The 222,267-nt window shown below is 70.2% G+C and carries 238 protein-coding genes, 1 tRNA gene and 5 pseudogenes (1 of these 244 only partly in view); 139 read left to right on the top strand and 105 right to left on the bottom strand.

Annotated elements, in window-relative coordinates:
• Positions 1-201: the 3' end of a hypothetical protein gene (locus tag ABD999_RS14040; protein WP_271276085.1), read on the top strand. Its footprint begins 237 nt before the window's first position; the window shows 201 of its 438 coding nt (coding positions 238-438); its start codon lies off the left edge, out of view; the stop codon is at positions 199-201.
• A 131-nt stretch (positions 202-332) separates the two neighbouring features.
• On the opposite strand, the gene ABD999_RS14035 is transcribed toward ABD999_RS14040, so the two are convergent.
• Positions 333-1,463, bottom strand: a complete 1,131-nt coding sequence (locus tag ABD999_RS14035; RefSeq protein WP_271276086.1) for a helix-turn-helix domain-containing protein — start codon at positions 1,461-1,463, stop codon at positions 333-335.
• 184 nt (positions 1,464-1,647) lie between these two features.
• On the opposite strand from ABD999_RS14035, the gene ABD999_RS14030 reads away from it, so the two are divergent.
• The gene (locus ABD999_RS14030; protein ID WP_333485696.1) at positions 1,648-3,684 is read left to right on the top strand and encodes a SufS family cysteine desulfurase; all 2,037 of its coding nucleotides are present in this window, start codon (positions 1,648-1,650) and stop codon (positions 3,682-3,684) included.
• Positions 3,685-3,788: 104 nt separating this feature from the next.
• Here the strand turns inward: ABD999_RS14030 and ABD999_RS14025 are convergent, their stop codons facing one another.
• Positions 3,789-4,031, bottom strand: a complete 243-nt coding sequence (locus tag ABD999_RS14025) for a hypothetical protein (RefSeq protein ID WP_271276087.1) — start codon at positions 4,029-4,031, stop codon at positions 3,789-3,791.
• A 206-nt stretch (positions 4,032-4,237) separates the two neighbouring features.
• Here ABD999_RS14025 and ABD999_RS14020 point away from each other — a divergent pair, with 206 nt between their 5' ends.
• From ABD999_RS14020 to ABD999_RS14010, 3 genes are read left to right on the top strand one after another with little or no spacing between them, the layout of a single operon-like run.
• Positions 4,238-4,519 carry a metal-sensitive transcriptional regulator gene (locus tag ABD999_RS14020; RefSeq protein WP_148037235.1) on the top strand — a complete coding sequence of 94 codons (282 nt, stop codon included), beginning with the start codon at positions 4,238-4,240 and terminating at the stop codon, positions 4,517-4,519.
• A gap of 26 nt (positions 4,520-4,545) precedes the next feature.
• Positions 4,546-4,755, top strand: a complete 210-nt coding sequence (locus ABD999_RS14015) for a heavy-metal-associated domain-containing protein (RefSeq protein WP_148036270.1) — start codon at positions 4,546-4,548, stop codon at positions 4,753-4,755.
• 46 nt (positions 4,756-4,801) lie between these two features.
• On the top strand, positions 4,802-5,779 hold the full coding sequence (locus tag ABD999_RS14010; protein ID WP_271276088.1) for a saccharopine dehydrogenase family protein: 978 nt from the start codon (positions 4,802-4,804) through the stop codon (positions 5,777-5,779).
• Positions 5,780-5,985: 206 nt separating this feature from the next.
• Here ABD999_RS14010 and ABD999_RS14005 read toward each other — a convergent pair whose 3' ends face one another.
• On the bottom strand, positions 5,986-6,657 hold the full coding sequence (locus ABD999_RS14005) for a GNAT family N-acetyltransferase (RefSeq protein ID WP_271276089.1): 672 nt from the start codon (positions 6,655-6,657) through the stop codon (positions 5,986-5,988).
• A gap of 57 nt (positions 6,658-6,714) precedes the next feature.
• Here ABD999_RS14005 and ABD999_RS14000 point away from each other — a divergent pair, with 57 nt between their 5' ends.
• The 9 genes and pseudogenes from ABD999_RS14000 to ABD999_RS43920 all read left to right on the top strand — a co-directional run.
• A complete protein-coding gene (locus ABD999_RS14000; RefSeq protein ID WP_271276090.1) occupies positions 6,715-7,233 on the top strand; it encodes a carboxymuconolactone decarboxylase family protein in 519 nt (172 codons plus the stop codon).
• Between the two features lie 15 nt (positions 7,234-7,248).
• Positions 7,249-7,455, top strand: a complete 207-nt coding sequence (locus tag ABD999_RS13995) for a hypothetical protein (RefSeq protein WP_271276091.1) — start codon at positions 7,249-7,251, stop codon at positions 7,453-7,455.
• 11 nt (positions 7,456-7,466) lie between these two features.
• Positions 7,467-7,775, top strand: coding sequence for a beta propeller repeat protein (locus ABD999_RS13990; RefSeq protein ID WP_271276092.1), 309 nt, complete (start codon positions 7,467-7,469; stop codon positions 7,773-7,775).
• Complete coding sequence (locus ABD999_RS13985) at positions 7,772-9,475, top strand: VanW family protein (RefSeq protein ID WP_271276093.1); 1,704 nt, start codon at positions 7,772-7,774, stop codon at positions 9,473-9,475. Before ABD999_RS13990 ends, ABD999_RS13985 begins: the two co-directional genes overlap by 4 nt.
• Positions 9,476-9,534: 59 nt before the next feature.
• The gene (locus ABD999_RS13980; protein WP_271276094.1) at positions 9,535-9,909 is read left to right on the top strand and encodes a BlaI/MecI/CopY family transcriptional regulator; all 375 of its coding nucleotides are present in this window, start codon (positions 9,535-9,537) and stop codon (positions 9,907-9,909) included.
• A gap of 16 nt (positions 9,910-9,925) precedes the next feature.
• Positions 9,926-10,216, top strand: coding sequence for a hypothetical protein (locus ABD999_RS13975; protein WP_271276095.1), 291 nt, complete (start codon positions 9,926-9,928; stop codon positions 10,214-10,216).
• A gap of 70 nt (positions 10,217-10,286) precedes the next feature.
• Complete coding sequence (locus ABD999_RS13970; RefSeq protein ID WP_271276096.1) at positions 10,287-11,003, top strand: hypothetical protein; 717 nt, start codon at positions 10,287-10,289, stop codon at positions 11,001-11,003.
• Positions 11,004-11,364: 361 nt separating this feature from the next.
• Complete coding sequence (locus tag ABD999_RS13965) at positions 11,365-11,880, top strand: hypothetical protein (RefSeq protein ID WP_271276097.1); 516 nt, start codon at positions 11,365-11,367, stop codon at positions 11,878-11,880.
• Between the two features lie 48 nt (positions 11,881-11,928).
• Positions 11,929-12,218: pseudogene (locus ABD999_RS43920) on the top strand (IS1634 family transposase); the annotation flags it as partial.
• A 197-nt stretch (positions 12,219-12,415) separates the two neighbouring features.
• On the opposite strand, the gene ABD999_RS13955 reads toward ABD999_RS43920, so the two are convergent.
• Positions 12,416-12,489, bottom strand: a tRNA-Pro gene (locus ABD999_RS13955).
• A gap of 72 nt (positions 12,490-12,561) precedes the next feature.
• Complete coding sequence (locus ABD999_RS13950) at positions 12,562-13,455, bottom strand: metallophosphoesterase (protein ID WP_271276099.1); 894 nt, start codon at positions 13,453-13,455, stop codon at positions 12,562-12,564.
• Between the two features lie 59 nt (positions 13,456-13,514).
• Here ABD999_RS13950 and ABD999_RS13945 point away from each other — a divergent pair, with 59 nt between their 5' ends.
• The gene (locus ABD999_RS13945) at positions 13,515-13,970 is read left to right on the top strand and encodes a GatB/YqeY domain-containing protein (protein WP_271276100.1); all 456 of its coding nucleotides are present in this window, start codon (positions 13,515-13,517) and stop codon (positions 13,968-13,970) included.
• A 45-nt stretch (positions 13,971-14,015) separates the two neighbouring features.
• Here ABD999_RS13945 and ABD999_RS13940 read toward each other — a convergent pair whose 3' ends face one another.
• Positions 14,016-16,271 (bottom strand): transglycosylase domain-containing protein, encoded by a 2,256-nt coding sequence (locus ABD999_RS13940; RefSeq protein WP_271276101.1) that lies wholly within the window; start codon positions 16,269-16,271, stop codon positions 14,016-14,018.
• Between the two features lie 241 nt (positions 16,272-16,512).
• Here ABD999_RS13940 and ABD999_RS13935 point away from each other — a divergent pair, with 241 nt between their 5' ends.
• Complete coding sequence (locus tag ABD999_RS13935; protein ID WP_148036282.1) at positions 16,513-16,809, top strand: WhiB family transcriptional regulator; 297 nt, start codon at positions 16,513-16,515, stop codon at positions 16,807-16,809.
• A gap of 44 nt (positions 16,810-16,853) precedes the next feature.
• On the opposite strand, the gene bagB is transcribed toward ABD999_RS13935, so the two are convergent.
• Positions 16,854-17,981, bottom strand: a complete 1,128-nt coding sequence (gene bagB / locus ABD999_RS13930; RefSeq protein ID WP_219544801.1) for an ATPase BagB — start codon at positions 17,979-17,981, stop codon at positions 16,854-16,856.
• Complete coding sequence (bagA, locus tag ABD999_RS13925; RefSeq protein ID WP_271276102.1) at positions 17,978-18,979, bottom strand: ATPase BagA; 1,002 nt, start codon at positions 18,977-18,979, stop codon at positions 17,978-17,980. Before bagA ends, bagB begins: the two co-directional genes overlap by 4 nt.
• 76 nt (positions 18,980-19,055) lie before the next feature.
• Here bagA and sp36 point away from each other — a divergent pair, with 76 nt between their 5' ends.
• The 4 genes from sp36 (at position 19,056) to ABD999_RS13905 (ending at position 21,316) form a co-directional block, all read left to right on the top strand.
• Positions 19,056-19,211, top strand: a complete 156-nt coding sequence (gene sp36, locus ABD999_RS13920; protein WP_090945153.1) for a Sp36 family protein — start codon at positions 19,056-19,058, stop codon at positions 19,209-19,211.
• Positions 19,208-19,666: a RidA family protein gene (locus ABD999_RS13915; RefSeq protein ID WP_148036284.1), complete on the top strand. Its 459-nt coding sequence runs from the start codon at positions 19,208-19,210 to the stop codon at positions 19,664-19,666. The genes sp36 and ABD999_RS13915 overlap by 4 nt, the downstream gene beginning before the upstream one ends.
• Positions 19,667-19,754: 88 nt before the next feature.
• Positions 19,755-20,531 carry an NUDIX hydrolase gene (locus ABD999_RS13910; RefSeq protein WP_148037237.1) on the top strand — a complete coding sequence of 259 codons (777 nt, stop codon included), beginning with the start codon at positions 19,755-19,757 and terminating at the stop codon, positions 20,529-20,531.
• Positions 20,528-21,316, top strand: a complete 789-nt coding sequence (locus ABD999_RS13905; protein ID WP_271276103.1) for an MBL fold metallo-hydrolase — start codon at positions 20,528-20,530, stop codon at positions 21,314-21,316. Before ABD999_RS13910 ends, ABD999_RS13905 begins: the two co-directional genes overlap by 4 nt.
• Here the strand turns inward: ABD999_RS13905 and ABD999_RS13900 are convergent.
• Positions 21,298-21,978, bottom strand: coding sequence for a Crp/Fnr family transcriptional regulator (locus ABD999_RS13900; protein ID WP_148036286.1), 681 nt, complete (start codon positions 21,976-21,978; stop codon positions 21,298-21,300). The genes ABD999_RS13905 and ABD999_RS13900 overlap by 19 nt on opposite strands.
• Before the next feature lie 349 nt (positions 21,979-22,327).
• Here ABD999_RS13900 and nth point away from each other — a divergent pair, with 349 nt between their 5' ends.
• Positions 22,328-23,059 carry an endonuclease III gene (gene nth / locus ABD999_RS13895; protein ID WP_271276104.1) on the top strand — a complete coding sequence of 244 codons (732 nt, stop codon included), beginning with the start codon at positions 22,328-22,330 and terminating at the stop codon, positions 23,057-23,059.
• Positions 23,060-23,098: 39 nt separating this feature from the next.
• Positions 23,099-23,746 carry an NUDIX hydrolase gene (locus ABD999_RS13890; protein WP_271276105.1) on the top strand — a complete coding sequence of 216 codons (648 nt, stop codon included), beginning with the start codon at positions 23,099-23,101 and terminating at the stop codon, positions 23,744-23,746.
• Here ABD999_RS13890 and ABD999_RS13885 read toward each other — a convergent pair.
• Positions 23,723-24,241 (bottom strand): HEAT repeat domain-containing protein, encoded by a 519-nt coding sequence (locus ABD999_RS13885; RefSeq protein ID WP_219544804.1) that lies wholly within the window; start codon positions 24,239-24,241, stop codon positions 23,723-23,725. The two genes, ABD999_RS13890 and ABD999_RS13885, sit on opposite strands and share 24 nt — an antisense overlap.
• Positions 24,242-24,323: 82 nt before the next feature.
• On the opposite strand from ABD999_RS13885, the gene ABD999_RS13880 reads away from it, so the two are divergent.
• Positions 24,324-25,517, top strand: a complete 1,194-nt coding sequence (locus tag ABD999_RS13880; protein WP_148036290.1) for a MarP family serine protease — start codon at positions 24,324-24,326, stop codon at positions 25,515-25,517.
• Here ABD999_RS13880 and ABD999_RS13875 read toward each other — a convergent pair.
• From ABD999_RS13875 to acs, 4 genes are all read right to left on the bottom strand, one after another.
• The gene (locus tag ABD999_RS13875; protein ID WP_271276106.1) at positions 25,514-25,972 is read right to left on the bottom strand and encodes a DUF309 domain-containing protein; all 459 of its coding nucleotides are present in this window, start codon (positions 25,970-25,972) and stop codon (positions 25,514-25,516) included. The two genes, ABD999_RS13880 and ABD999_RS13875, sit on opposite strands and share 4 nt — an antisense overlap.
• Positions 25,969-26,889, bottom strand: a complete 921-nt coding sequence (locus ABD999_RS13870) for an alpha/beta fold hydrolase (protein ID WP_219544805.1) — start codon at positions 26,887-26,889, stop codon at positions 25,969-25,971. Before ABD999_RS13870 ends, ABD999_RS13875 begins: the two co-directional genes overlap by 4 nt.
• Positions 26,879-27,325 (bottom strand): phage holin family protein, encoded by a 447-nt coding sequence (locus ABD999_RS13865; protein ID WP_271276107.1) that lies wholly within the window; start codon positions 27,323-27,325, stop codon positions 26,879-26,881. The genes ABD999_RS13870 and ABD999_RS13865 overlap by 11 nt, the downstream gene beginning before the upstream one ends.
• Positions 27,326-27,603: 278 nt before the next feature.
• Positions 27,604-29,577: an acetate--CoA ligase gene (gene acs, locus ABD999_RS13860; RefSeq protein ID WP_271276108.1), complete on the bottom strand. Its 1,974-nt coding sequence runs from the start codon at positions 29,575-29,577 to the stop codon at positions 27,604-27,606.
• A 248-nt stretch (positions 29,578-29,825) separates the two neighbouring features.
• Here acs and ABD999_RS13855 point away from each other — a divergent pair, with 248 nt between their 5' ends.
• The 8 genes from ABD999_RS13855 to ABD999_RS13820 all read left to right on the top strand — a co-directional run bounded on the left by ABD999_RS13855 (position 29,826) and on the right by ABD999_RS13820 (position 37,113).
• Positions 29,826-30,608: a Fic family protein gene (locus ABD999_RS13855; protein ID WP_271276109.1), complete on the top strand. Its 783-nt coding sequence runs from the start codon at positions 29,826-29,828 to the stop codon at positions 30,606-30,608.
• 710 nt (positions 30,609-31,318) lie between these two features.
• Positions 31,319-32,359 carry a septum site-determining protein Ssd gene (gene ssd / locus ABD999_RS13850; protein WP_271276110.1) on the top strand — a complete coding sequence of 347 codons (1,041 nt, stop codon included), beginning with the start codon at positions 31,319-31,321 and terminating at the stop codon, positions 32,357-32,359.
• Positions 32,356-33,753, top strand: a complete 1,398-nt coding sequence (locus ABD999_RS13845; RefSeq protein ID WP_378525350.1) for a TadA family conjugal transfer-associated ATPase — start codon at positions 32,356-32,358, stop codon at positions 33,751-33,753. The genes ssd and ABD999_RS13845 overlap by 4 nt, the downstream gene beginning before the upstream one ends.
• Positions 33,750-34,457 carry a type II secretion system F family protein gene (locus ABD999_RS13840; protein ID WP_271276111.1) on the top strand — a complete coding sequence of 236 codons (708 nt, stop codon included), beginning with the start codon at positions 33,750-33,752 and terminating at the stop codon, positions 34,455-34,457. Before ABD999_RS13845 ends, ABD999_RS13840 begins: the two co-directional genes overlap by 4 nt.
• 77 nt (positions 34,458-34,534) lie before the next feature.
• Entirely contained in the window at positions 34,535-35,317 is a 783-nt protein-coding gene (locus ABD999_RS13835; RefSeq protein ID WP_271276112.1) for a type II secretion system F family protein, read from the top strand.
• A gap of 499 nt (positions 35,318-35,816) precedes the next feature.
• The gene (locus ABD999_RS13830) at positions 35,817-36,050 is read left to right on the top strand and encodes a DUF4244 domain-containing protein (RefSeq protein WP_148036299.1); all 234 of its coding nucleotides are present in this window, start codon (positions 35,817-35,819) and stop codon (positions 36,048-36,050) included.
• 35 nt (positions 36,051-36,085) lie between these two features.
• Positions 36,086-36,406, top strand: coding sequence for a TadE family type IV pilus minor pilin (locus tag ABD999_RS13825; RefSeq protein ID WP_271276113.1), 321 nt, complete (start codon positions 36,086-36,088; stop codon positions 36,404-36,406).
• A 248-nt stretch (positions 36,407-36,654) separates the two neighbouring features.
• Positions 36,655-37,113 (top strand): Rv3654c family TadE-like protein, encoded by a 459-nt coding sequence (locus ABD999_RS13820; RefSeq protein WP_271276114.1) that lies wholly within the window; start codon positions 36,655-36,657, stop codon positions 37,111-37,113.
• Between the two features lie 189 nt (positions 37,114-37,302).
• Here the strand turns inward: ABD999_RS13820 and ABD999_RS13815 are convergent, their stop codons facing one another.
• A complete protein-coding gene (locus ABD999_RS13815) occupies positions 37,303-38,562 on the bottom strand; it encodes an arginine deiminase (RefSeq protein WP_271276115.1) in 1,260 nt (419 codons plus the stop codon).
• Positions 38,563-38,760: 198 nt separating this feature from the next.
• Positions 38,761-41,262, bottom strand: a complete 2,502-nt coding sequence (locus ABD999_RS13810; RefSeq protein WP_271276116.1) for a Zn-binding domain-containing protein — start codon at positions 41,260-41,262, stop codon at positions 38,761-38,763.
• A gap of 408 nt (positions 41,263-41,670) precedes the next feature.
• Between ABD999_RS13810 and ABD999_RS13805 the strand changes: the two genes are divergently transcribed.
• Together ABD999_RS13805 and ABD999_RS13800 are read left to right on the top strand one after the other, a co-directional pair.
• Positions 41,671-42,021: an STAS domain-containing protein gene (locus tag ABD999_RS13805; protein WP_043629845.1), complete on the top strand. Its 351-nt coding sequence runs from the start codon at positions 41,671-41,673 to the stop codon at positions 42,019-42,021.
• Positions 42,022-42,450, top strand: a complete 429-nt coding sequence (locus ABD999_RS13800) for an ATP-binding protein (RefSeq protein WP_148036304.1) — start codon at positions 42,022-42,024, stop codon at positions 42,448-42,450.
• Between the two features lie 99 nt (positions 42,451-42,549).
• Here ABD999_RS13800 and ABD999_RS13795 read toward each other — a convergent pair whose 3' ends face one another.
• Entirely contained in the window at positions 42,550-43,338 is a 789-nt protein-coding gene (locus tag ABD999_RS13795; RefSeq protein WP_271276117.1) for an SDR family NAD(P)-dependent oxidoreductase, read from the bottom strand.
• Between the two features lie 390 nt (positions 43,339-43,728).
• On the opposite strand from ABD999_RS13795, the gene ABD999_RS13790 reads away from it, so the two are divergent.
• Together ABD999_RS13790 and ABD999_RS13785 are read left to right on the top strand one after the other, a co-directional pair.
• Positions 43,729-46,011 (top strand): sodium-translocating pyrophosphatase, encoded by a 2,283-nt coding sequence (locus tag ABD999_RS13790; protein ID WP_148036306.1) that lies wholly within the window; start codon positions 43,729-43,731, stop codon positions 46,009-46,011.
• A gap of 227 nt (positions 46,012-46,238) precedes the next feature.
• Complete coding sequence (locus tag ABD999_RS13785; RefSeq protein WP_271276118.1) at positions 46,239-46,706, top strand: SixA phosphatase family protein; 468 nt, start codon at positions 46,239-46,241, stop codon at positions 46,704-46,706.
• Here the strand turns inward: ABD999_RS13785 and serB are convergent.
• Genes serB through ABD999_RS13770 form a run of 3 tightly spaced genes read right to left on the bottom strand, consistent with a single transcriptional unit; the run spans position 46,678 to position 49,712 of the window.
• Positions 46,678-47,916 (bottom strand): phosphoserine phosphatase SerB, encoded by a 1,239-nt coding sequence (gene serB, locus ABD999_RS13780; protein WP_219544816.1) that lies wholly within the window; start codon positions 47,914-47,916, stop codon positions 46,678-46,680. The genes ABD999_RS13785 and serB overlap by 29 nt on opposite strands.
• A gap of 51 nt (positions 47,917-47,967) precedes the next feature.
• Entirely contained in the window at positions 47,968-49,002 is a 1,035-nt protein-coding gene (locus ABD999_RS13775; protein WP_271276119.1) for an S-adenosylmethionine:tRNA ribosyltransferase-isomerase, read from the bottom strand.
• A gap of 53 nt (positions 49,003-49,055) precedes the next feature.
• The gene (locus ABD999_RS13770) at positions 49,056-49,712 is read right to left on the bottom strand and encodes an SDR family oxidoreductase (protein WP_271276120.1); all 657 of its coding nucleotides are present in this window, start codon (positions 49,710-49,712) and stop codon (positions 49,056-49,058) included.
• A gap of 156 nt (positions 49,713-49,868) precedes the next feature.
• On the opposite strand from ABD999_RS13770, the gene ABD999_RS13765 reads away from it, so the two are divergent.
• Positions 49,869-50,981 carry a GAF domain-containing sensor histidine kinase gene (locus ABD999_RS13765; protein WP_271276121.1) on the top strand — a complete coding sequence of 371 codons (1,113 nt, stop codon included), beginning with the start codon at positions 49,869-49,871 and terminating at the stop codon, positions 50,979-50,981.
• A complete protein-coding gene (locus ABD999_RS13760; protein WP_148036310.1) occupies positions 50,978-51,604 on the top strand; it encodes a response regulator in 627 nt (208 codons plus the stop codon). Before ABD999_RS13765 ends, ABD999_RS13760 begins: the two co-directional genes overlap by 4 nt.
• A 44-nt stretch (positions 51,605-51,648) precedes the next feature.
• On the opposite strand, the gene ABD999_RS13755 is transcribed toward ABD999_RS13760, so the two are convergent.
• Positions 51,649-52,365, bottom strand: a complete 717-nt coding sequence (locus ABD999_RS13755) for a hypothetical protein (RefSeq protein WP_261809032.1) — start codon at positions 52,363-52,365, stop codon at positions 51,649-51,651.
• A gap of 69 nt (positions 52,366-52,434) precedes the next feature.
• On the opposite strand from ABD999_RS13755, the gene ABD999_RS13750 reads away from it, so the two are divergent.
• The 4 genes from ABD999_RS13750 (at position 52,435) to ABD999_RS13735 (ending at position 55,302) form a co-directional block, all read left to right on the top strand.
• On the top strand, positions 52,435-53,223 hold the full coding sequence (locus ABD999_RS13750; RefSeq protein ID WP_148036311.1) for an ABC transporter ATP-binding protein: 789 nt from the start codon (positions 52,435-52,437) through the stop codon (positions 53,221-53,223).
• A 68-nt stretch (positions 53,224-53,291) separates the two neighbouring features.
• On the top strand, positions 53,292-54,236 hold the full coding sequence (locus ABD999_RS13745; protein WP_148036312.1) for an SPFH domain-containing protein: 945 nt from the start codon (positions 53,292-53,294) through the stop codon (positions 54,234-54,236).
• A gap of 58 nt (positions 54,237-54,294) precedes the next feature.
• Complete coding sequence (locus ABD999_RS13740; protein ID WP_271274764.1) at positions 54,295-55,050, top strand: sulfite exporter TauE/SafE family protein; 756 nt, start codon at positions 54,295-54,297, stop codon at positions 55,048-55,050.
• 30 nt (positions 55,051-55,080) lie between these two features.
• On the top strand, positions 55,081-55,302 hold the full coding sequence (locus ABD999_RS13735) for a hypothetical protein (protein WP_148036314.1): 222 nt from the start codon (positions 55,081-55,083) through the stop codon (positions 55,300-55,302).
• Here ABD999_RS13735 and ABD999_RS13730 read toward each other — a convergent pair.
• The 6 genes from ABD999_RS13730 to ABD999_RS13705 all read right to left on the bottom strand — a co-directional run bounded on the left by ABD999_RS13730 (position 55,299) and on the right by ABD999_RS13705 (position 60,899).
• Entirely contained in the window at positions 55,299-56,132 is an 834-nt protein-coding gene (locus tag ABD999_RS13730) for an SDR family oxidoreductase (RefSeq protein ID WP_271274765.1), read from the bottom strand. The genes ABD999_RS13735 and ABD999_RS13730 overlap by 4 nt on opposite strands.
• A 28-nt stretch (positions 56,133-56,160) precedes the next feature.
• A complete protein-coding gene (locus ABD999_RS13725) occupies positions 56,161-56,982 on the bottom strand; it encodes a Rieske (2Fe-2S) protein (RefSeq protein WP_187281588.1) in 822 nt (273 codons plus the stop codon).
• 120 nt (positions 56,983-57,102) lie between these two features.
• Complete coding sequence (locus ABD999_RS13720) at positions 57,103-57,714, bottom strand: HD domain-containing protein (RefSeq protein WP_271274766.1); 612 nt, start codon at positions 57,712-57,714, stop codon at positions 57,103-57,105.
• A gap of 1 nt (position 57,715) precedes the next feature.
• The gene (locus ABD999_RS13715; RefSeq protein ID WP_271274767.1) at positions 57,716-59,905 is read right to left on the bottom strand and encodes a molybdopterin-dependent oxidoreductase; all 2,190 of its coding nucleotides are present in this window, start codon (positions 59,903-59,905) and stop codon (positions 57,716-57,718) included.
• Between the two features lie 117 nt (positions 59,906-60,022).
• Positions 60,023-60,670, bottom strand: coding sequence for a hypothetical protein (locus ABD999_RS13710; protein ID WP_219544821.1), 648 nt, complete (start codon positions 60,668-60,670; stop codon positions 60,023-60,025).
• 1 nt (position 60,671) lies between these two features.
• Entirely contained in the window at positions 60,672-60,899 is a 228-nt protein-coding gene (locus ABD999_RS13705; protein ID WP_271274768.1) for a hypothetical protein, read from the bottom strand.
• A gap of 693 nt (positions 60,900-61,592) precedes the next feature.
• Here ABD999_RS13705 and ABD999_RS13700 point away from each other — a divergent pair.
• From ABD999_RS13700 to ABD999_RS13680, 5 genes are all read left to right on the top strand, one after another.
• The gene (locus tag ABD999_RS13700) at positions 61,593-62,456 is read left to right on the top strand and encodes a helix-turn-helix domain-containing protein (protein WP_148036321.1); all 864 of its coding nucleotides are present in this window, start codon (positions 61,593-61,595) and stop codon (positions 62,454-62,456) included.
• A gap of 60 nt (positions 62,457-62,516) precedes the next feature.
• The gene (locus ABD999_RS13695; protein ID WP_148036322.1) at positions 62,517-62,741 is read left to right on the top strand and encodes a DUF397 domain-containing protein; all 225 of its coding nucleotides are present in this window, start codon (positions 62,517-62,519) and stop codon (positions 62,739-62,741) included.
• Positions 62,742-63,096: 355 nt separating this feature from the next.
• Positions 63,097-63,498 carry a hypothetical protein gene (locus tag ABD999_RS13690; RefSeq protein ID WP_148036323.1) on the top strand — a complete coding sequence of 134 codons (402 nt, stop codon included), beginning with the start codon at positions 63,097-63,099 and terminating at the stop codon, positions 63,496-63,498.
• A 237-nt stretch (positions 63,499-63,735) separates the two neighbouring features.
• Positions 63,736-64,812, top strand: a complete 1,077-nt coding sequence (locus ABD999_RS13685) for a CapA family protein (protein WP_148036324.1) — start codon at positions 63,736-63,738, stop codon at positions 64,810-64,812.
• Between the two features lie 118 nt (positions 64,813-64,930).
• The gene (locus ABD999_RS13680) at positions 64,931-65,587 is read left to right on the top strand and encodes a TetR/AcrR family transcriptional regulator (protein WP_148036325.1); all 657 of its coding nucleotides are present in this window, start codon (positions 64,931-64,933) and stop codon (positions 65,585-65,587) included.
• Between the two features lie 4 nt (positions 65,588-65,591).
• Here the strand turns inward: ABD999_RS13680 and ABD999_RS13675 are convergent, their stop codons facing one another.
• Positions 65,592-65,843: a hypothetical protein gene (locus ABD999_RS13675; RefSeq protein ID WP_148036326.1), complete on the bottom strand. Its 252-nt coding sequence runs from the start codon at positions 65,841-65,843 to the stop codon at positions 65,592-65,594.
• Positions 65,844-66,008: 165 nt separating this feature from the next.
• Between ABD999_RS13675 and ABD999_RS13670 the strand changes: the two genes are divergently transcribed.
• On the top strand, positions 66,009-66,539 hold the full coding sequence (locus ABD999_RS13670) for a tetratricopeptide repeat protein (protein ID WP_261809033.1): 531 nt from the start codon (positions 66,009-66,011) through the stop codon (positions 66,537-66,539).
• Positions 66,540-66,543: 4 nt separating this feature from the next.
• On the opposite strand, the gene ABD999_RS13665 is transcribed toward ABD999_RS13670, so the two are convergent.
• The 7 genes from ABD999_RS13665 to ABD999_RS13635 all read right to left on the bottom strand — a co-directional run bounded on the left by ABD999_RS13665 (position 66,544) and on the right by ABD999_RS13635 (position 74,544).
• Entirely contained in the window at positions 66,544-67,155 is a 612-nt protein-coding gene (locus tag ABD999_RS13665; RefSeq protein WP_271274769.1) for a hypothetical protein, read from the bottom strand.
• A 178-nt stretch (positions 67,156-67,333) separates the two neighbouring features.
• Positions 67,334-69,904, bottom strand: a complete 2,571-nt coding sequence (clpB, locus tag ABD999_RS13660) for an ATP-dependent chaperone ClpB (protein WP_271274770.1) — start codon at positions 69,902-69,904, stop codon at positions 67,334-67,336.
• On the bottom strand, positions 69,905-70,255 hold the full coding sequence (locus ABD999_RS13655) for a heat shock protein transcriptional repressor HspR (protein ID WP_148036329.1): 351 nt from the start codon (positions 70,253-70,255) through the stop codon (positions 69,905-69,907). It lies immediately after the preceding gene.
• A 4-nt stretch (positions 70,256-70,259) separates the two neighbouring features.
• Positions 70,260-71,441 carry a molecular chaperone DnaJ gene (gene dnaJ, locus ABD999_RS13650; RefSeq protein WP_148036330.1) on the bottom strand — a complete coding sequence of 394 codons (1,182 nt, stop codon included), beginning with the start codon at positions 71,439-71,441 and terminating at the stop codon, positions 70,260-70,262.
• 19 nt (positions 71,442-71,460) lie between these two features.
• Positions 71,461-72,066, bottom strand: a complete 606-nt coding sequence (grpE, locus tag ABD999_RS13645) for a nucleotide exchange factor GrpE (protein WP_219544827.1) — start codon at positions 72,064-72,066, stop codon at positions 71,461-71,463.
• Positions 72,063-73,934, bottom strand: a complete 1,872-nt coding sequence (dnaK, locus tag ABD999_RS13640) for a molecular chaperone DnaK (RefSeq protein WP_148036331.1) — start codon at positions 73,932-73,934, stop codon at positions 72,063-72,065. Before dnaK ends, grpE begins: the two co-directional genes overlap by 4 nt.
• A 151-nt stretch (positions 73,935-74,085) precedes the next feature.
• Positions 74,086-74,544, bottom strand: coding sequence for a hypothetical protein (locus ABD999_RS13635; RefSeq protein WP_148036332.1), 459 nt, complete (start codon positions 74,542-74,544; stop codon positions 74,086-74,088).
• Between the two features lie 132 nt (positions 74,545-74,676).
• Here ABD999_RS13635 and ABD999_RS13630 point away from each other — a divergent pair, with 132 nt between their 5' ends.
• Positions 74,677-75,558, top strand: a complete 882-nt coding sequence (locus ABD999_RS13630) for a proline dehydrogenase family protein (RefSeq protein ID WP_148036333.1) — start codon at positions 74,677-74,679, stop codon at positions 75,556-75,558.
• Positions 75,559-75,609: 51 nt separating this feature from the next.
• A complete protein-coding gene (proC, locus tag ABD999_RS13625) occupies positions 75,610-76,404 on the top strand; it encodes a pyrroline-5-carboxylate reductase (RefSeq protein ID WP_271274771.1) in 795 nt (264 codons plus the stop codon).
• Between the two features lie 7 nt (positions 76,405-76,411).
• Here proC and ABD999_RS13620 read toward each other — a convergent pair whose 3' ends face one another.
• The 4 genes from ABD999_RS13620 to ABD999_RS13605 form a co-directional block, all read right to left on the bottom strand.
• On the bottom strand, positions 76,412-77,152 hold the full coding sequence (locus ABD999_RS13620) for an ABC transporter permease (protein WP_271274772.1): 741 nt from the start codon (positions 77,150-77,152) through the stop codon (positions 76,412-76,414).
• The gene (locus tag ABD999_RS13615) at positions 77,149-78,039 is read right to left on the bottom strand and encodes an ABC transporter ATP-binding protein (RefSeq protein WP_148036336.1); all 891 of its coding nucleotides are present in this window, start codon (positions 78,037-78,039) and stop codon (positions 77,149-77,151) included. The genes ABD999_RS13620 and ABD999_RS13615 overlap by 4 nt, the downstream gene beginning before the upstream one ends.
• Positions 78,040-78,118: 79 nt before the next feature.
• On the bottom strand, positions 78,119-78,784 hold the full coding sequence (locus tag ABD999_RS13610) for a response regulator (protein ID WP_271274773.1): 666 nt from the start codon (positions 78,782-78,784) through the stop codon (positions 78,119-78,121).
• Entirely contained in the window at positions 78,781-79,923 is a 1,143-nt protein-coding gene (locus tag ABD999_RS13605) for a sensor histidine kinase (RefSeq protein WP_271274774.1), read from the bottom strand. Before ABD999_RS13605 ends, ABD999_RS13610 begins: the two co-directional genes overlap by 4 nt.
• Positions 79,924-80,030: 107 nt before the next feature.
• Here ABD999_RS13605 and ABD999_RS13600 point away from each other — a divergent pair, with 107 nt between their 5' ends.
• The 8 genes from ABD999_RS13600 to ABD999_RS13565 all read left to right on the top strand — a co-directional run bounded on the left by ABD999_RS13600 (position 80,031) and on the right by ABD999_RS13565 (position 86,379).
• On the top strand, positions 80,031-81,194 hold the full coding sequence (locus ABD999_RS13600; RefSeq protein WP_271274775.1) for an acetoin utilization protein AcuC: 1,164 nt from the start codon (positions 80,031-80,033) through the stop codon (positions 81,192-81,194).
• A gap of 9 nt (positions 81,195-81,203) precedes the next feature.
• Positions 81,204-81,986 carry a phosphatase gene (locus ABD999_RS13595; protein WP_148036340.1) on the top strand — a complete coding sequence of 261 codons (783 nt, stop codon included), beginning with the start codon at positions 81,204-81,206 and terminating at the stop codon, positions 81,984-81,986.
• A 312-nt stretch (positions 81,987-82,298) separates the two neighbouring features.
• Positions 82,299-82,502 (top strand): helix-turn-helix domain-containing protein, encoded by a 204-nt coding sequence (locus tag ABD999_RS13590; protein WP_026214222.1) that lies wholly within the window; start codon positions 82,299-82,301, stop codon positions 82,500-82,502.
• Between the two features lie 177 nt (positions 82,503-82,679).
• The gene (locus ABD999_RS13585) at positions 82,680-82,778 is read left to right on the top strand and encodes a 30S ribosomal protein bS22 (protein ID WP_018654693.1); all 99 of its coding nucleotides are present in this window, start codon (positions 82,680-82,682) and stop codon (positions 82,776-82,778) included.
• A 22-nt stretch (positions 82,779-82,800) separates the two neighbouring features.
• Positions 82,801-83,796 (top strand): NAD-dependent epimerase/dehydratase family protein, encoded by a 996-nt coding sequence (locus ABD999_RS13580; RefSeq protein ID WP_271274776.1) that lies wholly within the window; start codon positions 82,801-82,803, stop codon positions 83,794-83,796.
• A complete protein-coding gene (locus ABD999_RS13575) occupies positions 83,793-84,707 on the top strand; it encodes a lysophospholipid acyltransferase family protein (protein WP_219544833.1) in 915 nt (304 codons plus the stop codon). The genes ABD999_RS13580 and ABD999_RS13575 overlap by 4 nt, the downstream gene beginning before the upstream one ends.
• A 77-nt stretch (positions 84,708-84,784) precedes the next feature.
• On the top strand, positions 84,785-85,369 hold the full coding sequence (locus ABD999_RS13570) for an RNA polymerase sigma factor (RefSeq protein WP_148036343.1): 585 nt from the start codon (positions 84,785-84,787) through the stop codon (positions 85,367-85,369).
• 2 nt (positions 85,370-85,371) lie between these two features.
• Positions 85,372-86,379, top strand: coding sequence for an LCP family protein (locus ABD999_RS13565; RefSeq protein WP_271274777.1), 1,008 nt, complete (start codon positions 85,372-85,374; stop codon positions 86,377-86,379).
• On the opposite strand, the gene ABD999_RS13560 is transcribed toward ABD999_RS13565, so the two are convergent.
• From ABD999_RS13560 to ABD999_RS13550, 3 genes are all read right to left on the bottom strand, one after another.
• Positions 86,376-87,248: an HAD family hydrolase gene (locus tag ABD999_RS13560; protein ID WP_148036345.1), complete on the bottom strand. Its 873-nt coding sequence runs from the start codon at positions 87,246-87,248 to the stop codon at positions 86,376-86,378. The two genes, ABD999_RS13565 and ABD999_RS13560, sit on opposite strands and share 4 nt — an antisense overlap.
• Before the next feature lie 10 nt (positions 87,249-87,258).
• Positions 87,259-87,948, bottom strand: a complete 690-nt coding sequence (locus tag ABD999_RS13555) for a DUF5667 domain-containing protein (protein WP_271274778.1) — start codon at positions 87,946-87,948, stop codon at positions 87,259-87,261.
• A gap of 66 nt (positions 87,949-88,014) precedes the next feature.
• Entirely contained in the window at positions 88,015-88,668 is a 654-nt protein-coding gene (locus tag ABD999_RS13550; RefSeq protein WP_148036347.1) for a sigma-70 family RNA polymerase sigma factor, read from the bottom strand.
• Positions 88,669-88,845: 177 nt separating this feature from the next.
• On the opposite strand from ABD999_RS13550, the gene ABD999_RS13545 reads away from it, so the two are divergent.
• Positions 88,846-90,345 carry a putative quinol monooxygenase gene (locus ABD999_RS13545; protein WP_271274779.1) on the top strand — a complete coding sequence of 500 codons (1,500 nt, stop codon included), beginning with the start codon at positions 88,846-88,848 and terminating at the stop codon, positions 90,343-90,345.
• Positions 90,346-90,386: 41 nt separating this feature from the next.
• Here ABD999_RS13545 and ABD999_RS13540 read toward each other — a convergent pair whose 3' ends face one another.
• Entirely contained in the window at positions 90,387-90,623 is a 237-nt protein-coding gene (locus ABD999_RS13540; RefSeq protein WP_271274780.1) for a glutaredoxin family protein, read from the bottom strand.
• A gap of 128 nt (positions 90,624-90,751) precedes the next feature.
• Here ABD999_RS13540 and ABD999_RS13535 point away from each other — a divergent pair, with 128 nt between their 5' ends.
• The 7 genes from ABD999_RS13535 (at position 90,752) to hemL (ending at position 98,173) form a co-directional block, all read left to right on the top strand.
• Positions 90,752-91,429, top strand: coding sequence for a redox-sensing transcriptional repressor Rex (locus tag ABD999_RS13535; RefSeq protein WP_148036350.1), 678 nt, complete (start codon positions 90,752-90,754; stop codon positions 91,427-91,429).
• A complete protein-coding gene (locus ABD999_RS13530; RefSeq protein ID WP_271274781.1) occupies positions 91,426-92,682 on the top strand; it encodes a glutamyl-tRNA reductase in 1,257 nt (418 codons plus the stop codon). Before ABD999_RS13535 ends, ABD999_RS13530 begins: the two co-directional genes overlap by 4 nt.
• Positions 92,679-93,593, top strand: coding sequence for a hydroxymethylbilane synthase (gene hemC / locus ABD999_RS13525; protein WP_271274782.1), 915 nt, complete (start codon positions 92,679-92,681; stop codon positions 93,591-93,593). The genes ABD999_RS13530 and hemC overlap by 4 nt, the downstream gene beginning before the upstream one ends.
• A complete protein-coding gene (locus ABD999_RS13520) occupies positions 93,590-95,134 on the top strand; it encodes a bifunctional uroporphyrinogen-III C-methyltransferase/uroporphyrinogen-III synthase (protein WP_271274783.1) in 1,545 nt (514 codons plus the stop codon). The genes hemC and ABD999_RS13520 overlap by 4 nt, the downstream gene beginning before the upstream one ends.
• A complete protein-coding gene (gene hemB / locus ABD999_RS13515; protein WP_148036354.1) occupies positions 95,131-96,114 on the top strand; it encodes a porphobilinogen synthase in 984 nt (327 codons plus the stop codon). Before ABD999_RS13520 ends, hemB begins: the two co-directional genes overlap by 4 nt.
• A gap of 129 nt (positions 96,115-96,243) precedes the next feature.
• The gene (locus ABD999_RS13510; protein ID WP_148036355.1) at positions 96,244-96,873 is read left to right on the top strand and encodes a bifunctional DNA primase/polymerase; all 630 of its coding nucleotides are present in this window, start codon (positions 96,244-96,246) and stop codon (positions 96,871-96,873) included.
• A 10-nt stretch (positions 96,874-96,883) separates the two neighbouring features.
• A complete protein-coding gene (gene hemL / locus ABD999_RS13505; RefSeq protein ID WP_271274784.1) occupies positions 96,884-98,173 on the top strand; it encodes a glutamate-1-semialdehyde 2,1-aminomutase in 1,290 nt (429 codons plus the stop codon).
• A 76-nt stretch (positions 98,174-98,249) separates the two neighbouring features.
• On the opposite strand, the gene ABD999_RS13500 is transcribed toward hemL, so the two are convergent.
• The 3 genes and pseudogenes from ABD999_RS13500 to ABD999_RS13490 all read right to left on the bottom strand — a co-directional run bounded on the left by ABD999_RS13500 (position 98,250) and on the right by ABD999_RS13490 (position 100,540).
• A complete protein-coding gene (locus tag ABD999_RS13500) occupies positions 98,250-99,215 on the bottom strand; it encodes an ATP-binding protein (RefSeq protein WP_333485681.1) in 966 nt (321 codons plus the stop codon).
• Between the two features lie 3 nt (positions 99,216-99,218).
• Positions 99,219-99,608: pseudogene (locus tag ABD999_RS13495) on the bottom strand (AAA family ATPase); the annotation flags it as partial.
• A gap of 29 nt (positions 99,609-99,637) precedes the next feature.
• The gene (locus tag ABD999_RS13490; RefSeq protein ID WP_261809034.1) at positions 99,638-100,540 is read right to left on the bottom strand and encodes an EamA family transporter; all 903 of its coding nucleotides are present in this window, start codon (positions 100,538-100,540) and stop codon (positions 99,638-99,640) included.
• Between the two features lie 230 nt (positions 100,541-100,770).
• Here ABD999_RS13490 and ABD999_RS13485 point away from each other — a divergent pair, with 230 nt between their 5' ends.
• On the top strand, positions 100,771-101,688 hold the full coding sequence (locus ABD999_RS13485) for a LysR family transcriptional regulator (protein ID WP_148036357.1): 918 nt from the start codon (positions 100,771-100,773) through the stop codon (positions 101,686-101,688).
• On the opposite strand, the gene ABD999_RS13480 is transcribed toward ABD999_RS13485, so the two are convergent.
• On the bottom strand, positions 101,681-102,541 hold the full coding sequence (locus tag ABD999_RS13480) for a DMT family transporter (protein ID WP_219544843.1): 861 nt from the start codon (positions 102,539-102,541) through the stop codon (positions 101,681-101,683). The genes ABD999_RS13485 and ABD999_RS13480 overlap by 8 nt on opposite strands.
• Positions 102,542-102,632: 91 nt before the next feature.
• Between ABD999_RS13480 and ABD999_RS13475 the strand changes: the two genes are divergently transcribed.
• The 5 genes from ABD999_RS13475 to ccsA are packed head-to-tail and all read left to right on the top strand — an operon-like array spanning position 102,633 to position 107,126.
• A complete protein-coding gene (locus ABD999_RS13475) occupies positions 102,633-103,274 on the top strand; it encodes a histidine phosphatase family protein (RefSeq protein ID WP_219544844.1) in 642 nt (213 codons plus the stop codon).
• Positions 103,275-103,330: 56 nt separating this feature from the next.
• Entirely contained in the window at positions 103,331-103,897 is a 567-nt protein-coding gene (locus ABD999_RS13470) for a TlpA family protein disulfide reductase (RefSeq protein WP_219544845.1), read from the top strand.
• Complete coding sequence (locus ABD999_RS13465) at positions 103,890-104,612, top strand: cytochrome c biogenesis CcdA family protein (protein ID WP_271274787.1); 723 nt, start codon at positions 103,890-103,892, stop codon at positions 104,610-104,612. The genes ABD999_RS13470 and ABD999_RS13465 overlap by 8 nt, the downstream gene beginning before the upstream one ends.
• The gene (resB, locus tag ABD999_RS13460; RefSeq protein ID WP_271274788.1) at positions 104,612-106,168 is read left to right on the top strand and encodes a cytochrome c biogenesis protein ResB; all 1,557 of its coding nucleotides are present in this window, start codon (positions 104,612-104,614) and stop codon (positions 106,166-106,168) included. Before ABD999_RS13465 ends, resB begins: the two co-directional genes overlap by 1 nt.
• Positions 106,158-107,126, top strand: coding sequence for a cytochrome c biogenesis protein CcsA (ccsA, locus tag ABD999_RS13455; RefSeq protein WP_271274789.1), 969 nt, complete (start codon positions 106,158-106,160; stop codon positions 107,124-107,126). The genes resB and ccsA overlap by 11 nt, the downstream gene beginning before the upstream one ends.
• 93 nt (positions 107,127-107,219) lie before the next feature.
• On the opposite strand, the gene ABD999_RS13450 is transcribed toward ccsA, so the two are convergent.
• Positions 107,220-107,516: a PLD nuclease N-terminal domain-containing protein gene (locus tag ABD999_RS13450; protein ID WP_148036364.1), complete on the bottom strand. Its 297-nt coding sequence runs from the start codon at positions 107,514-107,516 to the stop codon at positions 107,220-107,222.
• A gap of 118 nt (positions 107,517-107,634) precedes the next feature.
• Here ABD999_RS13450 and ABD999_RS13445 point away from each other — a divergent pair, with 118 nt between their 5' ends.
• Positions 107,635-108,630 carry a hypothetical protein gene (locus ABD999_RS13445; protein ID WP_271274790.1) on the top strand — a complete coding sequence of 332 codons (996 nt, stop codon included), beginning with the start codon at positions 107,635-107,637 and terminating at the stop codon, positions 108,628-108,630.
• Positions 108,631-108,640: 10 nt separating this feature from the next.
• On the top strand, positions 108,641-108,883 hold the full coding sequence (locus ABD999_RS13440; protein ID WP_148036366.1) for a hypothetical protein: 243 nt from the start codon (positions 108,641-108,643) through the stop codon (positions 108,881-108,883).
• Positions 108,884-109,074: 191 nt separating this feature from the next.
• Here ABD999_RS13440 and ABD999_RS13435 read toward each other — a convergent pair whose 3' ends face one another.
• Positions 109,075-109,296 (bottom strand): BldC family transcriptional regulator, encoded by a 222-nt coding sequence (locus tag ABD999_RS13435; RefSeq protein ID WP_026214226.1) that lies wholly within the window; start codon positions 109,294-109,296, stop codon positions 109,075-109,077.
• A 257-nt stretch (positions 109,297-109,553) separates the two neighbouring features.
• On the opposite strand from ABD999_RS13435, the gene ABD999_RS13430 reads away from it, so the two are divergent.
• Positions 109,554-109,772 carry a DUF4229 domain-containing protein gene (locus tag ABD999_RS13430; RefSeq protein WP_148036367.1) on the top strand — a complete coding sequence of 73 codons (219 nt, stop codon included), beginning with the start codon at positions 109,554-109,556 and terminating at the stop codon, positions 109,770-109,772.
• Here the strand turns inward: ABD999_RS13430 and ABD999_RS13425 are convergent.
• Positions 109,769-110,974, bottom strand: a complete 1,206-nt coding sequence (locus ABD999_RS13425; RefSeq protein ID WP_271274791.1) for a hypothetical protein — start codon at positions 110,972-110,974, stop codon at positions 109,769-109,771. The two genes, ABD999_RS13430 and ABD999_RS13425, sit on opposite strands and share 4 nt — an antisense overlap.
• A gap of 78 nt (positions 110,975-111,052) precedes the next feature.
• Between ABD999_RS13425 and ABD999_RS13420 the strand changes: the two genes are divergently transcribed.
• The 17 genes from ABD999_RS13420 (at position 111,053) to ABD999_RS13340 (ending at position 129,470) form a co-directional block, all read left to right on the top strand.
• Positions 111,053-111,781, top strand: a complete 729-nt coding sequence (locus tag ABD999_RS13420) for a demethylmenaquinone methyltransferase (RefSeq protein WP_219544848.1) — start codon at positions 111,053-111,055, stop codon at positions 111,779-111,781.
• Between the two features lie 148 nt (positions 111,782-111,929).
• Positions 111,930-113,186, top strand: coding sequence for a geranylgeranyl reductase family protein (locus tag ABD999_RS13415; RefSeq protein WP_148036369.1), 1,257 nt, complete (start codon positions 111,930-111,932; stop codon positions 113,184-113,186).
• A 76-nt stretch (positions 113,187-113,262) separates the two neighbouring features.
• On the top strand, positions 113,263-113,658 hold the full coding sequence (locus tag ABD999_RS13410) for an NADH-quinone oxidoreductase subunit A (protein ID WP_148036370.1): 396 nt from the start codon (positions 113,263-113,265) through the stop codon (positions 113,656-113,658).
• Between the two features lies 1 nt (position 113,659).
• Positions 113,660-114,211, top strand: coding sequence for a NuoB/complex I 20 kDa subunit family protein (locus ABD999_RS13405; protein WP_148036371.1), 552 nt, complete (start codon positions 113,660-113,662; stop codon positions 114,209-114,211).
• Entirely contained in the window at positions 114,208-114,912 is a 705-nt protein-coding gene (locus ABD999_RS13400) for an NADH-quinone oxidoreductase subunit C (RefSeq protein ID WP_378525358.1), read from the top strand. Before ABD999_RS13405 ends, ABD999_RS13400 begins: the two co-directional genes overlap by 4 nt.
• On the top strand, positions 114,909-116,234 hold the full coding sequence (locus tag ABD999_RS13395) for an NADH-quinone oxidoreductase subunit D (RefSeq protein ID WP_219544851.1): 1,326 nt from the start codon (positions 114,909-114,911) through the stop codon (positions 116,232-116,234). The genes ABD999_RS13400 and ABD999_RS13395 overlap by 4 nt, the downstream gene beginning before the upstream one ends.
• Complete coding sequence (gene nuoE / locus ABD999_RS13390) at positions 116,231-116,887, top strand: NADH-quinone oxidoreductase subunit NuoE (RefSeq protein WP_148036374.1); 657 nt, start codon at positions 116,231-116,233, stop codon at positions 116,885-116,887. Before ABD999_RS13395 ends, nuoE begins: the two co-directional genes overlap by 4 nt.
• Positions 116,884-118,173: an NADH-quinone oxidoreductase subunit NuoF gene (gene nuoF, locus ABD999_RS13385; RefSeq protein WP_148036375.1), complete on the top strand. Its 1,290-nt coding sequence runs from the start codon at positions 116,884-116,886 to the stop codon at positions 118,171-118,173. The genes nuoE and nuoF overlap by 4 nt, the downstream gene beginning before the upstream one ends.
• Positions 118,170-120,554, top strand: coding sequence for an NADH-quinone oxidoreductase subunit G (locus tag ABD999_RS13380; RefSeq protein ID WP_148036376.1), 2,385 nt, complete (start codon positions 118,170-118,172; stop codon positions 120,552-120,554). The genes nuoF and ABD999_RS13380 overlap by 4 nt, the downstream gene beginning before the upstream one ends.
• A complete protein-coding gene (gene nuoH / locus ABD999_RS13375; protein WP_271274792.1) occupies positions 120,551-121,867 on the top strand; it encodes an NADH-quinone oxidoreductase subunit NuoH in 1,317 nt (438 codons plus the stop codon). Before ABD999_RS13380 ends, nuoH begins: the two co-directional genes overlap by 4 nt.
• Entirely contained in the window at positions 121,854-122,369 is a 516-nt protein-coding gene (gene nuoI, locus ABD999_RS13370) for an NADH-quinone oxidoreductase subunit NuoI (RefSeq protein WP_148036378.1), read from the top strand. The genes nuoH and nuoI overlap by 14 nt, the downstream gene beginning before the upstream one ends.
• On the top strand, positions 122,362-123,120 hold the full coding sequence (locus ABD999_RS13365; RefSeq protein ID WP_148036379.1) for an NADH-quinone oxidoreductase subunit J: 759 nt from the start codon (positions 122,362-122,364) through the stop codon (positions 123,118-123,120). Before nuoI ends, ABD999_RS13365 begins: the two co-directional genes overlap by 8 nt.
• The gene (gene nuoK / locus ABD999_RS13360) at positions 123,117-123,413 is read left to right on the top strand and encodes an NADH-quinone oxidoreductase subunit NuoK (RefSeq protein WP_148036380.1); all 297 of its coding nucleotides are present in this window, start codon (positions 123,117-123,119) and stop codon (positions 123,411-123,413) included. The genes ABD999_RS13365 and nuoK overlap by 4 nt, the downstream gene beginning before the upstream one ends.
• 70 nt (positions 123,414-123,483) lie before the next feature.
• Positions 123,484-125,322, top strand: a complete 1,839-nt coding sequence (nuoL, locus tag ABD999_RS13355; protein ID WP_271274868.1) for an NADH-quinone oxidoreductase subunit L — start codon at positions 123,484-123,486, stop codon at positions 125,320-125,322.
• Positions 125,322-126,887 (top strand): NADH-quinone oxidoreductase subunit M, encoded by a 1,566-nt coding sequence (locus tag ABD999_RS13350; protein WP_148036381.1) that lies wholly within the window; start codon positions 125,322-125,324, stop codon positions 126,885-126,887. Before nuoL ends, ABD999_RS13350 begins: the two co-directional genes overlap by 1 nt.
• A complete protein-coding gene (nuoN, locus tag ABD999_RS13345) occupies positions 126,884-128,470 on the top strand; it encodes an NADH-quinone oxidoreductase subunit NuoN (protein WP_148036382.1) in 1,587 nt (528 codons plus the stop codon). The genes ABD999_RS13350 and nuoN overlap by 4 nt, the downstream gene beginning before the upstream one ends.
• 10 nt (positions 128,471-128,480) lie before the next feature.
• A complete protein-coding gene (locus ABD999_RS13340; RefSeq protein WP_148036383.1) occupies positions 128,481-129,470 on the top strand; it encodes a polyprenyl synthetase family protein in 990 nt (329 codons plus the stop codon).
• Here the strand turns inward: ABD999_RS13340 and rarD are convergent.
• Positions 129,438-130,325, bottom strand: coding sequence for an EamA family transporter RarD (gene rarD, locus ABD999_RS13335; RefSeq protein WP_271274793.1), 888 nt, complete (start codon positions 130,323-130,325; stop codon positions 129,438-129,440). The genes ABD999_RS13340 and rarD overlap by 33 nt on opposite strands.
• Positions 130,326-130,475: 150 nt before the next feature.
• Here rarD and msrA point away from each other — a divergent pair, with 150 nt between their 5' ends.
• Positions 130,476-131,135, top strand: a complete 660-nt coding sequence (gene msrA, locus ABD999_RS13330; RefSeq protein ID WP_271274794.1) for a peptide-methionine (S)-S-oxide reductase MsrA — start codon at positions 130,476-130,478, stop codon at positions 131,133-131,135.
• Between the two features lie 214 nt (positions 131,136-131,349).
• On the opposite strand, the gene ABD999_RS13325 is transcribed toward msrA, so the two are convergent.
• Together ABD999_RS13325 and ABD999_RS13320 are read right to left on the bottom strand one after the other, a co-directional pair.
• Positions 131,350-132,432, bottom strand: coding sequence for a DUF6414 family protein (locus tag ABD999_RS13325; protein ID WP_271274795.1), 1,083 nt, complete (start codon positions 132,430-132,432; stop codon positions 131,350-131,352).
• 396 nt (positions 132,433-132,828) lie between these two features.
• Entirely contained in the window at positions 132,829-133,149 is a 321-nt protein-coding gene (locus ABD999_RS13320; protein ID WP_271274796.1) for a hypothetical protein, read from the bottom strand.
• 114 nt (positions 133,150-133,263) lie between these two features.
• On the opposite strand from ABD999_RS13320, the gene ABD999_RS13315 reads away from it, so the two are divergent.
• A complete protein-coding gene (locus tag ABD999_RS13315; RefSeq protein WP_271274797.1) occupies positions 133,264-134,505 on the top strand; it encodes a helix-turn-helix domain-containing protein in 1,242 nt (413 codons plus the stop codon).
• 40 nt (positions 134,506-134,545) lie between these two features.
• Positions 134,546-134,989, top strand: a complete 444-nt coding sequence (locus tag ABD999_RS13310; RefSeq protein ID WP_333485680.1) for a hypothetical protein — start codon at positions 134,546-134,548, stop codon at positions 134,987-134,989.
• A 97-nt stretch (positions 134,990-135,086) separates the two neighbouring features.
• On the opposite strand, the gene ABD999_RS13305 is transcribed toward ABD999_RS13310, so the two are convergent.
• Together ABD999_RS13305 and ABD999_RS13300 are read right to left on the bottom strand one after the other, a co-directional pair.
• Complete coding sequence (locus ABD999_RS13305; protein ID WP_271274799.1) at positions 135,087-136,430, bottom strand: replication initiator; 1,344 nt, start codon at positions 136,428-136,430, stop codon at positions 135,087-135,089.
• Positions 136,431-137,156: 726 nt separating this feature from the next.
• Positions 137,157-138,665, bottom strand: a complete 1,509-nt coding sequence (locus ABD999_RS13300; protein WP_271274800.1) for a recombinase family protein — start codon at positions 138,663-138,665, stop codon at positions 137,157-137,159.
• Between the two features lie 40 nt (positions 138,666-138,705).
• Here ABD999_RS13300 and ABD999_RS13295 point away from each other — a divergent pair.
• Positions 138,706-138,804: pseudogene (locus tag ABD999_RS13295) on the top strand (peptide-methionine (S)-S-oxide reductase MsrA); the annotation flags it as partial.
• 10 nt (positions 138,805-138,814) lie between these two features.
• On the opposite strand, the gene pdxR reads toward ABD999_RS13295, so the two are convergent.
• Positions 138,815-140,251 (bottom strand): MocR-like pyridoxine biosynthesis transcription factor PdxR, encoded by a 1,437-nt coding sequence (gene pdxR, locus ABD999_RS13290; RefSeq protein ID WP_271274801.1) that lies wholly within the window; start codon positions 140,249-140,251, stop codon positions 138,815-138,817.
• A 47-nt stretch (positions 140,252-140,298) separates the two neighbouring features.
• Here pdxR and ABD999_RS13285 point away from each other — a divergent pair, with 47 nt between their 5' ends.
• From ABD999_RS13285 to ABD999_RS13270, 4 genes are all read left to right on the top strand, one after another.
• The gene (locus ABD999_RS13285; protein WP_271274802.1) at positions 140,299-141,507 is read left to right on the top strand and encodes an MFS transporter; all 1,209 of its coding nucleotides are present in this window, start codon (positions 140,299-140,301) and stop codon (positions 141,505-141,507) included.
• On the top strand, positions 141,497-142,219 hold the full coding sequence (locus ABD999_RS13280; protein ID WP_271274803.1) for an HAD hydrolase-like protein: 723 nt from the start codon (positions 141,497-141,499) through the stop codon (positions 142,217-142,219). Before ABD999_RS13285 ends, ABD999_RS13280 begins: the two co-directional genes overlap by 11 nt.
• A gap of 360 nt (positions 142,220-142,579) precedes the next feature.
• The gene (locus ABD999_RS13275) at positions 142,580-143,824 is read left to right on the top strand and encodes an IS256 family transposase (RefSeq protein WP_271274804.1); all 1,245 of its coding nucleotides are present in this window, start codon (positions 142,580-142,582) and stop codon (positions 143,822-143,824) included.
• Positions 143,825-144,383: 559 nt separating this feature from the next.
• Entirely contained in the window at positions 144,384-144,839 is a 456-nt protein-coding gene (locus ABD999_RS13270) for a helix-turn-helix domain-containing protein (protein ID WP_271274805.1), read from the top strand.
• Between the two features lie 278 nt (positions 144,840-145,117).
• On the opposite strand, the gene ABD999_RS13265 is transcribed toward ABD999_RS13270, so the two are convergent.
• Positions 145,118-146,269 carry a hypothetical protein gene (locus ABD999_RS13265; RefSeq protein ID WP_271274806.1) on the bottom strand — a complete coding sequence of 384 codons (1,152 nt, stop codon included), beginning with the start codon at positions 146,267-146,269 and terminating at the stop codon, positions 145,118-145,120.
• Between the two features lie 245 nt (positions 146,270-146,514).
• Between ABD999_RS13265 and ABD999_RS13260 the strand changes: the two genes are divergently transcribed.
• On the top strand, positions 146,515-148,071 hold the full coding sequence (locus tag ABD999_RS13260) for a hypothetical protein (protein ID WP_271274807.1): 1,557 nt from the start codon (positions 146,515-146,517) through the stop codon (positions 148,069-148,071).
• Positions 148,072-148,215: 144 nt separating this feature from the next.
• Here ABD999_RS13260 and ABD999_RS13255 read toward each other — a convergent pair whose 3' ends face one another.
• From ABD999_RS13255 to ABD999_RS13235, 5 genes are all read right to left on the bottom strand, one after another.
• Positions 148,216-148,500 carry a hypothetical protein gene (locus ABD999_RS13255; RefSeq protein ID WP_271274808.1) on the bottom strand — a complete coding sequence of 95 codons (285 nt, stop codon included), beginning with the start codon at positions 148,498-148,500 and terminating at the stop codon, positions 148,216-148,218.
• A gap of 20 nt (positions 148,501-148,520) precedes the next feature.
• On the bottom strand, positions 148,521-148,991 hold the full coding sequence (locus ABD999_RS13250) for a hypothetical protein (protein ID WP_271274809.1): 471 nt from the start codon (positions 148,989-148,991) through the stop codon (positions 148,521-148,523).
• 70 nt (positions 148,992-149,061) lie between these two features.
• Positions 149,062-149,973 (bottom strand): hypothetical protein, encoded by a 912-nt coding sequence (locus ABD999_RS13245; protein ID WP_271274810.1) that lies wholly within the window; start codon positions 149,971-149,973, stop codon positions 149,062-149,064.
• A gap of 306 nt (positions 149,974-150,279) precedes the next feature.
• Positions 150,280-150,726, bottom strand: coding sequence for a MarR family winged helix-turn-helix transcriptional regulator (locus ABD999_RS13240; protein ID WP_271274811.1), 447 nt, complete (start codon positions 150,724-150,726; stop codon positions 150,280-150,282).
• Positions 150,723-151,103, bottom strand: coding sequence for a hypothetical protein (locus tag ABD999_RS13235; RefSeq protein ID WP_271274812.1), 381 nt, complete (start codon positions 151,101-151,103; stop codon positions 150,723-150,725). Before ABD999_RS13235 ends, ABD999_RS13240 begins: the two co-directional genes overlap by 4 nt.
• A 168-nt stretch (positions 151,104-151,271) precedes the next feature.
• Between ABD999_RS13235 and ABD999_RS13230 the strand changes: the two genes are divergently transcribed.
• Positions 151,272-151,877 (top strand): pentapeptide repeat-containing protein, encoded by a 606-nt coding sequence (locus ABD999_RS13230; RefSeq protein ID WP_271274813.1) that lies wholly within the window; start codon positions 151,272-151,274, stop codon positions 151,875-151,877.
• A gap of 55 nt (positions 151,878-151,932) precedes the next feature.
• Here ABD999_RS13230 and ABD999_RS13225 read toward each other — a convergent pair whose 3' ends face one another.
• The 5 genes from ABD999_RS13225 to ABD999_RS13205 form a co-directional block, all read right to left on the bottom strand.
• The gene (locus ABD999_RS13225; RefSeq protein WP_271274814.1) at positions 151,933-152,541 is read right to left on the bottom strand and encodes a DUF1707 SHOCT-like domain-containing protein; all 609 of its coding nucleotides are present in this window, start codon (positions 152,539-152,541) and stop codon (positions 151,933-151,935) included.
• A gap of 201 nt (positions 152,542-152,742) precedes the next feature.
• Entirely contained in the window at positions 152,743-152,937 is a 195-nt protein-coding gene (locus ABD999_RS13220; RefSeq protein ID WP_271274815.1) for a hypothetical protein, read from the bottom strand.
• Between the two features lie 37 nt (positions 152,938-152,974).
• Positions 152,975-153,448 (bottom strand): hypothetical protein, encoded by a 474-nt coding sequence (locus ABD999_RS13215; protein WP_271274816.1) that lies wholly within the window; start codon positions 153,446-153,448, stop codon positions 152,975-152,977.
• 257 nt (positions 153,449-153,705) lie between these two features.
• The gene (locus ABD999_RS13210; protein WP_148036402.1) at positions 153,706-154,047 is read right to left on the bottom strand and encodes a hypothetical protein; all 342 of its coding nucleotides are present in this window, start codon (positions 154,045-154,047) and stop codon (positions 153,706-153,708) included.
• A 40-nt stretch (positions 154,048-154,087) separates the two neighbouring features.
• On the bottom strand, positions 154,088-154,633 hold the full coding sequence (locus ABD999_RS13205) for a hypothetical protein (RefSeq protein WP_148036403.1): 546 nt from the start codon (positions 154,631-154,633) through the stop codon (positions 154,088-154,090).
• A 258-nt stretch (positions 154,634-154,891) separates the two neighbouring features.
• Here ABD999_RS13205 and ABD999_RS13200 point away from each other — a divergent pair, with 258 nt between their 5' ends.
• A complete protein-coding gene (locus ABD999_RS13200; protein WP_271274817.1) occupies positions 154,892-155,911 on the top strand; it encodes a saccharopine dehydrogenase NADP-binding domain-containing protein in 1,020 nt (339 codons plus the stop codon).
• A 32-nt stretch (positions 155,912-155,943) separates the two neighbouring features.
• On the opposite strand, the gene ABD999_RS13195 is transcribed toward ABD999_RS13200, so the two are convergent.
• On the bottom strand, positions 155,944-156,696 hold the full coding sequence (locus ABD999_RS13195; RefSeq protein WP_271274818.1) for an SAM-dependent methyltransferase: 753 nt from the start codon (positions 156,694-156,696) through the stop codon (positions 155,944-155,946).
• A 21-nt stretch (positions 156,697-156,717) separates the two neighbouring features.
• A complete protein-coding gene (locus tag ABD999_RS13190; protein WP_271274819.1) occupies positions 156,718-157,704 on the bottom strand; it encodes an NAD(P)-dependent alcohol dehydrogenase in 987 nt (328 codons plus the stop codon).
• 160 nt (positions 157,705-157,864) lie between these two features.
• Here ABD999_RS13190 and ABD999_RS13185 point away from each other — a divergent pair, with 160 nt between their 5' ends.
• Positions 157,865-158,515, top strand: a complete 651-nt coding sequence (locus tag ABD999_RS13185) for a DUF2306 domain-containing protein (protein ID WP_271274820.1) — start codon at positions 157,865-157,867, stop codon at positions 158,513-158,515.
• On the opposite strand, the gene ABD999_RS13180 is transcribed toward ABD999_RS13185, so the two are convergent.
• From ABD999_RS13180 to ABD999_RS13170, 3 genes are read right to left on the bottom strand one after another with little or no spacing between them, the layout of a single operon-like run.
• Entirely contained in the window at positions 158,505-159,161 is a 657-nt protein-coding gene (locus ABD999_RS13180) for a response regulator (protein WP_148036408.1), read from the bottom strand. The genes ABD999_RS13185 and ABD999_RS13180 overlap by 11 nt on opposite strands.
• Complete coding sequence (locus tag ABD999_RS13175; protein WP_271274821.1) at positions 159,158-160,276, bottom strand: sensor histidine kinase; 1,119 nt, start codon at positions 160,274-160,276, stop codon at positions 159,158-159,160. The genes ABD999_RS13180 and ABD999_RS13175 overlap by 4 nt, the downstream gene beginning before the upstream one ends.
• On the bottom strand, positions 160,273-161,025 hold the full coding sequence (locus ABD999_RS13170) for a MerR family transcriptional regulator (protein WP_271274822.1): 753 nt from the start codon (positions 161,023-161,025) through the stop codon (positions 160,273-160,275). Before ABD999_RS13170 ends, ABD999_RS13175 begins: the two co-directional genes overlap by 4 nt.
• 61 nt (positions 161,026-161,086) lie before the next feature.
• Between ABD999_RS13170 and ABD999_RS13165 the strand changes: the two genes are divergently transcribed.
• Positions 161,087-161,707 carry a hypothetical protein gene (locus ABD999_RS13165; protein WP_148036411.1) on the top strand — a complete coding sequence of 207 codons (621 nt, stop codon included), beginning with the start codon at positions 161,087-161,089 and terminating at the stop codon, positions 161,705-161,707.
• A gap of 6 nt (positions 161,708-161,713) precedes the next feature.
• Here ABD999_RS13165 and ABD999_RS13160 read toward each other — a convergent pair whose 3' ends face one another.
• Positions 161,714-162,616: a hypothetical protein gene (locus ABD999_RS13160; protein ID WP_271274823.1), complete on the bottom strand. Its 903-nt coding sequence runs from the start codon at positions 162,614-162,616 to the stop codon at positions 161,714-161,716.
• A 10-nt stretch (positions 162,617-162,626) separates the two neighbouring features.
• Here ABD999_RS13160 and ABD999_RS13155 point away from each other — a divergent pair, with 10 nt between their 5' ends.
• Positions 162,627-162,797 carry a hypothetical protein gene (locus ABD999_RS13155; RefSeq protein ID WP_271274824.1) on the top strand — a complete coding sequence of 57 codons (171 nt, stop codon included), beginning with the start codon at positions 162,627-162,629 and terminating at the stop codon, positions 162,795-162,797.
• Positions 162,798-162,867: 70 nt separating this feature from the next.
• Positions 162,868-164,004 carry a Fic family protein gene (locus ABD999_RS13150; protein ID WP_271274825.1) on the top strand — a complete coding sequence of 379 codons (1,137 nt, stop codon included), beginning with the start codon at positions 162,868-162,870 and terminating at the stop codon, positions 164,002-164,004.
• A 6-nt stretch (positions 164,005-164,010) separates the two neighbouring features.
• Here the strand turns inward: ABD999_RS13150 and ABD999_RS13145 are convergent, their stop codons facing one another.
• The 11 genes from ABD999_RS13145 to ABD999_RS13095 all read right to left on the bottom strand — a co-directional run bounded on the left by ABD999_RS13145 (position 164,011) and on the right by ABD999_RS13095 (position 172,656).
• The gene (locus ABD999_RS13145; RefSeq protein ID WP_222709268.1) at positions 164,011-164,808 is read right to left on the bottom strand and encodes an ABC transporter permease; all 798 of its coding nucleotides are present in this window, start codon (positions 164,806-164,808) and stop codon (positions 164,011-164,013) included.
• Positions 164,801-165,556, bottom strand: a complete 756-nt coding sequence (locus ABD999_RS13140) for an ABC transporter permease (protein ID WP_148036414.1) — start codon at positions 165,554-165,556, stop codon at positions 164,801-164,803. The genes ABD999_RS13145 and ABD999_RS13140 overlap by 8 nt, the downstream gene beginning before the upstream one ends.
• Positions 165,553-166,491, bottom strand: a complete 939-nt coding sequence (locus ABD999_RS13135; RefSeq protein ID WP_271274826.1) for an ABC transporter ATP-binding protein — start codon at positions 166,489-166,491, stop codon at positions 165,553-165,555. The genes ABD999_RS13140 and ABD999_RS13135 overlap by 4 nt, the downstream gene beginning before the upstream one ends.
• Positions 166,492-166,712: 221 nt before the next feature.
• The gene (locus ABD999_RS13130) at positions 166,713-167,003 is read right to left on the bottom strand and encodes a hypothetical protein (protein ID WP_271274828.1); all 291 of its coding nucleotides are present in this window, start codon (positions 167,001-167,003) and stop codon (positions 166,713-166,715) included.
• Positions 167,000-168,217, bottom strand: coding sequence for a cytochrome P450 family protein (locus tag ABD999_RS13125; RefSeq protein ID WP_148036417.1), 1,218 nt, complete (start codon positions 168,215-168,217; stop codon positions 167,000-167,002). The genes ABD999_RS13130 and ABD999_RS13125 overlap by 4 nt, the downstream gene beginning before the upstream one ends.
• Positions 168,218-168,227: 10 nt before the next feature.
• Positions 168,228-168,764: a GTP-binding protein gene (locus ABD999_RS13120; protein ID WP_271274869.1), complete on the bottom strand. Its 537-nt coding sequence runs from the start codon at positions 168,762-168,764 to the stop codon at positions 168,228-168,230.
• A 46-nt stretch (positions 168,765-168,810) separates the two neighbouring features.
• Positions 168,811-169,167, bottom strand: coding sequence for a DUF742 domain-containing protein (locus ABD999_RS13115; RefSeq protein WP_148036418.1), 357 nt, complete (start codon positions 169,165-169,167; stop codon positions 168,811-168,813).
• On the bottom strand, positions 169,164-169,592 hold the full coding sequence (locus ABD999_RS13110; protein ID WP_148036419.1) for a roadblock/LC7 domain-containing protein: 429 nt from the start codon (positions 169,590-169,592) through the stop codon (positions 169,164-169,166). Before ABD999_RS13110 ends, ABD999_RS13115 begins: the two co-directional genes overlap by 4 nt.
• An 83-nt stretch (positions 169,593-169,675) precedes the next feature.
• Positions 169,676-171,214, bottom strand: coding sequence for a sensor histidine kinase (locus tag ABD999_RS13105; RefSeq protein WP_271274829.1), 1,539 nt, complete (start codon positions 171,212-171,214; stop codon positions 169,676-169,678).
• A 349-nt stretch (positions 171,215-171,563) separates the two neighbouring features.
• The gene (locus tag ABD999_RS13100; protein ID WP_271274830.1) at positions 171,564-171,956 is read right to left on the bottom strand and encodes a hypothetical protein; all 393 of its coding nucleotides are present in this window, start codon (positions 171,954-171,956) and stop codon (positions 171,564-171,566) included.
• A gap of 121 nt (positions 171,957-172,077) precedes the next feature.
• Positions 172,078-172,656 (bottom strand): TetR/AcrR family transcriptional regulator, encoded by a 579-nt coding sequence (locus ABD999_RS13095; protein ID WP_148036422.1) that lies wholly within the window; start codon positions 172,654-172,656, stop codon positions 172,078-172,080.
• 56 nt (positions 172,657-172,712) lie between these two features.
• On the opposite strand from ABD999_RS13095, the gene ABD999_RS13090 reads away from it, so the two are divergent.
• From ABD999_RS13090 to ABD999_RS12990, 21 genes are all read left to right on the top strand, one after another.
• Positions 172,713-173,204 (top strand): DUF2867 domain-containing protein, encoded by a 492-nt coding sequence (locus tag ABD999_RS13090; RefSeq protein ID WP_148036423.1) that lies wholly within the window; start codon positions 172,713-172,715, stop codon positions 173,202-173,204.
• Between the two features lie 57 nt (positions 173,205-173,261).
• Positions 173,262-173,618: an MmcQ/YjbR family DNA-binding protein gene (locus tag ABD999_RS13085; protein ID WP_148036424.1), complete on the top strand. Its 357-nt coding sequence runs from the start codon at positions 173,262-173,264 to the stop codon at positions 173,616-173,618.
• Complete coding sequence (locus ABD999_RS13080; RefSeq protein WP_271274831.1) at positions 173,618-174,112, top strand: GNAT family N-acetyltransferase; 495 nt, start codon at positions 173,618-173,620, stop codon at positions 174,110-174,112. Before ABD999_RS13085 ends, ABD999_RS13080 begins: the two co-directional genes overlap by 1 nt.
• A 210-nt stretch (positions 174,113-174,322) precedes the next feature.
• Complete coding sequence (locus tag ABD999_RS13075; RefSeq protein ID WP_271274832.1) at positions 174,323-174,700, top strand: hypothetical protein; 378 nt, start codon at positions 174,323-174,325, stop codon at positions 174,698-174,700.
• Positions 174,701-174,719: 19 nt separating this feature from the next.
• The gene (locus ABD999_RS13070) at positions 174,720-175,607 is read left to right on the top strand and encodes a DMT family transporter (protein WP_271274833.1); all 888 of its coding nucleotides are present in this window, start codon (positions 174,720-174,722) and stop codon (positions 175,605-175,607) included.
• A gap of 10 nt (positions 175,608-175,617) precedes the next feature.
• Entirely contained in the window at positions 175,618-176,238 is a 621-nt protein-coding gene (locus ABD999_RS13065; RefSeq protein ID WP_271274834.1) for a GntR family transcriptional regulator, read from the top strand.
• A gap of 63 nt (positions 176,239-176,301) precedes the next feature.
• Positions 176,302-176,652, top strand: coding sequence for a hypothetical protein (locus ABD999_RS13060; protein WP_219544887.1), 351 nt, complete (start codon positions 176,302-176,304; stop codon positions 176,650-176,652).
• Positions 176,653-176,923: 271 nt separating this feature from the next.
• Positions 176,924-178,378 (top strand): sugar transferase, encoded by a 1,455-nt coding sequence (locus tag ABD999_RS13055; protein ID WP_271274835.1) that lies wholly within the window; start codon positions 176,924-176,926, stop codon positions 178,376-178,378.
• A 2-nt stretch (positions 178,379-178,380) separates the two neighbouring features.
• On the top strand, positions 178,381-179,448 hold the full coding sequence (locus ABD999_RS13050) for a glucose-1-phosphate thymidylyltransferase (protein ID WP_148036431.1): 1,068 nt from the start codon (positions 178,381-178,383) through the stop codon (positions 179,446-179,448).
• Complete coding sequence (gene rfbB / locus ABD999_RS13045; protein ID WP_271274836.1) at positions 179,445-180,374, top strand: dTDP-glucose 4,6-dehydratase; 930 nt, start codon at positions 179,445-179,447, stop codon at positions 180,372-180,374. Before ABD999_RS13050 ends, rfbB begins: the two co-directional genes overlap by 4 nt.
• Positions 180,371-181,243: a dTDP-4-dehydrorhamnose reductase gene (gene rfbD, locus ABD999_RS13040; RefSeq protein ID WP_271274837.1), complete on the top strand. Its 873-nt coding sequence runs from the start codon at positions 180,371-180,373 to the stop codon at positions 181,241-181,243. The genes rfbB and rfbD overlap by 4 nt, the downstream gene beginning before the upstream one ends.
• Positions 181,240-181,821 (top strand): dTDP-4-dehydrorhamnose 3,5-epimerase family protein, encoded by a 582-nt coding sequence (locus ABD999_RS13035; protein ID WP_271274838.1) that lies wholly within the window; start codon positions 181,240-181,242, stop codon positions 181,819-181,821. The genes rfbD and ABD999_RS13035 overlap by 4 nt, the downstream gene beginning before the upstream one ends.
• The gene (locus ABD999_RS13030) at positions 181,818-183,020 is read left to right on the top strand and encodes a class I SAM-dependent methyltransferase (protein ID WP_271274839.1); all 1,203 of its coding nucleotides are present in this window, start codon (positions 181,818-181,820) and stop codon (positions 183,018-183,020) included. The genes ABD999_RS13035 and ABD999_RS13030 overlap by 4 nt, the downstream gene beginning before the upstream one ends.
• Positions 183,017-183,796 carry a sugar phosphate nucleotidyltransferase gene (locus ABD999_RS13025; protein WP_148036436.1) on the top strand — a complete coding sequence of 260 codons (780 nt, stop codon included), beginning with the start codon at positions 183,017-183,019 and terminating at the stop codon, positions 183,794-183,796. Before ABD999_RS13030 ends, ABD999_RS13025 begins: the two co-directional genes overlap by 4 nt.
• Positions 183,793-184,443: a PIG-L deacetylase family protein gene (locus ABD999_RS13020; RefSeq protein ID WP_271274840.1), complete on the top strand. Its 651-nt coding sequence runs from the start codon at positions 183,793-183,795 to the stop codon at positions 184,441-184,443. Before ABD999_RS13025 ends, ABD999_RS13020 begins: the two co-directional genes overlap by 4 nt.
• Positions 184,444-184,448: 5 nt before the next feature.
• Positions 184,449-185,468 carry an NAD-dependent epimerase/dehydratase family protein gene (locus ABD999_RS13015; RefSeq protein WP_271274841.1) on the top strand — a complete coding sequence of 340 codons (1,020 nt, stop codon included), beginning with the start codon at positions 184,449-184,451 and terminating at the stop codon, positions 185,466-185,468.
• Positions 185,465-186,739, top strand: a complete 1,275-nt coding sequence (locus ABD999_RS13010; RefSeq protein ID WP_222709269.1) for a DUF4910 domain-containing protein — start codon at positions 185,465-185,467, stop codon at positions 186,737-186,739. The genes ABD999_RS13015 and ABD999_RS13010 overlap by 4 nt, the downstream gene beginning before the upstream one ends.
• Positions 186,739-187,695, top strand: a complete 957-nt coding sequence (locus ABD999_RS13005) for a hypothetical protein (RefSeq protein WP_271274842.1) — start codon at positions 186,739-186,741, stop codon at positions 187,693-187,695. Before ABD999_RS13010 ends, ABD999_RS13005 begins: the two co-directional genes overlap by 1 nt.
• Complete coding sequence (locus ABD999_RS13000) at positions 187,692-189,140, top strand: oligosaccharide flippase family protein (protein ID WP_271274843.1); 1,449 nt, start codon at positions 187,692-187,694, stop codon at positions 189,138-189,140. Before ABD999_RS13005 ends, ABD999_RS13000 begins: the two co-directional genes overlap by 4 nt.
• Entirely contained in the window at positions 189,127-190,014 is an 888-nt protein-coding gene (locus ABD999_RS12995) for a glycosyltransferase family 2 protein (RefSeq protein ID WP_219544898.1), read from the top strand. The genes ABD999_RS13000 and ABD999_RS12995 overlap by 14 nt, the downstream gene beginning before the upstream one ends.
• A 61-nt stretch (positions 190,015-190,075) precedes the next feature.
• Complete coding sequence (locus ABD999_RS12990; protein ID WP_271274844.1) at positions 190,076-191,113, top strand: hypothetical protein; 1,038 nt, start codon at positions 190,076-190,078, stop codon at positions 191,111-191,113.
• Here ABD999_RS12990 and ABD999_RS12985 read toward each other — a convergent pair.
• From ABD999_RS12985 to ABD999_RS12945, 10 genes and pseudogenes are all read right to left on the bottom strand, one after another.
• On the bottom strand, positions 191,092-191,964 hold the full coding sequence (locus ABD999_RS12985) for a DUF6492 family protein (protein WP_271274845.1): 873 nt from the start codon (positions 191,962-191,964) through the stop codon (positions 191,092-191,094). The genes ABD999_RS12990 and ABD999_RS12985 overlap by 22 nt on opposite strands.
• On the bottom strand, positions 191,961-192,845 hold the full coding sequence (locus ABD999_RS12980; RefSeq protein ID WP_271274846.1) for a DUF6492 family protein: 885 nt from the start codon (positions 192,843-192,845) through the stop codon (positions 191,961-191,963). The genes ABD999_RS12985 and ABD999_RS12980 overlap by 4 nt, the downstream gene beginning before the upstream one ends.
• A complete protein-coding gene (locus tag ABD999_RS12975; RefSeq protein WP_271274847.1) occupies positions 192,842-193,906 on the bottom strand; it encodes a DNA recombination protein RmuC in 1,065 nt (354 codons plus the stop codon). Before ABD999_RS12975 ends, ABD999_RS12980 begins: the two co-directional genes overlap by 4 nt.
• Before the next feature lie 701 nt (positions 193,907-194,607).
• Positions 194,608-195,117, bottom strand: a complete 510-nt coding sequence (locus ABD999_RS12970; RefSeq protein ID WP_271274848.1) for an Rv1352/Rv1906c domain-containing protein — start codon at positions 195,115-195,117, stop codon at positions 194,608-194,610.
• Positions 195,118-195,370: 253 nt separating this feature from the next.
• Positions 195,371-195,973, bottom strand: a complete 603-nt coding sequence (locus tag ABD999_RS12965; RefSeq protein ID WP_271274849.1) for a YdcF family protein — start codon at positions 195,971-195,973, stop codon at positions 195,371-195,373.
• Between the two features lie 222 nt (positions 195,974-196,195).
• On the bottom strand, positions 196,196-196,405 hold the full coding sequence (locus ABD999_RS12960; RefSeq protein ID WP_271274850.1) for a DUF397 domain-containing protein: 210 nt from the start codon (positions 196,403-196,405) through the stop codon (positions 196,196-196,198).
• Positions 196,402-196,668 carry a Scr1 family TA system antitoxin-like transcriptional regulator gene (locus tag ABD999_RS43915; RefSeq protein WP_378525364.1) on the bottom strand — a complete coding sequence of 89 codons (267 nt, stop codon included), beginning with the start codon at positions 196,666-196,668 and terminating at the stop codon, positions 196,402-196,404. Before ABD999_RS43915 ends, ABD999_RS12960 begins: the two co-directional genes overlap by 4 nt.
• Positions 196,641-196,817 (bottom strand): annotated as a pseudogene (locus ABD999_RS12955) (transposase); the annotation flags it as partial. The gene ABD999_RS43915 and the pseudogene ABD999_RS12955, both read right to left, overlap by 28 nt.
• Before the next feature lie 104 nt (positions 196,818-196,921).
• Positions 196,922-197,311, bottom strand: a complete 390-nt coding sequence (locus ABD999_RS12950; protein WP_271274851.1) for a type II toxin-antitoxin system VapC family toxin — start codon at positions 197,309-197,311, stop codon at positions 196,922-196,924.
• Complete coding sequence (locus ABD999_RS12945; RefSeq protein WP_271274852.1) at positions 197,308-197,553, bottom strand: hypothetical protein; 246 nt, start codon at positions 197,551-197,553, stop codon at positions 197,308-197,310. Before ABD999_RS12945 ends, ABD999_RS12950 begins: the two co-directional genes overlap by 4 nt.
• A gap of 203 nt (positions 197,554-197,756) precedes the next feature.
• On the opposite strand from ABD999_RS12945, the gene ABD999_RS12940 reads away from it, so the two are divergent.
• Together ABD999_RS12940 and ABD999_RS12935 are read left to right on the top strand one after the other, a co-directional pair.
• Positions 197,757-198,464, top strand: coding sequence for a GumC domain-containing protein (locus ABD999_RS12940; protein WP_271274853.1), 708 nt, complete (start codon positions 197,757-197,759; stop codon positions 198,462-198,464).
• On the top strand, positions 198,461-199,828 hold the full coding sequence (locus ABD999_RS12935; protein WP_271274854.1) for an O-antigen ligase family protein: 1,368 nt from the start codon (positions 198,461-198,463) through the stop codon (positions 199,826-199,828). Before ABD999_RS12940 ends, ABD999_RS12935 begins: the two co-directional genes overlap by 4 nt.
• Here the strand turns inward: ABD999_RS12935 and ABD999_RS12930 are convergent.
• Together ABD999_RS12930 and ABD999_RS12925 are read right to left on the bottom strand one after the other, a co-directional pair.
• Positions 199,777-200,706, bottom strand: a complete 930-nt coding sequence (locus ABD999_RS12930; RefSeq protein WP_271274855.1) for a hypothetical protein — start codon at positions 200,704-200,706, stop codon at positions 199,777-199,779. The two genes, ABD999_RS12935 and ABD999_RS12930, sit on opposite strands and share 52 nt — an antisense overlap.
• A gap of 12 nt (positions 200,707-200,718) precedes the next feature.
• A complete protein-coding gene (locus ABD999_RS12925; RefSeq protein WP_261809117.1) occupies positions 200,719-201,261 on the bottom strand; it encodes a dTDP-4-dehydrorhamnose 3,5-epimerase family protein in 543 nt (180 codons plus the stop codon).
• A 32-nt stretch (positions 201,262-201,293) separates the two neighbouring features.
• Between ABD999_RS12925 and ABD999_RS12920 the strand changes: the two genes are divergently transcribed.
• Positions 201,294-202,130: a glycosyltransferase family 2 protein gene (locus ABD999_RS12920; RefSeq protein ID WP_271274856.1), complete on the top strand. Its 837-nt coding sequence runs from the start codon at positions 201,294-201,296 to the stop codon at positions 202,128-202,130.
• Positions 202,131-202,141: 11 nt separating this feature from the next.
• Here ABD999_RS12920 and ABD999_RS12915 read toward each other — a convergent pair whose 3' ends face one another.
• The 8 genes from ABD999_RS12915 to ABD999_RS12880 all read right to left on the bottom strand — a co-directional run bounded on the left by ABD999_RS12915 (position 202,142) and on the right by ABD999_RS12880 (position 210,859).
• A complete protein-coding gene (locus ABD999_RS12915) occupies positions 202,142-203,320 on the bottom strand; it encodes a glycosyltransferase family 4 protein (RefSeq protein WP_271274857.1) in 1,179 nt (392 codons plus the stop codon).
• Positions 203,310-204,614, bottom strand: a complete 1,305-nt coding sequence (locus tag ABD999_RS12910; RefSeq protein ID WP_271274858.1) for a nucleotide sugar dehydrogenase — start codon at positions 204,612-204,614, stop codon at positions 203,310-203,312. The genes ABD999_RS12915 and ABD999_RS12910 overlap by 11 nt, the downstream gene beginning before the upstream one ends.
• A 95-nt stretch (positions 204,615-204,709) precedes the next feature.
• Positions 204,710-205,738 (bottom strand): GNAT family N-acetyltransferase, encoded by a 1,029-nt coding sequence (locus tag ABD999_RS12905; protein ID WP_271274859.1) that lies wholly within the window; start codon positions 205,736-205,738, stop codon positions 204,710-204,712.
• Entirely contained in the window at positions 205,735-206,643 is a 909-nt protein-coding gene (locus ABD999_RS12900) for a glycosyltransferase family 2 protein (protein ID WP_271274860.1), read from the bottom strand. The genes ABD999_RS12905 and ABD999_RS12900 overlap by 4 nt, the downstream gene beginning before the upstream one ends.
• Positions 206,643-207,302: a polysaccharide deacetylase family protein gene (locus tag ABD999_RS12895; protein ID WP_271274861.1), complete on the bottom strand. Its 660-nt coding sequence runs from the start codon at positions 207,300-207,302 to the stop codon at positions 206,643-206,645. Before ABD999_RS12895 ends, ABD999_RS12900 begins: the two co-directional genes overlap by 1 nt.
• Before the next feature lie 55 nt (positions 207,303-207,357).
• A complete protein-coding gene (locus ABD999_RS12890) occupies positions 207,358-208,248 on the bottom strand; it encodes an NAD-dependent epimerase/dehydratase family protein (protein WP_271274862.1) in 891 nt (296 codons plus the stop codon).
• A 9-nt stretch (positions 208,249-208,257) separates the two neighbouring features.
• Entirely contained in the window at positions 208,258-209,001 is a 744-nt protein-coding gene (locus tag ABD999_RS12885; RefSeq protein ID WP_271274863.1) for a hypothetical protein, read from the bottom strand.
• A 1,036-nt stretch (positions 209,002-210,037) separates the two neighbouring features.
• Positions 210,038-210,859 (bottom strand): AfsR/SARP family transcriptional regulator, encoded by an 822-nt coding sequence (locus ABD999_RS12880; protein ID WP_187281598.1) that lies wholly within the window; start codon positions 210,857-210,859, stop codon positions 210,038-210,040.
• Between the two features lie 415 nt (positions 210,860-211,274).
• Here ABD999_RS12880 and ABD999_RS12875 point away from each other — a divergent pair, with 415 nt between their 5' ends.
• From ABD999_RS12875 to ABD999_RS12835, 9 genes are all read left to right on the top strand, one after another.
• On the top strand, positions 211,275-213,194 hold the full coding sequence (locus ABD999_RS12875) for an Agd3-related carbohydrate deacetylase (protein WP_271279889.1): 1,920 nt from the start codon (positions 211,275-211,277) through the stop codon (positions 213,192-213,194).
• Positions 213,191-214,591, top strand: coding sequence for a GT4 family glycosyltransferase PelF (gene pelF, locus ABD999_RS12870; protein ID WP_271279888.1), 1,401 nt, complete (start codon positions 213,191-213,193; stop codon positions 214,589-214,591). Before ABD999_RS12875 ends, pelF begins: the two co-directional genes overlap by 4 nt.
• Entirely contained in the window at positions 214,588-216,000 is a 1,413-nt protein-coding gene (locus ABD999_RS12865; protein WP_271279887.1) for a hypothetical protein, read from the top strand. Before pelF ends, ABD999_RS12865 begins: the two co-directional genes overlap by 4 nt.
• 19 nt (positions 216,001-216,019) lie before the next feature.
• Positions 216,020-216,745 carry a sugar phosphate nucleotidyltransferase gene (locus ABD999_RS12860; protein WP_148036466.1) on the top strand — a complete coding sequence of 242 codons (726 nt, stop codon included), beginning with the start codon at positions 216,020-216,022 and terminating at the stop codon, positions 216,743-216,745.
• Positions 216,742-217,608 carry an NAD-dependent epimerase/dehydratase family protein gene (locus tag ABD999_RS12855; protein ID WP_219544923.1) on the top strand — a complete coding sequence of 289 codons (867 nt, stop codon included), beginning with the start codon at positions 216,742-216,744 and terminating at the stop codon, positions 217,606-217,608. Before ABD999_RS12860 ends, ABD999_RS12855 begins: the two co-directional genes overlap by 4 nt.
• A 350-nt stretch (positions 217,609-217,958) precedes the next feature.
• A complete protein-coding gene (locus ABD999_RS12850; RefSeq protein WP_271279886.1) occupies positions 217,959-218,765 on the top strand; it encodes a glycoside hydrolase family 191 protein in 807 nt (268 codons plus the stop codon).
• A 17-nt stretch (positions 218,766-218,782) separates the two neighbouring features.
• Complete coding sequence (locus ABD999_RS12845) at positions 218,783-220,084, top strand: nucleotide sugar dehydrogenase (RefSeq protein WP_271279885.1); 1,302 nt, start codon at positions 218,783-218,785, stop codon at positions 220,082-220,084.
• Positions 220,081-221,040, top strand: coding sequence for an NAD-dependent epimerase/dehydratase family protein (locus ABD999_RS12840; RefSeq protein WP_271279884.1), 960 nt, complete (start codon positions 220,081-220,083; stop codon positions 221,038-221,040). The genes ABD999_RS12845 and ABD999_RS12840 overlap by 4 nt, the downstream gene beginning before the upstream one ends.
• Complete coding sequence (locus tag ABD999_RS12835; protein WP_271279883.1) at positions 221,037-221,729, top strand: endo alpha-1,4 polygalactosaminidase; 693 nt, start codon at positions 221,037-221,039, stop codon at positions 221,727-221,729. The genes ABD999_RS12840 and ABD999_RS12835 overlap by 4 nt, the downstream gene beginning before the upstream one ends.
• A 41-nt stretch (positions 221,730-221,770) precedes the next feature.
• Here the strand turns inward: ABD999_RS12835 and ABD999_RS12830 are convergent.
• Positions 221,771-222,267: pseudogene (locus ABD999_RS12830) on the bottom strand (2-oxoacid:ferredoxin oxidoreductase subunit beta); the annotation flags it as partial.

The following is a 222,267-nucleotide window of genomic DNA, read 5'->3' as shown; positions in this document are numbered from 1 at the left end:
CAGATCCGGCTTGGGAACGTCGACATCAGCAGCGAGATCTCGCCGAAGGTGGCGACCGCCCGGCTCGTGGGCCGCGGCACCTCTGGGCACTATGCCGAGACCTTGGTGCTCACTCGCCAGGATCGGCGCTGGTATGTCGCCTTGGGATCGCATCCTCAACCGGCGAAGACCCCGGCCTCGACGGCCCGCCCTTCAGGCTGAGGTACGTCCAGGTCTTGCCGTGCGGTGTGTCCTCATCCGGCAGGGGGAAGTCGGTGTTCGCGGAGATGGCGACGGGCGTGGTCGTCCCGAACGGCCGAGAAGCGCGTCGTCCATGCCCCGACGTTGATGAATCAAGAGGTGATCCGGGTCATCTGCCGAAGTTCCCCTCGGGTCGACTCGCAGTCCATCGCCCGCAGCCGGGCCAGCACCGGTCCGGCGTCCGCGTTGAATCGCAGCTCCTCCGGGCAGCCCTCGACGATCCGCCACAGCAGCGCCATGGCCGCGCTCGAGTCGCCGTCCATCGCGTGCGCGGTGGCCACGGCCAGCAGGTGCCGCGCCTGGCGGTCCCTGTCGGGGAGGCGGTCGGCGTCGACACCCGCGGCGAGGCGGATCGCCTGCGCGCACCGGCCCATCCGGACCGCGACCGCGACTCGGTGCAGGTCCACCTCCAGTGCGAACTCCGTGCCCAGCCGGTCGCCGATCCTACGGGCGTGGTTCAGCAGCTCCTCGGCCCGCAGCACGTCGCTCTCCTCGGCGGCGGCGAGCGCGGCCGTCAGATAGCAGAGCCCGGTGACCTCAAGCGACTCGGGCCGCTCGTCGATCACCGCCAGGCACAGCCAGCGCGCGTCGGCGTACCGGCCGAGCGAGACGAGCACGCCCGCCACCTCAGCCTTCGTGATCGCCGAACCCGCCGAGGAGGCCACCGCGCGATCGGCGGCGACCAGGGCCAGCGCGTGCTGGCCGCAGCTTCGCAGCAGCGCCGCGAACAGCCGGTACACCTGGGTGAGGCCGGCCGTACCGGCTTCCCGGTCCGCGCCGGTGGCGCCCCTGGCCGACAGGTCGGCCATCGACAGCAGCGGCGGCAGGCGGCGCCGCGTCTCGGTGTAGCGGTGGGGCGAGCGCTGCCAGATCTCCCACGCCGTCATCACGTGGTGCTGCACCCGCAGTACGCTCTCGGTCGCCTCGCCGGTGAACCGGCCGGGCAGCAGCAGCGCGTTCCCGACCTCGTCGGATTCGCCGTGCTCGCAGGCGGGCGGGAGTTTCGTCCGGCCGCCGACGAACTCGGAGAGATCCTCGACGCGGAGCACTTCGGCGATCCGCATGATGGTCGACAGCCGATCCAGGGGTTTCACCCCGTTCTCGACCAGGCGGAGCCATTCCTCGCTGCAGCCGACCAGGTCGGCCAGAATTCTCCGGGTAAGGCCGCGCGAACGGCGCCTGGCCATGATCCGCGCGCCGTCAACCAAGAAATCGCCGACCATGCCGCCACATTAAGTGAGGAATTCGAGGCCCTCGGTGGCCGGAAATGACGGCGACTCCTTGCCGCTCGACCTTCGTGAAATGTGGGTTACGCTGAAGGGTTCGCCACGAAGCAACTCCAGTTGGATCTATCCGGTCGGGCTCCGCCGACAATGCCGCTACACCATTCGGCAGGAGGAGACCACGATGGCGATCGACGTCGAGTCGATTCGGAAGGAATTCCCGTTCTTCGAAACCGCCCTTGACGGTTCCCGCCCACCCGTGTACCTCGACAGCGCCGCCACCACGCAGAAACCCGCCCTTGTCCTGGGCGCGTTGAACCACTACTACATCCGCACCAATGCGAATGTGCACCGTGGCGTGTACCGGCTGGCCGTACAGGCGACCGACCTGTACGAAGGGGCGCGAAGCAAGATCGCCGCGTTCGTGCGCGCACCGCGAGCCGAGGAGATCGTGTTCACCAAGAACGCGACCGAGGCCGTCAACCTGCTGGCCAACTCGTTCATCTGGGCGGACGGACGGCTCCGCGTCGGTCCCGGCGACGAGATCGTCCTGACCGAGATGGAGCACCACTCCAACCTGATCCCCTGGCGGCTGCTGGCCGAGCGGGTGGGTGCGAAGGTCAGATATCTCGGCATCACCGACGACGGCCGCCTGGACCTCTCCGACCTGAGCGAGAAGCTCAACGAACGGACCAAGGTCGTCACGGTCGTGCACGCGTCGAACATCCTGGGCACGGTGAACCCGGTCGCAACGATCGCCGCCCGCGCGCATGAGGTCGGCGCCCTGATGGTCGTCGACGCGGCCCAGTCGGTCCCGCACCTCGGCATCGACGTCACCGCGCTGGGAGCCGACTTCGTCACGTTCTCCGGCCACAAGATGTGCGGCCCGACCGGAATCGGCGCCTTGTGGGGCAGGTACGAACTTCTGGAAGAGCTCCCGCCCTTCCTCGGCGGCGGCGAGATGATCGAGCACGTCGCGGTGGACGCCATGCACTACGCCGCGCCCCCGCTCAAGTTCGAGGCCGGCACACCCCCGGTCGCGCAGGCCGTCGGCCTTGGCGCCGCCTGCGACTTCCTGAGCAACATCGGCATGGACGCGATCGCCGCCCATGACCAGGCCCTGATCGAGTACGCCCTGGACCGGCTCGGCGACGTTTCCGGCATCCGCTTCATCGGCCCGACCGACACCGCGAACCGGCTGCCGCTCCTGTCGTTCGTGGTGGACAGCATCCCGCTCCAGCGCATGCGCGCGAGTCTGGACGAGGCGGGCATCGCCGTCCGGTCCGGCAACCACTGCGCGCAGCTCGCGTGCAGCCGATTCGGCGTCCCCGCCGCGATCCGGGCCTCGTTCTACCTGTACAACTCCCCCGACGAGGTCGACATCCTCGCCGAGACCCTCGAAACGGCCACGAGGTCCCGGGCCGCCGTGACCGCGGGCACCTCCTTCGACGTCAGCCTGGTACGGCAGTACCAGGACATCCTGCTCCCGTCGATCTTCCAGCCGTGGGCGGAGTACATGGTGGAGGCGCTGGCGCCGGCCCCCGGCACCAAGGCGCTCGACGTCGGCACCGGCCCCGGCACTGTCGCCAGGGTGCTGGCCAAGGCGGTCGGCCCCACCGGCGCCGTGGTCGGCACCGACCTCAACCCCGCCATGCTCGCCCTCGCCGCTGAACTGCCTGCCCTCGACGGCGCCCCCATCCAGTACGTGGAATGCGGTGCCACCCCGCTGCACGTCTCCGACCAAGCGTTCGACCTGATCACCATGCAGCAGGTCCTGCAGTTCGTTCCCGATCGCGGCGCGGCGCTGGCCGAGATGCGGCGGGCCGCCCGCCCCGGCGCGCGGATCGCCATCGCCACGTGGCAGCCGCTGCACCGCAACCCCCTCTTCCGCGCCCTGCACGACGCCGTCGCCACCGTCCTCGGCCCCGACAAGGCGGGCCTCTTCGAGGAACCGTGGTCCCTGCCCGGGATCGAGGTCGCCATGCTGGCGAAGGAGGCCGGTTTCGTGGACATCGAACTCCACGAATGGACGCTGCCGGCCACCCTTCCCGGGGGGCCTGACGCGATCTGCTGCCTGTTCGACTTCTCCGCGGTCAGCCCGTACATCGGTTCGCGTCGCGCCGACCTCGCGGCCGCCGTACGCGCGAATCTGGCGCACTGCACGGATGAGACCGGCGTCCACTCGGAGACCGCGGTGACCCTGGTGACCGCCCGAGCCTGACCGCCGCTCTTCCCCGAGGGCCACTTCCCGCCGGGGGTGGCCTTTCGGCGCCCCAGTTCATGAGTTCGCCGTGCCCGACCCAACGGCCCAGATCGGCTCTGGTGTCAGCCCATCTCCTGTATCTGATCGTGGTCCGGGTATTCGGCTGGTTGGTCCTCCTGGGCTGAAGCGAGGCGGCCATGGACGCCGAGATCATGGTGCTCCGGCATGAGGTGACGGTACTGCGGCGTCAGATCGTCGTGCGGAACCGGACTGGGCCGATCGAGCGACCCTGACACGAGCACGGACAGCAGGGCCGGTCCGAGCCCGAAGCGATCCTGCAACGTCGGCAGCAGGGCTCCGAGCATCGCGGTGATCGCGTCATTGACGAAATGAACTCCGGCGAGGAAACGGCCAGCGACGTCCCGCCGAGGACGCCTGGCTTGCGGATCATGTGCGGCATGCGGACTCCTTCAATCGTGTACGGCCGGCGGCAAGGGCCACCCGCGAATGGCAGAAATACCATAGGGGGGTATGGTGTTATTCCGAACAACCGAACCAGAGGGGAGTGGACATGGCCGGATACAGCCACAGCAAGCAGAACCATGCGATGCGTCTGCGCCGTATCGAGGGGCAAGTCCGCGGCCTGCAGCGCATGGTCGAGGACGACAAGTACTGCATCGACATCCTGACGCAGGTGTCGGCAGCGGCCAGCGCGCTGAAGTCGTTCTCCCTGGCGCTGCTCGAAGAGCACCTGGCCCACTGCGTCGCCGAGGCCACGCAGAAGGGCGGGCCCGAGGCGGAGGCCAAGGTCAAGGAGGCCTCCGACGCCATCGCCCGGCTTGTTCGTTCCTGACCGACCGGATTGAAAGGGAGATCGATATGAGCACCGCCACCTACACCGTCAAGGGCATGACCTGCGGCCACTGCGTCAGCTCCGTCAAGGAGGAAGTCAGTGAAGTGGCCGGTGTCACCAACGTCGAGGTGGACCTGGCGACCGGCCTGCTGACCGTGAACAGCGACGGCCCCGTCGACCCAGCGAAGATCACCGCCGCCGTCGAAGAGGCCGGTTACGAAGTGGCGAACCAGTGAACACCACGTTCATTCTCGGGCGGCCGGTTGCGGAAGGGGCCCGTCGGTGAGCGCCGTCCTCATCCTCGGCGGATATGGTGCGGTCGGCCGCGAGGCCGCCCTGGCTCTGTCAGGACGTCCCGACACAGAGGTGATCGTCGCTGGGCGCAATCCAGGCCGTGCCCGGCCCATTGCCGGTGTGACGTCGGTTCGCGTGGACGCCGCCGACCCCGCTGACCTGGCCAGGTCACTGGAGGGAATCACGACGGTGCTTATGTGCGCCGAGATCGACAATGCCGCCGTCGCCCGCGCCTGCCTGGAGCGCGGCATCGGCTATGTCGACGTGTCGGCCTCCCATGACGTACTGGCCACGATCGAGGAACTGGACGATCTCGCCGCGGCGCGCGGCGCGACCGCCGTCCTGAGTGTCGGCCTCGTTCCCGGCGTCACCAACCTGCTGGCGCGCGTGGTCGCCGAGCGGTCACCGGGCAGCGACCTGCACATCGGCGTGCTGCTCGGCTCGGGGGAGCAGCACGGCTCGGCGGCGATCGCCTGGACACTGGACGGGCTGGGCGCGCTCGAAGGCTCGTGGACGATGGCCTTCCCCGAGCCGTACGGTGCCCGTATCGTGCATCGTTTCCCCTTCTCCGACCAGTACACGCTGCCCCGGACGATCGCCGTACCGTCCGCCCGCACGGGCTTGTGCCTCGACTCCCGCCTGTTCACCACGCTGTTGGCCGCCGCCCGGCGCCCTGCCATCGCAGGGCTGCTGCGCCGTCCCCGGATACGAGAGCTGCTGCTCAAGACGCTGGCGAAGGTCCACCTCGGAAGCGACGGCTTCGCGGTGACGGTCAGCGCCGGAGCGGCTCAGGCGTCGTTCGGCGGGCACTCACAGAGTTGTGCGACCGGCCGCGCGGCCGCGCTGCTCGTCCGCGACCTGCCCGGACTGCCGGCCGGCGTCCGCCACATCGAGCAGTTGGTGGACCCGATCGCCTTCCTGACCGAACTGGCCGCCAGCGGGTTCGTCGTCGACGTCAATTGCTGAACCTCGTGGGAGCAGGGTTCCGCCGCTCACCGGTCAGCCGGGGTCGAGCCGGCCGAGTCGGCCGCCGCCGCGAATCAGCACAGTGCCGGCCTGCAGGGACTCTGGATCGGCTTGTACGACGGCGATGTGACGGTCGTAGATGAGCATGCGCGGTGCAGCGCGATCTGTTCTGACGCGGCGGAGTGCCCCGCCGTGAAGCAGTGTGATCAACGGGCTTCGGCGGCGCCGAAGGCGAACCATCCCCGGTCGGGGAAGCCGGCGGCTTCGGCCACCGCCGCGGAGGCCCGGTTGGCGGGGTCGTGCATGTAGGTGGGCAGGGCGCCTTCGTCCAGCACCCGTCTGGCCGCCTGGGCGACCAGGCGGCGGGCGAGGCCCCGGCCGCGGGCCTGGGGAGCGGTCACCACTGCCAGTTCGCGGCCGTAGGCGTCGTGCCGTTTGATTCCCACCCCGGCCAGGTGCTCGCCGGTTGCGGGGTCCATGGCCACCAGGACATCCCCGCCGAAGGGCAGCAGCCAGTCCGGTACGCCGGGGGCGTCCGCGGCCATCCAGGTACCGGCGTCGGGCAAGGGCTCGGGGTGGGTGGTCCAGCGGTAGACGGCGGTGAACCAGCCGCGCTCGGGGAAGCCCGCCAGGGCGGGAACCCGCGGCCCCAGCACGGCGAGGTCCCTGTCCTCGGCGTACAGCTTCGTCGCGGCCGTGACGGCGTGTGGAGGGAGCGACAACACGCCTGCCTCGGGGCTGGACACCCCGATCGCGGGATGGATCTTGCCGTCCCAGCCGGGATGATCGCGCACGTCCGCGCCGACGATGTCCAGCTCGGTCACTGCGGGCCAGCCGCCGAGCCAGTGGGACAGATGCTCAACGAGCCATCGCTCCACGCCTTCCTCCTTATACGGTAGGGGGGTATGGTACATCGAGAGTCTTGAGGAGGACATATGCGACGTCTCGTCCCGCTTGAGCCTGCCGACGCCCCGGGCAGGTCCAAGGAACTGCTGAACGACATCCTCGACAGGAGAGGAAGCGTGGGGGAGATGGTCGCCACCATGGCGCACTCGCCGGCGCTGCTTGAGGGCTACCTGAACTTCTCTCGCGCCATGAAGCGGGTCAAGCTGCCCCGCGCCCTCAGCGAGAAGGTCTCGCTCGCCGTCCAGGAGTGGATCGGATGCGGCACCTGCATGCAGGCGCACGTCGAGGCCGGGCGCGCGGCCGGGCTCAGCGAGGCCGACATCGCCCTGGCCCGGCAGGGCACGTCCACCGACGCCAGAGAGGCAGCCCTGATCGCCGTGGCCGTACGGGTGCTGGCCGAGCCGTCCTCCATCACCGACGCGGATGTCGCAGACCTCCGCGCGCACGGCTGGAGCGACCGCATCATCGCGGAGATCGTCGGCGTGGTCACACTCAACCTGCTGACCGGGGCCTTCAACCTTCTGGCCGGCCTGCAACCAGCGAACTGAGCAGCAGCACGATGCATGGCGATCTACCAGGGAGACGCCCGCCAGGTGCTCGCAGAGATGCCCGCAGGCTCGGTGGACTGCATCGTCACCAGCCCGCCGTACTGGGCCTGCGCCACTACTGCCGCACATATCGGTCCATTGATGCAGGTATGGTCCAGTAAAGCCCGCGATGCAGGCGGCAGTCAGGGTTGCCTGCGTGGGCTGAAGTACTATATCGGCTAGTAGGGTGAGTCATGCGCGATCCACGGCTTCGTGCCGCAACCGCGGGCGACAAGCTGTACGCCCACGACGGCCGGACCGGCCGCGTACGGTCGAGTCCCGGCGACGGCGAGAGCTGGACTCCGCTGGTGGGTGTGGACGCCGAGAGACGCGTTCAAACCAGCTGTGACGGCGGGCGCACCTGGCAGGCCGGCGGCGCGGGGCGAGTCGTCGCGTTCGCCGCCGTTGACGGCAACCGGCTGCTCGCCGCCCTCGAAGACGGCACTGTCCACGAGTCGCGGAACAAGGGTGGCGACGTCGCCTTCCGACCGGCGGGCACATGAGCGATCATCACCCGCGCCAGGACCGGAGCCGCCTGCGCTCGCCCGGCGTGCTCATCCCGGCCGTCGCCGTCCTCGTCGCGATACTGGCCTACGCCGTGCCGGCCGTTCTGCTCGCCGGCGAGGTTCCACCCGGTACGCGGGTGGACGGGGTCGACGTCGGCGGAATGTCACCCGAGGCCGCCCGCTCCCGGCTGGACGAGGAGCTGAGGAAGCGAGTGGAGGAGCCGTTGACGCTGATCGCCGGGAAGAAGCGGGAACAAGTGACACCCGCCGAGCTCGGGTTCGGCTTCGACACCGGGGCGACGGTCGAGGTCGCCATGGACGGCGCCGTCACCCCGGTAGGCGTCGCCCGCTCGCTCTTCGGCAGTCGCGAGGTTCCTCCCAAGGTCACCGTGGATCAGGGGCGGCTCACCGCCGCGCTCGGGGAGCTGGCCGAGAGCGTGCACCAGAAGCCCAGGGAAGGCAGTGTCCGCTACCGGGGACTGGAGCCGCGAGCTGTCCTGCCCAAGCCCGGCCGGGCGCTCGACCCCGACCAGGCGGCGCGAGCCGTACGGGCGGCCTTCGAGCAGGGCCGTACGTCAGTGGAACTGGACGTCCGCGCGACGCCGCCCAAGGTCACCGCCGCCGAGGTCCGTCGTGTCACCGCGACCACCGCGCGCACGGCGGTCGCGTCGCCGCTCACGCTTACCAGCGGCGGCAAGGAAGCCGCCGTGTCCAGAGAGCAGTTGGCCGCGGGCCTGCGTTTCGTCTCGGACGGGCAGGGTGGTCTGCGTCCGTCCTTCAAGGCTTCCGAGATCGCTCCGGCCCTGGGCAAGGCACTGCTGGCGACGCCTCCGAAGGACGCCTCCTTCAAAATCGTCAAGGGCAAGCCGCAGGTCGTCCCCTCCCGGCCGGGGCGGGGCGTCGACACCAAGGCGATCGGCCCGGCGATCGCCGAGGCCGTGGCAGCGGGAGAGCGCACCGTCGAGTTGCCCGCCGTGGCACGACAGCCGCGGGTGACGACCGCCGAGGCGAAGAAGCTGGGCGTCAAGGAGAAGGTCAGCTCGTACACCACGCACCACCCGTGCTGCGCTCCTCGCGTGACCAACATCCACCGCATCGCCGACATCCTCGACGGTTATGTGGTGCGGCCGGGCGAGACGTTCTCGCTCAACGGCGTGGTCGGCAAGCGCGACAAGGCGCGCGGCTTCGTCGAGGCGCCGATGATCCTCAACAACCGCTTCGTCAACGACGTGGGCGGAGGCATCTCGCAGTTCGCCACCACCATGTTCAACGCGGTCTTCTTCGGCGGCTTCGAAGACGTCCAGCACAGGCCGCACCAGTACTACATCTCCCGTTACCCGGCCGGGCGGGAGTCCACGGTCTCCTATCCCCAGCCGGATTTCCGCTGGCACAACGACTCGCCGTACGGCGTGCTGATCAAGACCTCGTACACCGGCACCTCCATCACCGTGCAGTTCTGGAGCACCAAGCGCTACGAGATCGAGTCCGAGAGCTCGGCGCGCTACGACGTCAAGCCGGTCCCCAGCCTGACCGACTCGGGGCCCGACTGCATCCCGATGGGAGGCGCGGAGGGGTTCACCATCGACGTGTGGCGGATCTTCAAGGAGGACGGGAAGGTCGTACGCAAGCAGAAGTTCCACACCGTGTACGACGCGGAGCCCCGGCTCACCTGTGACGGGCCGGCATCGTCGCGGTGAACGCTCCGAAGGAACCGTTCAAGAAACGGTGTGACGACGACCACCAGTAGTATTACGGCATGTTGCGCGGCCTGGGCGAGCTCGAATCCACGATCATGGATTGGATGTGGGCCCGGCGCAGGCCGGCCTCGGTGCGTGAGGTGCTGGAGGGCCTTCGCCAGGAGCGGACGATCGCCTACACCACGGTGATGACCGTGATGGACAACCTGCACAAGAAGGGCCTGCTCAAGCGGCAGCCCGTCGGCCGCGCCTACGTCTACGAGCCGATCGCGTCCAAAGAGGCCTACACCGCCGACCTGATGCGCAAGGCGCTGGCGGGCAGTGACAACCAGGCGGCCACGCTCGTCCACTTCCTGGAACGGCTCACTCCGGAGGAAGCCGCAGCGCTTGAGGCGGCCTTGCAGGTGTTCCCGAACCGGGGTGGCCGGGCCTGATCGCCTCTCTCGTCCGGTGATCTACACGATCGCCGCCGCCGTGTACCTCCCCCGGTTAGGACGCAGGGCCACTGCCTGGGCGGCGATCGCGCTGTGGCAGGCGGCGGCCGCCTCGGTGGTCGCGTCCGTCGTGCTGGCCGCGCCGGCCTTCGCCGTGCCGGCCGAGGTCGTGGGGCACGGTCCGGCCGGGCTGTTCAAGGCGTGCGCGGCCCTGCTGAGTGACGGGTCCGGCCTGACCACCACGGGTACGGCGGCCCTGCTGAGCGGGCACGATCTTCACGGCGTCACCCGTTGTCCGCCGCACTGAACGCTCCGGGCGGGCCACGCGTATCTCATAGCGACAATGCCGAATCATTCACTATGTGGAATAGTATGTTTTGCTGCGCCTGACGCGCGGCGCGGCAGAGACCGAGACAGCCCACGACAAGGTGCGCGGGGAGAAGGCCAAGGTAGAGAAGATGGTCGACGCGCAGACCAAGCTCCTGCGGCGGCTCGGCGCCTTCCGCACCGGTGACCCCAACAGCAAGGGCATGGTCTATACCGGCCAGGCCTCCGGCAGCCCCGCACCGCATGGTCTCAATGGAGCTGGGGCGCCGACCGGCGCGTTCCGCTGGACGCCCTGCAACCCGGCGATCTGCTCTTCAGCGAAGGGCTGGGGCACATGGGATGTACGCGGGGGCCCGTCCATCGAGACCATGACCGAACACCTGCCCGGTCTCCGGCTGGTGTCCACGCTCGACGGTGCGGTCGATCATCTGGAGGGACAGTTCGTCGCCCGGCGCTTGGGCTTGGCCGCGTTTCCTGATCTCCTCCTCGAAGGTCAGGAAGGACTCGGCGAGGGCGAGGCCGAACGAGTGCAGCAGCTCAGCCGAAACCTCGATGTGGTGCAGGCGCAGGGTGTCCGCCGTGATCGCACGTTCGGTGCGGCCGGTCATGTCGGCGAGCTGGCGCATGGCCTGGCCTGTCGCGGTTTGGAAGGCTTCGGCGTAGATGTTGTGGCTGAGGCCGCCGATGGTGATCAGAGTGTGGTCGATGTCCCACAGGACCAAGGTCTTCCCGGCGCTCATCGTACGAGCCTAGCCTCCATCTTGTGATTTCGGCATGTATGGATGATTCCTATCCTCCCAGGTCATAAGCGACTTTCTTATGTTCTCGCGTGAAATTCGCCGCGAAAGCCGACGGCAGGAGAGGTAGCGGGTGGAGTGACCAGAAGGATCGGGTAGAAACTTATACGCCTGAGGATGACGTTCTTGATGACTTCCCCCACCCTCTGGAGGGCAAGGCCTGCTACTTCCGCCAGACTTGCGGATCGTGTCGACGACCGAAAGACCGTTCCGTCCCACGAGTGAGGCGACTCCGTTCACCGCTTCGAAGGAGCGTGGGCTGCCTGCGATGCTACGTCCACGACGGCCGGGGCTCGCCGCCCTTGCGGTCCTGCTCGTGCTCGGAGGTGCCTTGGCCACCACGCTGCTTGTGCAGCGCGCTGATCAGCGGATCTCCGTGATCCGGATCAATCAGCAGGTCGGCTCGGGGGAGGGATTCCGGCCGGCGGTCATGCAAGAAGCGCTGATCGCCGACGCCGGCGGGGAGTACGTGCTGTGGTCGGAACGCGAGCAGATCGCCAGGACAGTGGCCGCGGTGACGATCCTTCCCCACACGCTGCTCACCCGGGCGATGACCACGACGGCGAGCGAGAAACTTGCCGCGGGCAAGGCGCGGGTGGGCTTGGCCCTGAAGCCGGGTCAGGTGCCGAGCGATTTGAAACCGGGATACCGGGTGCAGGTCATCCACGCCCACCACACGAGGCAGGCCCGGCTTCTGGCACCCAGCGCGCTGGTGGACAGCGTGGTCGAGCAGCGCAACGGCACGACGATGGTCACGGTCGTGGTCGACAGCGCCGCGGCTCCGGAGATCGGAGCGCACGCGGCGGACGGTGACATCGTGATCGTGGAGCTGTCCGGCGAGCGTTAGAACCCATCAAGCGCCCTGGCAATGAGTGGTTGATTGATTACTCTACGCATGAAATCCGAACTGCTCCTGCGCCCGGTCTTCCACCGACTCGAGCACCGCATCCGCGCGCACGTGCTGATCTGCTGGCTGGCCCTGCTGCGGACCCGGGTCGCCGAGCGCGGATGTGGGCAAAGATAGCCCCGGATCAACCGCGAATTGTCCCGTCTGTCCCAGGTAACCCTCGCCGGACCGGCTGGAACCGTCGTCCACACGACCCCGCTACGACCCGTACAACGAGCCGTCTACAGGCACTTTCCATCACGCCGCCAGCCCGGGGCTCCGTCTTCGAGCCGACCTGACCCGACTGGCGCGTGGCTGCGGAGGGCGTAGGCACACGACCCTCTACGGTCCTGCACGCCTTCCCCCAGGTCAACCCTCAATTTCGGGCTCACGTGTGACTACCGACTGCGGAACCCGGAGTTCAGACATACGGTCAAACGATCGAGGGCCTGACCGCTGTCTCCAGCGATCAGGCCCTCGACCTGCAACTACAGTGTCGGGGTGGCGGGATTTGAACCCACGACCTCTTCGTCCCGAACGAAGCGCGCTGCCAAGCTGCGCTACACCCCGGTGCACACCGTCTTGCATGTGCGTGGAAAGTCTAGCCGACTTCGCGGGTGCTTGTGACCACTCGGCCCCGCCTCAGCGCCGGGGCACGAGGGTGAGCAGGGACGCCTCCGGGAAACAGGCGAAGCGGGCCGGGGCGTACGGGCTGGTGCCGAGGCCGGCGGACACGTGGAGCCAGGAGGAGTCGTGGCGGCTGAGGCCCTTGACGCGCTTCCTGTCGATGCCGCAGTTGGTGACCAGGGCGCCATAGAACGGGATGCAGAGCTGGCCGCCGTGGGTGTGGCCGGCGAGGAGGAGCTGGTAGCCGTCGTCGGCGAAGCGGGTCATGTTGCGCGGCTCGGGTGAGTGCATGACGCCGAGGCGGAGGTCGGCGTCGGAGGGGGCGGGGCCGGCCACGAGGTCGTAGCGGTCGCGGGAGATGTGGGAGTCGTGGATGCCGGCCACCGCCACGTCGAGGTCGCCGACCTTGACGCGGGCGGTGGTGTTGTTCATGTCGAGCCAGCCCTCGGTGGCCATGCCGGCGCCCAGCTCCTCCCAGGGGAGCGACGGGGTGTGCTGGCGGCGTTCGTTGCGCGAGGTGCGCCAGAGGTAGCGCAGGGGGTTCTTGGGCTGCGGAGCGTACAGGTCGTTGGAGCCGTACACGAACAGGCCGGGGCGGCGCAGCAAGGGCTCCAGGGCGTGCAGGAGCGACGGGACGGCGTCGGGGTGGGCGATCGAGTCGCCGGTGTTGACCACCAGGTCGGGCTCCAGCGCGCCGAGGGAGCGCACCCAGTTGATCAGCATGGTGCGCCGGGGCGTCAGGTGCAGGTCGGACAGGTGCAGGATCCGTACGGGGCGCTGGCCCCGCGCCAGGACCGGCACGTCGAACCGGCGCAACCGGAACGAGTTGCGCTCCACGATCGACGCGTAGGCCACGCCGGCCACGCCGAGCCCGAGCACTGACAGCGGCACTGCGACTGCTTTCCTCACCTCTTCATGATGCCCGACATCCGGCACGGGCCGTCCGCGCACGCGGCAAGATGGACCGCATGAGCGGACTGAAAGACAAGCTGAAGGCCGACCTGACGGCCTCGATGAAGAACCGGGACGAGCTCCGGCTGCGGACCATCCGGATGGCCCTGGCGGCGGTGAACGTCGAGGAGGTCTCCGGCAAGGCGGCGAGAGAGCTCACCGACGCGGAGATCATCAAGGTGCTGACCCGGGAGGCCAAGAAGCGCCGGGAGGCGGCGGAGGCGTTCGGCAACGCGGGCCGCGCCGAGCAGGCCCAGGCGGAGCGCGACGAGGAAGAGGTGCTGGAGGAGTATCTGCCCGCCCAGTTGTCCGACGAGGAGCTGGGCAGGCTGGTCGACGAGGCCGTGTCCGAGACGGGCGCCTCGGGCCCGCAGGCGATGGGTCAGGTCATGAAGGCGGTCAACCCGAAGGTCGCCGGGCGGGCGGAGGGTGGCCGGGTGGCCGCCGCCGTGCGCGCCAGGCTGGCGGGCTGACGTCGTGGCTGGACGGGCCTCCGGTGGAGCGGGCCCGTCCGTCAGTCAGTCGGCCGGCACCAGGCCGGTCTCGTTCCAGTCGCCCCAGCCGCGGTTGTTGTCGCCGCCGCGTCCCCGGTCGCCGCGGTCGTTGTCGCGGTCGAACAGGTCGCGCAGGTCGTCGAAGTCGCGGTCGCCGCGGTCGTCGCGCTCCTTCTTCTTCGGCTTGGGCGCGCACTTGTCGCTGCAGCCGCCGAAGCGGGACCGGTCGGCCGAGTGGAACTTGGCCGGCTCCACGCCCTTGAGGGCGGAGATCATCGATTCCTTCCAGATGGGGCCGGAGATCGAGGCGCCGTACACGTACGAGTAGTAGCGGCCGCCGATGGTCACGCCGATCAGGTTGTGGCTGAAGGCGCCGCGCGGGTCGCCGATGCTGACGGCCGACGAGAGGTTGGGCGTGTAGCCGGCGAACCAGGCGGCGGTGTAGTTGTCGGTGGTGCCGGTCTTGCCTGCGGCGTCGCGGCCGATGCCGCCGACCCCGCTCATCGTGCCCTTGGTGAACACGCCGGACAGGATGGCGCTGACCGCGTCGGCGACCTTCTCGTCCAGGACCTGCTCGCACTTGGGCTTGAACCGGGTGACCTTGCCGTCGCGGTCCTTGACCTCGGTGATGGCCAGCGGGGCGCAGTATTTGCCGCGGGCGCCGAGGGTCGCGTAGGTGTTGGCGACCGTCACCGGGTCGACCTCGTTGATGCCGAGGGTGAAGGTCTCGAACTCGCCCAGCTTCCCGCCGTCGGCCCGCTTGAGCCCCATCTTCTTGGCCGTCTTGACGGTGTCGCAGAGGCCGACGGACTGCTGCAGCTTCATGAAGAACGTGTTGACCGAGCCCCAGGTGCCGCTCTCCAGCGTCTTGAAGCCGCCGCCGCCCTCGCTGGAGTTGTTGACGGTGTGGGAGGGGTCGCCGACGCCGTTGCCCTTGCAGTCCTTGAACGAGCTGTAGCCGGTGGCGCGGTAGCCGTTGGGGGCGGGGAAGCCGTCGGCGAACTTCATGCCCTCCGCCAGCGCCGCGGTCAGCGTGTAGACCTTGGCGGTGGAGCCCTGCTGGAAGCCCCGGCCGCCGCCGTGCGCGGCGTCGGCGACCAGGTTGTAGGACATCTCGTTCTTCTTCTTGGAGTTGCCGAACTTGCGGGAGGCGGCCATGGCCTTGATCTCGCCGGTGCCCGGCACGACCATCGCCTGGGCGGCCACCGGCTTGTCCTTGGGGCTCACGTACTTCTTGATGGCCTTCTCGGCGGCTTTCTGCATCTTCGGGTCGATCGTGGTCTTGATCGTCAGGCCGCCGCGCTGGAGGAGCTTGAGCCGCTCCTCGGCGGTCTTGCCGAAGTCCTTGTTGAGGAGGATCTCGTTCTGCACGTAGAGGCAGAAGTACGGGTATGAGCTCTCCTCGCAGCCGCCGGGCATCTCGACGTCCTTCCAGCCCAGCTTCTTCTTCTTGGCCTCGTCGGCCTCCGGGCGGGTGATCGCGCCGACCTCGGCCATGCGGTCGAGCACGACGTTGCGCCGCTCCAGCAGCAGGGCCCTGGACTTGGGGCCGACGTTGGGGTCGGTGCGGGCGGGGTTCTGCACCGCGCCGGCGAGGGTGGCGGACTCGGCGAGGCTGAGCTCGGAGGCGGGCTTGTCGAAGAAGCGCCGGGCGGCGGCCTGGATGCCGTGGGCGCCCGCGCCGAAGTAGGCGATGTTGAGGTAGCGCTCGAGGATCTCGTTCTTGGTGTACTTCTGCTCGATCGCCATGGCGTAGCGCAGCTCGTTGAGCTTGCGTGAGACGGTCGTGGCGGTGGCGGCGGCCCTCTCCTCGTCGGTCTCGGCGGCGTTGACCAGCACTTGCTTGACGTACTGCTGAGTGATGGAAGAACCGCCCTGCGTGACGCCGCCGGTGGTAAGGTTTTTGATCAGAGCGCGGGCGGTGCCCTCGATGTCGATGGGCCCGTGCTTGTAGAAGCGGAAGTCCTCGATCGCGATCAGGGCTTTCTGCATGATCGGGGCGACCTTGTCGAGGCTGACCGACTGGCGGTTCTCGAAGTAGAACTGCGCGATCTGCTTGCCGTTCGCGTCGACCAGCTTGGTGCGTTCGGAGAGCGGTGGCTCTTCGAGCTCCTCGGGCTTGAGGTCGAGCGCTCCCACGGCCGACTTGGCGGAGACGCCCGCGCCGCCCACGGCGGGCAGCGCGACGGCGGCTGCGAGCACGCCCGCGGCCACGCCGGCCGTCGTCAGTTTGATGACGTTCAGGATCGGCGCGAAACGATCTTTGCCCTGAGCTTGCACGGTCCCAAGCCTACGTCGAAAGCGTGAGGCTAACGGTAACACCACACCATTTCGCCTTGACTGGTAGGGGTGACTAGTCATTCCCGGTCAAGAGTCCAGCGAGAATTTGGTCCTCTGGGGTCTGTCGGTCCGAAGGTCTCGTTGCGTACGTTCTCCCTGCGGCAACTGAATACGGAGGCTCGGCGCCCGCGCCCGTCGGCCCCAAATGACGACTGACCACCTAAGGGGAGTGGGGTCGAAAATGTGGATCACGGATTGGACCTCCCGTGCCGCCTGTCGAGGTGCGGACCCGGACGCGCTGTTCGTCCAAGGGGCTGCGCAGAACAGGGCGAAGCTGATCTGCCGAGGATGCCCGGTCCGTACCGAATGCCTCGCCGATGCGCTGGACAACCGCATCGAGTTCGGGGTGTGGGGCGGTATGACCGAACGCGAACGGCGTGCGCTGCTACGGCGGCGACCCGACGTGGACTCGTGGCGTGAGCTGCTCGAGTCCGCGAAGGAAGAGTACGAGCGGACCAACGAGCTGATCGCCGGCTGATCGGTCCAGGCGAGGCGCGGCCGGCGAAGTCGCCGGCCGCACTCTTATGCCTTCGCCATGAGCTCGCCGATGCGGCGCAGGCCGGCCAGGTCGTGCACGTCCTCGGACATCGCGGCGACCTGGGCGACCGGCACCGTCGGGTGCGCGGTCACGAAGCGGTCCTGCTCCCGGTGCTCGCGAGCCGCGAGTTGCATCCTCCCGGTGTGCAGCCGCAGCACAGCGGCGGTCAACTCGTGCTCGCCCCGTGATTGCAGGTCCTCGGCGGCCGCGGCGCTCCTCACTCCTGAGAGCGTCGCGGCCGGTGACTCGTGCACCCGGTTGACGACCAGGCCGGCGAGGGGCATGCGCTCCTCGGCCAGCCGCTCGACGAAGTAGGAAGCCTCGCGCATGGCGTCGCGCTCCGGCGCGGCGACCACGAGGAAGGCCGTGCCGGGCGCCTGCAGCAGCTTGTACGTGAGTTCGGCGCGCTGCCTGAAGCCGCCGAAGACGGCGTCGAGCGCTGACACGAACGTCTGCAGGTCCTTGATCACCTGGGCGCCGAGCAGTTTGGTCAGCGCGCCGGCGACGAACCCGAACCCGGCGTTGAAGATGCGGAAGGCGCTGCGCCCGCCGGCCTTGGCCGGGGCGGTGAGCAGCCGGATGAACCGCCCGTCGAGAAACCTCCCGAGCCGCTCGGGCGCGTCGAGGAAGTCGAGCGCGGAGCGCGACGGCGGGGTGTCGACGATGATCAGGTCCCACTCGTCGGAGCGGCGGAGCTGGCCGAGCTTCTCCATGGCCATGTACTCCTGGGTGCCGGCGAAGCTCGACGACAGCGACTGGTAGAAGGGGTTCGACAGGATCTGGCGGGCCCGCTCCGGGTCGGCGTGCGCCTCGATGATCTCGTCGAACGTACGCTTCATGTCGAGCATCATCGCGAAGAGCTGGCCGCCGCTCTCGCACTCGACGATGCGGCGCGGGGTGTTGTCGAGCTCGCTCAGCCCCATCGCCTGGGCCAGGCGCCTGGCGGGGTCGACGGTGAGCACCACGGCGCACCTGCCGCGCTCGGCGGCACGCAGGCCGAGCGCCGCGGCGGTGGTGGTCTTGCCGACGCCGCCGGAGCCGCAGCAGACGATGATGCGGGTGCCGCTGTCGTCGAGGATGGCGTCGATGTCGAGGGTGGCGGGCTTTCTCACGCTGCTCCCTGGGTGCGGATGCTCTCGGCCAGCTCGTACAGGCCCGCGAGGTCGACCCCGTCGGCCAGCAGCGGCAGCTCGTAGCTCGGCCGTTCGGCGGCGGTGAGGGTCTCGCGCTCGTCGCGTTCGATCTCGGTGCGGCGGGCGTGCTCGGCGAGCTCCTCGGCGAGCGCCTCGGCCAGGGCCTTGGCGTCGCCGCCGGTGGCCAGGCCGGCGGCCTCCAGACCGGCGACGAGCTCGGCGGTGTCGACGCGGCCCTTGACCGCCTTGTCGAGGACCGGCTGGGGGAGGAGCGGCTCGCGCACCATGTTGATGAAGACGCCGCCGGGAGGCAGGCCGGCCGCGCGAAGGTCGGCGAGGCCGTCGAGCGTTTCCTGGACGGGCATTTCTTCCAACAAAGTCACGAAATGCACCGCTGTTTCCGGGCTTTTCACGACGCCTCGTACGAGATCGGAATGGTTCTTGATGGGGCCGACCCTCGCCAGGTCCGCGACCTCCTCCGTGACGTTCAGGAAGCGCGTGATGCGGCCCGTCGGCGGCGCGTCGAGGACCACCGCGTCGTAGACCCGCTTGCCGTCCTTGCCGCGCCGGCGCACCGCCTCGCTGGTCTTGCCGGTGACCAGGACGTCGCGGAAGCCGGGGGCGATCGTGGTGGCGAAGTCGAGCACGCCCATCTTGGTCAGCGCCCGGCCCGCCCTGCGCATGCCGTAGAACATCTCCAGGTATTCGAGCATGGCCTCCTCGGGGTCGACGGCCAGCGCGTAGACGTCGCCGCCGTCGGGGGCCACCGCGATGCGGCGCTCCTCGTACGGCAGCGGCGGCAGGTCGAAGATCTGGGCGATGCCCTGCCTGCCCTCCACCTCGACGAGCAGCACCTTGTGCCCGCCCGAGGCGAGGGCGAGCGCGAGAGCGGCGGCCACCGTCGTCTTTCCGGTGCCGCCCTTGCCGGTGACGACGTGCAGTCGCACACCGTCCCAATCCGTGTCCCGAGAGTCCACGATTCGAGGCTACCGAACGGTCATTTGACGCAAGCCCACGAGTGCCCCGGAGATTGCTCACACTACGCTGATGGCCATGAAGAAATGGGAGTACCTCACGGCTCCGGTGCTGATCCACAACACCAAGATGATCCTCGACAACTTCGGCTCCGACGGCTGGGAGCTGGTCCAGATCCTTCAGGGCGCCACGCCCGAGCAGCTGGTCGCCTACTTCAAGCGGGAGAAGCAGTGACTCCGGAGCAGAAGATCGCCGACCTCGGGCTGGAGCTGCCCGAGGTGGTCGCGCCGCTGGCCGCGTACGTGCCGACCGTGCGGACCGGCAACCTGGTCTACACCTCGGGCCAGGTCCCGGTGGTGAAGGGCGAGGTGCGGTTCACCGGCAAGCTCGGCGCCGACGTCACCGTCGAGGACGGCCAGGAGGCGGCCAGGATCTGCGCGCTCAACGCGCTGGCCGCGCTGAAGGCGGAGGTCGGTGACCTGGCCGAGGTCAAGCGGATCGTCAAGGCCGTGGTGTTCGTGGCCAGCGCCCCCGACTTCACCGGGCAGCCGCAGGTCGCCAACGGGGCCAGCGAGCTGCTGGGCGAGGTGTTCGGCGAGGCCGGCAAGCACGCGCGCAGCGCGGTCGGGGTGGCGGCGCTGCCGCTGAACGTCCCGGTCGAGGTGGAGCTCATCGCCGAGGTGTCCTGAACGCCGGATATGTCACTATGACCGAGTGATGTTCTAGTTGGAGGTCATCGTGGCTGGTCTTCGGTTCTCTCGGGAACACGCCGAACACATCAGAGACGTGCTGTCCGGGCGTGTCGCCCCGGTCCGCGCGCGGGACGCCGCCACCGTGGCGCTCTTCCGCGCGGGCCGGGCGGGCGGCATCGAGGTCTACCTGCTGCGGCGCAAGGCGACCATGGCCTTCGCCGCCGGCGCGTACGTCTTCCCCGGCGGGTCGGTCGACCCGCGTGACACCGACCAGGCCGTGGCCTGGGCGGGGCCGTCGCCCGCCGAGTGGGCGCGGGCCTTCCGCGCCGACGAGGCGGTGGCCAGGGGCCTGGTGTGCGCGGCCGTACGCGAGACGTTCGAGGAGTCGGGGGTGCTGCTCGCCGGGCCCGGCCCCGAATCCGTGGTCGCCGACACCCGGGGCGACGACTGGGAGGCCGACCGGCTGGCTCTCATCGACAGGAGCCTCGGCTTCGCCGACTTCCTCGCCAAGCGCGGCCTGGTGCTCCGCTCCGACCTGCTCAAGCCGTGGGCCCACTGGATCACGCCCGAGGCCGAGACGCGGCGTTTCGACACCCGCTTCTTCGTCGCCGTGCTGCCCGAGGGCCAGCGCACCCGCGACGTGGGCGGCGAGGCCGACCAGGTCGAGTGGCGCCGCCCGGCCGAGGCCCTCGCCATGGCTGACCGGGGCGAGATCTTCCTGATGCCCCCCACGTACCGCACCCTCGGCGACCTGGCCCGCCACGACGGCGTGGAGTCGGTGCTGGGCGAGCGGCGGGAGATCGTCACCGTGCTGCCCAGGGTCGTGGAGGTCGACGGCGAGTTCCGGTTGGAGTCGGCATGAGCGGCCTGCACATCCCGCTCGACACGCCCGACGGGTCGCGCACCGCGCACGCGGAGAACCTCCTCGCGCCCAACCCGTCGATCATGACGCTCGACGGCACCAACACGTGGGTGATCGGCGGCCGGGAGGTCGTCGTGGTCGATCCGGGGCCCGACGACGAGGCGCACCTGCTCCGGGTCCGCGACCACCTGGGGGATCGCCGGGTGACCCAGATCCTGCTCACCCACGGGCACTTCGACCACAGCGGCGGGGCCAGGCGGTTCGCCGGGCTCGTCGGAGCGCCGGTGCGCGCCCTGGACCCGCGCCACCGGCTGGGCGACGAAGGGCTCGCCGACGGTGACGTGGTCGTCGTGGACGGGCTGGAGATCCACGTGTACGGCACGCCCGGCCACTCGGCGGACTCGCTCTGCTTCTGGCTGCCGGAGGACCGGGCCATGCTGACCGGCGACACCGTGCTCGGCCGGGGCACCACGATCATCGCGGGTGACGGCGGCCTGGCCGACTATCTGCGCAGCCTGGACCGGCTCAGGGCGGCGGCGGAGAGCCTGGAGGCGCAGGCCCTGCTGCCCGGCCACGGCCCCGTGCTGCCCGACCCGATCGGCGCGCTCGACAGCTACATCGCGCACCGGCGGGTGCGCCTCGACCAGATCAAGGAGGCACGGCGCCAGGGCGCGCGCACGCCGCGGGAGATCGTACGGATCGTGTACGCGGACGTCGACAGGTCGCTCTGGCCCGCGGCCGAGATGTCGGTGCGGGCCCAGCTCGACTATCTGGACCGGTTGTAGAGCCGGTCGTGGTCGAGGATCACCACGGCCTTGGCCTCGATGCGCAGCCAGCCGCGGTGCGCGAAGTCGGCCAGGGCCTTGTTGACCGTCTCGCGGGAGGCGCCGACGAGCTGGGCCAGCTCCTCCTGGGTGAGGTCGTGGTGGACGCGCATGCCGTCGTCGGTTTTGGTGCCGAACCGCTCGGCCAGGTCGAGCAGCTGCTTGGCCACCCGGCCGGGCACGTCGGTGAACACCAGGTCGGCCAGCACGTCGTTGGTGCGGCGCAGCCGCTGGGCGAGCGCCCGCAGCAGGTGGAGCGCCACCTCCGGGCGGCCCGTCAGCCAGGGGCGCAGGTCGTCGTGGCCCAGCCCGGCCAGGCGCACCTCGGTCAGCGCGGTCGCGGTGGCCGTGCGCGGACGCGGGTCGAACAGCGACAGCTCGCCGAACATCTCGCTCGGGCCGAGCACGCTGAGGACGTTCTCCCGGCCGTCGGGGGAGGTGCGGGAGAGCTTGACCTTGCCTTCGAGCACGACGTAGAGCCGGTCGCCCGTCTCGTTCTCGTGGAAGATCGTCTGCCCTTTGGACAACTGGACCTCGGTGATGCTCGTCCTGAGCGCCGCGGCGCTCTCCCGGTCGAGCGCGGCGAACAGGGGGGCCTTGCCCAGCACGTCTTCGGTGTTCACTCTGCCTCCTCTGCTGCCATTGTGACGCACACCACTCCGGGCGGCACACCTGGCGAGCCAGGCTCGCCCGGGGGTGCCGCTCAGCGGCTGGATGAACCGCGTGCCGGGCTCGAAATGGTTCCCCCCACGACGAGCCGTGCGATCCTCCTGCCGAAGTGTACGAACAAAACCGTCAACATGCTTACTCATCCCCCGCTCAGAGCCCTCCAGTCCGTTACATACACCGTTAAAAACGGCCCAATCCCCCGAAGAGGGGATTTATGATCTTCCTTCTCATGGCCGGCTCTCCTCGTACGCGGAAAGAAAGCGTCATGTCCCGGGAAGCGGCGGGTGGCCATACCCTTGCGGCATGGCGACGAACGTGGCGGGCGCCCGCGGACGCAAGCTGGAGACCCGGCTGGGGCTGGTGCGGCGGGCCAGGAAGATGAACCGGATCCTCGCGGACACCTACCCCGACGCTCACTGCGAGCTCGACTTCACCAACTCATTCGAGCTGCTGGTCGCCACCGTGCTGTCGGCGCAGACCACCGACGTGCGGGTCAACCTGACCACGCCCGCGCTGTTCGCCAAGTATCCGACGCCCGACGACATGGCCGCCGCCGACCCCGAGGACCTCGAAACGATCATCAAGCCGACCGGGTTCTTCCGGGCGAAGACCCGCTCGCTGATCGGGCTGGCCAAGGGGCTGCGCGACCGCTTCGGCGGCGAGGTGCCGCGCAAGATGGACGATCTCGTCTCGCTGCCCGGCGTCGGCCGCAAGACCGCCAACGTGGTGCTCGGCAACGCCTTCGGGGTGCCGGGGCTGACCGTCGACACCCACTTCCAGCGGCTGGTGCGCCGCTTCGGCTGGACCGAGGAGGCCGACCCGGTCAAGATCGAGCAGGTGGTCGGCGAGCTCATCCCCAAGCGCGAGTGGACCGTCTTCTCCCATCGGATCATCTGGCACGGCCGCCGCATCTGCCACGCCCGCAGGCCCGCGTGCGGCGTCTGCCCGCTGGCGGCGCTCTGTCCCTCGTACGGCACCGGCCCGACCGCCGTCGAGGAGGCGCGCAAACTGGTGCGTTCCGGTCCCTTCTCCTGAGCGGGGAAGTTCGGTGATCCCCGCGGTGTTGGAGAAGTCGTGACCGAGGTGCCCCACTGGCTTGACCAGCTCGCCGCGAACGCCGTACAGACCCGTGTCCCCCCGGGGCTGCGCCCGCCCGTGCGGGGCGGACGCAGGGCGGCGGTGCTGGCGCTGTTCGGCGACGGCCCCTACGGCCCCGACGTGCTGCTGATCCAGCGCAGCACGCGCGGACGGCGCCACCCCGGCCAGCCGGCGTTCCCCGGCGGCGGCGTCGACCCCGAGGACGACGGGCCGATCGGCGCGGCGCTGCGCGAGGCCGAGGAGGAGACCGGCCTCGACCCGCGCGGCGTCACCGTCCTCGGCACCATGCCCGAGCTCTACCTCTCCCACAGCGACAACCGGGTCACCCCCGTGCTCGGCTGGTGGCACGACCCGTGCGCGGTGCACGCCGCCTCGCCCGACGAGGTCGACTCCGTCGAGCGGGTGCCGGTGACCGAGCTGACCGACCCGGCCAACCGCCTCATGCTGCGCCACCGGGCCGGGCTCGCCGGGCCGGCCTTCCGGGTGCGCGGGATGCTCGTGTGGGGGTTCACCGCGGCGGTGCTCGACGGGCTGCTGCGCGAGGGCGCGATGGAGCTGCCGTGGGACCGCGACCGGGTGGAGGAGATCCCGCCCGAGGTGCTACAGCTCGCGGCCCGTGGCTAGCGCCACGCCGAGCGAGGCCCAGCCGGCCACGTCGGCGTCGGCGTCCAGGGTCAGCGAACGCAACGCGGCCAGCCCCGTACGGTCGGGTGGGTCGCCCAGCACGTGCTGCAGCGCGTAGGCCGCCCCGTACCTCACCCGCGGGTCGCGATGGGCGGCCAGGTCGATCACCGACGGCAGCGAGCGCGGGTCCCCGAGATGACCGAAGGCGATCAGCACCGAGTACAGCACCACCGCGTCGTCCTCGCTGGCCGCCAGATAGCGCAGGATCGGCAGCGCGCGGTCCACGTACGCCCCCAGCAGGCCCAGGATGTCGACGCCCAGCAGCCGCTCGGCGGTCCCGTCGGCGGCGCACAGCCGCCGGGCCTCGATGAAGCACTCCAGATCGCCGCGCTCCCGCAGCCGGCTGATCACCTGCCAGCGCACCGGCCCGTCCGGGTCGGTGTCGCGCAGAGCTGCCTCGATGAGACCACGAACTGTTCCCTCGAACGGCGGCATGCGGATCACGTTAGCCACGGGCCGCGGGCGGTCCTGGCAGAAGACATGCACACTTGACCCAGACCCTGGTTAGCTTTGAAGCGTGCGCGGTGATCTGCTTGACCTCATATTGATCGGCCTCGTGATCGCTTTCGGGATCTCGGGATACCGGCAGGGCTTCATCATCGGGGTGATGAGCTTCGTCGGGTTCGTGGGCGGGGCCGTCCTGGGGGTGTTCATCGCGCCGCCGATCTCCCGAACCGTCGTCGACGGCGACACGCCGCAGGCGCTGCTCGCCATCGTGATCGTCTTCCTGGCCGCGACGATCGGACAGTTCGCCTCCTCGACCATCGGGGCCGTGGTGCGCTCGCACGTCACGTGGGAGCCCGCCAAGGTGGCCGACGCGGTCGGGGGCACGTTCGCCAGCGCGCTGTCGGTCCTGGTGATCGCGTGGCTGATCGGGTCGCTGATCGTCTCGACCTCGTTCACCCCGCTGGTCGACCAGGTCAAAGGGTCGTTGCTGCTCACCACCGTCGACCAGGCGATCCCGCAGGCCGCGCGCAACTGGCAGCAGCCGTTCAAGAAGTTCATCGACCGCTCCGAGTTCCCGCCGGTGTTCGACGCGATCGGCGCGGGCCAGCTCGTGGACGTCGAACCGGCCCCCCGCAGCATCCTCAAGGGCGCCAAGCTGGAGCGGGCCACCCGCGCCATCGTCAAGGTGCAGGGCAACGCCGAGAGCTGCAACAAGCACATCGAGGGCACCGGCTTCGTCTACGCCCGCGACCGCATCATGACCAACGCCCACGTGGTCGCCGGGGTGACCCGCGACCTGCAGATCGTCGACCACAGCGGCCGGCGTCACGCCGCCACCGTGGTCCGCTACAACCCGCGCCGCGACATCGCCGTCCTGCGCGTCCCGGGGCTCGACCTCCCGGCGCTGGCCTTCAACGGCGAGGCCGAGAAGGGCGACAACGCGATCATCGCCGGCTTCCCGAAGGGCCAGGGCTTCTCCGCCGAGCCGGCCCGCATCCGCAGCCGCATCAACAACGCCGAGAGCCCCGACATCTACCGCGACACCAACGTCACCCGCTCGGTGTACGCGATCCGCGGCCTGGTGCTGCCCGGCAACTCCGGCGGCCCGCTGCTCTCCGTCGACGGCCGGGTGTACGGGGTGATCTTCGCGGCCGCGGTCAGCCAGGAGGAGACCGGCTACGCGCTGACCGCCGACGAGGTCCGCCCGGACGCCGAGCAGGGCAAGAACGACACCAGCCCCGCCGACACCCAGCAGTGCGACTAGGTCAGGTCGTCCGGCTCCGGCAGCTCGGCCAGGATCAGCGCGACCGCCTCGGCGGCGTCGCTGTCGTCGTGCAGGCCGGACGCCGCCCTGCCCACCGCGTCGTACGGGTCGCCGTACGACTGCACCCGGGCCGCGCCGCGGGCGAACAGCGTCAGCGCGCCCCGCGCGTTGCCGCGCTGCAGGTGGGTCAGGCCCACGCAGATCTGCGCGAGGCCCTGCCACAGCTCGCGCTCCTCCTCGGGGGCGCACTTCCAGCGCCCCTCGAACACCTCGTGCGCGCTGAACGGCAGGCCCTCCTCCAGGAACCGGCGGCCGTCGGCGACCGCCTGCCCGGTGGTGGGCGCGTAGTCGTCGGGCACCCTCGGCATGCCCTCCGAGCCGTACGGCAGCGGCCGGCCGAACGCGTCACGCGGGCGGGCGTTGCGCGGGCGGCCCTCCGGATCTCGGTCTCTCATCGGTCGGGCTCCGGGTCGTCGAGCCAGCCGAGCAGCTCGGTGTCGAACACGTCGGGAATCTCCTCGTGCGGGAAGTGGCCCGCCCCCTCGAACAGCCGCCACCGGTACGGGGCGGCCACGTAGCGGCCCGACCCCTGCGCGGTGCGCGGCAGCGTGCAGGTGTCGAGCGCCCCGTGCAGCTGCAACGTCGGCGCCTCGACCTCGGTCCGCATGGCCCTGGCGTACCGCCGCCCGTCGGGGCGGAGCTGCGAGCGGCCGAACCACCGGTGATACTCCAGCGCGCAGTGGGACACGGCCGGGATCGTGAACGCCTCGCGATACGTACGCGAGGTCTCCTGGTCCGGCCACCCGGGCCCGGACCAGTCGTCGAGCAGCCTGCCCACCAGCGCGCCGCCGCGCCTGGTCAGCCTGCGCTCGGGCAGCAGCGGAAGCTGGAAGCCGAACGCCCGCCGGCTCGCCTTGAGCTGGCCGAACGGGTCGGTCAGCAGCGCGTTGCGCAGCCGCAGGGGATGCGGGGCGGACACCGTCACCAGCCGGTGCACGCATTTGGGGTCGAGCACGGCCATCGTCCAGGCCAGCAGCCCGCCCCAGTCGTGGCCGACCACGATCGCGCCGGTCTCGCCGAGCGCCTTGATCAGCCCGGTCGCGTCGGCGGCCAGCGTCGGCAGGTCGTAGCCGCGCGGCGGCTTGTCGCTGCCGCCGTAGCCGCGCAGGTCGACCGCGACCGCGCGGAAGCCCGCCTCGGGCAGCGACCTGAGCTGGTGCCGCCACGTCCACCAGAACTGCGGGAAGCCGTGCAGCAGCAGCACCAGCGGGCCGTCGCCGGCCTCCACGACGTGGAACCGCGTGCCCCCCGCGTGCACCGTGCGGTGCGTCCAAGGGCCTTCGATCTGGACGACGGCCTCGTCAGACGCCACCGGGTGTCACCGGCCTCTTGACCGGGACCGGTCGATCGTCCGCCACCGGGACCTCATCCGGATGGGCGATCTCCTTGAGGCCCTTCAGCGACCGGGCGGTCCGCTTCATCCCGGCCAGCCCCTTCAGCTTGCGGATTCCGACGTAGACCAGCAAAGCCGCGACAAGCAGGTAGAAGACGGTCACGGCGAGGAAGGCCACCCACGTCGGCATCCACTGAGCGAGCACGAAGGCGATCGCGAAGGAGGCGAGGATCAGGCACAGGTGGGCCATGAAGGCGGCGGCGGCGAACAGGCCCCCGGCCGTGCCGACCCGCTTGGCGTCGAACCTGAACTCGGCCTTGGCCAGCTCGATCTCCGAACGGACCAGAGTCGAGATGTGATCGCTCGCCTGGGCGACGAGCGAGCCCAGCGATTCTTCCTCGGGAGTCTGCGGCATGAACGTCTCCTATCGAGGCCTGATGGCCGTGTCAATCATCGTCAGCGGGATGCGACGCCCGCATACCGTATGGGACCCGGCCCCACCGCCGCGTCCCACCCGTGGAGCCCGCCTGACTGCCTCGCCGCCCCGGCCGAACATCCCAGGAACCTGCCCACCACGCGCCCCGCAATCACTCCCAGATCTACCCGATCCGAGAACATAGCGCCGAGCCGGTCCGGCACACGAGCGACCCCCCGCCCGGATGATCCAGGGCAGGGGGTCGCGTACGAGGGCTTCTAGTCTTCGGCCTTGGCCGACGGGAGCTTCTCCGAGATCAGGTTCATCACCGTGCTGTCGGCCAGCGTCGTGACGTCACCGATGCTCCGGTTCTCCGCCACGTCGCGCAGCAGCCGCCGCATGATCTTGCCGGACCGGGTCTTGGGCAGCTCGGGCACCACCAGGATCTGGCGGGGCTTGGCGATCGGGCCCAGCGTCTTGGCCACGTGCGCGCGCAGCTCGGCCGCGATGTCGTCGCTCTCCTCGACCGTGCCGCGCAGGATGACGAACGACACGATGGCCTGGCCGGTCACCGGGTCGGTGGCGCCCACGACCGCCGCCTCGGCCACCTTCGGGTGGCTGACCAGCGCGCTCTCCACCTCGGTGGTGGAGATGTTGTGGCCGGAGACGAGCATGACGTCGTCGACCCGGCCCAGCAGCCACAGGTCGCCGTCCTCGTCCTTCTTGGCGCCGTCGCCGGGGAAGTACATCCCGTCGAACCTCGACCAGTACGTGTCGATGTAGCGCTGGTCGTCGCCCCAGATCGTGCGGAGCATGGCCGGCCACGGCTCGCGGATGACGAGGAACCCGCCGCCGCCGTCGGGCACGCTGTTGCCCTGGTCGTCGACCACGTCGGCGACGATGCCGGGCAGCGGGCGCATGGCCGCGCCCGGCTTGGCGTGGGTCACGCCGGGCAGCGGGCTGATCATGATGGCGCCCGTCTCGGTCTGCCACCAGGTGTCGACCACCGGGCAGCGGTCGCCGCCGATGTTCGCGCGGTACCAGACGTACGCCTCAGGGTTGATCGGCTCGCCCACCGAGCCCAGGACGCGCAGGCTCGACATGTCGAACTTGGCGGGGATGTCGTCGCCCCACTTCATGAACGTGCGGATGGCCGTGGGCGCGGTGTAGAGAATCGAGATCTTGTACTTCTGCACGATCTCCCAGAACCGCCCGCGGTGGGGGGTGTCGGGCGTGCCCTCGTAGATCACGCTCGTCGCGCCGTTGGCCAGCGGGCCGTACACGATGTAGGAGTGGCCGGTCACCCAGCCGATGTCGGCGGTGCACCAGTAGATGTCGGTCTCGGGCTTCAGGTCGAAGACCGCGTCGTGCGTCCAGGCCGTCTGGGCCAGGTAGCCGCCGGTGGTGTGCAGGATGCCCTTCGGCCTGCCGGTGGTGCCGCTGGTGTAGAGGATGTAGAGGGGGTCCTCGGCGCCGTGCGGCTCGGCGGTGTGCTCGGTGCTCTGGCGGTCGACGACGTCGTGCCACCACAGGTCCTTGTCGCCGAACGCGACGTCCTGTCCGGTGCGCCGGACCACCAGGACCTTCTCCACCTGAGGGCTCTCGGCGACGGCCTCGTCCACGGTCGGCTTGAGCGCCGACGGGGCGCCGCGGCGGTAGCCGCCGTCGGCGGTGACGACCAGCTTGGCGTCGGCGTCGTGGATGCGGCTCTTCAGCGCCGCCGAGGAGAAGCCGCCGAAGACCACCGAGTGGACGGCGCCGATGCGCGCGCAGGCCAGCATGGTGATCGGCAGCTCGGGGATCATCGGCAGGTAGACGGCCACCCGGTCGCCCTTGCCCACACCCAGCTCGCGCAGGGCGTTGGCGGCCTTGCAGACCTCGTCCTGCAGCTCGGCGTAGGTGATCACCCGGGAGTCGTCCTCGGGCTCGCCCTCCCAGTAGTAGGCGACCTTGTCGCCGTGGCCGGCCTCGACGTGCCGGTCGACGCAGTTGTAGGCGACGTTCAGCTCGCCGCCGACGAACCACTTCGCGAAGGGCGTGTTCCACTCGAGCGTGGTGTCCCAGCGTTTGGCCCAGGTCAGCCGTTCGGCGACACGCTCCCAGAAGCCGAGGCGATCCGCGTCCGCCTCGGCGTAAGCGGCGGCGGTGACGTTCGCGGCCGCCGCCAGCTCGGCCGGTGGCGCGAACCGGCGGTTCTCCTGCAGCAAGTTGGACAGGGCCTGGGTCTCTTTGCCAGGGGTCTCCGGGGCCACCTTCGCGCTCCTTCTAGGGCCAGATCGGGTAGGTCATGTCCCACTTCACCAGGTCACAGCACCCCCACACAAGAGGTCTAGACAGGTCTGTACCGTTCGGCGCAGGAAGTCGACAGCTTGCCGATTTGAATGACAAAAGCTATTGAAACGTTGTCATCCTGAAATGTCTCCCTTGGAGCGCGCCAATTGGAGGCGGCTTTATGGGCCCCGCGAGAGTGATCCTCTACCCGCGGGTATGGTCGATATCCGTGAGTGACCCATTGGCCGCCCTCGCGCGGCTTCCCGGCGTGTCCGAAGCGGTCGACGCCGCACGGGAGGCCGTCGACCGGCTCTACCGCCACCGCGTCCTGCGCCGGGCGAGCCCGGCCGTGTCCACCGAGTCGTCGCTGCGCGGCGCCCGCGCGTCCGCCGCGATCGAGGGCGCGGACGTCCCGCTCGACGCGCTGCGCAGGGACGAGGCGCACGACCCGGTCGTGCAGGGGGCGCTGCGCGCCTCCGCGGAGCTGGGCCGCCTCGGGCCGACCTGGCGCAAGGCCCCCAGGCAGGTGCTGGCCCGCCTGCACACCGTCGCCGCGGCCGGACTGACCGGCCAGGAGGCGCTGGGCCGGCCCCGGACCGCCGACGCCGCTCCCGACCCGCTCGGCCTGGGCGCGGCGCCGTCCGCCGAGGAGACCGCGGCCCGGATGGAGCGCCTGATCTGGCTTATGGACGGCGCCACCAAGGCCGCCCCGGCGCTGGTGCTGGCCGCCGTCGTGCACGCCGAGCTGGCGGTGTTGCGACCCTTCGGCACGGCCGACGGCGTCGTGGCGCGCGCCGCCGAGCGGCTCACGCTGGTGGAGTACGGGCTCGACCCCAAGTCGCTGGTGGCCGTCGAGGTGGGGCATCTGGAGCTGCCGTACGCCGAGGGCTTGCGGGCCTATCTGAGCGGCACACCCGAGGGCGTGGCCCAGTGGATACAGCAATGTGCCTCTGCGGTAAGCCTGGGGGTGCGGGAAGCGGTCGCCATCTGCGAAGCCATGCAAAGAGGCTGAGAAACGTAGCTGACGGCGCCTCTGTCAAGAGACGCCGTCCGCCGGTGCATCACGCCGGGTTACCAAGCGTGCACCTCAATTCGTCGGAGCGGGTCAAGCCCGTCACGACGCGCCTCCCGCGGCTGGTCGCGCGTGGGTACCCGGTTGACGCACCCGGACCACTGGTCCGTGACACCTTTCTATGACGGATCAGCCCTGATGGGAACCCCCGGGAGCAAGACCTTTACCGGAGGTTGGCCGCGTGTCCGGTGTGGCGGATCGGCGTCGCGGTACGGGGCGTGGTTATCAAGCCGTGATGATCACTGTCCGTGATCGGCTTTATGTGATCGTTATGCGATTACGAAAAAACTTGGCGGAAATACCAGATTGCGCCTCGACGAAACTCGAGTGGATCGGGCAGCATACGGTGGTATCACCAGAAACTGGAGTGACTGCGCATGGGTTGGGTTTCCAAGTCCCTTGCCATGCTCCGGTGAAGTGATGAAAGCTTTCTTCTGAAACGGGACCGGCTCTACCCCCCCGGAGCCGGACCGAACAGGCGACCCCCGCTCTCCCCCCCGGCGGGGGTCGCCCCATTTCCGGACTTCGCCCGTAGCCGTCGTCCACAGCCTGTGCACGGCCTGCGGCGTCATCCCCAGAACCGCGTTCGCCTCCCCGCGCCCGGCCTCGTCCCGGGCATGGTCGGACCTCCCCGACCCCGAGGGAGTCCGATGAATCGCCCACTGGTCATCACCGAGGACCGCGACCTGCTCGACGACCTGGTCCGCGTCGCCGCCGCGGCCGGCGCCCAGATCGACGTGGCCCACGCGCCGGCCCACGCCCGCCCGTTCTGGAGCCTCGCCCCGCTGGTGGTCGTCGGCGCCGACCTCGCCGACGCCGTCGCCGCCTGCGCCCCTCCCGCCAGAGACCGCGTGCTCCTCGTCACCCGCGCCCCCGACGACCCCGACACCTGGCGCCGCTGCGTCTCGGTCGGCGCCCAGGCCGTCGTGCCCCTCCCCGACGAGGAGCGCCGCCTGGTCGAGGAGTTCGCCGACGCCATGGAGCCCCACCCGCGGTCTGGGGCGGTCCTCTGCGTCATCGGCGGCCGGGGCGGCGCGGGCGCCAGCGTCCTGTCGGCGTGCCTGGCGCTCAGAGCCTCCGGCGACCGCCTCCGCACCCTCCTGGTCGACGCCGACCCACTGGGCGGTGGCCTGGACGCCCTTCTGGGCCAGGAGGAGACGCAGGGGGCCCGCTGGGCCGACCTGGTGGCCAGGCAGGGCCGCATCAGCTCCTCGGCCCTCCAAGGAGCCCTTCCCTGCTTCGGCGACCTCGCGGTCCTGTCCTTCCACCGGGGCGAGGTCCGCCCCATCCCCAGGGAGGCCATGCGCTCGGTCCTCGAAGCCGGCCGCCGGGGCTTCGACCTGGTGATCGTCGACCTTCCCCGCCACCTCGACGCGGCCGCCGCCGAAGCCCTGGGCAGGGCCACCACCACCCTCCTGGTGGTCACGGCCGACGTCCGCGGGGTCCTGTCCGCCGCCCAGGTCCTGCGGCAGGCGGCCGAGCACACCTCCGACATCCGCGCCGTCATCCGCCCCGGCGTCCTCGACGCCGACGCGGCGGCGGCCTCCCTGTCCATCCCCGCCGCCGCCCACCTGCCCGACCACCCCCGCCTGACGGCCACGCTCAACCGCGGCGAACTCCCCAGACTGGGCCCCCGCACCACCCTCGGCGCCCTCTGCACGACGCTCCTCCACGACCTCCTCCCGGCGTGACCCCTTCGGCCGCCGCCCGCGATCCCACCCGAATCGAGACCACCGTGCAGGTAACCCCCGAGCTCGTGGAAGCCGTCCGCGTACGCCTCGCCAGAGCGGGGGCCGAACCCACGGCCGCCCAGGTGGCCGTGGCACTCCGCGCCGAGAGGGCGGTCTACGGCGACGCCGAGATCCTCGCCGTCGCCCGGGCCCTCTGCGCCGACCTCATCGGCGCGGGCCCGCTGGAGCCGCTCCTGGCCGCGCCCGAAGTGACGGACGTCCTGGTCAACGGCCCCCGCGAGGTATGGGTCGACGACGGCAGGGGCCTGCGCCTCACCCCCGTCACCTTCACCGACGACGCCGCGGTCCGCAGGCTCGCCCAGCGCCTGGCCGCCGCGGCGGGCCGCCGCCTCGACGACGCCTCCCCGTACGTGGACGCCCGCCTCGCCGGAGGCGTCCGCCTCCACGCGATCCTCCCCCCGATCGCCTCGGGAGGCACCTGCGTCTCGCTGCGCCTGCCGCCCCGCCGCACGTTCACCCTGCCCGACCTGGTGGCGGCGGGGACCATCACCCCTGCCGCCGTCCCGATCCTCACCACCTTGGTCACCACCAGGAGAGCCTTCCTGATCTCGGGCGGCACCGGCACGGGGAAGACGACCCTCCTCTCCGCCCTCCTGTCCCTGGCCGACCCCGGCGAACGCCTCCTCCTGGTCGAGGACTCCGCCGAGCTCCGCCCGCTCCACCCGCACGTGGTCCGCCTGGAGTCCAGACCCGCCAACGTCGAGGGCGCGGGAGGCGTGGGCCTGCGCGACCTCGTCCGCCAGGCCCTGCGCATGCGCCCCGACCGCCTGGTGGTCGGCGAGGTCAGAGGCGCGGAAGTGGTCGACCTCCTCGCGGCCCTCAACACGGGCCACGAGGGCGGCTGCGGCACCCTCCACGCCAACACGGCCGCCGACGTCCCGCCCCGCCTGGAGGCCCTGGGCTGCGCCGCGGGCCTCAGCAGACAAGCCGTCCACAGCCAGCTGGCGGCCGCCCTGGACGTCGTCATCCACCTCACTCGCAGCCGCACCGACGGCAGACGCCGCATCTCCGAGATCCGCCTCCTGACCAGAACCGACGACGACCTCGTACGAGCCATCCCCGCCGTGACCTTCACCCCCGAAGGCCACGCACACCCAGGCCCCGCCTACACGACCTTGACGGGCGACTCCCCGCCCCTTCCGCCCTCCCGAGAAGCCCCGCCGTCCGGGAGCCTCCGCCACCACCCGACGTCTCCGGCCTCGCGAGAAGCCCCGCCGTCCGGGAGCCCTCGCCATCACCCGACGTCTCCGGCCTCGCGAGAAGTGTCGCCGTCCGGGAGCCCTCGCCCTCTCCCCACCGGCCAGGCTCCCTCTCCCGAGGAGTCCGCGTCATGACCGTCGTGGCCGCCGCCTTCCTCATCGCCCTCGCCGTCTGGCTCTGGACCAGCCCCGACGCCGCCACCCTCCGTCTGGCCAGGCTCACCCACCACGACGACGGGCCGCGCCCGCCCAGCCTGAAGGCCCTGTTCGCTCGCCCGAGCAGGTCACGCCGAGCCGACGCCTGGCGCCGCGCGTCGATCGAGCTGTGCCACGCCATGACCGCCGAGCTGTCAGCGGGGCGGACCCCCGGCGAGGCCCTGTCCAGAGCACTCGACGCCGTCGACCTGCCGGACCCCGGCGCGCTCCGCCCCGTGTCGGCCGCGGCCAGAGACGGCGGCGACGTCTCCGCCGCCCTGCTCCGGGCCGCCCCGGAGGAGGGCGGCGAGGGCCTGCGCCGCCTCGCCGCCTGCTGGGACGTCAGCGTGACGGTCGGCGCAGGCCTGAGCGCCCTCGTGGACCGCGTGGCGGCGACCCTGCGCGCCTCCCAGGCCCACCGGCAGGACGTCGCCGCCCAACTGGCCGGCCCTCGCACGACAGCCAGGATGCTGGCCATCCTCCCGGCGCTGGGCCTCCTGATGGCCGCCGCCCTGGGCATGCGTCCCCTCACCTTCCTGCTGGGCGGCCTCCCCGGCCTCCTCTGCCTCGCCGCCGGCATCTCCCTGGACGCCTGCGGCCTCTGGTGGACCCACCGCATGGCCACCAAAGCGGTGAACCCCTGACCCGCCCTGACAAGGCCAGGCGTCAAAACCCATCCGCTGCGGAAAGTCCCGACCTCCGTCACAGCTAGGACCACCCGATGCTCGCGCTCGCCTCCATTCTCTGCACTGCCCTGGCGGCTTACCTCTGGACTTCGCCCACCACTCCCGCGCAACGCCTCGCGCGCCTGCTCCCCGAGCCCTCACCCCGGCAGAACGGATCCCGTCCCGCCGACCCACCTCCGCCCGTCTGGCTCACCGACAGGGCGCGGACCGGGCGCCGGCTCTCAAGCCGCACCCTCGTCCCGTCGCTCTGCCTGGGTGTCGTCGTCGCCCTGCTGGTCGGCGGCGTCCCCGGCATCGTCACGGCCCTCCTCGCCACTCCCATCACCGCGGCGGCCCTCCACCGCAGAGATCCGCCGGAGCTCGAACGCGACCGCAACCGGATCACCACGGACCTGCCGTTCGCCGCCGACCTCATGTCGGCCTGCCTGCTCGCGGGCCAGCCCACCAGCGCCGCCACCGAGACCGCCGCCACGGCGATAGGCGGCCCCCTCGGGCTGAGACTCACCTGGGTGGCCGCCCAGCTCAAACTCGGCGCCGACCCCGAGCCGACCTGGACCCACCTGTCCCGCGACCCGGCCACAGCCCAACTCGCCCGAGCGATGATCCGAGCGTCCCGGAGCGGCGCCCCCGTGGCCGACATCCTGACCCGCCTGGCGGACGACGCCCGCGAAACGTCAAGGGCCGCCTCGGTGGCCGCGGCCCGCAGTGTGGGCGTCAAAGCGGTGGCACCCCTGGGCCTCTGCTTCCTCCCGGCCTTCGTCCTCTTGGGAATCGTCCCCGTGGTAGCAGGCTTGGCCACCACGATCGTCCTCCCTTGACGAGAGCGCTCCGCCGGTTCCAGCGAGTCCGCGTCGGCTGATGAGAGCGCTCCGCCGGTTCCACCGGGCTCGCGTCGGCTGACGAGAGTGCTCCACCGGCTTCAGCAAGCTCGCATCCGCTGTCTAGACAGCACCGCTGGGTCAGCCGGGCTCGCGTCCGCTGACGAGAGCGCTTCGTTCCGGCGAGCACGCGTCCGCTGACGAGACCATGCCACCAGGTCCACCGGGCCCGCGTCCGCTCAACCTCCGCGTCCGCTCAACCTCCGCGTCCGCTCAATCTCGCGTCCACCCAACGTCGCGTCCGCTCAACCTTCGCGTCCACCCAACGTCGCGTCCACCCGATCCCGCCTCCGTTCACGGGTGCTCCCTCCACAGCCTCGGCGCCACGTACTCGCTTATCCACAGAACGGCGCTCGGCCCCTTGGGTCCATGCCGGTCCAAGCGAATCTTGGACCCGCACACCGGGGCGTCGCCCCGGCCCGATCTTCCTGGAGGCACGATGCAGGACCACAAGAACCTGTCGCTCCGCACCCGCCACCGCCGCTGGTGGTCCGTCAGGCAGGCCCGCCTGGCGGGAGCCGCCCGCGACAGGGGCATGTCCACCGCCGAGTACGCGGTCGGCACCATCGCCGCCTGCGCCTTCGCCGCTCTGCTCTTCAAGGTGGTCAGCAGTCCCGAAGTGCAGGAGATGCTCTCCTCGCTGATAGACCGGGCGCTCAACACCAAGGGATGACCGGCCACGCGCGCCGGAGGTCGTCAAAAGGCTCCGTGACCGCCGAAACGGCCGCGATGCTCCCCGCACTCATGGCCGTCCTCGCGGCGGCGCTGTGGGCCATCCAGGCCGTCGGAGCCCACCTCGAATGCGTCGACGCCGCCCGCTCCGCCGCTCGCGCCGCGGCCAGGGGCGAGCGTCTCGATCAGGTACGAGACCTCGCCCGCTCAGCCACCCGCCCCGAAGCAGAGGTAACTGTGAACCGCACCCCAGAACACACGACCGTGCACATCTCGCTCGCCGTCCGCCCGCCCTGGGGCCCCGCCCTGCCCGCGATCCACGTGACCGCGTCCGCCACCACGCCCACCGAATCCTGACCTCACGGTGGACCGCCCGTGAGGCAGCCGGAACCGAATCCTGACCTCACGTGCAGACCGCTCATGCGGCAGCGAGAACCGAATCCTGACCTCACGGTGCGGACCCCCGTGCGGCAGCCAGACCCCCTGGCCTGATGTGCAGACCGGTCATGCGGCAGCGAGAACCGAATCCTGACGTCACGTGCGGACCGCTCGTGCGGCAGCTAGAACGGCGCCGGGCACACGGCCGTGCGCTGAGGAGATCTGTGATGCCACGTAACGACCGAGGCTCGGCCACGCTCTGGGGCGTCGCGCTCATGGGTTTGCTGATGGCCGTGGCCATGGCCTTCGCCCTGGCCGGCGAGGCGCGCGTCGCACGCCACCGCGTGTACGACGCTGCCGACCTCAGCGCGCTGGCCGCCGCCGAACTGGCCCTCGTAGACCCGGAAAGCGCCTGCGCGAGAGCGACGACCCTGGCGAAGGCGAACGGGGTCGAACTGACGAACTGCGAGATCAGCGGCGCGGTGGCGGACGTCAGGACATCGCTGACGATCTCGATCCCCGGCCTCGGCGTCCGCACCCTGACCGGCCGCTCCCGCGCCGGCCCAGCCAGTCCGTCCCCTCTGAAGCTACGGCGGGCTGAGCGGGCCGAAGGCACGCATCACGGCGCTCAGCCCGAGGGGGTTCCCAAAGTTCCCTTACTTGCTGAAATGAGACGAATGGGATGAATGAGACGAGCGTGGACTGCATCTCCCAAAAAAGAGAGGCCCCGTAGTGAGTGCCTGGCTGCAGAACGGTTCCGTAGTGAGCGCCCGACTGCGCCCTTCTCCGTGATCTCGCCGCAAGTGGGACGGGTTGAGGCCCGAAAGAATAATCACGACATATGGGATTAAAGAGGATGATTACCACATGCGGTGCTAGATGGGAGCCCGCTGGATGGGGCAGGTCATGCAGCGGGCGCCGCCCCGGCCCTTGCCGAGTTCGAAGCCCTCGATCTCGATCACTTCCACGCCCCTGTTCCGCAGCTGCCGGTTGGTGAACTGGTTCTTGTGGTAGCCGATCACCACGCCGGGGGAGAGGGCGAAGAAGTTGTTGCCCGAGTCCCATTGCTCGCGCGCCTGCTGATAGTCGTCGCCGCCGGTGGGGATCAGCTCCAGCTCGCCGATCTCCAGGGCCTCCGCCACCGCGTGCGCGAAGCCGGCGGCCATGTGGACGTCGAGGGTGCCCGGCTTGTCGCCGGGGCGGAGCGCGTATGTGGTGGCCGTTTCCAGGAACGGCGGGTAGACGGCCGCCTTGTTCACGTCCAGGAGGGTGAAAACGGTGTCCAGATGCATGTACGTACGTCGCTTGGGGATCTCGACGGCGATCACCCGGTCGACCGAGCCTCCGCCGAACAGCGACAGGGCGAGGTGCTCCACGGTGCGCGGGTTGGTCCGTTCGCTCAGGCCGATCACCACCGTGCGGTTGCCGATGGGCATCATGTCGCCGCCCTCCATGGCGGCGGCGCCGAAGTCCTCCTCGTCGAACCGTGATTCCTCGCCGCGCTCCGGATACAAGAACGCGAACTCCTCTCCGGCGAACATGGGGTGGAAGTGGTAGATCGTGCTCTGGTTCAACGTCTCCAGCCGGCGGGCGTGATGGTACATCGGGTTGAGCGACACCCCGCCGTAGAGCCAGGCGACCGGATCGCGCTGGTAGAGGGAGTTCGGCAGCGGCGGCAGCATGAAGTCGTCCATCCGGGCCGAGGCCGCGACCAGGGAGTTCGCCTCCAGGCCGGGGATCCCGTACTCCTGCTTGGTCAGCCCGCCGATGAGGTGGGTGGCCAGCTTCTCGCCACTCCAGCCGGACAGCGTCTCCCGGACGCCGTCCACGAGCGCCGGGCCGACGGTCAGGTGGGTGACGGCCTGCTCCACCGCGTGCCGCTTGGCCTCGAAACTCCCGTCCAGCGCCTCCGCGAGCAGTTCCTGGTGGTAGAAGACCTCGACGCCGTGCTCGCGCAGCACCGCGACGAACGCGTCGTGCTCACGCTGCGCGTGCTCCACCCAGATGATGTCGTCGAAGAGCAGCCGGTCGCGGTTGGCCGGGGTGAGCCGCCTGAGGCTCAGCTCCGGGCGGTGCACGATGACCTTGCGCAGCGTGCCCACCTCCGAGTGGACGCCGAACGACTGATCGGTCATGGCTCTTGCCCCCTTGGCGAGTCAGCTGGTGCTCCGGCCGGTCATACCGAACCACTGGAGCCCTGCCCGGAATCGCCCGGCTCGCATCCTCGGCCCGGAGACTGCCCTCGACCCGGAGGCTGCCCTCGACCCGGAGGCTGCCCTCGACCCGGAGGCTGCCCTCGGTCCCAACACTGCCCTCGGCGGGGCGGAAGGAGGTCAGGGGCGCAGCAGGGTCGCGAGGAGACGGAGTGCGCCCTGCTTGTCCAGGGGCTCGTTGCCGTTGCCGCACTTGGGCGACTGGATGCAGGAAGGGCAGCCGCGCTCGCACTCGCAGGAGTCGATGGCCTGGCGCGTGGCCGTCAGCCATTCCCTGGCGCGCGCGTACCCGCGTTCCGCGATGCCGGCGCCGCCCTCGTGGCCGTCGTAGACGAACACCGTGAGCAGGCCGGTGTCCGCGTGCAGCTCCGTCGACACGCCGCCGATGTCCCAGCGGTCGCAGGTCGCGAAGAGGGGGAGCAGGCCGATGGCGGCGTGCTCGGCGGCGTGGGCCGAGCCGCCCAGGTCGAAGCCCTCCTCGGCCAGGGTGGCGACCTCGGCGGCCGGGAGCGTCCACCAGACGGCGCGGGTGCGGAGGGTGCGCGGCGGCAGGTCCAGCGGCTCGTCGCCGAGGCTCTCGCCCGACTGCGCCCGGCGCTTCAGGTACGAGACGACCTGCCTGGTCACCTCGACCTCGCCGAAGTGGAGGGTGCCGGGCCCGAGAGGATGGGAGCGCAGGGTGGAAAGGACAGAGATGTCGGTGATGTCCCGGGCGAACGTGGAGTAGTCCGGAGCGGCACTCGTGACCAGCGCCACCCCGGCCTCCAGGTCCAGCTCCTCCACGAGGAACGTCTCGCCCTGGTGGAGGTAGACCGCTCCAGTGTGCACGGTCGTGTGCGACGAGGGCTCGTCCACGCTCCCGAGCAGGCGGCCGGTCGAGGACTCGACGACGTGGATCGGCGCGCCGCCGCCGCCGCGGATGTCGGCCAGGTCGGTGGCGCGCTCCCGCCTGGTCCAGTACCAGCCGGCCGGCCGGCGGCGCAGCAGGCCCTCAGTGACGAGGTCGTCGAGCACGCCGCGCGCGGCGTCGCCGAAGACCGTCAGGTCCTGCTCGGTCAGCGGGATCTCCGCCGCGGCGGCGCACAGGTGCGGGCCCAGCACGTACGGGTTGTCCGGGTCGAGGACGATCGCCTCGACGGGCCGGCCGAACAGGGCCTCCGGGTGGTGCACGATGTAGGTGTCGAGCGGGTCGTCACGGGCGATGAGCACGGCCAGCGCGTCCTGGCCCTCGCGCCCCGCGCGGCCGGCCTGCTGCCAGAGCGAGGCGCGGGTGCCCGGCCAGCCGGCGATCAGCACGGCGTCCAGGCCGGACACGTCGACCCCGAGCTCCAGGGCGTTGGTGGTGGCCAGGCCCATCAGCGCGCCGGAGCGCAGAGCCTTCTCCAGCACCCTGCGGTCCTCCGCCAGGTAGCCCGCCCGGTAGGCGGCAACCTTCTCGGGCAGATCCGCCAACCCTTCGTCCTCGGGCCACGCCCACGCCAGCGGCCCACGGGCACCCCCTCCCGCGGACCCGGCCGCGGAATCCCGGGGCTCCTCACGGCCGGTCCGGTTGCCGGTGCCCTCACGAAAGGACGGCATCGGGCTGGCCCCCAGAAGCGGAGGGTCCGCCCTCGTCGGAGAGTGCTCCGCTGTAGAGGGTTCCGCTGAACAGAGTTCCGCTGGGGACGGCTCTGTCGATGAGGGGGCTGATGGTGAGGGTCCGGCTGGTGTGGGTTTCGCCGTGGAGGGTTCTGCCGGACGGGGTTCCGCTGGGGACGGCTCTGTCGATGAGGGTTCCGCCGGAGAGGGCCCGGCTGGAGAGGGGTCCGACGATGGGGGTGTCGATGGACGGGGTGTTGGGTGGGGGGGTCCGAGGGGGGAGGGGTGGGGGCCGTGGGCGGAGAGGGAGAAGGCGACGTCGGAGAGTTTGGCGCGGGCCTGGAGCGCCACCGTCTCGGCGCCGCGACGGCTGCGGACGAACGCGAGCGTGCGGACGTCGGCCAGCACCAGGTCCGCCAGCAGGTCGGCGGCCTCGGCCGTGGCCGTCCGGCGCACCGGGGCCCCCTTCTCGCCCCTGAGCTCCGTCAGCGGCGGCTCCCACAGCGCGATGGTGGTCGAGCCCTTGGGAGAGGCGTCCGCCGTCACCTCGTCCACGTCGAGCCCGGTCAGCCGCTTGGCGAACTCGCCGGGCTCGCTCGCCGTGGCCGAGGCCAGCAGGAAGGCCGGCGACGACCCGTACCTGGCGCAGACGCGGCGCAGGCGGCGCAGGATCTGCGCCACGTGCGACCCGAACACGCCCCGGTAGCCGTGACACTCGTCCACGACCACCAGCCGCAGCCGGCGGAAGAACAGCGACCACTGGGCGTGCCTGGGCAGGATGCTCCGGTGCAGCATGTCGGGGTTGGTGAGCACGTAGTTGGCGTGCTTGCGCACCCAGGTGCGCTCCTCGAACGGGGTGTCGCCGTCGAAGCAGGCGGCCCGCACCTGGGTGATGCGCAGGTCATGGATGCCGCGAAGCTGGTCGGCGGCGAGGGCCTTGGTGGGTGTGAGGTACAACACGGTGCCGCCGTCGAGACAGGCGGTGACCGCCGGGGTCAGGTAGGCCAGCGACTTGCCGGAGGCCGTCCCCGTAGAAATGATCACGTTTCGGCCACAATGGGCCAGGTCAGCGGCCTCGTACTGGTGTTGCCACAGCCCCGCCACGCCCTGGTTCGCCAAGCGCGTAACCAGGAGTTCGGGCGCCCATTTGGGCCATCCCACTTGACCCGCCTGACGTGCTGGAACATGCTCCACATGGGTGACACGCTCGTGACGTGCGGGTATGCCGAGCAGGTGCTGGAGGAGTGGACCTGGTCGGTGTGGGGAGGAAGCGGAGGAAGTCACTGTTTCCAGTCTGCATCCGTGGGCAAAGTCGCCGGGAATCGTGATTTCGTATAGACACAAGCCAGACGCGTGGTTGAATGCCGCGCGTCAGGGTCCGACAGTCGGGAGCATCGCTCCAGACTGCCAGGCCCGCAAGAGTACTTTCGCAGGCGAGGCGCTGGAGGATCTGTGGATCTGAAGTTGGATCACCGCACCGAAGACCGACTCACCATCGTGGAGGTCGAAGGTGAGATCGATGTTTACACGGCGCCGAGATTGCGTGAGCTCCTCATCGACCTGGTGAACAAGGGAAACTTCCACCTCCTGGTCAACATGGAGAAGGTCGACTTCCTCGACTCGACGGGGCTTGGCGTCCTGGTGGGCGGACTCAAGCGGGTCCGCGCCCACGACGGCTCGCTCGAACTGGTCTGCACCCAGGAGCGCATCCTCAAGATCTTCCGGATCACCGGTCTGACCAAGGTCTTCGGGATCTACGCTTCGGTCGACGAGGCCAAGGAAGCTCACGGCAAAGACAAGTAGATGGCCACCGTCGAGCTGACGTTCAGCGCTCTTCCCGCGCACGTGCGCACCGCGCGGCTGGTGGCCACTGCGATCGCCAGGCGCACCGGCGTGGAGGAGTCCTTGCTGGACGAGGTCCGGCTCGCCGTGGGTGAGGCGTGTTCCCGGGCGGTCGAGGCGCATCGCGCCCACTGTCCGGGTGAGCCCATCCGCATCGAGCTCAAGGACGACTCGGGGCGCTTCGAGGTCACGGTCAGCGACCAGGCGCCCAGTGATGAGATCAAGCAGGAGCAGCCCCTCGACCTGGGAATGCTCTCCGACTCGTTCATGTCCGGCTTCGGTATCGCGGTGATCGCGGGGCTGGCGGACGACGTGGAGGTGTTCCCGAGTCCCAAGGGCATGCGGATCCGCATGAGCTGGCCGGCCGCCACCAACGGCCATCTCCGCTGACGTGCCTTTCCGGCCGTCGGGCTTGAGCTTGGCGAAGGACGTCTCCTGACCGCTGCGGTCAAGGAGACGTCCTTCGCGTTACGACGCCGGGCTGACCGGTCACCGTTGCGACAGGGGATCTCCGTCGAACGCCTCGGCGAGCGTGATGACCCTGCCGCCGCGTTCGGCGATCTCGGCGGCCCGCAGGACGAGGATCTCGAGGTCGTCGCGCGCGTGGATGAACCGGCCCGCGAGTGCGTCGAGACGTCCCCGCGCGATGGCGAGCACGCCGTCCACCGCCTGTTCCATCGATGTCCACGAGTCGTCCCTGGCCCCGGGGAGGTCGCCGAGGTCGCTGGTCAGATCCGTGCGGACCCGGCCGGGGCTGTAGTCGAACGCCAGCACCCCCGTGCCCGCGAGTCCCGCCGACAGCGCCGCGGTGAGCTTGGCCAGCGCGGCCTTGGACACGCTGTAGGCCGTCTGTGTGGGCAGCGTCCACACCCCGAGCAGGCTGTTGACGTTGACGATCCGGCCGCTGCCGCGGGCCAGCATGCCGGGCACCACCGCGTGGACGTACAGCATCGGGCCGAGCACGTTCGTCGTGACGGTGCCCCACCACTCCTCGGGGTCCGACTCCCAGACCGGCGCCTCGTGCGGCTCGGCCGCGCCCGCGTTGTTCACCAGCAGGTCGATCGGGCCGAGGACGCGCTCGGCGGTCTCGACGACGGCGGTCACGGCCCGCGGGTCGGTGACGTCGCCGGGCAGGGCCAGCACGTCACCCTCGCCGCCCAGCTCGGCCGCGAGTGCGTCCAGGGCCTCCGCCGACCGGGCCGTGACCGCGACCCGCATCCCCGCCTGGTGGAGTCGCACGGCCAGCGCCCTGCCGATGCCGCGGCTCGCCCCCGTCACCAGGGCAACCGATCCTCTTGGTCCGCTCATCATCGCCACCCCCCACGGTCCCGCTACCCGCTGACCTGGCCCGGATGCTCGGCCTCAGGAGAGGCGTATTTCGGTCGTACCTTTTCAGGCCGTAGTCATGACCGTAAACCGACGGATATTTCACCAGTCAAGTCGCAATACACCCCGCTGTCAGCGGCTTACTGACCAGGCGCGCAAATGCCCGGCTCCAGAGCCTTCATATCTGCGTATCCCCTGCGTAGACTCCCGGCACCGGCCAAGGTGATCCGGCACTAACAGCGGATTCAACCGGAAGCGGCACCCACAACCCGGATGGTGCCGCACCGCCCGCCTACATTGCAGCGCCACCGGGCAGGACGACCGGTCTTGCCGAGGAGAACGATGTCTAGGCACATGCTGGCACTGGAGCCAGCGTCCAATCTGACCCTTAGCGGAAACAATCTCACCATCGTGATCGTGGTCGCCGCGGTCGCGCTGATCGCGCTAGCCGTCGCCGGCGGTCTGGTGCGTGAGGTGCTCGCCGCCGACCAGGGCACGGAGCGCATGCAGAACATCGCCCGTGCCGTCCAGGAAGGGGCCGCGGCGTATCTGACGCGGCAGTTCCGCACCCTGGCGATCTTCGTCGTGATCATACCCTTCCTGCTGCTCCTCCTACCGGGCGAAACCGACGTACGGATCGGGCGCTCGATCTTCTTCGTGGTCGGCGCGGTGTTCTCCGCGCTGACCGGCTTCATGGGCATGTGGCTGGCGGTGCGCGGCAACGTGCGCGTGGCCGCCGCGGCCCGCGACTCGGGCGAGCAGCGCGCCATGCGCATCGCCTTCCGTACGGGCGGCGTCGCCGGCATGTTCACCGTGGGCCTCGGCCTGCTGGGCGCGGCCGTGGTCGTCTTCCTCTACCAGGGCGACGCGCCCGGCGTGCTGGAGGGCTTCGGCTTCGGCGCGGCGCTGCTCGCCATGTTCATGCGGGTCGGCGGCGGCATCTTCACCAAGGCCGCGGACGTCGGCGCCGACCTGGTCGGCAAGGTCGAGCAGGGCATTCCCGAGGACGACCCGCGCAACGCCGCCACCATCGCCGACAACGTGGGCGACAACGTCGGCGACTGCGCCGGCATGGCGGCCGACCTGTTCGAGTCGTACGCGGTCATGCTGGTCGCGAGCCTCATCCTGGGCCGGGTGGCCTTCGGCGAGCAGGGTCTGATCTTCCCGCTCATCGTCCCGATGATCGGCGTGCTGACCGCGATCATCGGCATCTTCGTCACCCGCCTGCGCGCCAAGGACCGCAACGGCATGGCGGCCATCAACCGCAGCTTCTTCATCTCGGCCGGCATCTCCGCGGTCCTGGTCGCGGCCGCCGCCTTCTGGTACCTTCCCGCCACTTTCGACGGCCTGGCCGGCGCGCAGGTGCAGTCCGACGCCGACCCGCGGGTCATCGCCATCGGCGCGGTGCTCATCGGCCTGGTCCTGGCCAGCGCCATCCAGCTGCTCACCGGCTACTTCACCGAGACCAACCGGCGCCCGGTCCGCGAGATCGGCGAGAGCTCCCGTACCGGCCCGGCGACCGTCATCCTGGCCGGCATCAGCGTCGGCCTGGAGTCGGCGGTCTACTCGGCGCTGATCATCGGCGCGGCGGTGTACGGCGCGTTCCTGCTCGGCTTCGGCAACGTGACGGTGGCGCTGTTCGCCGTCGCCCTGGCCGGCACCGGCCTGCTGACCACGGTCGGCGTCATCGTCTCGATGGACACCTTCGGCCCCGTCTCCGACAACGCCCAGGGCATCGCCGAGATGTCCGGCGACGTCGAGGGCGAGGGCGCCCGCGTCCTCACCAGCCTGGACGCGGTCGGCAACACCACCAAGGCCATCACCAAGGGCATCGCGATCGCGACGGCCGTGCTGGCCGCCACGGCGCTGTTCGGCGCGTTCCGCACCGCGGTCGAAGGCGAGCTGCCGGCGGGCAGCGTGTTCAGCCTCGGCATCGACGCGCCCAACGTGCTGGTCGGCCTGATCATCGGCGCGGCCGTGGTGTTCCTGTTCTCCGGGCTGGCCATCATGGCGGTCGGCCGGGCGGCGATGCGGGTGGTCTTCGAGGTACGCGAGCAGTTCCGCAGCAAGCCGGGCATCATGCAGGGCACCGAGCTGCCCGACTACGGGCGCGTGGTCGACATCTGCACCCGCGACTCGCTCCGCGAGCTGGCCACGCCCGGCCTGCTCGCGGTCATGACGCCGATAGCCGTCGGCTTCGCGCTCGGGTACGCGCCGCTGGGCGCGTTCCTGGCGGGCGCGATCGCCGCCGGCACCCTGATGGCCGTCTTCCTGTCCAACTCGGGCGGCGCCTGGGACAACGCCAAGAAGCTGGTCGAGGACGGACACCACGGCGGCAAGGGCTCCGAGGCGCACGCCGCCACGGTCATCGGCGACACGGTCGGCGACCCGTTCAAGGACACCGCGGGCCCGGCCATCAACCCGCTGATCAAGGTGATGAACCTCGTCGCGCTGCTGGTGGCCCCGGCCGTGGTGCTGTGGGCCGACAACGTCGGGCTCCGCGTCGGCATCGCGGTGGTCGCGGTGGCCGTGGTCGTCGGCGCCATCATCGTCTCCAAGCGCCGCTCGGTGACGGCCGAGCCGGCCAACGACAACGACCGCGACAAGGAACCCGTCGCGTCCTGACACCGTTCCACCACGACGCCCGCTCCTCGACCACCGAGGGGCGGGCGTCGCCGTCCGGCCACGCCGGAGGGTGATACGCGGAGTGGCCTTGTTCGGTGGGAAACTGGGCAGATGGACAACAAGCCGCCGTCCGGCGGGAAGACCCTGGCCGTCATCCTGCTCGCGATGCTTGCCATCATGGCGGTGATCGCGATGCTGGCCGTCTGGGCGTCGAGAGGATGACCGAGGTGCGAACGCTGATCCTGCTCCGCCACGCCAAGGCGGCCCAGGCGCCTGGGGTGCCCGACAAGGACCGGGCGCTGACCGACCGGGGCGAGCGCGACGCCAAGCGGGCCGGTGAGGAGCTGCGGATGCTCGGGCTGGAGCCGGAGGTGGTGCTCTGCTCGCCGGCCCGGCGCACCCGCCGCACGGCGGAGCTGGCCTTCCCCGGCGTCGAGGTGCGGTACGAGCCGGCGATCTACCAGGCCTACCCGGAGGAGCTGCTGGAGCGGCTGCGCCTGCTCGACCCCGATCACGGCACGGTGGCGCTGTGCGGGCACAACCCGGCCGTGCACGAGCTGGCGCTGATGCTCGCGGAGGGCGACTACCTGTTCCGGCCGGGCACGTTCGCGGTGATCAAGACAGCGGTGCCGTGGCCCGAGCTGTCGGCCGGTGAGGGAGAGCTGGTCACGAGCTGGGGTCCGCAGCACGACTGACGAGCAGCGCGTCCTCGGCGTCGGCGGCCTCGACCTCGTCGCGGGAGATGCCGAGCAGGTAGAGGATCGAGTCGAGGTAGGGCGTGTTGACCGCGGTGTCGGCGGCCTGGCGCACCACGGGCTTGGCGTTGAACGCGATGCCCAGCCCGGCCGCGGCGATCATGTCGAGGTCGTTGGCCCCGTCGCCGATGGCCACGGTCTGGCTGATCGGCACCCCCGCCTCGCTGGCGAACCGCTCCAGCGCGCGGGCCTTGCCGGGCCGGTCGACGATCTCGCCGACGAGCCGGCCGGTCAGCTTGCCGTCGATGACCTCCAGCACGTTCGCCGCCGAGTAGTCGATGCCGAGCTCCTCCACGAGCGTGTCGGTGATCTGGGTGAAGCCACCGCTGACGATGGCGAAGCGGTAGTCGAGCCGCTTGAGCGTGCGGACCAGGGTGCGGGCGCCGGGGGTGAGCACGACCTCACCGCGCACCCGCTCGAACACCTCGGCGGGCAGCCCTTCGAGCTGGGCGACCCGGCGGCGCAGCGACTCGGCGAAGTCGAGCTCGCCGCGCATGGCCGCCTCGGTGACCTTGGCGACCTCGTCGAGGCAGCCGGCGTGCTTGGCCAGCAGCTCGATGACCTCACCCTGGATGAGGGTGGAGTCGACGTCCATGACGATGAGCCGCTTGGCCCGCCTGGACAGCCCGGTGCGCTGCACGGCCACGTCGACCTGCTGGGCGGCGGCCTCGGCGGCGAGCTGGACGCGCAGCTCGTCGGGGTTGGCGCCGGAGACGGACAGCTCGATGCAGGTCACCGGCCACTGGGCCAGCCGCTCGATGCGGTCGATGTTGGCGCCGGCGGCGGCGATCCGGCGGGCGATGCCGGCGATGGCCGCGGGCTGGAGCGTGGCGCCGAGCACGCTGACCGACAGGCGGCCGCGGCGGCGGTGCTCCTTGGCCAGGGAGCCGGTGGACAGCTCCACCTCCATGCCCAGGTCCTCGGCGATCCGCTCGACGGCGGTCCACATGGCGCCGAGGGTGCTGCCGGTGCCGGTGGACGGCCCTCCGGCGTAGGCGACCAGGACGCCGAGCGTGAGCCGGCCGCGGATGACGACCTGCTCGATGTCGGCCACGGTCACGGGGAAGCCCGACAGGACGGAGAACAGGCGCGAGGTCACGCCTGGCCGGTCGGGGCCGGTGAAGGTGATCAAGAGGGTGCGCTGGTCCACATTCAGCCACGGTACTGCGCCCGCCCCGATGCCCGCGCCGCAGGTCCTGCTTTACGTCCGCAAGATCAGGTGGGCGTCGCCGAACTCGTGCCACAGGTAACGTTCCCGCAGCGCCGCCTCGTACGCCGCGCGGAGCGGGCGCTCGCCGGCGATCGCGGTCAGCATCATGAGGTGGCTGGAGCGCGGTTCGTGCAGGCCGGTGATGAGCCCCGTGACCGCCCGCACCCCCGTCGCGGGCGTCACGACGTGGGTGGTCCAGCCCTCGGACGCGGTCACCAGGCCGCCGGCGGCGGCGGTCTCCAGCGCCCGCACCACCGTGGTGCCGGCGGCGACCACCCGCCTTCCGCTCCCCAGGGTCAGGTCGACCAGGCGGGCCGTGGCCTCCGGCACCGCGTAGCGCTCGGCGTACGGTGGCTCGTCCTTCTCCGGCGAGGCCACCCCCGTGTGCAGGGTGATCGGCGCGATGCCGACGCCGCGCGCCACCAGCGCCGTGACCAGCTCCGGCGTGAACGGCCGCGCGGCGCTGGGCATCTCCGCGCTGCCCGGCACGGTCGCGAACACCGTCTGGTACGCCTCGATCGGCCAGTCCCTGGTGACGTACGCGTACCGGATCGGGGCCCCGTACCCGCGCAGGTACGTCTCCACGTCGCGATCGAGCACTGCCCGCCACAGCCGGGGCGTCTCGCGAGCGACGAGCCGCAGCGTGGCGCCTCCCGGCAGCGGCAGCCACTCGCCGGGCGCGCCGCCGCGGTACTGCTCGGTCGCGGTGGCGGTACGGCGGCGCAGCTCGACGAGCCAGGTGCCGTCCGGGCGCGCGGTGGAGAAGTGCACCGCGAGCCGGTCCAGCCGCACGGCGGCGGGCAGCGTCGCCGAGTTGTTGACCACGATCAGGTCGCCCGGGTCGAGCAGGCCGGGCAGGTCGGTGAAGCGGTGGTGCGCCGGCTCGCCGTCACCCGCAGAGACCAGCAGCCGGACCCCGTCCCTGCCCACCCCGCGCGCCTCCGGCGGCTCCTGCGCTGACAGCGCGGGCCGCAGAACGAAGTCGAGCGCGGCGTTCGCCACCTCGGCCGTCACCTCGGTTGTCACAGCGGTCGTTGCGGGGGATGCGGCGGTCGTCTCGGGGGGCGTCGTCGGGCGGGTCATTGGAGGGTCACTCGGCCGCTGGCGGGGCGGGTACGTACGAGGCCGTGCAGGGCGGCGGCGACCTCGGCCGGGTCGGTGGCGGACGCGGCCTCGTCCGCGCCGACGGCGTCGGCCAGCATCCGGGTGTTCATCTCGCCCGGGTCGGTCCACCAGACCGCCAGCTCGGGCTCCTCGGCGGCGAGCACGTTCGAGAGCTGATCCAGCGCCGCCTTGGTGGCCCCGTACCCGCCCCATCCCTCGTACGCGCCGGTGGCGGCGTCGGAGGTGACGTTGACGACGGCGCCCCGCCGGGCGCGCAGCGCGGGCAGCGTGGCCTGGATGAGGGCGAGCGGCGCGGTGACGTTGGTCTCCAGCAGGACGCGGAAGGCCTCCAGCGGGTAGCCCGCCAGCGGCGGCAGCGGCGTGGCCCCGAGGCCGCTGGCGTTGTTGACCAGGAGGTCCAGCTCGGGGACGGCGTCCGCCAGGCGGCGGATGTGCGCGGGCTCGGTGACGTCGCCCGGGATGGCGGTGGCGCCCAGCTCGGCCGCGGCCCGTTCCAGCTCGTTCACGCCGCGCGCGGTGAGCACGAGACGCCAGCCCGCCTCCGCCAGTGACCGCGCGAGCGCGAGGCCGAGTCCGCGGGAGGCGCCGGTGATGAGTGCGGTGTTCGTCATGTTCGTGACGTTAGGAACGCGCCGCCGTCCACACATCGGGCCGTGGTCCCGTGGCCGCCTGGGCACTTCGTCCTAGGACCTTCCCGGCGCCGGTCGAGAGTCCCGCGGAGGTCACCGGCGCCCGGTCCCCGGTTCGCCCGTCAGTAGAGTGATGGCGTGACGGCCGAACGCGACGAGATCCTGCAGGCGGTGAGCTCCGCGGTGCTGGCGGTCACCCGCCATCTGTCGGTGCGCGAGGTGCTGCAGGTCATCGTACGCTCGGCGCGGCGGCTGCTGGACGCCCGCTACGCCGCGCTGGGGGTGCCCGACGAGGACGGCTCGTTCGCGGAGTTCGTCGCCGAGGGCATCACCGACAAGCAGTGGGAGGCGATCGGGCCCCTCCCTCGCCAGCACGGCATGCTGGGCGCGATGCTCCGCGAGGGCGCCCCGGTGCGACTGGCCGACCTGCGCGCCGACCCCAGGTTCGAATACTGGCCGCAGGCGCATCCGGTGATGAAGGACTTCCTCGGCGTCCCCATCACCGACGGCGGCGAGGTGCTCGGCATCATCTTCCTGGCCAACAAGCGCGCGGGCGGCTTCACCGAGGCCGACCAGGACCTGCTCCAGGTGTTCGCGGCGCACGCCGCCATGGCGCTGGCCAACGCCCGGCTCTACGAACGGAGCCGGGAGCTGGCGATGCTGGAGGAACGCAACCGGGTGGCCCGCGAGCTGCACGACGCCGTCACCCAGAAGCTGTTCTCGCTGCGGCTGAGCGCCCAGGCGGCGGGGGCCATGCTGAAGTCGGAGCCCGACAGGGCCGCGGCCGAGCTGGAGCGGGTGCAGCGGCTGGCGGGGGAGGCGCTGGGCGAGCTGCGGGCGGTGATCGTCGAGCTGCGGCCCGCCGAGCTGGACCGCCACGGGCTGGCCGAGACGCTGCGCAAGCACGTGCGGATGCTCGACCGCCTGCACCCCGCGCGCGTCACCTACGAGGCGGACGAGCTGCCGCCGCTGGACTCCGCCGCGGAGGTGGCCGTGCTCAGGGTGGCCCAGGAGGCGCTGCACAACGCGCTGCGCCACGCCGAGGCCGCGCGGGTGACGGTGCGGCTGTCGTACGAGGGCGGCGGGCTGGCCCTGACCGTCGAGGACGACGGCACGGGCTTCGAGCAGGGCGCCTCGCGCGGGCTGGGCCTGATCTCGATGAAGGACCGGGCCGAGTCGGTGGGCGGCCGGATGACCGTCAGCTCGGCCCCCGGGAAGGGGACGACCGTGCGTATGGAGGTGTGCGGGTGATCCGGGTGCTGGTCGCCGACGACCATCCGGTGGTGCGTCAGGGGCTGCGCACGTTCCTCGACCTGCAGGACGACATCACGGTCGTGGGCGAGGCGGGCGACGGCGCGCGCGCCGTCGAGCTGGTCCGCGAGCTCGCGCCCGACGTGCTGCTGCTCGACCTCAAGATGCCGGTGCTGGACGGGCTGGCCACGCTGGGCGAGCTGACCGGCGCCGCGACCCGGGTGCTGGTGCTGACCTCGGTGAGCGACAGGGCCGACGTGGGCCCCGCGATGCGGGCGGGCGCGTCCGGCTTCCTCTACAAGGACGTCGACCCGACGGCGCTGGTGCGGGCCGTGCGGGCCGTGCACAGCGGGCAGGTGCTGCTCGCGCCGGAGGCGGCCGAGGCGATGCTGGCGGGCGGCGAGGGCGCGCGGCCGGCGGGGGGCCCGCCCGTGCCGCTGACCGACCGCGAGCGCGAGGTGCTGAAACTGATCGCGGCCGGCCGGTCCAACCGTGAGATCGCCCGCAGCCTCGCGGTCGCCGAGAAGACGGTCAAGACCCACGTCTCCAACGTGCTGATGAAGCTCGGCGTCCAGGACCGCACCCAGGCCGCCCTCTACGCCGTGCGCCACGGCCTGTCCTGATCCCTCAGGGCGTCCCTGAAGGGCTCGAAGGCGGCGTGCCGGGGTCAGAGGTTCCTGACGGGCTCGAAGATGGCGTGGTGGGCCGCGACGATCGCGCGACGCACGGCGCGGTCCAGCTCGCGCACCGCGGCGCCGCGGGAGGCGATCTCGCCGGAGGTGAGCCCGCGCTCCTCGGCCAGGCGCAGCACCGCGCCCAACCGGGTGGCCAGCGCCGACACCCGGTGGGCGCGCGCCGGATAGCCGGGGGCCAGCTCGCCGCCGTCCGGCACGTGCGACGGCCGCTCCCGCGCGGGGCCGCCCGCCGCGGCCAGCGCCTGGGTCGCGTCCCGCATCGCCTCCGACAGCTCGCGCTCGGCCTCGGCGACGGACGGCAGGTCCTGCCGTACCGGCCCGGCCTCGTGCACGTCCAGCTTGACTCCCACGTACGAGGAACCGCGCAGATCGAGGGAGGGCACCAGCCCGAGCCGGGTGTCGTCGAGCACGGCGATGGCGGCCTGCCCGGCGTCGACCGCCGCCGAGTTGAACCCGGGCGGGCCGGAGAGCCCGAGCGGGTCACCGGGCGCCGGCAGGGCGAGCCGGAACCCGCTCAGGCCACCGGAGCGAAGGTTGGCCAGGTATTTACGCAGCGGAACCTCGCCCACGACAGCGGGGCCGCCGACCTCTTCGACGTGGTCGGCCGCCTCGTCCAGGCCGATGTGGCCGGAGAGCCAGGCGTTACCCCAGGCGACGAGCACGGGACAGATAGGCGATTCAGGGCGCACCGATCCACGATAAGCGCTCGCCCTGCAATAGGTTTGTCCCCAGGGTTACTCCTCAAGGAGGGATCGGGGATGGGTGGTCAGGTGCTGCGGTTCCAGGACGTCGCCTACAAGCGCGACGGGGCGACCCTGCTGCGCGGCATCGACTGGACGGTCGAGGAGGACGAGCGGTGGGTCGTGCTCGGCCCCAACGGCGCGGGCAAGACCACGTTGCTGCAGCTCGCGGCCACGTTGCTGTTCCCCAGTGAGGGGTCGCTGGAGGTGCTCGGCGAGCGCGTCGGGGTGGCCGACGTGTTCGACCTGCGGCCGCGCATCGGGCTGTGCAGCTCCGCGCTGGCCGAGCGGATCCCGCCCGACGAGAAGGTCATCGACCTGGTGCTGACCGCCTCGTACGCGCTGCTGGGGCGCTGGACGGAGGAGTACGACTCCAACGACGTCACCCGTGCCGTCGAGCTGATCGACATGATGGGCGCGGCCCATCTGATCAGGCGGCGGTTCGCCTCGCTGTCGGAGGGGGAGCGCAAGCGGGTGCAGATCGCCCGCGCGCTCATGCCCGACCCGGAGATGCTGCTGCTCGACGAGCCCGCCGCCGGGCTCGACGTGGGCGCCCGCGAGGACCTGGTGCGGCGGCTGTCGGTGCTGGCGGGCGACTTCCGGTCGCCGGCGCTGGTCCTGGTGACCCACCACGTGGAGGAGATCCCGGCCGGGTTCACCCACGCCCTGATGCTGCGCCACGGCTCGGTCGTGGCCCAGGGGCCGCTCGACCACGTCATGACGGCCGACAACCTGTCGCAGACGTTCGGGGTGCCGCTGTCGCTCGACCGCAGCGCCGAGGGCCGCTGGTACGTCCGTCCCTTCTAGATCGCCCGCAGGCACGCCGGACGAAATATCATGCAGCGGGTCAGGCCCGTCGATTTCGGAGCGTTGCCATGTCCGTGGAGCAGCTCATCGTCGCCTTCGTCCTGGTCGCGGCGGTGGGCTTCGGGGTGGCGCGGACCATCAGGATCATCCCGCAGGCGACGGCGGCGATCGTGGAGCGGCTGGGCCGCTACCACCGCACGCTCGCCCCGGGGCTCAACATGGTGGTGCCGTTCATCGACCGCATCAAGGACATGATCGACCTGCGCGAGCAGGTGGTGTCGTTCCCGCCGCAACCGGTGATCACCTCCGACAACCTGGTCGTCTCCATCGACACCGTCATCTACTTCCAGGTGACCAACCCGAAGGCGGCCACGTACGAGATCGCGAACTTCCTCATCGGCGTCGAGCAGCTCACCGTCACCACGCTGCGCAACGTCGTCGGCGGCATGGACCTGGAGCGCACGCTGACCTCCCGCGAGGAGATCAACACCGAGCTGCGCGGGTCGCTGGACGAGGCGACCGGCAAGTGGGGCATCAGGGTCAACCGGGTGGAGCTCAAGTCCATCGACCCGCCGGCCTCGATCCAGGACTCGATGGAGAAGCAGATGCGCGCCGACCGCGACAAGCGGGCCGCCGTGCTCACCGCCGAGGGCCAGCGGCAGGCGGCCATCCTGGCGGCCGAGGGCGAGCAGCAGGCGGCGGTCTTACGGGCCAGGGGCGACGCGGAGGCGGCGGTGCTGCGCGCCCAGGCCGAGGCCGAGGCCCAGGCGATGCGCGCCAAGGGCCAGGCCGACGCGATCGGCATGGTGTTCAAGGCCATCCACGAGGGCAACCCGGACCAGCACCTGCTGGCCTACCAGTACCTGCAGACCCTGCCCGAGATCGCCAAGGGCGACGCCAACAAGATCTGGATAGTCCCCTCGGAGATGGGCAAGGCGCTGGAGAGCCTCGGCGGCCTGTTCACCCCGCCGAATCCCCCCGCGCGCAATCCCCCCGCCACCCCGGACGCGTAACCGCCCCGCCAGGCCCCCTAGGCTCGGCACTCGACGCTGATGCTGGGAAGGGGTCGGGGTGACGGTCTGGGAAGCGCTCGCCGTGTGGGTCGCCGGGATGGCGGCCGGGGCGATCAACGCGGTGGTCGGCTCGGGGAGCCTGATCACCTTCCCCACCCTCGTCGCCGTCGGCATTGATCCGGTCGTGGCGAACGTGTCCAACAACGTCGGCCTCGTCCCCGGCTCCGTCACCGGCGCCTACGGCTACCGCGCGGAGCTGCGCGGGCAGCGCGACCGGCTGGTCAGGCTCGCCATGGGGTCCGCGCTCGGCTCGCTGGCCGGCGGGATCCTGCTGCTCTACCTCGATCCGGACGTCTTCCAGGTGGTCGTCCCCGTGCTGATCGGGCTGGCCTGTGTGCTGGTCATCATCCAGCCGAGGCTCAACCTCTGGCTGGCCGCCCGGCGCGAGCACGCGCACCCGCACGGCGGCCCCGCCCTCTGGCTCGGGGTGTTCGGGGCGGGCGTCTACGGGGGCTACTTCGGCGCCGCCCAGGGCGTGCTGCTCATCGGGCTGCTCGGCAGCTTCCTGGACGAGCACCTGCAGCGGGTGAACGCGGCCAAGAACGTGCTCTCCCTGGTGGTCAACTCCACCGCCGCCGTGCTGTTCGTCCTGATCGCGGACGTCGACTGGTGGGCGGTGCTGGCCGTGGCCCTGGGTGCGATGATCGGCGGCTTCCTGGGGGCGAAGGTCGGGCGCCGCATCCCCGCGCCACTGCTGCGCGTGGTCATCGTGGCGGTGGGGATCGTGGCGATAATCAAACTGGTGTACGGATAATTTCCCGACATTCTGGGCATAAATCAGTACATGAAGGGTGATCGGGTGGAGATCGTCATCGACGCGGGCGGCACCCCGCGCACGTACGAGGTCGTCGCCACCCGCGCGGGCCGCCGCGTCGAGGTGGCCACCCGGCGGGGGCTCGTCGAGGTGACCGAGGTGACCAGGAGCGGCACCGTCATCCGGACCGCCCGCTTCATGTCCAGCCGCATCCTCGCCCTGGTCGAGCACCCCGCCGACGAGAAGGACTAGCGGAAGTCGGCCTCGTGGTCGCGCACCCAGGACCGGAACGGCAGCGCCGGCCTGCCCAGCAGCTTCTCCACGACGTCCGTGACCTCCTCGGGGGAGTCCACCAGGCTCCGCCAGCCCGCCAGCGCGGCGTCCACGAAGTTCGCGTCGCCCCAGGCCGCCAGCAGCTGCTCGCGCGCCTGCTCCGGCGGCAGTTCCTCCCAGCGCACCTCGCGGCCGATCACCTCGCCGATGATCCTCACCTGCTCGGCCTGGGTGAGCACCTCGGGCCCGCTGATCGGGTAGGCCGCGCCGCCGTGCCCGGCTGAGGTCAGCACGTGCACCGCCACCGCCGCGATGTCCTTCTCGTGGATGAGGGTGCGCCCCGCCTGCCCGTACGGCCAGCGCACGACGCCCGTCCTGACCTGGTCGGCCCAGCCCAGGGTGTTGACGGCGAAGCCGCTCGGCCGCAGGAACGTCCAGCTCATCCCGGAGGCGCGGATGAGCCGCTCCAGCTCCTGATGGAAGATCGTCGGCTCCCCGTCGCCCTGGGGCACGTTCGCCGACAGGTAGACCACCCGCCTGGCCCGCCCGGCGAGCGCCTCGACCACGGGTTCGGCGGTCCGGGCAGCGAAGCCCGGCCACACCAGGAACGCCGTCTCCACGTCCGCCAGGGCGGGTTCCAGCGTCTCGGGCCTGGTCAGGTCGCCCGCGACCGTCTCCACCCGCTCAGGCAGCCGCGCCCGCGCCGGGTCGCGCACCAGGGCGCGCACCGGCAGGCCCGCCCGTTCGAGTTCTCTCACCACATGTCCGCCGACGTTGCCGGTCGCGCCGGTCACCAGAATCGTGCTCATGCGGCGACCGTAAAACCTCAACTCGACTTCAGGTCAAGCTCGGCCGCACCTGGATCGTGCCGTCCTTGCGCAGCCGGGTCTCGAACGTGGGCGCGGGCGCGGTGGCCGGACCGTGCCGGACCGAGCCGTCGTCCAGCCGGAAGGTGCTGCCGTGCCACGGGCACACCACGCACGCCTCGCCGTCCTCCTCGACGAGCCTGCCCTGGTGGAGGGGGCCCGCCAGGTGCGGGCAGGTGTCGACCATCACCGTGACGTTCTCGGCGCGCCGCAGCACGAAGAGAGAGATGTAGCCGAGCCGCCGCGACACCGGGCGGCCGTCCGGCAGGTCCTTCAGCAGGCACAGGTCGTGCCAGCCCAGCGGCACCAGGTGGGAGACCTGGGGGGCGTGGTTGGCCCCCGCCGCCATGCGGTAGGCCAGGTGGCCGCCCAGATAACCGCCGAACCCGCCCGCGGCGAGCCCGGCGTACGACAGCGCGCGGCCGGCCCGCTCGCGACCGCGTACCCGGGCCAGCAGCGAGCCCGAGAACAGCCCGAGGGCGAGCACGTTCGCCGCCAGGTGCACGAACCCCACCCGCTGCTGCTCCTGGTGGAGAGACGACCAGTCGGTCAGTCCCGCGGCGGCGGTGGGCAGCGAGGTGGCGATGCCGGCGGCCAGCAGCAGCCGGACGGCGCGCTGATCGGCCTTGGCCGCGTCGAGCAGGGTGGCCGAGATCCAGCAGCCCAGGGCCGCCTGGGCCAGGGGCGGGTGCGCCGGCTTGCCCGTGGGCACCCCGTGCAGCAGGTCGCGGACCAGGCCTGGGCGGAGCCGCTGACGCATGGTCTTGGCCAGCGCGCGGATCGGCCGGTCCATGGACGTGGACTTCTCAAGCCGGTCAGTGAGATCGACCGGTCCCACGAAACGCCGCAAGTGCCGACGTCTCGCCCGTACTGTCTCTTTCACGACAAGTCCCCTACCCCAGGGGTGCGGACGTCACTCGGGAAGGTGACCCCTGGCGACCGACTCCTCGACGATCGCGCGCGCGTACGCCCCCAGTGACGGCGAGCCCTCCTCGATCAGCCGGACCTTCTCCCTCACCTGGGCCGCGGTCACCTTGAACAGCTGCCAGGTGCCGCCCTCGGTGTGGTGGTTGGCCAGGATCGGCGCGAACCGGTCGAGCGCCTTGGCGAACCTCGCCTCGGGCGTCTTGCGGTCCTCGAACTCCTCCCACAGCTCCCGCAGCGGCGTGCCCTGCCCGTCGGGCAGCAGCGCGAAGAGCCGGTCGGCGGCGGCGCGCTCGGCCTCCGCCTGCGCGGCCACCGCCACCGGGTCGTAGATGAACGTGTCGCCCGCGTCGATCTCGACCAGGTCGTGCACCAGCAGCATGGCCATGACGCGCTGGATGTCGGTGCCCGGCGGCGCGTGCTCGCCCAGCACCATCGCCAGCGTGGCCACGTACCAGGAGTGCTCCGCGTCGTTCTCCCGCCTGGAACCGTCCATCAGCAGGTTGCGGCGGACGATCCGCTTCAGCTTGTCGATCTCTACGGCGAAGGCGATCTGGGTGGTCAGGCGGTCCTCTTCTGGCACGATAGTCACGCGCGACACCTTAATGTGCGCTGATCATACTGGTAGGTGAAATTCTTACCGGAACTCCGTTGAACACTGCGTTACCAGACGGAACGTCCACAGCGGACTCGTCGGTCAACGTGTTCGCGCTGACCCCCGGGTGCTTCGCCGCGACCGTCTGCGAGCTGCCCTGATGCCCCCACCCGTGCGGCAGGCTGACCACTCCCGGCATGATCGTGTCGGTCGGCTCCAGCGGCACCGTCAGCTCGCCGGTGGCCGAGCGGACCACGGCCTCGCCGCCGAGCCCGAGCCTGGCCACGTCGACCGGGTTGATCTGGAGCGTGCAGGCGTTGCTGCCTCCCATGAGCGGGCCCACGTTGTGCATCCAGCTGTTGTTGGAGCGCAGGTGCCGCCGCCCGATCAGCACCAGCTCGGGAGGCTCGGCGTCCAGCCCCGCGCGCAGCCGGTCCACGTCCTCCAACAGCAGCGGCGGCGCCAGCTCGACCACGCCCGAGGCGGTCCTGAGCACCTCGGCCAGCCGCGGCTCCAGCGGGCCGAGATCGATGCCGTGCGGGTTGTCGAGCAGCTTGCGCAGCGACAGGTCGCCCCCGCCGGCCCACTCGCCGTAGGGTCCGAGCCGCAGCATGAGGTCCAGCCGCCGCTCGGCGCCGGTCTCGCCTTCCAGCAGGGCGCGCAGCTCCGCCGGGTCCCTGCCCTCGACGCCGGAACCGGGCGTCTCCACGGCCTTGGCCAGCTGCTGGCCGATCACGAACTCGTCCAGGTCGCCGTCGAGCCCGGAGGCGATCATGGCGAGCCTGGACAGGATCAGCGCCTCCGACGGCCGGTCCCCCAGCGGCAGCAGCGGCGGCGAGTAGCGGGCGTAGTTGCGCACCGCGAAGCCCAGCAGCGCGAAGTCGTAGTGCCCCGACTGCAGGATCCGCGGCGGCGGCAGGATGACGTGCGCGTGCCTGGTGGTCTCGTTGAGGTACGGGTCCACGCTCACCATGAAGTCGAGCCCGGCCAGCGCCCGGTCCAGGCGGTCGCCGTTCGGCGCCGACAGCACCGGATTGCCCGCCACCGTGACGAGGAACCTGACCTGCCCCTCGCCCGGCGTCTCGATCTCGTCGGCGAGCGTGGCCACCGGCAGCTCGCCGTTCGCCTCCGGCAGGCCGCGCACCCGGCTCCGCCACCGCCCCACCCGGTACGGGCCGCGCCGCCCGCCGAACTCGGTGGCGGCCTTGGGGAACATCACCCCGCCCGGCCGGTCCAGGTTGCCCGTCAGCGTGTTCAGCACGTCCACGAGCCACTGCGCGATCGTGCCGAACTCGGCCGTGCAGGTGCCGATCCTGGCGTACACCGCCGCCCTGTCGGCCGCCGCCAGCTCCCGCGCGAGCCGTACGATCACCTCGGCCGGCACGCCGGTGCGGCGGGCCACCAGGTCGGGCGGGAAGTGCTTGGCCGCCTCGCGCACCTCGTCGAGCCCGTTGACCCGGTGGGTGAGCGTGACGAGGTCCTCCGCGAACAGCGTGTGGACGATCCCGAACAGCAGGTAGGCGTCGGTGCCCGGGCGCACGAACACGTGCTCGTCGGCGGACGCGGCGGTCCGGGTGCGGCGCGGGTCGACCACGACGAGCCGCCCGCCGCGCCGGCGCAGCGCCTTGAGCCTGCCGGGGAAGTCGGGAGCCGTGCACAGCGAGCCGTTGGACTCCAGCGGGTTGGCGCCCAGCATCAGCAGGTAGCCCGTGCGGTCCAGATCGGGCACCGGGATGGCGAGCGGATGGCCGAACATCAGCCCGCTGGCCACGTGCTTGGGCATCTGGTCGGCGGTGCTGGCGGAGAAGACGTTGCGGGTGCCGAGCGACTTGATCAGCGGGGCGCCGTAGAGCGCGCCGGCCATCGTGTGCGCGCTCGGGTTGCCCAGGTAGACGGCGGCCGACTGGCGGCCGTGCGCGGCGGTCACCTCGGCGAGCCCCCGCTCGACGGCCGCGAACGCCTCGTCCCAGCTCACCTCGCGCCACCGGTCGCCCTCCCGGATCAGCGGCGCGCGCAGCCGGTCGGGGTCCTCGTCCAGCCTGCCGAGGCTGGCGCCCTTCGGGCAGATGAAGCCCTTGCTGAACGGGTCCGCCTTGTCACCGCGCACGCTGGTCACGTGGCCGCCGTCGTCGAGGGTCAGCGTCAGGCCGCAGACGGCTTCGCACAAGGGACAGGTCCGGTGGACGGTCGACGTCATCACGACTCCTGAGTTCGTAAGCTGAACTCATCTTGACTCGTACGCGGGACATGGGGAAGCCCCGGAGCCCCCGCGGTCTCCGGGGCTTTTCCTAGGGAGGCGCGGGTCCCTAGGTCCTCAGCCCGCCCGCTGCAGAACCAGCGGCCGGTGCAGATCAGGCGGCTCGTCGAGGTCGGGCCGGAGCGGGATCCAGGTCCGCCGGCCGTAGAGCCGGTCGAGACCGGGGGAGACGGCCCCGGGGAGCACGTCCCGCCTGACGACCTCGACGATCACCAGGTTCGCGCGGGTGCGGTGCTTGTAGACCGCGGCGGTCCTGGCCCAGCAGGCCGCCGCGATCTCCTCGGCGTAGGCCTCGAACTCCTCGGCGCTGATGCCGGCCCTGGTAAGGATCAGGGCCTTCTCGCCCGTGGCCGTGGGGGTGATCCACAGCACCAGCGGGATGCGGCCGGCGCGGGTGTGCAGGGTGGTCTCCAGGCAGACCCGCTGCAGCCGGTGGCGGGACACCACGCACCAGAAGTGCGCGACGGCCCAGTTGCGGCCGAACCGCGTCGCGGCCGGCACCGAGACGGCGCTGCTCAGCAGGACGAACGGGAGCCATCTGCCCTCCTGGGTGGCGCCCAGGACGGCCGGCACGAGCAGCGCGAGCCCGGCGAGGAGCAGTAATTCGGTACGGAACCGCCAGAGCCTGGTGAGGGGTCCCGAGCCGCGCGGGGCGGGCAGGTCCTCGTAGCCCGGGTAGATCTGGTTGCGCGGGTTCCTCGCCATGTCAGGACACCTCCTCCGGGACCCGTGGCGGGATCTTGAGCAGGTCGAAGCGTGGGTCGCGGTAGCGCCGGGAGGCGAAGCCGGTCCTGGTGACCGTCCAGCCCCGGCGGTAGGCGAACTCGTCGGGTTCCATGCAGATTTCGCGGTCCGCCCAGGCGAGCAGTTCCTGGAGGCGGGTGAGCACCCGGGACTTGCGTCGGCTGAGTCCCTTGGTACCTTGTGAGTACATGAGAAGACCCCTTTCGCGGCATCACAGAGGTGGCTTCTTACGCCGGACTGCAGGCCGACGACCGTCGCGCCGCTGGGTGGCAGCCCATTTGCGGCGGATGAGTGCGCGGCCTCGGTCCGGCTTTGTTGTTCCTGCTTCGTGTGCTCTGAAGCGAGCGACAATCGCGGCGATGACTCTTTAACTCAGTGCGGGATCCTTCCGGCTGACGGCCTCCCTGTGATGGTGTCCATTTCCGGGACGGCGCCGTTGCCGGTTTTGCGGCCTGACCAGCCGCGCGTAAGTCGTGGTGGGGATCTTCTGCGGGCGGGGCCGTGCGGTCATGTCGGCCTCCTCACCTCTGGAGAGATCCCTCGTGTCTCGATCGTCTCCCGGAGATTGCCTTGCTGCAAGGCCTCCCGCAAGAAATATTCCCGTTTCTTCCGCAAGGTGCCTTCTTGTTGCTGTGCAACTTGCACGGAGTGGCCTTGAATGTAGTCAGGCCAGCACAAGAGGTCGTCACCTTGCCCCCTTCCCCGTTTTCCCCCGGGCAGAAGCTCTGCTTGCTTGACACCGTCTCTCCGTGGAAGGCTCTTGGCAAGAGCAAATGGGAGTACTCGTGCAAGTTGCAGTGTAAGATTGGTGGAACGGCCCAAGACTGCGGGCTCGAAACGGTTCACTCCGGCTACACCTTCATCCCGGCAAGGAGAGTCGACGGTGCCACCGACGCAGGGCAGTCCGACTGTCCGCAAGCTCAGGCTCGGCCAGGAGCTCAGGCTTCTCCGCGAGCGACGCAAGCTCACCGGCGCCAGGGCCGCCAAGGAGCTCGGCTGGTCCCCCAGCAAGGTCTCGCGGATCGAGGCCGCCAAGACCATGCCCAGCGCAGACGACGTCAAGGCGATGGGGAAGCTCTACCGTCTCGACGAAGCCAAACTTGACGAACTCTTCGGCCTGTTGCGGGATGCGGATCAGCGGGGCTGGTGGGAAGATTACGAAGACGCCCTGCCTGAGGAGTACACAAGATTCCTCGGGCTGGAGGCGGAGGCCATCATCCAGCGCAACTGGGAACCCCAGATTGTGCCCGGCCTCTTCCAAACCGAGGATTACGCCAGAGAGGTCGTCCTGGCCGTCCGTGGCATCTCGCGCATCACCCACAGCGGAGTCAGGAGCAGGGTCGAGGCCCGCCTCGACAGGCAGCAGCGCGTGCTGCACCGCCCCGATCCATGTGAGATGCGCTTCGTGCTGGACGAGCCCGCCTTGATGCGCCGCTTCGGCGAGCCCTCGGTGATGCGGGCACAGATGGAGCATCTCCTGGAGTTGTCTCTTCTGTCCCACGTCAGCGTTCAGGTATTGCCCATGGACGCGTTGCACCCCGTAAGCACGGGTGCGTTCATCCACCTCAAGTTCGCGGAATTCGACGATGTGGTGTATCTGGAGCAGCTTTATACTGCTGACTTCGTCGACGACCTCGAGCGGGTAGCGGGCTACGAGGCAGCCTTCGAAAACATCAGGTCACAGGCACTGGACGAGGACGACACACGCGTGCTCATCCAGCGCAAGGCGATGATGTGGCGAGGCTGAGGTCAGCGATCGATCAGAACAAAAGGGGCAATGGTGCCCCTTTGCCCATTTGGGGAGAAAATGTCTATCCATCACAAGACGGCGGCATGGCAGAAGAGCACTTTCTGCAACGGCGCTAGCAGCTGCGTTGAGGTCGCCCCCCTCGCCGACGGGAATGTCGCGCTGAGGGACAGCAAGGTTCAGGACGGACCCGTCCTGGTCTTCACCCCGTCCGAGTGGGCCGCCTTCACGGCCGGGGTCAGGGATGGAGAGTTCGACCTGGAGGCTCTGCAGGCCAGCGCGTGAAAAACGGCCCTGGCAGGTTGATGGCACAACCGGACAGGGCCGTTCCAGAAGAGGCTCGTCAACGACCCTCGGGTCCCCGTTCGCTTGGCGAACGCAAGATTTCTCGCACATCATGGCGCAAGCCGCGCTCAATGATCAACTCGTCGTGCCCTCGTCATGGGGGCTGCGCCCTCCATGCGTCCGCGACGTCTGCCGTATGTCTCGCATGAATACTCCCATGCCGGCCTCCCGCGGGCCACCCATTTCACGTAATGCTCATGAGCACTTGCCAGGAGTCATCATGTACGCCCCCCGCGACATGGACAGGATCTGGTCCGTGAGTGACCGGTCAACCGTTGCTCGCTGCCTTCGGAGAGTGGAGGCGTTCTCGAACCGCTTGTCCCTGGCCTGCCGGGTGCAGGGAGAGACCAGATCGGGCACGCTGCGCACCTGTCCCGATGTCGACCAAGCACTGGCTAGCAAGCTGAGGCAGATCACCCTTAACGTCGGGAAGCCCTCATGCGGCTACTGGATCAGGGTGGTCGGCGACTCCCGCGCCAGGGAGGTTCGGCTCTTCGTCAACGGCGAGCCGCCGGATTCCATCGTAGAAGACATCGTGGCGGAGATTCAGCGCCACTGCTCACCGCCTGCGAGCCGATGGTGGCGCTGGCCCTGGAGGCTGTGGCAATGGTTCGCGGGCCACGTCTGGGCGGGCGTGGTAGCCGGGCTGATCGTGACGCTCCTCCTGGTGCCTCTCGTGTACGCGCTGATGTCGTGACTACTCCGTTGATGGAGTCGTGTATTCACCCGTGACCTCCGGCCTGGAGCAAGGGCCGATGATCTCGCCCACGAGGTGGGCACCACAGGACTTCTCCGGCGGCGCTCGGCTGCCCCGATGACTTGACTCAACAACTCCATAACTGCCCGTAGGTCAAGGTGGGGGCACTACGCGGCAATCGGCAGCACATGGCATGCTCAATCCCAGATGTCCCGATTGAGCTGGATGGCGCCCCCGATGAACTTCCCCCGCGCACTCTCGGTGCTGGCCGTCATGGCCTCACTCGCCGCCTGCACGGCCGCCGGATCGGAGGCGCCCGAGCGGCAGCGGCAGGCCGCGGCCACCTCCTCGGCCGAGCCGACGGCCCCCGCCACCCCGGAGCGCGAGCCGTACACCATCGCCTTCGGCGGGGACGTGCACTTCGAGGGCTTCCTGCGGTCCCGGCTGGACAACCCGCGCACCGCGCTCGGCCCCATCTCCTCGGTGCTGCGCAAGGCCGACCTCGCCATGATCAACCTGGAGACCGCGATCACCACTGGCGGCACCCCGGCGCCCGGCAAGCAGTACACGTTCCGGGCCCCGGCCAGCGCGTTGACCGCGCTCAAGGCCGCCGGCGTGGACGTGGCCTCCATGGCCAACAACCACGGCATGGACTACATGGAGACCGGCCTGGCCGACTCGCTCGCCGCGATCAAGAAGTCCAGGTTCCCGATCGTGGGCATCGGCAGGGACGACGACCAGGCGTTCAAGCCGTTCAGGAAGACGGTGAACGGCAACCGGGTGGCGATCATCGGCGCGACACAGGTGCTGGACTCCGAGTTCATCAACGCCTGGACCGCGGCCCCCGGCAAGGGCGGGCTCGCGTCGGCCAAGGACGAGCCGCGCCTGATCAAGGCGGTACGGCAGGCGCGCAAGAACTCCGACACCGTCATCGTCCACCTGCACTGGGGCACCGAGATGCAGAAGTGCCCGAACCCGGCGCAGCTCTCCCTGGCCCCCAAACTCGTCAAGGCCGGCGCCGACGTGGTGGTCGGCGGGCACGCGCACATCCTGCTGGGGGCCGGATACCTCGGCAAGGCGTACGTCAGCTACGGCCTCGGCAACTTCGTCTTCTACAACTCCAACCCGGCCACCACGGGCCGCACCGGCGTGCTGACCCTCACCATCAACGGCCGCAAGATCCTCAAGGACCAGTGGACCCCCGCCACCATCCAGAACGGCGTGCCGGTCCCGATGACCGGCGCCGCGAGGAAGCAGGCCGTGGCCGACTGGAAGGCGCTGCGTTCCTGCACCGAGCTGGACGCCCGGCCCTGACGGCGTGGAAGATGTCCGGGATCTCCACATTCGGGCGGCCGGGCTCAGTGGATTCCCAGGAAATCCGGTCAATCGCGGGTAACGATCGGGCCTGGAGGGGGAAGATGAGGTCGTGTCCATGCCGCGACTGGAAGATGACTGTGCGTCGCCGAAGCCGCTCCGGCGACAGCCCACGCAGCGCCGCAGCGCCCGACGGGTCGAGCGGATGCTCGACGCCTGCGCCGAGCTCCTCGACGAGATCGGCTACGAATCGCTCTCCACGACCCGCATCGCCGACCGGGCGGGGGTCGCGATCGGTTCGGTCTACCAGTTCTTCCCCGACAAGCGCGCCATCACGCAGGAGCTGACCCGGCGCAACGTGGAGCTGTTCGTCACCCGGGTCGGGCGGCGCTTCATGGAGGAGGACTACCGCGGCTGGTGGGAGGCCATCGACGCGATCATCGACGAGTACGTCGACATGCATCGCTCGGTGCCCGGGTTCAAGAGTCTCCAGTTCGGTGACGTGGTCGACCTCAACCTGCTCGACTCCGACTCCGACAACAACACCGTGATCGCGGGCCGGCTGCGCGGGCTGCTGCTCAACGAGTTCGGCCTGGCCGACAGTCACGAGCTCGACATCGCCGCGCTGGTGGCCGTCGAAGCCTGCGACGCGGTGCTCAAGCTGGCCTTCCGCTACGACCAGAACGGCTCGGAGGAGATCATCGACGCGGCCAGGCAGCTCGTGCGGGGTTTCCTGTCCCGCCAGCTCAGGTCGTACACGCCGCAGCCCGACTAGCGCGTCAGCCCCCGGCCTCCAGCAGCTCCGGCAGCCAGTGGGGCTCGCCGGGCCGCGCGCACGCCTCGGAATGCGACATCGGCCGGATCAACCGTTGCCGGCTCGCCTCCAGCTGGGCCTCCAGGACCCGCAGTCTCCGCTCGGCCGCCTCGACCCCTTCGAGCCGGGCCGAAAGGTAGCCCGCGACCCCGGGCCCCACCGCCGACAACACCACGGCGAGCGCCAGCGCGAACGTCATCTGCTTGGACCTGCCCATCCCAGCCCCTTCCGCTCGCGGGCGCGAAGTGACCGGTATATGCCCAACGACCTGCGCATATATGCATGGCGTAAGGACTCGATGACGTTTCGTGGTGGTCTCATCAGGGCATCGGCGATGCGTATTGAGCGGGCGAAACCGCACCGCGGTCGGTAGTCTCGCGTTGTGGCGCATGTGACCCGTGAGCACCTTGATCGCCTGCTTGAGCAGGCGCTGCTGGCCGACGACCACGGCTCCCTGGCCAGCCGGCTGTACGACGTAGCGCTCGACTACTCCAGCGGCGACGTATCCAGGGCGTCCATCCTGGTCCAGGCGGCGGAGGAGTGGCGCGCGGCAGGCCAGCCCGCTCGCGCGCTGGAGTGTTTCCAGCGCGCGCTGGAAGACGGCGGCGAGACGGGCATCGACCCGCGCGCAGGCATCGCCGACACCCTCTTCGAGCTCGACCGGCACGACGAGGCGAGGGAGGTCATCGAGGCGATCCGCGCCGAGGGCGGTGTCTCGGCGGCCACCGCCCACAGCATCGTCGAGACGCTGGTCGCCTACGGTGACCTGGAGGCGGGCCACGAATGGGTCACCCAGGCCCTGCTGACCTGCGACTCCGACGATCCGGAGCGGGTGTCGATGCTGCGCACCCGCTACCGCATCCGACTCGACCTGGGCCTGCCCGAGGACGAGATCGACGCCCTCGTCTCCTGATCCCTCAGCGCAGGTCGAGGCTCCGCAGCAGGCCCGTCACGCCGTCGAGGGAGTCGGCCGGGAGCTTGGTCTCGTTCAGCGGCCGCGGCCCCTGAGGCAGCGTGCGGCGCACGAGCCGGTCCTTGGTCTTGCCGACCGGGCGCGTCAGGTCGAGCGGGACGCCCGACGACGAGCGCGGCGCCGTCTTCGAGGGATAGCGTCCGGTCCTGGTGTTCACCGGCAGCGCGGGCAGGGCGGGCAGCTTGGCCTGGCTCGTCACGCCCGCCACCGTCGGCGCGGCGGGCAGCGCCGACGGCATGGCCGAGGTGGCCATGACGCCGCCCAGGTCCGACAGCCCCATCGCCGAATGCGAGGTGGCCAGCCCGGTCAGGCCCAGGTGCTCGGCCAGCCTGACGGCGCCCAGGGCCAGGTGGGTGCTCTCCGACCCGAGCAGCGGGCCGGTGCTGTCGCTCAGCCGCACCTTGGTGAGCTCGTCGCAGAGCGCCGCGGCGGGCGAGCCCATGCTGGTCCGGGTTTCCCGGCAGTCGTCGGCGGCCGCGGAGCTCGCCCCCAGCCAGGTGACCCCCGCGGTCAGAGTGGCGATGGCAAGAATTCCCCGGATGCTTCGAGTCGGCACGTCCCGTCCCCCTGATCGTTCTCGGTGATCCGACGAACGCGAAGCTAGCCAGACGCGCGAGGGACTGGAGGCGGCTTGCCGGAAGGCTGGACCGAACCTTACGAACCGGGTGCGCGGATGACCCGGGCGGGAACGTCGAACGCCCGGAGGATGGCCTCCGGGCGTTCGCGTGGGTGTGTCAGGCCCGCTGGACGGACAGCTCGTCGTCGCCGAGGTCGACCAGGACCTTGTCGCCGTCGACGATCTCGCCGGACAGCACCGCCTTGGCCAGCTTGTCGCCGATCGCCGACTGGACCAGGCGGCGCAGCGGGCGCGCCCCGTACATCGGGTCGTAGCCCGTCAGGGCCAGCCACTCGCGGGCCGCCGGCGTGACCTCCAGGGTCAGCCTGCGGTCGGCCAGCCGCTGGGCCAGCCGGTCGACCTGCAGGTCGACGATCCGCGTCAGCTCCTCGGAGCCGAGCGCGTCGAACAGGATCACGTCGTCCAGCCGGTTGAGGAACTCCGGCTTGAACGCGCTGCGCACCGCGCCCATCACGGCCTCGCGCTTCGCGCCGTTCTCCATCGTCGGGTCGACGAGGAAGTGGGAGCCGAGGTTGGACGTCAGGATCAGGATCGTGTTGCGGAAGTCGACCGTGCGGCCCTGACCGTCGGTCAGCCGCCCGTCGTCGAGCACCTGGAGCAGGATGTCGAAGACCTCCGGATGGGCCTTCTCCACCTCGTCCAGCAGCACCACGGTGTACGGGCGGCGCCGGACGGCCTCTGTCAGCTGGCCGCCCTCCTCGTAGCCGACGTAGCCGGGAGGCGCGCCGACGAGCCGGGCGACGCTGTGCTTCTCGGAGTATTCGCTCATGTCGATGCGGGTCATCGCCCGCTCGTCGTCGAACAGGAACTCCGCCAGCGCCTTGGCCAGCTCGGTCTTGCCGACACCGGTCGGGCCGAGGAACAGGAACGAGCCCGTCGGCCTGTCGGGGTCGGCGATGCCGGCCCGGCTGCGCCGCACCGCGTCGGACGCCGCGCGCACGGCCTCGTGCTGGCCGATGAGCCGCTTGCCCAGTTCCTCCTCCATGCGCAGCAGCTTGGCCGTCTCGGCCTCCAGCAGGCGGCCCGCCGGGATGCCGGTCCAGGACGAGATCACCTCGGCGATGTCGTCGGGGCCGACCTCCTCCTTGACCATGGCGTTCTCGTCGGGGGCGGCCTCGGAGGCGGCCTTCAGCGCCTGCTCCAGGCGTGGCACGTCGGCGTACATGACCCGGGACGCGGTCTCGAAGTCGCCGTCGCGCTGCGCCCGCTCGGCGGTGCCGCGCGCCTCGTCGAGCTGCTTCTTCAGCTCGCCGACCTTGTTGAGGCCCGCCTTCTCGTGCTCCCATCGGCCGACCAGGGCGTTCAGCTCCTCCTGGCGGTCGGCCAGCTCCTGGTGGAGCCGCTCCAGGCGTTGCACGGACGCCTCGTCGGTCTCCTTGGAGAGCGCCAGCTCCTCCATCTTCATCCGGTCGACGGTCCGCTGGAGCTGGTCGATCTCCACCGGACGGGAGTCGATCTCCATGCGCAGCCGGGAGGCGGCCTCGTCGACCAGGTCGATGGCCTTGTCGGGCAGGAACCTGCTGGTGATGTAGCGGTCGGAGAGCGCTGCGGCGGCGACGAGCGCGCTGTCGGCGATCTGCACCTGGTGATGGGCCTCGTAGCGGCCCTTCAGCCCGCGCAGGATCGCGATGGTGTCCTCCACCGTCGGCTCGCCCACGTACACCTGCTGGAAGCGGCGCTCCAGCGCAGGGTCCTTCTCGATGCGCTCGCGGTACTCGTCGAGCGTGGTCGCGCCGATCATCCGCAGCTCGCCGCGGGCCAGCATCGGCTTGAGCATGTTGCCCGCGTCCATCGCGCCCTCGGCGGCTCCCGCGCCGACGACGGTGTGGAGCTCGTCGATGAACGTGACGACCTGGCCGTCGCTCTCCTTGATCTCGGCGAGCACGGCCTTGAGCCGCTCCTCGAACTCGCCGCGGTACTTCGCGCCCGCCACCATCGCGCCCAGGTCGAGCCCGATCAGCCGCTTGTTGCGCAGCGACTCCGGCACGTCGCCGGCCACGATCCGCTGGGCCAGGCCCTCGACCACGGCCGTCTTGCCGACGCCGGGCTCGCCGATCAGCACCGGGTTGTTCTTGGTGCGCCGGCTGAGCACCTGCACCACCCGGCGGATCTCCGAGTCGCGGCCGATGACCGGGTCGAGCTTGCCCGAGCGGGCCTGCCCGGTCAGGTCGATGCCGTACTTCTCGAGCGCCTGGTAGGTGTCCTCGGGCGTCTCACTGGTGACCCGGGCGTGGCCGCGTACCTTCTCGAACGCGTCGAGCAGCGCCTGCGGGGTGGCGCCCGCGGACTTCAGCAGGTCGGCGGCCTGGCCGCCGTCGGCGGCGAGGCCCACCAGCAGGTGCTCGGTCGACACGTACTGGTCTTCCAGCCGCTTGGCGTGCTGGGCGGCGGTGTTCATCACCGTGAGCAGGTGGCGGGAGCTCGTCGGCGCCCCCACGGTCGCGCCCTGAGCCTTGGGCAGCGCCGCGAGCTGCTCCTCGGCCTTGGCCCGCAGCGTCCGCCAGTCGGCGCTGACCGCCTCCAGCAGCGGGACGGCGGTGCCGCCCGTCTGCGAGAGCAGCGTGGTCAGCAGGTGAAGCGGGGAGATCTCGGGGTTGCCCTCGGCGGCGGCCCGCCGCATGGCGCCCGAGAGCGCCTCCTGACTCTTCTGAGTGAGCTTGTATTCCATCTACGCCCCCGGTGGCAGCTCGTAACGGATCAGCGCCTTGATCATCTGTAGCTCGGCGCGGAGGCGGTGAACCTCCTCACGCAGCCGCAACGACTCGTTCTCCAGCTCCAGGATCCGCTTGATGCCGGCGAGGTTGATGCCCTCCTCCTGGGAGAGGCGCTGGACCTCGCGCAGCTGGATGATGTCTCTTGTGGAGTAGAGGCGGCCGCGCCCCGCCGTACGGCCCGGACAGACCAGACCGAGCCGGTCGTACTGCCGAAGGGTCTGCGGATGCAGACCCGACAGCTGCGCGGCCACCGAGATCACGTAAACAGGAGTGTCGTCCGACAGGTCGAAGTAGTTGGCGTCCATGGGCTCACTCGCTTCTGGCTCTCAAGATGAGATCGGCCCGCGGGTCCTCGGCCGCTGTGGCGGTGTTGAACTCCGTGAGCAGCTCACGAGACTTGTCGTCGAGCGTCTTCGGCACCATGACCTCGACGCTGGCGAGCAGGTCGCCCTTGGTGCCGTCCTTGCGCGTGACACCCCGGCCGCGGATGCGGAACGTGCGCCCGTTCGGCGTGCCCGAGGGGATGCGCAGTGTCACCGGCAGTCCCTTGAGCGTCGGCACCTTGATCTCGGCGCCTAGCGCCGCCTCCGAGAACGTCACGGGGACCGTGACGGTCAGGTTGTCACCCGACCTGCCGAAGACGGTGTGCGGCTTGACGTGCGTCACGATGTAGAGATCGCCGGATGGGCCGCCGTTCTCGCCCGGTGCGCCCTTGGCCTTGAGCCTGACCCGCTGCCCGTCGGCCACCCCCGCGGGGATGCGCGCCTGGATCGTGCGGGTGCTCTTGGCCCGGCCGTTGCCCTCGCAGACGGGGCAGGGGTCGTCCACGAGCAGCCCGCGGCCCTTGCAGTCGCGGCACGGCTCGGAGAAGGCGAAGTTGCCCAGGTTGCGGCTGGCCGCGCCGGTGCCCTCGCAGGTCGGGCAGACCCGCGGGGTGGTGCCGGCCTTGGCGCCGGTCCCGCTGCACGCGGTGCAGGCCGCCGAGCTGGTCAGCCTGAGCGACACCGTGGTGCCCTCGGCGGCCTCCGTGAACGACAGCGTCACCTCCGACTCGATGTCCTGCCCGCGGCGCGGCCTGGTGGCGGTGCCGGGGCGGGTCGTGCCGCCCCGGTTGAACAGCCCGCCGAACAGGTCGCTGAAGCGGTCGCCCGCCCCCTGGCCGGAGGTCTGCTGACCGGTGCCGCCGAACAGGTCGCCGAAGTCGAACGGGAAACCGCCGCCGCCACCACCCGGACGCTGGCCGCCCACCCCGGAGCCGAACAGCGTGCGCGCCTCGTCGTACTCCTTGCGGCGCTTGCTGTCGGACAGGACGTCGTAGGCCTCGGAGACTTCCTTGAACTTCTTCTCCTTGGCCGTGTCGCCCTGGTTGGTGTCGGGGTGGTACTGCCTGGCCAGCTTCCGGTACGCCTTCTTGATCTCGTCGGCGGTGGCTGACTTGGGCACACCAAGGACGGCGTAGTAGTCCTTCTCCAGGTAGTCCTTGGTGCTCATCTACGGCCCTTCGTCCTCGTCAGTTGTCGTCGTCATCGGACGCGGGTGAGTCGCCCGGCTCGGCCACGGCCACGCGCGCCGGGCGCAGCACCCGGTCGCCCATCTGGTAGCCGAGCTGCAGCACCTCGACCGCGGTCGGCTCGGTCACCTCGGGCGAGTAGCTGTGCATCAGCGCCTCGTGGATCACCGGGTCGAACGGGTCGCCCTTCTGACCGAACGGGCTGAGCCCCAGCTTGGTGAGCACCGCCTCCAGCGACTCGGCCACCGCCGCGAAGCCGCCGGTGAGCTCACCGTGGTCGCGGGCCCTGCCGATGTCGTCGAGCACGGGCAGCAGCTCCGAGAGGACGTTGGCGGTGGCCTGCTCTCGCACGGCCACCCGGTCGCGCTCCACGCGACGGCGGTAGTTCTGGTACTCGGCCTGAACACGTTGCAGGTCGGCCGTCCGCTCGTCCAGCTGGGCCTGGAGCTCGGCGTCGGCCGGAGCGGACTCCGCCGGCGCCTGCTGCTGGTCCTGCTTGGCCGAATCGTTCTCGGCTCGCACCCTTACCTCCCCCGTCTCCGGGTCGATCTTGCGGTTGTCGCGGATCACCGGCTCTTCGTGCCCGTTCTCACGCAACGGCCTCACTTGTCCTTCTTCGGCTCGTCATCCACGATCTCGGCCTCGACGACGTCGTCGTCGGCCTTCTGCTCCTGGGTGGCGGACGCGTCCTGGGGAGCGCCCTCGGGGCCGCCCGCGGTCTGGCCCTGGCTCTGCGCGTAGATCGCCGAACCCATCTTCTGGCTGACCGTGGCGAGCTTCTCCGCCGAGTTGCGGATCGTGTCGGTGTCGGTGCCCTCCAGAGCCTTCTTCAGCTCGGCGAGCGCGTCGTTGACCTCGGTCTTGATGTCGCCGGGGACCTTGTCGTCGTTCTCTCGCAGGAACTTCTCGGTCTGGTAGGCGAGCCCGTCGGCGTTGTTGCGGACCTCGGCCTCCTCGCGGCGCTTGCGGTCCTCCTCCGCGTACGACTCGGCCTCGCGCATCATGCGGTCGATGTCGTCCTTCGGCAGCGCGGAGCCGCCGGTGATCGTCATCGTCTGCTCCTTGCCCGTGCCCAGGTCCTTGGCGGAGACGTTGACGATGCCGTTGGCGTCGATGTCGAAGGTGACCTCGATCTGCGGGATGCCGCGGGGCGCCGGCGCGATGCCGGTGAGCTCGAACGTGGCCAGCTTCTTGTTGTAGGCCGCGATCTCGCGCTCGCCCTGGAACACCTGGATCTGCACCGACGGCTGGTTGTCCTCGGCCGTGGTGAAGACCTCGGAGCGCTTGGTCGGGATCGTCGTGTTGCGCTCGATGATCTTGGTGAAGATGCCGCCCTTGGTCTCGATGCCCAGCGACAGCGGGGTAACGTCGAGCAGCAGGACGTCCTTGACCTCGCCCTTGAGCACACCGGCCTGCAGGGCGGCGCCGATGGCGACGACCTCGTCCGGGTTGACGCCCTTGTTGGGCTCCTTGCCGCCGGTCAGCTCCTTGACCAGGTCGGTGACGGCGGGCATCCGGGTCGAGCCGCCGACCAGCACCACGTGGGCGATGTCGGAGACCTTGATGCCGGCGTCCTTGATGACCTGGTGGAACGGGCCCTTGCAGCGCTCGAGCAGGTCGGCGGTGAGCCGCTGGAACTCGGCGCGGGTCAGCTTCTCGTCGAGGTGCAGCGGGCCCTCGGAGGAGGCGGTGATGTAGGGCAGGTTGATCGAGGTCTCGGACTGGGCCGACAGCTCGATCTTGGCCTTCTCCGCGGCCTCGCGCAGGCGCTGGAGAGCCATCTTGTCCTTGGACAGGTCGACGCCGTGAGCGTTCTGGAAGCGCTTGACGAGCTCGTCGACGACGCGCTGGTCCCAGTCGTCACCACCGAGGTGGTTGTCGCCGCTGGTGGCCTTGACCTCGACGAACCCGTGGCCGTCTTCCTGGCCGACGTCGAGCAGGGACACGTCGAAGGTGCCGCCGCCCAGGTCGAAGACCAGGATCGTCTGGTCTTCCTCCTTGTCGAGGCCGTACGCGAGCGCGGCCGCGGTCGGCTCGTTGATGATGCGCAGCACGTTGAGGCCCGCGACCGTGCCGGCCTCCTTGGTGGCCTGGCGCTGGGCGTCGTTGAAGTAGGCCGGGACGGTGACCACCGCGTCGGTGATCTTCTCGCCCAGGTAGGCCTCGGCGTCCTGCTTGAGCTTCTGCAGGACGAAGGCGCTGATCTGCTGCGGGGAGAACTTCTTGCCGTCGATCTCCTGGGACCAGTTGGTGCCCATCTCCCGCTTGACGGACCGGATCGTCCGGTCCACGTTGGTGACGGCCTGTCGCTTGGCGACCTCGCCGACCAGGACCTCGCCGTTCTTCGCGAACGCGACCACGGACGGCGTGGTCCGCGAGCCCTGCGCGTTGGCGATGACGGTGGGCTCACCGCCCTCGAGAATCGAGACGACGGAGTTGGTCGTCCCCAGGTCGATACCTACCGCACGTGCCATGAGTACGTCCTTGTAGTCAAAGTTGAGTCGGTTACGCTCAACCTACGAATGGAGGCGTGCTTTGTCAAACGCCTTGAGCGTACTCGACTCAACCCCTGACAAGGGCGTTCTGTTCCCCTGAGATCTCCCCTAGGGGTTCCCGCTTACCCCGTCATACGCCGCTCACGATCTTCCGCTTGCCCAGCGGGGACTTGAGCTTGACCGTCGTGCTCTTCTCGATGGCGATCATGATGCAGGAGACGTTCTTCGCCTTCGGCGACGTGCCCTCGTACAGGGTGACCGTCACCCGCTTCTTCGTCTCCTTGACCTTCACCCGGTGGAGCACCGTGCACGGCTCCACCCCTGACCACCACGTGAGCCGCACCTGGCGCCCCTTCGACACCGGCGTCGCCTCGGTGAAGCGCACCTTGCGCGGGTTGAGCGCGTCGCCCGTCGGCTTGACCGGCTTGGGCGTGGCCGGCGGGGTGGTCGTGACCACGTCGGCCACGGGTGTGCTGGACACCGGCGTGTCAGGCCCGGGGGACGCGGCCTGCTCGGCGGGCCGCTCGGCGCCGCACCCGGCGGCGAGGACGAGACATCCGGCGATGAGAGTCGCTGTCGCTGTGCGCATAACCCCTACGACGGATGTGACAGGCCTCCGGTTCAGCCGGTTGACCCCGTTGTGGAGGCCCCTTGGGAAATCAGGCCGTACGGCGACACCGGAGTGGGCGGCAGGCGCAGGCGCGGTGAGTAGTGTTGAGCCGTGCTGCGTCAGGCTCTACTCGCCGTCTCCCGGAGCGCGCGCGCCGAGCGCGTCATCTCCACCTCGCCGCTGACCCGCGACGTGGTCAGGCGCTACGTCGCCGACGACATCGCCCGCACGGTCGCCGAGCTGACCCGCAGGGGCCTGCTCGTCACCGTCGACCACCTGGGCGAGGACGTCCACGACAGGGCGCAGGCGGAGGGTGCCGTCCGGGCCTATCTGGAGCTGCTGCGGGTGCTGCCCGAAGGCGCCGACGTGTCGGTCAAGCTCACCGCGCTCGGGCTGCGGCTGTCGGAGCAGCTCGCGCTCGACAACGCCGCCACCATCTGCGAGTCCGCCGCGCTGCGGGGCATCACGCTGACCCTCGACGCCGAGGAGCACGACACCATCCCCGGCCTCCACTCCATCCACACCACCCTGCGCAAGGAGCACCCCGGCGTGGGCGTGGTGGTGCAGGCCTACCTGCGCGACTCGGCCGAGCGCTGCGTCAAGCTGGACGGGGCCAGGGTGCGGCTGTGCAAGGGGGCCTACACCGCGCCGGGCGCCTACACCTCGGCGGCCGACATCGACCGCTCGTACGCGCGCTGCCTCAGGGTGCTGATGGGCGGCACCGGCTATCCGATGGTCGCCACCCACGATCCGCGGCTGATCGGCATCGCCGCCACCCTGGCCGTGCTGGAGGGGCGCGACCACCACGGGTTCGAGTATCAGATGCTGTACGGGGTGCGCCCGGACGAGCAGGAGAGGCTGGCCGCGCAGGGCGCCCGGATGCGGGTCTACGTCCCGTACGGCGCCGACTGGTATGCCTACCTCATGCGCAGGCTCGCCGAACGCCCCGCCAACCTGGCGTTCTTCGCCCGGTCGCTGCTGTCGCGGGGCTGACCGGAGACGCCGGTAGGCTGCGACCGGCGTCTAATGCGTGAGGGGCATCTGATGATCGCGATTCTCGGCACCGGCAAGATGGGCGAGGCCCTGCTGTCCGGGATGCTGCGGGCCGGGTTCAAGCCGGGCGACGTGCTGGCCACGGTGCGCCGGCCGGAGCGGGCGCGGGCGCTGGCCGAGACCTACGGGGTGCGCGCCGTCTCCAACGCCGAGGCCGCCAAGTCGGCCGGCACGCTCATCCTGGCGGTCAAGCCGCAGGACATGGGCGCGCTGCTCGACGAGATCGCCCCCCACCTGCCCGCCGACCGCCTGGTGATCAGCGCCGCGGCCGGCATCACCACGGCCTTCGTGGAGCAGCGGCTGGGGCACGAGACGCCGGTGGTCAGGGTCATGTCCAACACGCCCATCAAGTTCGACGAGGCGATGAGCGTGATCTCCGCGGGCGCGTACGCGGGGGAGGACCATCTGCGGCGCACCGAAGACCTGCTGCGGCCGGTCGGCAAGGTGCTGCGCATCCCCGAGTCGCAGCAGGACGCCGCCACGGCGCTGTCGGGCAGCGGGCCGGCCTACTTCTTCTACCTGGTGGAGGCCATGGTCGACGCCGGGATCCTGCTGGGCATGCCCCGGGCGGCGGCGCTCGACATGGTCACCCAGTCGATCGTGGGCGCGGCCGTCATGCTCCGCGACTCGGGCGAGCACCCGGTGATCCTGCGCGAGGCGGTCACCTCCCCGGGCGGCACCACGATCGCGGCCATCGCCGAGCTGGAGCGCCACAGCGTGCGCGCGGCCTTCCTGGCGGCCATCGAAGCGGCCCGCGACCGGGGCCGCGAGCTCGCGTCGGGCTGACCCGAGGTCAGGCGTCGCGCCGCCGCATCAGCACGGCGCCCGCCAGCATGGCCGCGGCGACCCAGACGAGGTAGACCGCGAACCCGCTCCACGGGCCCAGGGAGCCGGTGCTCTGGCCGGACACGATCAGCGCGCCGGCGTTCGTGGTGAAGTGTTCGGACACGGTCCTGCCCCACTCGCCGGGGAGCTGGGTGGTCAGCGGGGGCAGCACCAGTATCAGCGCGATGGCCGACACGATCGCGCCCGGCGTGTGCCGGATCAGCGTGCCCAGCCCCAGCCCGAACAGCCCGCACGCGGTCAGGTAGAGGGAGGACCCGAGCGCCGACCGCGCCATCTCGCCCGCTTCGACGGAGGCCGGCTGGAAGATCGCCAAGCCGACGCCGATCGCGCCGGCCGACGCGAGCAGGCAGACGACCAGCGAGACCGCCGTGAACACCACGATCTTGCCGGTCAGCAGGCTCATCCGCCGGGGCACGGCCATCAGCGAGGTGCGGATGGCCCCGGTGCGGTATTCGCCGGAGATCACCAGAACACCCAGGGTGGCCATGGCCAGCGCGGCGAGCGACGCGCCCTGCAAACTGACGATCATCGCCTGCTCGCCCGGGACCGGCCCGTCGGCCGTGCTCCTGACCGAGGCGCTGAGAAGGGCGGAGACGCCCAGCATCAGCACGACGGTGGTGGCGAGGGTCCACAGCGTGGACCGCACCGATCGGATCTTGGTCCACTCGGACCGGAGGACATCGGTCATGACGTGTACTCCAAGCTGTCTTTGGTGAGCTCCATGTAGGCGGCTTCGAGCGAGGGCTTGACGAACGTCAGCTCCTCCAGCGGCAGCCCCGCCCTGGCGGTCATCGTGCCGATCTCCAGCGGCGACACCCCGGTCACCCGCAGGTGGTCGGTGTGGAGCTCGCCCACCTTGACCAGCTCGGCCACCTCGGCCAGCCGGGGCGAGCGCACCAGCACGTAGCCCTGCGAGCTGCGCCCGATGAACTCCGGCACGCTCGTGTCGGCGATCAGCCGGCCCTTGCCGATGACGATCAGATGGTCGGCGGTCTGCGACATCTCGCTCATCAGATGGCTGGAGACGAAGACCGTGCGGCCCTCGGCGGCGAGCCCGCGCATCAACGTGCGGATCCACAGGATGCCGTCGGGGTCGAGCCCGTTGACCGGCTCGTCGAAGAGCAGGATCTCCGGGTCGCCGAGCAGGGCCGCGGCGATGCCGAGCCGCTGCGACATGCCCAGCGAGAAGCCGCCGACGCGGCGTCCGGCGACGTTGCCCAGCCCGACGAGCTCCAGCACCTCCTCGACCCGGGCGGCCGGGATGCCGTTGCTCTGCGCGATGGCCAGCAGGTGGTTGCGGGCGCTGCGCCCGCCGTGGACGGCCTTGGCGTCGAGCAGCGCGCCCACCTTGCGCAGCGGGTGGCGCAGCTCCTGGTAGGGCTTGCCGTCGACCAGCACGGACCCGCCCGACGGGTGGTCGAGGCCGAGGACCATGCGCATCGTCGTCGACTTGCCCGCGCCGTTGGGCCCCAGGAACCCGGTCACCCGGCCGGGCTCCACGTCGAACGACAGGTCGGTCACCGCCATGGTCTTGCCGTAGCGCTTGCTCAGGTTGGTTGCCCGAATCGCGGTCATGGACCCAGCATGATCGCCCTGAAGATCGTTATCGTCGGCCCGAGGTACGGTTCCGGCCCGGCCCCATAGGACCGTGGTCCTACTCTCCCGGGCTGACCAGCGCGGCCTCGTACGCCACGATCACCGCCTGGGCGCGGTCGCGCACCTCGATCTTGGCGAACAGGCTCGTCACGTGGTTCTTGATCGTGGACGGGGAGACGCCCAGCCCGGCGGCGATCTCCGCGTTGGACAGGCCGCGCGCGATCAGCGTCAGGATCTCCCGCTCGCGGTCGGTGAGCGCGTCCAGCCTGCCGGCCCCGCGCGACGCGGAGCGCCGGGGCTCGGGAGCCCGCACGAACGTGCCGATCAGCCGGGTGAGCAGCCGGGGCGCGAGTGCCGCCTCCCCGCTGTGCACCACCCGCACGCCCTCGACCAGCTCCTCCGGCGAGACGTCCTTGGGCAGGAACCCGCAGGCGCCCGCGCGCAGCGCCGCGACCACGTTCTCGTCCAGGTCGAAGGTGCTCAGCGCGAGCACCCGCACGCCGGGCTGCCCGCCGATGATCAGCTCCGTGGCGCGCACCCCGTCCAGGCCGGGCATGTGCAGGTCCATCACCACCACGTCGGGCCGCAGTTCAGCGCTGAGCCGCACGGCCTCCGCGCCGTCGCCCGCCTCGCCCACCACGGTCAGGTCCGGCTGCGCGTCCAGCATCAGCCGGAAGCCCTTGCGGACCAGCGCGTGGTCGTCCACCAGCAACACAGAGATCACGTCTTCTCCAGGGGGATGCGCGCGTGCACGCGGAAACCGCCTTCCTCACGGGGGCCGGTCGACAACCGCCCGCCGCACAGCGCCACGCGCTCGGCCATGCCGCCGAGCCCGAACCCGGCCGGGGCGGCCGGCTGCTTGGACGCGCCGTCGTCGAGCACCTCGACCTCGATCGCCGCGCTCTCGTACGACAGGCGCACGGTCGCGCGGGCGCCCACCGAGTGCTTGCGCGTGTTGGTGAGCGCCTCCTGCACGATCCGGTAGACCGCGTGGTCGACCGCGGTGGGCAGCGCCACCGGCTCGCCCCGCACGGTCAGGCGGGCGGGCAGCCCCGCGGTCCCCGCCTCCTCGACCAGCGCGGGCAGCCGGTCGGTGCCCACCCCGGTCGCCGCGTCGGCGCCGCCGCCGCCGTCGGCCCGCAGCACGTCGAGGAGCTGGCGCATCTCGGCCAGCGCCTGGCGGGCCGTCTGCTCGGCGCCCTGGAGGGCGTCACGGGCGACCTCCTGCTCCGGCGGGAGCGTGGCCCTGGCGCCGCCCACCAGCGCGTTGATCACGCTCAGGTGGTGGGCCACCACGTCGTGCAGCTCACGGGCGATGCGCCGCCGCTCGGCCCGCACCGCCGAGTCGGCCGCCTCCCGCTGCGCCCGCTCGCGCAGCTCCGCGCGGATCCGGACGAACTGGCCCAGCCCTACCGGAATCCCGACAGTGAACAGGCCCGCCAGCAGGATCCCCAGAGGGTCGCCCGCCGGGGACGGCCTGGCCACGAGGATCAGCGCGGCCGCGTACAGGAGGGCGCCGGCGCCGCCGGCGATCGCGGCCCTGCGCCCGTCCAGGTAACGGCCCAGGCTGTAGAGGCCGATCAGCAGGATCGGGCTGCCGGAGGCGACCCCGAGGAAGGTGGCGGTGATGTCCAGCCCGAGCAGCAGGGCGGCGGTCAGGACCGGCCGCTCGCGCCGCATCAGCAGGACCGGGACGGTGATCAGGTAGAGCGTGGCGAAGATCAGGCCCTCGCCCCGGGTCAGCCAGATGGCGAGGGCGGCGACGACCCCCGGCGCGGCGAGCACGACCACGAGCGTGACGTCGAAGACCCGTGGGCGTCGTAAGAACAACCACGCGTCCCGGGCCCGCTGCCGAACGCCCATGATCCGATGTTACGGAATTTTCTCCGCCATTGCCGGGGGAGGTGTCTGGACGCCTGCCGTTGACGCTGCGGTAACGTCACCTCAAGGCGAAGGAAACGGGAGCATGCATGAGCCAGCCGGCGCGGGTCATCTGGGACGACGCCCTCATCTCCTACGACTTCGGCCCCGACCATCCGCTGGCGCCCGTCCGGGTCGAGCTGACGATGGCGCTGGCCAGGGAGCTCGGCGTGCTCGACAAGGTCGAGGTCGCGCCGTGCGCGCCCGCCACCGACGACGAGCTGGCGATGGTGCACGACCCCGGCTACATCGAGGCCGTCAAGCGCGTCTCGGCCACCGGCCGGCCCGACCTGTCGGCGGGGCTCGGCACGTCCGACAACCCCGCCTTCGCGGGCGTCCACGAGGCGTCCGCGCTGATCGCCGGCGCCTCGCTCGCCGCCGCCCGCGCGGTCTGGGAGGGTACGGCCGGGCACGCGGTCAACGTGGCAGGCGGGCTGCACCACGCGATGGCCGCCACGGCCAGCGGGTTCTGCGTCTACAACGACCCCGCCCTGGCCATCGCCTGGCTGCTGCGGCAGGGCGCGGGCCGCGTCGCCTACGTGGACGTCGACGTCCACCACGGCGACGGCGTGCAGGCGCTGTTCTACGACGACCCGCGGGTGCTGACGATCAGCCTGCACGAGAGCCCGCGCACGCTCTTCCCCGGCACCGGGTTCCCCGGCGAGACCGGCGCCGACGGCACCGCCGTCAACGTGGCGCTCCCGGCGGGCTGCGGCGACACCGGCTGGCTGCGCGCCTTCGACTCGGTGGTGCCGCCGCTGCTGCGCGAGTTCCGGCCTGACATCCTGGTCACCCAGCACGGCTGCGACAGCCACGCGCTCGACCCGCTCGCCCATCTGATGCTGAGCGTCGACGGCCAGCGCACCGCCTACGCCTACCTCCACCGGCTGGCCCACGAGACGGCGGGCGGCCGCTGGATCGCGACCGGCGGCGGGGGCTACGAGTTGGTCCAGGTGGTGCCCAGGATCTGGACCCACCTGATCGCCGAGGTCGCCGGCCACCCGATCGACCCGGCCACGCCGACCAGCGAGGCCTGGCGGCGTCTCGTACGCGAGCGCACGGGCGAGCTGCCGCCGCTGACCATGACCGACGGACGGACCCCGGAATTCCAGGATCTCTCCGGTGGTTATGATCCAGCGGACCCCATCGACCGTGCGATCATGGCGACCAGAAACGCGGTGTTCCCGCTGCACGGCCTCGATCCGATGCCCTAAGGAAGACCAGTGCTGAGCCGCGATCGACTCCGCGAGCATCTCGTCCAGACCCGCATCGCCGGGGAGGTCGCGACCTCCCGCGAGAACAACCTGGACCACTACAGCTCGCTCGCCAACCGCGACCCCTACTACATGCTGGGGCTGACGTTCGAGCAGCCGTGGCGCTTCCGCGACGTGCTCGCGCTCATGGCCAAGGCCGCGGGCGTGGTCGCCGACCCGGGCCACCGCTGGGGCCAGGACACGATCGACCCCGACCTCACCGTCGACGCGCTCGACGCCATGGCCGACCGGATCGCCGCCGCGCTGTCGCGGCCCGGCCCGCGGCTGCTGTTCGCCACCGGCCACCCCACCGGGCTGCTGGCCATCCACCTGCCGCTGGCGCGGCTGGCGCTGGAGCGCGGGGCGACGCTGCTGTGCCCGGCCGAGGGCTGGACCTACGCGGGGTCCGGGTTCGGCCGCCCGCGCCGCCTCCGCTATCTCGGCGACGTGGCCATGCTCGACGACAAGGGCGCGTTCGTGCACACCCACGACGCGGCCCCGATGGAGCACATGCTGGCCGAGCTGGGAGACGAGCGGCCCGATCTGGTTATCGCCGACCACGGGTGGGCAGGGGCAGCGGGAGAGGCGGGAGTGCCCACTGTGGCATTCGCCGACAGCAACGACCCCGGCCTCTTCGTGGGAGAGGCCGAGGGCAAGATCGAAGTGGTGGTGCCTTTGGACGACAACGTGCTACCCCGCTACTACGCACCGCTCACGGAGCGCCTCGTCACACGAGTCACAGCTGCCCTATGAGTTGAAATCGGTCATCCTCATACCGTCGTTTCGCCCCTGCATTCCGAGGGACTCACTGTCACTTTGCCAACTTTTGATGAGGCGTGGGCGACTCTTATAGGTGACCGTTTGGACAGGTCCAACGGGTGTGCGGGCGGCTGAAGAGGGCGGCTGGCCAGCATTTTCGCGGATTCGCCTGACAGGCGGATCCATCGGCTGAGAAACTAGGGGGTTTGCGCACTCGGAGTCCCGACTTACGCTGACAGCAGTACACGTGCGTGAGCAATGGCACCAGTGGGGATAACCCGGAAACACGTGCGGAAGAGGCGTCCGATGGGTGCAGGCGAAAGACCTCTCAGTGAGGTGAAGTTCCTGACAGTGGCTGAAGTGGCCACAGTCATGCGAGTGTCGAAGATGACTGTCTACCGACTGGTGCACTCGGGAGAGTTGCCGGCCATCCGTGTCGGCCGCTCGTTCCGGGTGCCGGAGCAGGCGGTGCACGACTATCTTCGCGAGGCCTACATCGAGGCCGGATGAGTCACGAGTAGCGGTGTGCCGCGGCATGCCGTGAATGCAGTCGCGGGAGAGACCCGGCCGCGGCGCGCGGCCGGGCTTTCACCCCCAAGGGGCGATCTACCATGGATCGCCGGTAGTCTGTGAGCCTGCGTGCGCTCGCACGCTGTTTTCGACGTGCTACCAAGACCTGGGGGTCCCGTGGGCTCTGTGATCAAGAAGCGCCGCAAGCGGATGGCCAAGAAGAAGCACCGCAAGCTGCTCAAGAAGACGCGCATCCAGCGGCGTAACAAGAAGTAGACGACGCAGCTGCGAGGCGCAGATGACCCACACCGTGCTCGTCACCGGGGTCTCGCGCCACATCGGCGCCCGGGTGGCGAGCGTTCTGGCCGCCGATCCTGACATCAGCCGTGTCATCGGAGTGGACACCGTGCCGCCCCCCTCGCTCACCCGAGACGGCGGCATCCCCCTCGGCCGGACCGAGTTCGTCCGGGTGGATCTGCGCAGCCCTGACATCGCCGGGGTGTTCGCGGCCGCCGACATCGACACCGTCGTGCACATGAGCCTGGTGAGCGCTCCGTCCAGGAGCACCGGCCGGGCAGCCATGAAAGAGCACAACGTCATCGGCACCATGCAGCTGCTCGGCGCCTGCCAGCGGTCGGCGACCGTGCGGCGCGTGGTGGTCCGCTCCACCACGGCCGTCTACGGCTCCTCCCCCCGTGACCCCGCGGTGTTCACCGAGGACCTGGAGCCGCCCGACAGCCCGAGCCACGGCTACGCCAAGGACGCCGTGGAGGTCGAGGGCTACGTGCGGGGTTTCGCGCGCCGGCGTCCCGACGTCAGCGTTTCGCTGCTGCGTTTCGTCAACTTCATGGGGCCGGGCGTCGACTCGCCGCTGACCCGATATTTCACCCAGCCGGTGCTGCCGACGGTGCTCGGCTTCGACCCGCGGCTGCAGTTCGTCCACGAGGATGACGCGGTCGAGGTGCTGCGCCGGACGGCAACCGAAGACCACCCCGGCACGTTCAACGTGGCCGGGGCCGGCGTGCTGCTGCTGTCGCAGTGCGTGCGCCGGGCCGGGCGGCCGGCCCTGGCGATGCCGTCGCCCGCGTTCCAGCTGCTGGGCAACGTCGCGCGCAGTGCCGGGCTGGTCGAGTACTCGCCCGAGCAGCTCCGCCTGATGCGCCACGGCCGCGCGGTCGACACCGGCGCGCTGGAGTCGGAGCTGGGCTGGCGGCCCAAGTTCACCACCGCGGCGGCGTTGGACGACTTCCTGAGCTCGCGGGGGCTGCACGCCGTCGGAGGTGCCCGCTGGTGAGCGTTCCCCACGAGGCGGAGGACGCCACGGTCGTCCCGATCAGCGCCGCCCCGTCCTATCCCCGCGACCCCGGCGACGACGGCCCGCTCGCCGGGCTGCTGGAGTTCCTGCGGCGGCGGCTGACCGGCGACTACGAGGTGGACGAGTTCGGCTACGACGCCGAGCTGACCGACAAGGTGCTGCTGGAGCTGCTGCGGCCGATCTACCACCACTGGTTCAGGGTCGAGGCGCTGGAGGTGGCGAACGTCCCCGTGGAGGGCGGCGCGCTGGTCGTGGCCAACCACGCCGGCACCCTCCCGGTCGACGCGCTGATGATGCAGGTGGCCCTGCACGACGAGGCGGGCAGGGCGCTGCGGCTGCTCGGCGCCGACCTGGTCTACCAGCTGCCGCTGCTCAGCCACCTGTCGCGCAAGACCGGCCACACGCTCGCCTGCCGCGAGGACGCCGACCGGCTGCTGCGCAAGGGCGAGCTGGTCGGGGTGTTCCCCGAGGGCTTCAAGGGCGTCGGCAAGCCGTTCTCCGAGCGCTACAAGCTGCAGCGGTTCGGCCGCGGCGGCTTCGTCGCCTCCGCCATCAGGGCCGGGGTGCCGATCGTGCCTACGGCGATCGTGGGCTCGGAGGAGATCTACCCGAAGATCGGCGAGGTGCCGTTCCTGTCGCGGCTGCTCGGGCTGCCCTACGTGCCGATCACCCCGTTCTTCCCGCTGCTGGGCCCGCTCGGGCTGGTGCCGCTGCCGTCGAAGTGGCTGATCGAGTTCGGCGAGCCGATCCGTACGGACGAGTACGATCCCGGCGCGGCCGACGACCCGATGCTGGTGTTCAACCTCACCGACCGCGTCCGCGAGGTCATCCAGCAGATGCTCGACCAGCTCAGGCTGCGCCGCGGCCACGCCTTCCCGCCCTTCCTCTAGCGACGGCCGCCCGGCGTGAACCCGGACGGCGGGTTGTGGCAAGACATCTCCGACCGATCCCCCACAGAAGGGCGGAGATGATCACTCAACCCGCCACCCGGGATGCGGACGCCGAGCTCATCAGCGCCTCGCTGACCGAACCCGAGGCCTTCGCCGAGCTGTTCGACCGCTACTCCGGCATGCTCTACAGGTACGTCTCGCGCCGCCTGGGCCCCGGCGGTCCCGCCGAGGACCTCGTCGGCGAGACGTTCCTGGTGGCCTTCTCCCGCCGAGGAAGCTACGACCTCGCCCACGCGGACGCCAGGCCGTGGCTGTTCGGCATCCTCACCAAGCTCGTCTCCCGGCACCACCGCACCGAGGCCGCCCGCTACCGGGCCCTGCGGCGCGCACCCGTCGAACCGGACGTGGAGTCGCCGGCCGACCGGGTGGCCGCCGGGGTGACCGCGCAGGCCGCCGGTCCCGGGCTCGCCAGCGCCCTGGCCGCGCTGCCCGCCAAGGACCGCGACGTGCTGCTGCTCATCGCCTGGGGCGATCTCACGTACGAGGAAGCCGCGCGGGCGCTCGGCGTCCCGATCGGCACCGTGCGCTCCCGCCTCAACAGGGGCAGGCGGAAGGTCCGCGCGGCGCTCGGCGACACCAATCCGATGCTGGGAGAGGAGTGACGATGGACGACCTCAAGCTGCTCAGGGACTTCGGCAGGCGGCTGGAGCACGAACCCCCGGCGACGCTGGTGCGCCAGCGGGAGCGGCTGCTGGGCGCGGTGGAGGGCCGGCCGCGCCGCCGGTGGTTCGGCTGGCTGGCCGCCGGGCTGGTCGCCGTCGCCACCGTGGCCACGGTCGCCGCCGTGGCGGTGCCGGCGCTGCTGCTCGGGGACTTGCGGCGGACGGCGCAGCATCCGGTGGGAGCGCGACCCGCCAAGGTGACGGAGGCGCTGAACGTGCTGCTGGTGGGCACCGACAAGGGGTCGGCCCCGCGCATGGCCGACGACAAGGGGCGCACCGACTCGATCATCCTGCTGCACCTGCCCGCCGACAGGAAGCGGACCACGGCGGTCAGCATCCCGCGCGACTCGCTCGTCCAGCTTCCCGCCTGCGGATCGGCGCCCGCCCGCACCGACCTGATCAACTCCGCGTACAACAGGGGAGGGCTGACCTGCACCGTGAAGGCCGTGGAGAGCCTGACGGACGTGCGGATCGACCACATGGCGGAGGTGGACTTCGCCGGGTTCGGGCGGCTCGTCGACGCGCTCGGCGGCATCGAGGTGACGCTGAAGCGGGCCGTCGACGATCCGAAGGCCAAGCTGACGCTCCCGGCGGGCAAGAGCCTGCTGGACGGCGAGCGGGCCGTCGGCTACATGCGGTTGCGCTCCGTCGGCGACGGCTCCGACATCGCCCGGATCAAGCGCCAGCAGACCGTCATCCGGGCCATGGCGAAGAAGGCCGGGCAGGTCCTGGACGAGCCCGCCAAGCTCAAGAGGCTGGCGTCCGTGGTGGCCGAGTCGGTCACGACCGACACCGAGCTCGACGTCGAACGGATGATCGGGATCGCCATGAGCCTGCACGACAGCACCGTCAAGCTGGTCACGGTGCCGTGGATCCCCCACCCGGAGGACCGGAACAGGATCGCCTGGAAGCAGCCCGAGGCGGAGAAGTTGTTCGCCTCGCTGCGCTAGCGGTCGCGGTAGAGCCTGCGCAGCGCGATGCCGGCGGCGACCCCGCCGGCCACCGCGCCCAGCCCGGCCGCGATGGGCAGCGCGGTCAGCGTCGCCTTCCGGCCGGTGCGGAAGTCCTTGATCGGCCAGTCGTGCTTCTTGGCGTGCTCGCGCAGCTCGCTGTCGGGGTTGATGGCCACCGGGTTGCCGACCAGCGACAGCATCGGCAGGTCGTTGGAGGAGTCGCTGTAGGCGGTGCAGCGCGTCAGGTCGAGGCCCTCGCGGCGGGCCAGCGCGCGCACCGCCTCGGCCTTGGCCGGGCCGTGGAGCAGGTCGCCGACCAGGCGGCCGGTGTAGACGCCCTCGCTGGTCTCGGCGACGGTGCCGAGCGCGCCGGTCAGGCCCAGCCGCTGGGCGATCACGCGGGCCAGCTCGACGGGGGTGGCGGTCACCAGCCACACGCGCTGGCCGCGGTCGAGGTGGCTCTGCGCGAGCGAGCGGGTGCCGGCCCAGATGCGGTCGGCCATGACCTCGTCGTAGATCTCCTCGCCGAGCCGCACCACGTCGTCGACCTTCGCGCCCGCGACGAACGCCAGCGCGGTCTCGCGGGCGACCGCGATGTGCTCGGGGTTCTCGCTGCCGCGCAGCCGGAACGCCGCCTGGCCGATCGCGAACTTGAACAGGTCGCCGGTGTCGAACATGCCGCGGGTGGCCAGGCCCCTGGCGAAGTGGTAGATGGAGGCGCCGCGCATCATGGTGTTGTCGACGTCGAAGAAGGCCGCCGCCTCCAGATCGGGCTCGGCCGGCGGCACGACGACCGCTGCCGCCGCCGCGGCCTCGCCGGCGATCTCGGCCTGGGCACCGTGCCGTCGTCGTATTACCCGCCACATGCGCTTCAGCTTACCCAGATGGGGGCACGAGACCTTCGATGTAGTCGAGGTACCCGACGGCCTGGTCGTGCTCGTCACCGTCGAGTTGCTCGATCATCGGCTCGACCATGTTCTTCTGCTCTTCGGCGAACTCGCTGATCTTGGGGGAGCGGGGTTCGGCCCGTTCCAGCCGGGTGACGCCCGCGCGGGTCGACTGCTCCATCTCCTTGAGCGTCCGGCCCACCAGCGGGCCCTCACCGGCCTCGCCGAGCAGCTGGGCGACCTCCCTGGCGCGGGTGTTGGCCGACACCAGTTCGCGCTCGGCCCGTACCACGTCGTCGGTGCTGAGACGGACGAGCGTGCTCTCGGCGGCGCGCTTGAGCGGGTACAGCGTGTCGCCGGGCACCGCCCGGTAGGTGGAGATCATCGACACCATCATGGTGACGGCCACCCCGGCGGAGGCGAGCTGCCCGAGCCAGGGGCGCCTGCGCCGGGGCCGCCGGTGCGCGTGCCTGCCGCGCCGCGGCGGCGGGCCGGAGGCGGGCGTGGCGGCACGCAAGACCGCACGGGAGGCGGCACGGGAGGAGGCACGGTCGGCGGAGGCGAGATCGGCGCGCAGGCGTTCGCGGAAGGCCGGGTCGGGACCACCGCCGAGCGGGAGCCCGCTCAGCTCGGTGAGATGGCCGAGCACCCGTTCGCGCGATCTGCGCGCCCTGTTCATGACCGCTCCCTCGACGCCTGGCGGCGTTGCCGTGACACCTGCCTAACGACGGTGCGTGGCAGCGGGTTACGCAAGGTCGTGCTTGAGCGCTCTGGCCAGCGCGCGCACGGCCCGGAACTGCAGCGCTTTGATCGCTCCACTCTTCTTCCCCATGATCAGCGCGGTCTCCGCGAGGGACAGGCCGTGCAGGAAACGCAGCACCACGCACTCCTGCTGTTCCGGATTGAGATCGCGGACCGCGCGCAGCACCCGGTCGTTGATGATGGCGTTCACCACCGCGTTCTCCGGGATGTGGGCCCCGTCGAGCGGGACGTCGAGCACCTCGCCGGTGGAGATCTCCAGCCGGTAGCGGCCGGATTTGTAATGGTCGGTCACCAGGTTCCTGGCGATCGTCACGAGCCAGGCGCCGAAGTCGCGGCCCTGCCAGGTGAAGTCGGTGATCCGGCGGAGCGCGCGCAGGAAGGTCTCGCTGGTCAGGTCCTCGGCGAGCGGGTGGGAACCGACCCGGAAATAGATGTAGCGGTAGACGAGGTCCACATATCGGTCGTAGAGCGTGCCAAAGGCGTCCGAATCTCCGGTCTTGGCATGCAGCACCAGGGTGCGCAGGTCGTCGTCGGCGGCGGTCGTGTCACGGTTTTCGCGCACGTCAGGCTCGGTCGTCCGGGCGGGCGCGGCGACGGCCGGCGCGAGCAACCCGGAGAACGGCCATGAGTCAGGCATCCGGAATCCCTACGGGTAAGGGTGCGGCGTGCTCGAACACTCTAGAAATCAACCGGAAATTGCACAATCCACTTGCCCATGGCATGACTTCCAGTAAGCGGCAGATACGGTGTGGTCCAACCCGTTCCCTCTTCGGCTACCGGCTCGGAGGCTTTGTCCGGCAGCATGGGAGACACCATGGAGATCCTCGTCGCCGTCATCGCTTTCGCAGGTTCGCTCTTGGCCGCCATCGCCACCGGCGCCCTGGTCAGGCGGCTGCGTGAGGAGCCAGAGGGCTGGTTGATCGCCTGGACCGTCGCGGCCGCGGCGCTGTGCCTGTCACTCGGCGTGATCGGGATCGGACATCTGGTCGGGTTCGGGGCCGCCACGTTCAGGATCTACCAGCTGACCGGGTCGCTGGTGGCGCCGCTCTGGATGGCGGTCGGGCTGGTTCAGCTCCTGTCGGAGAAGACGCCGCCGAGGTTCGTGGCGTGGCTGTTCGGCATCGCCTACACGGTCACGGCCTCGGTGATCCTCATGGTCGACCCGCTCATCTCCGACGAGATGGGCAAGACCCTCCCCACGGGAGGCGACCACTGGGCGATATTCCCCCACTACCTGCTGATCGGCGCGCACGTGCTGACCGCCCTGATCATGGCGGCCGGCGTGGTGATCGCCGCGCTGCGGTGGCGCGACGGCGACGAGTACGACACCGACAACCTGCACGCGTCGCTGGTCGTCGTGCCGTCCGGGCTGGCCCTGGTGGGCGCGATGCGGTTCTCGGTGCCCGGCGTGTTCACGACCGTGCTGCTGGTCGTCGCCGCCGCCGCGATCTGGTACACGGTGCTGCGCCCGCTGGCCCCGTACGAGGACGACGACGACTTCGACGACGAGCCGCTGGAGGAGCGGCGGCCGGTGGGGCGGAGGACGGAGCCCGAGCCCGTCACCGCGAGCCCGCAGGGGCACGCCCAGATCCCGCCGCGGCCGCGCCGGTCCGGGCTGGGCGACCTGGTGGCCGAGTACCGAGCGACCGGGGAGACCGACTACGCGGCCCGGATGACGTCGGGCGGCCGGGGCCCGTCCACGGGGGAGACCGGGCGCATGGGCCCGCCCGAGACCGGCTACGCGGCCCGCATGCCGCCGGCCGACGCCGGCCCCTCGACCGGATACGTGATGAACGGCCGCACGGACCACGCGAGGCCGCCCCAGTCCTCGCCGATGGCCGCCGACGGGCCCGCCACCGGCGCCTTCTACCCGGGGGCCGACGTGTTCGCGCCGCGCGTGCCGGTGACCGGCCCGCAGCCCACCCTCCAGCCCCCCGCTCAGCCCGCTGCCCAGCCGGCCGGGCAGGGCTCCTCCGGGAGGCTGTCGCCGAACATCTACGGCATGCTCACCGTCTTCACGCTCATGGACGGCGCCGGCGCCGCGTTCGACCGGCTGGCCGAGCAGACCGTCGAGGCGGTGCGCAGGGGCGAGCCCGACACGCTGGTGTACGCCTGTCACGCGGTCAAGTCGGCGCCCCTGCAGCGCATCGTCTACGAGATCTACCGCGACGAGGTGGCCTACCGCGACCACCAGCGCCAGCCGCACGTCGAGCGGTTCGTCAGCGAGCGTCAGGCGATGGTGCTCGCCACCAACGTCATCGAGCTGGACATCAGCGCGGCCAAGGTCGTGCCGCTGCCGACAGTGATGTTCTAGACAGTGATGTTCTAGACAGTGATGTTCTAGACGGTGATGTTCTAGTCGGCCAGGGCCGCGCGCAGCCGGTCTTCGGAGACACGCCAGAAGTCGTGCTGGACACCGTCGACCAGGGTCACCGGGATCATCTCCCAGTAGCGCTCGCGCAGCTCGTCGGAGGTCTCGATGTTCACCTCGGACCACGGTACGCCCAGCTCGCCGGCGACCCGGGCGATGATCTCCCGGGCGTCCTCGCACAGGTGACAGCCAGGCTTGCCGATGAGGGTGATGCGATGCATGTCACCCACCGTAGCGCCCCTTGCCAGAGCGCTGACTTTGTGCATCGGTTCACAAAGGGATTAACCTGAAAGACGGTTCCATCCCGCCACGCGGCTCACCGCCGCCCGTTCCCCTGGAGCTCCCGCAGGTGAAGAGTCCGTCCCACCCCCGCGATCGCGGCATCCCCGAGGCTACGGTCGCCAGGCTGCCGTTGTACCTGCGGGCGCTGCACTTGATGGCGGAGCGGGGGATCGCGACGGTCAGCTCGGAGGACCTCGCCTCCGCGGCCGGGGTCAACTCGGCCAAGCTCCGCAAGGACCTGTCGCACCTGGGCTCCTACGGCACCCGCGGCGTCGGCTACGACGTGGAGTACCTCGTCTACCAGATCTCCCGTGAGCTGGGCCTGACCCAAGACTGGGCCGTCGCCATCGTCGGCATCGGCAACCTCGGCCGCGCGCTGGCCAACTACGGCGGCTTCGTCTCCAGGGGTTTCCGCGTCGCCGCGATGTTCGACGCCGACCCCGAAGTCGTGGGCGACACCATTGCGGGGTTGAATGTTGAACATATTGATGCGCTAGAAGCCGCGATCAAGCGGCGTGGAGTCTCGATCGTGGTTCTGGCTACACCGGCGGCGGCGGCACAGGAAGTGTGCGATCGTGTGGTTGCGGCTGGCGTCACCAGCATCCTCAACTTCGCTCCGGTGGTCCTCACCGTCCCGGACACCGTCGACGTCCGGAAGGTCGACCTTTCCATCGAGCTGCAGATTCTGGCGTTCCACGAGCAACGCAAGGCTGGGGGGCCACTCATGGCAGTGGACACGCAATGAGCGTTCTGGCGATCGGCCTGAGCCACCGGACCGCCCCGGTGGCCATGCTGGAACGCGTGTCCGTGACCGGCGACGCGCTGACCAAGCTGCTGCACGACGTGCAGGAAGACCTGTGCGTGGCGGAGACCTTCGTGGTCTCGACCTGCAACAGGGTCGAGGTCTACACCGCCGTCGACCGCTTCCACGCGGCCGTCTCCGCCGTCACCGGGCTGCTCAGCCGCCACTCCGGCGTGCCCGTCGACGAGCTGACCCCGCACCTTTACGTGCACTATGAGGAGCAGGCCGTCGAGCACCTGTTCTCCGTCGTGTGCGGCCTCGACTCGATGGTGGTCGGCGAGGGCCAGATCCTCGGCCAGGTGCGCCAGGCGCTCAAGCTCGCCCAGAAGCACGGCACCGTCGGCGCCACCCTGAACGAACTGGCCCAGCACGCGCTGCGGGTCGGCAAGCGGGCCCAGACCGAGACCGGCATCGACAAGGCCGGCGCCTCCCTGGTGAGCGCCGGCCTGGCGCTGGCCGGCGAGCTGGCCGGACGGCGCGCGCTGGTGGTCGGCGCGGGCTCGATGAGCTCCCTGGCCGCCGTGACGCTCGCGCGCGCAGGGGTGACCGACATCGTCATCGCCAACCGTACGTACGAGCGCGGCGCCCGGCTGGCCGCGTCCGTCGGCGGCCGGGCGGTGGCGTTCGACGCGGTCAGCCAGGAACTGGCCGACGCCGACCTCGTCATCACCTGCACCGGCGCCGGCCGCCACGTGATCACCGCCGACATGGTGACGCGCGGCGCGTTCCTGCTCGACCTGGCGCTGCCCCACGACATCGACCCGGCCGTCCGTGCCGTCCCAGGCGTCACCCTGGTCGACCTGGAGACCATCCACGAGTCAGGCATCGGCTACCGTGAGGGCGACGCGGTGCGTTCCGCGCGCTGGCTCCTCGCCGAGGAGCTGACCGCCTACCTCGACGCCGCCCGCGCCTCCCGCGTCACCCCGACGGTGGTGGCGCTGCGCAGCAAGGCCGCGGGGGTGGTCGAGTCCGAGCTGGGCAGGCTCATGATGAGGGTGCCCGGCCTGGACGAGAAGACCAGGGACGAGGTGACCCTGACCGTGCAGAGGGTCGTCGACAAGCTGCTGCACGAGCCCACTGTGCGTGTCAAGCGGCTCGCCACCTCTCCTGGAGGCGATCATTATGCGGAAGCGCTGCGCGAGCTGTTCGACCTGGATCCGAAGATGCCCGAAGCCGTAAGGGAGGTAGAGCTGTGACCCCGCAGCCCTTGAAGCTGGGCACCCGTCGCAGCCTGATGGCCACGACGCAGTCGCGGATGGTCGCCGACGCCTACACAGAACACACCGGACGCGCCATCGAGCTCGTCGGCGTCACGACGTTCGGCGACGTGAGCAAGGCCCACCTGGCCCAGCTCGGCGGCACCGGCGTGTTCGTCAGCGCGCTGCGCGACAAGCTGCTCGAAGGCGAGATCGACTTCGCCGTCCACTCCCTGAAGGACCTGCCGACCAAGCCCGACCCGCGTATCGAGCTGGCCGCGCTCCCCACCCGCCACGACCACCGCGACGCGCTCGTCGGCCCGGCCAAGTTCGCCGACCTGCCGTCGGGCGCCCGCGTCGGCACGGGCTCGCCGCGCCGCGTCGCCATGCTCCGCGCGCTCCGTCCCGACCTGGAGTACGTGCCGATCCGCGGCAACGCCGAGACCCGCATCGGCAAGATCGCCGCCGGCGAGCTGGACGCGGTCGTGCTCGCCTCGGCCGGTCTCACCAGGATCGGGCGGACCGCCGAGATCGCCGAGATCTTCGAGGTCGACCGGGTGCTGCCCGCCCCGGGCCAGGGCTCGCTGGCCGTGGAGTGCCTCGCCGACCGGGCCGACATGGTCGAGTTCCTCGGTCAGCTCGACGACCCGCGGACCCGCTCCGCGGTGGCCGCCGAGCGGGCCATCCTGGCCGCGCTCGAAGCGGGCTGCTCTGCCCCTGTGGGTGCTTTCGGGCTCGATGACGGGCAGACTCTCAACCTGACCGCCGCGGTCGTCGCTGTCGACGGCCGTCAGGCGGTGCGCAAGTCCACCGCCGGCTCTCCTTCGGAGGCGGAAGATCTGGGTCGCCGGCTCGCGGCCGAGATGCTTCGCGAAGGGGCCGACAGATTGATGGGGGAGCATTCCCATTGAGCTCCGATAGTCCTACCTCCGGTTTCGTCGCGTTCGTTGGCGCCGGGCCCGGTGATCCCAACCTCCTCACGCTGCGTGGCGCCGAGCTGCTCGGCAAGGCAGACGTCGTCGTGCCGGGTGTGGAGGCCCACCGGTCCCTGCTCCGTCACAGCCGGCCCGAGGTGGAGGTGACCGAGGGCGACTACCTCGGCCACGCCGCCGCCGGCCGGCTCGTCGTGCGCCTGTGCGAGGGCGACCCGATGCTGTTCTCCTCGGTCTCCGAGGAGGTCGCGGCCTGCGCCGCGGCTGAGGTGGACTTCGAGATCGTGCCCGGCGTGCCGTCAGCGACCGCCGTGCTCGCCTACGCGGGCATCCCCTCCGCGATGTCGACGCCGGAGTTCCGCGTCGTCGACGCCGCCCGGGAGCAGGACTGGGCCTCCCACGCCGCCTGCCCCGGCACGCTCGTCATCTACAACGGCCTGCCCGAGGCCGTGGCCATCGGCAAGGCGCTGATCGGCGGGGGCAGGCCCGACACCACTCCGGTGGCCGTCACCGCTTCAGGCACCACCACCGAGCAGCACACCGTGGTGTCCACCCTCGGCAGGCTGCAGGCCGACCTCAAGCACGCCGCGCTGGCCGAGCCCGCCCTGATCACGGTGGGCGAGGCCGTCCGCATGCGCGACACGCTGTCGTGGTTCGAGACCAAGCCGCTGTTCGGCTGGCGGGTGCTGGTCCCGCGCACGAGGGAGCAGTCCCAGGCCCTGTCCGAGCAGCTCGTCTCGTACGGCGCGGTGCCGGAGGAGGTGCCGACCATCTCGGTCGAGCCGCCGCGCACCCCGCAGCAGATGGACCGCGCCATCAAGGGCCTGGTCACCGGCCGCTACGAGTGGGTGGCCTTCACCAGCGCCAACGCCGTCAAGGCGGTGCGGGAGAAGTTCGAGGAGTACGGGCTCGACGCGCGTGCCTTCGCCGGGCTCAAGGTCGCCGCGGTCGGCGACGCCACCGCGCGGGCGCTGATCGAGTTCGGCGTCCGGCCCGACCTGCTGCCCTCCGGCGAGCAGTCGTCGGAAGGGCTCGTGGACGAGTGGCCGCCGTACGACTCGATGCTCGACCCGATCAACCGGGTGCTGCTGCCCAGGGCCGACATCTCGACCGACACGCTCGTCGCCGGGCTCACCGAGCTCGGCTGGGAGTGCGACGACGTCACCGCCTACCGCACCGTGCGGGCCGCGCCGCCGCCCGCCCCGATCCGCGAGGCGATCAAGGGCGGCGGTTTCGACGCCGTGCTGTTCACCTCGTCCTCGACCGTACGCAACCTCGTCGGCATCGCCGGCAAGCCGCACAACGTCACGATCATCGCCGTGATCGGGCCGCAGACGGCCAAGACGGCCGAGGAGTTCGGGCTGCGCGTGGACGTCATGGCGAGCAAGCCCTCCGCCTCGGCCCTGGCGACAGCGCTGGCGGAGTTCGGCGCCAAGCAGCGGTCGGCGGCGCTCTCCGCCGGCGACACCCCGCGCAAGCCGTCCCAGAACCGCAGGGGCGCCAGAAGGAGGGCCAAGTGAGCGCCGAGTTCCCCGTCGCCCGCCCGCGCAGGCTGCGCCGCACCCCGGCGCTGCGCAGGATGGTGGCCGGCACCCGCCTGCACCCCGCCGACCTGATCCTGCCCCTGTTCGTCAAGGAGGGCATCGCGGAGCCCCACCCGGTCGGCTCCATGCCCGGCGTCTACCAGCACAGCCGCGACTCGCTGCGGAAGGCCGCGCTCGACGCGGCCGAGGCCGGCGTCGGCGGGCTGATCCTGTTCGGCGTGCCCGCCGTCAAGGACGCCCGCGGCTCGGCCGCCGACGACCCCGACGGCATCCTGCAGGTGGCGCTGCGCGACGTGAGCGCCGAGGTCGGCGACGCCATCGTGGTGATGGCCGACACCTGCCTCGACGAGTTCACCGACAACGGCCACTGCGGCATCCTCACCGAGAGCGGCGAGGTCGACAACGACGCCACCCTGGAGCGCTACGCGTCCATCGCGGTCGCGCAGGTCAGGGCCGGCTCCCAGATGGTGGCGCCGAGCGGCATGATGGACGGCCAGGTCGGGGTCATCAGGGCGGCGCTCGACGCCGACGGGTTCACCGGCGTCCCGATCCTCGCCTACACGGCCAAGTACGCCTCGGCCTTCTATGGGCCGTTCAGGGACGCCGCCGAGTGCGCGCCCCAGTTCGGCGACCGGGCCAGTCACCAGCAGGACCCGGCGGGCCCGCTGGAGGAGGCGCTCCGCGAGGCCAGGCTCGACCTGGCCGAAGGGGCCGACGCCGTCATGGTGAAGCCCGCGCTCGCCTACCTCGACGTCATCCGCCGCTTCCGTGACGAGGTGGACGTGCCCGTCGCCGCCTACCAGGTGAGCGGCGAGTACGCGATGATCGAGGCCGCCGCCGCCAACGGCTGGGTCGACCGCGACCGCATGATCATGGAGTCGCTGGTGTCGATCAAGCGCGCCGGGGCCGACCTGATCCTCACTTACTGGGCGACCGAGGTGGCACGCCGCCTCTAACCATGGGGTTCGGGTCATGTCCTGAGACGTGTGCGTTAGAGTGCCATAAGACGTGCTGGTGTGTCCCGCGTGTGCGCCAGGCCAGGAGACGGGACTGCCTCAGGCACGGTGACTTCGACGGGAGACACCATGGTGGGGGTACCTCTGGCTCGCCGTACCAGAAGGAAACCGCGGCATTCGCGGCTCGACGCCGTCCTCGGCTACGCCGCTCTGGGATGGCCGGCCGTGCCGGGCGCTCACCCGCTGCGCAACGGCCCCCGCGCCTGCTCGTGTGACCGCGTCGGCTGTCCCGACCCGGGCGCCCACCCGCTGTCGCCCGCCTGGAACATGCAGGCCACGACCGACACGGCGCAGCTCACCCGCTGGTGGCGCAACGACCCCGAGGCCAACGTCATCCTGCCCACCGGACGCGTGTTCGACGTGTTCGACGTGCCGCTCTCCACCGGACTGTCGGCCCTCGCCAGGATCGACGCCGCCGGAGCTCCCTCAGGCCCGGTCGCCGCCAACGGCGACCGGGTCCTGTTCTATGTGGCCACCCGCGGCAACCCCGACGACGAGGACGAGTGGTGGTCCTGTCAGCTCGACTGCGACCCGGCCACCATCGAGGACACGCCTGGCCTGCGCTGGCACTGCCGCGACAGCTACGTCCTCGCCCCGCCGTCCACCCTCACCACCGGACAGCCCGTCTCCTGGCTGCGCACCCCCGACGGCCGCCCGCTCCCCGACCCGCTCCGCGTGCTGGAGTGGCTCGCCGACTAACCTGTTTCGCGTGAGCCGTACAAAGAACTCCGACGATCTGTTCGCCCGCGCCAGCGCCGTCGTGCCGGGCGGGGTGAACTCTCCGGTCCGCGCGTTCGGCGCGGTCGGCGGCACGCCGCGCTTCATGGTCTCCGGCCAGGGGCCCTACATCACCGACGCCGACGGCAACCGCTACGTCGACCTGGTGTGCTCGTGGGGTCCGATGATCCTGGGTCACCGGCACCCCGCGGTCGTGGAGGCGGTGGCCGAGGCGGCCTCGCGCGGCTTCTCGTACGGGACCGCGACCCCGGGAGAGGTCGAGCTGGCCGAGGAGATCGTGGCCCGGGTGGCGCCCGTGGAGAAGGTGCGGCTGGTCAGCTCCGGCACCGAGGCGACGATGAGCGCGGTGCGGCTGGCCCGCGGGTTCACCGGCCGGTCCAAGGTCGTCAAGTTCGCCGGCTGCTACCACGGTCACGTCGACGCGCTGCTGGCGTCGGCCGGGTCGGGGGTGGCCACGTTCGGGCTGCCCGACACGCCTGGCGTGACCGGCGCCTCGGCTGCCGACACGATCGTGCTGCCCTACAACGCGATCGACCTGGTCGAGCAGGCCTTCGAGGCGGCGGAGATCGCCTGCGTCATCACCGAGGCGTGCCCGGCCAACATGGGCATCGTGCCGCCGCTCGACGGCTTCAACAGCCGCCTGCGCGAGCTGTGCACCCGCCACGGGGCGCTGCTCATCGTGGACGAGGTCCTGACGGGCTTCCGCGTCTCGCGCTCCGGATGGTACGGGCTGGACCCGGTCGAGGCCGACCTGATGACGTTCGGCAAGGTCATGGGCGGAGGGCTCCCGGCGGCGGCGTTCGGCGGGCGCGCCGACGTCATGGCGCATCTGGCTCCGGAGGGTCCCGTCTACCAGGCGGGCACTCTGTCGGGCAACCCGCTGGCCTGCGCCGCCGGGCTGGCCACGCTGCGCGCGCTCGACGACGCCGCCTACGCCGAGGTCGGCGCCGCCGCCCGCGCCGTCGCCGAGGCCGCCACCTCGGCGCTGACGGCCGCCGGCGTGCCGCACCGGCTGCAGACGGCGGGCAACCTGTTCTCCATCTTCTTCACCGACCGGCAGGTCACGGACTTCGCCGACGCCCAGACCCAGAGCACCGCGGCCTACAAGGCGTTCTTCCACTCGATGCTGGACCAGGGCGTCTACCTGCCGCCGTCGGCGTACGAGGCGTGGTTCCTGTCCGCCTCCCACGACGACGACGCGCTGAGCCTGGTGGCCGACGCCCTCCCGGCCGCCGCCAAGGCCGCCGCCGCGGCCCTCTGACCCGCACGTGACAGAGGCCCTCCCGGCCAAGGTCCTGGCCCCCCGGGCGCTCCGCGCCACCGAGCTCGGGCTCCTCTCAGCGGGGAGCCCAGCTCCCCTTGGCAAGGGGCCTCCCGGCCCCCTGCACCCCCGAGTGTGAGGCGGGTCTAACCGGAACACGTGAGGCAGGCAACGGCGGGGTGAGACTCGTTGGTGCCGCGTGGTCCCAGAGGGCCGACAGCGGGGTGAAGAAGATCCGGTCGCCCGACGGCAGGTTCGTGTCGCCGAGGTGGAGCACGTACCCGGCGCGGAAGCGGTCGCCCAGGTTGTCTCGCAGCCAGCGCAGATACCGGGCGTCGTCCGGCTTCGGCGTGGCCGAAGCCTTGACCTCGATGCCGATGACCGTGCCGTCCCGGCGTTCCAGGATGAAGTCGACCTCGCGTTTGTCCCGGTCTCGGTAGTGGCGCAGGGCGACGTGCCGCTGGGCGAACGTCGTCAGTTTGAGCAACTCGGCGAAGACGAACGTTTCGAGTAGCCCGCCGAGTGCCGGGTGGCCTGGGGCCAGCAGGGCGTCGGCGTCCACATCCAGTAGATGGGAAGCCAGACCGCTGTCGGTCACATAGGTCTTCGGAGCGTGCGTCACCCGGGAGGAGAAGTTGTTCGACCAGGCCGGGGCGGAGGCGACGAGGAAGACCGTCTCCAGGTAGGCGAGATAGGAGCGGACGGTCGCCGCGTCGAGCCCGAGACTGTTGGCGAGCTGGGCCAGGACGAGCTGCCCGCCCGCGCGGGCGGCGACCAGCGCGATCAGATCGGGGATCGCGCCGGCCTTGCCGACGTGCGCGAACTCCCGGATGTCGCGGGAGATCACGGTGTCGAGGTAGCCGTGGAACCAATTACTCAGGGCGAGGGGGGAGCTGAGGCGGAGGACCTCGGGATAGCTGCCCTGGCAGATCAGCCGGAGGTAGTCCTCCCGCGTCCAGGCTGACCGCCGCTCGGTTACCGACGTTGGATCGGCGAACACCTGGTCGCAGAAGCCGCCGGTGCCGCCGGTGCGTTCGGCCATGGCGAATGGCCACAGATCGACGAAGACCACCCGTCCCGCGAGAGACTCCGACAGGGTGGGCACACTGAGGAATCGGGTAGATCCGGAGAGGACGAACTGGCCGGGGCGCCAGTCCTCGTCCACGACCTGCTTGATGGCCAGAACCAAGGGGTCGCCGGCGCGCTGGATCTAGTCGATGATGACGGGCTGCGGCTGCTGGCGGGCGAAGGTCCGGGGATCGTCGCGGGCGATCGCGAGCTGTGACGGGTCGTCGAGAGTGGCGAAAGTGGCGTCACCGAAGCGCCTGCACGACTGCAGGAGCGTCGTCTTGCCGCACTGGCGTGGGCCGTTGACGACGACGATCCGCAGCTCGTTGAGCAGCTCCTTAAGCCGGCTTGCAGCGAGCCGGGGCACTTTTCCCTGATCTGCCGTGCCCTGAGTCGCTATTTCGCGAGCGTGGCTTTCCCTGGTTCGCGGGCACGTGGTTCCGCGATCCGACGGCGTGGGCGGGTGCCCGCGTACAGGACGCCGGTGACGATGAGGACGGCGGCGGCGATGCGGAGCCAGGTGAAGGGCTCGCCGGTGAAGAGGGCGGCCGAGGTCATGCCGAAGACCGGCACGAGGAGCGTGTAGGGGGCGACGGTGGAGGCGTCGTAGCGGCGCAGGAGGAAGCCCCAGACGCCGAAGCCGACGAGTGTCGAGACGAAGGCCACGTACAGGAGGGACAGCCAGCCCTCCAGCGGGGCCGTCAGGGTGGGGACGCCCTCCAGCCAGAGTGACAGGAGCAGGAGCGGCGGCGACGACAGGGCGCTGACCCAGACCATGAAGCGCAGCGAGTCGGGCGGGGCGGCCTTGCGCTGGGCGATGTTGCCGAGGCCCCAGGCCGCGGCGGCGGCGACGCACAGGGCGAAGGCGCCGATCGGGCCGGAGGCGCCGAAGTCGAGCGCCACCAGGGCCAGGCCGCCGAACGCGACGGCCAGGCCCGTCACCCGGCGCGCGGTGAGGCGCTCGCCGAGGAGCGTCACCGCGAACAGGATCGTGAACAGCACCTGCATCTGCAGGACCAGCGAGGTCAGCCCGGCCGGCATGCCGGCCCGCATGCCCACGAGCAGCAGGGCGAACTGGCCGGCTCCGGTCGTGGCGGCGACCGCGGCGATCCAGCGCCAGGGCACGGCCGGGCGGCCGACCAGGAGCAGGGCGGGGAAGGCCGCCATCGCGAACCGCAGGCCCGCGTACAGCAGGGGCGGGAAGTGCTCCAGCCCCACCTGCATGACGACGAAGTTGACCCCCCAGACGGCGGCCAGCCCGATGGCGAGCGCCAGATGAGGGGGTCTCAGCGTGTTCACGGCGATCCTGTGGATCGCGGCTCGGCCCCGGGGTTCATGCGGGGATCTAGGCGGCCTTGCGGACCCGGGCGGCGCGCTGCTCGCGGGCCTGCTCGGCGAGGGTCTTCAGGTACGAGGTGGACTGGAACGACTTCTGCTTCGGCTTAAGGATTCGCATGCAACTATTTTCCAACGCTACAGAGTGAAGGACAAGCGAGACTTTCTACGCTTAACGCTTTAGACTCGCTTACATGTTGGACCTCAACCGGCTCAAGGCCCTCCACGCCGTGCACGTCTACGGCTCCGTCGGAGCCGCCGCCGACGCGCTGATGGTCACCCCCTCGGCCGTGTCGCAGCAGATAGCCAAGCTGGAGCGGGAGACCGGCGCGCGGCTGGTCGAGCGCAACGGGCGCGGGGTGCGGCTGACGGACGCCGCCGGGCTGCTCGCCGAGCACGCGGAGCGCATCCTCGCCCTGGTCGAGACCGCCGAAGCCGACTTCGAGGCGCTGCGCGGCCAGGTCGTCGGCAGGCTCAACGTGGGCGCGTTCCCGACCGCCGCCCGCGGCCTGATGCCGCTCACCCTCGCCGAGCTCCGGCAGCGCCACCCCGACCTGTCGGTGCAACTGTACGAGCGCGAGCCTGAACGGGTGGTCCGCGAGGTCGCCAGGGGAGAGCTCGACCTGGTGGTCGTGCAGGACTGGCTCAACCGGCCGATGCCCATCCCCGACGGCCTGTCCAGGAAGACGCTGCTCGAGGACATCGCCGACGTGGCGCTCCCCGCGAACCACCCGCTGGCCGGCGAACGGGAGATCCAGCTGTCCGCGCTCTGCGGCGAGCGGTGGATCAGCTCCTCGCCCGGCACCATCTGCCACGACTGGCTGGTGTTCACGCTGCGCAGCGCCGAGCTGGAGCCGGAGATCGCCTCCATGGCCGACGAGTACCCCACCCAGCTCGCGCTGGTCGCGGCCGGGCTCGGCTGCGCGATCGTGCCGCGCCTGGGCCGCGACCCGGTGCCGGCGGGCGTCCGGCTGGTCCCCCTGCTGCCGCGCCAGACCCGCCGGATCTACGCGCTCTGGCGCAGCGACGCCGCCCGCCGCCCCGCCATCAGGGCGACGGTCGACGCTCTCGTACGGGCGGGCGAAACCGCGCAGGACGGCTGGATCAGCTGAGCGCGATGGCCACCACGCCGCCGACGATTACGCCCGCGGCCAGCAGGCGGTGGCGCAGCCCGTCCTCGGCGAGCAGCCGCCCGCCCAGCACGACCGCGATCAGCACGCTGATCTCGCGCGCCGGCGCGACCAGGCTCACCGGCGCCCTGGTGAACGCCACCAGCACCAGCAGGTAGGACACGAAGATGAGCACCGCCGCCGTCACGATCGTGCCCCGGTGCGCCCGCCAGGCCGCCGCCATCAGCGCCCGCCGCCGCCCGCGCAGCACGAACGGGGCCAGCACGATCATGCGCCCCACCTCGCCCAGGTAGTTGAGCAGGATCGGCGCCACCGCGAAGGTGCTCACCACCCGCGAGTCCCACACCGTGTAGGCGGCGATGAACACCCCGGTGGCCAGCCCGAACGCCAGCCCTTTCAGGTCCGCCCCGCCGGCGCGCCCGCTCATCAGGAACACCCCGGCGCCCACCAGGAGGATCCCGGCGATCCCCACCGGCGTCGGCCGCTCGCCCAGGAACAGCACCGCCACCAGGCTCGCCAGCATCGGCCCCGTGCCGCGCGCCACCGGGTAGACGATCGACAGGTCGCCGCTGCCGTACCCCCGCTGCAGCAGCAGGAAGTACGTCATGTGGATCGCGGTGCTGACCCCGATCACCGCCAGGTCCGCCCACCCCACCCGGGGCCGCGCCACCAGCAGGAACCCGGCGAACAGCGGGCTCCACACCACCGCGCCCGCCGCCGCCACGAGCCAGACGAACACCAGGCCGTCGACGTGCGCGGCCTTCTTGCTCAGGAGGTTCCACGACGCGTGCGCGACGGCCGCGACCAGGACGAGAACCAGAGCCAGAGGATCCAATCGGCGGCTCCTTCCGGGAGGCTCCGACTTTACTCCGGTGGCGATCACCCCTGGCGATCAGGGACCGCCGAGCGGATAAGCTGAGGCCACCATGGCTGAAACCACCGTCGTCCACCTGCTGCGCCACGGTGAGGTGCACAATCCCGGCGGCATTCTCTACGGCAGGCTGCCGGGCTACCACCTGTCCGAGACGGGCGAGCTGATGGCCAAGACCGTCGCCAAGGCGGTGTCCGGGCGCGACATCGTGGCCGTCTACAGCTCGCCGCTGGAGCGCGCCCGCGAGACCGCGGCCCCCGTCGCGGCCGCCCACGGGCTTGAGGTGATCATCGAGGAGCGGCTGCTGGAGGCCGGCAACCTGCTCGAAGGCCGGGCCGTCGGGCAGGGGCTGCAGATCCTGCGCAGCCCGCGCAACTACCGCTACTTCTGGAACCCGATGCGTCCTTCCTGGGGCGAGCCCTATCCGGTGATCGTCGCGCGCATGCGCACGGCCATCGACGACGCCAGGGAGGCGGGGCGCGGCCACGAGGTCGTCATGGTCAGCCACCAGCTGCCCATCTGGGCCGTCCGGATGGCGGCGGAGGGCCGGCGCAGGCTCTGGCACGACCCGAGACGCAGGCAGTGCGCCCTGGCCAGCCTGACCTCGTTCACGTTCGAGGGCGACCGGCTCGTCAGCGTCGGCTACAGCGAGCCTGCCGGGTCGATCGACAGGGGCCCCAGCGTGCCGGGCGCCTGACCGCGCCGGTAGAGTTGCAAGCTCTACCGCTTGTAGTACAAGGAGATCTTCCTCCCGTGCGCGCCAAGTCAATCTCCCTGGTCCTCCTCGCCGTTCTGGTGACGGGATGCGCCGGCAGTCAGAGCGGGCAACCGCAGGCGGGCGACACGCGATTCGTCGCGGGCGACGGGAAGATGCAGGTGTTCGAGGCCGCCGACCGCAAGCCCGCGCCGGCGGTCGAGGGCCCGACCCTCGACGGCGGCACGGCCTCGCTGGCCGCGCACAAGGGCAAGGTCGTCGTGATCAACTTCTGGGCGTCCTGGTGCGCGCCCTGCCGGGCCGAGGCCCCGGTGCTCAAGGAGGTCGCGGCCGAGACCAAGGCCGGCGGCGTGGAGTTCATCGGCGTCGACTTCAAGGACCGCAAGGCCGACGCGCTGGCCTTCGAACGCACCGAGGGCACCGGCTACCCGAGCATCTACGACCAGCCGGGCAAGGTCGCCCTGGCCTTCCAGGGCACGGTGCCGCCCGCCGCCATCCCGTCCACGCTCATCATCGACAAGCAGGGCCGGATCGCGGCCAGGGCGCTCGGCGCGGTCCGCTACACCGACCTGAAGAACGCGGTGCTCAAGGTGCGCGATGAGTGACGTCGTCGCCTCCGGCTCCCTGCTGCTGGCCGTGCCGATCGCGGTGCTGGCGGGGCTGGTGTCGTTCCTGTCGCCGTGCGTGCTGCCGCTGGTCCCGGGCTATCTCTCGTACGTGACGGGCATGAGCGACGATCCCAAGCGGGGGCGGCTGGTGCTCGGCACCACGCTGTTCGTGGCCGGGTTCGCGGCCGTGTTCGTGCTCAGCGGCGCCCTGTTCGGGCAGCTCGGCCAGGCCATGCTGGTCAACGCCGACCTGATCACGCGGGTGCTCGGTGTGCTGACGATCCTGCTCGGGCTGGCCTTCATGGGCGTCTTCCCGCAGTTGATGCGCGACGTGCGCATCCACCGGCTGCCCGCCGCCGGGCTCGCCGGGGCGCCGCTGCTCGGCGTGGTGTTCGGGCTCGGCTGGACGCCGTGCATCGGGCCCACCCTGGCCGTGGTGCTCACGCTCGGGCTGAACGAGGGCAGCGCCTCGCGCGGCGCGCTGCTGGCCGTCGCCTACGCGCTGGGGCTCGGGCTGCCGTTCGTCGTCGCCGCCCTGGCCTACAGCAAGGCGCTGCGCACCTTCCGCGCCATCCGCCGCCACTCCCGGCTGATCACCAGGATCGGCGGCGGCATGATGGTGGCCGTCGGGGTGGCCCTGGTCACCGGCCTGTGGGGAGAGATGATCGCGACCATGCAAGGGCTCATCGGCGGATTCAGGCCGGTGATCTGATGACGGTCTCCGACGTGGAGCGGAAGCAGGAGCCGAAGCGGGCGGGGCTGGGCCCGGCGGGCTGGCTCCGCTGGGCCTGGCGCACGCTCACCTCGATGAAGACGGCGCTGCTCCTGCTGTTCCTGTTCGCGCTGGCCAGCATCCCCGGCTCGCTGATCCCGCAGCGCGGCGTCGAGCCCGACCAGGTGGCGCGCCTCTACGACGAGAGCCCGGGCCTGGCCGTCTGGTACGACCGGTTCCAGCTCTTCGACGTCTTCAGCTCCGTCTGGTTCGCCGCCATCTACCTGCTGCTGTTCACCTCGCTGATCGGCTGCATCGTCCCGCGCACCGGCACCTACCTGCGCGAGCTGCGCCGCAAGCCGCCCGCCGCGCCGCGCAACCTGTCCCGGCTGCCGCACCACGCCGCCTTCGAGAGCGACCTGACCGTCGAGGAGTTCGCCGGGCGGCTGCGCAAGCTGCGCTTCCGGGTGGTCACCGGAGACGGCTGGGTGGCCGCCGAGAAGGGCTACCTGCGCGAGACCGGCAACCTGCTCTTCCACGTCGCGCTGCTCGGCCTGCTGGCGGCCGTCGGCATCGGCTCCGTGTTCGGCTACCGTGGCAACGTGCTCGTGGTCGAGGGCGACGGGTTCGCCAACACCGTCGCCGCCTACGACCGCTACATGCCGGGGCCGCGGGTCAACGCCGAGTCGCTGGAGCCGTTCGCGTTCGAGCTGAGCGACTTCCAGGCGACCTACCAGGTGGGCGGCGACAACTCGGGCCAGGAGCTCGACTACTCCGCCCATCTCAAGGTCAACGACGCGCCGGGCGCGCCCGTCCGCGACTACGAGCTGAAGGTCAACGAGCCGCTCGACGTCAACGGCACCCAGACCTACCTCATCGGCCACGGCTACGCCCCCGAGTTCCGGGTCACCGACGGCGAGGGGCAGGTCGCCTTCGAGGGGCCGGTGCCGTGCCTCATCGAGGACAAGCCGACGCTCACCTCCGGATGCGTGGTCAAGGCGCCCGACGCCCAGCCGTCGCAGCTCGGGTTCCTGCTGCGCTTCCTGCCGACCAGCACGCCGCTCACGGACGGCGGTCACGCCTCCTCCTTCCCCGGCGCGGTCGTCCCGGAGGTGCAGGTTCTCGGCGCGTTCAGCGGCGACCTGGGGCTGCGCTCGGGTGTGCCGCAGTCCGTGTACGAGCTCGCGCCGCCCGAGATCATGAAGAAGCTCCACCCGCTGGTGATGGGCGAGGCCGCGGGCGACCCGCTGGCCGTGGGCAAGTCGCTGGAGCTGCCCGGCGGGGCGGGCAAGCTGGAGTTCACCGGCGTCAAGGAGTGGATCACGCTCCAGATCGCCTACGACCCCGGCCGCCTCCCGGCCCTGCTGGCGGCCGCCACGGCCACCATCGCCATCGTGTTCTCGCTCATGATCCGCCGCCGCCGGGTGTGGGTGCGGGTCAAGGACGGCAAGGCCGACGTGGGTGGGCTCACCCGCACCGAGGGCTCCGCGGCGGGGTTCGCCGAGGAGTTCGACGAGATCGTCAAGGAACTAGCAGGAGACAAGGATGTCCGCTGAGACACTGGCAGAGCTGAGCGACCTGTTCGTGGTCGCCGCCGTCCTGCTCTACCTGGCAGCCATGATCGGGTTCGCCGTCGAGCTCGCGTTCGGCCGGGCGCGCGCCGAGACCCGCCGGGTACGGGGCGCCGCCCGCGTTCCGGTGGGCGTGGGCGCCGAGGCCGACACGCGGGACCCGGGAGAGGTCGCGGAGGCGTCAGGCGGAGCCGTGGCCGAGGGGCCCGAGCCGCCGGCCTGGGCGCGCAAGGCCGGCACGGTCGCGCTGGTGATCGCCTGGCTCGGCTGGGCCGCCAACCTGACCGCCATCGCCACCCGCGGCCTGGCCGTCGACCGGTGGCCGTGGGGCAACATGTACGAGTTCGTGGTGGCCATCTGCTTCGCCGCCGTGACCGCGTTCCTGGTCGCCCACCTGCGGCAGAACATCCGCTTCCTCGGCGCGTTCGTCATGGTCTCGGCCGCGCTCGGGCTCGGGCTGGCCGTGCTCAAGTTCTACACGGTGGCGGGGCCGGTGGTGCCGGCGCTCAACTCCTACTGGATCGCCATCCACGTCTCGGCCGCGATCCTGGCCAGCGGCATGTTCGTGCTGGCCGGGGCGTCGGGTGTCCTCTACCTGATCCGCGGTGACGGGCTGTCGCGGCTGCCGTCCAAGGACGACCTGGAGAAGGTCGCGCACAAGGCCATCGTGGTGGCCTTCCCGCTGTGGACGTTCGCCGTCATCGCGGGCGCGCTCTGGGCGGACAAGGCGTGGGGCCGCTACTGGGGCTGGGACCCCAAGGAGGTCTGGTCGTTCATCACCTGGATCGGCTACGCGGCCTACCTCCACGCCCGCGTCACGGCGGGCTGGCGCGGGAACAAGGCGACCATCGTCCAGCTCGTCGCCTTCGCCTGCCTGCTGTTCAACCTGTTCGGCGTGAACATCTTCATCTCCGGGCTCCACAGCTACGCCGACGTCGGCTGACGCGTACCGCGGGCAGCGGAAAGACACCCGGTGGCGGCGCCGGGTGTCACTTTTATGGTCGGAGGGGGTCGGCGGGGGGTGTGGGGGAGCCCGTCAGGCCTCGGACTCGCCGCGGAGGCGGCGCTCGAGCTCCTTCAGGAAGTCGGGGTCGTCGTCGGGGCCCTTGGGCATGACCCCGGCCTCACCGGCGACCGGACGTGCCGCGACGACGGCCTTGGGACGGCCGCGCATCATCCAGAAAACGCCGCCGACGATGGGGACCGCGGCGACGATGATCAACCACACGGCTTTGGGGGACTGCTGGACCTCTTCCTCGGGGGTCGTGATGACATCGAACAACGAGAACAGCCAGAAGGCCAGAAGAGCCAGGCCGATTAGAACACCTGCCATGCCCGAACTGTAAGCCATCTTGAGACCGATCGTGCCACCTGATGTCCCATTCAGGATGACTAAGGAAGATCTGCGTCGTACCGTGGAACCCGGTTCCCCCGGGCTGGCGAGAGGTGCGATGGCCATTTCCAGTGACAAGGGACGCCATCGGCGGGGCCGATGGTGGCGGCGCGGGTCCTACCTCTTCTCCCGGCGCACCGAGGCGCCACCCGAGGCGGAGCGCTCGTTCTGGTCCGCCCGCCGCGGCAACCGTACCCGTGAGGTCGACGCCAGGCCGCCGGGCATGGGCGACACCGCGGAGCCGGAACGGTCCCGGCACGCGGGGAAGGAGCAGCGTCCCGAGCGCTCGCGCCGTCCGGAGAAGGACCGTGACAAGGACCGGCCGCGCCGCTGGGAGGGACGCGAGCGGCTGTCCGCCGCGGTCGTCGAGGAGCCGCGCTACACCTGGCACGACTTCGAGCTCCTGGACGCCTTACCCCGGGCGCAGCCCAACCGCCCCGACGCGCCGCCGATGGGCGACGGGCTGCGCCACTGCGGCAAGCTGGAGCGGATCCTGCACCGCCAGTGGGACGCCAGGCTGGGCCCGCCGCCCCCCGAGGTGGTCCGGGCCGTGGAGAGTCTGGCGAGGCTGCCCGACCGGCTCAAGGAGAAGCTGGCCGCCGGCCTCGAAGGCATCTACGTCGGCCCCGGCGGCGTTCCCGACCTGGACGACATGGGGTATCTGCGCGGCGCGCCGCTGCCGTCGGGCCGTGCCACCTGGGACATCTGCGCGGGCGCGTACGGCGAGCGCAAGATCGTGGTGGGTGACCGGCCGTCGCCGACGCCCGACGTGATGATGCACGAGGTGGGGCACGCCATCGACGACATCGACTCGGCGTTCGGCGAGTGGGTCTCCGACTCGCCGGACTTCGCGGCGCTGTTCGAGCGGGTGGAGCCGCTGCTGGTGTCCGCGTTCCACCGTCAGGGCGGCGGGCTGGGCCGCAAGGAGTTCTTCGCCGACGCCTTCGCCGCGATCGCCGCGCGCCAGCGTCCGGCCCTGGTGGACATGCTCGGCGGCAACACGCGGCTGGCGCTCGACGTCATGCTGTTCTTCAACAGGCGCTACGGAATCTAGGTGGTAGGCCATGTACGTCATCCGGCTCGCTGACGGCACCCTGAGGGTGCCGCGGAGCCTGGCCAGCGAGGACGGGCGTCTGATCGGCAACGGCTTCGTGGAGATCGGGCCGGACGACCCCGACTACGGCCAATGGCTGCCCGAGTCGGTGACCGAGGAGGAGGCCGCCGAGCGCCGGCGTCGCTGGGTGGAGGAGAACGACGCGCTGGAGCGGGAGTTCCTGGCGTTCAAGGCGGACCAGGACGAGACCTGAGTCCGCCGGAGTGGGGAGAGTGGGCAGGAAGTCTCGCCGGGGCGGGGGCGGCTCGGCGGCCTGGCAGGCGCCAGCCACGATCGGCGGTTGGCGCCTTTCACCGTGCTCGCCGCGGGTTGGACCAGTGAGCACGCGGACCGAGGTCCCGTCTCGGTGATCCTGGCTCGCAGGATCACCGACCAGACGGCACGTCAGACGCGCGGGGACTCACCTGCCGGCCTGTCGGCCGTAAGAACGTCCTCGCCTCGGAGAAGGGCGTGCACTTCCGACTCGCGGAAACGCCGGTGCCCTCCGGGGGTGCGGATACTGCTGATGCGGCCTGCCGCAGCCCAGCGCGTAACCGTCTTTGGGTCTACCCGGAAGAGGGCGGCAACCTCTCCAGGGGTCAGCAGACGCTCGCTGCTACTCTCCACCAATCTCTCCCCCTCGCATCCCGCTTCCTGCCAGCGGGCGGACAGGTAACTAGTGTGTCGAGCGAAGCCTGATTTATCCGTGGTTTTCTACAAAGATCACGGGTTGTTATCAGCTGACTGCCCGATTGTTATATGATAGAGCCTCTTTGGGGCTCTCGTGGGTGTTTCTTTACGAAACACCCTAACTGGGAACAGTAGCAGCGCTCGCGCCCGATGCGAAGAGCGAGCGGTGCGAGGGGCCGAGTAATCTCGACACCGTGCATCCCGTTCTCGTTTACACCGCCTCGCGGATCGGCCTGTTCGTCATTGCCTTCGGCGTGTTGTGGCTGACTGGGCTGCAGCACCCCCTGCTCCTGATCGGGGGCGCGTTCCTGGTCAGCGGATTCGCCAGCTTCGTCCTGCTGTCCAAGCAGCGTGACGCGGTGAGCGCCCGCCTCAGCAACAAGCTGGACCGCCCCAAGCCGCAGGACGACTAGGGCAGAGGGAACATGCCAATCCGGGCATGGTACTCCCCACCGAGTCTCGTCGTGTCGCTACCGACAAGTAGTCCTGTGGGATGCGCGTAAAACGCCTTCACGCCGATCCCGCGCTCCCGGCCCGGATTCCAACTCAGCGCCTTTCCGGTGCGCGGATGAATGGCCCCGATGCCCTCGCGCGGCACCGCCCCCGGACCTGCGGAGTCGCGGCCCTGCGGATTGTTCAGCCAGCGCTGGTGGCCGCCCACGTACACGGCCGCGCCGGTGACCGACACCGAGTAGAGCGAGTCGCCGCCGGTGCTGTTGGTCCAGGTGGGTTCGAGGTCCTTGCCGCTCGCGTACGTCTCGAACCGGGCGGCGGTGTCGCACATGCCGCGGCGCGGGCCGCCGGTGGTCACGACCACGAAGTAGCGGCCGTCCGGTGAGACGTCCAGGCCGCGCACGTACCAGGGGAACGCCTCCATGCACGTGCCGGCGTAGACGCCGGTGCGCCACGGGGCGACCCTGGCCACGGGGCGGCTCACGTCCACGACGCCGAGCTGCGGGCGCGAGTGCCCGTCGAGGGTGGTGAAGTTGCCGTCGACCACCAGCCGGTCCTTGGTCAGAGCCAGGGCGTGCACCCTGACCTTCCTGGTGAGCGGCTCGCCGGGGACGACGCCGAAGTCCGCGTCGACCGCGCCGGTGGCGGCGTCCAGCCGGGCCAGGGCGGCACGCGGGCGGGTGAAGTCGCCGCCCGCGTAGAGGTGGGAGCCGCGCAGCGCGAGCGTGGTGACGGCGCCGCCGGACACGCGCGGCTTGAAGGACTTCACCGGCCGGCCGGTGGCCAGGTCGAGCCGGGCCAGGGCGCGGGCCGGGGTGGCGCCGACGACCGAGAAGTCGCCGCCCACGTAGACCGTGCCGTCCGGGCCGGGGGCCAGGCTGTGGACCGTTCCTCCCACGTCGGGGGAGAAGTCGGTCAGCACGCGGCCGGTCCGCAGGTCGTAGGCGAACAGGTTGTCGCGTGCGTACCTCACGGTCCTGGACGCGTCGGCCACCTCGCTGAAGGAGCCGCCGACGACGACGGTGCCGCCGACGACGGTGATGGAGTGGACGATGCCGTCGAGCACGTGAGGGGTGCTGTCGACAGGGTCGGCCGAGACCACGCCGGAATGCGCGGTGGGGGCCGCTGCGATGATCGCCGCCAGGGCGACTCGGGCAAGCATTCAGCAATTCTTAGCAGACGGTAAGTAATCTCGTGGCTACTTTCCGTCAATTGTCGGGTTGGCCATAGGCTTGACTCCATGACGCGCGCTCAACTGGACAAGAAGCCGGGGGAGGTCGCGGCGATGTTTGACCGCACCGCCCGGCGCTACGACCTGGTCAACGACGTGATCTCCCTCGGGCAGGTCAGGCTGTGGCGCAAGGCGGTGGCCCAGGCCGTCGACGCCGGTCCCGGCGAGGTCGTGCTCGACCTCGGAGCCGGCACGGGCATGTCCACCGAGTCCTTCACCGGGCTGGGCGCGCGGGCGATCGCCTCCGACTTCTCGCTCGGCATGCTCCGGGTGGGCGTACGGCGCCGCGGCGGCAACGCGCTGACCGGCGAGGGGATCCCGTTCGTCGCCGGCGACGCGATGCGGCTGCCGTTCGCCGACGACTCGTTCGACGCGGTGACGATCTCGGTCGCGCTGCGCAACGTGCACGACACCGGCCAGGCGCTGCGCGAGATGCTCAGGGTGACCAGGCCGGGAGGGCGGCTGGTGGTCATGGAGTTCTCCCACGTCACCGTGCCGGTGCTGGATCTGGTCTACCGCGAGTATCTGATGAGGATGCTGCCCAAGGTGGCCCAGGTGTTCGGCTCCAACGACGACTCCTACGAGTATCTGGCGGAGTCGATCAGAGACTGGCCCGACCAGCGGAGGCTGGCGCGTACGATTCAGGAAGCCGGCTGGGGGCGCGTCGCCTGGCGCAACCTGACCTGCGGCATCGTGGCCATTCACCGGGGCTTCAAGCCGTCCGTCCCGGAAGCGTGACGACGGACATGATCTACTGGGTCATGAAGGCCCCCCGGCTGCCACTTTGTCCTGGAAAAGGGTTAGACTGACGGGCCGGAAAGTTTGTGAAGAGGTTCACAAAGGACCACGCCCGGATAACACCCCGTTGTAGGACAGGACCAGGCCCGTGACCGTGCCAGCAGCCCGCAAGGCTGACGCCGACGTCATCGTCGTCGGCGCCGGTCCCGCCGGTTCCGCGACCGCCTTCTACCTCGCGCGGGCCGGCCTCGACGTGCTCGTGCTGGAGAAGACCCGGTTCCCCAGGGAGAAGGTCTGCGGCGACGGCCTGACCCCGCGCGCCGTCAAGCAGCTGCTCAACATGGGCGTCGACGTCGACGCCCCCGGCTGGGTCAGGAACAAGGGCCTGCGCGTGGTCGGCGGCGGCCTGCGGTTCGAGCTCGACTGGCCCCAGCTGGAGCGCTTCCCCGACTTCGGCCTCGTCCGCACCCGCCAGGACTTCGACCAGATACTCGCCGCCCACGCGGAGGCGGCCGGCGCGCGCCTGATGCAGGGCGTCACCGTCACCGGCCCGGTGCTTGACGACCGCAGCGGCCACGTCACCGGCGTGACCACCAAGGACGGCGCGACCTACCGCGCCCGCGTGGTGGTGGCCGCCGACGGCAACAGCACCCGCCTGGCCCTCGGCATGGGCCTGCACAAGCGCGAGGACCGTCCGATGGGCGTGGCGGTGCGCACCTACTTCACGAGTCCCCGCCACGACGACGACTACCTCGAGACCTGGCTGGAGCTGTGGGACGAGGAGACGCTGCTGCCCGGCTACGGCTGGGTGTTCGGCGTCGGCGACGGCACCGCCAACGTGGGGCTCGGGCTGCTCAACACCAGCTCCCACTTCGGCAACATCGACTACCGCGACCTGCTCAAGCGGTGGTGCAAGGCCATGCCCGCCGAGTGGGGCTTCACCGAGGAGAACATGACGGCCCCGATCCGCGGCGCCGCCCTCCCGATGGCCTTCAACCGGCAGCCCCACTACACCCGCGGTCTCGTCCTGGTCGGCGACTCCGGCGGGTCGATCAACCCGTTCAACGGCGAGGGCATCGCCTACGCGATGGAGACCGGCGAGATCGCCGCCGAGGTCATCGCCCGCGCGCTCGCCCCCCGCACCACCCCCGCGCAGCGCGAACGCCTGCTGCGCGACTATCCGCGCCTGCTCAAGGACGCCTACGGCGGCTACTTCACCCTGGGCAGGGTGTTCGTCGAAGCGATCGGGAGGCCGGGTGTGATGAGCTTCGGCACCAGGCATGGGCTTCCCCACCCCAGACTGATGCGCTTCGCGCTCAAACTCCTTGGTAATCTCACCGACCGGCGAGGCGATGCGTCAGACAAGATCATCAACGCACTCTCGAAAGTCGCGCCACGAGCATGATTCCCACACTCACCCGGCAAACACTTAGATCTCGCCGCGCGCCCGAGCGCGTGGCGGCGCAAGAGGAGGCGTAGCGATGGACCTTTACGTGCCCATCCTGGTGCTCGCCGTTCTCGCGGGGGGCTTCGCGATCTTCTCGGTCGCCATCGCTCCCTTCACCGGTCCCAAGCGCTGGAACCGCGCCAAGCTCGACGCGTACGAATGCGGTATCGAGCCGACGCCCCAGCCAGTCGGTGGCGGACGGTTCCCGCTGAAATACATGGTCACGGCGATGCTCTTCATCGTCTTCGACATCGAGATCATCTTTCTCTACCCGTGGGCCGTCTCGTTCGCGCCGCTCACCAACGACGCCGGCCAGGTGATCGCCTCTGGCCTGGGCGTGTTCGCGCTCGTGGAGATGCTGCTGTTCATCGTCACCGTCCTGGTCGCCTACGCGTACGTATGGCGCCGTAAGGGTCTGGAGTGGGACTGACATGGGACTCGAAGAGAAACTCCCCAGCGGGTTCATCCTCAGCACGGTCGAGCAGGCCGCCGGCTGGGCACGCAAGAACTCGGTGTGGCCGGCCACGTTCGGCCTCGCCTGCTGCGCCATCGAGCTGATGGCGACCGGCGCCTCCCACTACGACCTCGCGCGCTTCGGCATGGAGCGCGCTTCGGCGACTCCGCGGCAGGCCGACCTGATGATCGTCGCCGGCCGGGTGTCGCAGAAGATGGCGCCGGTGCTGCGGCAGATCTACGACCAGATGGCCGAGCCCAAGTGGGTCATCGCGATGGGCGTGTGCGCCTCCAGCGGCGGCATGTTCAACAACTACGCGATCGTCCAGGGCGTCGACCACGTCGTGCCCGTCGACATCTACCTGCCGGGCTGCCCGCCGCGGCCGGAGATGCTCATCGACGCGATCGTCAAGCTGCACGACAAGATCCAGAACATGAAGTTCGGCGCGCACCGCGCCCAGCAGATCGAGGACCTCGAACTGCGGGCGCTCCGTACGCTGCCGCTGATCGACCAGGGGGCGACCAAGTGACTTCGCCCGACAACCTCCCCGAGGTCCCCGACGCGAAGGTGCCCGACGAGGCACAGGCGCCTGAGCCGGTCGAGGCGCCCGTCGTCCGGCGCGGCATGTTCGGCGTCCATGACTCCGGCGACACCTCCGGCTTCGGCGGGCTGGTCGTCCGCCGCCAGCCGCGGCTGTCAACCCCGCGCCCGTACGGGGGCTACTTCGACGAGATCGTCGACGCACTCGGCATGGACGACGCCATCGAGCGCGTGGTCGTCGACCGCGGCGAGCTGACCCTGCACGTCAAGCGGGAGCGGCTGGTCGAGGTGTGCCAGAAGCTCCGCGACGACCCGGAGCTCCGCTTCGAGCTGTCGCTCGGCGTCTCCGGGGTGCACTACCCGCACCTCGATGGCGAGGAGCTGCACTCCCTCATCCACCTGTGCTCGATGACCCACAACCGCCGGGTGCGCGTCGAGACGAGCTGCCCCGACGCCGACCCGCACATCCCGTCGACCGTCGGCGTCTACCCGACCCACGACTGGCACGAGCGCGAGGCGTACGACTTCTTCGGGATCGTCTACGACGGTCACCCCGCGCTGACCCGGATCATGATGCCCGACGACTGGGACGGCCACCCGCAGCGCAAGGACTACCCGCTGGGCGGCATCCCGGTCGAGTACCGCGGCGCCACGATCCCCTCGCCGGATCACAGGAGGTCATACTCATGAGCACCGCCTACGACGAGGCGACAGAAGGCAAGGTCTACTCGGTCACCGGGGGCGACTGGGACGACGTCGTCACCGGCGTCCGCGAGGGCGACGACGAGCGCCTGGTCGTCAACATGGGCCCGCAGCACCCGTCGACCCACGGCGTGCTCCGGCTGGTCCTCACCCTCGACGGCGAGACGGTCACCGAGGCGCGCAGCGTCATCGGCTACCTCCACACCGGCATCGAGAAGAACATGGAGTACCGCACGTGGACCCAGGGGACCACGTTCGTCACTCGCATGGACTACCTGTCGCCGATCTTCAACGAGACGGCCTACTGCCTGAGCGTCGAGAAGCTGCTGGGCATCGAGGACCGGGTGCCCGACCGGGCCCAGGCGATCCGCGTGATGATGATGGAGCTCAACCGCATCTCCTCTCACCTGGTCGCGATGGGCACGTTCGGCATGGAGCTGGGCGCCACCACGCCCTTCCTGTTCGGCTACCGTGACCGCGAGATGGTCATGGACCTGTTCGAGTACATCACCGGCCTGCGCATGAACCACGCCTACGTGCGGCCCGGCGGCGTGAGCGTCGACCTGCCCGCGGGCGCGGTCGACAAGGTCGGCGAGCTCCTCAAGGAGATGCCCAAGCGGATCAAGGACATCCGCAAGCTCCTCGACGAGAACCCCGTCTACCTGCGCCGCACCCAGGACGTGGCCTACCTCGACCTGACCGGCTGCATGGCGCTCGGCATCACCGGGCCGATCCTGCGGGCCTCGGGCCTGCCGTGGGACCTGCGCAAGACGCAGCCCTACTGCGGCTACGAGAACTACGAGTTCGACGTCGCGGTCCAGAAGGGCTGCGACGTGTACTCCCGCTACCTCGTCCGCATGCAGGAGATGGAAGAGTCCCTCAAGATCATCGAGCAGGCCCTGGACCGCATCGCCGGTCCGCTCAAGGGCGACCCGGTGATGATCGAGGACAAGAAGATCGGCTGGCCGGCGCAGCTCGCGCTCGGCCCCGACGGGCTCGGCAACTCGCCCGACCACATCGCGCACATCATGGGCAGCTCGATGGAGGCCCTCATCCACCACTTCAAGCTGGTGACCGAGGGCTTCCGGGTGCCCGCCGGGCAGGCGTACGCGCCGATCGAGTCGCCCAAGGGCGAGCTCGGCGCGCTCGTCGTCAGCGACGGCGGCACCCGCCCCTACCGCGTCCACTTCCGCGAGCCGTCCTTCAACAACCTGCAGGCCATCCCCGCCATGTCGGAGGGCGGGCAGGTCGCAGACGTGATCGCCGCGGTGGCATCAATCGACCCCGTCATGGGAGGTGTGGACCGGTGAGCTACGCACCGGAAGTCCGGGAGCGTCTGGAGAAGGACGCCAAGGAGATCATCGGCCGCTACCCGAAGGCTCGTTCGGCGCTGCTGCCGCTGCTCCACCTCGTGCAGTCGGAAGACGGCTACGTCTCCGACGACGGCCACGAGTTCTGCGCGGAGATCCTCGGCGTCAGCAAGGCCGAGGTCGTCGGCGTGTCGACGTTCTACACGATGTACAAGCGCAAGCCGGCCGGCGACTACCACGTCGGCGTGTGCATCAACGCGCTCTGCGCCGTCATGGGCGGCGACGAGATCTGGGAGCAACTGACCGAGCACACCGGCATCGGCCACGACGAGACCACCCCTGACGGCAAGGTCTCGCTGGAGCGCCTGGAGTGCAACGCGGCCTGCGACTTCGCCCCGGTCATGATGGTCAACTGGGAGTTCTTCGACAACCAGACCCCCGAGTCGGCCAAGCAGCTCGTCGACGACCTGCGCGACGGCAAGGACATCCGCCCGACCCGCGGGCCGAAGCGGCTGTGCTCGTTCAAGGAGGCCTCGCGCGTGCTGGCCGGGCTGCCCGACGACCAGGCGGGCGAAGGCCCCTCGGCCGCCGGCGCCTCGCTGGAAGGCCTGAAGGTCGCCAAGGCCAACGGATGGAAGGCCCCAGAGGCATGAGTACTACCCTTACTCCGGTCCTGACCGCGAGCTGGGACAGGCCCGACTCCTTCACCATCGACGGCTACGGCCCGTACGAGGCCGCCAAGAAGGCGCTGGGCATGGACCCCGACGCCGTCATCCAGGCCGTCAAGGACTCGGGTCTGCGCGGCCGCGGCGGCGCGGGCTTCCCCACCGGCATGAAGTGGGGCTTCATCCCGCAGGGCGACGGCAAGCCCCACTATCTCGTCGTCAACGCCGACGAGTCGGAGCCGGGCACCTGCAAGGACATCCCGCTGATGATGGCCAACCCGCACTCGCTCATCGAGGGCGTCATCATCACCTCGTACGCGATCCGGGCCAACCACGCCTTCATCTACGTGCGGGGCGAGGTGCTGCACGTGATCAGGCGGCTGCACGCGGCCGTGCGCGAGGCGTACGAGAAGGGTTATCTCGGCACCGACGTCTTCGGCTCCGGCTATGACCTGGAGCTCGTCGTGCACAGCGGCGCGGGCGCCTACATCTGCGGCGAGGAGACCGCGCTGCTCGACTCGCTGGAGGGCTTCAGGGGTCAACCGCGTCTCAAGCCTCCGTTCCCGGCGGTGGCGGGGCTGTACGCCTCGCCGACTGTTGTGAACAACGTGGAGTCTGTGGCGAGTGTTCCCAGCATCATCGCCAACGGCGCCGACTGGTTCGCCTCCATGGGCACCGAGAAGTCCAAGGGCTTCGGCATCTTCTCGCTGAGCGGCCATGTCACGCGGCCCGGCCAGTTCGAGGCGCCGCTCGGCATCACGCTGCGCGAACTGCTCGACATGGCGGGCGGCATCCGCGAGGGACACCGGATCAAGTTCTGGACCCCCGGCGGCTCGTCCACGCCGATCTTCACCGACGAGCACCTCGACGTCCCGCTGGACTTCGAGGCCGTCGGCGCGAAGGGCTCCATGCTCGGCACCCGCGCCCTGCAGATCTTCGACGAGACCACCTGCGTGGTCCGCACCGTGCTGCGCTGGACGGAGTTCTACGCCCACGAGTCGTGCGGCAAGTGCACGCCGTGCCGCGAGGGCACCTACTGGCTCAAGCAGGTGCTCAAGCGCCTGGAGGCCGGCCAGGGCACCGAGGAGGACCTGTCCACGATCACCGACATCGCGGACAACATCCTCGGCCGCTCGTTCTGCGCGCTCGGCGACGGCGCGACCAGCCCGATCCACTCGTCTGTGAAGTACTTCCGCGAGGAGTACCTCAAGCACTTCGAGGTCGGCGGCTGCCCGTTCGACCCGAAGAAGTCCACTCTGTGGGGTGACCGGTGACCACGACCGCTGTAGAGACCAACCTGGTGACCTGCACGATCGACGGGTTCCAGATCAGCGTCCCCAAGGGCACGCTGATCATCCGGGCGGCCGAGCTGCTGGGCATCCAGATCCCCAGGTTCTGCGACCACCCGCTGCTCGACCCGGCGGCCAACTGCCGTCAGTGCCTGGTCGACATCCCCGACGCCGGCAACGGCCGCGGCTTCCCGAAGCCGCAGCCGTCCTGCGCGATCGAGGTCGCCCAGGGCATGGTGGTGCAGACCCAGCTCACCTCGCCGGTCGCCGAGAAGGCGCAGCGCGGGGCGATGGAGTTCCTGCTCATCAACCACCCGCTCGACTGCCCGATGTGCGACAAGGGCGGCGAGTGCCCGCTGCAGAACCAGGCCATGTCCAACGGCCAGGGCGAGTCCCGCTTCCAGGAGAAGAAGCGGACCTTCGCCAAGCCGCTGCCGCTCTCGACCCAGGTGCTGCTCGACCGCGAGCGCTGCATCCAGTGCGCGCGCTGCATCCGGTTCTCCGACCAGATCGCCGGCGACCCGTTCATCGACTTCTTCGAGCGGGGCGCCAAGGAGCAGGTCGGCGTGGCCGACGGCGAGCCGTTCCAGTCCTACTTCTCCGGCAACACGGTGCAGATCTGCCCGGTGGGCGCGCTGACCGGCGCCGCCTACCGGTTCCGGGCCCGCCCGTTCGACCTGGTGTCCACGCCGAGCGCGTGCGAACACTGCGCCTCCGGCTGCGCGCAGCGCACCGACCACCGGCGCGGCAAGGTCACCCGCCGCCTGGCGGGCAACGACCCGCAGGTCAACGAGGAGTGGAACTGCGACAAGGGCCGCTGGGCGTTCACCTACGCCACCCAGCCCGACCGGCTCCGGACGCCGCTGGTCCGCGACGAGGAGGGCGTGCTCGTGCCCACCTCGTGGCCGGAGGCGCTGAGCGTGGCCGCGCAGGGCCTGGCCGCCGCCCGCGGCAAGGCGGGCGTGCTGCTCGGCGGCCGGCTCACGGTCGAGGACGCCTACGCCTACGCCAAGTTCGCCCGCATCGCGCTCGGCAGCAACGACATCGACTTCCGTGCCCGGCCGCACTCCGCCGAGGAGGCCCGCTTCCTCGCGCACGCGGTCGCCGGCACCGGTATCGAGATCTCCTTCACCGACCTGGAGAACGCGCCCGCCGTGGTGCTCGCCGGGTTCGAGCCCGAGGAGGAGTCGCCGAGCGTCTTCCTGCGGCTGCGCAAGGCGTGGCGCAAGCGGGGGCTCCCGGTCACCTCGATCGCCCCGTTCGCCACCAAGAGCCTGGCCAAGATGGGCGGCACGCTCGTCCGCACCGCTCCCGGCGGCGAGGCCGACGCGCTCGGCGAGCTCGCCGGCACGCTGGCCGAGGGCACGATCGTGCTGGCCGGCGAGCGGCTGGCCACGGTCCCCGGCGCGCTGTCCGCCCTGGTGCGGCTGGCCGCCTCGGGGGCCAGGGTCGCCTGGATCCCGCGCCGGGCCGGTGAGCGCGGCGCCGTCGAGGCGGGCGCGCTGCCCAACCTGCTGCCGATCGGCCGGCCGGTCGAGGACGCCACCGCCAGGGCCGAGGTCGCCAGGGCGTGGGGCGTCGCCTCGCTGCCGGAGACGCCGGGCCTCGACACCTCGGGCATCCTCGCCGCCGCCCGTGACGGCGAGCTCGACGCCCTGGTCGTGGCCGGGGTCGACCCGTACGACCTGCCGGACCCGGCGCTGGCGCTGGAGGCGCTGGAGCGGATGCCGTTCATCGTCAGCCTGGAGATCCGCGCGAGCGCGGTCACCGACCGGGCGGACGTGGTGCTGCCGGTCGCCGCCGTCCAGGAGAAGGCCGGCACGTTCGTCAACTGGGAAGGCAGGGGTCGCTCGTTCGAGGCGCCGATCAAGGTGCCCGGCATGCAGAGCGACCTGGCCGTGATCGGCAACCTCGCCGACCGGATGGACGTCCACCTGGGGCTGCCCGACGCGCAGGCCGCCCGCCGCGAGCTGACGTCGATCGGCGCCTGGCGCGGCGACCGCGTCGCCGCCCCGTCCGTCGCCACCCGCGCCCTGCCCGCGCCCGCCGCGGGCCAGGCCCTGCTGGCGACCTGGCACCTGCTGCTCGACGACGGCCGTCTGCAGGACGGCGAGCCGTACCTCGCGGGCACCGCCCGCGCGGCCGAGGCGCTGGTCTCGGCGAGCACGGCGGCGGAGATCGGCGTCGCCGACGGTGACAAGGTCGTCGTCGGCGGGGCCGGCCCCACCGCCGTCACGCTGCCCGTCCGCATCGCCGACCTGCCGGACCGCGTGGTCTGGGTGCCGTCGAACTCGGGCGGCTGCTCGGTCACCCGCGATCTGGGCGCGGTGGCCGGCGACATCGTCACGATCGGGAGCGCCTCATGACCTACGTTCTCGCGGCCGATCCGACCCTTGCCGACTTCGGCAAGGACCCGCTCTGGATCACCATCATCAAGGCCGTGATGCTCTTCGCCTTCATCATGGTCGGCATCCTGCTCGGCGTCTGGTTCGAGCGGAAGCTGATCTCCAGGATGCAGCACCGCTACGGCCCGAACCGCGCGGGCAAGTTCGGCATCCTGCAGTCCGTCGCCGACGGCCTGAAGATGGGGCTCAAGGAGGACCTGACCCCGCGGACGGTGGACAAGGCGCTCTACCTGATGGCCCCGATCATCATGGTGGTGCCGGCCTTCCTGGCCTTCTCCGTCATGCCGTTCGGGCCGATGGTCAACCTGTTCGGCGTGCAGACGCCGCTGCAGCTGCTCGACCTGCCGGTGGCGGTGCTGTTCGTGCTCGCCATGGGCGCCGTGTCGGTCTACGGCGTGGTGCTCGCCGGATGGTCCTCGCGCTCGCCGTACGCGCTGCTCGGCGGTCTGCGCTCGGCGGCCCAGGTGGTCTCGTACGAGATCGCGATGGGCCTGTCGTTCGTGGCCATCTTCCTGTTCGCCGGCACGCTGTCCACCTCGGAGATCGTCGCGGCGCAGCAGCAGACCTGGTTCGCGGTGCTGCTCATCCCGTCGTTCCTGATCTACGTGGTCACCATGTTCGGCGAGGCGGCCCGCATCCCGTTCGACCTGCCCGAGAGTGAGGGTGAGCTGGTCGGCGGCTTCCAGACGGAGTACTCCTCGTCGCTGAAGTTCGCGCTGATCATGATGGGCGAGTACGTCCACACCTTCACCGCCTCCGGCATCGCCGTGACGCTGTTCCTCGGCGGCTGGCGGGCGCCGTTCCCCATCTCGCTGTGGGAGGGCGCCAACGTCGGCTGGTTGCCGGTGCTGTGGTTCATCATCAAGTTCATCCTGGTGTTCTGCTTCATCGTGTGGGTGCGGGCCTCGCTGCCGCGCATCCGCTACGACCAGCTGATGTCGCTCGGCTGGAAGGTGCTGATCCCGGTCAACCTGGCGTGGATCCTGCTCGTCGCCGCCGTGCGCAACGTGATCTTCGTGAACAACGGCACCTTCGACGGCGACATCTACCTCTCCGCGGGGATGGGCGTGATCATCGTGATCGGCGCGCTGGCGATCTGGATGCGGTTCGACACCGTCAACCAACGGCGCAAGGAAGCCAAGAAGGCGGAGGTCGAGGCCGAGTTCGAGGAACTGTCCAAGGAGCCGGCAGCCGGTGGCTTCCCTGTGCCGCCGCTTGATCTGCCGCACTACCACGGGGCGCAGCACAAGGAGATTCCCAGTGGGACTAACTGATTGGCTGAACCCCGTCAAGGGCTTCGGGGTCACCTTCCACACGATGTTCAAGAAGCCCGTCACGACCAACTACCCGGAGGTCAAGAAGCCGACGGCTCCTCGCTTCCACGGTCGCCACCAGCTCAACCGCTGGCCCGACGGCCTGGAGAAGTGCGTGGGGTGCGAGCTGTGCGCCTGGGCGTGTCCGGCCGACGCGATCTACGTCGAAGGCGCGGACAACACCGAGGACGAGCGCTACTCTCCGGGCGAGCGTTACGGGCGCACGTACCAGATCAACTACCTGCGGTGCATCCTCTGCGGGCTGTGCATCGAGGCGTGCCCGACCCGGGCGCTCACGATGACGAACGAGTACGAACTCGCCGACGGCAGCCGTGAGGCACTGATCTTCACCAAGGAGATGCTCCTGGCCCCGCTCACGCAGGGCATGGAGCAGCCGCCGCACCCGATGCGCCTGGGCGAGACGGAAGAGGACTACTACCGGCTGGGACGGACCAATGGGTGAGACCATCACTTTCTGGGTGCTCGCCGTCGTGTCCGTCGGCGCGGCTCTCGGCGTGGTCTTCAACCGGAAGGCCGTCTACTCGGCGCTGATGCTCGGCACCGTGATGCTCTGCCTGGCGGTCCTGTACGCGGTGCAGGAAGCGCCGTTCCTGGCCGCGGTGCAGATCATCGTCTACACCGGCGCCGTCATGATGCTGTTCCTGTTCACGCTCATGCTGGTCGGGGTCGACACCTCCGACTCGCTGGTCGAGACACTGCGGGGACAGCGGTTCTGGGCGATCATCGCCGGGATCGGCTTCGCCGGGCTGATCGTGCTGGCCCTCGGCAACGCGGTCTTCAGCTCGCAGGCGGGGCTCGCCGCCGCCACCGCGCAGGGCGGATACATCCGCTCGATCGCGCTGCTGCTGTTCACCAAGTACGTGTTCGCGTTCGAGGTCACCTCGGCGCTGCTCATCACCGCCGCGCTCGCCGCGATGGTGCTGGCGCACCGCGAGCGGGTCGCCAAGAAGGCCACGCAGAAGGACCTGTCCAAGGCGCGCTTCCTCGGCGACCGGCCGACGCCGCTGCCGGGGCCCGGCACGTACGCCAGGAACAACGCGGTCGACATGCCGGCGCTGCTGCCCGACGGCTCGGTCTCCGAGGAGTCGGTCAACCCGTACATCGCCCGCTACGACGTCGAGCAGGACCGGCTGCCTAAGGACCCGAAGTTCGCCGAGGCCATCCGGCAACGGGCCGAGGAGGAGTCCGAGTGACCACGAATTACCTCATCCTGTCGGGCCTGCTGTTCTCGATCGGCGCGGTCGGCGTGCTGATCCGGCGCAACGCGATCGTGGTGTTCATGTGCATTGAGCTCATGCTCAACGCCTGCAACCTCGCCTTCGTCACGTTCGCCAGGCAGGTCGGCAACCTGGAAGGCCAGATCGTCGCGTTCTTCGTGATGGTGGTGGCCGCGGCCGAGGTCGTGGTCGGCCTGGCCATCATCGTGACGATCTTCCGAACCCGCAGGTCCGCGTCCGTCGACGACGCGAACCTGCTGAAGTACTAAGAGGTGACTGGTGGATCCCGTTGAGATCATCCAGCACACCACCGGTGGCGTGATCGGGCTGTCCTGGCTGATGATCGCCTTCCCCTTGGTGGGGGCGACCATCCTGCTGGTGTTCAACCGCTACACCAACCGGTGGGGCCATCTGCTGGGCGTGGCCATGTCCCTCGCCTCGTTCGTCGTGGCGGTGCTGGCGTTCGTCGAACTGCTCGGGCTCCCCGAGGCGCAGCGCCGCCAGGCGGTGCACCTGTGGGAGTTCATCCCGGGCATGGTGGACATGGGGTTGCTCATCGACCCCCTGTCGATCGCTTTCGCGCTGCTGATCACCGGTGTCGGATCGCTGATCCACATCTACTCGATCGGCTACATGTCGCACGACCCCGACCGGCGCAGGTTCTTCGCCTACCTGAACCTGTTCGTCGCGGCCATGCTCCTGCTGGTGCTGGCCGACAACTATGTCGGCCTGTTCATCGGCTGGGAGGGCGTCGGCCTGGCGTCCTACCTGCTGATCGGGTTCTGGCAGTTCAAGCCGTCGGCCGCGGTCGCGGCCAAGAAGGCGTTCGTGGTCAACCGCGTGGGTGACTTCGGGCTGCTGGTCGGCATGTTCCTGATCTGGACCACGTTCGGCACGCTCGCCTTCGCCGAGCTGAAGCCCATCACGGCGGAGAACCCGACCACGCTGGCCATCGGCCTGCTCCTGCTGCTCGGCGCGTGCGGCAAGTCCGCCCAGCTCCCGCTGCAGTCGTGGCTCCTGGACGCGATGGAGGGCCCGACCCCGGTCTCGGCCCTCATCCACGCGGCGACCATGGTCACCGCCGGCGTCTACCTGGTGGTCCGCTCCGGCGCGTTCTTCTTCCCGGAGGGGTCGGGCGCGGCACTCGCCGTCGCCGTCGTCGGTGCGGCCACGCTGCTGGCCGGTGCGATCATCGGGTGCGCGAAGGACGACATCAAGAAGGGCCTCGCCGGCTCCACGATGTCGCAGATCGGCTACATGATGCTGGGCGCGGGTCTCGGCCCGGTGGGCTACGCCTTCGCCATCGGCCACCTGATCACGCACGGCTTCTTCAAGGCCGACCTGTTCCTCGGCGCCGGCTCGGTCATGCACGGCATGAACGACGAGGTGAACATGCGCAAGTACGGCGGGCTCCGCACGTACATGCCGGTCACCTTCGCCACGTTCTTCATCGGCTACCTGGCGATCATCGGGTTCCCGCTGCTTTCCGGCTACTTCACCAAGGAAGGCATCATCGAGACCGCGGTGCACGCGCAGCCGATCCTCGGCTGGCTGGCCGTGGCCGGCGCCGGCATCACCGGCTTCTACATGTCGCGGATGGTCTTCATGACCTTCTTCGGCGAGAAGCGCTGGGAGAAGGACGCCCACCCGCACGAGTCGCCGACCGTCATGACGGTGCCGCTCATCGTGCTGTCGATCGGGTCGATCTTCCTGGGCGGCTACCTGATCCTGAGCAACCGGCTCATGGACTGGCTGGCCCCCGCGGTCGGCGCTCCCGCTGCGAGGCCGGAGTTCCACTTCACCAGCACCACCGGCCTCGCCACGCTGGCGCTGGTCGCGGTCGGCGCGGCGTTCGCCTGGTACAAGTACGGGCGCGCCGAGGTGCCCGCCGTGCAGCCGCGCGGCTCGTTCCTCACCACGTTCGCCCGGCGCGACCTGTACGGTGACGCGATCAACGAGTCGCTGATCATGCGTCCCGGCCAGTGGCTGACCCGCCTCGCGGTGTTCTTCGACAACCGCGGCATCGACGGCGTGGTCAACGGGCTGGCCGCGGGAATCGGCGGCAGCTCCGGGCGCCTGCGCAGGCTCCAGACGGGCTTCGCCAGAACCTACGCGCTGTCCATCCTGTTCGGTGCCGCCATCCTGACCGGCGCCCTGCTCCTCGTAGGGAACATCTGATGTCGTCACTCTGGCTCCCGATACTCATGGCGGTGCCCGTCCTGGGCGCCATCGTGGTGGCCCTGCTCCCGAAGGGCAGCACCACCCTGGCCAAGCAGGTCACGCTGCTGGTCTCCCTGGTGGTGCTGGCCCTGACGCTGGTGATGGCGTTCCAGTTCCCGAACGCCGCCGGTGAGCGCTTCAAGTTCGAGGCCACGTACGACTGGATCCCGAGCTTCGGGGTGCACTTCGGCGTCGGCGTCGACGGCATCGCGCTGGTGCTGATCGCGCTGTCGGCGGTGCTGGTGCCGATCGTGGTGCTGGCCTCCTGGCACGACGCCGACGGGGTCAAGGCCGCCGACGGCACCGTGGTCGCGCCCAAGCGCTCGGTGAAGACGTACTTCTCGCTGCTGCTCGTGCTCGAGGCGATGATGATCGGCGTCTTCGCGGCGACCGACGTCTTCCTGTTCTACGTCTTCTTCGAAGCCATGCTGATCCCGATGTACTTCATGATCGGGTCGTACGGCGGGGCCCAGCGGTCCTACGCGGCCGTCAAGTTCCTGCTGTACTCGCTCTTCGGCGGCCTGCTCATGCTGGTCGCGGTCATCGGGCTGTACGTGGTCGCGGGCCAGGGGACGTTCATGTTCCCCGAGCTCGTCGGCGCCATCCAGGACCCGGCCACGCAGAAGTGGCTGTTCGCCGGGTTCTTCATCGCCTTCGCCATCAAGGCGCCGCTCTGGCCGGTGCACACCTGGCTGCCCGACGCGGCGGCCCAGGCGCCCGCCGGCGCCGCGGTGCTGCTGGTCGGCGTGCTCGACAAGGTGGGCACGTTCGGCATGCTCCGCTTCTGCCTGGAGCTGTTCCCCGACGCGGCCAAGGCGTTCACCACGCCGATCATCGTGCTCGCGGTCATCAGCATCATCTACGGCGCGATCGTGGCCATCGGGCAGACCGACATGAAGCGGCTCATCGCCTACACGTCGATCTCCCACTTCGGGTTCATCGTCATGGGCGTGTTCGCGATGTCCCAGGTCGCCCAGGCCGGGGCCGCGCTCTACATGGTCAACCACGGCTTCGCGACCGGGGCGCTGTTCCTGGCGGCCGGGTTCCTCATCGCCAGGCGCGGCTCGCCGCACATCGCCGACTACGGCGGCGTCCAGAAGGTCACGCCGGTGCTCGCCGGCTTCTTCCTGGTCGCCGGTCTGGCCGGGCTCTCCCTGCCGGGGCTGTCGTCGTTCGTCAGCGAGTTCATGGTGATGATCGGCACCTACTCCAGCGAGGCGTTCGGCTCCGGCGCGCTGGCCGCGGCGGCGATCGTCTCCGCGCTGGCCGTCATCCTGGCCGCCGTCTACATCCTGTGGATGGTGCAGCGGGCGCTGAACGGCCCCACCGCCGAGCCGGTCAAGGCGTTCAAGGACCTGAACGCCCGCGAGGTGTGGGTCCTGGCGCCGCTCGTCGCGCTGATCATCGGCTTCGGGTTCTTCCCCAAGCCGCTGCTGGACGTGATCAACCCGGCCGTGACCTCCACCCTGGTCAACGTCCAGGTGCACAACCCGGGCGTCGCTGAGAAGGGAGCCGGGCAGTGAACCCGACCATCGAGTTCCCGACGATCGAGTACGCCACGCTGGCGCCGCTGCTGTTGGTCTTCGGCGCGGCGATCCTCGGCGTGCTCGTGGAGGCCTTCGCGCCTCGCTACCTGCGCAAGTCGTTCCAGGTGCCGCTCACCCTGCTCTCCCTGATCGGCGCGTTCGCGCTGGTCATCGTGCAGGTCGTCAGGGGTGACCTGCCGACCGCGCCGGTCGCCATGGGCGCGCTCGCCATCGACGGGCCCACGCTGTTCATCTGGGGCGTCATCCTCGTCCTGTCCGCCGTGTGCGTGCTGCTGATCAACGACGAGGGCCACTTCGTCGCCTCGGCCGCGTCCGTGCCGGGCAGCGCCGACGAGGAGGGGGCCGAGCGGGCCGGCCACGAGCACACCGAGGTCTACCCGCTGGCGCTGTTCGCGGTGGGCGGCATGCTCATGTTCCCCGCCGCGAACGACCTGCTGACGATGTTCGTCGGCCTGGAAGTCATGTCCCTGCCGCTCTACCTGCTGTGCGGCCTGGCCCGCCGGCGCCGCCTGCTGTCGCAGGAGGCGTCGATGAAGTACTTCCTGCTCGGCGCGTTCTCCTCGGCGTTCTTCCTGTACGGCGCCGCCATGGTCTACGGCTACGCCGGCACCGTGTCCTTCGCCGGCATCAGCCAGGCGATGGCGCAGGGCGCGCTGCTCGACCCGCTGCTGCTGCTCGGGTTCTCGCTGCTCGGCGTCGGCCTGCTGTTCAAGATCGGTGCGGCCCCGTTCCAGGCGTGGAAGCCGGACGTCTACCAGGGCGCGCCGACGCCGATCACCGCGCTCATGGCCTCCGGCACGCTCGTTTCGGCCGTCGGCGCCCTGCTGCGGGTGTTCTGGGTCGGTCTGGGCAACCTCGACTGGAACTGGCGTCCGGTGCTGTGGGTCGTCGCCGCGCTGACGATGATGGTCGGCGCCGTGATCGCCATCACGCAGACCGACATCAAGCGGATGCTCGCCTACTCCTCCATCGCGCACGCCGGCTTCCTGCTGGTGGGCGTGCTGGCGACGTACGACACCGGGGCGGGCAACGCCGTCTCGCTGCAGGCGATCCTGTTCTACCTGCTGGTGTACGGCGTCGCGACCGTGGGCGCGTTCGCCATCGTCACGCTCGTGCGCGACCCCGGCGGCGAGGCCAACCACCTGTCGCGCTGGGCGGGCCTGGGCAAGCGGGCGCCGATCCTGTCCGGGGTGTTCGCCTTCTTCCTGCTGGCCTTCGCCGGGATCCCGCTCACCAGCGGGTTCTTCGGCAAGTACGCGCTGTTCACGGCGGCCATCGGGAGCGGCCAGGAGGCCGGCGACTCGCTGGGCGCCTGGATGACCGGGCTGGTCGTGGTGGGCGTCATCGCCTCGGCGATCGCGGCGTTCTTCTACGTCCGCGTGATCGTGCTGATGTTCTTCAACGAGCCGGCGGCCGACGGCCCGGCCATCGCGGTGCCGAGTACGGGCACTGTGACCGTCATCACGCTCTCGCTGCTGGTTACCGTAGGAGTCGGGGTGTTCCCGGAGCCCGTGCTCCAGCTCGCCAACACGGCTGCTTCCAGCCTTTTCATTAGATAAGGGGAAACATATGTCCGCGCCTCCCGTTGTTGACCTTCCTATCGAAGACGAGCGGCTGGCGCAGGACGTGGCCAATGGTCTGGCCGCGGTCGAGAAGCTGCTGCGCTCGTCGGTGGAGAGCGAGGACGCCTTCGTCACGGAGGCGTCCAAGCACCTCATCGAGGCCGGCGGCAAGCGCTTCCGCACGTTGATGGTGCTGCTGGCCGCGCAGTTCGGCGACCCGTCGGCGCCGGGCGTGGTGCCCGGCGCCGTGGTCATCGAGCTGACCCACCTCGGCTCGCTCTACCACGACGACGTCATGGACGAGGCGCGGGTGCGCCGCGGCTCGCCGTCGGCCAACGCGCGGTGGGACAACACCGTGGCGATCCTGACCGGCGACTACCTGTTCGCCCAGGCCTCCGACCTGCTCGCCGACCTCGGGCCCGAGCTGATCAGGATCCAGGCGCAGACGTTCTCCCGCCTGGTGCGCGGGCAGATCCGCGAGACCGTCGGGGCCCGCGCGGGCGACGACGCGGTCGCCCACTACATCCAGGTGCTCGGCGACAAGACCGGCTCGCTCATCGCGGCGGCCGGCCGGTTCGGCGCGCTGCTGTCGGGCGCGCCGGCGGACGTCGAGGAGCGGCTCAGCCGGGCCTGCGAGGCCATCGGGGTGGCGTGGCAGCTCGGCGACGACCTGCTGGACGTGGCCTCGTCCTCCCGGCAGTCGGGCAAGACGCCCGGCACCGACCTGCGCGAGGGCATCAGGACCCTGCCGGTGCTCTACGTGCTGGCCGACGACCCGTCGTCGCGGCTGGGGGAGCTGCTCTCCGGGCCGGTGGCGGAGGACGACCTGGACGAGGCGCTGACGCTGCTGCGGGCCCATCCGGCGATGGCGCGGGCCCGGGGCGACCTGGACGCCTGGGTGGACCGGGCTCGGGCCGACATCAGCGGCCTTCCCGACATCCCGGCCAAGGCCGCATTTTTGACGCTATGTGACTACGTGGTCGAGCGTTCTGGCTGACCTGCCGATGCGGGCGGCCCGCGCCGCCCGCAAGCTGTCGTACGTGAAGATGGCCAGCGCCAGCCAGACGATCGAGAACCCGATCCACCGGCTCGGCGGCATCGTCTCCTTCGCGATCAGCACCCCGCACAGGAACTGCAGCACCGGCGCGATGTACTGCAGCAGCCCGATCGTGCTGAGCGGCACCCGGATGGCCGAGGCGGTGAAGCACAGCAGCGGCACCGCCGTGATCACCCCCGCGCCGACCATCAGCACCACGTGCCACGGCCCCAGGTCCACGAACGTCCCCTGCCCCGAGGCCTCCAGGAACCCGATGTACGCGACCGCGGGCACCAGCAGCAGCAGCGTCTCCACCGTCAGGCTCTCGGCCGCGCCCACGTTCGCCTGCTTCTTGATCAGCCCGTACAGACCGAACGAGAAGGCGAGCACCAGCGCCAGATACGGCAGCCTGCCGTAGTTCGTCGTCAGCACGATCACGGCCAGCGCGCCGAACCCCACCGCCGTCCACTGCAGCGGCCGCAGCCGCTCGCGCAGCAGCACCACCCCGAACAGCACGCTCACCAGCGGGTTGATGAAGTATCCGAGCGCGGCCTCCACCACGTGACCGGTGTTGACCGCGTAGATGTAGGTCCCCCAGTTGACCGTGATGATCAGGGCGGCCAGGGCCAGCAGGGCGAGCTTGCGTGGCTGCCGGACGATCTCCTTGATCCACGACCAGTACCTGCGCACGGCCAGCACCGCGACCACGGTGATCAGCGACCACACCATCCGGTGGGCCAGGATCTCGACGGCCCCGGCGGGCTTGAGCAGCGGCCAGTAGAGGGGGAACAGACCCCACATCGCATACGCGGCCACGCCATACAAGACACCGCGCCGTAGTTCAGGCATGAAACACATCTTCGGGCATGACTACCTTTGAGCACAAATGCGAGGATCTTCACGGAAATATGTAGCGATGGTTAACCGTTGCAGCGTCTGTACAGTGGACTGCGGAGGTGCATTCTGATGGGCTGGCTGTTCGGAACCAAGGCGACCATGGTCACTCCCGACGAGGCCCTGACGGGCCGCCCGGAGCCGATCCCCGTCCCGGCCCGCCACGCGGTCCTGGACGCCCCCCTCGCCCCGCCCTACCCCGACGGCTACGAGATCGCCGACTTCGGCCTCGGCTGCTTCTGGGGCGCCGAGCGCAAGTTCTGGCAGACCCCCGGCGTCTACACCACCGCCGCCGGCTACCAGGGCGGCTACACGCCCAACCCCACGTACGAAGAGGTCTGCTCCGGGCGCACCGGGCACACCGAGGTCGTCCGGGTCGTCTACAACCCGGCCGAGATCTCGTACGAGCAACTGCTGAAGGTCTTCTGGGAGTCCCACGACCCGACGCAGGGCATGCGCCAGGGCAACGACGTCGGCACCCAGTACCGCTCGGCGATCTACTACCACGGGCCGTCGCAGCAGGCGGCCGCGGAGGCATCGCGGGACGCGTACGGGAAGGTGCTGGCCCAGGCGGGGTACGGGGGGATCACGACGGAGCTGGCCGAGGCCGGTCCGTTCTACTTCGCCGAGGATTATCACCAGCAGTATCTCCACCGCAACAAAAACGGGTACTGCGGGATCGGTGGAACCGGGGTGGCCTGCCCGGTGGGTCTGACGTCCGGCGAGGCGTAGACCTGCGGAGATAGCTAGATTCTGGCCCATGGTCGCCCGGTACGCGTGGCGTCGATCATGGGCCAGAGCCGTTCTCGGCGACAACCTTCCTTACAGGTTCAAGGGCGTGCCGCCTGCGGCGGCCCGCCGCGCGTCGGGCGGTCGCTGGCCGCGCTGCGGCCTGGGGGCCGGTCGCGGCCAGCACCGCCACGCGCTGAATCCGTGCCTCGCTCTATCAGAAAACCTCGCGGTAGACGGCCAAGGGCGTCACGGAGATCGATGGGTAAGTTGGGCCTTCGGCCAATCCGAAGTCCTCGATGTACTTGAGGAGCGCAACTCCTACTCGTTCCATGGCGATCCTGTCCATGCGTCCATTCGAGACCAGGTCGCCGTCGATCTGGAAGCCCGAACCAGACGCAACAGGCTTTGAAGGGATTCTCGCGATCTGGGCGATCATCGTCCAGTTGTCGAGGGTGTAGCCATAGCGGCTGTAGAGCTCTTCGCGTTCGTTCTGCATGTACTCGCTGCGGCTCAGCAAAGAGCCCGAAAGGTTGAACTCGCGGTGGTTGTCTCCGAGGGGGAACGCTCGGAGTGTTACAGCGTCGTTGGCGAGCGATGAGACAAGCTCTTTAATTTCCGCGACCTTCTCGGGGCTCAGTCCCTGAAGCATCTCCTGGATGAGTCGTGCCTTAAGTTCCGCACGGACCTGCCCGCTATCTCTCGCCCGACTCCCTGGCGATGTACGTCCTCCCTGGCGAGTCGGTGGCGTAGCGGCTTGAGCTTCCTGCTCCGCCATTGTGATCCCAACGAAGGCCGAGACGAAGCGTTGGAACTGATCAACGCGTTGACCGAAGAAGGATGGGTCGTGGACGTCGAGGGAGCCAGTGAAGCGGACGAGTTGCCCCTCATACAGTTCGCTGTGGACTCGTCCTGTGGCCCACGCCTCTCGATCCGAGAGCAGTACACCGACCTCGTGGATCAGCGACTCGCGGTCGCAGATCTCTTCGAAGATCACGGCACTCAGCTCGTGTAGAGACCTGGTCTCCTCTCGCGCTGTGCCTGACTCTCGGGAGCCGCTGGGACCAAATCCCATGAGCTTGGCCTGTGCTTCGCCTTTGCTAGTCTTGGTCTCTTTGGAAACAATGCCTTCGATGACTCCTCTGTTCAGTTGAGCGTAATACGATCGCACTCGTTGAAGGTCCACGTAGAAGTATTCGCGGATCTTGCGAACGGTGTATTTTTCCCGCTCGTTAACGACGTCGAGTTGTATTGGTTGCCCTGATGCTTGAAGATCGATATGTGCCGGATCTTTGGTCATCCTGAAATGATGACATGAGTCGATGGAGTAGGGTGCACTTTCAGTGATTAGTCCAATTTGCAACGATTGGGAGGTTTGTGGGGAGATGATGAGTGGAGCTCTGTGATCGGACCTTAGGCACGGGAAAGCTCTGCCGCCCGCTGCCGGTGCTCGGGCCTGGAGTCCCTGCGCTCCGGGTCGGGTTGCCATCGAATTACCTGCCTACCGCTGATTGCCGTGACTTCTGGTGCCTGAGCTCAGCCTGTAGATGCCCGGCCAGTTCCTCCAAGGTCTCTCCGCAACGGACGTTGGAGAGTCCGCTGATCTTGGGCATGAAGTTGATTCGCATGGCGACCCAGCCTCCGGACATATCGATGATCTGCCAGCCGGGGAATCTGTTGAGCACTTGCTGCACGGTCAGGGGCACGACTGCGCTCCGGCGATCAGTGACGAGAGCGGATGCGACATGCGCAGTTGCGTGTAGCGGAGGGTGACTCGGTGGGCGGCGCGGGCCGGCTGGGTGAAAGGGTGGCTTGCGTAGATCGGTCGGTGTCTGCGTGGGTTCCAGCCGGTGCGCCACCAATACGTGTCGTCTGCGCAACAAACGATCAGACCGACCCAGACTGACACCAGGGGCGCGCCGAAGTCGTGATGGACGTCGGCAGTGATTCCCCCTTCTGCAAGGGCAACGGCCAGTTGTTGTGCGGCGGCCAAGGGGTGGGGCGGCAGTTCGTTCATGTACTGAGCGTTGCCGTCAGGAAACCGCAGGTGAACGGCCTAGTGCTGCTGGTGGTACGGGTATTCCCGTCACGAATATCGGTACGGCTGAGGGCGGCGGCTTAACCTAGCGTTGTGACCCAGATACCGCCGCAGTTCTGGTCCGGGCCAGTTGTGGCCGCCGCTCTCGCCGAGTGCGATATACCGACCATTCTCGAAGAGGTGCGGCGGGCGAACGGTTGGACGCAGGGTCAGTTGGCTGAGGCGGTCGGCTACTCCCAGAGCTGGGTGTCCAAGGTGTTGCGTGGTCGTCAGCCGCTCACTGTGGACCAGGTTCGGGAGATATCCATCCAGATCGGGGTGCCGCTTCACTTGCTCCGATTCGGAGCTCGAGGGGATGACGATCCGACGAAGCGCAGGGATTTCGGCAAGGCCGTGGCGTTGACCGCGCTGGCGGGGGTGGCCCTGCCCAAGCGTCCCGATGTGGATGAGACGACGGCCGCCACGCTGACCAGCATCACCGGCGCCCAGCGTCGGTTGGAGGCCGTCACGCCTGCTCGTGAACTTGCTCGGCCGGCTGTGGCGCAGGTCGATCTCGCGAGCCGTGTTCTCGGCCGCGCGTCGCGATCTCCGCATGCAGACGAGGTCCGGGCCGGTCTGAGCGAGGCGGCTGGCTTCGCGGCCTGGGTGCATGCCGACATGCAGGACACCGGCTCGGCGCGCTTCTACTACCGTCGGGCGATCGACAGCGCGCGGCAGGCCAACCAGGCCTTGCTGGCGGCGTACATGATCGGCAGTCTGGCTGCCTTCGAGATCGATGCCGACGATCCGCTAATCGGACTGAATCTTCTGGCTGGGGCGCGGCGGGAGATCGGGGAGCGGCCACCGGCCATCGCTCGCGCGTGGTTGTCGAGCCTCGAAGCGCTCGGCCACGCGACGGCACGGGACGAGGCGGCGGCGCTTCAGGCGTTGAGCGCGGCTGAGGCTGCGGTACGGGCTGGTGAGAGGGCCGTCGCGCCGCCGTGGCCATGGGTATTCCCGTTCGATCCTGCGAAGCTGGCGGGTTATCGCGCCCTGGTGATGGTGCGGCTCAAGAGACCGGCCGAAGCCGTGGCCGCCTTCAACGAGTCGCTGTCGTCGGCCCAACCTGGTGCGAAGCAGCGGGGTGTGCTCATGACGGAGGTGGCGGCGGCTGAGGCCATGTCGGAGCGTTACGACGAGGCGCTGTATCTGGCGTCCAACGCCCTCACTGTCGCGACGACGTACGGCTCCGAGCGAGTCCTGCACCGCGTCAAGAAGTTCCGCCGAGCGTATGCCGGTCCGTCGTCCAGCGCCCTGCGCTCGTTCGACGAGCGTCTTCACGCCACTCTGATCTAGGGGGATCATGGTTCGCATCGCTGTGTCAGGCCATCGGGGCTTGCCGGAGGAGACCGCCGCGCTGATCGACGGGGCGGTACGTGAGGCGCTCGCGGAGTACCTCCCCGGCGTCACCGGGTTGTCCTGCTTGGCGGATGGAGCCGATCAGGTCTTCGCTCGCGCGGTGCTCGATCTCGGTGGGGTGCTGGAGGTTGTGGTCCCGGCCAAGGAGTACCGGGAGGGGCTGCCGGGGGAGTGTCATGCGGCGTACGACGAGTTGCTGGGTCGGGCGGTCCGGACTCACAGGCTGGAGTTCGTGGAGTCCACCTCGGAGTCGCACATGGCGGCCAGTGCGCGGATGTTGGACGACGCCGATGTGCTGTTCGCCGTCTGGGACGGGCAGCCCGCCCGAGGCTATGGCGGCACCGCTGACGTGGTGGCCGAGGCTCGACAGCGGGAGGTGCCCGTCCGGGTGATCTGGCCCGATGGAGCCCAGCGAGGCTAGGAGCCTCTAGGCGCTAGATACCTGGTCAGGCGGCTGATGGGCCTCTAGAAGATCCTCTAGACCTAGAGGATGGCCTCTCTAGGTCTAGAGGGAGTGACTACCTGTCCTCGCTGGCTTGATCTCGGGCGATCTTGCGGGCGGTGGCGATCCGTTGGCGTGCTAGCTCCGCCCAGAACGCCTCTCCGTGGCGATGGCCGGTTCCTGCATAGTGCCATTCGCTCACCGTCACGGTTGTCTCCTGGGCGAGAGGCGGAGTGCCCTTGACCAGGCGCGCATGCTCGGCACGGAAGTCGGCGCGGGCCTGTCGTAGGTCTCCGAGTCTGATCGAGTAGCGGCGCGACTTGGTGGAGAAGTGGCCTCCATAGCCGAGCATGTGGGCCCACTGTCGCAGTGGCAGGTGCCGGTACGGCGGCAGGTCGGCGAGGCTGAAACAGGTGTAGATCATCCGGCGGGCATGTTCCGTGGCCTTCAGCCCAGAGATCTCCCATGTGTGTCGAATCGGACGATCGACCGTGCCAGCCGACTCGGCACCCTTGGTGGCGTATTTGGCCACGTACCTGGCAACGCGCTGATCGCTCATACCGTCCAATTCGGCCGAGACGTAGACCGGTCGTACGTCGAGCTGATCACCCCACCGGACCGGCGAGGGCGCTCCGTCCTCTATTCGGACCGCGACCTGACCGGAGGTCCGGCGTATGGCCCGGTCGAGCAGGTCGATCGTGATGTGGTCCGGCGGGCGGTCGGCGGGTCCGTCCGGTCCGTCGAGTCTGACGACGGCATGGAAGTGGACCAGGCCGCGAGCTTGATACTCGGCGACCTTGGCGTACGAAAGGCGGACCATCCGGCGTAGCTGCAATCGGGTGATGCCGAGCAGACGGGCCAGGACGCTCGGCATGGTCTTGGTGAACTCTCGCCAGAGCGTGCCCGCGTGAGCGTTCCACAGGACAGCCCCGATGTAGTCGTAGCAGTCCACGCACAAGGGTTGTCCGACCTGGACGTCATCGCGCTCATGACGCAAGCCGCAGCCCTTCGGTCGACCGTGCTCGCAGACGGGACGGTCCCGGCGTGGACGGCATGGGAGTGTCCGGCCTGACTGCTCGCGGTGGGCGTGGACGGCACCGAAGGATGGGGCGGTGAAAGTGACGAACGCGCGGGGATGCTGGCTGGCATCCTCCGGAACGCCCTTGCCACCACGTAGGCCAGTGATGATCAGGTGGTACGTGTCGTCCTTGTAGACCGCCGAGCAGGCCGGGCATCGGGACGCGCGCCGGTTGCCGCACGCTGTGAGCAGGAAGCCGGTCGGCTCGTCGGCGGTCCGATACACGTCGAGGACTTCGCCCGTCCGGCTGTCCAGCGTGTATCTCTCGCCGTGCAGCCGGACCGGTTGGGCACAGCCGCCCGTGGCGTAGACCATCTGTTGCCAGCGGGCGAAGTCGGGCATGGCCGCTCGCTGCATCACGGCCAGCATCTCGGGTGACGGGTGAGGACCCTCGCTCACGTGGCATCGCTCCCGGACGTGCCATCGGGCGGGGTCCCGCGGGCGACGCATACGCCGAGCACGGTCGCGATGCGCTGCCATTTCTCTTCTGACCAGCGAGGGGATCGGGCGGCTTGCTGCTTGCCCCACTTCTGGGCGGACAGCTCGTTCGGTTGGTTCAGGTGGCCTCCTCGGTTCGAGGGTGGGAGCCACCGCCGTACCTAACGAGCACGACCAGAGGCCGGCGCCGAGGCAGCCCAAGGACAGCCTTCGGCGGCGGTACCAGCAGCGAAGGGACAGGAATGGAGTGCGGCGAGAAGGTGAATGGCGCGCTCTGTGTGGACACCTGCCGTCGGGCCGGGTCTATCCGACGGGCCATCAGTGGTCGTGGATGTGCTTGCCCGGAATCGTGTATGCGCCTTGAGGTGATTCGCCGAGATGTTCGCTGCGGTCGTGCTGTAGAGGGGCGGTGGCTCTTGGTGTGAGTACGTTGTACCACTTGAGAAACGCGTTTATGCAGGTCGGAGTTCCTATGGCGACGAGTGTGCAGACGTCCGGCACGTACCGTAGACGTCCGGTTGTGGCCGTAGAAGTCCGGCTGTCACCAGTGCTTGGGGGCAAAGTAAGAAGGCTGTCCCCCTTGAGTAAGGGGGACAGCCTTCCGCGGGACGTCCTGGACGTCTTGAGGGTTCAGCCCTCTCGCCAGATCGGCTCAAGTAGGTCCGGGTTGAACTTCCTGCGTCCCTTGCCGGAGGGGTAGATGATCACGGCCAGGAGGGCTTCACGGATGTAGGACCGTTTGATGGTGAGGGGCAGTCCGTCTTCCTCCTCCGGCAGGTACCAGCGTCGGCGGATCCCGGTGATGTCGGTGTCGGAACGGGCTTGGCGGCGCTGCGTGGCAGCGGTGAAGCCTTGCGCCTCGGTGCGAAGGCGGGCGATCCGCTTCTCAAGATCCGGCGCTGTTGAGAAGAACAGCTCGTTCGTGATGTTGCCCGCCGTCCACTGCACGCGCAGCTCCTCCAGGCGGGTCTTCGCTCCCTCGTACTCTGCCTGACCCGGCCACTCGGCGGGAGCGGCGGACGCGGCGAGCTGGACCTGCTCCAGCTTGGCCAGCACCGCTTCCGAGATGAAGAGATCGACCATGTCACCGCGCCGTCCGAGTCCGCCGCAGCCGCCGACGGTCTTGCCCGGGCAGATGTAGATGTGCTGGACGCAGTCCTTGCTATGGGTGACGCGCAGCGAGGTGTTGCAGAGGGAACCGTCCGGCTTGGCGCGCCCGCAGCGGAGGAAGCCGGTGAGCAGGTAGTTCGGTTCGCGGAAGTCCGGTGTGAGGATGTGCCCGATGCGCCCGTCACGGTGGATGTAGTGGCCTCTGCGGGCATCGAAGATGTTCTTGACGGCCATCCACTGCTCTGGCGTCACGATCGGTTCCCACTGGCCGACCACGGGGTTGCCCGCGGGGTCACGGACGAGTTCGCCGTTGATCTCCCGCCAGCCGCAGATGCGGGGGTTCTGCACGTTGAGCTTGAGCGAGGGGGTTGTCCACTCGTTGCCCAGCGAGGTCTTCGCGCCCTCCCGACGCCACTGGTTCGTGATGGAGTGGAGCGAGCGGCCTGCGATGAGGTCCAGCACTGCTTGTCGTACGAGACGTGCCTCCTCGGGGTCGAGGGTGAGACGGTCAGGCTTCCAACCAAAGGGACGCGTACCTCCGACAGGAAGACCTTGTTCGGCGCGCGTACGGTGCGAGCGACGCATGCGACGTTGCATCTTGCGGACCTCCATCTTGGAGATCACGGCACCGAAGAGGCCCATGCTCTCGGTGTCCTCGCTGTAAAGGTCCTTCGTGCCGCGAGCGTCGGCGAACACGCGACCATCCTGGTACGTGATCGCTTCGACGAAGCGTTCGTAATCGCCGGGACGCCGGGCCAGGCGATCTTCGGCGACGATCACGACGCCTTGCACAGCCGTACCGTCGGGAAGCTCGCCGGCCCGCAGAGCCCGTAGCATGGCCTCGAAGTCATCGCGTACGACGTCGGCCTTCGCTGCTGACTTGTCGTTGTCCGTGTACTCATGGACGACCGCCCACCCGTGCCGTTCCGCCGTCTCCCGGTTGAGGCGGTGCTGGTCCTGCACCCCGTGCTCATCCCGCCTGATGTCAGCGGATATGCGAGCGTAAGAGACGACTGGGACATTGGTCATGTAACTCTCCTCGCATGAATTGTTGCGGAGAGTTAAGTTCTACCACCAGCAGTATTTGTACAAAGTGCCCAATGGGTACTGCGGGATCGGCGGCACCGGGGTTTCCTGTCCGGTGGGCGTTGCTCCCGCTGGTGAGTGAGCAGGGCTGTCTATGCGCGATGCGTGATCCGTAGGACGTGGGCGAGGGCGTCGACTGCGGCCGGGTAGGTGCGCTCGCTCGGTGTTCCGTAGCCCACGATGATGCCCTGCGGGTGGTCTCCGGGGGCATGCCAGTGATCGCCCAGGTGTCCCACGCCCACGTCGTTGGCTGCGGCGGTGCGGAGTATCTGCTGCTCGGTCGGGCCTTCAGCCGGCAAGCTGATCAGGACGTGCAGGCCGGCGGCGATCCCGTGGACGGAGAAACCGGTCGGCAGGGGGCCCGGCTGAGCGTGGAGGCGGGCCAGCAGCAGGTCGCGCCGGCGTTGGTAGCGCAACCGGCCTGCGCGGACGTGCCGGTCGTAAGCATGGCAGGCGATGAAGTCCGCCAGCGTCAGTTGGCCGATGGTCTCGGTGTGACGGTCATTGTGGCGCTTGGCTTCGATCAGCGGCTCCAGGAGGTGATGGGGTAGCACGATCCAGCCCAGACGCAGGGCGGGACTGAGGGCCTTGGAGACGGTTCCGACGTAGGCGACATGGTCGGGCGCTGTGCCCTGGATCGCGCCGATGGGTTGGCGGTCGTAGCGGAACTCGCCGTCGTAATCATTCTCGATGATCAGAGCGCCGCTGGAACGCGCCCAGCCGATGAGCGTCCGGCGGCGTCGCGGGTCGAGGGTGTGTCCTGTCGGATGCTGATGGGCCGGGGTCACCTCCACGGCGTCAACCGACGGGAAACCGGGGGCGCCGAGCAGGTCGGTGCGGGCGCCGCGCTCGTCCACGGCGAGCGGGACGACCGCCGAGCCGTTGCGACGGATCACCTCCCGGTGGAAGGCGACTCCCGGATCCTCCGTCGCGATGGTGGCCGTGCCGGTCTCGCTGAGTACGCGGCTGAGCAGTGCCAGGGCCTGGACGTACCCGTTTGTGATCATGATGAGGTCTGGGTGGGCGAGGACGCCACGGGTGCGTCCGAGGTATTCGGCCAGTGCGGTACGCAGTTCGATCCGGCCGCGCGGGTCGTCATGGGCGTACGCGTCGGCTGCGGCGGAGCCCAGTGCCCGGCGGGTGGACCGCAACCATGCCGCCGTGGGGAAGGCGGAGACATCTGGGCGGCCCGGGCGGAGATCGTGCCGAGGGCCGGGCGATGCCAGGTCATGCCGGCCGGCTGTGCTGTCCGTGTGGCGCTGGGGGAGCGCGGCCACCGCCGTGCCCGATCCCTGGCGGGCGGTCAGGTATCCCTCGGCGATGAGTTGGTCGTACGCGGCCCTGACGGTTCCGCGGGACAGCCCGAGTTCGGCGGCGAGATTGCGGCTGGCAGGCAGCCGGGCATGGGGTGCCAGCCGCCCAGTTTGGATCGCGGCCCGTAACGCCTGCTCCAGAGCGGCGCGGCGGCCAGTGGCCGGGTCGAGTTCCAGATGCAGATCGATACCGGAAGTGGGCCAAGAATTCGACATGTTGGTGGATCTTAATTCAGGCCCATTACTCTCGTAGCGTCGCTTCGGTGACCATCGAGAGGCGCCCGTCGTGTACGGGTCAGGCCGTCCACGCTCCAGGCCATCAGGTATGGCTGCTGGCGGTGAGCTACGGGGTGACCATAGCCAACCTCTATTACTGCCAGCCGCTGCTTCCTGACATGGCACGGTCGTACCCATCGGCCTTGGAGGTCGGGTACCTGCCTGCCGTCGGGCAACTGGGCTATGCGCTGGGGCTGGTCCTGGTCGTGCCGCTCGGCGACATCGTCCGTCGACGCCCGCTGGTCTGCCTGCTCCTGCTCGTCGAAGTCGTGGCGCTCGTCGTGACCAGCACGGCGCCCACCGTAGCCGTACTGCTGGCCGCGGGGGCGGTGATCGGCTTGGCCGGCGCGAGTGTGGTGAACATCCTCATCCCCTACGCCGCCGCCCTCGCCGGCGAGCACGAGCGTGGCCGCGTCATCGCGACGGTGCTCAGCGGTGGCCTAGTGGGCATTCTGCTCTCCCGGACGATCGCCGGCCCGACTGCCGAGGCGTTCGGCTGGCGTGCGCTCTTCCTGGGCGCCGCGGTTGTGACGCTCCTGCTCACCGGCGCGCTGGCACGCACCCTGCCGTCGGCCCCTGCCGAGATGGCGATCGGCTACGCCGCGCAGTTCCGGGCGACCGTCAAGCTTGCGGCGAGTGAGCCGCTGCTCAGGAGACGCTCGCTGATCGGTGCCTGTACCTTCGGCGCGTTCGGGGTGTTCTGGGCGACCGTGGCGTTCCTGCTGTCAGGACCTTCGTATCGATACGGCGAAGCTGAGATCGGCCTGTTCGCGTTGGTCGGCGTCGCGGGTGCGATCGCGGCACAGGCGGTCGGTCGTGCTGTGGACAGGGGATGGCAACGCCAGTTGACCGGAATTCTCCTCATCGTGGGCGTGGCCTCGTTCGGAGTGATGGCGATCGGAACGCAGGGCCTGGTATGGCTCGTCGTCGGGCTCCTGGCGATGGACCTGGCCGTACAAGGCACACACCTGGTGAACATGAGCGTGGTCTATGGCCTTGTGCGCGTGGCACGGTCACGGATCGCTTCCGTATATATGACCACCTACACCCTTGGGGGCGTGGCCGGCACCGCTGCGGGCACGGCGGCCTACCGGCTCGGCGGATGGACTGCGGTCTCGGCGACCGGCGCCGTGTTCATGGTCTTGGGACTGATCGTGTGGGCGCGGGACAATCATGGAGGTTTTCATGCAAGCTGACACGCCGACTCCTCTTCTGGTGCTCTGGGACATCGATCACACGCTGATCGACGCCGGTACGGTCGCGCGCCAGGCCTATGCCGAAGCGTTCCGTAAGGCGACAAACCTGACGCTGGAGCAGCCCTGGCAGTTCGACGGCCGCACCGAACTGGCCGCCGCTACTGATGCGCTGAGGGCTCACGGCCTGGATCCCGACGCCGACCTGCTGGACGCCTTCACGGATCTGCTGATCGCGGAACACCTGGACCGTGCGGGCGACCTGGTCGCTGACGGGCGTGCGCTGCCAGGTGCGGCCGATGCGCTGACGGCTGTGGGGGCCGTCCCAGGAGTGCGTCAGTCAGTACTGACCGGCAACCTGTATTCGCTCGCGGTGTTGAAGTTGGAAGTGTTCGGACTCGACCGCCACATCGACTTCCGTCTCGGTGCGTATGGAGGCGACGCCTTCGAACGCGCCGACCTGCCGGCACACGCCTTCAAGCGCACCGAGCGGCATCTCGGCCACCGACACAGCGGCGCCGACACTGTCATCATCGGCGACACCCTCCGTGACATCGCCACCGCCCACGCGGCCGGGGCCAGGATCGTCGCGGTCGCAACCGGAACCGACAGCGTCGCCGAACTACGAGCGGCGGGCGCGGATATCGTGCTGCCGGATCTCACGGACACCTGCGCCCTTCAGCGCGCTGTTACCGAAGGGGGGCGGCCCAGCTGAACCGCGGGGTAGGACCCGGCGGTGTGGTGGCAAGTGGTGTGAATGCAACTCGGGCACGATGCTATTGAGCTGAGCGTCACCGCAGCGGCCCAGCGAGGCGTTGTGCGCCTGGCGGCTCGACCATTTGGAGGAAGCTGCGCCCGATCTGCGTGATTTGGCGCTTGTCCTTGCTCGGTCGGTCACGGATACGGGGGAGCGAGTCGGGCACACCCCGTGTTAGCGTCCACGGGAGTGGTGTACGGGTCTGAACCCGTTCGTCGCCTTGATGCCCGTTCGGGAAGATCGATGTGACATGAGGGCGGCCACTCCGCGATCCTTCACAGCTGTCGAAGGCAAGAAGGAGAACGAGAAGTGGCCGCTATGGACATTCTGCCTGCTGAGGGTGAGTGGTTCGACGAGACCCTCGCCGCGGCGTCGCCCGATGTGCTGCGCGAGATGGTCGCGCGGATGGCGCAGATGATGATGGACGCCGAGATCGAGCAGCGCTGCGGCGCTGGCTATGGCGAGGTGTCGGACGCGCGGGTCAACTCGCGCAACGGTTACCGGCGCCGCGAGTGGGACACGAGGGCGGGGACGGTCGAGCTGGCAATTCCGAAGCTGCGGCAGGGGACGTATTACCCCGAGTGGCTGCTGGAGCGGCAGCGGCGGGCCGAGCGGGCGCTGGCCTCGGTGGTGGCCACCTCGTACCTGCTCGGGGTGTCGACCCGGCGGGTGGAGAGACTGGCCGAGCAGCTCGGCGTCACCAGACTGTCGAAGTCCCAGGTCAGCGTGATGGCACGGGAGCTGGACCAGATGGTGGCCGACTTCCGCAACCGGCCGCTGGACGCCGGCCCCTACACCTTCGTCTGGATCGACGCATTGACCCAGAAGGTGCGTGAGGGCGGGCGGACGGTGAACGTGCACGCCCTGGTCGCCACCGGGGTGAACGCCGACGGGCACCGCGAGATCCTCGGCATCGACGTGGTGTCGTCCGAGGACGGGGCGGGCTGGCTGGCGTTCCTGCGCGGCCTGATCGCCCGCGGCCTGTCCGGCGTCAGCCTGGTGATCTCCGACTGTCACGCCGGGCTGCGTGATGCGATCGCCTCGACGCTGCCCGGCGCGTCCTGGCAGAGATGCCGGGCGCACTACGCCCGGAACTTGAGCTCGGTCGTTCCGAAGGCCGCTCAGCCATGGGTGGCCACCATGCTGCGCACCGTCTTCGAGCAGCCCGACGCCGCCTCCGTCTACGCCCAGCACCGCCAGGTGGTGCAGGTGCTGGAGGACAAGTATCCCAAGGCCGCCGCCCATCTGGACGAGGCCCGCGACGACATCCTGGCCTTCGCCGTCTATCCCAAGAGCGTGTGGCGGCAGATCTGGTCGAACAACCCGCAGGAACGGCTGAACAAGGAGATCCGCCGGCGCACCGACGTCGTCGGCATCTTCCCCAACCGGGAGGCGATCGTCCGCCTCGTCGGGGCGGTGCTGGCCGAGCAGCACGACGAGTGGACCGAGGCTCGGCGTTATCTCGGGCTGGAGGTGCTGGCCGAGTGCCGCAAAGCCACCGAGAAAAAGGAAACAGAAGACAACAACGACACTAATGTGACAATAGATGCTATTGCTGCTTAAATAGCACCAGATCGCAGAGTGGCTTCCTTCTCGTACACCACTTCCGTGGACGCAACCCACCCCGTGAGTCGCTCGCCGCCATCCCGGACGACGAATAACCCGTGTCAGACGTGGAAGTCTATGCCGAGGCGACGGCGAGGGTACGCGAGGCGGATGCCCGCCGTCCAGAGGTTCATCCAGCTCGGCCAGGTGATCGAGCGCCTTGTACTCTCGCCGATCACATTCGTGTGGAGTAGACGCCGCTTAGAGAGCCTGGTCCGGATCGGCTTGCGGACCGACTGATCTACACAGTGGGGGATGGCTCGCGAGAACGTCGCCGCTCTTGATTCCGAGAGGCCGTCGACATGTGGGCTGAGTACCGGTCGAAGCTCTGCTGAGCAGCACATCTATGACCTGAAGCCAAGCGCTACCACCTTCTCAAGGTGCCGTATGGGTACTGCGGGACCGGTGTGGCTTGCCCCGTTGATGGCCGTCTTCGACCGTACGTGCCACCGAGCCGCCAGCGGTTCCGCTTGCGTTTATTTCGTTTGTTGCGGATACTGCGAAGAGGGGTGACGTCATGACTGACGTGCAGGCCAAGCGAGTTCAGCCGGGGAGCATCGATGCCGAGGTAGCCGGTCGCGCGGTACGCCGGATCAAGGATTACCTCATGCGGTATCCCGAGCAGCCGACCGTCCGGGTCGCCGGAGAGCACGGGGGTGAGGATCCGTTGATCCTGCCTCGCGAAGGTGTGAGTCTGCTCGCCTTCATCCTTGCCCAAGCAGCCGAAGGGCGCGGAGTCACGGTGATTCCGTCGCATGCTGAGCTGACGACACAGCAAGCGGCGGACATGCTGAACGTGTCGCGCCCGTACTTGATCAAGCTTCTGGAGACGGGAGAGATCCCCTTCCGATTGATCGGCAAGCACCGCCGAATCAAGTACGAGGATCTTCAGGAATACAAGCGTCGCGATGACGCCAAGCGCCGGACCGCGGCCGATGAGCTCGCTGCGCTTGGGCAAGAGCTGGGTATCTGAACCATGACATTCGTGGTGGTCTACGACGCCAACGTGTAGTACGGCAACACCCTGCGTGACCTGCTCAGGGTTGCAAGCCGCTGATCGAAGGGCTGAAGCTTCCTGACGCCGATGATCGGGGTGAAGTCGCCCGACGACTTCGTGCTGGACCGAATTGACCTGGACGGAAGGGGCGTTGGGGCTTGTGTGCAGTAGATCGCGGACTCACGGACCAGCCCGCCGGAGAGTGCTCGACGCTTTGGAGGCGGCGGGCAAGGTCCCGAATGGGCGCTGCGGGTCTAGTCCCCGCTCGCTCGTATGATCATCTGTCGGCCTCCTGGTTCCACTTCTCCGAGGGTGTTCCGTTCTCGCACCGAAGTGATCAGTGCGCGGAACGCGTGTGGCAGGGTGTCAGGCTTGTGCCGTAAGGCTGTTTCAAGGCGTACGAGAAAGGCGAGAAGCTCGGGGTCCGAAACAGAGAGGGCATGCTCTCTCAGTCGGTCCACATCGCGGAATACCTTGGCATCGTCGTCCAGAGGTTTTATGGTGACCAGGTTCCTGGCCATGGCCATGATGAGGTCGCCGACAGGAAGCGGCCGTCCCGTTGCTTCGACCTGCCTGGCCAGGCCGCCTGCCCACTGCAGGTTGGCCCATAGTCGTGACACCAGTGCTTCCTCCAGCCACGCTCGCACCTGCTCCCGGACCGCGATCTGCTGACCGGTCAGCGTGCGCGTGGAGATGGTCAACTCCACGATCGCGGCCAAGGCGGTGAGGGCGACGCCCAGAGTGAGTGAGCTGCTCAGATCGTCTGTGAAGACCTGGGTGGTGACCGCGGCCGTGCCGCCCGCGCTGATGGCTCTCGCCGAACTCCTCCAGCGCTGGTGACGCCGTCTGATTTCGCTGTCCGGGACGTAGCGGTGGATCTCGGCGGCCATCTCCCATCGGGCGGCGCCTGGAGATTCGCCTTCGCGCGCTTCTATCAGCACGCCGTGTGCTTCGTTGAGAACCGCTTCCGCGAACAGCGCGCTACGTCCTTCTTGCTTCACATGGTATTGGGCGAAATCAAGTGCTCTCTGTCCCATGGGGCTTTCGGCGGCGTCCTCTATCCAGGCTTTCAGTCGGTCATCGAACGTCAAGCTGAGCCGACCGCGATAATCCGGAAAGCGAACGCCCCACGTTACCTTTTCTCTGGCCCAGCGGCTCATGCGCCTGAACACACCGGAACGGTCCTGGTCGATCGGAAATTCTGTGATGTCGAGTGCGTCGCAGAAGGCGGTAGCCGCTTGTCCCACTCTCTCTGAGAGGATGGTGTCGTCCTCGCTGAGGGCGCGGGAGACGGCCTGCCAGCGCAGGTATTTGAGCCAATTTCTCCTTTCTATCGTCTTCTTTCCGATCTGATACCAACGCACGCTTTTGCCGACGTAGCTGGCGACTGGGGGATGTGTCGACATGCCGCTATGTTACAGAGAGGGTCTGTGGGTATGGTGCATTAGCTGTTATGTCTCAACTCGTACGGATTATTTCGCTTGTCCAGCAATCGAAGAGAGACCGCTCCGTGTGCCAGGGGTCGTCTGGGAAGGTCGCTATTACTACAGGTCCCGTAGTTACATGATCGTCGCCGAAATGACTCCTGCCGCGTTGCCTTCCCGGGCGACCCTCGTACCTAGGGAAACGCACCGTAACGGGGAGAATTACAGTGAAACGCGTCCTGGCGCTGTTATGTGCCTTCTTCGTCACGCTCGTCATCATGCCGCCGACGCCGGCACACGCGTCGGCGTCCACCAGCACTGTCAAGCTCGCTTGGACCTACGTCGCCCAGGCCGATCCGAAGGCCTCCCACTGGAACAGCGCGGACGGCGCGCTCGTGGGGACGGGCGTCCAGCCTCCTGGCGTGTTCCGCTCCTTCTTCCGCATGGACATCAGCCCGATGCACGGCAAGAAGCTGCTCCACGCCACCTTTTCGGGCTATCTCAAAAGCGGCGCCTGTGACCCCACCGTCGAGCTCTGGGCGACCGGGCAGATCGGCCCGGAGACCACCTGGCGCAACCAGCCGGCCTGGAAGCGGAATCTCGGCACCGGGACCGTCGCCGACGGCTTCGACTCCTGCTTCTTCGGCTGGCGGATCGGTGACCTCGTGCGGGATGCCGTCGCACGCGGTGAGAGGCACCTGACCTTCGGGATGCGTGCGGCCAGTGAGGTCGGGCCGCGCAACCTGCGGGTCTTCGAGACCGATCAGGTCAACCACCCGTACTGGGGTCGCTTCGACACGCCGGCGCTGCGCTTCTGGTACAACACCGTGCCTGAGGTGCCCACGGATCCGGCCATCAGCCTCGACGACTTCTGCGGGCCCGGATCGCGCCCGGCGACGAAGTTCGTCCCTACCACAACGCCCACCCTGGGCGCCGAAGTCGTCAACGCCGACCGGCAGCACGGCGATCAGATGTCGGCGCGCTTCGAGTGGGCGGACTCCTCCGGCACCGTTCTGGGCTCGGCGACCTCCTACCCCCAGCAGGAGGGCAGGCACTGCACCGAGGTCCCCGAAGGGCTACTCGTCGATGGCCAGACCTACCAGTGGCGGGTGCGCGCCGAGGACCACTACCAGGAGCCGGAGACCTTGGAGATGCTCAGCGACGTCAGCGACTGGACGGCCTGGCAGGAGTTCACCGTCGACGTGACCCGGCCCATGCTGCCGGTGATCGCCTCCGAGACCTATCCGGCGAACGCGACGGGCGGGCTGGTCGGCACGTCAGGCGTGTTCACCTTCGCCCCCGGTGAGTCCACCGACGTCGTGTCCTACAAGTACCGGCTCACACCGGGCGGTCCCTTGGCCGGGCAGGTGACGGCCGATGCCGAGGGACGGGCCAGCGTGTCGCTCACCCCTACGGTCTCCTTCCGCCACACCCTGTATGTCGCAGCGGTCGACCGGGCCGGTAACGCCGGGCCGGAACGCGCCTACTCCTTCACCCCAGGGCGGAACCCGGCGCCGTCGGTCGTCTCGACTGTCTACCCGGAGAACACACCCGGCGGCGGCGCGGGCGTGCCAGGCGAGTTCACCTTCTCGCCCAACGGCGCACAGGACGTCGTCGCGTACGGTTACCGCCTGGACTCCGGTGAGACGCTCCAGACCTCCGCCGACACGCCCACCGTGACCATCACGCCCGAAAGTGCCGGTCCTCACACGCTGTCGGTGTGGAGCATCGATGCGCGCGGCTACTTGAGCTGGGCACGTGACTACGACTTCATGGTGAACTGAGCGATTTGCCGAAAGTGTCGCGCGTGGGCGTGAGATCCGGGCGCGGACAGGCATAGAGCAGAAGCCTCGCCGAGGGTCGGGTCGAAGGTGACCACAACGCCCACCCTCGGCGAGGTCCGTGGTCAGTACGCGCCTGCGTCGTCCTCACGACGTCGGGGTCGAGCCCTGTGTGAGATTGGTGCGTTCCAAGGCCTGCAGGAGATCAGCGGCCAGCAGAGACGTTGCCAAAGCGACTGTCTCGGGCTCGCCGATTCCCTCTTCCGCGCGTCCGGCCATCGTTGAGCCGAGCGCGTCCGGTCCAGCCGCGAACAGTGCCGCCAGATGTTCGACGGCCTGCTCGGTGATCTCGCTGCTGATGGGGTCACGAGCCAGGAGCCTGAACGTGGCGGCCAGTTCAGCGGTGTCGGCGTCGACAAGGATGCGGTACATGTCGTGTGCGTCCTTGTCATTCAGCCGGTGGGGGCTGAAACCCGTTCGGCGATCTTGTGGACCTTGGCCACCAGCAAGGCTGCGGGTCCGGCGACTCTGACGTCATATACGCGGGCATCGGCCGGGTCAAGAGCGGTGACGTCCATCACCGTGTTGTCAATGACAGCGGCTTCGAGGCCTCGAGCACGGCGGGTGGCACGGCGATCATGTGGTGGGATGCGGGCTCCCCGCGTGTTCCTCGTACCTGCTCCTGCAAGGGCCTCGGGCACCAGCAGATCCACAGGAATGCCCGCGGGGTTCAGCCACGCTCCGGGTTGTCCGCCGATGGGGTCACGGTAGAACCCCGCGCGGCCCATGGCTTCTTCCAGAAGCGGATCGTCCTCCAGGACTCTCGGGTCGAGTACGAGGTCGCTGTCCTTGGTCGTCTCGGCGAGCGCGACAGGGCTTCGTGTGGTCCGCAGGTAGACGGCCTGTGCTCCGATCACGATCACAGCGTCGCGATGGGCGTCCAACGCGGCCAATGCATCGAGAAGCGCGGACCGAGATCGGACGAGGATGTCACTACTGCTTACGCCAGGAGGATTCATGCCGTGCCATCCAGTCAAGGAGTTCTTCGGCTTCGGAGGGGCTGCGTCCAGGGCCTGTCATCAAATCGACGGCGACCTGGGGTGGCGCGGCGATCGTGAGACCGGAAGCGTCGGTAAGGGTACGGACGAAGACGACGTCGTTCTCCGGCTCGGCCAACATCACATTTGCTCCGGCATCAGCGGGGCGAAGGTCCCAGAGCTGGGCGGTGTGCTCGGCATCCGTCGTGTAGATCATGGCGGAGCGGGCTGGAGCATAGGGGGCCCAGGTGGCTGCGGCCAACGTCCCGGTGATGGCGTACTGGGTGGGATTATCACCCGCCCGTCGCATGAGATCAGGCAGCCCTCTCGGGGCTATCCACCGTGTGACTCGACTGCTTCGTACGAACCCGTAGTCTTCGCTCCAACGCCTCAGCAGCGGGACCCAGTCGGGAACTACGACCGCACCCGAACTGGTCCGCGTTGCCAGGTTCTCGCTCTCCAGAAACTCGATCACCCGGTAGGTCGACCCGGTGGATACGTCAGCGACGTCGATCAGTTCACGGATCGCCCACGATCTTTCGTGGTCCAACAGCGCACGGACGATTTTCGCAGCGGGAGCGCCCTTCAACGTTCCGCGCGGTCTTCCAGGACCGCGCCACGGATCATGGTCAGCCCCTCGATCGGCAATGTAGAGACCGGGCTGAGAGACGTTCAGGTTGATGTTCCCCGTCGCGTCTATGTAGGACAGGCCGGCCTCAGAGAGCCGCTTACGCACGGGTGGTGACAGGTATCGGGCGGCGACGACCCCACGGCTGCCCGGATGTTCGTCCGCGGCGGCATTCAAATGCTGGAGGGGTGTGGCGGTGTCACGTCTCTCCACCACGCGCTTGGCTTCCACGACCAGCACGACCGAGGTTCCGTCCGGTGCTGTCACCTTCCAGAGAGCGTCGAAGCGAGCATCGGGCGGTCTGCGGCTCAGGGGTTGGACGTCCCATCCGGGTGGCAGCCGGTCACCTAGCACAGCCATTCCGGCTCGCAGAACTTCGACCTCGTTCTGTGGCTGTGGTCTCGCCTCCATCGGTGCTCTCCAAGTCGCTCGGTGTTCAGGAAAAATCCTAACTCCGCTGACGACGGAAGGAGGGGATTTCCCGAACAACGCCGGAGACGGTTGCTGGGATGGGTCTCTGATACCGCTCCGCCAGCTTCTCGGCGCTCAATGGGGCGTCGGTGTGTCATGCGTCAAGGCGTAGGAGCGTTCGATCAGGCTGGTCATCGCTTGTTGGAAGTCGAGACGCCGCTGCTCGCTCCAGCCGTCGGTCAGTCGGTCGAAGACCTGCTCCTGCCAGCGGTGCGCGTCCTCCAGCAGCGCGTGGCCTGACGAGGTCACCGTCGCATGGCGTCGGCGTCCGTCCGCCGCCGAGGTCCGCATCTTCAGGTATCCGGCGTCTGTCGCGCTCTTCACCAGCCGGGACGCTCCGCTCTGGTCGATGCCGATCTCGTCGGCGATGGCGTTGACCGTCGCTTCCCAGCCGTGCCGGGTGAGGGCGAAGACCGCCTCGGTGACGAGGACGAGCCGGCCTTGCTCAGTGGCTCGATGGTCCACGCTCCTGCGTGACCAGTGGCGTACGAACTGGAACAGGACCTGTCCCGGGCCGCTCATTCGGTGGCCGCCATCTCACGGCAGATGTAGGCCAGTTCGAGCGCTGACCTGAGGTCGGGCAGTCGGAGTGCGGCGGACACCTTCTGCCCGGTCACTCGGAACACGGTGGCCACCCTGGTCGGGGTCTCGCTCCCGGGCCAGGTGGCGTCCTCCTCCACGACCATGAGCCTGTCGCTGATGGGGTGCCACGACCGCGGGGTCATCGTGATCCCGGAGCGCTCGACCCACTCCGCGAACTGCCCGGGGGTGATCGGACCCGCGCCCTTCGGGCCCAGGACGACGACCGGATCGCTGACCGCCTTCGCCGCACGCTCCAGGTCGCCGCCGTTCACGCTCGCGTGCCACTCGTCGATGGTCTCTTCCAGAGCTGACTCCATGAGCGAAGTGTATGCGAAACGCATGCATCTCTGGGCGCGGCGATCCGAGCAGCGACACCCCCGCGCGCGGCATGGGCTAGGCTCCGCCCGATGTCTTCCCCATCTCCCCGCCGACAGCCGAAGCGACCCAAAGCACCTGCGGCCCCCAAACTGCCCTCGCCGCTCGTCATGGCGGAACTTCCCCGGCATGCCCTGGAGGACGACGGCACCTACCGCGGCCTGGAGTTCAAAGGCGGCGACCTGACCTCTCGCCAGGCTGACGCGGTGGACTACGAGGGCTGCCGGTTCGTCACCACCAGCTTCGCGGGCACCCAGTTGCGTCGAGCCGGGTTCGTCGACGTGGAGCTGGAACGCTGCGACCTGTCCAACATGACGGCCAGAACGTCGGGCATGCATCGGACCCGGACGTCGGCGACCCGGCTGACCGGCATGACCTGGACCGAATGCACGTTCCGTGACGTGCTCTTCGACGCATGCCGCGCCGATCTGACCGGGTTTCGATTCTCGACGTTCAAGAACGCCGTCTTCCGCGACTGCGTCATGCGGGAGGCCAATTTCCAGAACGCCGACCTGCGGGGAGTCCGCTTCGAGCGTTGCGATCTGAGCGGAGCGCAGTTCTCGCAGGCGCAGATGGACGGCGCGCACTTCTCCGACTGCGTGCTGCTGGGGATCGGCGGTGTCACCAGTCTCAAGGGCGCGATCGTGGCCGGCCGTGACGCGCAAGGACTGGCTCTCGCCCTGGCCGGCGCGTTGGGCATCCTCATCGAGGAGTAGAGCATCCCCACGATGCGGCGGGAGATCCCTGTACGAGTGAGCGTCGCCGTGCCGGTCACCGCTCGCGACGGCGTCGTGGCTTGCCGGTCACCCCGCCGAACAGCGCCAGGCCCTTCACCACGAGCACCGGCGCCGACGGGTCGACGTCGGGGCCGCCGTGCACGTCGAAGCCGCCGAAGATGCCGACGCCCTCGTTGCGCACCTCCATCCCCTCGGGAACGATGATCTCGGTCCCGCCGAAGATCGCAGTGACCTTGATCTCGACTTCCCTCGCCTCGAACTCGGCATCGGTCAGGTCGAACCGTACGCCACCGAAAAGGGCGAGCGCCCTGGTCCGGCGCCGTACTCGCCAGCGGCCCTTGCGGTCGGCGCCGCCGAAGATCGCGATGACGTTCTCGGGCTCGGCGTTCGTGGCCGGGGAGTTGGAGACCAGGTTCGGGGTGACCGGGTGGCGCTGGTCGATCTGGAGGTCATGGGTGAGGAGTTGGAGTTCTCCCACGGTCTTGGCCTGGTAGAGCTTGTCCAGGCGCTCGGAGTACTCCTCATGGCTCAGCTGACCGGTGCTCATCGCTTCACCGAGCACGGCGGCGATCTGCTCCCTGTTGCTGTCCGAGGCACGCAGATGCGACCGCTGGGAGTCCATGGGCGAGGGGCGGTTTTCCATACCAGTCACGATAGTTCTCGTTCCTCCCTGGAGGGAGCCCGCTTCCGGGTCGTGGTCAGCGCCGTGACAGCCGGTGACCAAGGAGGAGCCTTGATCGAACATGTCCTCACCGCGCGTTTGCTGGTCATGGCCTTTTCCTCGGACGAACTGCGGGCCTTCGCTCTGGAACTCCGGCGCGGCCGATGTCGGGACCTTGGTACGTCACGCCAAGCGGCTCGTTCCGCAGATGGCGCACGCGGACCTGCCGAAAGCCCTGGCCTTGTCCAGATCGACCTTGTCGATATCCCTCAGTTCGTAGCCCTGGACCCTGCCACCTTCCTGCCCCGCTTGCAGCGCCATGCAGTCGGGGGAGGTGTGGTAGCGGTCGCCGGCTGCGGTGACCCATACGTCAGTCATGATCACTTCCGCTTCTGGAATGGTCTCGTGAGAGTTCTCAGCGGCGCCAGTGGCCGCCGCGGCAAAAGTAGGTGCGGCCGTTCGACGCGAGGCCGGCTGCTCCAGGCGTCCCGCAGAAGCCACCCGGGTGCGCTCTGGCAAGCGGTGCTGGCTCTGACCGGATCTTCGGTTCGGGCTTTCGGGTGCGCTTCTGTGGGCGTCCTTTGCTGGCGTCTCGGTCATCGCGGTCGCGGGCCTTTGTTACGCCGTCGCCGTCTTTGTCGTTGTCATAAGAGTCTTCGATGCCGTCCTCGTCGAGATCGTCGAAGTCTTCGGCGGAATCCGGCTTCCACGAAGCTTCCGGCGTCCACGAAAGGGTCTGCGATGGGACGGGCGGAGGGCTGTAGGCGGCAGGAGGTGCTGGGTCCTTAGCGAAGAAGAGGGCGTTACAACCGGCCGCGACAAGGAGGACAACTGCGAGACAACCGCAGCCTTTCGCCTGGTCGCGATCTGCGGGTTTGGTATCGGGCATCAGCGCTTCCTCTCCGAATCCGCATGAACACGAACGGTAGGTGGGACGCTGCGGTGCGCTGAAGAGTTCGCGGATCTCCCGTGTCGATTCCGTGCTCACTTGGCCACGTCGGCGAACCAGGTGATGAAGGAAATGGACGGGCTCACCCGCCAAACCCGCTCGGCTCGGGCGTACGACACGTCCAAGCCGAGCGCGACGCTGGCGGCTGTACTACGCCGAGAGAGTTCCATCTCGGCACATCGGGCGACCGGAGACCGTTATGGCGCATTCCCGAGGAAGCTCAGGTCGTCGCCGTGGAGCGTGAGTAGTTCGTCGTCGGGGCCGCGCGTCTCGATCTCCTCTCCGACGTGCACGAGGAACAGTTGCAGGGCGCCGATGGGTGGCGGGGCGTCGGGGAAGACCTCGGCGCCGTCGCCTTCCAGGGCGTGGAGGTGGCGTTCGAGGCTTGACGCGTCGATGGCCAGGCGCACGGGCGGGACGAGGGGCGCTCCCTCCCAACGGGTGATCTCGATGAACTCCCCACCGGGATCAGCGGCCGCGCGGGAGTCGAATCCGTTGAGTCGTCGGACGAACTCGTCGAACAATTCGCTCCGGTCCATGGGCGTCATGGTAGCGGGTGCCGATGATTCAGACGCCCTTTCAACGCTGGGCGACGGGATAGGCCGTGATGATGTTCTTCGTTTTCGCGGCGATGACGACGACCGGCCTGTAGCGGGCCCTGACCTTGTTTTTCTCGTCCCGGATTTGTATAGGCGTACGGTAGGCATAGGTGTCGTTGTTCTGACGGTACGCCGGTGCGGAGTCGGGTGCTTTCAGCGTCTGTTCGATGGCCCAGTCCGCGAAGCTGCGCCAGTCCTGGCCGAGGTAGTTCGCGACGGCCTGCCAGTCGTCCCGGTGCCTGTCCTTGATGTGCCGGTAGCCCCATTTGGCCGACCCGCACAGCAGCTTGGACCTGGTGCCTCTGGGCGCCGGCCGGAACTCCTTGCGTGTGAACGTACGGACCAGCTTGCCGTTCGGGGCCTTGGCGCCGCACGCCTGCCAGACGTCCCGCGATTGCTCGGGCGACGTGAATCGGTGCGAACCGGAGGTGGCCATGAAGACGACAGGTTCCGGGTCGCTCTGCGTGACGAAGAGGGGCGACGCGAGGATGACTGCCGCCGTTACCGTCTTGACCGAGATGATCATTTTTCCCCTGCGCATTCGACTGGTTATGCGAAGGCGGCTCATTGTGAAAGGCCCAGGCGGCAGGACTTTTCGACGAGTTCGACGCTACAGCCGGTTCAGGAAAAGGGAACACGTCATTCCTGGAAGGTATCGGCGGTCTCCCGTGCGGTCGCCTCGTGTCCGAAACTGTGCGCATCGTGGCGTTTCAGACGCTCGTGCCGGCCGGCGGCCGCCGCCAGGATGATCCCCAGCGGACATCTGAGGACAGTAGGAGAGCTGATGGGCACGGCTGTGGTGGTCTACGGTGCGTATGGGCACACGGGGCGGTTCGTGGTGGCGGAGCTGAGGGAGCGGGGGTTCGTCCCGGTGCTGTCCGGGCGCGACGAAGGCAAGCTGCGGGCGGTGGCTGAGCCGGGGGACGACGTCAGGCCGGCGTCGGTCGACGATGCGGCGGCGCTCGACCGGGCGCTGGCCGGGGCGGCGGCGGTGGTCAACTGCGCCGGGCCGTTCGCCACGACGGCCGCCCCGGTGATCGAGGCGGCGTTGCGGGCCGGGATCCCCTATGTGGACGTGGCGGCCGAGATCGAGGCGAACGCCGACACGTTCGCGCGGTTCGCTGACCGGGCCCGCGAGGCCGGAGTCGCGGTCGTCCCGGCGATGGCGTTCTTCGGCGGTCTGGCCGATCTGCTGGCGACTGCGGCGATGGGTGACTGGACGGCGGCCGACGAGGCGCACGTCGCCTACGGGCTGAGCAGCTGGCACCCCACGGCCGGGACGCGCGTCGCGGGCCGGGTCTCCGGGCAGCGGAGGGACGGCCGGCGTGTCCGCTTCACCAAGGGTGAGCTGGCCTACCACGACGACGAGCTGCCGACGCTGCGGTGGTCCTTCCCCGAGCCGATGGGCTCCCGGGAGGTCATCGGGGAGTTCGCGATGGCCGACGTCGTCACGATCCCCAGCCACCTGTCCATCCCGGAGGTGCGCTCGTACATGGCGGTCGAGGCGGCGAGGGACCTGGCGGCGCCGGACACGCCGGCGCCGGTCGCTGCCGACGAGCGCGGACGGTCCGGGCAGACGTTCCTCGTCGACGTCGTCGTACGGTCCGGCGGCGAGGAGCGGCGGGCGGTGGCGAGCGGGCAGGACATCTACGCCATCAGCGCGCCGCTCGCGGTGGAGGCGGTGCGGCGCGTCCTGACCGGGCGGGCCGCGACCACCGGTGTCGCCTCCGCCGGGGCGATCTTCGACGCACCGGACTTCCTCCGCGCGCTGTCCGCGCACCTGAAGTTCGAGCTGCGTGGATAGGCGCTTCGACGTCGCGGGCGGCACCCCGGGGTCTACTGGGAGGAGCCCTGACGCTGGAGCAGCAGGGTGACGAAGCCCAGGACCTTCCGGTAGCCGTGCAGCCACGTGTCGCGGTGTTCGAGGGCGGCCGCTCGGGCAGCGTCGGCGTCGGGGCCGGGGTGCTCGTTGGCCCAGCGCAGCAGCGTGCCGGTCCAGGACCACTCGTAGTCGTCCCATTCGGACAGGTCGCTGGTGTACGCGTAGACGGTGTCGAAGCCGGCGGACTCGGCCGCGGCGACGGTTCCTGGCAGGTCGAGGAGGTCTGACGAGCCGACGCCGAGGCGGGCGAGCGCTTCGGGCGTCGGTTCGCGTTCCCAGAAGCCCTCGCCGATGAGCGCCAGCCCGTTCGGCTTGAGGTAGCGGCGCACGTGTCCGGCGGTGGGGCCGAGGCCGCCGAACGCGTGGGTCGCCCCGACGCAGAGCACCAGGTCGTACTTCTCGGCGACCGGGAAGTCGGCGGCCGGCTTCTCGTGCAGCCGGATGCGCTCCCAGACGCCCTGGACCTCGGCGTGCGCCTCGGCCGCCTTGAGCGCCTCGGCGGAGACGTCGACGCCGTCGGCGGTCGCGTCCTCGTACAGCGCCAGCGCGCGGAGCGTCCACGCGGCCTCGCCGCAGCCGAGATCGAGGATCCTCGCCCCCTCGGGCAGCCGGGCCCGGCGCAGCAGCCGGGTCACGTGCGCGCCGGAGACCGGAGCGGCGATGGGGTGGTCGCGGTGGGCGAGATGGCTGATGAGCCGGCGTTCCATGGACCCATCCAAGCCGAGTGATCAGATCTTGACGACCACTTTTCCGGACGCGTGTCCCATTTCCTGATAGCGGACGGCTGCCGGGATCTCCTCGAAGGGGTAGGTACGGTCGATCACCGGGGTGACCTTGCCGGCCTCGATGAGCTCGGTCAGCGCCAGCAGGTTCCGCTTGTTCTCGGTGCAGCCCACCACGTCGGCCGTGGTCATCGTCTGCGACACGAACAGCGACAACAGGGGCGCCGCGACCACGTGGGGCATGGGACGCAGCCACCTGCCGCCCTTGCCGCCGACGACCACGTAGGTGCCCTTGCGGGTCATCACCCGCCTGCAGGCCAGGGCCGAGTGGCTGCCGGCGCAGTCCAGGACGACGTCGTAGCGCCGGCCCCGCCGGGTGAAGTCCTCCTTGGCGTAGTCGACCACGTCGTCCGCGCCGATCGAGCGGACCAGGTCGACGTTGCGCGGGCCGCAGACGCCGGTAACCTGCGCGCCGAACGCCTTGGCGATCTGTACGCCGAACGTGCCCACGCCTCCTGAGGCGCCGATCACGAGCACGCTCTGGCCCGGCTGGACCGGGGCCCGGTCGCGCAGGGCGATCAGGGCGGTGTTGGCCGCCAGGGGCACCGCCGCGGCCTGCTCGAACGTCAGGTTCTCCGGCTTGGGGGCCAGCTCGTCCGCCCGTACGAGGGCGTACTGGCCGAAGCCGCCCTGCTTGGACATCGCGTACACCTCGTCACCCGGGCGGAACTCGGTCACGCCCTCGCCGACCGCCTCCACCTGGCCTGCCACGTCGGCGCCGAGGATGGAGATCTTCGGCCGGCGAACCCCCAGGGGGCCGCCCATCAGGCGTGAGACGCGGGGCTCGCCTCTCATGAGGTGCCAGTCGTACGGCTGGACGGAGGTGGCGCGCACCCGGACGAGCACGTCGCCGCGGCCCGGCACGGGCCGGTCGAGGGTGGTGAGTTCGAGCGCGTCGGGTGAGCCGTACGAGCGCAGGACGAACGCCTTCATCGTTTTCTCCTCGGGAGATCCGGAATCGTGCAATCAGCGTAAAAATCCTGCTCAAGGGGGTCATCAGCCGAAAGTACGCCTGATTGACGGACGATCGGCCAGCTCAACACCGGCCCTTCTGCTGATGAGCCACCACCCGCTCCACCGTCACGATCGGGGCATGACAGACAAGATTGCGACGCGGCAGGGCCGGGCAGGGTGGACCGTGGCCGCGCTGATCGGGCTCGGCCTCATCCCGGTGATCGCCGGCGGCATCCGCATGGCCGAGCTGACCGGCGGCGCGGCGGTCACGCCGGACAACGCGCGGTTCCTGGCCTCGCCCGTCCCGATCGTGCTGCACATCGTCGGGGTGACCGTCTACACCGTGCTCGGGGCGTTCCAGTTCGTCCCCCGGTTACGTCGCAGGAAGGTCGGCTGGCATCGCAGAGCCGGGCGGCTGCTGGCCCCGTGCGGGCTCGTCGCGGCGCTCAGCGGGATGTGGATGGCCGTGTTCTACGCCCTGCCCGAGCATGACGGGCCGCTCCTGGCCGCCTTCCGACTGGTGTTCGGCACGGCCATGGCCGCCTCGATCGTGCTCGGCCTGGCGGCGATCCGGCGGCGCGACTTCACCGCGCACCGCGCCTGGATGATCCGCGGGTACGCGATCGGCCTGGGCGCGGGCACGCAGGCGTTCGTGCTCGCGCCCTACTACGGGATCGCCGGCCCGCCCGACCAGCTCGCCAGGGCGCTGCTCCTGGGCGCCGGTTGGCTGATCAACCTGATCGTGGCCGAGGTGATCATCCAGAGGTGGCCGGTCAGGTTCAGCTCCTGACCCGGTTCGTCTCGTACGCCCACATCGCGATCTCCACGCGGTTCCGCGCGCCGAGCTTGGCCATCAGGCTGGCGATGTGGGACTTGACGGTGCTGAGCGAGATGTGGAACTCGTCGGCGATCTCCCCGTTGGTGCGCCCGCGCGCCACCGTCAGCAGGATCTCCTCCTCCCGGCCGGTGAGCGCCTCCACGGGACGGGCCGGCGGCTCGGCGGGGCCGGTGCGGGCGAAGGTGTCGAGCAGCCGAGCGGTGATGCTCGGCGCGATCAGCGCGTCGCCGCCCGCCGCGGCGTGCACCGCCTGGGAGAGCAGCTGGGCGCCGGCGTTCTTCAGCAGGAAGCCCCGGGCGCCGGCCCGCAGCGCGGCGTAGACGTACTCGTCGAGGTCGAACGTGGTGATGACGACGACCGCGAGGGGGTCGGCGACGTCCGGCCCGGCGAGGGCGCGGGTGGCGGCGATCCCGTCGAGGCCGGGCATGCGGATGTCGAACAGGCACACGTCGGGGCGCAGCCGCCGGGCCAGCTCGACGGCCCGCCGCCCGTCGGCGGCCTCGCCGACGACCTCGATGCCGGGCTGGGCGTCGAGGATCATCACCAGACCGGTACGCACGATCTCCTGGTCGTCGGCGACCAGCACCCTGACGCTCACGTCGCCGCCCCCGTCCGGGGCAGCACGGCCGTCACGGTCCAGCCCCTGCCGGGATTGGGACCGGCCACGCACGTGCCGCCCAGCAGGCCGGCGCGTTCGATCATGCCGACGAGCCCGTAGCCGGGCGACGCGCTCAGCCGCGCGAGCCCGTCGTCGCTCACCCGCAGGTGCACCGACTTGTCGTCGGCGTCGACGCGGACCTCGATGCGGGTGGCGTGGCGGGCGTGCCGCCGGGCGTTGGTGACCGACTCCTGGGCGAGCCGGTAGACGGCGGCGCCGACCGAGGGGGAGAGCCCGTCGAGGTCGCCGGAGACCTCAACGTCCACGGCCGGGCCGGACGGGCTCCCGGCAGCCAGTTGCTGGAGGTCGGCGATGCCCCGGCCGGGCTGCTCGTCATGGCGCAGGACGTGGACCATGGCCCGCATCTCGTCCAGGGCCCGCGCCGCCTCGGCCTCGATCACCCGCAGCGCGTCGGTCGCGGCCTCCGGTCGTGACGCCGCGGTGGCGAGGCCCGCCTGCGCCCGGATCGCCATGGCCGAGATGTGATGGGCGACGGTGTCGTGCAGGTCGCGCGCGAGCCGTTCGCGTTCGAGCAGCTTGACCTGGTCGAGCTCGCGCGCCCGCGCCCCCGCCCGGAACCGGAAGGCCGCGCCCAGCGCCAGGGCCGCGAACATGACGGCGAGCCCGCCGACCGCGTCGGCGGACGCGATGCGGCCGGCGGCCATCGAGTGGAAGAGCGAGCCGAGCATGATCGGCAGCCCGATCACGACCTCGCGCCCGGACCCCCACCGGGTCAGCGAGTAGACCAGGATCAGCAGGTAGGCCAGCGTGTTCGTCTCCGCGGACTCGCCGGACGTGACCAGCGTGGCCAGGTTCGTGACGCCGAAGGCGATCACGAGCATGAGCAGCGGACGGGTGCGGCGCCACAGCAGCGTGGGGATCAGCCCGAGGGTGATGAGCACCGCGACGGTCCGCCACGGGAGGTCCGTCCGCAGGGCCCCTTCGAGCACCGCGACCGGCACGAGCACCGCCACGAGCACCCAGTCGCGCCACACCCGCGCGGGCGGGCCGGGGGGCCGCGGCTCATTCCACATGGAGCGGATGAGACCGATCACCTGCTCATCGTACGAGAGCGCCCCGCCGATCGGTCAGGACGATTCTCCGGATGTACGGGCACCTCGAGAACCGTGGCGTGCCGGCCGTCGGCGTCCACGAGGTGTTCTTCCAGGGTGGGGCCGTCGACGGCCAGATGGTGGCGGCGCAGCCAGCCGAACAGTTCGTGACCGGCCGGGACGACCCCCGCCGACGGCGGCACGACGGCTCGCACGACGGTGCGGGCGGGCAGGGTGAGCTGCTCGCCGGCGCGGCCGGTGGTCACGGCGCAGGTGAAGCCGTCAGCCGGTGGCCCGTCCAGCCAGGTCAGCAGGGCGGCCGGTGGCGCCGGGCAGAGGGCGGCCAGCTCCGACGGGTGGCGCACCCGCGTGCGGCGGACGCGCAGGCGGCGCGGGCCCACGGCGGCCTGCTGGGGCAGGATCGACATCGGGGCGTCGAGGTGGTCCTGGGCGCGTGCCGCGGTCGCGGCCAGCGTGGCGATCTCGCGCCGGATGCCCGTCATGGTCTCGGCCAGCGCCTGGCGGAGCTGGGCCTCGGGCGCGTCCAGCAGGTCGGCGATCAGGCGCAGCGGCAGGCCGAGGCGCTGCAGGCCGCGGATGCGTTCGAGCCGGGACAACTCGGTGACGCCGTACCAGCGGTAGCCGGTGACGCCGTCGACCGCGGCGGGGGCGAGCAGGCCGATGTCGTCGTAGTGGCGCAGCGTGCGTTCGGACACGCCGGTCATGCGTGCCAGTTGCCCGATCCGCCACATGCCGCCCTCTCTGTGTGGACGTGTTGACCTTGCCGCCGCGGCAGGGTTCTACCTTCCCGCCATGACTGATCAGAAGAGCCGGTCGCTCACCGGCGTGCTCCTGCTCGCCTCGCTGGTAGCCATGGTCGCCGCCGCGGCCATCGTGGTGCCATCGGGGTTGACCCTGAATCCCGCTGATCCCGCCGCCGCGCTCGCCGCGGTGCGCGAGCGGACCGGCCTGCATCTGACCGAGCTCGCCCTGGACGTGCTGGGCTGGCTGGGCCTGACCGCCGCCGGGCTGGCCATGGCCGTCCGCCGGGCGGTCATGGCCGGTGGTCTGCTCGCCGCCGCCGGGCTGGCGGGGCTTCTGCACGATGCCGGCAACCTGGCGGTGACGCAGCTGGCCGCCGACCCCGCCGCCGTGACGGTGGCCTCGGCGGTCCTGCTCACCGCCAAGTGGATGGTCAACCTGGCCGGGCTGCTGTGGGTGGCCGCCACCGTCGCGGCCGCGGCCGGCGTCCCCGGTCGTCTGCGTACCGCCGGCCTGGTCGCGGCGCTGTCCGGGCTGGTCGCGGTGGCGCTCCCGTGGACGACCGGGACGGACGGGCCGACGGCGGCGATGGAACAGCTCGGGTACGCGCTGCATCTGCCGATCATGGTCTGGTACGGCATTCTGGGCCGGCGGTTCCTGCGGAGTTCGTGAGCGCCGTCAGCCCAGGTTCTGCTTCCGGCAGTCGAAGGTCTCGGGGCGGTCCGGGTCGAGGGCGATCTGCCGGATCATGGTGGCCTCCATCGAGATGCGGAACGTCTCCTGGTTCCGGCAGTCGTAGAAGGTGTAGACGCCGTTGCTCTCGCCCAGCAGCATCAGCTTGGCGCCGCCGCGCAGTTGCTTGCCGCTCGCGCGGTCGGCGGCCACCACCCACTGGTCCTGGACCCCGACGCCGGCCAGCCAGAGGCTCGGCTGGCCGGTGGTGGCGAGCCGGTGGGCGTCGCTCTCCATCTGGCCCATCAGGGCGAAGCCGAGGCCGATGCCGGTGAAGGCGCCCACCACGATCTTCATGCCCGCCCTGCCGACCTTGCGGGAGCGGAGCAGCCTGAACGGGACGAGGAAGGCCAGCACGCCGATGACCGAGGCGACGATCACGATGGTGGCCAGGGTCGCGCCCTCGTCCAGGTCCAGGTAGCCGAGGAAGCCCCAGTAGGTCGCGCCGCACCAGAGGGCGCCGAGCAGCGCGGCCACCCAGGGCCGGGCGCGGATGGCGTGGACGAGACGGGCGGCGTGGCCGAAGGTGACCTTGTCCAGCAGCCACCCGAGCGCGACGACCGGTCCGAGCAGGATCGCGCCGAGGAGGACGAGCAGGACCAGGGTGCCCACCAGGCGGGCGAAGATCGTCGCCTGGTCGATGCCCACCTGTTCAGGGCTGACGTTGAAGACGCCGTAGACCTCCTGGATGCCCAGGTAGAGCAGCGCGTACAGCCCGATGGCGATCGGCACCGCGACGGAGCCGGTCCGTTCGAGCATGCCGACGACGCCGGGGGTGGGTTCTTCGTTCTTGTCGGGTTCGGCGCTCTCCTGCGTGTCGGAGCGCCGGTCGACCTCTGTGACGGTCATGGGAACTTTCGTGTGGATCAACGCGGAATGGGGGCAAGAGCGTATCCAATACCGGTTTCTCGACAGCCCATCCGCGATCTGCGATCACCGGGCGGTGACGCAATTCATGCGCGGCTATGCCCGCCACGAGGTCGACGCGGCCGTACGCGAGTGGATCGAACAACTGGACAAGTGCCTGTAGGTGACACGCGGACATTTCCGCGTTGGCCGGCATGGTTGCGCCGGTGACACGATAATGGTGTCATCTGGTCATGCTCTACAAGGTGCCCAAGCTCGGTGACGTCGATCGCCGGGTGCTCGACGAGATCGAGCGCATGCGCCATGACCTGCGCATGCACGTGCGACCTCAGGAGCGGTGGACGAAGCAGCTCCGCAGGAGCCTGACCGCCAGGGCGATCGTCGGTTCCAACACGATCGAGGGCTACGCGGCATCGGTCGACGACGTCGAAGCGCTCATGGCCGGTGAAGCGCCGCTGGAGACCAGCGACACGACCCGGCGTGAGCTGGAGGGCTACCAACGGGCGATGACCTACATCCAAGCGTTGTCCGACGCCGGCGACGGCTTCCGGTACGACCTGGGATTGCTGAACGGGCTGCACTTCATGATGCAGGAGCATCATCCCCGCAAGCGGCCGGGGCGGATCCGCGGCGGTCCGGTCTACGTCACGAGCCCCGACGATCCCGCCGTCGCCGCCTACACGGGTCCGGATCACGGCTTGCTGCCGGGGCTCATGGACGAGCTGATCCAGTGGCTCGACCAGGGCGACCTCGACGCTCCCGTCCACGTCCGCGCCTCGATGGCGCATCTGAACCTGGTCATGATCCACCCGTGGGCCGACGGCAACGGGCGGATGTCGCGGGCGCTGTCCACCTTGGTCTTCGCCCGGGAGGCGCTGCTGCCCCCGGAGTTCTCCTCCATCGAGGAGTGGCTCGGCAGGGGGCAGAACACGTACGCCTACTACCAGGTGCTCCAGGAGGTGGGCGGGGCCGGCTGGCGTCCCGGCGGCGACGCGTACGAGTGGATCCGGTTCTGCCTGCGCGCGCACCACCTACAGGCGCAGCAGGCCAGACGGAGGGTGGAACTGCTGGGCCGGGCCTGGTCGGCGCTGACGGAGGCGGCAGCCGCGGACCGCCTCGACGAGCGGACCGTGTTCGCGCTGCTGCCCGCGTTCTGGCGGTCGCGAGTCCGGCGGACCGTCTACCAGCAGGACGCCGAGCTCAGCCCTCAGCAGGCCGTGCGGGACATCAGAGAGCTGTGCCGGCTGAAGTGGCTGGTGCCGCGAGGGCAGGCACGCGGCCGCTACTACGTGGCCGGGCCCGCCATGGAGCCCGTCTTCGACGCCGTCCAGGAGTCGACGCGACCCTATGCCGACCCCTACCGGCGATGAGCCGGCTCAGTGGCCCACGCTCTGGTAATGGGTGAGCTGGCGGCGCCAGATGAGGTAGGCCGGCCAGACCAGGAGCACGCCCAGCAGCGGGGCGGCCAGGGCCCAGGGGGTGTCGAGCTTGCCCAGCACGACGCTCGACGGGATGTAGGCCACGAAGGCGACCGGCAGCACGTAGGTGAGCAGCCACTCGGTCACGCCGCCGAAGATCTTCATCGGGTACGAGCCGAACTTGCTGAAGACGTCGTCCAGGAAGACCCGCAGGGCGAAGGTGTCGATCATGCGCAGCGACAGCGAGCAGAGCGCCAGGAAGAAGGCGGCCTCGATGAGCGCGCCGCCGACGATCGCCAGGGCGCAGAAGGCGACCAGGCTGAGGCTCCAGTCGACCTGGGCGTTCTGGGAGGCGACGGCGAGCAGCGCCACGCCCACCAGCAGGTCGCCGAACTGGGCCAGGCCCATCCGGTTGCCCATGAGCTGGACGAGCGGGTTCAGCGGGCGCAGCAGGAAGCGGTCGAACTCCCCGTTGCGCACCACCCAGTGGATGTCGTGCACGCTCATCATGGGGATCATCGCCAGGGCGTGGGCCGTCAGGCGCATGCCGTACAAGAAGGCGATCTCCGCCAGGCCCCAGCCCGCGAGCGAGGGAAAGGTGTGCATCACCACCCAGATGAAGGCGAACCCGGTGCCCTGCCAGATCGCGCCGCTGAGGACGCCGATCGCGGTGTTGAGGCGGTACTGCATGGCGCCGCGGGCGGAGGCGCGCTGGAGCAGGACGTACAGGCGCAGGGCGCGGACGACCTCAGCCACCCTGGATCACCACCCTCCGATGCGTGCGTGACCAGGCGAGCGCGAGCAGGGCCCACAGCCCTGCGACCCAGGCGAGCTCGACCAGCAGAGGTCCGGAGATGTCGGAGATGTGGCCGACGTAGATCGCCGCGGGAACGTACCCCATGTACTTGAACGGCAGCACCTCGGCCAGCGTGCCCAGGAAGCCGGGGAAGAAGGCGAGCGGCACCATCGTCCCCGCGAAGAACTGGCTGACCAGCTGGTAGAGCAGCGAGACCGCGCCGATCTCCAGCATCCAGAAGCCCAGAAGGCTGATCAGCAGCGCCAGCTGCACGGCGATCACGTACCCGAGCACCAGTGTGACCACGTAGCCGAGCCCGTTGACCGGCGCCGTGATCGACCCGACCAGCAGCACCACCGGGACGACCGGGGCGAGCAGCAGCAGGCTGCCCGCGGTGTTGCCGGCCTGGAAGGCGGCCATCTGCCGCAGGTAACCGATCGGCCGGGCCAGGTCGAAGAAGACCGTCCCGCTGCGGATGCGGTGGTGGATGACGCGGGAGACGAGGGTCTGGGTGGCGAAGGACTGCAGGTTGGCCAGGGTGAGGTAGGCGAGCAGGGCTTCGAGGGTGAGCCCCGCGGCCTCGGCCCGCGACCCGTAGACCGCGGTCCAGATCATGCGCAGCAGGAACACCTGGGCGACCAGCGTCACGCAGGTCATGACGATGGAGCTGCGGTAGGCCAGGGCGAAGAGGAAGCCGACGCGGGTCATCGGGCGTAGATCCCTTTGATCACACTCTCCAGGTCCGGTTCCTCGATCGACAGGTCGCGGATCGTGTGCTCGGCGGAGATCGAGGCGATCATGGCGGGCAGGTCGCCGTGGATGTCGAAGACATGGCGGCCCTGGTCGTCGCGCGACACCCCGCGCACCTCCTCGGGCGCGGACTCCAGCAGCACCACCAGCCGCCTGGGCTGGTCGACCAGCGCGTCGATCGGGCCGTCGAAGAGCACCTTGCCGTGGTCGATGAGGATGATCCGCTTGCACAGCGCCTCGACGTCGGCCAGGTCGTGCGTGGTCAGGATGACGGTGGTGCGCCCGGTCCGGTTGGTCTCCACGATGAACTCGCGCACCGCCTCCTTGGCCAGCACGTCGAGCCCGACGGTCGGCTCGTCCAGGTAGAGCAGTGGCGGCTCGTACAGCACGGCCGCGGCCAGGTCGCCGCGCATCCGCTGGCCCAGGCTGAGCTGGCGGACCGGGGTGTCGAGGAACTCGTCCAGCCCGAGCAGGTCACGCAGCTTCTTCAGCGAGGTCTCGAAGCGCGCGGCGGGCAGGTCGTAGAGCGAGCCCACCAGGCGCAGGGACTCGATCAGGGGGAGGTCCCACCATAATTGGCTGCGCTGGCCGAAGACGACGCCGACCCGGCGGGCGTTGGCCGACCGGTCGCGCCACGGCACCAGCCCGTTGACCCGCACGGTGCCGGCGGTGGGGGTGAGGATGCCGGTGAGGATCTTGATGGTGGTCGACTTGCCGGCGCCGTTGGGCCCGAGATAGCCGATGACCTCGCCCTCGCCGATGTCGAAGCTGACGTCGTCGACGGCGGTCTTCTCCTCGTACTGGCGGGTCACGAGGGTGCGCAGCGCCCCGAAGGGCCCGGAGAAGGTACGCGGGCGGCGGAAGACCTTGGTTAACCCCTCGACCCGGATCATGACGGAATCTTTTCGGTACGGGTCGAGGGCTGCAAGTTGTTTTCAGGACTTCATCGGCGACGCGCCACCGGGGTGAAGGCGACGGGCAGCGACTCCAGGGCGCGGATCCACAGGGTGCGGCGCCACCGCAGTTCGCTGGGCGTACTGGGCGATCAGGTCGGCCCGGCCGTCGCCCGCGAACGCGTCGGCGGTCTGGTCGGTGACCTTCTCGCAGAGCAGGGTCAGCTCGATGCGGTCGATCTCGTCCAGCGCGTCGCCGACGGCGCCGCCGCGCCGCCGCCGTTCTTCGCCCTCGCTGCACACCAGCGACGGCTGTGGTGGAGCACGTACGGCAGCGACGGCCAGTCCGGCGGGACGTGTTCGCGCAGGTTCCAGCGTCTGGGGTCGCGGCCGAACAGCCCGCTCTGGCCGGTGACGTGGTGCAGCTCCCGGTAGCCGAGGACGAGCCAGGCGGGCAGGTCGGCGTCGAGCAGCACCGGCACGACCGGGCCGTGCTCGCGGCGCCTGCTCACCTGCCCATGGTGGGGGTGAAGGCGACCGGGAGGGCCGACAGCATGCGGTTCCAGATGTTGCGGCGCCAGCGCAGCTCCTCAGGCGCGACCGCCAGGTGCACGTCCGGCAGGCGGTCCAGGAGGACCTCGATGGCCGTCTTGGAGATGATCTCCGCGAGTTCGGGGGCGGGGAAGGGGCAGCCGTACTCGCCGTGGCCGAACGCCATGTGCGCCCGGTTGGCCGCGGTGTGACCCTGCTGCACCTGCGGGTCGGCGTTCGCGCCGACCAGGCTGATCACGATCATGTCGCCGCGCCGGATGCGGTGGCCGGCCAGCTCGCAGTCCTGCGCGGCGTAGCGTGACGGCAGGTTCTGGGCCGGCGGGTCCTTCCACAGCACCTGGTTGAGCGCCTCGGCCACGCTGCTCCTGCCGCCCTGCAGGTCCATCTGGAAGTGGTCGTCCACGAGCATCAGGCGCAGCGTGTTGCCGATCCAGCCGGCGCAGTTGTCCTGCGAGGCGATCAGCAGCGACAGCATGTCGTAGACGACCTCGGGGTCGGTGAGCCCGGCGTCGTGCGTCACCAGCCGGGAGGCGAGGTCGTGGCCCGGCCGGGCGCGCTTGCCGGCGACCAGGCGGCCCATGAGCTCGCCGACCTGCATCTCCGCCTCGTCGCGGCTCGCCGGGTCGTTCATGGCCTGGAAGATGGCGCGCAGCAGGGTGCCGACGTCCGGCTCCGGCAGCCCGAACAGCCGGGCGATGACCTGGGCCGGCATCCGGTGGGCGTACTGGGGGACCAGGTCGGCCTGGCCGTCGCCGGAGAACAGGTCGATGGCGGCGTCGGCGACCTTCTCGCAGAGCTGGGTCAGCTCGATGCGGTCGATCTCGTCCAGCGCGTCGCCGATGGCGCCGCCGCGCCGCCGCCGCTCCTCGCCCTCGGTGAACACCACCGACGGCTGGTACGTGACGTGCGGGCGGGCCGGCCAGTCCGGCGGCACCAGGTCGTGCTGGTTCCAGCGGCGCGGGTCACGGGCGAACAGCTGCGGCTGGCTCGTCACGTGGTGCAGCTCGCGGTACCCGAGGACGAGCCAGGCGGGCAGGTCGGCGTCGAGCAGCACCGGCACGACCGGGCCGTGCTTGCGGCGCAGCTCCTCCAGGAACGCGGCCGGGTCGTCGAGGACCTCCGGCTCGTACAGCCGGACGGCGCCGGCGTGCTCGGGATGTCCAGGGTTCGTCACGGCTGCCCTCTCAGGCCGGGGTCCGGTCGTACAGGCGGGTGAGATGCTCGACGAGCGTGGTCAGCACGTGCTTGCACGACTGCCGCTCCCGGGCGTCGCAGTCGACCAGCGGGATGCCGGGCGACAGGTCCAGCGCCTCGCGCACGGCGTCCAGCGACGGGCCGCCCGCGAAGCGGTTGACCGCGACCACGAACGGCATGTCGTGGTGTTCCAGCCGGTCGATCGAGTAGAACGAGTCCTCCAGGCGGCGGGTGTCGACCAGCACGACCGCCCCCAGGCTCCCGGCGAACAGCTGGTCCCAGACGAACCAGAACCGCGCCTGGCCGGGCGCCCCGAACAGGTAGAGCACGGTGCTGTCGCTGACCGTGATGCGCCCGAAGTCGAAGGCCACCGTGGTGGTGGTCTTGGTGCGGACCCGGCTCGCGTCGTCGATGCCCACGCTCGCCTCGGTCATCACCTCTTCGGTGCTCAGCGGGCGGATCTCGCTCACGGAGCCCACCATGGTGGTCTTGCCCACGCCGAACCCGCCCACGACCACGATCTTCATCGCGTCCGCGGCGGAGTCGCGCAGCGGCGTCCGCACGGGGGTCTCGTCAGAGGTTGTTGAGCGCAACGAGCACCTGCCTCAGGATGTCCGGATCCGGCTTGCCCGCCGTGGCGCCGGCGGAGGGGTGGCGTACGGTGATGCGGCCCGTGTCGAGCAGGTCGCGCAGCAGGATCTTCACCACGCTGACCGGCAGCCGCAGCTCCGCGGAGATCTCCACCACGGCCGTCGGGCGGCGGGCCAGCTGGAGGATCTTGACATGCTCCGACTGCATGCCCGGGACCGGCTCGCACTCGCTGACGATGAGCGAGACCGAGTCGAACGCGGTCTCGTCGGCGCGGGTGCGGCCCCCGGTGACCGTGTAGAGGCGGTCCGGGCTCTCCCGGTCGATCGGGCGCCGGTTCACGAGGCGTCGCCCTCGGCCGGTCTGGGCGCCGCGGTGAGGTACACCCCGATCTGCTCGACCAGCTCGTTCATGTTGTGTGCGATCAGCCCGACCTCGCCGTCCTCCTCGGCGACCACCGCCAGGTGGGCGCCCTCTCCGGCGGGCACGATGAGCAGCAGCCCACCGGCGAACTCCACCATCGCCTGCCCGGCGCCGATCGCGTCGCCGAACTCGGCCGAGGCGCTCAGCGACAGGCTCTGGATCCCGGCGGACAGCGCCGAGAGCTGGTCGGCCCTGTCCCTGGTGAGGCCGCTGCTGTAGCTCATCTTGAGCCCGTCCCTGGTCAGGACCAGGACGTACCTGATGCCGGGGGTCCGGTCCTTGAGGCTCTCCAGCAGCCCGTCAATGGTGCGATCCGTGGTACGCGATGCGTCGATAGTGCTCATCGAAACGCGGGGCGTCCGCCCGGGGGCGGCCCCTGCCTCCTATCTGAGATCCAAGTGGTCCGGTGCTCGCTGCGCCCGGGGGTCTAGGAGTCGCCGGAGGCCGGATCGGCGGGACGCCCGCGACCGCCCGCCTGGCGGAACGCGGCGAACCTGGCCGCCGCCTCGCGCCCGTCGCGTTGCGGCTTGACCGCCGTCGCCGGTCGCGACCCGGTGGCCTCGGCGAGCGTCTGGCCGCGCCGCCGCCGCGGCAGCGACTCCTCGGCCTCCTCGGCGGGCGCGGCCTGGGCGGGCACGGCCGCGGCCACCAGGGCGGGGCGGGCCTGCCGCTCGATCGCGGCCGGCGGCTCGGGGGCGGTCCTGGGCTGGGTGATGAGCACGCGGGGGATCAGCATCACGACACCGGTGCCGCCTCTGGCCGACGGACGGAAGCTGACCGTGAGGCCGTACTTGTCGACCAGCCGGCCCACCACGGCCAGGCCCAGCCGGGTGCCGGACAGCGTGCGCAGGTCGAGCGGCTCGGAGACGAGCTTGGCGGCGTGCTGGCGCTCGCGGGGGCGCATGCCGAGGCCGCTGTCCTCGATCGTGACCACCATGCCGGCGTCCTCCTCGTCCACGTACACGTGCACCTCGGTGCCGTGCGCGGAGAAGGTGGCGGCGTTGTCCATGAGCTCGGCCAGCGCGTGCATCACGCCTTCGGCCGCGTACCCGACCACGGCGGCCGTGCTGGTGGAGTGGACGCGGACGCGCTGGTAGGCGCTGATGCGGCCCATCGCGCCGCGCAGGACGCTCTCCATCACGATCGGCCGGGTCCACCTGCGGCCGGAGCGGCCGCCGCTGAGCAGGGCGATGTTGTCGGCCAGCCGGCCGAGCTGGGAGACGCGGTGGTCCAGGTCGAGCAGGTCGGCGAAGACCTCCTCCTGGTCGCCGTACTGCTCCTCCAGGTCGCGCAGCTGCGCCAGCAGGCTGGTGGCCTGGGCCTGCACCCGGGCCGCGGCCCCGGCGCAGGCGGCCATCACGGCGGCGCCCCTGCGGTCGCCCTCGGAGAGCTGCTGGGCCGTCTCGGCGAGCAGGTCGCGCAGCGGGGCGTGCACGGGCTGGCGCACCTCGGCGAGCGCGGAGGTGACCGGCTTGCGCTCCACCTGGATCTGCCTGACCAGCTCGGGCAGCGTGTCGCGGGTGAGGGTGACGATCTCCGACTCGGTGGCCGAGCGGGACGCGTGCGCGATGGCCCGCTCGCGTTCGAGCCCGTCGAGCTCGTTCGCGGTGGCCTTCAGTAGTTGTTGCAACGGTCCATCGGGAGGCTGCGGCAGGCGGGAGAGCGCGTCGGGGACGGACCCGCCGCCGCGCATCTGGCGGCCGAGCGCGGGCAGCGTGTCCTCGGCCACCCGGGCGATCTCGCGCTCCAGCCGGGCGACCCGGGCGGCGGCGGCCCTGGCCTGCTCGCGCAGCCGGCGGCCGGTGGCGACATGGTGGGCGATCACGGCGGCGGCGGCGGCCAGCAGCACCGCGCAGAGCCCGCCCGTGATCGCCATCACCCCGCGGGCGTCGGCCGGCGTGGCGAACACGGCCCACAGCCACAGGCAAGCCACCACGACCATGGTGCCCAGGGCGGTGACCACCATGAGCTCTCGCGGGGCAAGATCGCGTCGCGTTCGAAGAGGTACGTCTGCTGGCATCCGCGGTCCTCGGGGGGTCGTACTGCTGCTCCCCGTGCAGCAGAGGCTTACTGTTACCGCTCCGTAACAGAGTGCGAACGGGAACAGGCGCTTACCGTAGCACCAGGAGTATCAGAGACAACAGGCAAAACGCCCGCTTCACTTCAACCCACCAGTAGTCAACTCAAAAGTTGAGATATCGGGCCGATGGCTTCCCTCCGCCCGGCGAGTCCTCCTCGGCTCCCGCATCTCGCCGACCGAGGCGGCGCTGTCGCCGATGATCCCGCGCGTCGTCCTGCCGGCCGGCGGGTAGCGGTCAGCGGTCGAACCAGCGCGCGGCGGCGGGCGTGAACAGCATGGCGACGACGAACGTGGGGATGAGCACGTTCAACGACAGGAACGACAGGGTGCCGAGCTTGGCGTCGGCCCACTCCACCACCAGCCAGCCCGCGATCAGGACCGCCTGGAGCGCCGCCGCGCCCCATCGCACCCGCCGCTCCCGCCTGGGGAACCGCGCCATCACCCACCCGGTCAGCCCCAGGATCACCGCTGCCACGGCGACGAGGCCCCAGAACTGAGGGAGCATCATGGCCAGCGCCCCGCCGAAGCCCACGGCCAGCCCGATCAACCCGAACGCCATCTGGAGCGTCAACCCGACATACGCGGCCTGCACGGTGAACGGCCAGCCCGTGGACTTGGCGTCGGTCATGCTGATCACTCTAGACAGGCGGGGTCCCTTCTGCGGGAAATGGCCAGCGGGCCAACTTGGCGTCGGTTATGTCGATCACCCTGAACGGGCAGGGGCCGCCGATCGAAATAGAGAGACTTCTCTAGCCCGCCACCGCGATGGCGCAACTGGTCACCAGGTCCTCGGCGTAGGCGGGGAGCGGGGTGCCGGCGGACTGGTGGCGGCGGACGGTGGCGTAGGGGATGTCGACGGCCGCCAGCGTCAGGCGTTCGAGGTCGTACGGGGAGCTCCTGCCCAGGCGGGCGGCCAGGGCGTGCAGGGCGGCGGTGACCCGGCCGTTCGCGGCGGCGAGCTGGGCGCGGGCCTCCCCGGGCCAGTGCGGGTGGTCGAAGTCGGCCGGTCCGTAGAGCAGGACGCGGGCCTCGTGCGGGTGGGCGCGGGACCAGGCGATCACGTGGCGTGCCGCGGCGGGGGCGGCCTGCGCGGGCGGGTCGGTGTCGAGCGCGGCGAGGAATCCCCGCTGGAAGCGGCCGACCGTGCGCAGCCAGAGCGCCGCCAGGAGGGCGGGGCGGCCGGGGAATCGGTGGTAGACCGAGCCGCTCGGGGCGCCGGCGGCGCGGGCCACTGCGGTCATGGTGACGGCGCCGGGGCCGCCGGTCGTCACCAGCTCGGCTGCGGCGTCCAGTAGCCGGTCCACGTCATGGCGAGGCGGTCGTCCCATGGCGTCGAGCGTAGCCGCGCGTTATTGTAGAGAGAAGTCTCTAAAAAGGAGGGCGCATGCTGTCGACGCTCATGGAACGGGCCGACTTCGTGGACGAGGTCGCCGTCGAAGGAGGGGGCGGGTTGCGCGCGTTCGCCGCCGGGGCGCTGGGCTGGGAGCCGTGGTGGGTGCGCGGGCTCTTCAGGGCGCGGTCGGTGTTCGCGCGGCTGCTCCGCACGGCACACCCCGACGTGCGGCCCGGATCGGGCGGGATGCGACCCGAGGAGATCCCGTTCACGCCGGGGCGCAGGATCGGGTTCTTCACCGTGATCGGCGGTGAGGAAGGCCGCGAGCTGGTGCTGGAGGCGAGCGACTCGCACCTCGCGGCCTTCCTGGCGATCGTCGCCGACGACGCGGGCGGCGGACGGACCAGGTTCCGCATGATCACCGTGGCGCGCTGCCACGGGTGGACGGGCCGGATCTACCTCACGGTGATCCGGCCCGTCCACTACGTGGTGGTACGCGGCATGGCACGCGCGGGCCTCGCCGCCTCGGCGACCACCCCTTGACCACGGCGGCGGCCGGACCGGCAGGAAATGTCGGGGGCGTTTGGTACACAGGGACCCATGGGTGTGAGCGTCGACGAGTTTCTCGAGCTGCTGAAGAGCCTGCCTGAAGTGCGCACGAGCGACGGGCCCGGCTGGGTCGCGATCAAGGTGCGGGGCAAGGGCTTCGGTTACCTGTGGGAGGACACCGAGACCGTCGGGCTCAAGTCGACGATCGAGGAGCAGCTGGCGCTGGTGGCCGAGCGGCCCGAGGTGTTCGAGGTGCAGTTCACCGCGGGGCGGTTCGGGTGGGTCGTGGTCCACCTCGACAAGATCGACTACGACGAGCTGTTCGAGCTGACCGCCGAGGCGTGGTGCCTGACCGCGCCGAAGCAGCTCGTCACCGCGTTCGAGGCCGCCCATAAAATAGGCGGTTAATGGCACAGATCAGACTACGGAAGTGGCGGGAGGATGACGCCCCGGTCGTGCTGCGTGCCTTCCGGGCGCCCGACCTGAGGCGGCAGAGCTCGTGGCCCGTCGTCACGCCGCAGGACGCGGTGGGGTGGATCGCCTCCTGGGAGGGCGCCGGCCACGCCTTCGCCGTCACCCTCGACGGGCGGGTCGTCGGCAACGTCGCGGTGACCCGGATCGACGACCACGACACCGGCTGGGTGTCCTACTGGACGGTCCCCGAGGCGCGCGGGCGCGGGATCGCGGCTTCGGCCACCGACGAGCTGGCGCGCTGGGCGTTCGGCGAGCGCGGCCTGCACCGGCTGGAGCTGAGCCACCGCCTCGACAACCCCGCCTCGTGCCGGGTCGCGATCAAGGCGGGCTTCCTCCCGGAGGGCGTCGAACGCGGCAGGCTCCGCCACGACGGCGTCCGCTACGACGTCGAACGCCACGCCCGCCTCGCCACCGACCCACCCGCCTGACCCCCGCCCCACCACACCCACCGACCCTGTGGGGTCAGCCATGGCCGCCCCGCGCCTTCGTCCACCCCGATTCAGGTCGGCCCCGTAGGGCTGGGTGCGTCCCCCTGATCCGTGTCGGCCCGTGAGGGTTTGGGTGTGTCCACCCCGATCCGGTCGGTCCCGTGGGGGCCTGGGTGGTCATGGGGACAGAGGGTGATCTACGCTGGGCGGGTGGACGGCGAGAGCCTGGCCGCGGCCGCCCTGCTGGCGGCCCTGGGCCGGGCGGCGGGGATCCTGTCCGAGTTACGGCATCCGTTCGTGCGCGGCCGTCCCTTCTCCTATGTGGTGCCGCCCGCCGGCGTGCGCACCGGCGCCGCCTTCATGTTGCCCGACGGGCGCGAGGTGACGTTCGCCGTGCTCGTCGCGGCGTCGGGGAACGGGTTCCGCGTCGAGGGCGGCGTGACCGTGGAGGACGAGGCGCTGGTCGAGCTGCCCGCCAGACATGTCCCCGAGGTGCGCGGGGCGCTGGCGCTGCTGGACGAGTACGCGGCCGAGGTGGGGGAGCGGGCCGGGGCGCTCCTCGATAACCTGTTGGACGAAATTGTATAGTTGTCAGACAATGTCTGGCATGAAGAATGGCCCGCTCTCCGTCGTCGCGGCCGCCGTGCTCTGGGGGACCGCCGGCACCGCGGGCCTGCTCGTCTCGGCCGACTCCGTCGCCCTGGCCGCCGCCCGGCTGGTCATCGGCGGGGCCGCGCTGGCGTTGCTCGCCCGGTCCGGGCTCAGGACGGCGCTCCGCCCGGGGCTGCTGCTGGCCGCCGTGGCCGTGGCCGCCTACCAGCTCTGCTTCTTCGCCGCCGTCGCGCGCACCGGCGTGGCGATCGGCACGGTGGTGGCGATCGGCAGCGGGCCCGTCTTAACCGGGCTGCTCTCCTGGGCGCTGCACCGGCACCGGCCCAGCCCGCGCTGGGCTGCGGCCACCGCCGCGGCCGTGGCCGGATGCGTCGCGCTGATCGTCGGCGGCGGGGCCGAGGCGGGCGGTCAGGTCGTGTCCGGGGTGCTGCTGGCGCTGCTCGGCGGGCTGCTCTACGCGTTCTACGCGGTCAGCGCGGCCGGCGCGATCGGCGCGGGCGCGGAGTCGAACGCGGTCATGGGAGTGCTGTTCGGCGGGGCTGCGGTGATCATGCTGCCGGTCCTGCTCTGGCAGGGCGTGGGCTGGCTCGGGGAGCCCCGCGGCCTGCTCGCCGCCCTCTACCTGGGGGTGGGGACGACCGCGCTGTCCTACTTCCTGTACGGGAGAGGGCTGCGGACCACGCCGGTTGCCACGGCCGCCACGCTGGCGCTGGCCGAGCCGGCCGTGGCGGCGCTGCTCGGCCTGGTGGTGCTGGGCGAGCGGCTGGCCCCGGTCTCGGTGGCGGGGCTGGCCCTGCTGGCGGTGAGCCTGGTGGCGGTGGCCCTGCCGGAGAGGCGGCGGGTGATCGTACGAGAGGGGTCGGAGGCCCCGGCGGGGCGTTAGAGTCGCACCCGTGCGGACCCCGATCAGACCCGTCTCCGCCGTCGGCGCGCTCGTCGACGCGCTGCGCGGCCGTGTGCTGTCCGGCGAGATCGAGCCCGGCACGCCGCTGCCCGAGCAGGAGATCGCCGCCGCCTACGGGGTGGCGCGGCCGACGGTGCGCGAGGCGCTGGCCCGGCTGGTCCACGAAGGGCTGCTCCGGCGGGAGCGCAACCGCAGCGCCTACGTCCCCGAGGTGACGCCGGCCGATCTGGACGACCTGATGTTCGTGCGGCGGCCGTTGGAGGGCCTGATGGCGGACGCGCTGGCCGGGCGGCGGGTGGCCGAGGCCGACGCGGCGCTCGACAGGATGGCCGCGCTCGACCCCGGCGCGCCGTGGTCGGAGTCGGTGGCGGAGCACATGGCGCTGCACGAGGCGCTGATCGAGGCGGTGGGCAGCCCCCGGCTGGTGCGGCTCTACGGCGCGCTGGCGGCCGAGACCCGGCTCGGGCTGGTGCGGCTGCGCCGGGTCTACGAAGACAGGGACGTGCTGGTGCGCGAGCACCGCGAGCTGCTCGACGCCATCGCGACCGGCCCGGCCGACGCCGCCCGCGCGGCCGTGGCGGCGCACCTCTCCCATACCTGGGGTGCCTGAGCAGGCGGCCCGGTACGCGCGAACCCTTGCGGGACAGCCCCCGAACTCGCAAGAATCGCGGCCATGCACGGCAATCCGATGCCGGACTCCTACGTGTACGTCACGGAAGAGGGCGTCACCCGTCACTACGCCGACGGGAGCGTCGAGGCCCTCGCGTGGGAGGACGTGGTGGAGGTCCGTGTGGTCACCGAGACCGACTCCGACGTCCTTTACGTTCTCCTCGACCGCGACGGCGAGGGATGCGTGGTGCCGCGTTCGGCGACGGACGCGACATTTCTCGCCCGGTTACGTTACCTGCCCGATTTCGACCTCGACCGGTTGACGATGGCGAGCGACGCGCAGCACGACGGGGTTGTGGTCGTGTGGCGGAGCCCCGATCCGCCGTCCGCATTGCCGGATCTGGAATACGACTAGCGGTCCTGCCGCGCCGTAATTCCGTAGGAATATGGCCATAATGCCATGATTTACCACCCTCAAGAGATCACTTCTGGATCGTTCCGTCAAGCCCTGACGGCCGGTGACCTTCGTCCGATTGTGGACATATCGCGATATTCCCCATCACTGGGTTGATCTTTACTCTTTAGTGGGGGCCGCCGCCCTTGATAATCATGGGACTTCCCGGACCCGTGAAAACAGTCAAGGAACATCTGGTGTTACGCGGTGCACGAAGATTCTGGGTGGTGCTATGAGGGTGGGGACTGGGGAGTCCGCTGTCGTGCTCCTCGAAGCCGTACCACGCCATGCGTCGAGCATCTGGACGCGCGCTTACCTGCGGCTCCTGTTATCCGGGGACACCGCCTGCGTGCTGCTGGCCTGCGCGGTGGTGCTCGGCATCCGGTTGCTCAACGGCGTCTACATCCCGGCGGAGGAGTTCCTCCTCGGGGTCGGGCTGGTCGCCGCCTGGCCGGTCGCGCTCGCGCTCGGCGGCGCCTACCGGCAGCGGGCCAACGGGGAAGGGACGGACGAGTTCAAGGCGGTGCTCAACGGCGGCGTCGGGCTGATGGCGGCCGTGGCCATCGGGGCCTACGCCACGCAGACGGTGATCGCGCGCAGCTTCGTGCTGGCGATGCTGCCGCTGGCGCTGATCGCCACGCTCTGCTTCCGCTATCGGATGCGTAAACGCCTGCACCGCAGGAGAGCGGTGGGCGAGTACATGCGCGAGGTCATCGCGGTCGGCCACCGGGAGTCGATCCTCGACCTGGTGATGCAGTTCCGCCGGCAGCCCTACCACGGGATGCGGGTCGTGGGCGCCTGCCTGCCGGCCGAGCGGCAGGACGACGACCTGGACGGGATCCCGATCCTGGGCACGTTCGCGGACGTCGCCGGCGTGGTGGCGCGCACCGGGGCGGACGCGGTCGCCGTGCTCGCCTGCCCCGAACTGGACGGGGCGGCGCTGCGCCGGCTGGCGTGGAGCCTGGAGACCGCACGCACCGACCTGTTCGTCGCCCCGGCGCTGCTCGACGTGGCCGGGCCGCGGATCAGCATCCGCCCGGTCGCCGGGATGCCGCTGCTGCACGTGGAGCACCCCGAGTTCGACGGGGCGAGACAGTTCGTCAAGAGCGTGTTCGACCGGCTGGTCGCGGTGGCGGCGCTGCTCGTGCTGGCCCTGCCGCTGCTCGCCATCGCGGTGCTGATCCGAGTCACGAGCGCCGGACCGGCGCTGTTCCACCAGACCAGGGTGGGCCGGCGCGGCAAGGAGTTCCGGCTGGTCAAGTTCCGGACCATGGTCACGGACGCGGAGCGGCTCAAGGACGGGCTGGCCGGCGCGAACGAGTTCGACAGCGTGCTGTTCAAGATGCGGAACGATCCAAGGATCACCGGGATCGGCGCTTTCCTGCGCCGCTACTCACTGGACGAGCTGCCGCAGCTGCTCAACGTGGTGCGCGGCGAGATGTCGCTGGTGGGCCCGCGGCCGCCGCTGCGCGAGGAGGTCGCCCAGTACGGCGCCGACGTGCGCCGCCGCCTCGTCGTCAAGCCGGGCCTGACCGGACTCTGGCAGGTCAGCGGCCGCTCCGACCTGACCTGGGAGGAGTCGGTCCGGCTCGATCTGCGGTACGTGGAGAACTGGTCGCTCGTCCTCGACCTGCAGATCCTGTGGAAGACCTGGTCCGTGGTGGCGCGTGGAGAAGGGGCGTACTGACGGTGAAAGCACTCGTGCTCGCCGGGGGGTCGGGCACACGGCTGAGGCCGATCACGCACACCTCGGCCAAGCAGCTCGTGCCGGTCGCGAACAAACCGGTGCTGTTCTACGGGCTGGAGGCGATCGCCGCCGCCGGGATCCGCGAGGCGGGGCTCGTGGTGGGCGACACCTGGGCGGAGATCGAGGCGGCCGTCGGCGACGGCTCCGCCTTCGGGCTGGAGGTCACCTACCTGCGCCAGGAGGCGCCGCTCGGGCTGGCGCACGGCGTGCTGATCGCCCGCGACTACCTGGGCGACGACGACTTCGTCATGTACCTGGGCGACAACTTCGTCGTGGGCGGCATCACCGGCCTGGTGGAGCGCTTCGCCAGTGAGCGGCCGGCGGCGCAGATCATGCTCACCCGGGTCGGCGATCCGAGGCAGTTCGGGGTGGCCGAGCTGGACGCGGCCGGCCGGGTCGTCCGCCTGGAGGAGAAACCGGCGTCCCCGAAGAGCGACCTCGCGCTGGTCGGCGTCTACCTGTTCAGCCCGGCCGTGCACGCGGCGGTGGCCGAGCTGAAGCCGTCGTGGCGGGGCGAGCTGGAGATCACCGACGCGATCCAGTGGCTCCTGGAGACCGGGCTGCGGGTGGAGTCGTCGGTGATCACCGGGTACTGGAAGGACACCGGCAACGTCGCCGACATGCTGGAGGTCAACCGGCTCGTGCTGGAGTGGCTCGACGCGGGGACGTACGGCCGGGTCGACGCCGCCAGCGAGCTGATCGGCCGGGTGCGGGTCGAGGCGGGCGCCGTCGTGGAGCGGTCACGGCTGGTCGGCCCGGCGATCGTCGGGGCGGGCGCGGTCGTCCGCGACTCGTACGTGGGCCCGTACACCTCGATCGGGGCGGGCTGCGCGGTGACGCGGAGCGAGGTCGAGTACTCGATCCTGATGCCGAGGGCGTCGATCGACGGGGTGGGCCGGATCGAGCAGTCGCTCATCGGGCACGACGTCGAGGTCACCCGGGCGCCCGACACGCCGAGGGCCCACCGGCTCGTGCTAGGCGATCACAGCAAGGTACAGATCAGTTCATGAAGAGGATCCTGGTGACCGGCGGTGCGGGGTTCATCGGCTCGCACTTCGTCCACGGGCTCGCCGGCGCCGACGTGACGGTGCTGGACAAGCTCACGTACGCGGGCAACCGCGCCAACCTGGACGGCGCCGCGCACACGTTCGTGCACGGCGACGTCTGCGACGCGGGCCTGCTGGCCGAGGTGGTGCCGGGCCACGACCTGGTGGTCAACTTCGCGGCCGAGTCGCACGTCGACCGGTCGATCGACGGCGCGGCCGAGTTCGTCCGCACGAACGTGCTCGGCACGCAGACGCTGCTGCAGGCGTGCCTGGACGCGGAGGTGCCGCGGGTGGTGCAGGTCTCCACCGACGAGGTGTACGGGACGATCGACGAGGGGTCGTGGACGGAGGACGCGCCGCTGCGACCGCGTTCGCCCTACGCCGCGTCGAAGGCGGGCGGCGACCTCATCGCCCGGTCGTACGCGATCACGTACGGGCTGAACGTGTCGATCACCCGGTGCGGCAACAACTACGGCCCGCGCCAGTACCCGGAGAAGGTCATCCCGCTCTTCGTGACGAACCTGATGCGCGGCCGGAAGGTGCCGCTCTACGGCGACGGCGGGAACGTGCGCGACTGGATCCACGTCGAGGACCACTGCGCGGGCATCCGCCTGGTGGCAGAGGTGGGCGAACCGGGCGAGGTCTACCACATCGCGGGCACCGCCGAGCTGACGAACAGGGAGCTGACCGGCCGCCTTCTGGAGGCGTGCGGCAAGGGGTGGGACATGGTGGAACACGTCGAGGACCGCAAGGGGCACGACCGGCGGTACTCGCTGGACGACGGGAAGCTGCGCGGGCTCGGCTACCGGCCGCGGATCCCGTTCGAGCAAGGGCTGAAGGAGACCGTCCGCTGGTACGCGGCCAACCGCGACTGGTGGGCCGGCTTATGAGATGGCTGGTCACCGGCGGCCGGGGCATGCTGGCCGCCGACGTGCTGCACCGGATCGCCGTGACGGGGGAGCCGGTGCTCGCGCTCGGACGCGACGAGCTGGACCTGTGCGACGCCCGCGCGGTGCGCGACTTCGTCGGCGCCTACCGGCCGAGAGTGGTGGTCAACTGCGCCGGCTGGACGGCGGTCGACCTGGCCGAGACGCGCGAGACCGAGGCCATGGAGGTCAACGGCACGGCGGTGCGCACGCTGGCCCGGGTCTGCGAGCGGGCCGGGGCGCGGCTGGTGCACCTGTCGACGGACTACGTCTTCGACGGCACGGCCGCCGGGCCGTACCCGGAGGACGCGGAGCCCTCGCCGGTCAACGCCTACGGCCGGACGAAGCTGGCGGGTGAGCGGGCGGCGCTGGAGCACGGGCAGTACGTGGTCCGCACGGCCTGGCTCTACGGCGCGGGCGGGCCGAACTTCGTCCGCACGATGACGCGGCTGGCGGCCACCCGCCCCGTCGTGGACGTCGTGGACGACCAGCGCGGCCAGCCCACGTGGTCCGCTGACCTGGCCGACCACCTGGTCCGGCTGGCCCAGTCGGACCTGCCGCCGGGCGTCTACCACGCGGTCAGCGCCGGCGAGACCACCTGGTACGGGCTGGCCAGGGAGGTGTTCGCCCTGCTGGGCGAGGACCCGGACCGGGTCCGGCCGGTGCCTTCGACGGCCTTCCCCCGCCCGGCCCGGCGCCCCGCCACCAGCCTGCTCGCCGTCACGAGAGGCGAGCCGATCCGGCACTGGCGCGACGCCCTGCACGCCGCCTGGCCGGTGCTGACCGGGAGGGCGCCGCACGCCGGGCAGGCGGTCGGGAAGGTGGGCTGGTGAAGCCTCTCGGCATCGACGGCGCCTGGCTGCACACTCCGGTCGTGCATCACGACCCCCGGGGCGCGTTCGCGGAGGCCCTGCGCGCGGATCTGCTGCCCCGGGCGTTCGAGCTCGCCCAGGTCAACTGTTCCGTCTCGCGGCGCGGGGTGCTGCGGGGGTTGCACTTCGCGGACGTGCCGCCGGGGCAGGCGAAGTACGTGATGTGCGTGTCCGGGGCGATCCTGGACGTGGTGGTGGACCTGCGCGCGAGCTCGCCCACGTTCGGCCGGTGGGAGGCGGCGGTGCTGGACGACGAGGAGCGCACCGCGACGCTGATCGCGGAAGGGCTCGGCCACGGTTTCATCACGCTGAGCGACCGGGCGACCGTCGTCTACCTGTGCACGGCACCGTACACCCCGGCCAGGGAGCACGGCGTGCACCCGCTCGACCCGGACCTCGGCATCGCCTGGCCCGCCGAGCTGGAGCCGGTGCTGTCGGACAAGGACGCGGCGGCGCCCTCGCTGAAGGAGGCGCTCGACGCCGGGCTGCTGCCCTCGTACGAGCGGTGCCGGGAGTTCTACAAGGGAGCGATGGCATGACGACCTGCCGCCTCTGCGGGGCCGGCGACCTGGCCTCGGTGGTGGACCTGGGGGCCACCCCGCCGTGCGAGCGGATACTCACCGCCGCGCAGCTCGACGAGCCCGAGGTCACCTACCCGCTGCACCTGCGGGTGTGCACCGCGTGCTGGCTGGCGCAGCTGCCGCCGCTGATCACGCCGGAGGAGACGTTCACCGACTACGCCTACTTCTCCTCCTACTCGACGTCGTGGGTGGAGCACGCGCGCGCGTTCGTGGCCCAGCTGCCGCTGCGGCCGGGCGCGTTCGTGGTGGAGGTGGCCAGCAACGACGGCTACCTGCTGCGGCACGTGGTCGAGCGGGGCGTGCGCTGCCTGGGCATCGAGCCGTCGGTGAACGTGGGCGAGGCCGCCCGCCGGGCCGGCGTGCCCACGGTGACCGCGTTCCTCACCCCCGAGACGGCCAGGGCGGTCGTGCGGGAGCACGGCAGGGCCGACCACGTGGTGGCGAACAACGTGTACGCGCACATCCCCGACGTGGTGGGCTTCACCGAAGGGCTGCGCACGCTCGTCGCCGACGACGGGTGGGTGTCGATCGAGGTGCAGCACCTGCTCACGCTGATCGAGCGCAACCAGTACGACACGATCTACCACGAGCACTTCCAGTACTACACGGTCGCCTCGGCCCAGCGGGCATTGGCGAGCGGCGGGCTGACGCTGGTGGACGTCGAGCTGCTGCCCACCCACGGCGGCTCGATCCGGCTCTGGGCGCGGCCGGAGGGCACGCCGGGGCAGCGGGTGCGCGACGCGCTGGCCCTGGAGAAGGCCGCCGGGCTGCACGACCTGTCCGGCTACCTGGGCTTCGCGGCCCGGGTCGCCAAGGTCCGGCGCGACCTGCTCGGTTTCCTCGTCGGCGCGGCCGAGGCCGGCAGGACCGTGGTCGGCTACGGGGCGCCCGGCAAGGGCAACACGCTGCTCAACCACTGCGGCGTCCGGCCCGACCTGCTCGCCTACACGGTGGATCGCAACCCGTACAAGCACGGCAAGTTCACCCCCGGCGCGCGCATCCCGGTCTTCGAGCCCGGCAGGATCGCCGCCGACCGGCCCGACTACGTGCTCGTCCTGCCCTGGAACCTGCGGGACGAGCTGGTCGGGCAGCTCTCCTATGTCCACGACTGGGGCGGCCGGCTGGTCTTCCCCATCCCCGAGTTGGAGGTCGTGTGAAGGTCGTCCTCTTCTGCGGCGGGTACGGCACGCGGATGCGCACCGGCGCACCCGGGGACGCGCCCAAGCCCATGCAGCTCGTCGGCCCGAGACCGCTGATCTGGCACGTGATGCGCTACTACGCGCACTGGGGGCACAAGGAGTTCGTGCTCTGCCTCGGCTACGGGGCCCACCAGATCAAGGACTTCTTCCTCCATTACGAGGAGACCGCGTCCAACGACTTCGTGCTCCGGCAGGGCCGGGTCGAGCTGCTGGCCAACGACATCTCCGACTGGACGATCTCGTTCGTGCACACCGGCGTCGAGTCGTCCATCGGCGAGCGGCTGCGCCGGGTCCGCGAGCATCTCGGCGGGGACGAGATGTTCCTGGCCAACTACGCCGACGTGCTGAGCGACGCGCCGCTGCCGGACATGATCGACCGGTTCGCCCGGTCGGACGCGGGCGCCTCGCTGATGGTGGTGCCGCCGCCCGGCACCTTCCACTGCGTGGAGGTCGAGGAGGGCGGCCTGGTCGGGCAGATCACCGCCGTCACCGAGATGCCGTTATGGGTGAACGGCGGCTACTTCGTCCTGCGCCAGGAGATCTTCGACCACATCCCGGAGGGCGGTGACCTGCTCGTCGACGGCTGCCGGGAGCTGGCCAAGCGCGGCCGGCTGCTCGCGTACCCGTACCGCGGCTACTGGCGGCCCACCGACACCGTCAACCAGCGCGTCGAGCTGGACCGCGCCTACGCCCGCGGCGACCGGCCGTGGGCCGTCTGGGAGCCCGCCGCATGATCGACCTGGTGCCCGGCGAGCTGCGCCGGATCGCCGTACTCGGCGCGCACTGTGACGACGTCGCCATCGGCGCCGGCGGCACGCTGCTGACCCTCTGCGCCGCCCGTCCGGGGATCCGGGTGGAGGCGCTGGTGCTGTCGGGCGGCGGCACCCAGCGCGAGAGCGAGGAACGCGACGCGCTCGCGGCCTTCTGCCCCGGCACCGACCTGCGCGTGACGGTCGGCAAGATGCCCGACGGGCGGCTGCCCGCGCACTGGGACGAGGCCAAGCGGGCGGTGGAGGACCTGCGCGTCAGGATCTCGCCCGACCTGATCCTCGCGCCGCACCCCGGCGACGCCCACCAGGACCACCGGGGGCTGGCGGAGCTGGTGACCACCGCGTTCCGCGACCACCTGGTGCTCGGGTACGAGATCGTCAAGTGGGACGGCGACCTCGGCCGCCCGAACGCCTACCAGCCGCTCATGCCGGCGGTCGCCGAGGCCAAGGTCGCCCTGCTGTGGGAGCACTACCCGTCGCAGCGCCGCCGCTCCTGGTTCGACAGGGAGGCGTTCACCGGGCTGGCCAGGATCCGCGGGATCGAATGCCAGACGCGCTACGCCGAGGCCTTCTACCTGCGCAAACTCACTCTCGACCTCGCTGGAGGCTGATCCGCATGCGCGTTCTGCTCACCGGGCACCTGGGATACCTGGGCACCGTGATGGCGCCGGTGCTCGCCGCCGCCGGCCACGAGGTGACCGGGCTCGACTCCGGGCTGTTCGCCGACTGCGTGCTGGGCCCGGATCCCGCGGATCCGCCGGGCCACCGGACGGACCTGCGCGACGTGCCCGCCGGGCTGCTCGACGGCTTCGACGCGGTGGTCCACCTGGCGGCGCTGTCGAACGACCCGCTGGGCGCGCTGGCCCCCGAGCTGACCTACGCGATCAACCACACGGCCTCCGTCCGGCTGGCCAGGCTGGCGCGGGACGCGGGCGTGCGCCGCTTCCTGTACGCCTCCACCTGCTCGGTGTACGGGGCCTCGGGCGGGGACGAGCTGCTGGGCGAGGACGCGCCGCTGCGGCCGGTCACCCCGTACGCGGAGTCCAAGGTGCGGGTGGAGGACGACCTGGCGGAGCTGGCCGACGGCGACTTCTCGCCGGTCTACCTGCGCAACGCCACCGCGTTCGGGTTCTCGCCCCGGCTGCGGGCCGACATCGTGCTGAACAACCTGGTCGCGCACGCCCACCTGACCGGCACCGTGCGGGTCCTGTCGGACGGCACGCCGTGGCGGCCGCTGGTGCACGCGGCCGACATCGCCGAGGCGTTCGCCGCCGCGCTGGCCGCGCCGCGCGAGGCGGTGCACGACCGGGCGTTCAACGTCGGCTGGGAGCAGAACAACCTGACCGTCGCCGAGATCGCCGAGCACGTGGTGGAGGCGGTGCCCGGCGCCGAACTGCTCATCACCGGTGAGAGCGGGGCCGACCCGCGCTCGTACCGGGTGGACTTCTCCCGCATCAGGGCCGCGCTGCCGGGCTTCCACGCCCGGTGGACGGTCAAGGCGGGGGCGGTCGAGCTGGCCGACGCCTACCGCGAGCACGGGCTGACCGCGCACGGCTTCGAACGGCGCTTCACCCGGCTGGCCAGGCTCGCCGACCGCCGCGCCGACGGCACCGTCACCCCGGAGCTGCGCGCGTGACCGGTGAGGAGATGCACGCCCTGGTCGAGCGGCTCTACCCGGTCTGCCGCTCCATCACCGGCGACGGCGTGCGCCGCACGCTGAAGATCGTCGGCGAGCACCTGCCGCTCGACGTGCACGAGGTGCCCACCGGGACGCAGGTGCTCGACTGGACGGTGCCCAAGGAGTGGAACATCCGCGACGCGTACGTCAAGGATCCCTCCGGGGCCAGGGTGATCGACTTCCGGCGGCTCAACCTGCACGTGGTGGGCTACAGCGTGCCGGTGCGCGGCACGTACACGCTGGAGGAGCTGCGGCCGCGGCTGCACACGCTGCCCGACCAGCCGGACCTGGTGCCGTACCGGACCAGCTACTACAGCGAGACGTGGGGGTTCTGCCTCAGTCAGCGGACGCTCGACGGGCTCGGTGAGGGGCCGTACGAGGTGATGGTCGACGCCACGCTGGCCGACGGGCACCTCACCTACGGCGAGCACGTCGTGCGCGGCACCAGCGACGAGGAGGTGCTGATCTCCTGCCACGTGTGCCACCCGTCGCTGGCCAACGACAACCTGGCCGGGATCGCCGTCGCCGTCGCGCTCGCCGCCCGGCTGGAGGCGCAGCGGCCGTCACTGCGGCTGACGTACCGGTTCGTGTTCGCGCCCGGCACGATCGGCGCGATCACCTGGCTGGCGCGCAACCGCGACCGGCTCGGCCGGATCGGGGCCGGGCTGACGCTCGCCTGCGCCGGCGACCCCGGCCCGCTCACCTACAAGCGCAGCAGGCGCGGCGACGCGGGCGTGGACCGCGCGCTGGCGCACGTGCTCGCCGGCCGGCCGCACACGATCCTCGACTTCTCCCCGTACGGGTACGACGAGCGTCAGTACTGCTCGCCCGGCTTCGACCTGCCGGTCGGCAGCCTCACCAGGACCCCGTACGCGGGCTACCCCGAGTACCACACCTCCGGCGACCACCCGGGCTTCGTCACCGCCGAAGCCATGGCCGACACGCTGGAGACGCTCTGGGAGGCGGTGCGCGTGCTCGAACGCGACGGCCGCTACCGGAACCTCAGCCCGTACGGCGAGCCGCAGCTCGGCAGACGCGGCCTGTACGGGTCGATCGGCGGGCGCAGTGACACGCGAGAGGCGCAGCTGGCGATGTTATGGGTGCTGAACCAGTCCGACGGCGGCCACAGCCTGCTGGACGTCGCGGACCGGTCGGGCCTGCCCTTCGACATGGTCGCCGACGCCGCCGCCGCGCTCGAAGGCGCCGGGCTGCTCAAACGGGAGGACTGATGGAGCTGCGTGTGGGCGACCTCGTCGAGGTCCGCGGCCGGGAGGAGATCCTGGCCACGCTGGACGAGCGGGGCGAGCTGGAGAACCTGCCGTTCATGCCGGAGATGCTGCGCTACTGCGGGCGGCGGCTGACCGTGCACAAGGTGGCGCACAAGCTCTGCGACACGATCAGCCGCAGCGGCATGCGCAAGATGGAGCGCGCCGTCCACCTCACCGGCGCCCGCTGCGACGGGGCCGCGCACGGCGGCTGCCAGACCGCCTGCTCCCTCTACTGGAAGGAGGCCTGGCTCAGGAAGGTCGAGCCGGGCGATCCGCCGCGGCCCGCCGCGTCGTCGCCGAGGCTGCTGCCGCTGCTCCAGGTCAACACCCGCAAGGGCGCGGACGCGTACTCCTGCCAGGCCACCGAGCTGCTCAGGGCCGCACCCACCTGCCTGCCGTTCCGCGACCTCGGCCAGTACGTCACCGACGTGCGCAGTGGGAACGCCGGGGCGCCCGCGGTGGCGCGGGCGTTCCTGGTCGGGCTGTTCAACCGGTTCCAGGAGGCGAGCAAGAAGATCCTGCCGCGCCGGCTGTGGATCAGGCGCGGGCTGCGCTGGGGGTTCGTCGAGGGGCGGGCCGGCCGGACCACGCCCACCGGCAAGCTCGACCTCCAGCCGGGCGAGCTGGTCAGGATCAAGCCGAAGGACGACATCCTCGCCACGCTCGACGACGGCCTGCTCAACCGGGGGCTCGGCTTCGAGGAGGAGATGGCCCGCCACTGCGGCCGCACCGCCCGGGTGCGCGCCAGGGTGGAGCGCTGCCTGGACGAGAAGACCGGGCGGATGCTGCACATGAAGAACCCCTGCATCATCCTCGACGACCTCGTCTGCGAAGGGGTCTACAACGCGAACTGCCCGCGCGAGTTCGTCCCGTTCTGGCGGGAGATCTGGCTGGAGAGGGTCGAGGACGGTACGTGAGCGACGTCGGCGAGGTCGGCCGCAAAGCGGGCCGCGGCCTGCGCTGGAGCCTGCTCGGCAACGTGGTCATGAAGGCCGGCTCGTTCGCGATGAGCCTGGTCCTGGCCCGGCTGCTGACGAACGACGACTTCGGCGTGTTCGCCATCGCGCTGGCGGCCAGCCAGTTCGTCATCCACGTCAACGACGCCGGGGTCATCGCCGCCACCGTGCAGTGGCGCGGCAGGCTGGAGGAGATCGCGCCGACCGCGACCGTCGTCGCCATCGCCTCCAGCCTCACCCTGTACGGGCTGTTCTGGGTGATCGCGCCCTTCTACGCGAGCTTCGCCGGCAACGAGGACGCCACCTGGGTGATCCGCATCCTCATGGCCACCAACGTCGTCTACGGGCTGACGGCGGTGCGCAGCGCCGCCCTGATGCGCCGCTTCGAGCAGGACAAGCTGGCCTGGGCCAACCTGGCCGGGTTCGGCGCCAACGCGGCCGTCTCCATCACCCTGGCCGCGGACGGCGCCGGGGCCTACAGCTTCGCCTGGGGGCAGCTCAGCGGGGCCGCGCTCACCGGCGTGCTGGTGCTGGTGCTCGCCCGGGTGCGGATCGCGTTCGGCTTCGACCGGGTGCTGGCCGCCCGGCTGCTCCGCTTCGGGCTGCCGCTCTGCGTCGGGCTCGGCATCGAGGGGCTGCTGCTCAACGTCGACGTGGTGATCGTCGGGGACACCCTCGGCACCGCCCAGCTCGGCTTCTACCTGCTCGCCTACAACATCGCGGCCTGGGTGCCGGGCATCATCGGCACCGCCCTGCGGTACGTGGCGCTGCCCAGCTTCTCGCGGCTGGCCGAGGAAGGGCCGGCCGCGATCCAGGAGGGGGTGCGGCGGGCGGTCCCGCTGCTGGGCTGCCTCGTGCTGCCGATCGCGGCGGTCATGTGCGTGCTCGCACCCGCGCTGGTGGAGTTCCTGTACGAGCCGCGCTGGCTGCCCTCGGCCCAGGTGCTGCGGTTCCTGGCGATCGTGATGGCCGTGCGGATGCTCAGCCTGCTGATCACCGACATCCTGGCCGGGCTGGGCATCACCAGGGCGACCCTCTGGGTGAACGTGTGCTGGGCGCTCGCGCTGGTGCCCGCCCTGCTCGTCGGCGCTCGTACGGGCGGCATCCAGGGGGCCGCGACGGCGCACGCGGTGGTCGCGGTGGTGCTGGCGCTGCCGCTGATGGCGCTCGCGCTGCGCCGGGCCGGGGTGCCCGTCGGGCTGTTCGCCGCCGGGCTGGCCAGGCCGCTGCTCGCCGCCGTCCTCGCCGGGGTGGCCATGGCCGGGCTCGCCACCGTGGTCGACGGGGCGTTCCTGGAGCTGTGCGTCGCCGGCGGGGCCGGGCTGCTGCTGTTCGTGCTCGTCGCGGTGCCGCGCGCCGCGCTCCTGCATCTCGTACGCGGAGGGAGGGCCCATGTCGGCCGCTGATCTGGTCTCGATCGCGCTGCCGGTGCGCAACGGCGCCGACCGGTTGGAGGGGGTGATCGGGTCGGTGCTCGCCCAGGACCACCAGAACCTGGAGCTGGTCATCTCCGACAACGCCTCCACCGACGGCACGGAGGAGCTCTGCCGCGACCTGGCCGCCTCCGACCCCCGGATCGTCTACCACCGGCATCCGGAGAACGTCGGCCTGCTCAACAACTTCGTGCACGCCGCCCGCGTCTCGCGCGGCGCGTACGTGCGCTGGATCGGCGACGACGATCGGCTGGACCCGCCCTGCGTCTCCCGGGGGCTGGCCGCGTTCGCCGCGGACGAGCGGGTCGTGCTGGTCACCACCCAGGTCGCCTACACCGGCCCCGACGGCGTGCCGCGCACCGCCGCCTACGACGGCACCGCGCTGTCCTCCGGCGACCCGGTGACCCGCTTCGCCGAGCTGCTCAGGCTGCTGAACGAGAGCCACCTGCTGATCGACCCGCTGTACGGGATGCTGCGCCGCTCGGTGGCCACCGGCATCCCGCGCCGCAACATGCTGCGCGAGGACGAGGTGTTCGCCGCCAAACTGGCGCTCGCCGGGCCGTGGGCGCACGTGCCCGAGGTGCTGGCGCACCGCAACTGGCGGGTGGAGCGCATCTCGGGCGTGGCCAGGCGGCTCGGCGTGCCCGCCTGGCAGTCGCACCTGGCCAACACGCTGCAGTGTCGGGAGCTGCTGTCCTGGCTGGGCCGGGCGGGCCTCACCGAGGACCAGCGGCGGCGGGCGCGCGTGGAGGTGCTCAGGATGTACGCGCGACGGCAGCGGCGGACGGTGACGCACCGTGGTCGACGAGTTGGCCGCAAGCTGCTCTCCCTCGCCCGCCTGGTGTAACACGCCGAATGAACCGTGCGATTTCCTCTTTGTACCGTTATATGCGACGGGGGCGGATGTAGTGGGCTTTTGGAAGACCGTTGTCGGCCTGGCCCTGAGGAAGTCCGTCGGGCCCCCGGTCGTGGTGGCGGCCGTCCTGCTTGCCCTGGCCGGCTGGCTCCTGGTCCCGGACCGGTACGTGTCGACCGCGTCCATGGTGCTCACCGTGCCCGCCAGCGGCGGCACGCTGGAGACCCTGCCCGAGTCCAAGCCGGGGCTGACCAACCCGCTGCTGCAGTTCAACGACGCGCTCCGGACCACGGCCGGCATCCTCATCCTGGCCACCAACGCGCCCGAGGTCGCGGCCTCACTCGGGGTCGCCGAGGACGGGCCGACCTCCCTCACGATCAACGACGGGCGCACCAACCCCGACCTGCTGGGCATCAGCACCAACGGGCCGTTCGTGTACGTCGAGGTGGAGAGCACCTCGCCGCGGGTGGTCAGGGAGGTCATGGCCAAGGCGCAGCAGCGGGTCAAGCTGGAGCTGGCCGAGCGGCAGGTGGCCCTGGACGCGCCGATCAGCACGCACATCGGCATCCTCGACGTCATGCCCGCCTCCGTGCCCAAGCCCATCGTCCAGGGCCGCCTGATGGCCGCCGCCGGCGGCGCCTTCGCCGGCGTCACGCTCGGCCTGGCCCTGGCCTTCGCGATCACCCGGCTCGGCGTCCCCTCCCGCCTCCGCCTGCCGGCCCCCGAGAGGGGCGACGCCTCTCCTGAGGGCTCCACGGGCGCGCTCGCGGCGGTAGGTGTCGCCTCTCCTAAGGGCTCCGCGGCCCCCGGAAGCGGTCACTCCGCCGGCGACGGAATCGGGGCGGGGGCCGAAGCGCCGCCGCGCCGCAACGGAACGCCCCTTGAACGGACCACGCTCCCGGCCTTCCCTCTTACGGTGGAGGAGCTGAGCTTGGGAGGCGATCCCCTCCCGGCCAAAGCTTCCGGCAAGGCCGAGGCTTCCGGCGAGGCCGAGGACGTCGGCGACACCCAGCAGTTCCGGGTCGTCGGCGGGGACACCGGGCCGATCGAGGTGGTGACCCGCGAGGGTCAGCCCGACTCCACCACCTGAGCGCACCGCCGGATCGCCGCCAGCCTGGACTCCATGGGCGTGTTCGACTTGGCCGAGATCATCATCCCCACCGCGTCGGCTCCCAGCCGGTCGGCGAAGGCCACCGCCGTCGCCTCGTCCCACGGCTCGTGGTTGTAGCTCAGATGGCAGATCGAGGTGTTCACCGGCGGCGCCGCCTTCAGCACCTCGTCCACGAAGACCCCGTACAGGATGAACTCGGAGATGTGCAGCCGGGAGTTGAAGGCGTCCAGCCAGTCCCGTCCCGTCACCTCGGTGATGCGCCGCTGCATGGCGCGCACGATGTGCGGGTCCCAGAACGTCAGCGCGGTCACGTAGTCGGGCAGCGGGGGCGGCGGCGGTGGCGGCAGCCCGAGCAGCTCGCGCGCGACGTGGTGCCAGAGCACGTGCCGCTCCATCGAGACGGTGACGCCTTCTTCGAGGCGGTACAGGCACAGCCGGCCGTCCCGGGTGAACGACGTCGCGTCGGTCGGCCGTACCAGCACGGCGTCGGAGTCGACGATGAGCATGGCGTCGGCGTCGATCAGCCCGGCGGCGGCGATCTTGACGGTCTGCTGCATCACCCAGCCGCGCAGCGGCGGCCACGGGCGGCGGGAGTTGACGTACACGTCCGTGCCGGGCACCCGCAGGTAGCGGCGGGGCAGCAGTTCGGAGCGGACCCACACGTGGCAGCGCGGCCCCTGGTACGGGGCGAACAGCTCCTTGTCGCCGGGCGGCACGAACACGTGGTGGATGGTGTCCTCGGAGGTGTGCTCCAGCACCGACCGGTGCAGGAGGGCGAACAGTTCGGCGTCTTGGGCGTAGGACGGCGTGATGACCGCCAGCTTGCTCAAGGGGGGCTCCCATCGAGTCCGGTGACCTGGGCGCAGCGCTGGATGGCGGCCAGACGCGCCGCCACGGGGGTCCGCGACTTGGCGGAGATCATCATGCCGATCGCCCGGGGTCCCAGCCGTTCGGCGAAGGCCACGGCGCCGGCGTGGTCGAGCGGGGTGCGGTCCCACCGGCTGTGGCACATCGCGGTGTCGCCGGGCGGCGACGTCTTCAGCACCTCGTCGACGAAGACCCCGTACACGATGAACTCCGACACCCGCAGGTGGGCCGTGAAGGCGCCCAGCCAGTCGCGGCCGGTGGCCTCCTCGATCCGCGCGATCATGGCGCGCACCACGGCCGGGTCCCAGCAGGCCAGCGAGCTGACGTAGTCGGGCAGCGGCGGGGTGGCGGTGCCGGGCAGGCCGAGCAGGTCACGGGCGGCGCGGTGCCAGGTGACGTGCTCGGGCATGCCGTCGTGCACCGCGCCCTCGGCCCGGTACAGGACGGTCTGGCCGTCGCGGACGAAGTGCTCGGGCCCGGCGTCGCGGACCAGGACCACGTCGGAGTCGGCGACCAGCACCACCCGCGCGTCCAGCCGGGCCGTCACGGCGATCTTCGCCGCCTGCTGGACGACCCAGCCGCGCAGCGGCGGCCACGGCCGCGCCGGGTCGATCCAGAGCGCGGTGCCGGGCAGGTGGGTGATGCGGCGGGGGAGGATCTCGGGGTACGTCCACACCCGGCAGCGCGGCCCCGCGTACCCGGCGAACAGGGCACGGTCCGAGGCGGGCACGACCACGTGGTGGACGGTATCGCCGGAGGTGTGCTCCAGGACGGAGCGGTGCAGGTGGGCGAAGAGGTCGGCGTCGGGCCGGTAGGTGGGCGTGACGACGGCCAAATCGCTCATGAAGACCTCTCCAGTCCCCCGTGAAACGCCCCTCTTATCCATATCGCGGGGGTTTGTGGGGCGTTACAGCGGTTTCTGCAACGCTCCACCCCTTTACGCCTAGCCCGCGACCGCGTCTTCTGGGCCTGGTGTTGGTGGGAGTGCCCGGACCGCCGATTCGGCGTTGGCAGACTCCACCAGCTCCGGACTCCCGAGCGGCCGCGTGGCCTGCTCGCACCCTTGAGTTCGAGCAACTTGCTCTCGACCACCTTGAGCGTTCGGAACTTGCGCGCCGTGACCATGACCCGTCCCTCCATCGAGCCGATGGTGTCGTTGTAGGACTTGACCGACCGGTCGAGGGACTTGCCCAGGGCGTTCAGGTGCCCGCCCATGACCGACAGCCGGTCGTACAGTTCCCGGCCGAGCTCGTACACCTGCTTCAGGTTGTCCTGCAGCGCGGCTTGGGTCCACGCGAACGCGACGGTCCGGAGCAGACCGATCAGGGAGGTCGGCGTCGCGATCAGCACGTTCTTGGAGATCGCGTACTCCTGGAGGGACGGGTCCTTCTCCAAGGCCGGCTGAAGAAAGGCGTCACTGGGCACGAACAGCACGACGAACTCCGGCGAAGCGGCGACCTGCCGGAAGTACTCCTTGCCGCCGAGGGCGTCCACATGCTTGCGCAGATGACGGGCGTGGTCAGCCCAGTGCTTGTCCACCTCCGCATCCTCGACGGCCTCGACCGCGGCCATGAACGCGGCCATCGGAACCTTCGCGTCCACGACGACATGCTTGTGGCCGGCCAGGCGGACCACCAGGTCGGGTCGGACCGCGCTCTCGTCACCGGCGAAGTGCACCTGGGTGTCGAAGTCACAGTGTTCGACGAGCCCCGCCAGCTCCACGGCCCTTTTGAGGTGCATCTCGCCCCACTGCCCACGCACCTGCGGCTTCTTGAGCGCCTCGACCAGAGCACGGGTCTCTTTCCGGGTCCGGTGCCCCTCCTCCGTCAGACTGATCAACTGCTGGTTCAGCGTGGCCTCGGCCGCGACACGGGTGTTGGTGAATTCCTTGAGCTGCCGGTCCATCTCCGTCAACTGCTCGCGGACCGGGCTTGCTGACCGCGCCCAAGGTGGCTTCGGCCCTCGTCACCAGCTCGTCCTGGGACTTCTTCAGCATGTCGGCCGCCGTCGCGCGCAGCGTCTTCTCCAGGAGCTGGTTGTTGTCCACGCGCGTCTGGTCGAGCTCCTGGCGGACGGCATGCACCGACGCGGCCTGCTCCAGCAGAGCCTGCTTCTGCATGGTCAGCTCGGTGATCTGTGCCCTGAGGGCTTGGATCTCCGTGCGCAGTTCCGTTTCCCTGCCCGTCGAGGCCGCGATCGAGACCTCGGCCTCGCGAAGCCTGCGTCCGGTCTCCGCTTTCTCGCCCTGTTCCGCCTCGAGCATCAGCTGCAGGCGCCGGGCATCGGCTTCCCTCCTCTGGAACCCGTTCCGAACCGCGTCCAGCTCGGCGGAGAGCCGGCCGAGCTGTTCGTCCAACCCACGGCGCTCGGTCAGCGCGGTGGTGTGGGCCTGTCCCAGCTCGGCGAGCTGCCGCCGCGCCATGTCCCGCTCCGCTAGCAGGGCATCCGCACGCTCGCTGGCCTGATTCCGCCGCTCCTCGGCGATCTTCAGAGCGGTGCGGTCGGCGGTGGCGCGGCTGCGGGCGATCAAGTACGCGATCGTGGCGCTGACCAGCGTCAGCACGAGCGCCAGCACGACGAGGTACGCGGGAGTCATGGACAGCACGTCAGCCCACCCGCTTCCAGTCCTGGCAGCCCTTGGTCTCGAAGTACTCACCCTTCTTGAGGGTCACCCTCGTCTGGCCGCTGACGTTGCCGTTGGCGATGATGGCGCCGAACTCCCCTGAGGCGTCTTTCAAACGCGCCCAGTAGCAGGTGAAGCCGTCGGTGCCTGCGGTCTTGTACGTGCCGGGCTTGATCTCCTCACCGACGAGGTACTGGCCGTCACCTGGGACGGTGGTCAGCGGGCCGCTCTTCGTCTGCTCCGGTGCGGTTTCGGCGACGGTGTCCGCCATCTCGGTCACCGTGACGGTGGGGCGCGGGCCAGCCGCGCTGGTCTCCGTCTCGCCGCTGGAGCCGATGACGATCCCGAGGAGCAGCGAAACGAAGGCGGTCAGGCCGTAGGTGAGCCACCGCCGGTCGTGACGTGCCGGCTGCGGCGGGTAGATCGGTGCGTAGGCCTGCACCCAGGGCTGCGGCTCCGGATAGGAGCTTGTGCCGGGGCTGTGGTCGGTCATGTCGAGTCCTCTCGCGGTCGGACTTCGAGCCCGAAGAGATTCACGAGAGAACTGTGTCTCAGGATTCTTGACGAGCGCTAAATTCGTTCCGATAACCCCTCTTATCGACATTTACTACGTGGATGAATCGGGAGCAGATGTACGGCGCATCCTCATGAGGAACGCCAACTCGATTCTTGGAGAGAATCGCTCGCAAGCAGACCGTCATCAGCCTGAAGGACCTTGCAAGGGAGGTCCGCACCGAGGCAGTTGCTCAGCACCAGGCCCCTTCGACCAGCCTCGCCGCACTGAGGCTGCCGTCGGCTACGCGGCGAGTCACCTCTTCCCATTCGCGGATGACCCGGCGGCTCCCTTCAGGGATGCCTGGCCAATCCGTGCGGGTGATGGGTCTTCCCGAATAGAGGGGTTCCCAGGTGATGGCGTGAAAAGTGGAAATCTCCGGCGCGAGGCCCTTGAGGATGTGAACGGTTCGGCGGTGATACCACTTGCAAACGGCCGTGATGGTGAGCCGCGATCGACACGCTTCCCGTAGGAACGGCAGGGCGTATTCGACGTTCTGCCAGGTATTCATGGACTGCGCCTCGACGCGGATGGCTTCGTTCGGGACGTCGCGTTCAAGAAGCAGGCGGCGGAAGGTGCTTCCTTCGACGATGCCGTTGTGACGGTTGACCCCGCCGGTGCAGATGATCAGTGGCGCCAACCCCTTGTGGTACCGCTCGGCCGCGATGTCGACCGGCTGGATCTGGTTGGTGCCGAAGAGAAAGTGTGCGGTCGGTCGCTCCGCGGGTGGTGGTGCCTCGACGTCGACGAAGGCGGTGATGGCGGAGACCTGCTCGGGGCTGATGTCGACGGTCATCACGATCCTCAACCTCAGAAGAGTGTGAGCGGCTGTTCGTCGGGACGCTGGTCGCTTCGAGGTGGCGAGCGTAATAGTCCGGGATCCGGTGGTCGTCGGCAAGACTATGAGACAGAACCCTGTCTGCCCGAGCGTGTATGTACGGCTCCATGCGTGCAATGTAGAAATCATTACGCACAAAAGGGCCCACCCGGCAGGTAGGCCCCTTGCAAGCTTGACGATCTAGAAGTCGAACTCTCCCTTGGACATGCCGTCCCTGAACGCAGCCCATTCCGAGGCCGTGAACACCAGAACGGACCCGCTGCGATTCTTGCTGTCTCGCACGGCGACGCGGCCTTGGCTGAGCGGAGCGACTTCCACGCAGTCCCCTCCAGTTCCTCCACTGGCGGTGGCCTTCCGCCATGCTGCAGTGGCCAACTCGTTCTCGATCATTGTGCCTCCGTGACCCTCTGGATGATCTTTATGGTTTCGTAGGTCGGCCGAGCCAGGCCGGAGAGCAGTTCCCCTATCAGTCCCGCCGTGCTGCGCGCCGACAGGGGGACAATCCGCACCGTAATGTACGGACGGGCCATCATGTCGAGGAGATATCGGAGCTGCTCGGCCATAACCTCGGGGCCGCCGATGTGGCGAAGGAGAACACTTTCGTCAAGGATCACGGAGAGGCGGGCCCGTACCGTTCGGGGATGTCCCGCCATGGCGCGCCGGTCCGCAGCCGCCACAAAATGCCGTCGACCACCTGCCGGTGATCGCGCCAGGGACGGCCTCGGCCATCGGCCACCGGCAGCAACGGCTCGATCCGCGACCACGCCTTGTCGGTCAGCTCACCACGTCGCACCACGATCAGTCAACAAGCGCGAACGCTGATCATTTATCAGACACTTCCTAGGCGGCGCCTTCTACGCCTACACCACGATCCCAGCGAGTTTCTCAGCAGGGCCCCGTGATCGGTCAGGGATGTGCGGGGGTGATGTCGGTGTGCGGGAAATCCTCGCCTTTGAGCAGCAGGGGCTGGTCGAGGTCTTTGGCGAGAGCGTAGGCGAAACAGTCGCCCATGTTGAGTTTGGCCTTGGAGTTGTTGCCCTTGCCGTATATCTGGTACGCCTGACGCGCAATCCTGGCCTGATTGGGTGTTACGGGCTCGATGATGAGACTCATCTCGTCGACGAGTGTGTCGAAGGCGTTACGCATGGCCTCACCGCGGTTGTCCGCCACGATGGCCGCTTCGACGTAGTTGACAGCCGAGATGCGACACACGGCCGCGGCGATGGCGTGGGCGAATTGGGTGGCCTCTGGCTCACCGTTGATGACGGCAATGATGGCGCTGGAATCGATGATCATGCGGGAAGGCCGGTGTCCGGGTCATACAAATCGTCAACGGACAGTCGATCCCGGCCGAGGTGGGTTCGCATGTCAGCGGCAATGCTCAGGATGCGTTCGGCTCTGCCGGCGGCTTCGGAGCGGCGTTCCAGCGCATCCAGACGGCGTTCGAGCACTTGAGCGGCGTGCTGGGTTTCCTCGGCCAACCGGATGACCCGGCGGGCGAGGTCATGAAGGGGCTCGTGTTCGAGGTCCACGCTCACCGTCGCTCGACTCCCTCCGCTGCGACGCCTGTGTTGCACCTTCAGCGTAACTGGTGACCGAGCCCTACTGGCGTCGATGGGCGGCATCCGTCCCCTGGCCGGCACCAGAGGCCGCTTCTGGACGCTGTTTTGGGATGGTTTGTGTAACGCTCCACCCCTCTACGCCCGACATCTCAGGGGGCGGCACTCGTACGGGAGGGCGTGTGGACTTCTGGGGGACCATCCTCGTCCTGATCAGACGCTGGTACGTGGCCCTGCCGGCCTTTCTGCTGGCCCTCGGCGGCGCCTTCTACGCGTACAGCACGATCCCGGTCACCTACACCACCACCGCCGTGCTGGTGCTGACCGCGCCGACCAGCGGCGGGATCCTGCCGCCCGACCCCGACCAGCCCGTGCCCGAGGTCAACCCGCTGCTGAACTTCGACCATGGGCTGGACGTGGCCGCCTCCATGCTGATCAGCGTCATGAGCACGCCGGACATGGTGGCCGACATGGGCACGGCCGAGGGCGACACCGAGTACGCGGTCACCAACGGCACCAACAACCTGGAGTCGCTGGCGACCGGGCCGCTGGTGTTCGTCGAGGGGGAGAGTCGCACGCCCGAGGCGTCCGCGGCCATCGTCCGGCAGGTGATCGAGCGGGTCAGGCAGGAGCTCGACGTGCGGCAGCGGCAGGTGCACGCGCCGCCGGAGACGTACATCACGATCAGCGAGGCGGTGCCGCCGACCACGCCCGCGCCCCAGCAGGGCAGGAAGCTCCGCTCGGCGGCGGCGGCCCTCGGCCTCGGCGTGATCGCCGCCCTGACGGCGGCCTTCGCGGCGGAGAGCCTGGCGGCCCCGCTCCGCCGCCGCCGTCCCGGCCCTCAGCCTGAGGAGAGGGAACTGGTCGGCGCCGATAAGGCCGGACCGTGACGGAAACGCGGGACAGGACGGCCGACCCCGCCCTCGGACCGCCCGACCGCGACGGGCGGGCGGATGGGGCGACGGTGGCGGCGGTGTTCGCCTTCGTGTTGCTCGTGGTGCCCGCGCGGCTGGTGCTGAAGTACCTGCCGCTGTCGCTCACGCCCGCGAACGTGGTCAGCCTGGTCGCCGCGCTGCTGTGGCTGTGCGCGCAGTTGACGCTCGCGTTGGGGGCGGCCAAGGGGCGTAATCCGGTACGTACCGCGCTGTTCGCCTACTTCACCGCCATGCTCGCCACGTACGGCTTCGCCACGGCCGGCCCCATGGAGTCGGACGAGCTCAACCTGGCCGACCACTCGTTCGTGCTCGTGGTGGCGATCGTCGGGCTGGCGCTGACCGTCTGCGACGGGGTGCGCGGGCTGCGGCGGCTGGACTTCGTGCTGAAGACGCTCGTCGTGGCCGGCGCGGTGATCGCGGTGATCGGCGCGCTCCAGTTCCTGTTCTCGATCGACCTGACCCGGTTCATGGAGCTGCCGATCCTGCGCTACACGACCGAGGGCGACGCGTTCGTGCTGGAGCGGGCCGATCTGCGGCGGGTGGCCGCCACCACCGGGCATCCGATCGAGTTCGGCGTCACCTGCGCGATGCTGCTGCCGCTGGCCGTGCACTACGGCGTGCGGGCGCGGGCGCTCCGGGAGCCGTCGCTGCGCTGGTGGGCGTGCGCGCTGCTGATCGGGTGCGGGCTGATGTTCTCGGTGTCCCGCTCGGCGATGCTGAGCCTGGCCGTGGTGGGCGTGGTGCTGTTCGCGGGCTGGCCGGTCAGGCGGCGGCTCCAGGCGCTGGTGGCGGCGGCCGGGTTCCTGGTGGCGGTCCGCATAGCCGTGCCGGGGCTGCTGGGCACGTTCGTCGGCCTGTTCACCGACCTCGGCAACGACGAGAGCATCCAGTACCGCACCCACGACTACGCGGTCGCCGCGCAGCAGATCAGCCGCCACTTCTGGCTCGGCCGCGGGCTCGGCACCTGGTACGCGCCCAAGCACCAGATCTTCGACAACCAGTACATCCTGTCCATGGTGGAGACCGGGCTGATCGGCACGGCGGCGTTCGCCGGGCTGTTCCTGGTCGCGTGCTACGCGGCGCTGCGGTCGCGGTTCCTGAGCGCCGACCCCGTCACCCGCGACCTCGGGCTCACGGTCGCCGCCTGCCTGGTGGTGCCTCTGGCCGGGTCGTTCACGTTCGACCTGCTGTCGTTCCACACCGTGACGGGGATCTCGTTCCTCCTGGTCGGCGCGGCGGGAGCGCTGCTGCGCGCGGTACGCGCCGATCAGCTCGCGCCCTCGCAGGCCAGCGGGCCGACGATCGAGGTGACCCGATAGTTCGCGTCGATGGTCACCAGTTCGTTCCCGGCCCAGTCGGCACGGCCGCACTCGGAGTCGACCGGGCCGTACACCCACGACTTGTCGACGAGCTTGTTGCCGCGCACGACCTGCTTGCCGCGCGCGTTGCGCACCTGGATGCTGAACGTGCCGCCCATCACCAGGTTGTCGGTGACCACGACGTCCTCGGACTTCTCGTCCACCAGGAAGATCGGCGCGGTGATGTGCTCGGCCTCGCGCTGGTCGACGGTGTTGTGGTGGAAGGTCAGGCCCTTGCCGCCGTTGTAGGCCTGGATGCCGTCGGAGTGGTCGCCGGGGTTCGAGCAGAGCTTCACGTACGAGTCGCGGATGTCCACGGCGTCACCGGAGACGCGGAAGCCGTCGCTGTGGCCCTGGACGAGCACGCGGGTGGCGGTGTACTTGTCGTGGCCGATCGCGGGCAGCGGGCCGCAGGTCCTCGTGGTGCCGACGGTGGTGTCCGTGATCGTGAACCGGAACGAACGGTCGCCGTCGGCGTTGGTGACGTGCCCGTCGATGACGCTGTTCTTGATGGTGACGTCGTCGGCGTGGACCAGCAGGGGGCCGCGGATGTGCACGCCGTCGAGCACGGCCCCCGGTGTCTGGACCTTGTACGCGACGTCCTCGGTGTTGAGCGGGACCTCGGTCAGCCGGACACCCTTCGGCGCGCCCGTACAGGCCGGGGTGGGATGGTCAGGGCAGGAACTGCCGTCGGGCCTGACGATCGACGCCGACGGACTGGGCGCCGGCGGCGCGACCGTCGGCCGCGGCTCCGCCTGACATGCCGTCAGCAGCACCACCATCGAGATGACCACGACGGCCGCACGGCCCGGAACCGGTGTGGTGGGGTGGGCGCTCACGGGCATCACCTCTCAGCCGCCGAGCCGGCGCGACAGGTCGGCCCAGGAGCCCGCGCGCAGGTCGCGGTCGCTCACTTCGGTCACCGGCAGGGGCCACGCTATCTTGAGATCCGGATCGTCGTACCGGACCGCGAGATCCTCCGCGGGGTCGTGCTCGCGGTCGATGCGGTAGCAGGTGTCGGCGGGTTCCGTCAGCGCCTGGAAGCCGTGCAGCAGCCCGGGCGGCACGTACAGGACGGTGAAGTCCTCGTCGTCCAGCCGCACCGCCATCCGCCTGCCGAACGTCGGCGAGCCGGGCCGGGCGTCCACCAGCACGTCGTGGATCGCCCCCCGGGCGCAGCGCACCAGCTTGGCCTCACCCTGGCCACCACGCCCGTGCAGCCCTCTGACGGTGCCCCGGACCGACCTCGACTGGCTGTCCTGGATGAACGTCTCCGGCTTCAGCCCCGCCTCGGCGGCCACGGCGGCGTCGAACGTCCGGGTGAACAGGCCGCGCCGGTCCCGGTGCGGCACCGGCCTGAACAGCAGAACCCCGTCGATCTCGCCCGATTCCACTCTCAAGCTGTCTCCTTCCGAAAGGCGGTGTGATGAAGCCGACGGTCAGCGTGGTGATCCCGGCCCACGACGAGGCAGGCGTGATCGCGGCGAACCTGGACACGTTGCTGACGGGGACCGGGCCCGGCGAGTTCGACGTGATCGTGGTGGCCAACGCCTGCACGGACGGCACCGCGCGGGCCGCCGCCCGGCCGGGCGTGCGGGTGCTGGAGACCTCGCGACCGGGCAAGGTGGAGGCGCTGCGCCTGGGTGACGCCGCCTGCCGCGCCTTCCCGCGCGTCTACCTGGACGCGGACGTGCGGCTGGACGCGAAGTCGGTGCGCGCGCTGGCCGAGGCGGCGTCCAGGCCGGGGGTGCTGGCCTGCGCGCCGGTGCCCGAGTGGGACCTGGCGGGGACGGGGCGGGTCGTCCGGCGGGTGCACCGGGTGCACGACCGGCTGATCGCGCCGTCCCGGGCGCTGGCGGGGGTGGGGGTGTACGTGCTGACCGAGGAGGGACACCGGCGGGTGTTCCCGCTGCCCGACGTGATCTCCGACGACGGCTACGTGGACGGGTCCTTCACCGGCGGCGAGCGCGTGGTGGTGACCGAGGCCAGGTCGGTCGTCCGGCCCGCCCGCACGGTCCGCGCCCACCTGGCCCGCCGGGTGCGGGTCAGGCAGGGCAACCGGCAGCTCGCCGGCCTCGGCCTGCCGGCTCGCTCGCTGCGCGCCGGAGCCCTGCGCGACCTCCTCGCCGCCCGCGAGGTGAGCGCCCTCGACGCCGCCTGCTACCTGACGGTCCTCGCCGCCGACCGCGCCCTCACCCTCCTGAGAGGCGGAAGGACAACCTGGGGTACGGACACCGGCACCCGAAGCGGACAACCCGCGTAGCACGGCAGGGGTCACCGGGGGTCCGTGGCGGCTTCGTAGGCCGCGAGGAGGGCCTTCTTGGAGTGGGTCCACGACAGCGGCCCCGTCACGCGCTCCCTGCCGATCTCGCCCATGCGGCGTCGTTCGGAAGGGTCGTCCAGCAGCCGCGCGATGAGCTTGGCGAACTCCGACTCGTCGTTGGCCGGCGCGTACAGGGCCGCCTCGCCCGCCGACACCCGCGCCTCCCGCAGCTCGAAGGAGACGATCGGCCGGGCCATCGCCATGTACTCCATGACCTTGTTCATGGTGGAGACGTCGTTGAGCGGATTCAACGGGTCAGGCGACAGGCACACGTCGGCCGTCGACAGATAACGCATCAGGTCCGGGTCCGGGATCCGCCCGGTGAACTCGACGGCCTCGCCCAGCCCCAGCTCGCGGGAGAGCGCCACCATCGCGTCGAAGGTGTCGCCGCCGCCGACGAACACCGCGTGCCAGTCGGTCCGCCCGTGCTCGTCACGCAGCCGCGCCAGGCTGCGCAGCGCGTAGTCGACCCCGTCCTGCGGCCCCATCACGCCGAGGTAGCACAGCAGGTGCGGCTTGCCGCGCCGCAGCTCGGGCTCGGCAGGCACCTGGTGGAACCGCTCCACGACGGGCGCGCTGCGCACCACGAACACCTCGCCGGGCAGCTTGCCGCCGCGTGACAGCGCCACCTGCCGGTAGCTCTCGTTGGTGGCGATCACCACGTGCGCGGCCCGGTACGTGCGCCGCTCCAGCCACAGCACGGCCCGGTACAACAGGTCGCGCCCCCGGCCGAAGCGCGACAGGTACAACTCGGGCACCAGGTCGTGCTGGTCGAACACGAACCGGGTACCTCTCATGGCCCGCGCCACCAGGAAGAACAGGTCGGGCGGGTTGCACCCGTGCACCACGTCGAAGCGCCCGAGCCGGCGGGCGATGCGGAAGGTGTGCCACAGCGCCGACCCGTACTCGCGCAGGTAGCCGACGGGTCCGCCGGTGGCGGCGCGGAGCGGGTAGCGGTGGATGCGCACGCCGTCGATCACCGCCTCGGCCTCGCGGTCCTGCTTGGCGCCCATCGGGCAGATGACGTGCACCTCCCAGCCCGCCTCGCGTAACGCGGCGCTCTCCTGCCAGACGCGGCGGTCGAGCGGGACGGAGAGGTTCTCGACGAGGATGAGCGCTCTACCAGCCAATGCCCACGTAATCCCTTCTGTCCCGGTGTGTCGCGGCTCCCGGCACGCGCACGAGGTCGATCACCTTGCCGCGGAAGCCGTCGAGCCCGTCCAGCACGGCCGGATCCGTGCTGCCGATCACGCACACCTCCGCGTGGTCCAGCACCTCGGCCACCGAGTCGGCGAGCAGGTCGCCCAGGTGCGGCAGCCGCTCGGCGATGTACTCGCGGTTGGCCCCCATCAGCCGCGACATCGACACGTTGGCGTCGTAGATGCGCAGGTCGTAGCCCTTGCCGAGGAGCCGTTCCGCCAGCTCCACCAGCGGGCTCTCGCGCAGGTCGTCGGTGCCCGGCTTGAACGACAGCCCGAACAGCCCGACCTTGCGCAGCCCCGGCGCGGTGACCAGGTCGAAGGCCCGCCGCAGGTGCGCCTCGTTGGCGGGCAGCACGTGCGACAGCAGCGGCACCGACACGTCCGCCTTGCGCGCCGCGTACACCAGGCCGCGCAGGTCCTTGGGCAGGCAGGAGCCGCCGAACGCGAACCCGGGCCGCAGGTAGGCCGGGCTGATGTTGAGCTTCCTGTCGGCCAGGAACACGTCCATGACCTGGTACGAGTCCACGCCGAGTGCCTGGCAGACCGCGCCCAGCTCGTTGGCGAAACCGATCTTGACAGCATGGAAGGCGTTGTCCGCATATTTCGTCATCTCGGCCACCGGGATCGGCACCCTGAACACCTCGCCCGGCAGCCCCTCGTACAGCCCGGCCACCACGTCCCCGCTGGCCGGATCCGACTCCCCGATCACCGTCTTCGGCGGCGCGAAGAAGTCGCGCACGCTCGTGCCCTCGCGCAGGAACTCCGGGTTGACCGCCACCCCGAAGTCCGCGCCCGCCCGCAGCCCGGAGGACAGCTCCAGGATCGGGATCAGCAGCTCGGCGCAGGTGCCCGGCAGCATGGTGCTGCGGAAGACCACGACGTGCCCGGGGCGCAGCGCCCGGCCGATCTGCTCGGCGACCCGCTCCAGGTAGGCGGTCGACAGGCTGCCGTTCGGCGCGGACGGGGTGCCGACGCAGACGAGGGAGAGGTCGCTGGACCCGACCGCCGCGGCGGCGTCCGCGGTGGCGCGCAGCCTGCCCTCCCGCACGGCCCGCTCGACCAGCTCGCCGATGCGTTCCTCGACGATCGGCGCCCGGCCGCCGTTGACCAGCTCGATCTTGGCGGGGTTGACGTCCACGCCCACGACCTCGTGGCCCATCGAGGCCAGGCACGCCGCCGACACGCACCCCACGTAGCCGAGCCCGAAGACGCTGATCCGCATGGCTTCCCCCGCCTGAAGAGCGTGCTGGACCGTGCAGAGGACGTTCGCGATCTTCCCCGCCTCCACCGGATATGTCGGGGATGTCCGTTGGAACGTTACGGATGTGTCCGAGTTCGGACAGATCTCACCATCGCCCGTGCCCGGGTCATCGCCACCGCCGCCGCCCGCCGCGCCGGATTCCGCGTCACCAACCCCTGGCACACCCAGGTCTCGCCGGTCTTGGCCCGCCGCTTGTACTCATCCTCACCCCGGCCGAGGTCGATCCGGTCCACGCCGAGCGTGGGCGCGGCGGCGACCAGCTCGCGCAGCAGCATCCAGCCGGGTGACAGCCGGGCGAACTCCGGGTCGTACACCGGGAACCACCAGTGCAGCACCCCGCCCGCGCGCAGCCCGAAGTGCGCGGCCACCAGCCGGGGCCCGGCGTGCAGCGTCGACAGCACCCCGCCGAACGACCCGTCGCGGGCGCCCAGCAGGCTCTCCAGCAGCCGCACCCGGTCCGGCTCGGCGAAGTAGTCGGCCGCGCCGGTGGCCGCGTACTGCGCCCGCTTGAGCGCGATCACCAGCGCGAGCGCGTCCCGGTCCCGCGAGTCGGCCTCGAACTTCACGGTGCTGTGCTCGCGCTCGGCCTTCGCGGCCCGGCGACGCGCCTGGTTCATGTTGTCCCTGCCGCTGCGCGAGGCCCGCCCCAGGTAGCCGGGCAGCCCGCCGGTGACGTCCAGGTACGGCGACGGCCTGCGGCCCAGCACCCACGGCCCGAACCCGGGCGCGGCCTCCACCAAGTGGTCGAACACGTACGCGCCGGTCCCCCTGGAGAGCAGCCCGAGCGGCCGGAAAGGCGTCCCGGCGGCGAGCACCGGCCCCTGGAAGTCCGCGCCCGGCCAGCCGGCCGGCCGCAGCACCCGCCCGTCGCGGTGGTGCGGCACCAGCGCGTCGATCCCGCCGTCGCGCGTGCTCACGGCCACGTGCACGGGCCGCCCGCTCGCGTGCACGGCGGCGGCGAAACCGGGATGGAAGTACGGGCTGTCCAGCGCGGGGTTGGCGGCCCGCAGCGCGTGCCAGGCGTCGAGCTCGGCGGCGGAGAGCCCGTCGAACGGCACGGTCCGCATGGCCGGAGCGCGGCTCATTGCGGCAGCGCCGTCATCCGGCGCGACGGCCGCACCAGGGCCGCGACGGAGGCGCGCGAGGTGCGCCGGCCCGCGAGCGCGCGCACGGACTCGCCGCCCAGCACCGCCAGGTAGTAGGCCAGCCCGGCCAGCGGCCCGTGCCGCCGCCGGTACAGGCGCACCTTGTTGACCACCAGCAGGGCGGCCAGCGTGGGGTCGATCCCCGAGTCGCCGCCGATGTGCTCGATCACCGACGCGGGCTCGTACCAGGTGGTCCAGCCCAGGTCGGCGGCGCGCAGGCAGAAGTCCGTCTCCTCGCTGTAGAGCAGGAACGACTCGTCCCAGGGCCCCACCTCGCGGATCACCCGGGGCGAGATCAGCATGGCCGCCCCCGTCGCCCAGGCGTACGCCCCCGGCCGCGCGTAGTCGCGCGGGTCCGTCACCAGCTCGCCCAGCCGCCCGACGCGGCCCGCCAGGCTGCCGCCGATCACCGCCTCCACCAGCGCCCGCCCCACGGTCGGCCGCCTGCGCAGCGACGGCTGGAGCGAGCCGTCCGGGTTGACCATGTACGGCACCGCGATGCCCCGGCCCGGCTCGCGCAGGCACGCCAGCAGCGGCGCGACGGCCCCGGGCCGCAGCCGGCAGTCGGGGTTGAGCACGTACACGCCGTCGACCGCGTCCAGGTCGAGCGCCGCGATCCCGGCGTTGACCGCCGCCGCGTAGCCCGCGTTCCTGCCGGTCTGCACCACCCTGACCGGCGGCCCGGCCCGCTCGGCGACCGCTACGGAGCCGTCCTTCGAGGCGTTGTCGGCCACCACCACGTCCACGAGTTCAACGCCCTCGGCCCCGGCGGCGAGCGAGTCCAGGCAGCCGCCGAGCACGCCTTCGCTGTTGTAGGTGACGATCACCACGGCGACCCGGCCCATCAGCGCATCCGCTTGTAGAGCCGCGTGGCGAGCTTGGCCGCCCGTCGGGGGAGCGACGGGCCGCCCAGCACCCGCGCGATCCAGCCGCGGTCCAGGTCGTGGCGGAGGCTGGTGCGCGGCTGCAGCCAGGAGCCCGGCCGGGCGCGGCCGCCGTCACTGGTGTACGCGCGGGTCACGCCCATGCGCCTGAGCCGGTTCAGCACCAGCCGGTCGTAGGAGCCGAACGGGATCGCCACCCGCGAGACCGGCTCGCCGACGAGCTGCCCGAGCAGGTGGTGCGCGGCCGACAGCTCCTCGGCCGCCTCCCGCGTGCCCAGCGTGCGCCAGTCGCGGTGCGCCCAGCCGTGCGAGCCGATGCGCATGCCCGCGCCGAGCAGTTCGCGCACCCCGTCGGAGTCCAGCCGGCCCGGCTCGCCGAGCAGCCCGGCCAGCACGAAGAACTCGGCCTTCAACCCCCGCTCGACCAGCCTGGGTAACGCGATCTCCACGTCGGACAGGTTCGCGTCGTCGAACGTGAGCCGCACGTCGGGCCGGCCCGCCACGGCGTCCACCACCTGCTCGAACTGGGCCACGCTCACCCAGGTGTCTCCCTCGCCCGGGTCCAGCTCGCGGGTGGTGCGGCCGATGCCGTGCACGGTCAGGTTGGTCACCGCACGCATCCCGCCCCCTGCGTCAGTAGTCGCCAGGAGGGATATCGGCGTCCGAGATGCGGCGTTACAGACTTTCTGCGTACCAAGCGACGGTACGGCGCAGTCCTTCCTCCAGCTTCGTGGCCGGTCGCCAGCCCAGCACCCGCTCCGCCGGGCCCGGGTCGGAGCGCTGCGTCCGGTCCAGCGGCCGGGCCGCGACCGCGCCGAACCGGGGCCGCGCCGCGCCGCCCACCACCCGGGCGAGCAGCTCCACGGTGTCGCGGATGGAGACCGGCTCGGCCGTGCCGACGTCGAGCACCTCGCCGGCCGCCCCGCCCGCCCCGGCCAGCACGAACGCGTCCACCACGTCCTCCACGTACACCCAGGTCACCATCCTGGTGCCCGAGGTCAGCTCCGGGTCGCGGCCGCGCAGCAGCTCCAGCGTCGCGTACGGGATCAGCCTGGACGTCTCCCGCTGGCCCGGCCCGTACACCATCGCCACCCGCAGCACCGACACCGGCACCTGCCAGAGCGCGTGGAACATGCGGGCGTAACCGGTGGCCGCCGCCTTGGCGGCGGCGTACGGCGAGCCGGGCGCGAGGCCGTCGCGCGGCTCCTCCACCGACCCGGCGAGCACCACGCTGCGTACGGGGGAGCCGGTGACGGCGGTGAGCAGGTTGACCGCGGCGGTGAGGTTGGCCGCGAGCGTGGGCGCCACGACGTCCGGCTCCCGCACCCCGGTCACCTCGCTGGCCAGGTGGAAGACCACCTCGGGGGCGGTCTCCGCGACCAGCTTCGCGGTGGCGGCCGGGTCGCCCAGGTCGGCGGCGTGCCAGCGCTCGCCGTGCCCGGAGACGTCCGGCGGGCGGCGGCTGACCGCGTGCACCCGCGCCCCCAGCCCCGCCAGCCGCCTGACCAGGTGCGCGCCGATGAACCCCGTCGCGCCCGTCACCAGCGCCGGCGTGCCTTCCCACATGTGCGCCTCCTAGTCGTGCCGTTCGGGTTCGGGGATCGGCCCGCCGGTGTCGTGCCACACGTTGCCGCCGCCGTCCGCGAGCTCTGACTTGGTGCTGAGCAGGATCGGGCAGTCGTACGCGGACGCCCGGCCGAACCGGTTGCCGGTGACGTGCTGGCCGCGCAGCGGGCGGCCGAGCGGCGTGTGGTCGATGTTCACCACGCACGCGCCGCCGTCCAGGTAGTTGTCCTCCACGCGCAGGTCGTCGGCCGAGGACTGGACGGCGGCGTTGGGGTCGCGGGTGGTGGACAGGTCGATCGTGTTGTGCTCCAGCGTGACGCCGGTCTGGTCGGCGAACGCCTGGACGCCGTCGTTGTGGGTCGGGCCGCCGCCCTGGTCGGGGTCCTCGGGGAACCAGCTCAGGTCGTGGATGTAGGAGTCGCGGACGAGGGTGCCCGTGTGCGCCTTGATCCCGTCCACGGTGCCGGTGAACTCCGACCTGAGGATGCTGGTGTGCGCGGCCCAGATGCCGTCGACCGACGGCGACGGGTGTGCCGCCCGGAATTCGGAGTCCTCGATCACCGTGTCACGAGCATGCTCGGTGTCGAGCAGCGGCCGCACCCGGTCGGCCTTCCCCCCGAGAAACCGGCACTTCCTGAACGTGACACCCCGCCCGGTCACCGTCACGAACCCATGGAACTCCCTGCCCTCCACCACCTCCCCATCAACGGCGAACGTCCGATCCCCAGCCACCACCACAAGTTCCGTCCCCACCGGCACCCCGGTACTACCCGCATCCGGAAACCCATCCGGCACCCACCGCCCAGCCCCGGTCTCCCCCTCCGTCACCACCGCTCCGTCAGTCACTGCCGCCCCCTCAGTAGCCCTCGCCCTCTCCAGCGGCTTCTCCCGCCCTTGCTCAGCCACCAGCACCGCGACCACCACCAGCGCGACAACCCCCACCGCGCCAACCCCCCACCACACCTTCACCCCGGCATCCTCACCCGAGACCAACCCTCCACACCAGATCCCCCACCACCCCGGCGGATGCGATTGCCGGGGCTCGCGCCAGATTGCACCAAGGCCCCACCGCACCTCACCAGCGGGCTCGCCGTGCGGGAGTTCGCGCCGGATGGCGCCCATTTCCAGCCCCACTCCGCTGCTCTGGCGGAGGCGGTTGCGGCGGCTCGCGCCGGACTCCTCGCCCCGCTGCTCCGGTGGAGGTGGCTGTGGGATCTCGCGCAAAATCTCCCCCACGCCGTTCCGTTGGAGGTGGTTGAGGGCTCGCCTTGGACCCCGCGCACCTCCCGCCTCCCACCGCTCCAGCGGGAGGCGGTTGTGGTGGAGCTCGCGCGATCACCCACGCTCCACCGCACCGCCCTGGCAGGTGACCGTGGGGGAGTTCGCGCCGGATGGCACCCATTTCGCGCCCCGCCCCACCTCGCCTCACCGCTCCGGCGGAGGCGGTTGAGGCTGCTCGCGTTGGATCCCGCGCGCTTCCCGCTGCTCCGGTGGAGGTGGTGGCGGTGGATCGCGCCAGATCTCACCCCCAGACCGCTCCGGTGGGGGCACTGTGGGGAGCTCGTGCGGACACGGTGGTGCTCCGCCGTTGCGGGGTTCGGCGGAAGCCCACGCTCGGCGAGGGGAGCGCGAGCGGGGGCGGTTGTGGGGCGTTGCACCGGTATCCCGCTCACGTCACGCCTCGCTGGATCCGGAGGAGGCGGCTGTGGGGGAAGCGCCGTACCGTGCCGGATCCAGAGGAGGTGGCTGTGGGGGAAGCGCCGTACCGGGGGTTCCCCCTTGTGGTGGGTCAGCGGGGGCGGCGGGCGCAGTGGGGGCAGCCTGAGGTGGGGCGGCGGGTGGGACGGTGGTGGTGGTCGGCGCGGGTGAGGGTGAGGGAGGCGTCGCTGGTGAGGATCGCCGCCTCCAGCCGGCGCAGTTCGGGCGAGGGTTCCAGGCCGAGGTCGTTGGTGAGGATGTGCCACCCGTCGCGGTAGACCTCCAGCGCCTCCGCCTGCCGCCCAGCCCGGTACAGGGCGAGCATCAACTGACCGCGGAACCGTTCGCGCAGCGGATGTTCACGGACCAGCCCGGTGAGCTCCCCGACGAGGTCGGCGTGCCGGTGCAGCCGCAGGTCGGCGTCCACCCGGTCGGCGAGCGCGGCCAGCCGCTCCTCCTCCAGCCGGGTGGCCTGGGCGTGCAGGAGCGGCAGGTCGTCCAGCCCCGACAGCGCCTGCCCGCGCCACAGCCCCAGCGCCGCCCGCAGCAGCTCGCCGCCCTTGCCCACGTCACCGCTCTTGAACGCCTGCCGCCCTTCCTTGACCAGTTCCTCGAAGCGCCACGCGTCCACCGCTCCCGGTGGCACCCGCAGCAGGTAACCGGCCGAGTCGTGGACGATCTCCGCCTCCGGCCCGAGAGTCCGCCTGAGCCGGAAGAGCTGCAGCCGCAGCCGCCGATGCCCGGCGTCCGCGGCCTCCCCGCCCCAGAGCGCGTCGATCAGCGCGTCGCTGCGCACCACCCGGCCCCGATGGCAGAGCAGCAGGGCCAGGAGCGTGCGCTGCTTGGCGGAGCGCACGGGTAAGCGCTGGCCTTGCGAGACCACCTCCAGCGCACCCAGAATTCCGAACTGCATGGGCTCCCCTTCCCGTGCCGTTCCCGATCCCTCAGTTATAGAGCCAACACTTGCCGTCACCTTGCCTGTTTTGCGGGAAACCTCCTTGAAACCCGAGTGAAACCCGCCGTCCGCACACTCGGGGCTTGCCGACGACGGATTGCTCGGCATTTCTACGGCTTATCGGGGGCCAGGGCTTAGACGGGTGATACGAGTGGGTTCTTTTCGGCTGTCCAAGAACAAAAATCTGGTACGTTCCAGCAGAATGCTCGCGCTGGCCGGCGTAGTCACGCTCGTTTCGGGGCTATTCGTAGCCCATTCAGAGCCGGCCGAATCCGCGCCCAAAGACCGGTCCCACAGCCACGCCCCGCTGCGCGGCGAAGTGGAACGTCCCAAAGTGGAAATACCGGACCCTTTGCCGAAAAAGCAGGGCAAAGTGAAGCTCGACCGGTCCGCCCGCGCCGCCACCACGGCCGAGGCCCTCGCCGCCGCGGCCACCGACAAGGTCGAGTTGCGCGCCCTCGTCATCGCCGTGGACGGCGACGACTGGGGCGAGGACACCTGGAAGGCCACCCTGGACCGGGTGGGCGCCGCCTACGACGTCCTCCACAGCAGGACCGAGCCGCTCGCCGACCTGATCGCCGCCGACGGCACCGGCCGCTACAACGCGATCCTGCTCACCAGCAACAGCCTGCTCTACGAGGACGGCGGCTCCTATCTCAGCGGTCTCGACGCCGACGAATGGAACGCTCTATGGGCGTACGAGCGCGACTACGGCGTCCGCCAGGTGTCGCTCTACACCGCGTACGGGACCTGGCCTGAGGACTACTGCCTGCGGGCCGGCAGCGAGGGCGGCGTCGGCGACACGCCGATCAGCACCGCGCTGACCCCGGCCGGCGCGGGCGTGTTCGACTACCTGCGCGGCGGCGTGAACGTGCCGATCTCGCTGTCGTACCTCTATCGCAGCACGATCGCCGCCGGCTGCGCCGCCGACCCGCTCATCACCAGCGGAACCGACGTGCTGGGCGTGCGCAGCACCTCGACCGACGGCCGCGAGCGGGCCGCGCTGACCTTCACCTCCAACCAGTACCTGCCGCAGGCCGACCTGCTCACCTTCGGGCTGTTCCGGTGGGCGACCAGAGGGCTGTACCTGGGCGAGCAGCGCCACTACCTGAACGCCGACGTGGACGACTGGTTCAGCTACACCGACCACCTGCTCGCCAACGGCACCGTCGACTCCGATCCCGGCTTCCGGATGAGCAGGAACGACGCCGTCAGCACGTACCAGCAGCAGAACTCCTTCCGCACCGCGCACCCGCTGGCCGGCGGCTTCAAGCTCAACATCGCCTACAACGGCGACGGAGCCGGCCTGAACGTGCCCACCCTGTGCCTGCTGCCCCCGCTGCTCACCGACGGGCTGACCGCGTACTCGCGCTGCCGCGCGTCGTCGTTCACCTGGATCAACCACACGTTCAGCCACCCGAAGATGAACGACACCGACTACGCGACCAGCTACGCCGAGATCGAGGACAACCTGACCATCGGCTCCGCGCTCGGCTTCACCGTCGACCCGACCGTGCTCAAGACCGGCGAGTACTCGGGCCTGGGCGTCTACCACCCGGACCCGGACAACGACATCGACCCGCCCACCGACCACGGCCTGGCCGCGTCCAACGCCAACCTGCTGCAGGCCGCGGCCGACCTGGGCGTGAAGTATCTCCACGGCAACATGTCGTTCGCCAGCCACCGGCCCGCGTGCTTCAACTGCGGCATCCGCCACCCGCTGAAGCCGTCGGTCATGGTGGTGCCCGACTGGCCGACGAACATCGCGTACCACACGACCACGCCGGCCGAGCAGACGCTGTTCTACAACTCCTACTACGGCCCGAACGGCAGGTTCCCGTACTGGCCCGTCGACCAGACCTACAGCCAGGTCCTCGACCACGAGAGCGACGTGGCCATGCAGCACGTCATGTCGGGATCGGTGTACACGCACACGTTCCACCAGGGCAACCTGCGCAACTACGGCGGCAACAAGAACCTGGTCTTCGACTGGCTGAACGCCGTGATGGCCAAGTACGAGAGCTACTACGGCGTCCCGCTGCTCACCCCCGACTGGGGCGGGCTGGCCGGCTACGTCGAGGACCGGACCGTCCACTTCGACGACCTGGCGGACGTGCGCGCCGTGTACGACAGGACAGCCGGGACGATCACGTTCACCGCCTCGGCCGACGCCGAGGTGTTCGCCACCAACGCCGCCGCGGCCGGCGCGGCCACGTACGGCACCGACAAGATCGCCCACCTCGACCTGGCCGCGGGCGTCCCGCTCACCGTCAACGCGAGCGTGCGCCCGTGAAAGTGACGCTCGTGTCCGAGGGCACGTACCCGTTCGCGATGGGCGGCGTCAGCGTGTGGATGGACCAGCTCATCAAGGGCATGCCGGACTACCGGTGGGACGTCGTCACGATGACCGTGGACGGCGCCGAGCGGCCGGTGTGGGATCTCCCGCCCAACCTGGAGCAGGTGATCAACCTCCCGCTGTGGAAGGGCGGCCACCGGCGGTCCGGCCGCCCGCCCGGGCGGGAGTTCGCCGAGGCGTACGAGCGTTTCCTGCAGATCGTCCTCACCCCCGCCGTCATGGGCGCGGGCAGCGCGGAGTTCCTGTCCGTGCTGGAGTCGCTCTACCGGTACGCGCACGACGGCGGCGACCTGGTCGGCGCGCTCGTCGCCAACGACTCGCTCAGCCAGCTCATGGACGCGTGGTACTGGAACAGGACCGACGGCATCAACCTGGCCGACGCGATCGTGGCCGCCGACCTGATGGGCCACATGCTGCGCCCGCTGGCCGAGCCGCCGCTGCGCACCGACCTGACCCACGTGGCCATGAACGGTCTCAGCATGCTCGTCGCGATGACCGCCAAGTGGCAGCACGGCACCCCGGTCGTCCTCTCGGAACACGGCGTCTACCTGCGCGAACGCTACCTGCAGTACGTCCACGAGCCCGTCTCGCACGCGGTCAGGGTGCTGCTGCTGAGCTTCTTCCGCAGGCTGGCCGGCGCCGCCTACGTGGCGGCCGACCGGATCGCGCCGCACTCCTCGTACAACCGGCGCTGGCAGCTCCACAACGGCGCCGACCCTGACCGGATCCGGGTCATGTACAACGGCGTCGACCCTGACGACTTCCCGCTCGCCGAGACCGAGCCCGACGAGCCGACGCTGGTCTTCATGGGCCGGGTGGACCCGCTGAAGGACCTGCACACGCTGATCAGGGCGTTCGCCATCGTGCACGACAAGATCCCGAAGGCGAAGCTGCGCATCTTCGGCGGCGTGCCCGCGGGCAACGAGAGCTACCACCAGAGCTGCCTGGAGCTCATCGACGAGCTGGACCTGGAGGGCGCGGCGGTGTTCGAGGGCCGGGTGTCCACCCCGGTCGACGCCTACCACGCGGGCAGCGTCGTCGCGCTGACCAGCATCTCCGAGGGCTTCCCCTACACCGTCGTGGAGGCCATGGCCTGCGGCAGGACCGTGGTGTGCACGAACGTCGGCGGCGTCGCGGAGGCGGTCGCCGACGCCGGGCTGATCGTGCCGCCGCGCGACCACGTGGCCGCCGCCGACGCCGCCGTGCGGCTGCTCCAGGACGCGCCGCTGCGCCGCCGCCTCGGCGCGATCGCCCGTGACCGCGTCCTGGAACGTTTCACGCTCCGGCAGTCGCTGGACGACTACCGCGCCGTCTACACGGAGCTGTGGCCGTGACGGCGGCCAGGGACGACGGACAGGCGCACCCGATCGACGCCCTCATCGAGCCCATGGACGCGAGCCTGGCCCGCGCCGTGGAACCGCTCCAGGTGGCCGCCATCCTGGAGAGCGAGGGCCTCAACGACAAGATCGCCCGCGAGCGGTACGGGCACACCGACGTGTTCTCGCTGGCCGAGACCGCGTTCTCGCGGGTGGCGGCCAAAGCCGTGCCGCCGGTGCCCGACGCGCCGCTGCGCCGGGCCAGGCCGACCGCGCAGATCCTGCACGGCCTGCTGTACGGGCTGCCCGCGGCGCTGCTGCCCGCCGCCTCCGGCCTGGTCGGGACCCAGTGGCTGATGCCGGGGCTGGTGTTCACCACCGGGATCGGCTGGGTGCTCGGCAGCTCCGCCGCCCAGATCGCCTACACCCTCATGGGACGCGGCTGCCCGCGCTCGGCCGGGCGCGTGCTCCGCACCGGGCTGGTGACCGGCGTGGGCTGCGCGGCGCTGACGGCCACCGGGCTGGCCCTGGGCATGGGCGCGCCCGTGGCGCTCGTCGCGCTCTGCGTCACACAGATCGCGTTCCAGATCTCGTCCGGGATCCTGCTCTTCTACCGGCGCGAGGCCTGGCTCGCCGCGATGATGATGCCCGCCGTGCTGGCCGGGATCGGCTACATCGGCGTCGCCGACCGCTTCGTCGGCCTGCTGACCGTCTGCCTCGGCGTGATCTGCGTCGCCGCCGTCGTCGGCGCCGCGATGCTGCTCACCCTCGCCACCCCGGACAAGGGGGAACAGCCCGCCGCCGAGCCGCCGCTGCGCACGCTGCTGCGCGCCAACCTGCGCGGTCTGCCGCCCGCCTTCCTCTACAGCCTGCTCACCGCGCTCTTCCTGCTCCAGGCCGAGGCCAGGTACGTGCTCGACAGGAGCGACATCGCCATCGCCGGCGCCGGGCTGGTGCTCGGCATGGGCGTGCTGGAGTACCGGGCGCACGTCTTCGACGACGACGCCAGGGCGGCGATCCGGCGGGTGAGCTACCCGGCCGAGTTCACCTCGCACGGCCGGTGGCTGCTCGCCAAGGGCGTGCTCGCCTGCCTGGTCACGCTGTCCGTGCTGTCGGCGCTGCCGCTGGCGTTCCTGCACGCCACCGGCCGGCTGTCGGACGCCAGTGTCGTCATGGCTGCCGCGCACGTGGTCGTCGGGACCGCCTACTTCGTGGCCTTCCTGCTGGCCAACCAGGGCAAGGTCAGGCACCTGTGCGCGGCGCAGGCGCTCGCCCTGGCCGTCCATCCGGGGGCGCGCCCGTTGTTAGCCGGCGCGCCGCCGGTCCTGGCCGACGTGCTGCTCTTCCTCGTCGCCGGCCTCGTCTTCTTCCTCATCCTGCTCGTCCCGATGGCCGTGAGCCTGCGGGACGTGCAGCGGTATCGCTGATCCACAGGAGGGAACCAGCATGCACGTCGTCATACTCGCGGGCGGCAAGGGGGTCCGCCTGCGCCCGTACACCTCCGCCCTGCCCAAGCCGCTGGTGCCGATCGGTGAGGAGTACGCGATCCTCGACATCATCCTCCAGCAGCTCACCCATCAGGGGTTCACGCACGCCACGCTGGCGGTCGGCCACCTCAGCCCGCTCATCCGCGCGTTCGTCGGCGACGGCTCGCGCTGGGGGCTGTCGGTCGACTTCACCGAGGAGCTCGCTCCGCTGTCGACGATCGGGCCGCTGTTCCCGATCAGGGACCGGCTGCCGGAGCACTTCCTGGTGATGAACGGCGACGTGCTCACCACCCTGAACTACGCCGACCTGCTGGCCCGGCACGTCGCCTCCGCGGCGCCGCTGACCGTGGCCACCTCGCCGCGCGTCGTCAAGATCGACTTCGGCGTGCTGGAGGCCAGCGGCGGCCGGATCGTCGGCTTCCGGGAGAAGCCGCTGCTCAGCTACCTGGTCAGCATGGGCGTGTACGCGCTGTCCAGGGACACCATCGCCCACTACCCCGAGGGGATGCCGTTCGGCTTCGACGACCTCGTCCTCGACCTGCTCGCGCGGAACAGGCCGCCCGGCATCTACGAGTTCGACGGCTACTGGCTCGACATCGGGCGGCCCGACGACTACGACGAGGCCAACGCGCGCTTCGACGAGATCAGGCCGCAGCTGCTGCCGTCCAGGGATCCGGTGCGATGACGGACGTCCTGCTCTTCGGCGCGTCCGGCTTCCTGGGGCGGCAGGTCAGGGACCTGCTGACACGGGACGGCCGGGTGTCCGGCCTGCACTGCCCCGGCCGGGCGGACCTGGACCTGCTCGCCGCCCGGCCCGCCGACGTGGCCGGCCTGCTGCGCGCCGTCCGCCCGTCCGTCGTGCTCAACTGCGCCGGGCGGATGTCCGGCGGGTACGACGAGCTGATGCGGGGCAACGCGCTGGCCACCGCCGTCATCATCGAGGCGATGGCCCAGGCCGCGCCCGGCGCCCGGTTCGTCCGCCTGGGCTCGGCCGCCGAGTACGGGCCGACTCCGCCCGGCCACGCGGTCCACGAGCAGGACCCGGCCCGGCCGGTCAGCGGCTACGGCATCAGCCACCTGGCCGGGACCCAGCTGGTCGAGCAGGCCGCCGCCGACGGCCGGGTCGACGGGGCGTCGCTGCGGGTCTTCAACCCGGTCGGGCCGGGCCTCACCGGCGAGAGCGTGCTCGGCCGGGCCCGCGACCTGCTCGCGAGCGGGGTGCGCGACCTCGACCTGGGCCCGCTCGGCGCGTACCGCGACTTCGTGGACGTGCGCGACGTGGGCCGCGCCGTCGTGAGCGCCGCCTTCGCGCCCGACCTGCCCGAACGGGTCTTCAACGTGGGCGGCGGCCGGGCCGTCCCCGTCCGCGAGGCGATCGCCCTGCTCGCGGGCGAGGCGGGCTTCACCGGCGAGATCCGCGAGAGCGCACCCCCCGCCGGCCGCTCGGCCACCGTCACCTGGAGCCGCGCCGACCTCACCCGCATCGGGAACGTCCTCGGCTGGCAACCCGAGTTCCCCCTGCCCGACTCGATCAAGGCCATGCTATGAGCGCCCCAAGCCTCACACCGGCTTCCTCCCGCCCGAGCCTGCCGGTAAGGGCGAAGGGGGAACGCGAGCCAGGCGGTTCCACACGACCGCGCCCGTCGGCGGGTGTGGTGTGGGGACGCAGGTCGAAGGGGTTCGCGCGTTCGCTTCTGCGATCTCCGCGATCTCTCGCGTCGGGTGGGTTCCCGCGGCCGGGTCCTGAGGTCCGGGGGCGCGCGTCGGGCCGTCCTGCGCGGCCGCGTGTGTCGGTGGCGCCGGTGTTGGTGGTCGGGGCGGCGTTGGTGGTGTTGGGGGGGTGTGTCCGGGCTGCGCCCGCGCCCGCTGAAGGGCGGGGGGCGCCGGAGTTGGGGGATGTGGCGTCGTTCACGTATGTGCTGCAGGGGTATCCGAAAGGGCTGCTGGACGGGGTGGCGCGGGCGCCGCAGCGGCTCGCCGTCGTCGATCTGTCCCGTGACGGCACCGTCGCGGGGTACTTCACCCGCGACGAGATCGCCCGCGTACGCGCCACCGGGAAGCTGGTGCTGGCGTACTTCGAGATCGGCTCCATCGAGGAGTTCAGGACGGACTTCGCCGAGGTCGACCAGGACCTGCTCCTGCACACCTGGCCCGACTGGCCGGACGAGCACTTCGCCCGCTACTGGGAGGAGCGCTGGTGGGAGCAGGTCGTCCGCCCTCGGCTCGACCGGGCGCTGGAGACCGGCTTCGACGGCGTCTACCTCGACACCCCGCTCGCGTACGAGGAGATCGACCTGGCGAGGGTGCCCGGCGAGACCCGCGCCACCCTCGGCCGGAAGATGGCCGACCTGGTCATCCGCATCAGCCGCCACGCCAAGGAACGCCGCCCCGGATTCGCGATCGTCCCGCAGAACTCCCCGGAGCTGCGGCACTTCCCCGGGTACGCGGACGCGATCGACGGCATCGGCATGGAGGAGCTGTTCTTCCGCGCCACCGACGACCCCTGCCGCGAGGAGTGGTGCGACCAGAACCTGGCCGACACCCTCGCGCTGAAAGCCCTGGGCAAGGCCGTGCTCGCCACCGACTACGCCGTGGACCCGGCGAACGTCGAGGCCGCCTGCGCCCATTACCGCAGGCACGCAATCGCGGGAAACGTCACCGTGGTCGACCTCGACCGCGTCAGCCCGCCTTGTGCATCCAAGTGAGAGGAAAGGAGCGTCCGATGCCGAAGACAGTCGGCGTGGTAGGCATGGGCTACGTGGGGCTGACGCTGACCGCGGCCATGGCACGCAACGGCTACACCGTGGTCGGGGTCGACACCAGCGCCCCCGTGGTCGAGGCGCTGTCCAGCGGCCGCGTCCACGTCTACGAGCCGGGGGTGGCGGAGACCTTCGCCGAGCTCCTCGGCGAGCGCATCTTCGTCGGCGACCACCTGCCCGCAGAGCCGCTCGACGCGATCATCCTGTCCGTGTCCACGCCGGTGGACTTCCCCACGGGCACCCCACGGCTGGAGAACCTGGCCGCCGCCGCCGAGGAGGTCGCTCGCCGGTGCGACCCGGACACGCTGGTCGTGGTCCGCAGCACCGTCCCGATCGGCACCAGCCGCGACGTCGTGCTGCCCGCCCTGGCCGCCCGCTGGGCCCGCCCCCGGCTCGTCATGGCGCCCGAGCGCACCATCCAGGGCCAGGCGCTGCGCGAGCTGGTCGAGCTGCCCCAGGTGATCGGCGGCCTGGACGAGGAGAGCCTGCGCGCCGGCGTCGAGCTGTTCGCCGGGCTGGCCGACCAGATCGTCCCCGTCTCCAGCCTGGAGACCGCCGAGATGGTCAAGCTGTCGAACAACTGCCACACCGACGTCATCTACGCCTTCGGCAACGAGCTGGCCCTCATCGCCGAGCAGCACGGGCTCGACCCGCTGGAGGTCATCAGGGCCACCAACCTCGACTATCCCCGGCCCGACCTGGCCAAGCCCGGCTACGTGGGCGGCGGCTGCCTGACGAAGGACCCGTACCTGATGCTCGCGAGCATGTCGCGCAGACCGTACCTGGTGAGCCGGGCGCGGGCGCTCAACGAGAGCCTGCCCGGCCACGTCGCCGAGCGGGTCGTCGGCCTGGTCCGCGAGGAGTTCGGCCGCACCGAGGGGGTCCGGCTGTCCGTGCTCGGCTGGGCGTACAAGGGCTGGCCCGCCACCGACGACATGCGCGGCACCCCGATCGCGGACATGATGCCCGTCTTCACCGCCGCCGGGCTGACCGTACGGGGGCACGACCCGCTGGTCGCCGACGAGGTCATCCGCCGTTACGGCGGCGAGCCGGTCAGCCTGGACAAGGCGTTCGCCGACGCCGACGCCGTGATCGTGATCAACGACCATCCGGACTACCGGGAGATCGAGGTCGACGACAAGCTGGCCGGCTCGGGCGTGCGGGTGCTGTTCGACTCGTGGCGCATCCTCGACGAGGCCGCCGTCACGGCGCGCGGCGTCCGCTACGCCGGCATCGGCTACCGCACGAAGGGGCGCGTGTCATGAGGGCACTGCTGCTCGGCGGCGCCGGGTTCATCGGACTCCACCTGGCCGCGCGGCTGCTCGAAGCCGGGCACGAGGTCACCGTGGTCGACGACTTCTCCCGTGGCCGCCGCGACCCCACGCTGACCCGGCTCGCCGGCCAGGCCGAGATCAGGTCGGCCGACCTCACGGACCCGGCCTCGTACGCGGCCCTGGAGCATCGCTGGGACCACGTCTACATGCTCGCCGCCGTGGTCGGCGTGCGGAACGTCGAGTCCGACCCGGCCCGGGTGATCAGGGTCAACACGCTGGCCCTGATGCACCTGCTCGACTGGATCGCCCCCGGCACGCGGCTGTTCTTCGCCTCCACCAGCGAGGCGTACGCGGGCGGCGTCAGCGCCGGCGTGGTGCCCGTGCCCACGCCGGAGAGCGTGCCGCTGATGATCGAGGACGTCGGCTCGCCGCGCCACACCTACGCCATCTCCAAGATGCTCGGCGAGGCGGCGGTCCTGCACACCGCCCGGGCCAGGGGGTTCGCCGCCGTCGTCGGCCGCTTCCACAACGTCTACGGCCCGCGGATGGGCGCCGACCACGTCATCCCCGAGCTGTCGCTGCGCGCCATGCGCGGCGAGGACCCGTTCGACCTCTACGGCGCGGACCAGAGCCGGGCCTTCTGCCACGTCGACGACGCCACCGACGCCGTGATCACGCTCATGGACACCCCCGAGGCGGCCGGCCGGATCGTGCACATCGGCGACGACACGGAGGAGACCAACATCGGCGACCTGGCCAAGCTCGTGCTGCGGATCGCCGGGATCAGCCCCGCCGTCCGCGAGCTGCCCGCCCCGGCGGGATCGGTCGCGCGCCGCTGCCCCGACCTCACGCTGCTGCGCCGGCTCACCGGGTACGAGCCGCGCGTCCGGCTGGAGGAAGGCGTGCGCAGGACGTACGCCTGGTACCGGGAGTCGTGGACGACATGACCAGGCCGATCGCGTTCTACTACGGGGCGGGGGAGGTGGACCGGCTCTCCGGCTTCGACATGGTCGTCCTGCAGGCCGACTTCTACTCGCGGACCGAGCTGGACCTGTTGCGCGAGCGCGGCGTGCGGACGCTCGGCTACCTGTCGCTGACCGAGGACGTCGGTCCGCCCGCGCCGTGGCACCGGGAGGAGCGCAACCCCGACTGGGGCGGCGCGTTCGTGCACGTGGGCGACCCGCGCTGGGTGGCGCACGTGGTCGACCAGGCGGTCCAGGCCATGGACAAGGGCTTCCACGGACTGTTCCTGGACACGCTCAACATCGAGCACAACTACCCGGACGACCTGCCCCACCTGCTGCTGCTGATCGCCGCCGTCCAGGAGGAGGCCAGGCCCGGCTACCTGCTGGCCAACCGGGGGTTCGGGCTGCTGCCCGAGCTCGCCGACCTGGTGGACGGCGTGCTCTTCGAGTCCTTCTCGGCCCGCTGGGTGGACACCGAGAGCTACGCGCCCTGGCCTGACGACGTGCTGGAGGCGCACGCTACCGTCGCCGAACGCCTGCTCGGCCTCGGGCTCGACCTGTACGCGCTGGACTACGCCGACAGCGACGAGCTGACCGACTTCGCCTGCCGCCGGGCCAGGGAGTTCGGCATGCTCTGCTTCGTCAGCGACCGGGTGCTCTCACGCATCTGAGGCGCCGCCGGGGATCCGGCGGCGCCTCAGGAACGGCATGGTCAGCCGATGCGCCAGGTGTCGCCGCCCATCAGCAGATCGGCCAGATCGCCCTGGCCCTTCTGCGCCACGGCCTCTTCCAGCTGGCTGGTCATCAGCGTGTCGTAGGCCGGGCGGTCCACGCTGCGGAAGATCCCGATCGGTACGTGGTCGAACGCGGGTTCGTCCAGCCGGGACAGCGCGAACGCCACCGACGGGTCGGGGTTGTGCGCGTCGTGCACCAGGACCCGGTCCTGTTCGACGCTGTCGCGGGGGACGACCTCCAGGCTTCCGTTCGCGGCCCGGATGACGGCCTTGGAGGCCGAGGCGATCGGCCGGCCGTGTTCCAGCTTCAACGTGATGTCGTCGCGCAGCTCCGGGTCCTTGAGCGGTTCGAAGGCGTTGTCGTTGAAGATGTTGCAGTTCTGGTAGATCTCCACCAGGGACGCGCCCCGGTGCGCGGTCGCCTCCCGCAGCACCGCCTGCAGGTGCTTGCGGTCCGAGTCCAGGGTGCGGGCCA

It is taken from the genome of Nonomuraea ferruginea (assembly GCF_039540635.1).
Taxonomy (GTDB): domain Bacteria; phylum Actinomycetota; class Actinomycetes; order Streptosporangiales; family Streptosporangiaceae; genus Nonomuraea; species Nonomuraea ferruginea.
Note: the sequence above shows the minus strand (reverse complement) of the source record. Positions and strands in the feature narration are given on the sequence as shown.

Bases quoted from the DNA above. Each gene is read 5' to 3' on its own strand.
- ABD999_RS13300 (WP_271274800.1), bottom strand. From the start codon at position 138,665: ATGACCAATGTCCCAGTCGTCTCTTACGCTCGCATATCCGCTGACATC.
- ABD999_RS13090 (WP_148036423.1), top strand. From the start codon at position 172,713: ATGCTGTCGACGCTCATGGAACGGGCCGACTTCGTGGACGAGGTCGCC.
- ABD999_RS13305 (WP_271274799.1), bottom strand. From the start codon at position 136,430: ATGCCCGACTTCGCCCGCTGGCAACAGATGGTCTACGCCACGGGCGGC.
- ABD999_RS13705 (WP_271274768.1), bottom strand. From the start codon at position 60,899: ATGTACTCACAAGGTACCAAGGGACTCAGCCGACGCAAGTCCCGGGTG.
- ABD999_RS13835 (WP_271276112.1), top strand. From the start codon at position 34,535: ATGCTCGCGCTCGCCTCCATTCTCTGCACTGCCCTGGCGGCTTACCTC.
- ABD999_RS13395 (WP_219544851.1), top strand. From the start codon at position 114,909: ATGAGCACCGCCTACGACGAGGCGACAGAAGGCAAGGTCTACTCGGTC.
- ABD999_RS12970 (WP_271274848.1), bottom strand. From the start codon at position 195,117: ATGACCGACCACAGCCCCGGCACAAGCTCCTATCCGGAGCCGCAGCCC.
- ABD999_RS13590 (WP_026214222.1), top strand. From the start codon at position 82,299: ATGGGTGCAGGCGAAAGACCTCTCAGTGAGGTGAAGTTCCTGACAGTG.
- ABD999_RS13680 (WP_148036325.1), top strand. From the start codon at position 64,931: ATGCCGCGACTGGAAGATGACTGTGCGTCGCCGAAGCCGCTCCGGCGA.
- ABD999_RS13885 (WP_219544804.1), bottom strand. From the start codon at position 24,241: ATGCCGCCGTTCGAGGGAACAGTTCGTGGTCTCATCGAGGCAGCTCTG.
- ABD999_RS13600 (WP_271274775.1), top strand. From the start codon at position 80,031: ATGAGCCAGCCGGCGCGGGTCATCTGGGACGACGCCCTCATCTCCTAC.
- ABD999_RS12845 (WP_271279885.1), top strand. From the start codon at position 218,783: ATGCCGAAGACAGTCGGCGTGGTAGGCATGGGCTACGTGGGGCTGACG.
- ABD999_RS13080 (WP_271274831.1), top strand. From the start codon at position 173,618: ATGGCACAGATCAGACTACGGAAGTGGCGGGAGGATGACGCCCCGGTC.
- nuoF (WP_148036375.1), top strand. From the start codon at position 116,884: ATGAGTACTACCCTTACTCCGGTCCTGACCGCGAGCTGGGACAGGCCC.
- ABD999_RS13205 (WP_148036403.1), bottom strand. From the start codon at position 154,633: ATGATCATCTCGGTCAAGACGGTAACGGCGGCAGTCATCCTCGCGTCG.
- ABD999_RS13580 (WP_271274776.1), top strand. From the start codon at position 82,801: ATGACCCACACCGTGCTCGTCACCGGGGTCTCGCGCCACATCGGCGCC.
- ABD999_RS13820 (WP_271276114.1), top strand. From the start codon at position 36,655: ATGCCACGTAACGACCGAGGCTCGGCCACGCTCTGGGGCGTCGCGCTC.
- ABD999_RS13030 (WP_271274839.1), top strand. From the start codon at position 181,818: ATGACGACCTGCCGCCTCTGCGGGGCCGGCGACCTGGCCTCGGTGGTG.
- ABD999_RS13655 (WP_148036329.1), bottom strand. From the start codon at position 70,255: ATGGACGCCAACTACTTCGACCTGTCGGACGACACTCCTGTTTACGTG.
- ABD999_RS13085 (WP_148036424.1), top strand. From the start codon at position 173,262: ATGGGTGTGAGCGTCGACGAGTTTCTCGAGCTGCTGAAGAGCCTGCCT.
- ABD999_RS13565 (WP_271274777.1), top strand. From the start codon at position 85,372: ATGGACGACCTCAAGCTGCTCAGGGACTTCGGCAGGCGGCTGGAGCAC.
- ABD999_RS13170 (WP_271274822.1), bottom strand. From the start codon at position 161,025: ATGTGGCGGATCGGGCAACTGGCACGCATGACCGGCGTGTCCGAACGC.
- ABD999_RS12910 (WP_271274858.1), bottom strand. From the start codon at position 204,614: ATGCGGATCAGCGTCTTCGGGCTCGGCTACGTGGGGTGCGTGTCGGCG.
- ABD999_RS13365 (WP_148036379.1), top strand. From the start codon at position 122,362: ATGGGTGAGACCATCACTTTCTGGGTGCTCGCCGTCGTGTCCGTCGGC.
- ABD999_RS13095 (WP_148036422.1), bottom strand. From the start codon at position 172,656: ATGGGACGACCGCCTCGCCATGACGTGGACCGGCTACTGGACGCCGCA.
- ABD999_RS13725 (WP_187281588.1), bottom strand. From the start codon at position 56,982: ATGGACCGGCCGATCCGCGCGCTGGCCAAGACCATGCGTCAGCGGCTC.
- nth (WP_271276104.1), top strand. From the start codon at position 22,328: ATGGCGACGAACGTGGCGGGCGCCCGCGGACGCAAGCTGGAGACCCGG.
- ABD999_RS13445 (WP_271274790.1), top strand. From the start codon at position 107,635: ATGGCCATTTCCAGTGACAAGGGACGCCATCGGCGGGGCCGATGGTGG.
- ABD999_RS13905 (WP_271276103.1), top strand. From the start codon at position 20,528: ATGAGCGGCCTGCACATCCCGCTCGACACGCCCGACGGGTCGCGCACC.
- ABD999_RS12975 (WP_271274847.1), bottom strand. From the start codon at position 193,906: ATGGACCGGCAGCTCAAGGAATTCACCAACACCCGTGTCGCGGCCGAG.
- ABD999_RS13635 (WP_148036332.1), bottom strand. From the start codon at position 74,544: ATGCGCACAGCGACAGCGACTCTCATCGCCGGATGTCTCGTCCTCGCC.
- dnaJ (WP_148036330.1), bottom strand. From the start codon at position 71,441: ATGAGCACCAAGGACTACCTGGAGAAGGACTACTACGCCGTCCTTGGT.
- ABD999_RS12895 (WP_271274861.1), bottom strand. From the start codon at position 207,302: ATGCGTGCGGTGACCAACCTGACCGTGCACGGCATCGGCCGCACCACC.
- ABD999_RS12855 (WP_219544923.1), top strand. From the start codon at position 216,742: ATGACGGACGTCCTGCTCTTCGGCGCGTCCGGCTTCCTGGGGCGGCAG.
- ABD999_RS13485 (WP_148036357.1), top strand. From the start codon at position 100,771: ATGTTGGACCTCAACCGGCTCAAGGCCCTCCACGCCGTGCACGTCTAC.
- ABD999_RS14035 (WP_271276086.1), bottom strand. From the start codon at position 1,463: ATGGTCGGCGATTTCTTGGTTGACGGCGCGCGGATCATGGCCAGGCGC.
- ABD999_RS13815 (WP_271276115.1), bottom strand. From the start codon at position 38,562: ATGACCGATCAGTCGTTCGGCGTCCACTCGGAGGTGGGCACGCTGCGC.
- ABD999_RS13990 (WP_271276092.1), top strand. From the start codon at position 7,467: ATGCGCGATCCACGGCTTCGTGCCGCAACCGCGGGCGACAAGCTGTAC.
- ABD999_RS13120 (WP_271274869.1), bottom strand. From the start codon at position 168,764: ATGAAGATCGTGGTCGTGGGCGGGTTCGGCGTGGGCAAGACCACCATG.
- ABD999_RS13695 (WP_148036322.1), top strand. From the start codon at position 62,517: ATGTCTATCCATCACAAGACGGCGGCATGGCAGAAGAGCACTTTCTGC.
- ABD999_RS13730 (WP_271274765.1), bottom strand. From the start codon at position 56,132: ATGAGCACGATTCTGGTGACCGGCGCGACCGGCAACGTCGGCGGACAT.
- ABD999_RS13320 (WP_271274796.1), bottom strand. From the start codon at position 133,149: ATGAACGAACTGCCGCCCCACCCCTTGGCCGCCGCACAACAACTGGCC.
- ABD999_RS12965 (WP_271274849.1), bottom strand. From the start codon at position 195,973: ATGACCGTCGACATCAGCCCCGAGCAGGTCTCCGCCATCACCGCCTTC.
- ABD999_RS13270 (WP_271274805.1), top strand. From the start codon at position 144,384: ATGACTGACGTGCAGGCCAAGCGAGTTCAGCCGGGGAGCATCGATGCC.
- ABD999_RS13110 (WP_148036419.1), bottom strand. From the start codon at position 169,592: ATGAGCACTATCGACGCATCGCGTACCACGGATCGCACCATTGACGGG.
- ABD999_RS13185 (WP_271274820.1), top strand. From the start codon at position 157,865: ATGACAGACAAGATTGCGACGCGGCAGGGCCGGGCAGGGTGGACCGTG.
- ABD999_RS13615 (WP_148036336.1), bottom strand. From the start codon at position 78,039: ATGACCGCGATTCGGGCAACCAACCTGAGCAAGCGCTACGGCAAGACC.
- ABD999_RS13945 (WP_271276100.1), top strand. From the start codon at position 13,515: ATGAGCGGACTGAAAGACAAGCTGAAGGCCGACCTGACGGCCTCGATG.
- ABD999_RS13980 (WP_271276094.1), top strand. From the start codon at position 9,535: ATGTTGCGCGGCCTGGGCGAGCTCGAATCCACGATCATGGATTGGATG.
- ABD999_RS13215 (WP_271274816.1), bottom strand. From the start codon at position 153,448: ATGCCCGATACCAAACCCGCAGATCGCGACCAGGCGAAAGGCTGCGGT.
- ABD999_RS13410 (WP_148036370.1), top strand. From the start codon at position 113,263: ATGGACCTTTACGTGCCCATCCTGGTGCTCGCCGTTCTCGCGGGGGGC.
- ABD999_RS12960 (WP_271274850.1), bottom strand. From the start codon at position 196,405: ATGATCGAGAACGAGTTGGCCACTGCAGCATGGCGGAAGGCCACCGCC.
- ABD999_RS13475 (WP_219544844.1), top strand. From the start codon at position 102,633: ATGGCTGAAACCACCGTCGTCCACCTGCTGCGCCACGGTGAGGTGCAC.
- ABD999_RS13800 (WP_148036304.1), top strand. From the start codon at position 42,022: ATGGCCACCGTCGAGCTGACGTTCAGCGCTCTTCCCGCGCACGTGCGC.
- ABD999_RS13840 (WP_271276111.1), top strand. From the start codon at position 33,750: ATGACCGTCGTGGCCGCCGCCTTCCTCATCGCCCTCGCCGTCTGGCTC.
- ABD999_RS13190 (WP_271274819.1), bottom strand. From the start codon at position 157,704: ATGAAGGCGTTCGTCCTGCGCTCGTACGGCTCACCCGACGCGCTCGAA.
- ABD999_RS13425 (WP_271274791.1), bottom strand. From the start codon at position 110,974: ATGCTTGCCCGAGTCGCCCTGGCGGCGATCATCGCAGCGGCCCCCACC.
- ABD999_RS13165 (WP_148036411.1), top strand. From the start codon at position 161,087: ATGACTGATCAGAAGAGCCGGTCGCTCACCGGCGTGCTCCTGCTCGCC.
- ABD999_RS13235 (WP_271274812.1), bottom strand. From the start codon at position 151,103: ATGGAGTCAGCTCTGGAAGAGACCATCGACGAGTGGCACGCGAGCGTG.
- ABD999_RS13405 (WP_148036371.1), top strand. From the start codon at position 113,660: ATGGGACTCGAAGAGAAACTCCCCAGCGGGTTCATCCTCAGCACGGTC.
- ABD999_RS14015 (WP_148036270.1), top strand. From the start codon at position 4,546: ATGAGCACCGCCACCTACACCGTCAAGGGCATGACCTGCGGCCACTGC.
- ABD999_RS13225 (WP_271274814.1), bottom strand. From the start codon at position 152,541: ATGGAAAACCGCCCCTCGCCCATGGACTCCCAGCGGTCGCATCTGCGT.
- ABD999_RS13255 (WP_271274808.1), bottom strand. From the start codon at position 148,500: ATGTACCGCATCCTTGTCGACGCCGACACCGCTGAACTGGCCGCCACG.
- dnaK (WP_148036331.1), bottom strand. From the start codon at position 73,934: ATGGCACGTGCGGTAGGTATCGACCTGGGGACGACCAACTCCGTCGTC.
- ccsA (WP_271274789.1), top strand. From the start codon at position 106,158: ATGTCCGCTGAGACACTGGCAGAGCTGAGCGACCTGTTCGTGGTCGCC.
- ABD999_RS12880 (WP_187281598.1), bottom strand. From the start codon at position 210,859: ATGCAGTTCGGAATTCTGGGTGCGCTGGAGGTGGTCTCGCAAGGCCAG.
- ABD999_RS13530 (WP_271274781.1), top strand. From the start codon at position 91,426: ATGAGCGTTCTGGCGATCGGCCTGAGCCACCGGACCGCCCCGGTGGCC.
- ABD999_RS13985 (WP_271276093.1), top strand. From the start codon at position 7,772: ATGAGCGATCATCACCCGCGCCAGGACCGGAGCCGCCTGCGCTCGCCC.
- ABD999_RS13280 (WP_271274803.1), top strand. From the start codon at position 141,497: ATGCAAGCTGACACGCCGACTCCTCTTCTGGTGCTCTGGGACATCGAT.
- ABD999_RS13560 (WP_148036345.1), bottom strand. From the start codon at position 87,248: ATGTGGCGGGTAATACGACGACGGCACGGTGCCCAGGCCGAGATCGCC.
- ABD999_RS13350 (WP_148036381.1), top strand. From the start codon at position 125,322: ATGTCGTCACTCTGGCTCCCGATACTCATGGCGGTGCCCGTCCTGGGC.
- ABD999_RS14025 (WP_271276087.1), bottom strand. From the start codon at position 4,031: ATGCTCGGAGCCCTGCTGCCGACGTTGCAGGATCGCTTCGGGCTCGGA.
- ABD999_RS13675 (WP_148036326.1), bottom strand. From the start codon at position 65,843: ATGGGCAGGTCCAAGCAGATGACGTTCGCGCTGGCGCTCGCCGTGGTG.
- ABD999_RS13230 (WP_271274813.1), top strand. From the start codon at position 151,272: ATGGCGGAACTTCCCCGGCATGCCCTGGAGGACGACGGCACCTACCGC.
- sp36 (WP_090945153.1), top strand. From the start codon at position 19,056: ATGAAGAAATGGGAGTACCTCACGGCTCCGGTGCTGATCCACAACACC.
- ABD999_RS13210 (WP_148036402.1), bottom strand. From the start codon at position 154,047: ATGGACCGGAGCGAATTGTTCGACGAGTTCGTCCGACGACTCAACGGA.
- ssd (WP_271276110.1), top strand. From the start codon at position 31,319: ATGAATCGCCCACTGGTCATCACCGAGGACCGCGACCTGCTCGACGAC.
- ABD999_RS13550 (WP_148036347.1), bottom strand. From the start codon at position 88,668: ATGCCTGACTCATGGCCGTTCTCCGGGTTGCTCGCGCCGGCCGTCGCC.
- msrA (WP_271274794.1), top strand. From the start codon at position 130,476: ATGGGCTGGCTGTTCGGAACCAAGGCGACCATGGTCACTCCCGACGAG.
- rfbB (WP_271274836.1), top strand. From the start codon at position 179,445: ATGAAGAGGATCCTGGTGACCGGCGGTGCGGGGTTCATCGGCTCGCAC.
- ABD999_RS13500 (WP_333485681.1), bottom strand. From the start codon at position 99,215: ATGGCCGAACGCACCGGCGGCACCGGCGGCTTCTGCGACCAGGTGTTC.
- ABD999_RS13240 (WP_271274811.1), bottom strand. From the start codon at position 150,726: ATGAGCGGCCCGGGACAGGTCCTGTTCCAGTTCGTACGCCACTGGTCA.
- ABD999_RS13420 (WP_219544848.1), top strand. From the start codon at position 111,053: ATGACGCGCGCTCAACTGGACAAGAAGCCGGGGGAGGTCGCGGCGATG.
- ABD999_RS13935 (WP_148036282.1), top strand. From the start codon at position 16,513: ATGTGGATCACGGATTGGACCTCCCGTGCCGCCTGTCGAGGTGCGGAC.
- resB (WP_271274788.1), top strand. From the start codon at position 104,612: ATGACGGTCTCCGACGTGGAGCGGAAGCAGGAGCCGAAGCGGGCGGGG.
- ABD999_RS13060 (WP_219544887.1), top strand. From the start codon at position 176,302: ATGCACGGCAATCCGATGCCGGACTCCTACGTGTACGTCACGGAAGAG.
- ABD999_RS13830 (WP_148036299.1), top strand. From the start codon at position 35,817: ATGCAGGACCACAAGAACCTGTCGCTCCGCACCCGCCACCGCCGCTGG.
- ABD999_RS13450 (WP_148036364.1), bottom strand. From the start codon at position 107,516: ATGGCAGGTGTTCTAATCGGCCTGGCTCTTCTGGCCTTCTGGCTGTTC.
- ABD999_RS13220 (WP_271274815.1), bottom strand. From the start codon at position 152,937: ATGACTGACGTATGGGTCACCGCAGCCGGCGACCGCTACCACACCTCC.
- ABD999_RS13875 (WP_271276106.1), bottom strand. From the start codon at position 25,972: ATGAGAGACCGAGATCCGGAGGGCCGCCCGCGCAACGCCCGCCCGCGT.
- ABD999_RS13105 (WP_271274829.1), bottom strand. From the start codon at position 171,214: ATGGTGGTCACCGCCCTGGGCACCATGGTCGTGGTGGCTTGCCTGTGG.
- ABD999_RS12980 (WP_271274846.1), bottom strand. From the start codon at position 192,845: ATGAGCGATTTGGCCGTCGTCACGCCCACCTACCGGCCCGACGCCGAC.
- nuoH (WP_271274792.1), top strand. From the start codon at position 120,551: ATGACCTACGTTCTCGCGGCCGATCCGACCCTTGCCGACTTCGGCAAG.
- ABD999_RS13620 (WP_271274772.1), bottom strand. From the start codon at position 77,152: ATGACCGATGTCCTCCGGTCCGAGTGGACCAAGATCCGATCGGTGCGG.
- ABD999_RS12950 (WP_271274851.1), bottom strand. From the start codon at position 197,311: ATGATCATCGATTCCAGCGCCATCATTGCCGTCATCAACGGTGAGCCA.
- ABD999_RS13555 (WP_271274778.1), bottom strand. From the start codon at position 87,948: ATGAACAGGGCGCGCAGATCGCGCGAACGGGTGCTCGGCCATCTCACC.
- ABD999_RS14020 (WP_148037235.1), top strand. From the start codon at position 4,238: ATGGCCGGATACAGCCACAGCAAGCAGAACCATGCGATGCGTCTGCGC.
- ABD999_RS13710 (WP_219544821.1), bottom strand. From the start codon at position 60,670: ATGGCGAGGAACCCGCGCAACCAGATCTACCCGGGCTACGAGGACCTG.
- ABD999_RS12905 (WP_271274859.1), bottom strand. From the start codon at position 205,738: ATGAGCCGCGCTCCGGCCATGCGGACCGTGCCGTTCGACGGGCTCTCC.
- ABD999_RS13570 (WP_148036343.1), top strand. From the start codon at position 84,785: ATGATCACTCAACCCGCCACCCGGGATGCGGACGCCGAGCTCATCAGC.
- ABD999_RS13140 (WP_148036414.1), bottom strand. From the start codon at position 165,556: ATGACCCGCGTCGGCTTCCTCTTCGCCCTGGCCTACCGCAGCTCCATC.
- ABD999_RS13735 (WP_148036314.1), top strand. From the start codon at position 55,081: ATGAAGGGTGATCGGGTGGAGATCGTCATCGACGCGGGCGGCACCCCG.
- ABD999_RS13545 (WP_271274779.1), top strand. From the start codon at position 88,846: ATGGAGATCCTCGTCGCCGTCATCGCTTTCGCAGGTTCGCTCTTGGCC.
- ABD999_RS13325 (WP_271274795.1), bottom strand. From the start codon at position 132,432: ATGACCAAAGATCCGGCACATATCGATCTTCAAGCATCAGGGCAACCA.
- nuoL (WP_271274868.1), top strand. From the start codon at position 123,484: ATGATCGCCTTCCCCTTGGTGGGGGCGACCATCCTGCTGGTGTTCAAC.
- ABD999_RS12900 (WP_271274860.1), bottom strand. From the start codon at position 206,643: ATGGGCCGGGTCGCCGTGGTGATCGTCACCTACAACAGCGAAGGCGTG.
- ABD999_RS12890 (WP_271274862.1), bottom strand. From the start codon at position 208,248: ATGTGGGAAGGCACGCCGGCGCTGGTGACGGGCGCGACGGGGTTCATC.
- ABD999_RS13745 (WP_148036312.1), top strand. From the start codon at position 53,292: ATGTCCGTGGAGCAGCTCATCGTCGCCTTCGTCCTGGTCGCGGCGGTG.
- ABD999_RS13150 (WP_271274825.1), top strand. From the start codon at position 162,868: ATGCTCTACAAGGTGCCCAAGCTCGGTGACGTCGATCGCCGGGTGCTC.
- ABD999_RS13605 (WP_271274774.1), bottom strand. From the start codon at position 79,923: ATGGGCGTTCGGCAGCGGGCCCGGGACGCGTGGTTGTTCTTACGACGC.
- ABD999_RS13070 (WP_271274833.1), top strand. From the start codon at position 174,720: ATGAAGAATGGCCCGCTCTCCGTCGTCGCGGCCGCCGTGCTCTGGGGG.
- ABD999_RS13440 (WP_148036366.1), top strand. From the start codon at position 108,641: ATGTACGTCATCCGGCTCGCTGACGGCACCCTGAGGGTGCCGCGGAGC.
- ABD999_RS14000 (WP_271276090.1), top strand. From the start codon at position 6,715: ATGCGACGTCTCGTCCCGCTTGAGCCTGCCGACGCCCCGGGCAGGTCC.
- ABD999_RS13865 (WP_271276107.1), bottom strand. From the start codon at position 27,325: ATGCCGCAGACTCCCGAGGAAGAATCGCTGGGCTCGCTCGTCGCCCAG.
- ABD999_RS13135 (WP_271274826.1), bottom strand. From the start codon at position 166,491: ATGATCCGGGTCGAGGGGTTAACCAAGGTCTTCCGCCGCCCGCGTACC.
- ABD999_RS14030 (WP_333485696.1), top strand. From the start codon at position 1,648: ATGGCGATCGACGTCGAGTCGATTCGGAAGGAATTCCCGTTCTTCGAA.
- ABD999_RS13195 (WP_271274818.1), bottom strand. From the start codon at position 156,696: ATGGAACGCCGGCTCATCAGCCATCTCGCCCACCGCGACCACCCCATC.
- ABD999_RS13160 (WP_271274823.1), bottom strand. From the start codon at position 162,616: ATGACCGTCACAGAGGTCGACCGGCGCTCCGACACGCAGGAGAGCGCC.
- ABD999_RS13770 (WP_271276120.1), bottom strand. From the start codon at position 49,712: ATGACGAACACCGCACTCATCACCGGCGCCTCCCGCGGACTCGGCCTC.
- ABD999_RS13055 (WP_271274835.1), top strand. From the start codon at position 176,924: ATGAGGGTGGGGACTGGGGAGTCCGCTGTCGTGCTCCTCGAAGCCGTA.
- ABD999_RS13790 (WP_148036306.1), top strand. From the start codon at position 43,729: ATGTCTAGGCACATGCTGGCACTGGAGCCAGCGTCCAATCTGACCCTT.
- ABD999_RS13015 (WP_271274841.1), top strand. From the start codon at position 184,449: ATGCGCGTTCTGCTCACCGGGCACCTGGGATACCTGGGCACCGTGATG.
- ABD999_RS13510 (WP_148036355.1), top strand. From the start codon at position 96,244: ATGGTGGGGGTACCTCTGGCTCGCCGTACCAGAAGGAAACCGCGGCAT.
- ABD999_RS12860 (WP_148036466.1), top strand. From the start codon at position 216,020: ATGCACGTCGTCATACTCGCGGGCGGCAAGGGGGTCCGCCTGCGCCCG.
- rfbD (WP_271274837.1), top strand. From the start codon at position 180,371: ATGAGATGGCTGGTCACCGGCGGCCGGGGCATGCTGGCCGCCGACGTG.
- clpB (WP_271274770.1), bottom strand. From the start codon at position 69,904: ATGGAATACAAGCTCACTCAGAAGAGTCAGGAGGCGCTCTCGGGCGCC.
- ABD999_RS13340 (WP_148036383.1), top strand. From the start codon at position 128,481: ATGTCCGCGCCTCCCGTTGTTGACCTTCCTATCGAAGACGAGCGGCTG.
- ABD999_RS12995 (WP_219544898.1), top strand. From the start codon at position 189,127: ATGTCGGCCGCTGATCTGGTCTCGATCGCGCTGCCGGTGCGCAACGGC.
- ABD999_RS43915 (WP_378525364.1), bottom strand. From the start codon at position 196,668: ATGGCGGGACATCCCCGAACGGTACGGGCCCGCCTCTCCGTGATCCTT.
- ABD999_RS13750 (WP_148036311.1), top strand. From the start codon at position 52,435: ATGGGTGGTCAGGTGCTGCGGTTCCAGGACGTCGCCTACAAGCGCGAC.
- pdxR (WP_271274801.1), bottom strand. From the start codon at position 140,251: ATGTCGAATTCTTGGCCCACTTCCGGTATCGATCTGCATCTGGAACTC.
- ABD999_RS13020 (WP_271274840.1), top strand. From the start codon at position 183,793: ATGATCGACCTGGTGCCCGGCGAGCTGCGCCGGATCGCCGTACTCGGC.
- ABD999_RS13275 (WP_271274804.1), top strand. From the start codon at position 142,580: ATGGACATTCTGCCTGCTGAGGGTGAGTGGTTCGACGAGACCCTCGCC.
- ABD999_RS13715 (WP_271274767.1), bottom strand. From the start codon at position 59,905: ATGACGTCGACCGTCCACCGGACCTGTCCCTTGTGCGAAGCCGTCTGC.
- ABD999_RS13465 (WP_271274787.1), top strand. From the start codon at position 103,890: ATGAGTGACGTCGTCGCCTCCGGCTCCCTGCTGCTGGCCGTGCCGATC.
- ABD999_RS12835 (WP_271279883.1), top strand. From the start codon at position 221,037: ATGACCAGGCCGATCGCGTTCTACTACGGGGCGGGGGAGGTGGACCGG.
- ABD999_RS13265 (WP_271274806.1), bottom strand. From the start codon at position 146,269: ATGTCGACACATCCCCCAGTCGCCAGCTACGTCGGCAAAAGCGTGCGT.
- ABD999_RS13100 (WP_271274830.1), bottom strand. From the start codon at position 171,956: ATGACCGACGCCAAGTCCACGGGCTGGCCGTTCACCGTGCAGGCCGCG.
- ABD999_RS13685 (WP_148036324.1), top strand. From the start codon at position 63,736: ATGAACTTCCCCCGCGCACTCTCGGTGCTGGCCGTCATGGCCTCACTC.
- ABD999_RS13995 (WP_271276091.1), top strand. From the start codon at position 7,249: ATGGCGATCTACCAGGGAGACGCCCGCCAGGTGCTCGCAGAGATGCCC.
- ABD999_RS12920 (WP_271274856.1), top strand. From the start codon at position 201,294: ATGAAGCCGACGGTCAGCGTGGTGATCCCGGCCCACGACGAGGCAGGC.
- proC (WP_271274771.1), top strand. From the start codon at position 75,610: ATGATCGCGATTCTCGGCACCGGCAAGATGGGCGAGGCCCTGCTGTCC.
- ABD999_RS13005 (WP_271274842.1), top strand. From the start codon at position 186,739: ATGGAGCTGCGTGTGGGCGACCTCGTCGAGGTCCGCGGCCGGGAGGAG.
- ABD999_RS13540 (WP_271274780.1), bottom strand. From the start codon at position 90,623: ATGCATCGCATCACCCTCATCGGCAAGCCTGGCTGTCACCTGTGCGAG.
- ABD999_RS13200 (WP_271274817.1), top strand. From the start codon at position 154,892: ATGGGCACGGCTGTGGTGGTCTACGGTGCGTATGGGCACACGGGGCGG.
- ABD999_RS12840 (WP_271279884.1), top strand. From the start codon at position 220,081: ATGAGGGCACTGCTGCTCGGCGGCGCCGGGTTCATCGGACTCCACCTG.